Source organism: Pseudonocardia sp. Ae331_Ps2, from assembly GCF_001932405.1.
Lineage (GTDB): Bacteria > Actinomycetota > Actinomycetes > Mycobacteriales > Pseudonocardiaceae > Pseudonocardia.
The window spans coordinates 1,893,625-2,061,704 of record NZ_MCIM01000001.1 but is presented as its reverse complement, the minus strand read 5'-3'; the positions used below and the strand labels follow the sequence as shown (position 1 = coordinate 2,061,704).

167 protein-coding genes, 2 tRNA genes and 2 pseudogenes (1 of these 171 running past the window's edge) are annotated in these 168,080 nt (G+C 73.6%); 103 read left to right on the top strand and 68 right to left on the bottom strand.

Annotated features, from left to right (window positions below; genetic code table 11):
- Window positions 1–180, top strand: a pseudogene (locus Ae331Ps2_RS09845) (IS5/IS1182 family transposase); the annotation flags it as partial.
- A gap of 103 nt (window positions 181–283) precedes the next feature.
- Here the strand turns inward: Ae331Ps2_RS09845 and Ae331Ps2_RS09840 are convergent.
- Window positions 284–877, bottom strand: coding sequence for a TetR/AcrR family transcriptional regulator (locus Ae331Ps2_RS09840; RefSeq protein WP_020622343.1), 594 nt, complete (start codon window positions 875–877; stop codon window positions 284–286).
- Window positions 878–1,025: 148 nt separating this feature from the next.
- On the opposite strand from Ae331Ps2_RS09840, the gene Ae331Ps2_RS09835 reads away from it, so the two are divergent.
- The 6 genes from Ae331Ps2_RS09835 to Ae331Ps2_RS09810 all read left to right on the top strand — a co-directional run bounded on the left by Ae331Ps2_RS09835 (window position 1,026) and on the right by Ae331Ps2_RS09810 (window position 10,462).
- Complete coding sequence (locus tag Ae331Ps2_RS09835; protein WP_075329712.1) at window positions 1,026–2,645, top strand: MFS transporter; 1,620 nt, start codon at window positions 1,026–1,028, stop codon at window positions 2,643–2,645.
- A gap of 217 nt (window positions 2,646–2,862) precedes the next feature.
- Window positions 2,863–3,255: a hypothetical protein gene (locus tag Ae331Ps2_RS09830; protein WP_075312614.1), complete on the top strand. Its 393-nt coding sequence runs from the start codon at window positions 2,863–2,865 to the stop codon at window positions 3,253–3,255.
- Between the two features lie 340 nt (window positions 3,256–3,595).
- Window positions 3,596–5,416 (top strand): phosphoenolpyruvate carboxykinase (GTP), encoded by a 1,821-nt coding sequence (locus Ae331Ps2_RS09825; protein WP_075309339.1) that lies wholly within the window; start codon window positions 3,596–3,598, stop codon window positions 5,414–5,416.
- A 245-nt stretch (window positions 5,417–5,661) separates the two neighbouring features.
- Window positions 5,662–7,845: a carbon starvation CstA family protein gene (locus Ae331Ps2_RS09820; protein ID WP_083695407.1), complete on the top strand. Its 2,184-nt coding sequence runs from the start codon at window positions 5,662–5,664 to the stop codon at window positions 7,843–7,845.
- Window positions 7,842–8,021 (top strand): YbdD/YjiX family protein, encoded by a 180-nt coding sequence (locus tag Ae331Ps2_RS09815; protein ID WP_060714194.1) that lies wholly within the window; start codon window positions 7,842–7,844, stop codon window positions 8,019–8,021. Before Ae331Ps2_RS09820 ends, Ae331Ps2_RS09815 begins: the two co-directional genes overlap by 4 nt.
- 347 nt (window positions 8,022–8,368) lie before the next feature.
- Complete coding sequence (locus Ae331Ps2_RS09810) at window positions 8,369–10,462, top strand: hypothetical protein (RefSeq protein ID WP_075309340.1); 2,094 nt, start codon at window positions 8,369–8,371, stop codon at window positions 10,460–10,462.
- A gap of 3 nt (window positions 10,463–10,465) precedes the next feature.
- Here Ae331Ps2_RS09810 and Ae331Ps2_RS09805 read toward each other — a convergent pair whose 3' ends face one another.
- Window positions 10,466–10,804, bottom strand: a complete 339-nt coding sequence (locus Ae331Ps2_RS09805; RefSeq protein WP_075309341.1) for a hypothetical protein — start codon at window positions 10,802–10,804, stop codon at window positions 10,466–10,468.
- A 122-nt stretch (window positions 10,805–10,926) separates the two neighbouring features.
- Between Ae331Ps2_RS09805 and Ae331Ps2_RS09800 the strand changes: the two genes are divergently transcribed.
- From Ae331Ps2_RS09800 to Ae331Ps2_RS09785, 4 genes are read left to right on the top strand one after another with little or no spacing between them, the layout of a single operon-like run.
- On the top strand, window positions 10,927–12,906 hold the full coding sequence (locus Ae331Ps2_RS09800) for a serine hydrolase domain-containing protein (protein WP_075309343.1): 1,980 nt from the start codon (window positions 10,927–10,929) through the stop codon (window positions 12,904–12,906).
- 35 nt (window positions 12,907–12,941) lie between these two features.
- Window positions 12,942–14,255 carry a sensor histidine kinase gene (locus tag Ae331Ps2_RS09795; RefSeq protein ID WP_075309345.1) on the top strand — a complete coding sequence of 438 codons (1,314 nt, stop codon included), beginning with the start codon at window positions 12,942–12,944 and terminating at the stop codon, window positions 14,253–14,255.
- A complete protein-coding gene (locus Ae331Ps2_RS09790; RefSeq protein WP_075309347.1) occupies window positions 14,252–14,917 on the top strand; it encodes a response regulator transcription factor in 666 nt (221 codons plus the stop codon). The genes Ae331Ps2_RS09795 and Ae331Ps2_RS09790 overlap by 4 nt, the downstream gene beginning before the upstream one ends.
- A gap of 10 nt (window positions 14,918–14,927) precedes the next feature.
- A complete protein-coding gene (locus Ae331Ps2_RS09785; RefSeq protein ID WP_075309349.1) occupies window positions 14,928–15,509 on the top strand; it encodes a peroxidase-related enzyme in 582 nt (193 codons plus the stop codon).
- On the opposite strand, the gene Ae331Ps2_RS09780 is transcribed toward Ae331Ps2_RS09785, so the two are convergent.
- From Ae331Ps2_RS09780 to Ae331Ps2_RS09770, 3 genes are read right to left on the bottom strand one after another with little or no spacing between them, the layout of a single operon-like run.
- Window positions 15,506–16,258 (bottom strand): amino acid ABC transporter ATP-binding protein, encoded by a 753-nt coding sequence (locus Ae331Ps2_RS09780; protein WP_043282125.1) that lies wholly within the window; start codon window positions 16,256–16,258, stop codon window positions 15,506–15,508. The genes Ae331Ps2_RS09785 and Ae331Ps2_RS09780 overlap by 4 nt on opposite strands.
- 5 nt (window positions 16,259–16,263) lie before the next feature.
- Window positions 16,264–17,184, bottom strand: a complete 921-nt coding sequence (locus Ae331Ps2_RS09775; RefSeq protein WP_075309351.1) for an amino acid ABC transporter permease — start codon at window positions 17,182–17,184, stop codon at window positions 16,264–16,266.
- The gene (locus tag Ae331Ps2_RS09770) at window positions 17,177–18,112 is read right to left on the bottom strand and encodes an ABC transporter substrate-binding protein (protein ID WP_075309353.1); all 936 of its coding nucleotides are present in this window, start codon (window positions 18,110–18,112) and stop codon (window positions 17,177–17,179) included. The genes Ae331Ps2_RS09775 and Ae331Ps2_RS09770 overlap by 8 nt, the downstream gene beginning before the upstream one ends.
- A gap of 208 nt (window positions 18,113–18,320) precedes the next feature.
- Here Ae331Ps2_RS09770 and Ae331Ps2_RS34195 point away from each other — a divergent pair, with 208 nt between their 5' ends.
- The 9 genes from Ae331Ps2_RS34195 (at window position 18,321) to Ae331Ps2_RS09725 (ending at window position 29,062) form a co-directional block, all read left to right on the top strand.
- Complete coding sequence (locus Ae331Ps2_RS34195) at window positions 18,321–18,686, top strand: antitoxin (RefSeq protein ID WP_064485518.1); 366 nt, start codon at window positions 18,321–18,323, stop codon at window positions 18,684–18,686.
- Window positions 18,687–18,912: 226 nt separating this feature from the next.
- Window positions 18,913–20,127: a pyruvate dehydrogenase (acetyl-transferring) E1 component subunit alpha gene (gene pdhA, locus Ae331Ps2_RS09760; protein WP_075309355.1), complete on the top strand. Its 1,215-nt coding sequence runs from the start codon at window positions 18,913–18,915 to the stop codon at window positions 20,125–20,127.
- Window positions 20,128–20,142: 15 nt separating this feature from the next.
- Entirely contained in the window at window positions 20,143–21,111 is a 969-nt protein-coding gene (locus Ae331Ps2_RS09755) for an alpha-ketoacid dehydrogenase subunit beta (RefSeq protein WP_051050475.1), read from the top strand.
- Between the two features lie 10 nt (window positions 21,112–21,121).
- Entirely contained in the window at window positions 21,122–22,948 is a 1,827-nt protein-coding gene (locus tag Ae331Ps2_RS33130; RefSeq protein WP_075309357.1) for a dihydrolipoamide acetyltransferase family protein, read from the top strand.
- A 91-nt stretch (window positions 22,949–23,039) separates the two neighbouring features.
- Window positions 23,040–23,549, top strand: coding sequence for an FxsA family protein (locus Ae331Ps2_RS09745; RefSeq protein ID WP_075309359.1), 510 nt, complete (start codon window positions 23,040–23,042; stop codon window positions 23,547–23,549).
- A gap of 606 nt (window positions 23,550–24,155) precedes the next feature.
- Complete coding sequence (locus tag Ae331Ps2_RS09740; protein ID WP_020621976.1) at window positions 24,156–25,346, top strand: ATP-binding protein; 1,191 nt, start codon at window positions 24,156–24,158, stop codon at window positions 25,344–25,346.
- A gap of 196 nt (window positions 25,347–25,542) precedes the next feature.
- Entirely contained in the window at window positions 25,543–25,863 is a 321-nt protein-coding gene (locus Ae331Ps2_RS09735) for a co-chaperone GroES (protein WP_075309361.1), read from the top strand.
- Between the two features lie 126 nt (window positions 25,864–25,989).
- Window positions 25,990–28,539 (top strand): VanW family protein, encoded by a 2,550-nt coding sequence (locus Ae331Ps2_RS32475; RefSeq protein WP_075309363.1) that lies wholly within the window; start codon window positions 25,990–25,992, stop codon window positions 28,537–28,539.
- 97 nt (window positions 28,540–28,636) lie between these two features.
- Window positions 28,637–29,062, top strand: coding sequence for a CBS domain-containing protein (locus Ae331Ps2_RS09725; protein ID WP_075309365.1), 426 nt, complete (start codon window positions 28,637–28,639; stop codon window positions 29,060–29,062).
- A 66-nt stretch (window positions 29,063–29,128) separates the two neighbouring features.
- On the opposite strand, the gene Ae331Ps2_RS09720 is transcribed toward Ae331Ps2_RS09725, so the two are convergent.
- The gene (locus Ae331Ps2_RS09720; RefSeq protein ID WP_075309367.1) at window positions 29,129–30,967 is read right to left on the bottom strand and encodes an acyl-CoA dehydrogenase; all 1,839 of its coding nucleotides are present in this window, start codon (window positions 30,965–30,967) and stop codon (window positions 29,129–29,131) included.
- Window positions 30,968–31,221: 254 nt separating this feature from the next.
- Here Ae331Ps2_RS09720 and Ae331Ps2_RS09715 point away from each other — a divergent pair, with 254 nt between their 5' ends.
- Together Ae331Ps2_RS09715 and Ae331Ps2_RS09710 are read left to right on the top strand one after the other, a co-directional pair.
- Entirely contained in the window at window positions 31,222–32,403 is a 1,182-nt protein-coding gene (locus tag Ae331Ps2_RS09715; RefSeq protein WP_075309369.1) for an N-acetylmuramoyl-L-alanine amidase, read from the top strand.
- Window positions 32,404–32,477: 74 nt separating this feature from the next.
- Window positions 32,478–33,665 carry a class I SAM-dependent methyltransferase gene (locus Ae331Ps2_RS09710; protein ID WP_075309371.1) on the top strand — a complete coding sequence of 396 codons (1,188 nt, stop codon included), beginning with the start codon at window positions 32,478–32,480 and terminating at the stop codon, window positions 33,663–33,665.
- Between the two features lie 7 nt (window positions 33,666–33,672).
- On the opposite strand, the gene Ae331Ps2_RS31885 is transcribed toward Ae331Ps2_RS09710, so the two are convergent.
- Entirely contained in the window at window positions 33,673–34,239 is a 567-nt protein-coding gene (locus Ae331Ps2_RS31885; protein WP_175581819.1) for a TetR/AcrR family transcriptional regulator, read from the bottom strand.
- Window positions 34,240–34,356: 117 nt separating this feature from the next.
- Between Ae331Ps2_RS31885 and Ae331Ps2_RS09700 the strand changes: the two genes are divergently transcribed.
- The gene (locus Ae331Ps2_RS09700) at window positions 34,357–36,003 is read left to right on the top strand and encodes a GMC oxidoreductase (protein ID WP_139318884.1); all 1,647 of its coding nucleotides are present in this window, start codon (window positions 34,357–34,359) and stop codon (window positions 36,001–36,003) included.
- Here the strand turns inward: Ae331Ps2_RS09700 and Ae331Ps2_RS09695 are convergent.
- On the bottom strand, window positions 35,996–36,628 hold the full coding sequence (locus tag Ae331Ps2_RS09695; RefSeq protein ID WP_198932236.1) for a 2-C-methyl-D-erythritol 4-phosphate cytidylyltransferase: 633 nt from the start codon (window positions 36,626–36,628) through the stop codon (window positions 35,996–35,998). The genes Ae331Ps2_RS09700 and Ae331Ps2_RS09695 overlap by 8 nt on opposite strands.
- Before the next feature lie 106 nt (window positions 36,629–36,734).
- Here Ae331Ps2_RS09695 and Ae331Ps2_RS09690 point away from each other — a divergent pair, with 106 nt between their 5' ends.
- Window positions 36,735–39,338 carry a helix-turn-helix transcriptional regulator gene (locus Ae331Ps2_RS09690; protein ID WP_083695404.1) on the top strand — a complete coding sequence of 868 codons (2,604 nt, stop codon included), beginning with the start codon at window positions 36,735–36,737 and terminating at the stop codon, window positions 39,336–39,338.
- A gap of 10 nt (window positions 39,339–39,348) precedes the next feature.
- Here the strand turns inward: Ae331Ps2_RS09690 and Ae331Ps2_RS09685 are convergent, their stop codons facing one another.
- Window positions 39,349–40,140: an SDR family NAD(P)-dependent oxidoreductase gene (locus Ae331Ps2_RS09685; RefSeq protein WP_075309377.1), complete on the bottom strand. Its 792-nt coding sequence runs from the start codon at window positions 40,138–40,140 to the stop codon at window positions 39,349–39,351.
- Between the two features lie 141 nt (window positions 40,141–40,281).
- Between Ae331Ps2_RS09685 and Ae331Ps2_RS09680 the strand changes: the two genes are divergently transcribed.
- Window positions 40,282–40,731: a MarR family winged helix-turn-helix transcriptional regulator gene (locus tag Ae331Ps2_RS09680; protein WP_075309379.1), complete on the top strand. Its 450-nt coding sequence runs from the start codon at window positions 40,282–40,284 to the stop codon at window positions 40,729–40,731.
- A gap of 7 nt (window positions 40,732–40,738) precedes the next feature.
- Here the strand turns inward: Ae331Ps2_RS09680 and Ae331Ps2_RS09675 are convergent, their stop codons facing one another.
- The 4 genes from Ae331Ps2_RS09675 to Ae331Ps2_RS09660 all read right to left on the bottom strand — a co-directional run bounded on the left by Ae331Ps2_RS09675 (window position 40,739) and on the right by Ae331Ps2_RS09660 (window position 45,955).
- Window positions 40,739–42,217 (bottom strand): dynamin family protein, encoded by a 1,479-nt coding sequence (locus Ae331Ps2_RS09675; RefSeq protein WP_075309381.1) that lies wholly within the window; start codon window positions 42,215–42,217, stop codon window positions 40,739–40,741.
- Complete coding sequence (locus Ae331Ps2_RS09670; protein WP_075309383.1) at window positions 42,214–44,052, bottom strand: dynamin family protein; 1,839 nt, start codon at window positions 44,050–44,052, stop codon at window positions 42,214–42,216. Before Ae331Ps2_RS09670 ends, Ae331Ps2_RS09675 begins: the two co-directional genes overlap by 4 nt.
- A gap of 175 nt (window positions 44,053–44,227) precedes the next feature.
- The gene (locus tag Ae331Ps2_RS09665) at window positions 44,228–45,025 is read right to left on the bottom strand and encodes an IniB N-terminal domain-containing protein (RefSeq protein WP_075309385.1); all 798 of its coding nucleotides are present in this window, start codon (window positions 45,023–45,025) and stop codon (window positions 44,228–44,230) included.
- A 123-nt stretch (window positions 45,026–45,148) separates the two neighbouring features.
- A complete protein-coding gene (locus tag Ae331Ps2_RS09660; protein WP_075309387.1) occupies window positions 45,149–45,955 on the bottom strand; it encodes a hypothetical protein in 807 nt (268 codons plus the stop codon).
- A gap of 248 nt (window positions 45,956–46,203) precedes the next feature.
- Between Ae331Ps2_RS09660 and Ae331Ps2_RS09655 the strand changes: the two genes are divergently transcribed.
- From Ae331Ps2_RS09655 to Ae331Ps2_RS09580, 16 genes are all read left to right on the top strand, one after another.
- Window positions 46,204–48,252 (top strand): Hsp70 family protein, encoded by a 2,049-nt coding sequence (locus Ae331Ps2_RS09655; protein ID WP_139318885.1) that lies wholly within the window; start codon window positions 46,204–46,206, stop codon window positions 48,250–48,252.
- A 287-nt stretch (window positions 48,253–48,539) separates the two neighbouring features.
- Window positions 48,540–48,872 (top strand): hypothetical protein, encoded by a 333-nt coding sequence (locus Ae331Ps2_RS09650; RefSeq protein ID WP_139319220.1) that lies wholly within the window; start codon window positions 48,540–48,542, stop codon window positions 48,870–48,872.
- A 67-nt stretch (window positions 48,873–48,939) separates the two neighbouring features.
- Window positions 48,940–49,764 (top strand): DMT family transporter, encoded by an 825-nt coding sequence (locus Ae331Ps2_RS09645; RefSeq protein ID WP_020623642.1) that lies wholly within the window; start codon window positions 48,940–48,942, stop codon window positions 49,762–49,764.
- A gap of 9 nt (window positions 49,765–49,773) precedes the next feature.
- A complete protein-coding gene (locus Ae331Ps2_RS09640; RefSeq protein WP_075309391.1) occupies window positions 49,774–50,496 on the top strand; it encodes an alpha/beta fold hydrolase in 723 nt (240 codons plus the stop codon).
- Window positions 50,497–50,573: 77 nt separating this feature from the next.
- Window positions 50,574–51,527, top strand: coding sequence for a ketopantoate reductase family protein (locus tag Ae331Ps2_RS09635; protein ID WP_075309393.1), 954 nt, complete (start codon window positions 50,574–50,576; stop codon window positions 51,525–51,527).
- Entirely contained in the window at window positions 51,524–52,171 is a 648-nt protein-coding gene (locus Ae331Ps2_RS09630) for a maleylpyruvate isomerase N-terminal domain-containing protein (protein WP_075309395.1), read from the top strand. Before Ae331Ps2_RS09635 ends, Ae331Ps2_RS09630 begins: the two co-directional genes overlap by 4 nt.
- 78 nt (window positions 52,172–52,249) lie before the next feature.
- Complete coding sequence (locus Ae331Ps2_RS09625) at window positions 52,250–52,882, top strand: pyridoxamine 5'-phosphate oxidase family protein (protein ID WP_075309397.1); 633 nt, start codon at window positions 52,250–52,252, stop codon at window positions 52,880–52,882.
- Between the two features lie 54 nt (window positions 52,883–52,936).
- Entirely contained in the window at window positions 52,937–53,311 is a 375-nt protein-coding gene (locus Ae331Ps2_RS09620) for a hypothetical protein (protein ID WP_075309399.1), read from the top strand.
- A gap of 70 nt (window positions 53,312–53,381) precedes the next feature.
- Entirely contained in the window at window positions 53,382–53,846 is a 465-nt protein-coding gene (locus Ae331Ps2_RS09615) for an SRPBCC domain-containing protein (RefSeq protein WP_083748384.1), read from the top strand.
- 282 nt (window positions 53,847–54,128) lie between these two features.
- The gene (locus Ae331Ps2_RS09610; RefSeq protein WP_075329683.1) at window positions 54,129–54,953 is read left to right on the top strand and encodes a transposase family protein; all 825 of its coding nucleotides are present in this window, start codon (window positions 54,129–54,131) and stop codon (window positions 54,951–54,953) included.
- A 42-nt stretch (window positions 54,954–54,995) separates the two neighbouring features.
- Window positions 54,996–55,514: a hypothetical protein gene (locus Ae331Ps2_RS09605; protein ID WP_249265622.1), complete on the top strand. Its 519-nt coding sequence runs from the start codon at window positions 54,996–54,998 to the stop codon at window positions 55,512–55,514.
- Complete coding sequence (locus tag Ae331Ps2_RS09600) at window positions 55,514–55,729, top strand: hypothetical protein (protein WP_075298576.1); 216 nt, start codon at window positions 55,514–55,516, stop codon at window positions 55,727–55,729. Before Ae331Ps2_RS09605 ends, Ae331Ps2_RS09600 begins: the two co-directional genes overlap by 1 nt.
- The gene (locus tag Ae331Ps2_RS09595; RefSeq protein ID WP_249265623.1) at window positions 55,726–56,403 is read left to right on the top strand and encodes a hypothetical protein; all 678 of its coding nucleotides are present in this window, start codon (window positions 55,726–55,728) and stop codon (window positions 56,401–56,403) included. The genes Ae331Ps2_RS09600 and Ae331Ps2_RS09595 overlap by 4 nt, the downstream gene beginning before the upstream one ends.
- A gap of 85 nt (window positions 56,404–56,488) precedes the next feature.
- On the top strand, window positions 56,489–57,835 hold the full coding sequence (locus Ae331Ps2_RS09590) for a replication initiator (protein WP_075309405.1): 1,347 nt from the start codon (window positions 56,489–56,491) through the stop codon (window positions 57,833–57,835).
- A complete protein-coding gene (locus tag Ae331Ps2_RS09585; protein WP_075298570.1) occupies window positions 57,828–58,058 on the top strand; it encodes a helix-turn-helix domain-containing protein in 231 nt (76 codons plus the stop codon). Before Ae331Ps2_RS09590 ends, Ae331Ps2_RS09585 begins: the two co-directional genes overlap by 8 nt.
- Entirely contained in the window at window positions 58,058–59,230 is a 1,173-nt protein-coding gene (locus Ae331Ps2_RS09580) for a tyrosine-type recombinase/integrase (protein ID WP_075298567.1), read from the top strand. Before Ae331Ps2_RS09585 ends, Ae331Ps2_RS09580 begins: the two co-directional genes overlap by 1 nt.
- A 102-nt stretch (window positions 59,231–59,332) precedes the next feature.
- Here Ae331Ps2_RS09580 and Ae331Ps2_RS09575 read toward each other — a convergent pair.
- A tRNA-Gly gene (locus tag Ae331Ps2_RS09575) sits at window positions 59,333–59,406 on the bottom strand.
- Between the two features lie 163 nt (window positions 59,407–59,569).
- On the opposite strand from Ae331Ps2_RS09575, the gene Ae331Ps2_RS09570 reads away from it, so the two are divergent.
- Window positions 59,570–60,751, top strand: a complete 1,182-nt coding sequence (locus Ae331Ps2_RS09570; protein ID WP_075309407.1) for a UDP-N-acetylglucosamine 2-epimerase — start codon at window positions 59,570–59,572, stop codon at window positions 60,749–60,751.
- Window positions 60,752–60,777: 26 nt separating this feature from the next.
- Window positions 60,778–61,362 (top strand): dCTP deaminase, encoded by a 585-nt coding sequence (gene dcd, locus Ae331Ps2_RS09565; RefSeq protein WP_075309409.1) that lies wholly within the window; start codon window positions 60,778–60,780, stop codon window positions 61,360–61,362.
- Window positions 61,363–61,364: 2 nt separating this feature from the next.
- Here dcd and Ae331Ps2_RS09560 read toward each other — a convergent pair whose 3' ends face one another.
- Window positions 61,365–61,664, bottom strand: coding sequence for a helix-turn-helix transcriptional regulator (locus tag Ae331Ps2_RS09560; RefSeq protein WP_020621989.1), 300 nt, complete (start codon window positions 61,662–61,664; stop codon window positions 61,365–61,367).
- Window positions 61,665–61,769: 105 nt separating this feature from the next.
- Between Ae331Ps2_RS09560 and Ae331Ps2_RS09555 the strand changes: the two genes are divergently transcribed.
- Together Ae331Ps2_RS09555 and Ae331Ps2_RS09550 are read left to right on the top strand one after the other, a co-directional pair.
- The gene (locus Ae331Ps2_RS09555) at window positions 61,770–62,150 is read left to right on the top strand and encodes a nuclear transport factor 2 family protein (RefSeq protein ID WP_020621990.1); all 381 of its coding nucleotides are present in this window, start codon (window positions 61,770–61,772) and stop codon (window positions 62,148–62,150) included.
- A gap of 31 nt (window positions 62,151–62,181) precedes the next feature.
- Window positions 62,182–63,351, top strand: a complete 1,170-nt coding sequence (locus Ae331Ps2_RS09550; RefSeq protein WP_075309411.1) for a hypothetical protein — start codon at window positions 62,182–62,184, stop codon at window positions 63,349–63,351.
- A 63-nt stretch (window positions 63,352–63,414) separates the two neighbouring features.
- Here Ae331Ps2_RS09550 and Ae331Ps2_RS09545 read toward each other — a convergent pair whose 3' ends face one another.
- Window positions 63,415–65,898 (bottom strand): (Fe-S)-binding protein, encoded by a 2,484-nt coding sequence (locus tag Ae331Ps2_RS09545; RefSeq protein ID WP_075309413.1) that lies wholly within the window; start codon window positions 65,896–65,898, stop codon window positions 63,415–63,417.
- Window positions 65,899–66,410: 512 nt separating this feature from the next.
- Between Ae331Ps2_RS09545 and Ae331Ps2_RS09540 the strand changes: the two genes are divergently transcribed.
- Genes Ae331Ps2_RS09540 through Ae331Ps2_RS09510 form a run of 7 tightly spaced genes read left to right on the top strand, consistent with a single transcriptional unit; the run spans window position 66,411 to window position 74,412 of the window.
- On the top strand, window positions 66,411–66,689 hold the full coding sequence (locus Ae331Ps2_RS09540; RefSeq protein WP_020622502.1) for a hypothetical protein: 279 nt from the start codon (window positions 66,411–66,413) through the stop codon (window positions 66,687–66,689).
- A 3-nt stretch (window positions 66,690–66,692) separates the two neighbouring features.
- Entirely contained in the window at window positions 66,693–67,385 is a 693-nt protein-coding gene (locus tag Ae331Ps2_RS31880; protein ID WP_075309415.1) for a hypothetical protein, read from the top strand.
- Complete coding sequence (locus tag Ae331Ps2_RS09530) at window positions 67,363–70,473, top strand: ATP-binding protein (RefSeq protein ID WP_139318886.1); 3,111 nt, start codon at window positions 67,363–67,365, stop codon at window positions 70,471–70,473. Before Ae331Ps2_RS31880 ends, Ae331Ps2_RS09530 begins: the two co-directional genes overlap by 23 nt.
- A complete protein-coding gene (locus Ae331Ps2_RS09525) occupies window positions 70,470–72,380 on the top strand; it encodes a hypothetical protein (protein ID WP_075309417.1) in 1,911 nt (636 codons plus the stop codon). Before Ae331Ps2_RS09530 ends, Ae331Ps2_RS09525 begins: the two co-directional genes overlap by 4 nt.
- Window positions 72,370–72,966 carry a hypothetical protein gene (locus Ae331Ps2_RS09520; RefSeq protein ID WP_075312624.1) on the top strand — a complete coding sequence of 199 codons (597 nt, stop codon included), beginning with the start codon at window positions 72,370–72,372 and terminating at the stop codon, window positions 72,964–72,966. The genes Ae331Ps2_RS09525 and Ae331Ps2_RS09520 overlap by 11 nt, the downstream gene beginning before the upstream one ends.
- Window positions 72,963–73,988, top strand: a complete 1,026-nt coding sequence (locus Ae331Ps2_RS09515; RefSeq protein ID WP_075309419.1) for a C40 family peptidase — start codon at window positions 72,963–72,965, stop codon at window positions 73,986–73,988. The genes Ae331Ps2_RS09520 and Ae331Ps2_RS09515 overlap by 4 nt, the downstream gene beginning before the upstream one ends.
- Window positions 73,989–74,016: 28 nt before the next feature.
- Window positions 74,017–74,412 (top strand): hypothetical protein, encoded by a 396-nt coding sequence (locus Ae331Ps2_RS09510; protein WP_226361536.1) that lies wholly within the window; start codon window positions 74,017–74,019, stop codon window positions 74,410–74,412.
- A gap of 234 nt (window positions 74,413–74,646) precedes the next feature.
- On the opposite strand, the gene Ae331Ps2_RS09505 is transcribed toward Ae331Ps2_RS09510, so the two are convergent.
- The 4 genes from Ae331Ps2_RS09505 to Ae331Ps2_RS09490 all read right to left on the bottom strand — a co-directional run bounded on the left by Ae331Ps2_RS09505 (window position 74,647) and on the right by Ae331Ps2_RS09490 (window position 77,792).
- A complete protein-coding gene (locus Ae331Ps2_RS09505; protein ID WP_075309423.1) occupies window positions 74,647–75,468 on the bottom strand; it encodes an ESX secretion-associated protein EspG in 822 nt (273 codons plus the stop codon).
- Window positions 75,465–76,832: a PPE domain-containing protein gene (locus Ae331Ps2_RS09500; protein WP_075309425.1), complete on the bottom strand. Its 1,368-nt coding sequence runs from the start codon at window positions 76,830–76,832 to the stop codon at window positions 75,465–75,467. Before Ae331Ps2_RS09500 ends, Ae331Ps2_RS09505 begins: the two co-directional genes overlap by 4 nt.
- A 31-nt stretch (window positions 76,833–76,863) precedes the next feature.
- Window positions 76,864–77,190, bottom strand: a complete 327-nt coding sequence (locus tag Ae331Ps2_RS09495) for a PE domain-containing protein (RefSeq protein ID WP_075550158.1) — start codon at window positions 77,188–77,190, stop codon at window positions 76,864–76,866.
- 77 nt (window positions 77,191–77,267) lie between these two features.
- Window positions 77,268–77,792 carry a DUF3558 family protein gene (locus Ae331Ps2_RS09490; RefSeq protein WP_170918304.1) on the bottom strand — a complete coding sequence of 175 codons (525 nt, stop codon included), beginning with the start codon at window positions 77,790–77,792 and terminating at the stop codon, window positions 77,268–77,270.
- A gap of 275 nt (window positions 77,793–78,067) precedes the next feature.
- On the opposite strand from Ae331Ps2_RS09490, the gene dnaK reads away from it, so the two are divergent.
- From dnaK to Ae331Ps2_RS09470, 4 genes are all read left to right on the top strand, one after another.
- Complete coding sequence (dnaK, locus tag Ae331Ps2_RS09485) at window positions 78,068–79,939, top strand: molecular chaperone DnaK (protein ID WP_075309431.1); 1,872 nt, start codon at window positions 78,068–78,070, stop codon at window positions 79,937–79,939.
- A 38-nt stretch (window positions 79,940–79,977) separates the two neighbouring features.
- Complete coding sequence (gene grpE / locus Ae331Ps2_RS09480; RefSeq protein ID WP_075312626.1) at window positions 79,978–80,664, top strand: nucleotide exchange factor GrpE; 687 nt, start codon at window positions 79,978–79,980, stop codon at window positions 80,662–80,664.
- Window positions 80,665–80,752: 88 nt separating this feature from the next.
- Window positions 80,753–81,985, top strand: coding sequence for a DnaJ C-terminal domain-containing protein (locus Ae331Ps2_RS09475; RefSeq protein WP_075309433.1), 1,233 nt, complete (start codon window positions 80,753–80,755; stop codon window positions 81,983–81,985).
- A 5-nt stretch (window positions 81,986–81,990) separates the two neighbouring features.
- A complete protein-coding gene (locus Ae331Ps2_RS09470; RefSeq protein WP_283160292.1) occupies window positions 81,991–82,446 on the top strand; it encodes a heat shock protein transcriptional repressor HspR in 456 nt (151 codons plus the stop codon).
- Window positions 82,447–82,543: 97 nt separating this feature from the next.
- On the opposite strand, the gene Ae331Ps2_RS09465 is transcribed toward Ae331Ps2_RS09470, so the two are convergent.
- On the bottom strand, window positions 82,544–83,734 hold the full coding sequence (locus Ae331Ps2_RS09465; protein ID WP_139319068.1) for an MFS transporter: 1,191 nt from the start codon (window positions 83,732–83,734) through the stop codon (window positions 82,544–82,546).
- Window positions 83,735–84,045: 311 nt separating this feature from the next.
- Between Ae331Ps2_RS09465 and Ae331Ps2_RS09460 the strand changes: the two genes are divergently transcribed.
- Genes Ae331Ps2_RS09460 through Ae331Ps2_RS09445 form a run of 4 tightly spaced genes read left to right on the top strand, consistent with a single transcriptional unit; the run spans window position 84,046 to window position 88,219 of the window.
- Window positions 84,046–85,560 carry an ABC transporter substrate-binding protein gene (locus Ae331Ps2_RS09460; RefSeq protein WP_249265624.1) on the top strand — a complete coding sequence of 505 codons (1,515 nt, stop codon included), beginning with the start codon at window positions 84,046–84,048 and terminating at the stop codon, window positions 85,558–85,560.
- The gene (locus Ae331Ps2_RS09455; protein WP_075309436.1) at window positions 85,557–86,498 is read left to right on the top strand and encodes an ABC transporter permease; all 942 of its coding nucleotides are present in this window, start codon (window positions 85,557–85,559) and stop codon (window positions 86,496–86,498) included. The genes Ae331Ps2_RS09460 and Ae331Ps2_RS09455 overlap by 4 nt, the downstream gene beginning before the upstream one ends.
- A complete protein-coding gene (locus Ae331Ps2_RS09450; RefSeq protein WP_075309437.1) occupies window positions 86,495–87,352 on the top strand; it encodes an ABC transporter permease in 858 nt (285 codons plus the stop codon). The genes Ae331Ps2_RS09455 and Ae331Ps2_RS09450 overlap by 4 nt, the downstream gene beginning before the upstream one ends.
- Window positions 87,353–87,409: 57 nt before the next feature.
- On the top strand, window positions 87,410–88,219 hold the full coding sequence (locus Ae331Ps2_RS09445; protein ID WP_158071546.1) for a TauD/TfdA family dioxygenase: 810 nt from the start codon (window positions 87,410–87,412) through the stop codon (window positions 88,217–88,219).
- A gap of 82 nt (window positions 88,220–88,301) precedes the next feature.
- Here the strand turns inward: Ae331Ps2_RS09445 and Ae331Ps2_RS09440 are convergent, their stop codons facing one another.
- Window positions 88,302–89,474 (bottom strand): globin domain-containing protein, encoded by a 1,173-nt coding sequence (locus Ae331Ps2_RS09440; protein ID WP_170918305.1) that lies wholly within the window; start codon window positions 89,472–89,474, stop codon window positions 88,302–88,304.
- A gap of 314 nt (window positions 89,475–89,788) precedes the next feature.
- Between Ae331Ps2_RS09440 and Ae331Ps2_RS09435 the strand changes: the two genes are divergently transcribed.
- The 10 genes from Ae331Ps2_RS09435 to Ae331Ps2_RS09390 all read left to right on the top strand — a co-directional run bounded on the left by Ae331Ps2_RS09435 (window position 89,789) and on the right by Ae331Ps2_RS09390 (window position 99,472).
- Window positions 89,789–90,613, top strand: coding sequence for a pyridoxamine 5'-phosphate oxidase family protein (locus tag Ae331Ps2_RS09435; RefSeq protein ID WP_083695397.1), 825 nt, complete (start codon window positions 89,789–89,791; stop codon window positions 90,611–90,613).
- A gap of 205 nt (window positions 90,614–90,818) precedes the next feature.
- Entirely contained in the window at window positions 90,819–91,148 is a 330-nt protein-coding gene (locus Ae331Ps2_RS09430; RefSeq protein WP_020626996.1) for a hypothetical protein, read from the top strand.
- A gap of 224 nt (window positions 91,149–91,372) precedes the next feature.
- Window positions 91,373–93,994 carry an ATP-dependent chaperone ClpB gene (clpB, locus tag Ae331Ps2_RS09425; RefSeq protein ID WP_060714136.1) on the top strand — a complete coding sequence of 874 codons (2,622 nt, stop codon included), beginning with the start codon at window positions 91,373–91,375 and terminating at the stop codon, window positions 93,992–93,994.
- A gap of 50 nt (window positions 93,995–94,044) precedes the next feature.
- Window positions 94,045–94,377, top strand: a complete 333-nt coding sequence (locus tag Ae331Ps2_RS09420) for a YbaB/EbfC family nucleoid-associated protein (protein ID WP_075309438.1) — start codon at window positions 94,045–94,047, stop codon at window positions 94,375–94,377.
- A complete protein-coding gene (locus tag Ae331Ps2_RS09415; protein ID WP_075309439.1) occupies window positions 94,374–94,712 on the top strand; it encodes a type VII secretion target in 339 nt (112 codons plus the stop codon). The genes Ae331Ps2_RS09420 and Ae331Ps2_RS09415 overlap by 4 nt, the downstream gene beginning before the upstream one ends.
- On the top strand, window positions 94,709–95,581 hold the full coding sequence (locus Ae331Ps2_RS09410; RefSeq protein WP_075309440.1) for a hypothetical protein: 873 nt from the start codon (window positions 94,709–94,711) through the stop codon (window positions 95,579–95,581). The genes Ae331Ps2_RS09415 and Ae331Ps2_RS09410 overlap by 4 nt, the downstream gene beginning before the upstream one ends.
- Window positions 95,582–95,661: 80 nt before the next feature.
- Window positions 95,662–96,309 carry a hypothetical protein gene (locus tag Ae331Ps2_RS09405; protein WP_075309441.1) on the top strand — a complete coding sequence of 216 codons (648 nt, stop codon included), beginning with the start codon at window positions 95,662–95,664 and terminating at the stop codon, window positions 96,307–96,309.
- A gap of 89 nt (window positions 96,310–96,398) precedes the next feature.
- On the top strand, window positions 96,399–97,391 hold the full coding sequence (locus Ae331Ps2_RS09400; RefSeq protein ID WP_075309442.1) for an SDR family NAD(P)-dependent oxidoreductase: 993 nt from the start codon (window positions 96,399–96,401) through the stop codon (window positions 97,389–97,391).
- 30 nt (window positions 97,392–97,421) lie between these two features.
- Window positions 97,422–98,414 carry an adenosine deaminase gene (locus tag Ae331Ps2_RS09395; RefSeq protein WP_075309443.1) on the top strand — a complete coding sequence of 331 codons (993 nt, stop codon included), beginning with the start codon at window positions 97,422–97,424 and terminating at the stop codon, window positions 98,412–98,414.
- A 74-nt stretch (window positions 98,415–98,488) separates the two neighbouring features.
- A complete protein-coding gene (locus tag Ae331Ps2_RS09390; protein ID WP_075309444.1) occupies window positions 98,489–99,472 on the top strand; it encodes an amidohydrolase family protein in 984 nt (327 codons plus the stop codon).
- A 4-nt stretch (window positions 99,473–99,476) separates the two neighbouring features.
- Here Ae331Ps2_RS09390 and Ae331Ps2_RS09385 read toward each other — a convergent pair whose 3' ends face one another.
- Together Ae331Ps2_RS09385 and Ae331Ps2_RS09380 are read right to left on the bottom strand one after the other, a co-directional pair.
- The gene (locus tag Ae331Ps2_RS09385) at window positions 99,477–100,004 is read right to left on the bottom strand and encodes a MarR family winged helix-turn-helix transcriptional regulator (RefSeq protein WP_020625730.1); all 528 of its coding nucleotides are present in this window, start codon (window positions 100,002–100,004) and stop codon (window positions 99,477–99,479) included.
- Between the two features lie 15 nt (window positions 100,005–100,019).
- Window positions 100,020–101,621 carry an NAD(P)/FAD-dependent oxidoreductase gene (locus tag Ae331Ps2_RS09380; RefSeq protein ID WP_139318887.1) on the bottom strand — a complete coding sequence of 534 codons (1,602 nt, stop codon included), beginning with the start codon at window positions 101,619–101,621 and terminating at the stop codon, window positions 100,020–100,022.
- A gap of 153 nt (window positions 101,622–101,774) precedes the next feature.
- Here Ae331Ps2_RS09380 and Ae331Ps2_RS09375 point away from each other — a divergent pair, with 153 nt between their 5' ends.
- The 3 genes from Ae331Ps2_RS09375 to Ae331Ps2_RS09365 are packed head-to-tail and all read left to right on the top strand — an operon-like array spanning window position 101,775 to window position 103,749.
- On the top strand, window positions 101,775–102,548 hold the full coding sequence (locus Ae331Ps2_RS09375; protein WP_020625732.1) for an SDR family oxidoreductase: 774 nt from the start codon (window positions 101,775–101,777) through the stop codon (window positions 102,546–102,548).
- On the top strand, window positions 102,545–103,105 hold the full coding sequence (gene pyrE, locus Ae331Ps2_RS09370) for an orotate phosphoribosyltransferase (RefSeq protein WP_020625733.1): 561 nt from the start codon (window positions 102,545–102,547) through the stop codon (window positions 103,103–103,105). The genes Ae331Ps2_RS09375 and pyrE overlap by 4 nt, the downstream gene beginning before the upstream one ends.
- Window positions 103,102–103,749 carry an RNA methyltransferase gene (locus Ae331Ps2_RS09365; RefSeq protein WP_075309446.1) on the top strand — a complete coding sequence of 216 codons (648 nt, stop codon included), beginning with the start codon at window positions 103,102–103,104 and terminating at the stop codon, window positions 103,747–103,749. The genes pyrE and Ae331Ps2_RS09365 overlap by 4 nt, the downstream gene beginning before the upstream one ends.
- A gap of 47 nt (window positions 103,750–103,796) precedes the next feature.
- Here Ae331Ps2_RS09365 and Ae331Ps2_RS34190 read toward each other — a convergent pair whose 3' ends face one another.
- From Ae331Ps2_RS34190 to Ae331Ps2_RS09350, 3 genes are all read right to left on the bottom strand, one after another.
- Complete coding sequence (locus Ae331Ps2_RS34190; RefSeq protein WP_083695394.1) at window positions 103,797–104,801, bottom strand: DedA family protein; 1,005 nt, start codon at window positions 104,799–104,801, stop codon at window positions 103,797–103,799.
- Between the two features lie 69 nt (window positions 104,802–104,870).
- Window positions 104,871–105,215, bottom strand: coding sequence for a hypothetical protein (locus tag Ae331Ps2_RS09355; protein WP_075309448.1), 345 nt, complete (start codon window positions 105,213–105,215; stop codon window positions 104,871–104,873).
- Entirely contained in the window at window positions 105,212–105,901 is a 690-nt protein-coding gene (locus tag Ae331Ps2_RS09350) for an RNA polymerase sigma factor (protein WP_075312636.1), read from the bottom strand. Before Ae331Ps2_RS09350 ends, Ae331Ps2_RS09355 begins: the two co-directional genes overlap by 4 nt.
- Before the next feature lie 224 nt (window positions 105,902–106,125).
- Between Ae331Ps2_RS09350 and fbaA the strand changes: the two genes are divergently transcribed.
- From fbaA to Ae331Ps2_RS09315, 7 genes are all read left to right on the top strand, one after another.
- Window positions 106,126–107,154, top strand: a complete 1,029-nt coding sequence (gene fbaA, locus Ae331Ps2_RS09345) for a class II fructose-bisphosphate aldolase (protein WP_075309450.1) — start codon at window positions 106,126–106,128, stop codon at window positions 107,152–107,154.
- Between the two features lie 71 nt (window positions 107,155–107,225).
- On the top strand, window positions 107,226–107,639 hold the full coding sequence (locus Ae331Ps2_RS09340) for a DUF3151 domain-containing protein (protein ID WP_020623386.1): 414 nt from the start codon (window positions 107,226–107,228) through the stop codon (window positions 107,637–107,639).
- A 5-nt stretch (window positions 107,640–107,644) separates the two neighbouring features.
- The gene (locus Ae331Ps2_RS09335; RefSeq protein WP_249265625.1) at window positions 107,645–108,784 is read left to right on the top strand and encodes an aromatic acid exporter family protein; all 1,140 of its coding nucleotides are present in this window, start codon (window positions 107,645–107,647) and stop codon (window positions 108,782–108,784) included.
- A gap of 120 nt (window positions 108,785–108,904) precedes the next feature.
- A complete protein-coding gene (locus Ae331Ps2_RS09330) occupies window positions 108,905–109,582 on the top strand; it encodes a 1-acyl-sn-glycerol-3-phosphate acyltransferase (protein ID WP_075309452.1) in 678 nt (225 codons plus the stop codon).
- 74 nt (window positions 109,583–109,656) lie between these two features.
- Window positions 109,657–110,184 (top strand): DUF3558 family protein, encoded by a 528-nt coding sequence (locus tag Ae331Ps2_RS09325; RefSeq protein WP_075309454.1) that lies wholly within the window; start codon window positions 109,657–109,659, stop codon window positions 110,182–110,184.
- A gap of 120 nt (window positions 110,185–110,304) precedes the next feature.
- Complete coding sequence (locus Ae331Ps2_RS09320) at window positions 110,305–110,634, top strand: PE domain-containing protein (protein ID WP_075309456.1); 330 nt, start codon at window positions 110,305–110,307, stop codon at window positions 110,632–110,634.
- Between the two features lie 10 nt (window positions 110,635–110,644).
- The gene (locus Ae331Ps2_RS09315; RefSeq protein ID WP_075329711.1) at window positions 110,645–112,063 is read left to right on the top strand and encodes a WXG100 family type VII secretion target; all 1,419 of its coding nucleotides are present in this window, start codon (window positions 110,645–110,647) and stop codon (window positions 112,061–112,063) included.
- On the opposite strand, the gene Ae331Ps2_RS09310 is transcribed toward Ae331Ps2_RS09315, so the two are convergent.
- Window positions 112,064–112,645, bottom strand: a complete 582-nt coding sequence (locus Ae331Ps2_RS09310; protein ID WP_020622377.1) for a hypothetical protein — start codon at window positions 112,643–112,645, stop codon at window positions 112,064–112,066.
- Window positions 112,646–112,849: 204 nt separating this feature from the next.
- Here Ae331Ps2_RS09310 and Ae331Ps2_RS09305 point away from each other — a divergent pair, with 204 nt between their 5' ends.
- Window positions 112,850–114,124, top strand: coding sequence for an adenylosuccinate synthase (locus Ae331Ps2_RS09305; protein WP_075309460.1), 1,275 nt, complete (start codon window positions 112,850–112,852; stop codon window positions 114,122–114,124).
- Here the strand turns inward: Ae331Ps2_RS09305 and Ae331Ps2_RS09300 are convergent.
- Window positions 114,114–114,956: a helix-turn-helix domain-containing protein gene (locus Ae331Ps2_RS09300; protein ID WP_075309462.1), complete on the bottom strand. Its 843-nt coding sequence runs from the start codon at window positions 114,954–114,956 to the stop codon at window positions 114,114–114,116. The two genes, Ae331Ps2_RS09305 and Ae331Ps2_RS09300, sit on opposite strands and share 11 nt — an antisense overlap.
- Window positions 114,957–115,056: 100 nt before the next feature.
- Here Ae331Ps2_RS09300 and Ae331Ps2_RS09295 point away from each other — a divergent pair, with 100 nt between their 5' ends.
- Window positions 115,057–115,905 carry an MBL fold metallo-hydrolase gene (locus tag Ae331Ps2_RS09295; protein ID WP_075309464.1) on the top strand — a complete coding sequence of 283 codons (849 nt, stop codon included), beginning with the start codon at window positions 115,057–115,059 and terminating at the stop codon, window positions 115,903–115,905.
- Here Ae331Ps2_RS09295 and Ae331Ps2_RS09290 read toward each other — a convergent pair.
- The 5 genes from Ae331Ps2_RS09290 to nth all read right to left on the bottom strand — a co-directional run bounded on the left by Ae331Ps2_RS09290 (window position 115,887) and on the right by nth (window position 120,508).
- Window positions 115,887–117,092 (bottom strand): MFS transporter, encoded by a 1,206-nt coding sequence (locus tag Ae331Ps2_RS09290; RefSeq protein ID WP_075309465.1) that lies wholly within the window; start codon window positions 117,090–117,092, stop codon window positions 115,887–115,889. The genes Ae331Ps2_RS09295 and Ae331Ps2_RS09290 overlap by 19 nt on opposite strands.
- A 71-nt stretch (window positions 117,093–117,163) precedes the next feature.
- Entirely contained in the window at window positions 117,164–118,363 is a 1,200-nt protein-coding gene (locus Ae331Ps2_RS09285; protein ID WP_075312640.1) for a MarP family serine protease, read from the bottom strand.
- 2 nt (window positions 118,364–118,365) lie between these two features.
- A complete protein-coding gene (locus tag Ae331Ps2_RS09280; protein ID WP_233147684.1) occupies window positions 118,366–119,112 on the bottom strand; it encodes a CoA pyrophosphatase in 747 nt (248 codons plus the stop codon).
- Window positions 119,109–119,780: a TlpA disulfide reductase family protein gene (locus Ae331Ps2_RS09275; protein ID WP_075309466.1), complete on the bottom strand. Its 672-nt coding sequence runs from the start codon at window positions 119,778–119,780 to the stop codon at window positions 119,109–119,111. The genes Ae331Ps2_RS09280 and Ae331Ps2_RS09275 overlap by 4 nt, the downstream gene beginning before the upstream one ends.
- Window positions 119,777–120,508: an endonuclease III gene (nth, locus tag Ae331Ps2_RS09270; RefSeq protein WP_075312644.1), complete on the bottom strand. Its 732-nt coding sequence runs from the start codon at window positions 120,506–120,508 to the stop codon at window positions 119,777–119,779. Before nth ends, Ae331Ps2_RS09275 begins: the two co-directional genes overlap by 4 nt.
- 352 nt (window positions 120,509–120,860) lie before the next feature.
- Between nth and Ae331Ps2_RS09265 the strand changes: the two genes are divergently transcribed.
- The 4 genes from Ae331Ps2_RS09265 (at window position 120,861) to Ae331Ps2_RS09250 (ending at window position 123,940) form a co-directional block, all read left to right on the top strand.
- Complete coding sequence (locus tag Ae331Ps2_RS09265) at window positions 120,861–121,109, top strand: hypothetical protein (protein ID WP_043282623.1); 249 nt, start codon at window positions 120,861–120,863, stop codon at window positions 121,107–121,109.
- 163 nt (window positions 121,110–121,272) lie between these two features.
- Window positions 121,273–121,947: a Crp/Fnr family transcriptional regulator gene (locus tag Ae331Ps2_RS09260; RefSeq protein WP_020628211.1), complete on the top strand. Its 675-nt coding sequence runs from the start codon at window positions 121,273–121,275 to the stop codon at window positions 121,945–121,947.
- A gap of 41 nt (window positions 121,948–121,988) precedes the next feature.
- Entirely contained in the window at window positions 121,989–123,251 is a 1,263-nt protein-coding gene (locus tag Ae331Ps2_RS09255; RefSeq protein ID WP_075309467.1) for an MFS transporter, read from the top strand.
- A complete protein-coding gene (locus Ae331Ps2_RS09250) occupies window positions 123,248–123,940 on the top strand; it encodes an HD domain-containing protein (protein ID WP_075309469.1) in 693 nt (230 codons plus the stop codon). The genes Ae331Ps2_RS09255 and Ae331Ps2_RS09250 overlap by 4 nt, the downstream gene beginning before the upstream one ends.
- Here the strand turns inward: Ae331Ps2_RS09250 and Ae331Ps2_RS09245 are convergent.
- From Ae331Ps2_RS09245 to Ae331Ps2_RS09225, 5 genes are all read right to left on the bottom strand, one after another.
- The gene (locus tag Ae331Ps2_RS09245; protein ID WP_020628208.1) at window positions 123,937–124,689 is read right to left on the bottom strand and encodes an amino acid ABC transporter ATP-binding protein; all 753 of its coding nucleotides are present in this window, start codon (window positions 124,687–124,689) and stop codon (window positions 123,937–123,939) included. The two genes, Ae331Ps2_RS09250 and Ae331Ps2_RS09245, sit on opposite strands and share 4 nt — an antisense overlap.
- Window positions 124,686–125,354 carry an amino acid ABC transporter permease gene (locus Ae331Ps2_RS09240; protein ID WP_020628207.1) on the bottom strand — a complete coding sequence of 223 codons (669 nt, stop codon included), beginning with the start codon at window positions 125,352–125,354 and terminating at the stop codon, window positions 124,686–124,688. The genes Ae331Ps2_RS09245 and Ae331Ps2_RS09240 overlap by 4 nt, the downstream gene beginning before the upstream one ends.
- A gap of 98 nt (window positions 125,355–125,452) precedes the next feature.
- Window positions 125,453–126,106: a transporter substrate-binding domain-containing protein gene (locus tag Ae331Ps2_RS09235; protein ID WP_212611746.1), complete on the bottom strand. Its 654-nt coding sequence runs from the start codon at window positions 126,104–126,106 to the stop codon at window positions 125,453–125,455.
- Window positions 126,107–126,213: 107 nt separating this feature from the next.
- Window positions 126,214–127,002, bottom strand: coding sequence for an MBL fold metallo-hydrolase (locus tag Ae331Ps2_RS09230; RefSeq protein ID WP_075309471.1), 789 nt, complete (start codon window positions 127,000–127,002; stop codon window positions 126,214–126,216).
- Complete coding sequence (locus tag Ae331Ps2_RS09225) at window positions 126,999–127,805, bottom strand: NUDIX hydrolase (protein ID WP_212567612.1); 807 nt, start codon at window positions 127,803–127,805, stop codon at window positions 126,999–127,001. Before Ae331Ps2_RS09225 ends, Ae331Ps2_RS09230 begins: the two co-directional genes overlap by 4 nt.
- Window positions 127,806–127,857: 52 nt before the next feature.
- Between Ae331Ps2_RS09225 and Ae331Ps2_RS09220 the strand changes: the two genes are divergently transcribed.
- Window positions 127,858–128,751, top strand: coding sequence for a Gfo/Idh/MocA family protein (locus tag Ae331Ps2_RS09220; RefSeq protein WP_075309475.1), 894 nt, complete (start codon window positions 127,858–127,860; stop codon window positions 128,749–128,751).
- Between the two features lie 270 nt (window positions 128,752–129,021).
- On the opposite strand, the gene Ae331Ps2_RS31085 is transcribed toward Ae331Ps2_RS09220, so the two are convergent.
- From Ae331Ps2_RS31085 to Ae331Ps2_RS31080, 4 genes are all read right to left on the bottom strand, one after another.
- Entirely contained in the window at window positions 129,022–129,750 is a 729-nt protein-coding gene (locus tag Ae331Ps2_RS31085; RefSeq protein ID WP_139319219.1) for a hypothetical protein, read from the bottom strand.
- 2,079 nt (window positions 129,751–131,829) lie between these two features.
- On the bottom strand, window positions 131,830–132,393 hold the full coding sequence (locus Ae331Ps2_RS09205; protein ID WP_075309483.1) for a hypothetical protein: 564 nt from the start codon (window positions 132,391–132,393) through the stop codon (window positions 131,830–131,832).
- A 12-nt stretch (window positions 132,394–132,405) separates the two neighbouring features.
- Window positions 132,406–132,864, bottom strand: coding sequence for a RidA family protein (locus Ae331Ps2_RS09200; RefSeq protein ID WP_075309485.1), 459 nt, complete (start codon window positions 132,862–132,864; stop codon window positions 132,406–132,408).
- Window positions 132,861–133,031, bottom strand: a complete 171-nt coding sequence (locus Ae331Ps2_RS31080; protein WP_020626603.1) for a DUF4177 domain-containing protein — start codon at window positions 133,029–133,031, stop codon at window positions 132,861–132,863. Before Ae331Ps2_RS31080 ends, Ae331Ps2_RS09200 begins: the two co-directional genes overlap by 4 nt.
- Before the next feature lie 165 nt (window positions 133,032–133,196).
- On the opposite strand from Ae331Ps2_RS31080, the gene Ae331Ps2_RS09195 reads away from it, so the two are divergent.
- Both Ae331Ps2_RS09195 and Ae331Ps2_RS09190 read left to right on the top strand, forming a co-directional pair.
- Window positions 133,197–134,249 (top strand): ArsA-related P-loop ATPase, encoded by a 1,053-nt coding sequence (locus Ae331Ps2_RS09195; protein ID WP_043280965.1) that lies wholly within the window; start codon window positions 133,197–133,199, stop codon window positions 134,247–134,249.
- Window positions 134,246–135,409, top strand: coding sequence for an ArsA family ATPase (locus Ae331Ps2_RS09190; protein WP_075309487.1), 1,164 nt, complete (start codon window positions 134,246–134,248; stop codon window positions 135,407–135,409). The genes Ae331Ps2_RS09195 and Ae331Ps2_RS09190 overlap by 4 nt, the downstream gene beginning before the upstream one ends.
- 2 nt (window positions 135,410–135,411) lie before the next feature.
- Here Ae331Ps2_RS09190 and Ae331Ps2_RS09185 read toward each other — a convergent pair whose 3' ends face one another.
- On the bottom strand, window positions 135,412–135,675 hold the full coding sequence (locus Ae331Ps2_RS09185; protein ID WP_043280967.1) for a hypothetical protein: 264 nt from the start codon (window positions 135,673–135,675) through the stop codon (window positions 135,412–135,414).
- A 92-nt stretch (window positions 135,676–135,767) separates the two neighbouring features.
- Between Ae331Ps2_RS09185 and Ae331Ps2_RS09180 the strand changes: the two genes are divergently transcribed.
- Entirely contained in the window at window positions 135,768–136,211 is a 444-nt protein-coding gene (locus Ae331Ps2_RS09180) for a MarR family winged helix-turn-helix transcriptional regulator (protein WP_020626607.1), read from the top strand.
- Between the two features lie 2 nt (window positions 136,212–136,213).
- Here Ae331Ps2_RS09180 and Ae331Ps2_RS09175 read toward each other — a convergent pair whose 3' ends face one another.
- Both Ae331Ps2_RS09175 and Ae331Ps2_RS09170 read right to left on the bottom strand, forming a co-directional pair.
- Window positions 136,214–136,891, bottom strand: a complete 678-nt coding sequence (locus tag Ae331Ps2_RS09175; protein WP_075309489.1) for a class I SAM-dependent methyltransferase — start codon at window positions 136,889–136,891, stop codon at window positions 136,214–136,216.
- Window positions 136,892–136,909: 18 nt separating this feature from the next.
- Window positions 136,910–137,272 (bottom strand): WhiB family transcriptional regulator, encoded by a 363-nt coding sequence (locus Ae331Ps2_RS09170; RefSeq protein ID WP_083695388.1) that lies wholly within the window; start codon window positions 137,270–137,272, stop codon window positions 136,910–136,912.
- A gap of 155 nt (window positions 137,273–137,427) precedes the next feature.
- Here Ae331Ps2_RS09170 and Ae331Ps2_RS09165 point away from each other — a divergent pair, with 155 nt between their 5' ends.
- From Ae331Ps2_RS09165 to Ae331Ps2_RS09140, 6 genes are all read left to right on the top strand, one after another.
- Window positions 137,428–139,818 (top strand): penicillin-binding protein, encoded by a 2,391-nt coding sequence (locus Ae331Ps2_RS09165; RefSeq protein ID WP_249265223.1) that lies wholly within the window; start codon window positions 137,428–137,430, stop codon window positions 139,816–139,818.
- A 95-nt stretch (window positions 139,819–139,913) separates the two neighbouring features.
- Entirely contained in the window at window positions 139,914–140,540 is a 627-nt protein-coding gene (locus Ae331Ps2_RS31075; protein ID WP_139318890.1) for a hypothetical protein, read from the top strand.
- A gap of 76 nt (window positions 140,541–140,616) precedes the next feature.
- Complete coding sequence (locus Ae331Ps2_RS09155) at window positions 140,617–141,942, top strand: MFS transporter (RefSeq protein WP_083695383.1); 1,326 nt, start codon at window positions 140,617–140,619, stop codon at window positions 141,940–141,942.
- Window positions 141,939–143,090 (top strand): DNA polymerase III subunit delta', encoded by a 1,152-nt coding sequence (locus tag Ae331Ps2_RS09150; protein ID WP_083695382.1) that lies wholly within the window; start codon window positions 141,939–141,941, stop codon window positions 143,088–143,090. The genes Ae331Ps2_RS09155 and Ae331Ps2_RS09150 overlap by 4 nt, the downstream gene beginning before the upstream one ends.
- The gene (locus Ae331Ps2_RS09145) at window positions 143,083–143,589 is read left to right on the top strand and encodes a 2'-5' RNA ligase family protein (protein ID WP_075309495.1); all 507 of its coding nucleotides are present in this window, start codon (window positions 143,083–143,085) and stop codon (window positions 143,587–143,589) included. The genes Ae331Ps2_RS09150 and Ae331Ps2_RS09145 overlap by 8 nt, the downstream gene beginning before the upstream one ends.
- Before the next feature lie 54 nt (window positions 143,590–143,643).
- A tRNA-Thr gene (locus Ae331Ps2_RS09140) sits at window positions 143,644–143,720 on the top strand.
- Window positions 143,721–143,943: 223 nt separating this feature from the next.
- On the opposite strand, the gene Ae331Ps2_RS09135 is transcribed toward Ae331Ps2_RS09140, so the two are convergent.
- The 12 genes from Ae331Ps2_RS09135 to Ae331Ps2_RS33115 form a co-directional block, all read right to left on the bottom strand.
- Window positions 143,944–144,339, bottom strand: a complete 396-nt coding sequence (locus tag Ae331Ps2_RS09135; protein ID WP_075309497.1) for a gamma-glutamylcyclotransferase — start codon at window positions 144,337–144,339, stop codon at window positions 143,944–143,946.
- A gap of 28 nt (window positions 144,340–144,367) precedes the next feature.
- Complete coding sequence (locus tag Ae331Ps2_RS09130; protein WP_075309499.1) at window positions 144,368–145,015, bottom strand: GntR family transcriptional regulator; 648 nt, start codon at window positions 145,013–145,015, stop codon at window positions 144,368–144,370.
- On the bottom strand, window positions 145,012–145,887 hold the full coding sequence (locus Ae331Ps2_RS09125; protein WP_075309501.1) for a hypothetical protein: 876 nt from the start codon (window positions 145,885–145,887) through the stop codon (window positions 145,012–145,014). Before Ae331Ps2_RS09125 ends, Ae331Ps2_RS09130 begins: the two co-directional genes overlap by 4 nt.
- The gene (gene allB / locus Ae331Ps2_RS09120; RefSeq protein ID WP_083695380.1) at window positions 145,884–147,308 is read right to left on the bottom strand and encodes an allantoinase AllB; all 1,425 of its coding nucleotides are present in this window, start codon (window positions 147,306–147,308) and stop codon (window positions 145,884–145,886) included. The genes Ae331Ps2_RS09125 and allB overlap by 4 nt, the downstream gene beginning before the upstream one ends.
- A 24-nt stretch (window positions 147,309–147,332) precedes the next feature.
- Complete coding sequence (locus Ae331Ps2_RS09115) at window positions 147,333–148,382, bottom strand: ABC transporter substrate-binding protein (RefSeq protein WP_075309505.1); 1,050 nt, start codon at window positions 148,380–148,382, stop codon at window positions 147,333–147,335.
- Window positions 148,383–148,414: 32 nt separating this feature from the next.
- Window positions 148,415–149,272 (bottom strand): ABC transporter permease, encoded by an 858-nt coding sequence (locus Ae331Ps2_RS09110; protein ID WP_139318891.1) that lies wholly within the window; start codon window positions 149,270–149,272, stop codon window positions 148,415–148,417.
- The gene (locus Ae331Ps2_RS09105) at window positions 149,269–150,024 is read right to left on the bottom strand and encodes an ABC transporter permease (protein WP_075309507.1); all 756 of its coding nucleotides are present in this window, start codon (window positions 150,022–150,024) and stop codon (window positions 149,269–149,271) included. The genes Ae331Ps2_RS09110 and Ae331Ps2_RS09105 overlap by 4 nt, the downstream gene beginning before the upstream one ends.
- A complete protein-coding gene (locus Ae331Ps2_RS09100) occupies window positions 150,021–150,842 on the bottom strand; it encodes an ABC transporter ATP-binding protein (protein ID WP_060713942.1) in 822 nt (273 codons plus the stop codon). Before Ae331Ps2_RS09100 ends, Ae331Ps2_RS09105 begins: the two co-directional genes overlap by 4 nt.
- A gap of 636 nt (window positions 150,843–151,478) precedes the next feature.
- Window positions 151,479–152,075: a VOC family protein gene (locus Ae331Ps2_RS09095; RefSeq protein ID WP_075329710.1), complete on the bottom strand. Its 597-nt coding sequence runs from the start codon at window positions 152,073–152,075 to the stop codon at window positions 151,479–151,481.
- Window positions 152,072–153,799 (bottom strand): FAD-dependent oxidoreductase, encoded by a 1,728-nt coding sequence (locus Ae331Ps2_RS09090; RefSeq protein ID WP_075309511.1) that lies wholly within the window; start codon window positions 153,797–153,799, stop codon window positions 152,072–152,074. Before Ae331Ps2_RS09090 ends, Ae331Ps2_RS09095 begins: the two co-directional genes overlap by 4 nt.
- Window positions 153,789–154,298 carry an MFS transporter gene (locus tag Ae331Ps2_RS33120; protein WP_139318892.1) on the bottom strand — a complete coding sequence of 170 codons (510 nt, stop codon included), beginning with the start codon at window positions 154,296–154,298 and terminating at the stop codon, window positions 153,789–153,791. The genes Ae331Ps2_RS09090 and Ae331Ps2_RS33120 overlap by 11 nt, the downstream gene beginning before the upstream one ends.
- A complete protein-coding gene (locus Ae331Ps2_RS33115; protein WP_249265626.1) occupies window positions 154,299–155,126 on the bottom strand; it encodes an MFS transporter in 828 nt (275 codons plus the stop codon). It lies immediately after the preceding gene.
- A 337-nt stretch (window positions 155,127–155,463) separates the two neighbouring features.
- On the opposite strand from Ae331Ps2_RS33115, the gene Ae331Ps2_RS09080 reads away from it, so the two are divergent.
- Entirely contained in the window at window positions 155,464–156,051 is a 588-nt protein-coding gene (locus Ae331Ps2_RS09080) for a TetR/AcrR family transcriptional regulator (protein WP_075309513.1), read from the top strand.
- Window positions 156,052–156,164: 113 nt separating this feature from the next.
- Here Ae331Ps2_RS09080 and Ae331Ps2_RS09075 read toward each other — a convergent pair.
- The 3 genes and pseudogenes from Ae331Ps2_RS09075 to Ae331Ps2_RS09065 form a co-directional block, all read right to left on the bottom strand.
- Window positions 156,165–156,997: pseudogene (locus tag Ae331Ps2_RS09075) on the bottom strand (fumarylacetoacetate hydrolase family protein).
- A gap of 70 nt (window positions 156,998–157,067) precedes the next feature.
- The gene (locus Ae331Ps2_RS09070; RefSeq protein WP_075309515.1) at window positions 157,068–157,694 is read right to left on the bottom strand and encodes a VOC family protein; all 627 of its coding nucleotides are present in this window, start codon (window positions 157,692–157,694) and stop codon (window positions 157,068–157,070) included.
- Entirely contained in the window at window positions 157,691–158,113 is a 423-nt protein-coding gene (locus Ae331Ps2_RS09065) for a nuclear transport factor 2 family protein (RefSeq protein WP_075309517.1), read from the bottom strand. The genes Ae331Ps2_RS09070 and Ae331Ps2_RS09065 overlap by 4 nt, the downstream gene beginning before the upstream one ends.
- A 134-nt stretch (window positions 158,114–158,247) precedes the next feature.
- Between Ae331Ps2_RS09065 and Ae331Ps2_RS09060 the strand changes: the two genes are divergently transcribed.
- Window positions 158,248–159,945, top strand: a complete 1,698-nt coding sequence (locus Ae331Ps2_RS09060; RefSeq protein ID WP_212567611.1) for an FAD-dependent monooxygenase — start codon at window positions 158,248–158,250, stop codon at window positions 159,943–159,945.
- A gap of 16 nt (window positions 159,946–159,961) precedes the next feature.
- On the opposite strand, the gene Ae331Ps2_RS09055 is transcribed toward Ae331Ps2_RS09060, so the two are convergent.
- Window positions 159,962–160,930, bottom strand: a complete 969-nt coding sequence (locus Ae331Ps2_RS09055; protein ID WP_075312656.1) for an SDR family NAD(P)-dependent oxidoreductase — start codon at window positions 160,928–160,930, stop codon at window positions 159,962–159,964.
- A 63-nt stretch (window positions 160,931–160,993) separates the two neighbouring features.
- Here Ae331Ps2_RS09055 and Ae331Ps2_RS09050 point away from each other — a divergent pair, with 63 nt between their 5' ends.
- Window positions 160,994–161,548 (top strand): TetR/AcrR family transcriptional regulator, encoded by a 555-nt coding sequence (locus Ae331Ps2_RS09050; RefSeq protein ID WP_198932231.1) that lies wholly within the window; start codon window positions 160,994–160,996, stop codon window positions 161,546–161,548.
- A gap of 124 nt (window positions 161,549–161,672) precedes the next feature.
- Here Ae331Ps2_RS09050 and Ae331Ps2_RS09045 read toward each other — a convergent pair whose 3' ends face one another.
- Entirely contained in the window at window positions 161,673–162,698 is a 1,026-nt protein-coding gene (locus Ae331Ps2_RS09045; protein WP_075309521.1) for an amidohydrolase family protein, read from the bottom strand.
- Window positions 162,695–163,243, bottom strand: a complete 549-nt coding sequence (locus Ae331Ps2_RS09040) for a hypothetical protein (protein WP_139318894.1) — start codon at window positions 163,241–163,243, stop codon at window positions 162,695–162,697. The genes Ae331Ps2_RS09045 and Ae331Ps2_RS09040 overlap by 4 nt, the downstream gene beginning before the upstream one ends.
- 75 nt (window positions 163,244–163,318) lie before the next feature.
- On the opposite strand from Ae331Ps2_RS09040, the gene Ae331Ps2_RS31065 reads away from it, so the two are divergent.
- Complete coding sequence (locus Ae331Ps2_RS31065) at window positions 163,319–163,705, top strand: hypothetical protein (protein WP_139318895.1); 387 nt, start codon at window positions 163,319–163,321, stop codon at window positions 163,703–163,705.
- 16 nt (window positions 163,706–163,721) lie between these two features.
- Here the strand turns inward: Ae331Ps2_RS31065 and Ae331Ps2_RS09030 are convergent, their stop codons facing one another.
- On the bottom strand, window positions 163,722–164,147 hold the full coding sequence (locus Ae331Ps2_RS09030; protein WP_075309527.1) for a helix-turn-helix domain-containing protein: 426 nt from the start codon (window positions 164,145–164,147) through the stop codon (window positions 163,722–163,724).
- A 15-nt stretch (window positions 164,148–164,162) separates the two neighbouring features.
- Here Ae331Ps2_RS09030 and Ae331Ps2_RS09025 point away from each other — a divergent pair, with 15 nt between their 5' ends.
- A complete protein-coding gene (locus tag Ae331Ps2_RS09025) occupies window positions 164,163–165,011 on the top strand; it encodes an alpha/beta fold hydrolase (protein ID WP_337819457.1) in 849 nt (282 codons plus the stop codon).
- Between the two features lie 139 nt (window positions 165,012–165,150).
- Here Ae331Ps2_RS09025 and Ae331Ps2_RS09020 read toward each other — a convergent pair whose 3' ends face one another.
- On the bottom strand, window positions 165,151–165,756 hold the full coding sequence (locus Ae331Ps2_RS09020) for a TetR/AcrR family transcriptional regulator (protein WP_075309531.1): 606 nt from the start codon (window positions 165,754–165,756) through the stop codon (window positions 165,151–165,153).
- 103 nt (window positions 165,757–165,859) lie between these two features.
- Here Ae331Ps2_RS09020 and Ae331Ps2_RS09015 point away from each other — a divergent pair, with 103 nt between their 5' ends.
- Window positions 165,860–166,444, top strand: a complete 585-nt coding sequence (locus Ae331Ps2_RS09015) for a hypothetical protein (protein ID WP_233147680.1) — start codon at window positions 165,860–165,862, stop codon at window positions 166,442–166,444.
- 510 nt (window positions 166,445–166,954) lie between these two features.
- Window positions 166,955–167,341, top strand: coding sequence for a hypothetical protein (locus tag Ae331Ps2_RS09010; protein ID WP_020628221.1), 387 nt, complete (start codon window positions 166,955–166,957; stop codon window positions 167,339–167,341).
- A 61-nt stretch (window positions 167,342–167,402) separates the two neighbouring features.
- Here the strand turns inward: Ae331Ps2_RS09010 and Ae331Ps2_RS09005 are convergent, their stop codons facing one another.
- Window positions 167,403–167,828, bottom strand: coding sequence for an acyl-CoA thioesterase (locus Ae331Ps2_RS09005; RefSeq protein ID WP_043282665.1), 426 nt, complete (start codon window positions 167,826–167,828; stop codon window positions 167,403–167,405).
- A 35-nt stretch (window positions 167,829–167,863) separates the two neighbouring features.
- On the bottom strand, window positions 167,864–168,080 hold the 3' portion of the coding sequence (locus Ae331Ps2_RS09000; RefSeq protein WP_075309533.1) for a S9 family peptidase. Its footprint extends 497 nt past the window's final position; the window shows 217 of its 714 coding nt (coding positions 498–714); its start codon lies off the right edge, out of view — the gene reads right to left on this strand; it ends in the stop codon at window positions 167,864–167,866.

The following is a 168,080-nucleotide window of genomic DNA, read 5'->3' as shown; positions in this document are numbered from 1 at the left end:
AACCAGCGCACCGTCAACACCCTGCACTCAGCCCTTCGTGCTCTGGCCGAACGCGGAAACGCCCTGCTCAAGACCACCTTCGCCGCGTTGCGGCGAGTCACGCTATGTCCCTGGCGCACCGGCGCGATCACCGCAGCTGCGCTCGTACTACTCCACACCGAGTACGACCGCACGACATGATCAACCCGCTACTGAGAACACCTCAGTGGGCCCCTCCCCGTGCGAGTACAGGACAGGAGACTACCCCGCGCGACCGGTTCCACGCGTTCTGTGCACGACGGGATCACCCGGGCCGGGAACGGGCTGCCAGCAGCGTCCGCAGGGTGTCGAGGAGCTCCTCGGTCGAGACCCCGCCGGTGAGCGGCGCGCCGGTCAGGGTGCGCAGGTAGAGGCCGTCCCCGACGAGCTGTACCAGCCAGGCCAGGACCGGGTCGTCGATCTCCTCGGACAGCGCGGCGAGCCCGTCGGCGTCGACGTCGGCCAGTGCGGTCCGGGCGGCCTCCCCTGAGGTGCTGCCGTCGGCGACGCGCAGGGTCGCGAGGTAGGTGCGGGTCAGTCCGACCGGCGACTCGTGGCCCGGCACCGAGGTGCGCAGGTAGTAGGCCACGGTGCCGGCGGCGTCGGACCGCATGAGCTCCGCGTCGCGGGCGCTGCGTTCGCGCAGTCGCGCCAGCAGGCCGCTGACCAGCGCCTCCTTGGAGCTGAAGTGGTAGAGCAGCCCGCCCTTGGACACCTCGGCCGCCGCCGCCACCGCGTCGAGGGTCGCGCCGCCGGGGCCCTGCTCGATCAGCAGCGTCTCGTACGCGTCGAGGACCCGGTCGCGGGTCGAGCCCGGTCCCCGTGTCCCCGCGTTCCGTCGTTCGGACTGGGACGCCATGGGCGAAGCCTAGTGCCAGTGCCCCGCCTCACAGTCCCGGCCGGGAATGGACTGTACCGTCTGGACGGTATAAAGATGTACCGTCTGGACGGTAAAGACGCGTCCGGATCAGGGCCCGACGGAACGACGAGTGCAAGGGAGAACGGCGATGTCACGGCCGGAGGTCGGCGCACGGGGCGCGGCGAGGGACAGGGGCGGGCCGGACGTGGTGCCGCTGCCCGGGCTGCGCGCCTGGCTCGCACTCGCGGTGCTCGCCATCCCCACGCTGCTGGTGTCGATCGACAACACGGTGCTCGGCGTGGCACTGCCGGAGCTCTCCGCCGCGCTCCGCCCGGACGCGGCGACGCTGCTGTGGGTCGTCGACGTCTACCCGCTGGTGCTGGCCGGGCTGCTGGTCACGATGGGAACCCTCGGTGACCGGATCGGCCGCCGCCGGCTGCTGATGATCGGCGTCGCCGGCTTCGGCGTGGTCTCGCTGCTCGCCGCGTTCGCGACCTCGGCCGCCCAGCTCGTCGCGGCGCGCGCCCTGCTCGGCGTGTTCGGCGCGATGCTGATGCCCTCCACGCTGGCGCTACTGCGGTCGGTGTTCCTCGACCGGACCCACCGCAGGCTCGCGCTGGCGATCTGGGCGACCGGGTTCGCCGCGGGCGCGGCGCTCGGCCCGATCGTCGGCGGGCTGCTGCTCGAGCACTTCTGGTGGGGCTCGATCTTCGTGATGAGCGTGCCGCCGATGGCGCTGCTGCTCGTCGTCGCGCCGCTGGTGGTGCCGGAGTCGCGGGAGACCGAGCCGGGCCGGCTGGACCTGGTCGGCGTGGTGCTGTCGCTGCTGACGATGGGACCGCTGGTCCTGGCGCTGAAGCTGGCCGGGTCCGCGGGCGGGGTGACCCCCGCCGTCGTCGCGTCGGTGCTGGTGGGTGTCGGCGCGGGCACCGCGTTCCTCGCCCACTACCGGCGGCGCGTGCGGCGCGGCCTGGACCCGCTGATCGACCTGGAGCTGTTCGCCCGCCCGGTGCTGCGGCACAGCGCGCTGGCCAACGCCACCACCATGTTCGGCCTCACCGGGCTGCTGTTCTTCTCCGCCCAGTACCTCCAGCTGGTCGTCGGGTACTCGCCGCTGCAGGCGGGCCTGCTCCTGCTGCCGGGCTTCGTGGTGACGGTCGTGGCCGGGCTCGCCGCCGCGCGGCTGGCCCGCCGGTTCGCGCTGCACCAGCTCGTCGCGACCGGGCTCGCGCTCGTCCTGACCGGCTACGTGGCCTGCCTGTTCCTGCAGGTGGACTCGGCCGTCGTGCTGCTGATGTCGGCCGCGGTGCTGATCGGCGCGGGGATCGGGCTGTCCGAGACCGTCACCAACGACGCGATCCTGGCGGCCGCCCCGCCGGAGAAGGCCGGTGCCGCGGCCGCGGTCTCCGAGACCGCCTACGAGGTCGGTGCGGTGCTCGGCACCGCACCGATCGGCGGGGTGCTGTCCGCGGTGTACCGGGCGGGCGTCGTGCTCCCCGACGGGACTCCGTCCTCGGCCGGGGAGACCCTCGGCGGGGCGGCGGACGTCGCCACGACGATGCCCGCCGACGCCGCCGCGGCCCTGCTGGCCTCCGCACGGGAGGCGTTCGTGCACGGGGTGGACGTCGCGTCCGGGACGGCGGCGGTCGTCGTCGCCGTGGTGCTGGTGACGGCCGGGCTCGGCCTGCGCCGCGCGCACCGGGACGTCCTGGCGGCCGGTGCCTCCGCGGTGGACGCCGACGCCGAGCCCGCGGGCGCCCGCCACTGACCGCTCGTCGCGGGGTGTGAGCGACGAGTGACCACCCGTGACGGTCACGGGTGACCGTCCGGCCGCCCGGACGGGTGGTTCCGGCGACGCGCGGCCCCGTCGGACGCTCGTTCGGCGGATCCGGTGTGCACCGGCTGGTTCACTACGGCTCGTCCGCGACGACCGGCACCGACGATCGGTGCCGGTCGTCGGTGCCGACTCCACACGGGAGACAGCCGTGCCGTACGAGGTGGTCAGCGCCTACACCCTGGTGCTCGGGGAACACCCCGGCGACGTCGTGGAACCCGACCCCGGGGACCCGGATGCCGGGGGTGCCGTCGCGGGTCGTCCGGAGGTCTCGATCCACACCACCGCCGAGGACGCCTGGCGCGCGCTCGACGCCGGCGTCCGCGAGCGCTGCGGGATGCGGCCCCGGCCGCGCCGGGTGATCGACCCGGACGCCGTCGTGCGGCTCGCCGACGCCTGGCGGGCCGGTGACCCCGGCGCCCGGTACTGGCAGGTGACCGCCCACCGGCTGCCGATCATGGTCCCGGAGCTCGCGCTCCGTCGCAACCGTGCGCTGACCCCTTCCGTTCTCGAAAGCCCTAAGTGCGTTCCGAGAACGCGTTGAAGCGGTCGCTTCCGGTCTGCGGGTGAATTTCGGCGACGTTTCTCCGAGAATGTGCGTGCCGATGTCACGGACCGTCGGCGAATCTGTCACCGGGAACAGGTTGCGTTCGTGTGACATGGCTGTCACCTGGGCGGACATCGCCGTCGTCCAGCGCGTACTGGATCGATTTACATGATCGGTGCTGTGCCTGACCTCTCAACTCCACCCGTGGGTGGCGCACTATTTCGCAGGTAGCCTCGGAAACCACCTTTTCCCGTCTGGGCCCGTCACCGACTCCGGTCGCGGGCTCGTCGTAGTTCCCCCGGTGGCGGGCCGGGGCCGGCGAGGAGAACAGGACGACATGACTGCAGCGACCGTTCCGGGCACCGACAAGGCACCGACCACCAACCAGGGCGTCGCGGCCTGGGTCCAGGAGATCGCCGAGCTGGCCACCCCGGATCGCGTCGTGTGGTGCGACGGTTCGGACGAGGAGTGGACCCGGCTCACCGACCAGCTGGTCGAGGCGGGGACCCTCACGCGCCTGGAGAAGAAACCCAACTCCTTCTACGCCGCCTCCGACCCCGACGACGTCGCGCGGGTCGAGGAGCGGACCTTCATCTGTACCGAGACCGAGCGCGGCGCGGGCCCGACCAACAACTGGGCCGACCCGGCCGAGATGAAGCGGACCATGACCGAGCTGTACCGCGGCTCGATGAAGGGCCGGACGATGTACGTCGTCCCGTTCTGCATGGGGCCGACCGACTCGGACGACCCGAAGATCGGCATCGAGATCACCGACTCCGAGTACGTCGTGATCTCCATGAAGATCATGACCCGGATGGGTGCGCAGGTCGTCCCGCTGCTCGACGTCGCGGGTGACCGGTGGGTCAAGGCGCTGCACTCGATCGGCGCCCCGCTCGCCGATGGACAGGCCGACGTGCCGTGGCCGTGCAACGAGACCAAGTACATCAGCCACTTCCCCGAGACCTGGGAGATCTGGAGCTACGGCTCCGGCTACGGCGGCAACGCCCTGCTCGGCAAGAAGTGCTACGCGCTGCGCATCGCCTCGGCGATGGCCCACGACGAGGGCTGGCTCGCCGAGCACATGCTGATCCTCAAGCTCATCAGCCCGGAGGAGAAGGCCTACTACGTCGCGGCGGCCTTCCCGAGCGCCTGCGGCAAGACCAACCTGGCGATGCTGCAGCCGACCATCCCCGGCTGGCGCGCCGAGACCGTCGGTGACGACATCGCCTGGATGCGCTTCGGTGAGGACGGCCGGCTCTACGCCATCAACCCGGAGTTCGGCTTCTTCGGTGTCGCGCCGGGCACCAACTGGAAGACCAACCCCAACGCGATGCGCACCATCGAGGAGGGCAACGCGCTCTTCACCAACGTCGCGCTGACCGACGACGGCGACGTCTGGTGGGAGGGCCTGGAGGGCGACCCCCAGCACCTCACCGACTGGAAGGGCAACGACTGGACCCCCGAGTCCGGCACCGACGCCGCGCACCCGAACTCGCGCTACACCGTGCCGATCGCACAGTGCCCGGTCGTCGCGCCGGAGTGGCAGGACCCGAACGGCGTGCCGATCTCGGCCATCCTGTTCGGCGGCCGCCGCAAGACCACGATCCCGCTGGTCACCGAGGCCCGCAGCTGGCAGCACGGCACCTTCATGGGCGCCACCATGTCCTCGGAGAAGACCGCGGCCGCGGCCGGCGGCCTCGGCCAGGTCCGCCGCGACCCGATGGCGATGCTGCCGTTCCTCGGCTACAACGTCGGCGACTACTTCGCGCACTGGGTGAACCTCGGCAAGAGCGCCGACGCCGAGAAGCTCCCGAAGATCTTCTACGTCAACTGGTTCCGCCGCGGCGAGGACGGTCGCTTCCTGTGGCCCGGCTTCGGTGAGAACAGCCGCGTCCTCAAGTGGTGCATCCAGCGCATGGAGGGCACGGCGGCCGCCGTCGACACCCCCATCGGCTTCGTGCCCACCGTGGACCAGATCGACCTCGAGGGTGTCGACGCCGAGCGCGCCGACGTCGAGGAGGCCCTGGCGGTCGACGTCGAGGAGTGGAAGGCCGAGATCCCGCTGATCGAGGAGTGGTTCGCCAAGATCGGCGACGACAACCTCCCGACCTCGATCCGCGACGAGTTCGAGGCCCTGAAGCAGCGCCTCGGCGCCTGACCCACCGCGGCCCCGGCCGCGCGAGACCCACGGAGCCCCCGCACACCGTCGTGTGCGGGGGCTCCGTGCTGTCCCTGCGCGGGTACGTGAGGTGGGTGTCCCCGGATCGGGGAGGACGCGGCCGGTCGAGACTCGGTAACGGCGTCCCCGGACCGGTGACAGGCAACGTTGCCCGACGTAACGTTCCCGATCGGGCCGGCCCCACGACGGCGTCGGTCGCGCACGGTGCACGAGCGGGGGACGGCATGGTCACGACGGAGCGACCGGGAGAACCGGGGACCGGGGGGACGGGCACGACCCGTCGTCGCGACCCGAGGCAGATCGCGATCTGGGTCGCGGTGGCGGTGGTGGGCGCGATCGCCTGGTCGATCGTCGCGTTCGCCCGCGGCGAGGAGATCTCCGCGGCCTGGCTGGTGTTCGCCGCCGTCGCGTCCTACGCGATCGCCTACCGCTTCTACTCCCGCTTCATCGCCCACCGCGCGTTGCGCGTGGACGACACCCGCGCCACACCGGCCGAACGACTCGACGACGGGCAGGACTTCCAGCCCACCGACCGGCGGGTGCTGTTCGGTCACCACTTCGCGGCCATCGCCGGCGCGGGCCCGCTGGTCGGCCCGGTGCTCGCGGCACAGATGGGCTACCTGCCCGGCACGATCTGGATCATCGTCGGGGTCGTGTTCGCGGGCGCGGTCCAGGACATGGTCACGCTGTTCTTCTCCACCCGCCGCAGCGGGCGCAGCCTCGGCCAGATGGCCCGCGAGGAGATCGGGCCGGTCGGCGGGACGGCGGCCATCGTCGCCGTCCTCGCCATCATGGTGATCCTGCTGGCGGTGCTGGCGCTGGTCGTCGTCCAGGCCCTGGCCGACTCGCCGTGGGGCACGTTCTCGCTCGCGATGACGATCCCGATCGCCCTGTTCATGGGCTTCTACCTGCGCTACCTGCGCCCGGGGAAGATCATCGAGGTCTCGGTGCTCGGCGTCGCGCTGATGCTGCTGGCCATCGTCGGCGGCGGCTGGGTGCAGAACTCGTCCTGGGGCGAGGTCTTCCACCTGACCGCGAACCAGCTGACCCTCGCGCTGGTGGTCTACGGCTTCGCCGCCTCGGTGCTGCCGGTCTGGATGCTGCTCGCGCCGCGCGACTACCTGTCGTCGTTCATGAAGGTCGGCGTGGTCGTGCTGCTCGCCGCCTCGATCCTGCTGGCCTGGCCGTCGCTGCAGATGGACGCGCTGACCCGGTTCGCCTCCGACGGGCAGGGCCCGGTCGCGGCGGGCTCGCTGTTCCCGTTCGTCTTCATCACCATCGCCTGTGGTGCCCTGTCCGGGTTCCACGCCCTGGTGGCCTCGGGCACGACGCCGAAGCTGATCCAGAAGGAGTCCCAGATCCGGGTCATCGGCTACGGCGCGATGCTCACCGAGTCCTTCGTCGCGATCATGGCGCTGGCCGCGGCCTGCATCCTCGACCCCGGCCTCTACTTCGCGATGAACATGCCCGCGACGGTGCTCGGGCCGACCGTCGAGACCGCCTCCGCCGCGGTGGCGCAGATCGGGTTCACCATCTCCCCGGCCGACCTCACCGCGGCCGCGCAGGCCGTGGAGGAGCACACACTGGTCGGCCGCTCCGGCGGGGCGCCGACCCTGGCCGTCGGGCTGTCGACGGTGTTCTCCCAGGTGCTCGGCGGCGACGCGATGCGCGCCTTCTGGTACCACTTCGCGATCATGTTCGAGGCGCTGTTCATCCTCACCACGGTGGACGCAGGCACCCGCGTCGGACGTTTCATCCTGCAGGACACGATCGGCAACGTGGTGCCGCGCTTCCGCGACACCAGCTGGCGGCCGGGCGCCTGGATCTGCAGCGCCGTCATCGTCGGGGCCTGGGGCTACCTGCTCTACGCCGGCGTCAACGACCCGCTGGGCGGCATCTACCAGCTCTTCCCGCTGTTCGGCATCGCCAACCAGCTGCTCGCCGCCGTCGCACTGGCCGTCTGCACCACGCTGCTGATCCGCTCCGGCCGTGCCCGCTACGCACCGATCACGCTGGTCCCGCTGGTGTTCGACGCCGTCGTCACCCTGACCGCGAGCTACCAGAAGATCTTCTCCGACAACCCCAAGCTCGGGTTCTGGGCCCAGCGCGACCAGTACCAGGCCGCGCTCGACGCCGGGAAGACGAGCCTGGGCACCGCCAGGACCGTCGAGGCCATGCAGAAGGTGGTGGTGAACACGACCGTCGACACCGTGCTCACCGCCCTGTTCGCGCTGCTCATCGTGATCGTCCTGGCCGACTCGGTCCGGGTGTGGGTCGCCGCGCTGCGCGGACGCCCGCTGCCCGGCGGCTCCGAGGACCCGTACGTCGAGTCCCGGATCCAGGCCCCTGCCGGGCTGATCCCCACCCGCTCCGAACGCGCGCTCGCCAGGGCCGGGGACTCCGGATGAGCCGGCTCCGGGCGTTCTGGACGTTCGTGCGCGAGCTCGCCGGGGAGCGCGACTACGAGCGGTACCTGGCCCATCGGGCGGCCCACCACCCCGGTGCGCCGGTGCTGGGCGAGCGCGAGTTCTGGCGGGAGCGGACCGACCGCCAGGACCGTGTTCCCTCCGCCCGCTGTTGCTGATCGGGTAAATTCACTCCGATGGGGCAGTGTTTGAACTGCCTCGGTCGCTCAGTGTGGACAGCGAAGGACGCCGAAAGGGGCGACGTTGCCCGGTCTCGACGAGATCGGCCCAGCGTAGAGCCCTGACCGGTAGCCTTTCGCGGGAAATCGGGGACGTCCGAACGGCGATCCCGCACCCGCCGTGTACCCCGAACGGGACACGGCTCCGTCGCTCCTCGTGACGGCGGCCGGCCGGTCCCGGTCGGACGATCACGGCGGAGGCGGAACACCGGGCCGTCCACGGCGATACACACCGTGAACGTCGTCCCCGGGGCGACGACACGGGTACGGCGGAGGTGTGAGACGAGATGCTGGACGTCCGGGTGTCCGAGGACACGGACATCGACGCGCTCGTCGCGTTCGTCGAAGGGCTGGCGTCGGCCGGCCGCGGCGGAGGGGCACCGCGGGCGGCGGCGGCGCGGATCACCGCCGAACTGCGCGCCGGCCGGGTGCCGGCCGGTCTGCGGACCCTGTCGACCGCGCTGGGGGCCGCGGCCCCGCCGCGCTCCGAGGAGGACCCCGCCCACCCGTCGACACTGCTCGGCGTGGTGGCCGAGGAGCCGCTCGTCGTGCTCTCCGACAGCAGCCCCGGCGAGCTCGCCAGGGCGCTGGCCGAGCTGACCGGCTACGGCATGCGCGTCCTGCTGACCGGTGCGTCCGCCGAGCGGGTCGCCGCGGTGCACGACTCGCTGCCGGTGAGCGTGGAGGGCCGGGTCGCCACCTCGTTCCCGGAGCTGCCGGTCCGCGAGCTGCAGCGGCTGCGCCGCCTGCTGGCCCGGGTCGGCGCGGACCGCACCGCCCGGCGCGGCCAGCGCCTCCCCGACTCCGACGGCATGCCCGACCCGGCCGACGTAGCGGGCTGCTGCGAGCGGGCCGCACGGGTCGTGGCCGGCGCCGAGACCGGCGAGGCCCGGATCGTTCCCGGTCTGCTGCGCGACCTCGACGCCGCCCGGCGCGGGGCCGTCACCCAGGTCTCCCGGTGCGTCCTGGGCTCGCTGGAGGCCATCGCCGCGGCCCCGGACGCCGACCGGCTGCGCGAGGTCGTCGGTCGGCTGGTCCACCAGGGACTGCGCGCCGAGTTCGAGGCGCTGCAGGGGCACGCGGCCCGCCAGCGCGACGACCGCGCCCGGCACGCCGCCGGTCCCACGGTCGAGATCGTGGAGCCGCTGCCCCAGGGCGGCGCCGACGTCGTCCGCCGCTACCTGGACTTCCTCGACTCCGGCGGCCGGACCCGGTCCTACTTCCGCCCGCAGGAGCAGAAGGACGCCGAGCCGCACCTGCGCCGCTTCCGTGTCGGCGGGGAGGCCCCGCAGACCTACGACCACGTGGTCGCGATCGTCCGGCACCTCGACCTGGCGCGCCGCGACGACGAGATCGCGCGGCTGTGCGCGGTGCTGGGCCTGCCGATCCCGCGGGACCCCTCCGAGCTGCCCGCGCTCACCGACACCCTGGACCGGGTGGCGGCGACCGCCCGGTCGGTCGGCGCGCTGCGCCACGACGTGCTGTTCCTGCAGCAGGACTCCCCGGTCTCGGTGCCGGACCTGGCCGCCGCCGAGCGGGTCGCCCGCGCGATCGTCGACTACGACGAGCACGGCGACCCCGCCGAGGCCGCCGACGAGCTGGAACGCCTGGCCGCCACCTGCGCCGACCGGGTGCCCTACGGGGCACGGGCGCCGGAGCACGACGCCGTCGTGGACGCGCTGCGGGCACACGACCCGCAGGCCTACGCCGACGCGCTCGAAGAGCTCGACCGTGCCCGGCGCGAGGTCGCCGACCGCGACGAGCTGGACCGGCTGCTCGGCGAGCTCGCCCGGACCCACCCGCAGCTCGCCGAGACCTGGGCGGCCGACGCCGGCCGTGGCGTCCCCGGCTTCGGCCTGGTCGTCTGCGAGCCCCTCGACGACGTCCTCGGCGCGCTGCCCCCGGCGGACACCGCCGACCTGGTGGTCGTGCTGGGTGCGGGCGCGATGCAGGCCGACGGGCTGCTGCTGACCGCGGCGGCGCCGCGGATGCTCGCCGTCGTCGGGGACGAGCCGCGGGCCGCCTCGTCCGGGACGACCCTGCTCGAGGTGCTGAACCAGGCCTCGGCGCGGTTCCTGCGCGGCACCGGGGACCGCACCGCCGCCGCGCGGCCGGGCCCCGGGGCCCCGGTCGTGCCGCCGCTGCCGTCGGTCCCCGCCGCCCGGACGGCCGCGGAGGCACCGGAGGTCCCGGTCACCGTCCCGGTGCAGGCCGGACAGGCAGGCGCCCACGAGACCGTCGACCCGTCGGTGCCCGCGCCGCGCCCGGCCCCGCGCGGGTCGGACACGACCCCGCACGACGACGAGCCGTCCCGCCCGTCGACGCCGTCGGCCATGGCACCGGGCCCGCGCCCGGCGGTCACGGGCGGCCGGGACGACTGAGCGTCAGCTGCTCGCGCGGAGCGTCTCGGCGACCCGCGCGAGCAGCACGAACGGGTCGGTGTCCGGCGGCCCCGCCGGCTGCCAGCGCTGCCCCGAGCCGGGGTCGGCGACGCGGTACAGCGTCCAGCTGCCCGGCCCGGGGTCGTCGACCCGCAGCTGCGCCAGTGCCGTCGACGACCATGCCGCACCCAGCTCCGGGAACGCGGGCGGCCGCCGGTCGAGGATCGTGACGGTGTTGCCGGCGGTGGTGTAGGCGATCCGGCGCCGGTCGCTCTCGCCGTCGGGTACCTGCTCGGTGCACCAGGTCGCGAGCTGCGTGCGGACCTGCTCCGGGACTCCCATGGCGCGACATGGTCCCGGATCGGGCCGCGGGTGCGGAAGAGCCGTCTCCGTCGGAGGTCGTAGGCCGCAGTGCCGACCTGCGCCCGATGTGCCGGGGGCCCGTTCCGGCGAGGCTCGACGACATGATCACCGCACGCCGGACCGGCGGCCCGCCCCGCCGCAGCGCCGCCACCGTCGCCCTGCTCGTCCTCCTGGTCTCGGCCCTGGTCGGTGGCTGTGCGGCCCCGGCCGCACCGGCCCCCGACCCGGCTCCGCGGACGGCCGTCCCGACCGCCCCGCTCACCGCCGCCGACGTCGGCGCCTGGCTGGACGGCCTCGTCCCCGCCGCGCTCGACCGGAGCGGGATCGCCGGGGCCGCGGTCACCGTCGTACGGGACGGGCATGTGCTCGCCGCCCGCGGCTACGGCTCGGCCGGACCGGGCACGCCGGTCGATCCCGGCCGGACGCTGTTCCGGGTCGGGTCGGTGTCGAAGGTGGCCACCGCGGTCGCCGTGCTGCAGCTCGCCGACCGCGGCCTCGTCGACCTCGACGCCGACGTCCGCCGCCATCTCGACATCGACGTGCCGATGCCCCGCGGCCCGGTGACCCTGCGGAACCTACTGAGCCACACCGCGGGCTTCGAGGAGCAGATCCGCGGGCTCATCCGCACCGGGCCGGGTGGCCCGTCGCTGCGGGAGTTCCTCGCCACCGACCCGCCCGAGCAGGTCAGCACCCCCGGCACCGTGCCGTCGTACTCCAACTACGGCTACGGCCTGGCCGGGCACGTCGTCGAGCGGGTCACCGGCGAGCCCTTCGAACGGTACGTGCAGCGCGAGGTGCTCGACCGCGCCGGGATGACGACCGCGACCTTCGACCAGCCGCTGCCCGCGGCCGCCGCCGCGACGATGTCGGACGGCCACACCAGCGTCGACGCCCCGCCGATGCCGTTCGAGTTCGTCAGCCCGGCCCCGGCGGGGTCGCTGAGCGCGTCGGCCGCCGACATGGGCCGGTTCGCCTCGGCCCTGCTCGGCGCACCCGGTTCGACCCCGCTGCTCTCCCCCGCCGCGTGGGCACTCATGCAGCGCCCGGCGCTGGGCCCGGACACCCTCGGCGCGCTCGCCGACGGCCCGCGGATGGCACTCGGGCTGTTCGACGAGAGCCGCAACGGCCACCTCGTCCTCGGCCACGGCGGCGACACCCAGTGGTTCCACTCGCACCTGCAGCTGTACCCGGCCGAGCGGATCGGCGTGTTCGTCACGACGAACAGCAGCGGTCGCGGCGGCGCGGACACCCTGGATCTGCGGCGGGCGGTGACCGAGGGGTTCACCGACCGCTACCTCCCCGGTCCGGCGGGCCCGGCACCGGCTCCGGACGCGGGCACCCCGGCCAGGGCCGCCGCGATCGCGGGGACCTACGAGTCGGCCCGGCGGTCGGAGAGCACCTTCATGGGGGCGATGAACCTGCTGGCCCAGATGCGCGTGGCGGCTCGGCCGGACGGCACGCTGCTGGTCTCGCCCGCCCCGAACGACGTCCGCCCCGCCGCCTACGCCGAGGTCCGGCCCGGGCTGTGGCGGGAGGTGGGCGGGCAGCGGCTGCTGACCGTGCGCACCGACGCCGACGGCCGGGTCACCGCGCTGGGCCACGATGCGGCGTTCACCGAGCTGCCGGTCGGCCCGCTGCGTGACGCGACGCTGCTCGGCACGGTGCTGGCCGGCTCGGTCGCGGTGCTCCTCGGTGCGCTCGTCGCCCGGCCGGCGGGGGCCCTGTGGCGCCGCCGGTACGGCGTGGTCGTCGCGACCCGGCCGCGGGCCGACCGGGTCGCCCACGGTCTCACCCGGGCCGCGGCGCTCGCGGCGCTCGTCGCGCTCACGGGCTGGGTGGTCTCGGTGCTCACGATCGCGTCGCTGGGCGAGGTGCCGCTCCCTGTGCTGCGCGGGCTCCAGGTGCTCCAGTGGATCGGGGTGCTGGGCGTGCCCGTCGCGGCGGCCGGGGTGGTCACCGCACTGCGCGCCAGGGCCGGCGCATGGTCGGTGACCGGCCGGGTGGTGCTGCTGCTCGCCCTGGCCGGCATCGCGGTGGTGGCGGTCGTGGCGGGCCTGCTGCTGCCGAGCCTCACCTACTGAGCCCTACGATCACCCCACCCGAGGCCGGAGACCCCATGCACCCGCACCCCGAACCGCCACCCCGCACGGTCGCGGAACGGCTCGACGCCCGGCTCACCGCGCTCGGCCTGGCCGGACCGCGACGCCGCGACGCCGCGCTGGCGGTGCTCGTCGCGGCCGGGACGCTCGCGGTGGTCACCCCGGTGGTGCTGGCACCGGGCCCGGCCGCGGAGCTGGGTCTCGCGCCGGGCACGGTGGCGCTGGCACTCGGGGTGGTGACCGTGCAGAACCTGCTGCTGACGCTGCGCCGCACCGCCCCCGCGCTCTGTCTGGCGCTGACGGTCGGGCTGGGGCTGGTGAACGTCGTCCTGATGCCGGTGGGTGCTGCGCTGCGCGGCCCGGCGACGGCGATCGCGGCCGGCACCTGCGGGTCGCGGCTCCCGGCGCGCCGGGCCGGGGCCCTGGTCGGCGCAGCGGCGGTCGTCGAGACGGCCGTGGTGCTCACCGGGATCGCGGTACGCCCGTCCGGCGACGCGCTGCTCGGCGCGGGCGGACTGGCCGCCTCGCAGGTGCTGTCGGCGGTCCTGGTCTACGGCGGCCCGCTGCTGCTCGGTGTGTACCTGCGGACCCGGCGGCGCTACGCCGAGCTGGACCGGGTGCACACCGCCGGTGTCGTCGCGGCGTACCGGGAACGGGCGGACGCCGCCGTCGCCCGGGAGCGGGCCCGGATGGCACGCGAGCTGCACGACGTCGCCGCGCACCACCTGTCGGCGATGGTGGTGCAGGCCGCGGTGGTCGAGCGGCTGGTGGACCGGGACCCGGACGAGGCGCGGCGGACGGCGTCCCGGCTGCGGGAGCAGGGTCGCCGCACCCTGCACGACCTGCGTCTGGTCGTCGGGGCGCTGCGGGAGCCGGGGGCGGGCGGTGCCGAGGCCGACACCCCGGTGCCCGGCCTCGCCGAGCTCGACGGGCTCGTGGAGCAGGCCCGTGAGCTGGGCGGTCCGGTGGAGCTGGTCCGGCGCGGGGACCCGGGCGAGCCGTCCCCGGTCGCCGACGTCACCTGCTACCGGGTGGTGCAGGAGGCGCTGGCAAACGCCCGTGAGCACGCCCCCGGCGCCCCGGTCCGGGTGACGGTGACCCACGCCGACGACCGGGTCGCGGTCGAGGTCGTGAACGGGCCGGCGCGCGGCACCCCGGCGCCCTCCGCCGACGCCCCGGGCACCCGCGGGTTCGGGCTGGCCGGGATGCGCGAGCGCGCGCAGCTGGTCGGCGGGACGTTCTCCGCGGTCCGGACCGACGACGGCGGCTGGCAGGTCCGCCTGGTCGTCCCGCACGACCCCGGCCCGGAGACCGGAGGAGGACGCGCGTGATCAGGGTGCTGCTGGCCGACGACCAGGCCGTCGTCCGGGCCGGGTTCCGGATGTTCCTGGAGCTGGCCGGCGACGTCGAGGTCGTCGGCGAGGCGGCGAGCGGGCCGGAGGCGGTCGCGCTGGCGCGCGCGCACCGGCCCGACGTGGTCTGCATGGACGTCCGGATGCCCGGCGGGAACGGGCTCGTCGCGACCCGGGAGATCACCGGCCTCGACGACCCGGTCCCCGCGGTCCTCGTCGTCACCACCTTCGACCTCGACGACTACGTGTTCGGCGCGCTGGAGGCGGGCGCGAGCGGGTTCGTCCTCAAGGACACCCACCCCGACGACCTCGTCGACTCCGTCCGCCGTCTCGCCCGCGGCGACGGGCTGATCGACCGGGCCGTCACCCGCCGGGTGATCGCCGAGTTCGCGCGGCGCCGCCCCGCCCCGGACACCGCGCCCGACGGCGGGGTCGCCCCGCTGACGCCGCGGGAGACCGAGATCGTGCGGATGCTGGCCCGCGGGCTCTCCAACGCCGAGATCGCCGAGGAGCTGGTCGTCGAGACGTCGACGGTGAAGTCGCACCTGGGCCGGGCGATGGCGAAGATCGGCACCCGGGACCGGCTGCAGACCGTCGTGTGGGCCTATCGGACGGGGGTCGCGGCGCCCGATCCCGACTAGCGTCCGGGACATGGCACAGCACGAGGTGAGCAGGTTCGGGCACGTCGACCTCGACGGGCTCCCGCCGGACCTGGCGGAGCGGATCGGCGCGATCGCCGAGCGCTCCGGGTTCGTCCCCAACGTGTTCTGCGCTCTGGGCCGGCGCCCGCGGGAGCTGCGGGCGTTCCTGGACTACCACGACGCGTTGATGGACTCCGACGACGGACTGTCCAAGGCCGAACGCGAGCTGGTCGTCGTCGCCACCTCGGGGGCCAACAACTGCACCTACTGCGTCGTCGCGCACGGGGCGATCCTCCGGATCCGGTACAAGGACCCGGAGATCGCCGACCGCGTCGCGACCAACCCCTACGCGGTCGAGCTGTCGGAGCGCGAGCGCGCGATCGTCGACCTGGCCCTGCTGGTCGCACGGAGCTCGGAGTCGCTGACCGAGGCCGATCTCGACGACGCCCGCGCCGCCGGCCTGACCTCCGACGAGATCTGGGACGTCGGCGCGATCACCGCCCTGTTCGCGATGTCGAACCGGCTCGCGCACCTGACTGCGCTGCGCCCCAACCCGGAGTTCTTCCTGATGGGACGCATCCCCCGCGGTTAGAGCACCTTCGACAGGAACGCGCGGGTGCGCTCCTCCTTCGGGTCCGACAGCACCGCGCGCGGGTCACCGGACTCGACGATCCGACCGTCGTCCATGAAGACCAGCGCGTCGCCGACCTCGCGGGCGAAGCCCATCTCGTGGGTCACGACGACCATCGTCATGCCCTCCCGGGCCAGCTCGCGCATCACGTCGAGCACCTCACCGACCAGCTCCGGGTCCAGTGCCGAGGTCGGCTCGTCGAACAGCATCAGCTTCGGCCGCATCGCCAGCGCCCTGGCGATCGCCACCCGCTGTTGCTGCCCGCCGGACAGCTGCGCGGGGTAGGCGTCGGCGCGGTCGCCGAGCCCGACCCGGGTGAGCAGCTCGACCGCCCGCTCGCGCGCGGCCGCCCGGGACTCGCGGCGCACGACGACCGGCGCCTCCATCACGTTCTCCGCCGCGGTGCGGTGCGGGAACAGGTTGAACCGCTGGAACACCATGCCGACCTCGCGGCGCTGGCGGCCGAGCGCGGAGTCGCGGAGCCGGTAGAGCTTCCCGTTCTCCTCGCGCAGCCCCATCAGCTCGCCGTCGACCCACAGCCGTCCGGTGTCGATGGTCTCCAGGTGGTTGATGCACCGCAGCAGGGTCGACTTGCCCGAGCCGGACGGCCCGATCACGCAGCACACCTGCCCCGGCTCGACGACGAGGTCGACCCCGCGCAGCACCTCGACGTCGCCGAAGCTCTTGCCGACCGACTCGGCTCGCACCATCGGGGTCACGAGGTCTTCCCTCCGGTCCGGAACGAGAACAGCCGCACCAGCGGGGTCGCCTCGGTGACCGCACCGGCCACACCGCGGCCGTAGCGGCGTTCGACGACGCGCTGACCGGCGGTGAGCAGCGAGGTCAGCAGCAGGTACCAGGCCGCGGCCACGATGAGCAGCGGGATGGTCTGGAAGTTCGTCGAGTAGATCCGCTGCACCGAGGTGAGCAGGTCGGTGTAGCCGATGACGACGACCAGCGACGTCGTCTTCAGCATGCCGATCGTCTCGTTGCCGGTCGGCGGGATGATCACCCGCATCGCCTGCGGGAGGACGACCCGGCGCAGGGTCTGCGCGCGGGTCATGCCGAGTGCTCCGGCGGCCTCGCTCTGGCCCTGGTCGACCGACTGGATGCCACCGCGCACGATCTCGGCCATGTAGGCGGCCTCGTTCAGCCCGAGGCCCAGCAGACACGCCAGGAACGGCGTGATCAGCGAGTTCGTGTCGAACACGACGAACTCGGGGCCGAACGGGATGCCGAGCGACAGGTTCGGGTAGAGCGAGGACAGGAAGCTCCAGAACAGCAGCTGGGCGATCAGCGGGGTGCCGCGGAACAGCCACAGGTAGACCCCGGACACCCCGGACAGCACCGGGTTCGGCGACAGCCGCATGACCGCCAGCCCGATCCCGCCGACGATGCCGATCAGCATCGACAGCACGGTCAGGACCAGGGTGTTCGCGAGTCCGTTCAGCACCGGGCCGGCGAACAGGTACTGCGCGACCACCGGCCAGCCGAAGTTCTCGTTGGTCAGCAGCGAGTTGACCAGCATCGCGCCCAGGACCGCGAGCACCGCGATCGCGATCCACCGTCCGGGGTGCCGGACCCCGATCGCGTCGCGGGGCTCGGGTCGGGCGCCGGTGGTCGCCGGCTCAGCCACCGTTCACCGAGGACGTGGGGATCGCGCCGTTGCCGACGTTCCACTTGTCGAGGATCCGCTTGTAGGTGCCGTCGTCGATCAGCGACTGGACCGCGCCCTGCACGGCCTGGGCGTACTGGCCGTCGTTCTTCTTCAGCGCGATGCCGTACGGCGCGGTGTCGTAGGGCTGCCCGACGACCTCGACCGCACCGTTGGTGGTGGTCTGCGCGTAGGCGGCGACCGGGGAGTCGGCGAGCATCGCGACGATCCGGTTCGAGTTCAGCGCGAGCGTCACGTCGGTCTGTGCCTGCAGCTCGGTGATCTGGATGGCCGGCTTGCCCTCGTCGGTGCACTTCTTGGTGCGGGCCTGCACGTCCTCGACCTGCACGGTGCCCTGCTGGACGCCGATCGCCTTGCCGCAGAGGTCGTTCGGGTCGATCCCGTCCGGGTTGCCCTTGCGGGTCGCCAGGCTGGTGCCCGCGGAGAAGTAGCTGACCATGTCGAGGACCTGGGTGCGCTCGGAGTTGACGGTGAACGAGGAGATGCCCGCCTCGTAGCGGCCGCCGGTGATGCCCGGGATGATCCCGGAGAACTGGCTCTGCTCGAACCTCGCGGTCAGGCCGAGCTTCTGGGCGACCGCGGTGCCCAGGTCGACGTCCATGCCGATGATCGTCGTGCCGTCGGGCGCGGTGAACTCGTTCGGCGGGTAGGTCGGGTCGGTGCCGACGACCCACGTGCCGTCCCGCTTGACCTCGTCGGGGACGAGGGCGGCGAGCCGGTCGTCCTTGGCGACGGCCGGGATCGGGGCGTCGGTACCGGTTGCTCCGGCGGAGCCGCCTCCCCCGCTGCCGTCGCCGCCGGCACCACAGCCGGCCAGGACCAATGCGGTCAGTGCGATCAGTGCGATCCCGGTCAGGGAGCGGACACTGCGGGTCCTCGCGGTCGTCATGCGGTTGCCTTCCAGATGATGCCGGGTCGAACGGCGGGGATCCTGCCACTTGGGGAGTGGTTCCCGCCGCCTGGCGGCCGATCCGTTACGTGCTCGTCCCATGACGCCGCGAGCCCGCGCCGGTCCGCGCACGTTCGCCTACTGTTGGTGCGACGACCGGGCGTCGCGGCACCGACGCGGCGCCCCACCGTCACGGAGGTCCTCGACGATGTCGTTGTTCCGCAGGCTCACCGTCCTGGCCGGCGCGGTGGAGGCCGCCCGCCGCTACGCCCGGTCCCACCCGGACCAGGCGGGCAAGGCCCTCGACTCCGCCGCCCAGTTCGTCGACAAGCAGACCAAGGGCAAGTACACGAACCAGATCGCCGGCGCCGCCCGCAAGGCGAAGGACGCCGCGGGCATCCCGCAGCCCGGCTACGGCTTCGGCTCGCCGGGCACCACCCCGCCCGCCCCGCCCCGCGCGGCCGCCGGGAACCCGCCGTACCCGGCGGGCGGTGCCGACGCTCCGACGCAGCGCACCCCGCAGCAGCCCCCGGCGTTCCCGCCGCCGAACCCGGAGCGTCCGCACGGCGCCTGACCTCCTTCCACGACGGTCCCGGCCGGGCGCCGGGACCGTCGTATGTGGACGTCCGACGGTCCGTCGTCCAGGCGTCGACCTGCGGGGCACCGGTTCTCCTCGGGGCCGGTGACGTGCCAGGATCGGCGGTGACGCGCCTGCGCGTCCCGGGGCCGCACCACCCGCGCGGGCCCGGAGCCGACGCTCCCGGGCGCGACCCCGCCCGGTGCGACCGAGGAGGTCTGCCGTGGACGAACCCCAGGCGTGGATACCGACCGATCCGCGGTCGCGGCCCAGCCACGACCAGGTCGTCGCGGGGCTGAAGGGCGTCGACGAGGGCGGGCCCGAGCTCGTCCAGCTGCTCACCCCCGAGGGTGAGCGGGTGCCGGACGAGCGGTTCGACCGCTACGCCGCCGACATCACCGCCGAGGACCTGCGGTCGCTCTACCGCGACCTCGTCCTGGTACGGCGCGCCGACCGCGAGGGCAACTCCCTGCAGCGTCAGGGAGAGCTCGGCCTCTGGGTGCCGCTGCTCGGCCAGGAGGCCGCGCAGGTCGGGTCCGGCCGCGCGCTCGCGCCCGAGGACATGTGCTTCCCCAGCTACCGCGAGCACGGCGTCGCCTGGTGCCGCGGGGTCGACCCGACCGAGCTGCTCGGCATCTTCCGGGGGACCGACCACGGCACCTGGGACCCGGTCGCGACCCGGTTCCACCCGTACACGATCGTCATCGGCAACCAGTGCCTCAACGCCGCCGGCTACGCGATGGGCCAGCGCTTCGAGTCCAAGGTGGGCGGCAGTGTCGCTGGTGTCGGCACCGCCGACGGTGATACGGGTGAGGCCACCATCTGCTACTTCGGCGACGGCGCCACCAGCCAGGGCGACGTGCACGAGGGCTTCGTCTGGGCCGCCGCCTACGACGCGCCACTGGTCTTCTTCTGCCAGAACAACCAGTGGGCGATCTCGGTGCCCGCGGAGCGCCAGACCCGGGTGCCGCTCTACCAGCGCGCCCGCGGCTACGGCTTCCCCGGAGTCCGGGTGGACGGCAACGACGTGCTGGCTTGCCTCGCCGTCACCCGCTGGGCGCTCGACGAGTGCCGCACCGGCAACGGCCCGGTGCTGATCGAGGCGTTCACCTACCGGATGGACTCCCACACCACCTCCGACGACGCGACCCGCTACCGGCTCGCCGACGAGGTCGAGCTGTGGAAGCTCAAGGACCCGATCGAGCGGGTGCGGGTGCACCTGGCCCGGCGGCACGGCGTCGGCGCCGACTTCTTCGACGCCGTCGATGCCGAGGCCGACGCGCTGGGCGAGCGGATGCGGGCCTTCTGCCGGGCGATGCCCCAACCCGGCCCGGAGCGGATGTTCTCCCAGGTCTACGCCGAGCCGTCGCCGACGGTGGAGCGCCAGCGCGAGGAGTTCCTGGCCTACCACGCGTCGTTCGCCGACCAGGAGGGCTGATCCGTGCCGACCACGATGGCCAAGGCACTGAACGACGGGCTGCGTGCCGCGATGGAGCGCGACCCCAAGGTGCTCGTCATGGGCGAGGACGTCGGCCGGCTCGGCGGCGTCTTCCGCATCACCGACGGTCTGCAGAAGGACTTCGGCGAGCAGCGCGTGCTCGACACCCCGCTGTCGGAGTCCGGGATCATCGGCGCCGCGATCGGACTCGCGGTGCGCGGGTTCCGCCCGGTCTGCGAGATCCAGTTCGACGGGTTCGTCTTCCCCGGCTACGACCAGATCGTGTCCCAGCTGGCGAAGCTGCGGTACCGGACGCAGGGCCGGGTGCCGGTGCCGGTCGTCGTCCGGATCCCCTACGGCGGCGGGATCGGTGCCGTCGAGCACCACTCCGAGTCGCCCGAGTCGCTGTTCGCGCACGTCGCGGGCCTCAAGGTGGTCACCTGCTCGAACCCGGCCGACGCGCACTGGATGATCCAGCAGGCGATCGTCTCCGACGACCCGGTGATCTTCTTCGAGCCGAAGCGCCGGTACTGGGAGAAGGGCGAGCTCGACGCCGCCACCGACCTGGGCTCGGCCTTCCCACTGCACGCCTCGCGCGTGGTGCGGCCGGGCTCGACGCTGACCGTGGCCACCTACGGGCCGATGGTGCGGACCTGCCTCGACGCCGCCGGGGCGGCCGCCGAGGAGGGCCGCGACCTCGAGGTGATCGACCTGCGGTCGCTGTCCCCGCTCGACCTCGGCCCGGTCGCGGAGTCGGTGCGGCGCACCGGACGGCTGGTCGTGGTGTCCGAGGCGCCCCCGGAGGCGTCGGTGACCTCGGAGGTCGCCGCCCGGATCCAGCAGGAGTGCTTCTTCTCGCTGGAGGCGCCGGTGCTGCGCGTGACCGGCTTCGACACGCCCTACCCGCCGTCGCGGCTGGAGGAGGAGTACCTGCCGGACCTGGACCGGGTCCTCGACGCCGTCGACCGTTCCCTGGCCTGGTGAGGACGAGCACATGCGTGAGCACTTCAAGCTGCCCGACGTCGGCGAGGGGCTGACCGAGGCCGAGATCGTCACCTGGCGGGTGGCGCCCGGGGACACGGTCGCGGTCAACGACGTCATCGTGGAGATCGAGACGGCGAAGGCGGCCGTGGAGCTGCCCTCGCCGTGGGCCGGGACGGTCGGTGAGCTGCTGGTCGAGCCGGGCGCGACCGTCGCGGTGGGGACGCCGATCATCGCGATCGACACCGCTGGGTCCGCGCACGACTCCGACCCCGACGCCGATGCCGGCGCCAAGATCGGCGAGGCGGGCAAGGACGGGCGGCTCGCGACGCTCGTCGGGTACGGGCCGCGGCAGGGCTCCGCGCGGCGACGGCCCCGGCGCGATCCCGCCGCCTCGGCCGCGTCCACCGGTTCCGCTGCACCCGTCGCGCCCACAGCCTCCGCCGAGCCGTCCGCCGGGTCCGTCGCGGCGAACGGCTCCGTCGGGGCAGACTCCGGTGGCTCCGGGCGCCCGGGTGGATCGGGGCCGGGTGGATCGGGGTCGGGCGCGTCCCCGGTCCCGTCGCCCCAGCAGTCGCTCGGGTCGCCCGAGCAGGCCGCTCCCGTGACGTCCACCGGTCTGCCGGAGGGCAGCGACACGGGGGCCGGGGGTGACGCCGTCGGGCCGCAGGCCGCGCAGGTCCCCCTCGCCCCACCACCGGTCCGCCTGCTCGCGCGAGAGCTGGGCGTCGACCTGCGGACCGTGACGGGGACCGGGCGCGACGACCGGATCACCCGTGAGGACGTGCACGCCGCCGCGACGGGTGCCGGGCTCACGGACGCCGGGAACGACGCTGCGGTCGACGGCCGCGCCGCCGGGACATCCGCCGCCGGGACATCCGATGTCGGGGCATCCGAGGACGGGGCATTCGCTGCCGGGACGTCCGCTGCCGGGGCGTCGGTCGCCGGGGGCCCCGTCGCGGCGGGGGCCGCCGGAGGTGTCACCGGAGCCGCTGTCGCGGGCGCCGCTGCCCCGGGTGCCGCCGGCCGGACCGCTGCCGGTCAGACTGCCGCCGCCCAGGGTGGGGTCGCCGGCCAGGGCGCCGGGGAGTCGGCGGGGGCTCCGGCCGGGCCGGGCGCGAGCGCCACCACCACCCGACCCACCGAGGACCGCCGCGAGCCCATCCGCGGCGTCCGCAAGGCCACCGCCGCGGCGATGGTCGCGAGCGCGTTCACGGCGCCGCACGTCACCGAGTTCCTCGACGTCGACGTCACCGAGACGATGGCCCTGCGCGACCGGCTGCGGGCCTCGCGCGAGTTCGCCGGGGTCAAGCTGACCCCGCTGGCGTTCGTCGCGAAGGCCGCCTGCCTGGCCGCCGCGCGGACCCCGGCGATCAACGCCAGCTGGGACGAGCGGGCCGGCGAGATCGTCTACTACGCCCGCGTCCAGCTCGGCATCGCCGCCGCGACGCCGCGCGGGCTCGTCGTCCCCAAGATCCGCGACGCGGACACCCTCACCCTGCGCGGCATGGCCGACGCGCTCACGACGCTCACCGACACCGCACGGGCGGGCCGGACCGCCCCGGCCGACCTGGTCGGGGGCACGTTCACCATCACCAACGTCGGCGTGCTCGGCGTCGACATCGGGACGCCGATCATCAACCCCGGCGAGGCCGCGATCCTCGCCGTCGGGTCGATCAAGCCCGCCCCGTGGGTCGTCGACGGCGAGCTGGTCGTGCGTACCGTGTGCCGGCTGGCGTTGTCGTTCGACCACCGCCTCGTCGACGGGGCCGAGGGCTCGCGGTTCCTCGCCGACGTCGGCGCGCTGCTGCACGACCCCGGGGTCGCCCTCACCTGGTGACCTGGGGAGATCATCCGAGTGCCCCCGGAGATCGATCCGGGGAATTCGGGCGATCCGGGAGCAGAACGGCGTGCCCGTGCGTTGTACGGGCATGCCGTTCGTGCTGCTCTACGTCGTGCTCGAGATCGTCGCGCTCGCCGGGCTGATCGCGTGGATCGGGCTGGGCTGGACCCTGCTGGTCCTGCTCGCCGGGTCCGTGCTCGGGCTCCTGCTCGCCCGTCGGGAGGGCGTCCGCGCCGCCCGCGCGCTCGCCACCGCGGTGCAGCGCGGGAAGCTGGCGCACGAGGAGGCGACCGACGGGCTGCTCGTCGCCGTCGGCGGCATCCTCATCTTCCTGCCGGGCCTGATCACCGACGTGCTCGGCCTCGCCCTGGTGTTCCCCCCGACCCGGGCCCTGGTCCGGCGTCGCATGGTGAGCGCCGCCGAGCGGGCCGCACCGGGTCTGCGCACCGCGCGGATCCGCTACGGCGCCACCGTGGTGGAGGGGGAGACCGTCACCGAGCCGCGCACGGCGACCGTGTACCCGCGCATCGCGGGTCCCGCCGCGGGCGCCGGCCCGGTCGTCGAGGGCGAGGTCGTGGACGGTCCCGACCGCACCTGACCCGTCACCGGGCCCGTGGTCGCCCGGCGCACCCCGCACGCGGTCTCCGCACCCCGTGCGGCGGGTGCGACGGCGGCACCAGGGGTGCGACGGCCGGGCGCGGCACGCCTCGGGCCGGGGTGGTGGACGGCGGGGACGTTCGGGGGCGTCCCCGCCGTCCCTCTCACCAGCCGGGGCGCGCTCCTGCGAGCAGAGTGCGCAGGCTCTCCAGCCTCCGGCGACGCAGCGTGATCGGCTTCATCCGCAGCGTGGAGTGATGCATCCGGTCGGCGCGGTGCCGTCCTCGGTGTCGACCCACGGCGCTCTCCTCCCGGGCGTAGTCACGTGCGACAGGGTGGTGCACACAGCAGAGTGTTGCTGGTCAGCAGCGGTCGCGGAAGGTCGCGGGGTATGGGCCACCGGATCGTGACGACGACGCGGGCATTCACCGGCCGCACTCGCACGGTGCGTTCGCGACGGACCCCACGGGCGATGTCGGAACCGGCCCGGACGGGCAGTGTGACCACGCTGAGTGATTATCGGCGTCGCTGGGCCGCCCGGGTGGCGGGCAGGCGACACGCCGCCGTCGTCTACGGAATTCCGAAGATCGGCGGATACCGTCGTCGCATGGATCCGGTGCGCAACCCGTTCGCCCCCGGCGCGGGTCAGCGCCCGCCCGAGCTGGCCGGTCGGGACCGCGAGGTGGACGCCTTCGAGATCGTCCTGGAACGGGTCGCCCGCGGTCGCCCGGAGCGGAGCCTGGTGCTCACCGGGCTGCGCGGCGTCGGCAAGACGGTCCTGCTCGGCGAGCTGCGCTCGATGGCGATGCACGCCGGCTGGGGCGCCGGGAAGATCGAGGCCCGGCCGGACGCCGACCTGCGACGTCCGCTGTCCGCGGCGCTGCACCGCGCGATCCGCGACCTCGCCGTCCGGCACCGTGCCCCCGAGCGCATCGACGAGGTGCTGGGGGTGCTCAAGGCGTTCGCGCTCCGGTCGTCGCCGGAGGGGACGAAGCTGCGGGAGCGCTGGCAGCCCGGCATCGACGTGCCGGTGAAGAACGGGCGCGCGGACTCGGGCGACATCGAGATCGACCTGGTCGAGCTGTTCACCGAGGTCGCCGAGCTCGCCCAGGACGTCGGATCCGGCATCGCCCTGCTGATCGACGAGATGCAGGACCTGCGGCCCGAGGACGTCTCGGCGCTCTGCGCCGCCTGCCACGAGCTGTCCCAGGCCCGGGTGCCCCTCGTCGTCGTCGGGGCGGGGCTGCCGCACCTGCCCGCGGTGCTGTCGGCGTCGAAGTCCTACTCGGAACGGCTGTTCAAGTACTCGCGGATCGACCGGCTGGACCGTAAGGACGCCGACTTCGCGCTGATCGCCCCCGCCGAGCGGGAGGACGCGACCTTCGACCAGGAGGCCCTCGACGACCTCTACGTCCGCTCGGGCGGCTACCCGTACTTCGTGCAGGCCTACGGCAAGGCCGCCTGGGACGCCGCGCCGACCAGCCCGATCGGTGCGAAGGACGTCGAGATGGCCGCCCCCGAGGCCGATGCCGAGCTCGCGGTCGGCTTCTTCGGCTCCCGCTTCGAGCGGGCGACGCCCGCCGAGCGGGAGTACCTGCGGGCGATGGCCGAGCTGACCGACGGGGAGGACCACCCCGTCGAGACGTCGCTGGTCGCCAAGCACCTGGACCGGCGGGCGTCGTCGCTGTCCCCCGCGCGCGACAGCCTGCTCAAGAAGGGCCTGGTGTTCTCGGCCCAGCGCGGGCAGATCGCCTTCACCGTGCCGCACTTCGGGCGGTACCTGCTCGCCAACACCTGAGCCCCGCTGCTCCGGACGAGTGAAAACTGTTTGCGGTGTAACGGGTCGTCGTGGCAGTGCGAAACCCCTGCTGAGCCCCGCGGCGCCACCCGACCCCCGACTCGGTAGCGCCGCGGGGCGTTCCACGTTCGGGGCAGGCTGTCGCCCGCCCCGGGCGCTGCCGGGGGCGTCAGGGGCCACCCGTAGCATCGGCCCGGTGGCCGAGCCCAAACTCGAGATCCAGATGCTCCATGACCGAGTCATGATCAAGAGGGTCGAGGGTCCCGGCGAGCGACGGAGCTCGGCCGGAATCGTGATCCCGGCAACCGCACAGGTCGCCAAGCGTCTGGTCTGGGGAGAGGTGGTAGGGGTGGGACAGCACGTGCGCACGGTGAAGGCCGGCGACCGCGTCCTGCTCGCCCCGGAGGACCAGTACGAGGTCGAGATCGCCGGCGTCGGGCACCTGGTCATGCGCGAGCGGGATCTGCACGCGGTGGCCTCCGAGGCCACCCAGCACGGGACCGGTCTCTACCTCTGATCCCCCCGGGTCGCGCCGGTCCGCACGGACCCGCGGCCCACCCGGTTCGACGGCGGTGTCGACGCAGGCGGCGACGTCGGCCTCGATGACAGAGTCGATGGCAGTGCGGAAAGGAAGTCCCACGTCATGCCCGAGCGCCCTCCCTCGTCCGACGACGCGGACGAGCAGCCGGTGACGGCCGCGCCGGAGCCGGGAGACCAGCCGAACGGCGACGCCGCCGGTGCCGGTCGCCCCGTGATGCCCGCCCGCCGTCCCTCGCCCGGTCCCGCGGCAGCCGCTCCCGCCACAGCCGCCCCCGCCACAGCCGCCTCCGCCGCCGCGCAGGGGACCAACGCGCCGCAGGGCGCCGCCGAGGCCCCGGCCGCCGAGACCCGGGCCGCTGAGACCCGGAGCGCCGAGACTCCGGCTGCCGACGCGTCCGGGCCCGCCGATCCGGCCGAGGCCGCCGAGCAGGCGCCGCCGGAGTCCCCCGCGGCCCGCACCGTCGTCGGGCAGGCCACCACCGCCGAGGACCCGGCCGCGCCGTCGCCCGCCGGGCACCAGCCGTCCCCGCAGCGCCCGGGCACCGGTGCCCCGCAGCCCGGCCCGGCGCCGCGGCAGGATCCCGGTACGACCGCACCGCAGGCCGGTGGTGCCCCGGCGCCCGCCGCGTCGGAGCCCGGCCCCCGGACCTCCGGTGGACAGGACCCGACCCGCCCGGTCCCCGCCGCCCCCGATGGCCGGGATCAGGACACCGTCCGCGTCCCCCCGCTCAGCGAGCAGCGCACCCAGGTCCTGCCCCGGGTCACCCCCGCCGCGTCCGCGGCGGCGCCCGCGGGCGGCGCTGGCGAGCAGACCGCCCGCATCCACACCGGCGGCCCTGGCGCGGGCACCGCGGTCCTCGGCGCCGGCGCGTTCGGTGCCGCGGGCCCCGCGGCCGCGACCGGTCCGGGTGGGCCGGGCGGCCCCGGTGGTCCCGGCGGCGGCGACGAGGGTGGTGACGGCGAGAGCGGTGACGGCCCGCAGCGCAAGCGCCCGGTCGGCCTGATCGTCGCGGCCGCAGCGCTCGGTGTGCTCGCCCTCGGTTACGTCGGCGACCTCGTGCTCAGCTCCGGCAGCGTGCCGCGCGGCGTCGTCGTCGCCGGTCAGCAGATCGGGGGCATGTCGCGGGCCCAGGCCACCGAGACGCTGCAGGCGGCGATCGAGCCGCGTGCCGGCGCGCCGGTGCCGGTCCAGGCCGGTGAGGTCCGCTCGGAGATCGATCCGAAGGCCGCGGGCCTGCAGGTCGACTACGCGCGCACCCTCGACGAGGCGGGCGAGCAGCCGCTGAACCCGATCACCCGGATCTCCTCGTTCTTCACCACCCGCGAGGTCGGGGTGGTCAACTCCGCCGACGACCGCGCCGTGCGCACCGCGCTCGAACAGATGGCCCCGCTGGTCATGAAGGAGCCCAAGGAGGGCTCGGTCCAGTGGCAGGGCGTCACCCCGATGCCGGTCGCGCCGGAGCCGGGCCAGCAGCTCGACGTCGACGCGGCCGTCGGCGTCGTCGAGGAGCAGTGGGCCTCCGGCGAGCCGGTGCAGCTGCCGCTGATCGTCGAGCAGGCGATCACCACCCCGGCCGACGTGCAGAAGGCCATCGACGAGGTCGCCAAGCCCGCCGTCGCCGGTCCGCTGACGATCACCGGTGAGGGCGCGAACGCGACCATCACCCCCGAGGACATCACCACCGCGCTCAGCTTCACCGCGGACCCGCAGGGCCCGGTGAAGCTGAAGCCGGTGATCGCGAACAAGACCCTCGAGGACATCGCGGCGCCGCAGCTGGCGAGCACCGAGAAGCCCGGCGTCGACGCCCAGCTCGACTTCGCCGCGACCCCGCCGCGGGTCGTCCCGTCGCAGGACGGGCGCGGCATCGACTACGACGCGACCTTCGCGAACGTGCTGCCGATCCTCACCGGCCAGGGCGAGCGCACCGTCGCCGCGGTCTACGCGAACAAGCCGGCCGAGATCACCACCGCCGACCTGCAGTCGCTGGGCAACGCGACCGAGATCTCGACGTTCACCACCGGCGGGTTCGCCGCCGACTCGGGGCAGAACATCAAGCGTGCCGCCGAGGCCATCAACGGCCAGATCGTGCAGCCCGGCGAGACGTTCAGCCTCAACGCCGTCAGCAACCCCCGCAACGCCGCCAACGGCTACGTCGAGGCCGGCATCATCGAGGACGGCCACCCGGCGCGCGGCGTCGGCGGCGGTGTCTCCCAGCTCGCGACGACGCTGTACAACGCGTCGTACTTCGCCGGCATGACCGACATCGAGCACAAGGAACACAGCTACTACATCAGCCGCTACCCGGTGGCCCGTGAGGCGACGGTCTTCGACGACCTCATCGACGTCAAGTTCCGCAACGACGGCCCCACTCCGGTGCTGATCCGCACGGCGTGGACGCCCAGCAACGTCACCGTCTCGTTCGTCGGCCAGAAGATGTACGACGTCACCTCGACGACCGGGCCGCGGACCAACCCGACCCAGCCGCAGGTCGTCAACATCCCGGCCGGTCAGCCGTGCAGCCCCAGCAAGGGCTCGCCCGGCTTCACCGCGACCGACACCCGGACCATGCGCAACGTCCAGACCGGGGAGACGACGAGCAAGACCCGCACGGTCAAGTACAACCCGCAGCCGATCGTGCAGTGCGGCGGCTGATCCGGTGATGGTCCAGTCCGGGGGATGACGTAACCCACGTCACATTCGTACCCTGATCCCTCCAGCCGTCGGACAGCGAGGGATCGGGGTACCCCCAATGCGCATCGCGGACGTTCTGAGGAGCAAGGGCAGCGCGGTGAGCACCGTGGCACCGGACGCCCCGGTGGTCGAGGTGCTCCGGGCGATCGCCGAGCGGAACCTCGGCGCACTGCCGGTCGTCGACGGCGACCGGCTGGTCGGCATCGTCTCGGAGCGGGACGTGGTGCGCCGGTTGCACAGCCACGGCGCCGCGCTGCTCGACGCGCGGGTGGCCGAGGTGATGACCACCGAGGTGGTCACCTGCTCGCCCGGCGACGGCGTCGGTGACCTCGCCCGGGTCATGACCGACCGCCGGGTGCGGCACCTGCCGGTCGTCGTCGACGGGGCGCTGGCCGGGATCGTGTCCATCGGCGACCTGGTCAAGGCCCGGATGGACATGCTCGAGCAGGAGCGCGAGCAGCTGGAGAGCTACATCGCGCAGTAGCGGCGCGACGAGGAAGGGCCCCGGGCGGGGAGTCCGCACCCGGGGCCCTTCGTCATGGGAACCAGATCAGAACGAGGCCTCGTCGAGCTCCATGAGCGCGTTGTCGGCGTTCGCGATGATCGCCTTCTCCGAGGTCAGACGGGGCAGCACGGACTTCGCGAAGAACGTCGCGACGCCGACCTTGCCCTCGTAGAAGGCCCGGTCCTTCGCCGGGACGCCGTCGGTGCCCAGTGCGGCGAGCGCGACGGTCGCCTGACGCAGCAGCAGCCAGCCGACGAGCAGGTCGCCGACCGCCATGAGCAGCCGCACGGTGTGCTGGCCGACCTTGTACAGCTCGGTGGCGTCCTTGGTGGAGGCGTAGAGGTAGCCGGTCAGCGTGCCGAGCATCCCCTGCACGTCGGTGAGCGCGGTGCGCAGGAGCTCGCGCTCCTCCTTGAGCCGGCCGTTGCCCGCCTCGGAGTCGATGAACGCCTGGATCTCGCCCGCGACGTGCGCGAGCGCCTGGCCGTTGTCCCGGACGATCTTGCGGAACAGGAAGTCCTGGGACTGGATCGCGGTGGTGCCCTCGTAGAGGGAGTCGATCTTGGCGTCCCGGATGTACTGCTCGATCGGGTAGTCCTGGAGGAAGCCGGACCCGCCGAGGGTCTGCAGCGACTGCACGAGCTGCTCGGTGGCGCGCTCGGAGCCGACACCCTTGACGATCGGCAGCAGCAGGTCGTTGACCTTCTCCGCCAGCTCGGTGCTGATCCCGCTGCCCTCGTCGCCGAGGCGCACCCTGTCCTGGAAGGTCGAGGTGTAGATGTAGACCGAGCGCAGGCCCTCGGCGTACGCCTTCTGCAGCATCAGGCTGCGGCGGACGTCCGGGTGGTGGGTGATCGTGACGCGCGGCGCGGTCTTGTCCGTCATCTTCGTCAGGTCGGCGCCCTGCACGCGCTCCTTGGCGAACTCGAGCGCGTTGAGGTAACCCGTCGACAGGGTGCCGATGGCCTTGGTGCCGACCATCATCCGGGCGTACTCGATGACCTGGAACATCTGGGCGATGCCGTCGTGCACGTCACCGAGCAGCCAGCCGACGGCCGGGGTGCCGTGCGCCCCGAAGGTCAGCTCGCAGGTCGTGGAGGCCTTGAGGCCCATCTTGTGCTCGACGTTGGTCACGAAGGCACCGTTGCGCTCGCCCGGCTCACCGGTCTCGGTGTCGAAGTGGAACTTCGGAACGAGGAACAGCGACAGGCCCTTGGTGCCCGGCTTCGCGCCCTCGGGGCGAGCCAGCACCAGGTGCATGATGTTCTCGGTGAAGTCCTGCTCGGCCGAGGTGATGAAGCGCTTCACACCCTCGATGTGCCAGGTGCCGTCGTCCTGCTGGATCGCCTTGGTCCGGCCGGCTCCGACGTCCGAGCCCGCGTCCGGCTCGGTCAGCACCATCGTGGCGCCCCAGCCCCGGTCGATCATCAGCTGGGCCCAGCGCTTCTGCTCCTCGTTCCCGTTCTTGTGGAGGATCGAGGCGAAGTTCGGGCCGGCCATGTACATGAAGATGGCCGGGTTGGAGCCGCACATCAGCTCGGCGGCGGCCCACTGCACCGACGGCGGGATGCCCATGCCGCCCAGCTCGTTCGGCAGGCCGAGGCGCCACCACTCGCCGTCCCAGAGGACCTTGTAGGCGTCCTTGAGCTCCTGCGGGGTGGTGACCGTGTGGTCCTCGGGGTGGAAGACCGGCGGGTTGCGGTCGATCGTGGCGTAGTGCTCCGCGAGCGGTCCGGTGCAGACGGTCGACAGCTCCGACAGCACGCCCTTGGCGGTGTCGACGTCGACGTCGGTGAACGGCCCCGTCCCGAGGTGGTTCTGTACCTCGAACACCTCGAAGAGGTTGAACTCGAGGTCGCGCACGTTGCTCTTGTAGTGGCCCATCCGTCCTTCACCGCCGTTCGTGCCAGGGCCGATCGACTTACCGGCCGGTAACTGACTCCAGAGTATTACCGACGGGTAACCCAGGCAAGGGCGCAGGTGCGGGTCGGGACCGCTCACCCGTGTGACGCGCTCGACCGGCGCGCCCGCGCCGTACTTCTCCCGTGAACCGAGAGAATGCGGAGTCGCACGGGACGGATGTGGCGTGTGTGACGAAGGCGGTACCGGCTCGGTGCGGCCGATGGGGGGCAGCAGCGATGGGCGAGCCGGGGCAGAGCTGGAGTCGCCGCGGGCTGCTGGTCGGTGGCGCGGTCGTCGGCGCGGGCCTGGTCCTGCCCGGCCGGGCGTTCGCCGGGCCGCCGCCGGCCACCGACCCCGCCCCGCCCGCCACCGACCCGGTGCCCGGTCCGTCGGCGGTCCCGGGGCCGGACGGCATGCCCGGACCGGCCGGTGCCGGCCCCCTCGTGGAGGGCGTGCCGATCCCGTTCATCGCGCGCTGCTTCGAGTGGGGTGCGCGCAAGCCCAAGTCCGCGCCGAAGATCTGGGACCGGCGTCCGATCCGGATCCTGGTCCACCACACGGCCGGGGCGAACACGACCGACTACAGCGTCGGCGCCGCGCACCGGATGGCGAGGGCGATCCAGAACTACCACATGGACCGGAACGGCTGGCTCGACTCCGGGCAGCACTTCACCATCTCGCGCGGCGGGCACGTGCTGGAGGGCAGGCTCTGGAGCCTCGGTGAGCTCAACGGGGGCCGCCGCGTCGTCGAGGGGGCGCACTCGCCGGGCCAGAACGTCATCGCGATCGGCATCGAGAACGAGGGCACCTACATGGGCGTCGACCCGACGCCGGCACTGTGGAACTTGCTGCGCATCACCTGCGCCTACATCTGCCTGCGCTACGGCATCGCCCCGACCGAGCTCTACGGCCACCGCGACTACCGCAACACCCTCTGCCCCGGCGACCGTCTCTACGCCGCGCTGCCCCGGCTGCGTCGTGAGGTGGCGGGGCTGCTGGGCAGGCGGCTCTCCCGCACCGAGGCGACCAAGGCGAGCTGGCCGCTGCTGCGCACCGGCGACCGCGGACCGATCGTCGAGGCGGCCCAGTACCTGCTGCGCGACGCCGGGTCGCTGACCGGGAAGCCCGACGGACGGTTCGACGACCGCACCGCGGCCGCGGTGAGCGAGTTCCAGCGCGCGCACCGCGCCGACGACGTCAACGGCCTGCTCGGCGGGGAGACCTGGCCGGAGCTGGCCCGCACGGTGCGCGCGGGCGCCGAGGGCGACGCCGCCCGTGCGGTCGAGGTGCTCGCGGCGGCGCGACGGGTGGAGAGCGTGCCCGACGTCGTCGACCACCCGCAGTGGCAGAAGCTGCTCGGGACCTCCGGCAGTCCCGTCCCGGACGCGCACGACCCGCAGGGCGTGCTGAACCGCTGAGGGCCACGCGCGGGCCCCGTGCGGGCGGAGAGCACCCGCACGGACGGGTGACGGACTGCCGCTAGTCTCGCCCGGTGCTGAACCGCTGCCCCGCGTGCGACGCGCCCGCGAGCGATCCGTTCTTCTCGGTGACCGGGCTGCCGGTGCACGGCACCGCGGTGCTCCCCGACCCGGTCTCGGCGCGGTCGGTGGCCACCGGTGACCAGGTGCTCGTGCTCTGCGAGTGCTGCGGGCTGGTGTTCAACCGCGACTTCGACCCGGGGCTGCTCGACTACACCGGCGACCACGAGGAGTCCCAGCACCACTCCCCCCGCTTCGCCGCCTACGCCGCGGAGATCACCGCGGACTGGGTGGCGCGGTTCGGCCTGGCCGGACGGCACGTCGTCGAGGTGGGCTGCGGGTCGGGTGACTTCGCCGCCGAGCTGCTCGGCGCCGGCGTCGGCCGGGTCACCGGGATCGACCCGCACTTCGTGCCGCAGCGGGTCCGGCCCGAGCTCGCGGACCGGCTCACCGCCGTCCCCGCGGAGTTCGCCCGTGACCAGGTCGAGCCGGACACCGCGGCCCTGGTCTGCCGGCACACCCTGGAGCACATCCCCGACCTCGCCGTCTTCGGCGCGGAGCTGTACGCCGGGCTGCGTCGCGGCGGTGGTCGGGCGCTGCTCGCCGAGGTGCCCGACCTGGGCCGGATCCTCGACGAGGGCGCCTTCTGGGACCTGCAGTACGAGCACTGCTCCTACTTCACGCCGGCGACCATGCGGACGTTCCTGGCCGGGGTCGGCTTCTCCGACCCGCAGGTGCGGCTGACCTATGCCGACCAGTACGTCGTCGCCGAGGCGGGGCCGGACGGGACCCCGGGCGCGCCCGCGCTGGAGCCGCACCTGCGCGACGCGCTGCGCGGCGCCTGCCTGGACTTCGCGACCCGGGTGTCGGACCAGGTCGGACGCTGGCGGGAGTGGCTGGGCGGCCGGGCCGCGACCGGCGACGAGGTGGTCGTCTGGGGCGGCGGGGCGAAGGGGCTGACCTTCCTCAACGTCGTCGAGGGCAGGGCGGAGGGGACCGGCGCGGTCGGCGCGGTCGTCGACATCAACCCCGGCCTGCAGGGCCGCTTCATGGGCGGGCTCGGGCTGCCGATCCGCGCGCCGAAGGACCTGCTGGACTCCCCGCCGCGGTCGGTGCTGCTGATGAACCCGGTCTACACCGGCGAGGTGCGGGCCACGCTCGACGAGCTGGGGCTCGGGTCGACGGAGCTGCTCGCGGTCTGAGCCCCGCTCACCGGTCCGCGTCGCGCAGCTCGCGCACCGCGCGGGCGAGCTCGGCGCGGGCGTCGGCGGGGTCGTCGAGGCCGATCCCGGTGAGCACCAACGCCCCGGCGAGCAGCAGCCGCGCGGTGCGCCGGGCCGGGCCGGACAGGTCGTCACCGCAGACGCGGTCGAACCGGTCCTGGAAGTCGTCGATCACCGAGTCCCGGATCCGGCGGGCTGCCGGGTCGTGCCCGAAGAACACCACGCGCAGTGCGCTGTCCAGTGCGCTGTTCCCGGCCAGGGCGGCGACCAGACCGTCGACGTAGCCGGCGACACGCTCCTCCACCGGCAGCCGGTCGTCCGGCTCCTCACCGGGCGCGGCGCGCAGGTGGGTCACGAACACCGCGGCGAGCAGGTGCTCCTTCGAACCGAACACCTTGTACGCGGTCGCCGGGGAGACCCCGGCCCGGCGGGCCACCCGGCGCACGGTGAGCACGTCGGCACCGTGCTCGGCGAGCTCCGCGCCACCCGCGTCGAGCAGCCGGGCACGCGTCGCCGGTGCGACCTCGCTGGGCCGGAGGATCGCCTCGTCCACCGGCTCCAGGGTAGTGCGCGCCCCGACGTACCGAACCCGGTACCGAGGGTCGCGGGAACTGCGCTACGGTCACCGCACCCGATGGACAGGTGTCCATCCGGCCCACGGGAGGCTCACGTGCGCACGATCAGCCGCAGGACCGTCCTCGCCGGCGCGGCAGGTGCCGCAGGACTCGGGCTGCTGGGCAGCGGGGTCGCCGCCGCGGCGCCCGGCCGGATCGCGGTCACCCGCGAGGAGCACCGGGTGGTCGTCGTCGGGTCCGGCTTCGGCGGCGGGGTCACCGCGCTGCGCCTGGCGCAGGCCGGGGTGCCGGTGCTCGTGCTGGAGCGCGGTCGGCGCTGGGTCACCGGCCCGAACGCGGAGACCTTCCCGCGGGTCCTGACCAATCCCGACCGCAGGCTGTTCTGGCTCGACACCGTCGTCGACCCGCTGGACGGGCCGCCGAACCCGCTGTCGGTGCTGCTCGGGCGGCCGACCCGGAGCACCCCGGGCGCGGTCCCGCTGTCCCCCGGCCGCTACACCGGTCTGCTGGAGCGGGTCGGCGGCAACGGCATGGACGTGTTCTGCGCGGCGGGCGTCGGTGGCGGGTCGTTGCTCTACCAGGGCATGACGCTGCAGCCGACCGCCGAGGTGTTCGCCGCGACCATGCCGCGTGAGCTCGACTACGACGTGCTCGCCCGCGAGCACTACCCGCGGGTCGCCCGGATGCTGCGCCTGGAAACCGCACCCGATGAGCTGATCAACTCCCCCACCTACCGCTCGTCGCGGGTGTTCCGGGACCGCGCCGAGGCCGCCGGCTACGAGGTCGAGAAGATCCCGATGCCGATCGACTGGGACTACGCGCTTGCCGAGCTGCGCGGGGAGATGAAGCCCGCCTACACCAACGGCGACGCGTCGTTCGGCGTCAACAACGGCGGCAAGCACACCGTCGACGTCACCTACCTCGCCGAGGCCGAGGCGACCGGCCGGGTCACCGTCGCGACGCTGCACCAGGTCACCGACGTCATCCGGGCGGCCGACGGGCGCTGGGAGGTGCACGTCGACCGGATCGACGAGACCGGCACCATCCAGGAGAAGAAGATCATCACGACTCCGGCGCTGGTGCTCGCCGCGGGGACGCAGAACACCAACCGGCTGCTGCTGCGCGCCCGCGCGCACGACACGATCCCGGACCTGCCCGACGCCCTCGGCGAGAACTGGGGCACCAACGGCGACCGGATCTGCACCTGGGTCTCCCCCGTCGAGGACTTCGGCCCGGTGCAGGGCGGGCCGGTGGTGTTCGGGACGAAGGACTGGGCGGACCCGGCATCGGCGAACACGGTCATCCAGGCGTCGCTGCCGCCGCTGCCGCTCGGGCTCGGCCGCACCATCACGATGATCGTCGGCTACGGCGTCAGCGCCGGCCGCGGCCGCGTCACCTGGGACCCGGTGCGCCAGGAGGGCGTCGTGCAGTGGCCGCTCGACGGCGACGCGCCCCTCACCTCGCGCATCCACGAGCGGATGGCCCGCATCACCGGCGTGCGCGGCACCTTCGTCGACACCACCTACGCCGTGCCGACGACCTGGCACCCGCTCGGCGGTGCGTGCATCGGCACGGTCTGCGACGTCGCGGGCCGGGTGCAGGGCCAGCGCGGGCTCTACGTGCTCGACGGGTCGCTGATGCCGGGCACCACGGCGGCCTGCAACCCGTCGATGACGATCGCGGCCGTCGTCGAGCGCGCCACCGACGACCTGATCGCCCAGGACGTCGGCACGCTCATCTGACCAGCCGCCGGACGACGGCCAGGTCCTCCGGGCTCGCCACGTGCAGGTTCGCCGGGTCCCCCGGCACCGTCACCACGCGGTGGCCCAGCGCGGCGAGCATCCCGGAGTTCTCCACCGGCCGGGGCGCGTCGGCGTGCGCGGCCCGCAGCACGTCCGCCCGGAACGCCTGCGGTGACTGGGTGATCACCGCGTCCTGCTTCGGGAGGGTCTCGACGACGACGCCGTCGACCACCCGCTGCACCACCTCCAGCAGCGGGACGACCGGCACCGCCCCGTCCGCTCCGGCACGCACGGCGTCGACGACGTCGGTGAAGATCCGGTCCGCGGCGAGCGGGTGTGCCGGGTCGGCGAGCACCAGGATCCCGGCGTCGCCGGGCACGACCGCGAGCCCGGCACGCAGTGACTCGGACTGGTGGTCGCCGCCGACGGCGAGCGCGTCGACCGGCTCGCCGTCCCAGTCCACACCGGACGGCAGCACCAGCGCGACCCGGTCGCAGGTGCGCCGGGCGGCGGCGACGGTGTGGTCGACCAGCCGGTGCCCTGCCAGCTCGTCGAGCTGTTTCAACCGGCCGTAGCGCAGCCCCCGGCCGCCCGCCAGCACGATCGCCCACACGTGGTCCCGCACTCCGGTGATCCTGCCGGGACCGCCGGGGGAACCGGACACCGCACCCGATAGCCTCGGTCGTCCCCGATCGGGCGACCCGATCGGGTGACCCGGAGGGCGGACGAGGATGGCGGCACCGACGACGTCTCCCACCCCTGCCGCGCCGTCGACCGGCCCGCTCGCCGGGTCCCCCGCGTCGATCGCGCTGGTCCGGGAGGTCGCCGAGGACCCGGCCGCGCCGCGCCTGGTGGCCGTCACCGGTCCGGCCGGTGCGGGCAAGTCGACCCTGCTGCGCGAGCTCGTCCGGGTGTGGACCGAGGCCGGTGCCGAGCAGGACGTGACGGTCGTCGACGACGCCCACGAGCTCGGCGACGACGCGCTCGCCGACCTGCGCGGGTACGCGGGCCGCCCGGACGCCCGCCTGGTCGTCGCGTTCCGACCGTGGCCGCGCAGCCGTGCGCTGGCCCGGCTCGGCGCGACGCTGGCCGCCGCCGCGCCGCCGCTGGTCCTGGGCTCCCTGGACGCGGCCGGGATCGCCGCGCGGGCCGCCCGCGTCGCCGGGGTCCGGATCTCCGACGAGGCCGTCCGGGTCGTCGCCGAGCGCACCGCCGGGGCCCCGATGCTGGTCGACCGGCTGCTCGCCCACGGGCGGGTCGGCGGGCCGGTGCCGCCGCAGCTCGCCGAGCAGATCGGCTACGCCGTCGACGCCGAGGACCCACGGGTGGTCGAGCTGGTCACCGCGCTCGCGCTCGGTGCCCCCGTCGACGGCGAGGTGCTCGTCCCGCTGCTCGGGATCTCCGACGCGGCCGGCATCGGCGTCGGCGCCGAGATCGCCGAGCTCGACGAGCTGTCCGGACGGGCCGTCGCCGCGGGGCTCTGCACCCCCGACGGGCGGGTCGTCCCGCTGGTCGCCGAGTCGATCCGAGCCAGGGTCGCGCCCGCCCGGCGGGCCGAGCTGCGCCGCCACCTCGCCGAGATCGAGCTCGACCGCGGCGGGAGCGTGCTCGCCGTCGCCCGCACCCTGCGCGGGTCCGGGGCCTCCGGGGAGCGTGCCGCCACGGTGTTCCGGGCCGCCGCGGCCGAGGCGGCCCGCGCGGAGAGCCCGGACGCGGTCCGGTTCTACGCCGAGGCCGTCGCCGCGGGGACACCCCCGCTGACCGTCGCCGCGCACCGCGCGCAGGCCCACCTCGTAGCGGGGGACCTCGACGGTGCGCTCGGGCACGCCGACTCGGTGCTGTCGGCGACCGACGCCGTCGAGGCCACCGACGCCGTCCGGGCCGGGTCGGTCGCGGCCGCCGTCCTCGCCCGGCGGGGTCTGCTGGCGCGCAGTGCCGAGCTGTACCGGTGGACCGCCGCGGTGTCCGGGGAGCACCTGCCCGCTGCGGCCGTGCCCGTCCTGATCGGGACCGGGGCACTGGAGGAGGCCCGCGCCGTCGTCGGGGGCGACGGCGGCGGTTCCGGGTTCGTCGCCGGCCGTGCGCCCACCCTGGTCGACGGCGCCGACGATCTGACCGCCCGCGGCATGCTCGACTCGGTCGAGGGCTCCCCGACGGCAGCACTGTCCGGCCTGGCCCGCGCCGCCGGGCTCCTGGAGGCCGCGCACGGCGCCGCGCTGCTGCCCGACACCCCGGCCGCGCTGGCCGCGCTGGTGGCCGTGCACACCGGGGAGTTCGACGTCGCCGCGTCCGTACTGGACCGTGCCCTGCGGACCGGGCTCGGCGGGGCACCCGCCCGGGCCCGGCACCGGCTGCTGCTCGGCTGGATCGCGCTGCTGCGCGGCGCGACCGGCCCGGCGTCGGAGCGGCTCGCCGCCGTCGACGAGGGCGACGACCCCCTCGAACCGCGCGACGAGTTCCTCGCCGCGGCACTACAGGTGGCGATCGCCCGCCGCCAGTCCGACCTCGGCGCCCTGATGCGGTCCTGGACGCGGGCCCGGCAGGCGATCGTCCGCCACCCGGTCGACCTCTACGTGCTGCAGCCGCTCGGGGAGCTGGTGACCGCGGCGTCGCGGCTGCGGGAGGAGAGCTGGGTGGCCCCGCACCTCGCCGAGGCCGACGCGCTGCTCGACCGGCTCGGCCGGCCCGCGCTGTGGGCCGCCCCGCTGCACTGGGCACGGCTGCAGGCCGCGGTCCTCACCGACGACGTCGAGGCCGCCCGCGCCCGCTCCGACGAGCTCCAGCGCGCGGCCTGCGGCAGCCGCTTCGCCCACGCCATGGCGACGGCGGCCCCGCACTGGGTGGGGGTGCTGGAGGACCGGGTCGACGCGGCCGAGGTCGAGGCCGCCGCCCGCGGGCTGCACGCCGTCGGCCTGTCCTTCGACGGCGGCCGCCTCGCCGGGCAGGCGGCGTTGCGGACCGGGGACCGGCGCGCGGTGTCGGCGTTGCTGGCCTGCGCGCGGGCCCTGCAGGCCGCGGGCACGGACCTGCGTCAGGGGACCGTCCCACCGCCGGCGGAGGAGCCCCGCCCGGTGGCCGAGGAGCCCACCGTCGCGGCTCCGGAGCCCGTCGAGGCCGCCCCGGAGCCGGCCGCGTCGGGACTGCTGTCCGAGCGTGAGCTGGAGGTCGCCGAGCTCGTCGTGCAAGGGCGCACCCAGCGTGAGATCGGTGAGGCGCTGTTCATCTCGGCGAAGACCGTCGAACACCACGTGGCCCGGATGCGCCAGCGCCTCGGGGTGGGCAGCCGCAGCGAGCTGCTCGACGAGCTCCGCCGGATCCTGGGCGACCGCGGCTGACCCCGCCCGGTCAGGGCAGGATCGAGTCGACGTAACCGCCGTCCACCCGGACCGCGGCCCCGGTCGTGGCCGAGGCCTGCGGGGAGGCCAGGTAGGTCACCATGTGGGCGATCTCCTCGGGCTCGATCAGCCGCTGGATCAGCGACTGCGGCCGGTGGGTGCGCATGAACTCGCGCTGGGCCTCGTCCCAGGGCAGGGCCGGATCGACCAGCTGGTACACGAAGTCCTCGACGCCCGCGGTGTGCGTCGGCCCGGCGATCACCGAGTTGACGGTGACCCCACTGCCGGCCGCCTCCTTGGCGAACCCCCGGGACAGCGCCAGCAGCGCCGTCTTGGACACGCCGTAGTGGATCATCTCGGCCGGGATGACGATCGCGGAGTCGCTGGCGATGTTCTGGACGCGGCCCCAGCCGCGATCCCGCATGCCGGGCAGGTAGGTCCGGATCAGCCGGGCGGCGGTCAGGACGTTGACCTCGAAGTAGCGACGCCAGTCGTCGTCGGTGATGGTGAGGGCCTCCTGGGCGCCGAAGACGCCCAGGTTGTTGACCAGGACGTCGACGTCGGGCAGCGCCGCCACCAGGGTCGCGGTGCCGTCGTCGGTGGTGACGTCGGCCGCCACACCGACGACCTCTCCGTCGGACTCGTCCCGGACCCGGGCGACGGCCGCGTCGACCCGGTCCGCGGTACGGCCGTTGACCGCGACCCGGGCGCCCGCGCGGGCCAGGCCGACGGCGATGGCGAGTCCGATGCCCTGGGTGGAGCCCGTCACGAGGGCGGTCCGGCCGGTCAGGTCGAGGTGCATGGCTGTCTCTCCAGGAGTCGGGGCGGCCGTCTCGTATCGTGGGGACGGCACGTGCAACAGTCGGCGTACGCCGGTAGTTGCACACGCTGGTTATTGCTGACGCCGCCAAGGTAGCACCGACACCCGAAGGGGAGGCACGCCATGTCGCTCGACGACGACGCGGTCGAGACGCGGGCGCGGGGGTGGCGCACCCTGGCCGCCCTGCACGCCCGGCTGGAGGACGACCTGGAGCGGGCGCTGCAGCGCTCGTACGGGCTGTCGGTGGTGGAGTACACCGTGCTCGACGCGCTGGCCCGCCAGGACGGGTACCACCTGCGGATGGCCCAGCTGTCGTCGGTGGTGGCGCTGAGCCAGTCGGCGACGACCCGGCTGGTCGGCAGGCTGGAGGACCGGGGGCTGCTGCAGCGGTACCTGTGCCCCACCGACCGGCGCGGCATCTACACCGAGCTCACCGAACAGGGGCGTCTGCTCCTGGAGAGCGCCCGCCCGGGCCACGACCGGGCGCTGGAACGGGCACTGGCCGACGCGGCGACGCGACCCGAGCTGGCGCCGCTGGTCGCGGCGTTGCACGCCCTGGACGCGACGCCCTGACCGCTGCCTACTGGTGTGCGTGCGGGCGGGACGCCTCGGCGAGCAGCCCCTCGCAGGAGCGCACCACGATCCGCGCGGCCTCCGCAGAGGCCCGCCCGGTCAGCGGGCTCTCCGCCCGTCGCCGCCAGCGGCGCAGCGCCTCGGAGGCGGCGTCGTGGACCTCGCGCGGGCCCGCGGCGCCGTCGAGCCCCAGCCGGGCCGACGCCGAGCCGCCCTCGCCGCCGAGCAGCCGTTCGGCGTCGGCGAGCGCCTCCGGCGGGAACACGATCTTCCCGGCGCGCAGGTCGGCCAGGGCCCGCAGCTCCACGAACTCGTGCGCCCCGGCCAGGATCCGCTCCACCTCGGCACGCAGCGCGGCCGTCGCCGGGCGGGGCTCACGGGTCAGCACGAGGTCGACGGCGAGCAGCGCGGAGCGGGCCTTGAGCAGGTCGCGGCGCTCGGAGAACTGGGTGTCGAGCACCGAGCGCAGCTCGTCGAGTCCGGAGCGGCGTACCAGGTCGTCGGCCAGCGCGGTCGGGTCCTTCACGCCCTGGCGGATCAGCGTGGTCCCGAGCCGGACGCCGAACAGGCCGAACCGCTCCAGTAGCGCGATCCGAGTGGCGGCGTCGGGCCGGTCGAGGTCGGTGCGTCCGAACCGGTCGGCCGACAGCAGCAGCGCCTCCACGTCGCCACGCGGGAGCGCGGCGAGCTCGGTGAGCGCGACGTACTCGTCCTGCCGCATGGTGCGGGCGGTCTCGGCGAGCAGCCCGGCGACGGCGACGACGGTCTGGCACAGCCCCCGCAGCTTGTCGTCGCCGCGGTAGCGCCGCGCGATCCGGCGCGCCGAGATCAGCGCGTCGAGCCGGCCGACGCCGATCTCGTCGGCGCGCGAGAGCACCGCGATGGTGTTCACCGGGGTCGCGCGGGCGACGCCGCGGTCGTGGAAGGCCTCCAGGAACCGCACGTCACCGGCGTGCAGGTGACGCATCAGGTAGACGACGGCGTCGGCGGGCGACGGGGTGTCCTCCGGCGTGAGGAACTCCCCGGCCCGGCCGGCCGCGTCGGCGGTCAGCGACCCGATGCCGGGGGTGTCGATCAGGTTGGTGCGGCGCAGGTGCTGCGACGGCCAGTCGACGTGCAGCCGGTCGACGTCCTCCACCCGGGCGCCCTGCAGATCGATCTGCAGTGCGCCGTCGCGGCGGGCCAGGGTGAGCGGACGGTCGGCGCCGGAGCGCAGGTGCATCCGCACGCCCGGGGCGGGGGCGTCGGCGTACCAGGTGACGATGCGGGTGCACTCGCCCGCGTCGGTGGGTGCGATCCGCTCGCCGACCAGGGCGTTGAGCAGGGTGGACTTGCCGGCCTTGACCTTCCCGGCGATCGCGACGCGCAGCGGCTCGTCGAACCGGTCCAGGTGGTGGCGCAGCCAGCCCGCGGCCTGCGGGGAGTCGCCGTAGGCGTCCAGGGTCCGGCGCAGCAGCGCGCGGGTCTGCTCGGTCAGCGCGCTCACGCCGGACCACCGGAGCCCACGGCCGCGGCCAGCGCCCTGGCCCGCTCGGCGAGGCCGGTCACCCGCTCCAGCTCGGCCTCCAGGTCCGCGACGCGCTGCTGACGCTCGGCGTCGTCCTTCAGGGCGGTCTGCGCGGCCGCGACCGACTCCTTCAGCGCCTCGGACAGCTCGTCGGCGACGGTGGTGAAGTGGTCGCGCAGGTCGCGCAGGTCGCGCTGGATGCGGCGCAGGTTGTCCCGGGAGTCCTTGCCGACCTGGAAGGTGACCTCGTCGATGTGCCGGCGCACGGCGTTCTTCGACTCGGCCTGGCGGCGCTGCTTCAAGCGCTTCTTCTCGTCGCGCACGGTCTTGGCGCCGAACAGCAGACCCGCACCGACCGAGAGCGGGTTGAGCAGGGCGATCCCGGCGAAGGTGGAGGCGAGACCGAACATCAGCATGCCGCCGTAACCGCCGCGGGCGCCGACGAACAGCTTCTGCCCGATGCCGAACTTCTCGTCCGCGGGCATCTCCAGCGGGTCGACGAGCCCGGCCACCGAGCCGCCCGCGACCCGCAGCTCGGGCAGGGTCACGTCGACGGCCTCGGCGAAGTGCTCGGCCACCTGCTCGGCCAGCCAGCGTGCCCGCTCGGTCGTCCACACGAAGTTCTGTGCGACGGCGTGGGCCACCTGCTTGTGGAACCACTCGGCGAACTGGTCCCAGATGTCGGCCGGGTCGGCGTCCTCCAGGAGCTGCTCGGCGTCGCGGGAGACCGCGCGCAGCCGGTCGCGCAGGTCGTACTCGATGTCGGCGATGAGGTCGGCGACGCCGTCGGTCAGCGTGGTCTGCCAGCGCGCGGAGCGCTGGCGCAGCCCGTCGACGCGCGACCGCGCGGCCTCCAGCTCGCGGGCGAGCTGACCGGCCTTCTCCGGGTCGTTCTGCGACATCAGCTCGGCCCGCATCGTGGCTTCCAGGGCCTGGCAGGTGACGAGGACGTCCTGGCTGGTGGAGCGGCGGTCCAGGTCGTCCGCGGCACCGACGACCTTGCGCAGCAGGAAGCTGGTGAGCGCCTGGAAGCCGGACTCGGCGATGAGGTCGAGGTCCTGGGTGCGGGCCGCGTGCAGCCGCAGCGCGGAGGAGACCGGCAGCAGCTCGGCATCGATCCGGGCGGTGCGCAGGTGACGCTCGTCGAGCTCGACGATCCGCCGCCAGTGCGGGTACAGGTCGGTCTTGGTGACGATGCAGGCGACGTTCGGGCACAGCTTGCGCGCGGCCTGCAGGAACTCCAGCTCGGGGGCGGTGTACTCCTGGCTGGCGTCGGAGACCAGCAGCACCGCGTCCGCGGTGGGCAGCGCCGACATCGTCGCGGCGCCGTGCGCGGACCCGAGCCCGCCGACGCCGGGGGTGTCGACCAGGGCCAGCCCGCTCTGCAGGAGCTTGCGGGGCAGCGTGACCTCGGCGCGGGTGAGCCGGGCCCGGTTGCCGGGGTTGCCGGCCTCGGAGACGTGCTCGGCGAGCTGGTCGAGCCCGACGACGGTCCGCTCGGCCTTCTCGGTCGCCACGCCGTCGGGCCCGGGGGCCTCGCGCACGAGGGTCACCGACGTCTCCTCGCCGAAGCGCACGAGCGTCGGCACGGCGGTGGCGATGTCGTCGTCGACGGGGCACACGGTGGCGTTGACCAGCGCGTTCACCAGCTGGCTCTTGCCCTGCTTGAACTCGCCGACGACCAGCACCCGCACGACCGGGTCGGTCAGCCGCGCCTTCGTCTGCCGCAGCCGCGGCGCCAGGTCGGGGCGGTCGTAGGCAGTGACCGCCTTGAGGGCGAGGTCGACGAGCGCGACCGCCTCCGGCACTGCCACGACCGCTCCCCCCAGATACGTCGCGGACGGTGCCCGGCGGCATCCGTCACGTCCTCGTCATGGATACACGAACGGTGACGGCCCCGGTCACCCACGGGGTGGGTGGCCGGGGCCGTCGGTCCGGGCGGTCGAACCTGCTCCTCCGCCCGGAGCAGTGCGGTGGGTCAGCGGTGGGTCAGAGGCCCACGTGGACGTCGGTGGAGACGTCGTTGTGCGACAGCACGTCGGTGTGGCTGTGGTTGTCCACATCGGTGTCGGTGTGCTGGCTCGCGTCGGTGTTGAACGAGTCGTCGATGTCGGTCGAGGTGTGCGTCTCGGTGTGGGTCTTGTTGAACGAGTCGGTCGCGTCGTTCGAGCCCGTGGCGGTGCCACCGACGGCCGCGGCGCCACCGTGGTCGGCGGAGATGTCGCCGGTCTTGGTGGCCGAGCCGGAACCGAAGGCGGAGGTGTTGTCGTCGCCCTTCACCACGTTGTTGTCGTCGCCCACGATGTTGTCGTGGCCGGTGGTGACGGTCGAGTCGCGGATGTCGTCGCCGGCGGCCACCGAGCCGTCGCCGGACGCGACGACCGACTTGGTGTCGATCGACTGCTTGAAGTCGCCGCCGCCGGTGTCGATGTTCTGGTTCACCGAGTTGTCGACGATGGTGTCGCGGTCGTCGACGTTGTAGGTGTAGTGGTTGTTGGTCACGTACTTGTCGATGTACTTGACCGGGTCCTCGCCGTGGTGCACGGGCGGCGGGGGCGGGGTGTGGTGGTGGCCGCCGTGGCCGCCGCCGGTGTTGTAGTCGCGGTCGAAGGACACGTCGTCGTTGTCCTGGGCCAGGACCAGCGCGTCGCGGACGTCGTCGGCGGAGACCTCGGAGAGGCCGCACTGGGCGAGGACACCGTGCGGGTCCTCCTTGAACTCGGCCAGGGCCTTGGGGTCCTTCAGCAGGTCCAGGATGAACTGGATCAGCGACTTCTCGACGGACATGGCGATCTCCTCTGCGGGTGCCGCCGGGCTCGCGCGCTCGGCGGAGGGTTCGGGTGGTGAGGGAGGTGGTGACCGGGCCGGGGTCGGGGGCGTCCCGGCCCGGTCACCGGGCGGTGCGGTGGGTCAGCCGACGGCGAGGTCGATGCCGTTGTGCGACGCGATGTCGGTGTGGCTGTGGTCGTCGATCGACGTGTGGGTCTCGGTGCTGGCGTCGAGGTTCCCGGAGTCGTGGATCTCGGTGTTCTCGTGGGTCTCGGTCCAGGTCTTGTTGAACGAGTCGGTCGCGTCGTGCGAGCCGGTCGCGTTGCCGCCGATGGAGACCGCGCCGCCCTTGTCGGCGGAGATGTCGCCGGTCTTGGTGGCCGAGCCGGAACCGAAGGCGGAGGTGTTGCCGTCGCCCTTGACCACGTTGTTGCCGTCGCCCACGACGTTGCCGTTGCCGGTCGTGATGGTGGAGCCGTCGATGTCACCGCCGGCGGCCACCGCGCCGTCACCGGAGGCGGTGGTCGACCGGATGTCGATGTCCTGGTCGAAGTCGCCGCCGTGGGTGTTGATGTGCTGGTTCACGGAGTTGTCGACGATGGTGTCGCGGTCGTCGATGTTCTCGGTGTGCCAGACGTCCTTGACGTGCACGTTCTCGTGGGAGGCGGCGGCCTTGTGGCCGTGGTCGCCCTTGCCCTCGCTCCAGCCGCCCTTGTCGCCGCCCCAGTTGAAGCCGGTGTCGTAGTGGCGGTCGAAGGACACGGTGTCGTTGTCCTGCGCGATGACCAGCGCGTCGCGGACGTCCTCCGGGGACAGGTCGGCGAGGCCGTAGTGCTGCAGGACCGCGTTCGGGTTGTCGTTGAACCAGTCGCGGACCTGGATGCTCTCGGAGCCGCTGCCGAGCAGGAGCTTGATGAAGTCGATCAGCGAGATGTCGTGTGCAGCCATGTCGGCCTCCGGAGTCGCTCGGGGGGGGGTGACCGGTCCGTCGGCGACGACCGGTGTTGACGACGAAAGCTAGGGGTGCCGGGCCGCCCGGCCATCGGGGATCGCTCCGGGTCCGTCGGGGGGCCGTTAGGGGATCGGTCCCCCACTTCGTTCCGCTGCGCGGCACCGGCTAACGCCGGAGCGGCCCCCGCCGATGGGTCGGGGAGAGGACCACGCCGGCGTGCCGGTTCGACGAGGGGGGAGCAGTGGTGTCGTACCTGCTCGGGATCGATCTGGGGGCCACCTCGGTGACCGCGGCCGTGCTGCGCACGGGTGGTGCCGCGGAGTCCGTCCGGCTGGGCGGCCGCGACGGGAGCGACGTGCTCCCCGCGGTGCTCGTCGCGACGCCCGGGGGCGACCTGCTCTGTGGTGAGCCCGCCCGTCGCCGGGCCCCGGCCGAGCCGGACCGTGTCGCACGCGGCTTCCTCGACCGGGTCGGGGACCCGACACCGCTGTCGCTGGGCGGCTTCGCCTACGCGGCCGAGGACCTGTGCGCCCGGCTGGTGCGCGTCCTGGTCGACGAGGTGTCCACCCGGCACGGTGGCCCGCCGTCCCGGATCGGCGTCACCTGCCCGGTGGGCTGGGGCCGGCACAAGCGGGACCTGCTGGCCGCCGCCCTGCGCCGCCGCGGGCTGACCGTCTCGCTGGTGACCGCGCCGCAGGCCGTCGCGCTCGCCCACCGCACCGTCGTGCCGGCCGGGGGGCCGCTCGCCGTCGTCGACCTGGGGGGCAACGGGACCACCGCGACCGTGCTGGCCGCGGCCGCACCCGGGGTGCTGCCCGACGCCGTCGGCCGCACGCTGACCTGCCGGACCGGTGGCGCCGACGTCGACGACGCGGTGTTCGCCTTCGTCCAGTCCTCCTCCCCGGCCACGGCCGCCGCGTTCGACGCGCTCGACCCCGACGACCCGCGGACCGTGGCCGCTCTGACCTCCCTGCGCGACGAGTGCCGCGCCGCCAAGCAGCTGCTGTCCCGGGACACGGTCGCGACCGTCCCGGTGGAGCTGCCCGGCCTGCGAACCGCGGTCCGCATCCACCGCTCCGACCTCGACGAGCTCACCCGCCCGCTGCTCGAGCCGGTCACCGACCTGGTGCAGGACGTCGTGGCCGCCGCCCCGGACGCCGAGGTGCTGCTCGCCGGCGGCGCCGCACGGATGCCGGTCGTGGTGCAGGCGGTCTCGGCGGCACTGGGCCGCCCGGTCGCCGTCGTCGCGGACCCGGTGGCCGACGCCGCCCGGGGCGCCGCGCTGGCCGTCGCGCCGGGCGCCGGGACCTCTTGGCCCGGTGTGCGGATGGTGCCGCTGGCCGGTGTCCCCACTCCCCGCGAGCCCGTCGACCCGGCCGGGCGCAGCCCCTGGGACCGGCCCGGGCCGGACACCGTCGATCGCGCCGGCAGCACCGACCGCACCGACCGGACCACCCCGGCGTGGCCGACCCGCGGTGAGCGGGAGCGGACCGCACGGACCGAGGCGCCCGCCGCGGACCGCACGGCCGTCGCCCTGCTCGACCCGGAGCCGCCGACCGGCCCGCTGACCGCGGTCCCCCGCACCCGTACGGCCCAGCCCCCCGCCCCCGCACGGCCGTCGGTCCTCGGGGCCGGACGGGTGACCGCCCCGGCCATCGCCCGCCCGGAGCGTCCCGCGCCGGACACCCTGGTCACCCGGGACGCCCCCGCCGGCGCGGCCCGCCGCGGCGTGGTCACCCGGCAGCGCCTGATGGTCGGTGCCGGTGGCCTCGCCGGTGCCGCCGCCATCGCGGGTGCGCTGCTGTTCTGGCCCACGACGAGCCCGGGGATCGGTGAGCTGAGCGCGGCCCCCGTGCTGAGCTCACCGGCCGTCGCACCGGCTCCGGTCGCTCCGGGGGCCGCCCCGGCGCCCGGCGCCGCGTCCGGCCCGGTCGCGGGCGCCCCCGTGGGTGGGACGCGCGCCGGCGCCTCGGGTGGCGCGGCCACCGGGGGCGTCGCGGCCCGCCCCGCCGCGGGTGCCGCTGCGCCGGCCGCGCCCGGCGCCCCGGCTCCGGCCGCGCCTGCCCCGGCTGCTCCGGCTCCGGCCGTGCCGTCCGCCCCAGTGGTGTCGCCCCCGCCGGCCACGTCGCCGCCGGCGACCAGCACGAGCCCGAACACGCCGGCGGAGGGCACGTCCGATCCGGCCACCCCGCCGGTCACCACCCCGCCCGCCACCGCCCCGACCACCCCGGCCCCGGGCCCGACCACGACGGCTCCCGCGCCGTCGTCGAGCGTCGCTCCGGCAGCCGCGTGATCATCCTGGGGGACAAGGAAATCGATCACCGATCACGCTGTGCGCTGCGACGACAGCGCGGAGTGACCCCCACCCCGTCCCGCCCGGACCCCGGGGCGGGATGATTCGGACCGCCGGGCCGGCGTGGACACGGGAGCCCCCACGCCGGCTCGGCCCCATGCGGGAATGCGATACGGCCGCGCCCGAAGGTGTGAGCGCGACCGCGTCGCGCCGCCCGTCTCCACCCCCTCCGACGTGGTAAAACCGTGGTCGTCACGGTTCGGGGGCACGGGTGAGAGGGGCGCGTGGTGACGCGGTTGGCGGGGGCGGTCATCGGCATGGCAGCGGGTGCGTTGGTGCTCGCCTATGTCGTGGTGGGCTGGCCGATCCTGGTGGTCGGCGGGCCGCTGCTGGTGGGGGTGGCCCTGATGGTCGGCGTCCTGGTCCTCACCGAGCGCCCGCGGGCCGTGCTGGCGCAGCGCCGGGCCGTCCAGGCAGGCACGTCTCCCTGGCAGGCCGCCGCCGACACGCGTGACGAGCAGCCCGGCCGCGGGCTGATGAGCGGCTTCTTCGAGATGCCCGCGGCGCTGCCCGAGCAGCGGCCCGCCCCGTCGGACGCCCGCCCGGCCGGCACCCGGTAGCAGTACGTCACAATCGGCCGGTGCCGATCTTCCCGCGTGCCGCCCGTGACCTGACCCGGGCCCGCCCGTGCTGATCGGGATGTTCTTCGCGGTGCTCGCGATGCTCTGCAGCACCGTCGCCGCCATCCTCCAGGCCGACGCGGCCAACCAGGGCGGGCGCACCAGCGCGGTCCTGGCCCGGCCCCGGTTCGTCGGCGGGATCGGGATGGACCTCGTGACCTGGCTCTGCATGGTCGTGGCGCTGCAGTACATCCCCATCTTCGCGGTGCAGGCCACGCTCGCCGGGGCCATCGCGATGACGGCCCTGTACGCCCGCTACTTCCGCGGCGAGTGGCTGCGGCCGGTGCACCGGCTGGCGATCGGCGCCAGCATCCTCGGGCTCGCGTTCGTCGCCGGCAGCGCGGGGACCGAGCGCAAGCAGGCACTGACCGGCCACGGCACGACCGTGGCCGTCCTGATCGCGGCGCTCGTGGTGTTCATGGGGGCGACGCTGGCGGTCACCAACTCGACCAAGCCGTGGCCGTCGGCGGTGCTCGCCGGGCTCGGGCTGGGCGGCGGCTCGGTCTGCATCCGCGCGATGCACGTGTCCGAGGGGGTCGACCTGGCCGGTCTGCTGCGCGAGCCGCTGGTCTACATCCTGGTCGGCATGGCGCTGACCGGCCTGTACAACTACGCCCGCGCGCTGCAGCTCGGCGACGTCTCCACGGTGACCGCGCTCTACATGGTCACCCAGGTCGTCGTGCCCGGTCTGGTCGGCATCACGCTGCTCGACGACACCGTCCGCCCCGGTCTGTGGTGGCTGCTGCTGCTCGGGCTGGCGCTCGTCGTCTACGGCACCTCGATCCTGGCGCGACGCCGTCCGGAGAAGCGGACTCCTCCGCGGGTGGCCTAGTTTCGGCTCATGCCCTCCTTCGAGCGCCCCGGCGTGACACTGCACTACGAGGAGCACGGCACGGGCTTCCCGGTCCTGCTGCTCGCCCCGGGCGGCATGAACTCGACGATCGCGGCCTGGGACAACGCTCCCTGGAACCCGGTCACCCACCTCGCCCAGCGGTACCGCGTCATCGCGATGGACCAGCGCAACGCCGGGTCCTCGGTCGCCGACATCCACGGCGACGACGGCTGGGACACCTACACCGCCGACCAGCTGGCCCTGCTGGACCACCTCGGCGTCTCCGAGTGCGCGGTGCTCGGCATGTGCATCGGCGGCGCCTACATCGCGAACCTGCTGGTCACCGAGCCGCAGCGGATCCGGGCCGCGGTCGCGCTGCAGCCCATCGGCCGTGCCGACAACCAGCACCTGTTCGAGAAGAGCTTCGAGAGCTGGCGCGCCGGGATCGAGGCCGACCACCCCGGGGTCCCCGACGACGACTGGGCCGCGTTCCGCACGAACATGTGGGGCGGCGGCGGGATGCTGTACTCCGTTCCCGACGAGGCGCTCGCCCACGTCACGACGCCGTGGCTGGTGCTCATGGGGACCGACGCCTTCCACCCGGAGCCGGTGTCGCGCCGGCTCGCCGAGCTCGCACCGGGCGCGGAGCTGGTGGAGCAGTGGAAGGTCGAGCCGCACGTCGCCGACGGCCGCGCCGCCGTCGACCGGTTCCTCGCCACCCACCTGGTCTGATTCCTCCACGACGGCGGGCACCCACTGCCCCGCCGTCGGTGGTGCGCCGGCACGACGGTTGAGTCAGGATCGTCGTCGTGCGTTACGTGGTGATCGGGGCAGGGGCGGTCGGCGGGACGATCGCGGCGCGGCTGCACGCGGCGGGGCGGGAGGTCGTCGCCGTCGCCCGGGGCGCGCACCTCGACGCGATCCGCGAGCACGGGCTGCGCCTGGACACCCCGGACGGGTCGACCACCCATCCGGTGGAGGCCGTGAGCACGGTCGCCGAGGCCCGCCCCACCCCCGACGACGTCGCGATCCTCGCCGTCAAGTCGCAGGACACCCCGCCGCCGCTGGCCGCGCTGCTCAAGGCGGCCCCCGGGATCACCGTGGCGTGCGCGCAGAACGGCGTCGCCAACGAGCGCCTCGCCGCGCGTCGCACCGACCGGGTGCAGGCGATGCTGGTGATCCTGCCCGCCGAGCACTACGAACCGGGTGTCGTCGTCGCGTCGTCGTCGCCGGTCCCGGGTGTGCTCGACGTCGGCCGGTTCCCCTCCGGGGTCGACGCCACCACCGAAGCGATCGTCGCCGACCTCACCGCGGCCGGGTTCTCCTCCCGCGCCGACCCGGACGTGATGGCCGCGAAGTACGGCAAGCTGCTCACGAACCTGGCCAACGCGGTCGACGCGATCTGCGGGCTCGACGACCCGGACGCCCCCCGCCTCGTCGAGGCCGCGACCGCGGAGGGCCACGCCGTGCTCGCCGCGGCCGGGATCACCGCCAGGACCGGCGACGACGACCGCGTCCGCCGGGAGGGCATCATCACCGAGCGGCCGGTCGCGGGTGCGACGCGGCGGGGCTCGTCGTCGTGGCAGAGCCTCCGGCGCGGTTCCGGTTCCATCGAGGCCCGGTACCTCAACGGCGAGATCGTGGCCCTGGGCGCGGCGCACCGGATCGCGACCCCGGTCAACACCGAGCTGATGCGGGTGGCCGAGGAGATGGCCGCGGCCGGGGAGCAGCCGGCCTCGCGGTCCGGGGCCGATCTGCTGTGACGGCCTATCCGCTCGACGTGGCGCGGCCCGCGTTCCTCGACACGCTCGACGGGCTGTCCGCGCTGCTCGACCACGTCGACGACACCGACCTGCACGCTCGCAGCCGCTGTCACGGCTGGCTCGCCGCCGACGTCCTCGCGCACCTGCACCTGGGCCTGGTCGAGATGCTCGCCGGGTTCCCCGCCCGCACCGACCGTCCCGCCGACGCCGACCTCGCGACCTACTGGACCGCACCGCCGCCCGGGTCCGAGCAGCCGGGCTGGGCGCACGAGCGCTTCGCCCGCGCCGTCGCCGCGGCCTACGCCCGCCCGACCGGTCAGGTCGCCCACGTCGCGACGACCGTGCGCGGGCTGCGCCGGCTCGTCGCCGACCTCGAGCGGCCCTACCGGCTGGAGTTCCAGGGGGTCGTCCTCGACGTCGGCGACTTCGTCGCGACCTGGGTGGTGGAGGTCGTGGTGCACCACCTCGACATGACCGTCGTGCTGCCGGACGCGCCCACGCCGCCGGCGTCCGGGCTCGCGGTGGTGCGGGAGACGGTGCTGCGCCTGGCCGGGGACGCCGCCGTCGCGGGGTGGGAGGACGACACGGCGCTCGCGCTGGCCGCCACCGGGCGGGAGCCGGGCATGACGCCCGTCCTGGGCTAGCAGGTGATGCCGGTCGTCCCCACGCCCGTGACCGGGAATTCTCTCGGCCCCGCGCCCGTCCGCGCCTACCGTCGACCCATGACGTCCGACGCGCACGGAACCGAGATCCGCACCCTCGCCGAGCTGCAGCAGATCACCGGGCAGCCGATCGCACCCGCCCTGGCGAAGGAACGCGACCACCTCGTGGACGTGCACCGCGCCTGGCTGGCGGCGTCCCGGTTCCTGCTGCTGGCGACGTCGGGCCGGGACGGCACCTGCGACGTCTCGCCGAAGGGCGACCCGGCCGGGTTCGTGCACGTCGTCGACGACCGCACGGTCGCGATCCCCGAGCGTCCCGGCAACGGTCGTGTCGACGGCTGGCGCAACGTCCTGGAGAACCCGCACGTCGGCGTCATCCTGCTGGTGCCGGGGCGCAACGACACGTTGCGCATCAACGGCCGGGCCCGCCTCGTCCGCGACGCGCCCTACTTCGACGAGCTCGCCGTGAAGGGCCGACGGCCGCTGCTCGCCTGCGAGGTCGCGATCGAGCAGATCTACTTCCACTGCCCCAAGGCGTTCCTGCGCTCCGAGCTGTGGGCGACGGAGAGCTGGCCCGCGCCGGACGCGCTGCCCTCCACCGCGCAGCTCGCCAAGCGGCTCGCCCGCCCCGACGAGCCGCTGGAGAAGATCGAGGAGTACTACGGCGCCGGCTACGCGGCCCGACTCTACTGAGGGTCGCGCAGGTTACATCGAAACCCCAGGTCAACCCCTGCACAATGGGGAGACGTGACACCCCCCGTCCCGCCGCTGCGGCGGTCCCTGCGCGCCCTGCTGTTTGCCGTTCTCACCGCGCTCGCGATCCCGGTCGCGCTCGCGGCGGGTGCCGCGCTGCCACTGGCCGCGGTGGTCGCGGGGATCGTGCTGGCGGTGGTGGTCGCAGGGGTGGCCCGCACCCTGTCCTGGGTGGCCGGGGAGCCGATCGGCGAGCGGGCCACGGTGCTGGCCGTGGCCAGCGGCCTCGGCGCCGGGATCGCGGCGATCACCCTGGGTGTGGTCGCGGTGTTCGCGGGTCCCGCGGTGCTCGTGCTCGTCCCGCTGCTCACCGGGGCCGGGATGGTGACCTGGTGGGTCGCCCGCCGCGACGCGCCGCCCGCGCTCTGACCCCGTCGTCCCCGTCCAGGGGGAGCGGAGGGAGGGCACCGAAAGGTGCAGATGCGGCAGTATCACGGTGGTGTCCACAGCCCACGCCGCCGCCACCGTCATGGACGCGCCGGCATCGGCAGCATTCGAGCTGTTGCGCGACCCGGCGATGCATCGGCACTTCGACGGGTCGGCGATGGTCGGAGAGCCGACCACCGCCGAGATCCTGTCCGGCGTCGGTCAGGTCTTCACAATGAACATGACCTACATCGACGGCGACACCGTTGAGCACTATCTGTCCGACAACATCCTGACGATGTTCGACCTGAATCGAACCATCGCGTGGACCACGGCCGTTCACGGTGGCTCGCCGCTCGGCTGGACGTGGCGATACGACCTCGCGCCGACCGGTGATGGGACGCAGGTGCGTCTGACCTACGACTGGTCCGACGCACCCGCTGCCACCATCCGCAGGTTCGGTGTTCCCCTCGTCGGCCCCGATCGGCTCGCTGAATCGCTCCGCTTGTTGGCGGCGCTCTGTGCCTCGGCGCAGTGATCTGGTATTGCTATAGGCAGCAGACTCGGACGTCCAGCGAACGCGGGGGCCGTGATTTGAACGATCAGCTGGACTTGTTCACCCCGGAAGATCGGGAGCCACCTTCTAAGCCAGCTGGCGACCGTCCTGTAAAGATGCGGGTTCTGGTCACTGAGGTGTTCTCAGTAGCGGGGTGGCAGGTCGTGGCGACACGCCGAGGGTGGTGAGATGAGCGGGAACGGGGCAGGACCCCGGTAGATCGGTTCGGTCCAGCACAGATCGACACCGTCACCGAGGTCCTGCATGTCTGATCCTGTCACCTACACCGCTGTCCTCCCGATCGGGGAGCGCACCGTGGCCTATCTGGCGCGGCTCCTGGTCCTTCAACGCCGTCGACGTGGCACCCGGCGGCGGGCGTTGACCCCGTTCGCCCAGGCAGTGCTGGTGATCCGCTGGTTCTGTGATGCTACCCGGGTCCGATGTTTGGCCGGTGACAACGCGATCAGCACTGCAACGGCCTACCGTTACCTGCACGAAGGCATCGACGTCCTCGCCGCGGCCGCACCCGGCCTGCACGGAGCCCTGCTCGCCGCCCGCACAGCCGGGCACACCCACGTGAATCTCGACGGCACCCTGATCGCCACCGACCGGTGCCGCGCGCTCGGCCTCACCCCCGGGGTCGACCTGTGGTGGTCGGGCAAGCACCGCCGCCACGGCGGGAACATCCAGGTCCTCACCGCACCTGATGGATGGCCGCTATGGACCAGCGACGTGCGGCCGGGCCGCGAGCACGACACCCGCTGCGCCCGTACCCACCCCGGGCTGCTCGAGGGCCTGGCCGCGTTCACCGACGACACCCACGCCGCGCTGGGCGACCTCGGCTACGAAGGCGAAGCCGACCGGCTCACCGTGCCCATCAAACCCGTCCCCGGCCGCGGGCAGACGGTCAACCAGCGCACCGTCAACACCCTGCACTCAGCCCTTCGTGCTCTGGCCGAACGCGGAAACGCCCTGCTCAAGACCACCTTCGCCGCGTTGCGGCGAGTCACGCTATGTCCCTGGCGCACCGGCGCGATCACCGCAGCTGCGCTCGTACTACTCCACACCGAGTACGACCGCACGACATGATCAACCCGCTACTGAGAACACCTCACTGAGTTCCGCGACGCCATGCGCGACCGGCAGGACGACATGCGCGAGCAGAACATCCGGGCTGCAACGCCATCGGTGGCGACGCCGGTGGAGCTGCTGGTGATCGACGAGATGGCGATGCTCACCGCCTACGGCGACCGCTCATCCGTCCGCACCGCCCTCGGGCTGCTGGCGGAGGTCATGACGCAGGGCAGGGCCTCGCTGTTCTCTGTGCACGGCTACCTGCAGGAGCCCAGCAAGGACGTCGTCGACGTGCGGGAGCTGTTCACGCAGCGGATCTGCCTCGGCGTCACCGCCGCGAGCCACGTCGACATGGTGCTCGGTGAAGGTGCACGGGAGCGGGGTGCGCTGGCCGACGAGATCCCCGGCGACGCCCGCCACGCCGGGATCGGGTTCGTCATCGACCGCGGCTCACGGCTGCCGGTCCGGTTCCGCGCCGCCTACGTCAGCGACGACGACATCACCGAGCTCGTCGCCCGGTGCACGCCGCCGCCGGACGCCGACGTGATCACCATCGACGGACGGGACGTGGCCTGATGCGCACCACGACGCTGTGGGCCCTGGCGATGTGGGCCAAGACGACCCTGCTGCTCGCGCTGCTCGTCGGCGCCGCCTGGTGGTGCCTCGGTACCGGCTCCGGCTGGTTCTGGGTCGCGCTCGCCGCTGCCGGGGTCACCGAGTGGTACGTCGTGCGCCAGCTCGCCCGTGAGTGGGCCTGGGAGGCCCGGGCGACCTGGTGGTGGTCGGCATGACCGGCCAGAGCGGCACCGTTCAGGACGCCTTGTTCGGCGACGCGGTCATCGTCGAGAACGCCGAGCATGGCCCGGCCGCCACACAGGACCCGCGCGAGGTCGCCCGGATCGTGGCAGGCGCGCAGGACCCCGGGTTCTTCGTGATCGAGCGCACCGGCCGGGTCATCCAGGCCGATCCTGCCCGGCCCGGGTGCGCCGAGGCTGTCTCCCGGCACGACGGCGACACCGTGGCCCAACTCCTCGACTCCGGACACCTCAAGCTCGGCGGCAACCACCACATCCACCACGCCGGGCAGGAAGGCCCGGCCCGGGCGGTCCTGGTCCCGAAGGCGACCCGGGACATGGTCACCCGGTGGGGCCACCTGCGGCCCGTCCCGGACCCGCGTCCGGCACCCGAGCCGAAGAGGGCCACCGGCCAGGGCGCCAGTGGGGTGATCTGGGTCGACGTCGTTCAGCCGGGTAAGGCGCTGGTCCTGCTCGCCGGGACGAGCCAGGGCGGCACCGTCCTGCGCGAGGCAGGCCGCTACCGGGTCGAGAACGACCACGGCGCCCTCGTCGGCCATGCCTCCACCTACCGGGCCGCCGGGCGGCTGCTGGCCCGCTACTACGGCCACCGCCCGGGCCCGGGCCCGGTCGAGATCGAGCACGAGCACCGCGCCCGCCCCCGCCGGTGACGGCCCGGCCCCGCCGCAGAGCACCCACAGCCCCGGCGGGGCCGGAGCCATCCACCCCACACGCTCATCCCGGAGGGATGCCGCCATGACGGCTACCCAGCACGACAACGACCTGTCCCACCTGCTCCGGTCAGAGAACTTCCAGACCTGGCGCCGCGAGGTCACCGCCCTGGGCGGCTGCGCCGCCCCGATCCACCTCACCGGCTCGGCCCGCATCCAGGACCGCGCCACCGGCACCGTGCTGGCCGAACGCGACGGCGACATCCTCGCCCCCTGCGGCAACCGCCGCGCGAGCGTCTGCCCGGCCTGCTCGGACCGCTACGCCTCCGACGCCTACCACCTGATCCGCGCAGGAATGGCCGGCGGAAAGGGCGTCCCCGACACCGCCACCGACCACCCCCGGGTGTTCGTCACCCTGACCGCACCCTCGTTCGGGCCCGTCCACACCCGACGCGTCAGCCCGAGGGGCCTGGTCATCCCCTGCAGCTGCGGCGACAAGCACCACCCCGACGACCCGAGGATCGGTACCGCCACCGACGCCGACGCCCACGACTACGTCGGCGCGATCCTCTGGCAGGCCCACGCCGGGAAGCTCTGGAACCGCTTCACCATCCGCCTGCGCCGCCTCCTCGCCGGAGTCCTCGGCGTCAAGGTCCGCGACTTCCCCGCCCACGCCCGGCTGTCGTATGCCAAGGTCGCCGAGTACCAGCGGCGCGGCCTCGTGCACTTCCACGCCGTCGTCCGCCTCGACGGACCCGACGGCCCCGTCACCGGCCCACCCACCTGGATCGACACCGACAGCCTCAACGCCGCGGTGCGCCAGGCGGCCCAGGAGATCTCGTTCTCCGTCACCCGCCCTGACGGCAGTCCGCTCGTGCTCGCGTGGGGCTCCCAGGTCGACACCCGGCCCATCACCTCCACCGCAGCCGCCGCGCTGGAGAACGACGGCGGCGAGATCACCGACGCCGCCTTGGCCGCCTACGTCGCCAAGTACGCCACCAAGGGCACCGGCAAGAGCGAGGCCACCGACCGGCCCATCCGCGACATCACCCACCTCGCCCACCTCGACATCACCCCGCACCACCGACGGCTGATCGAAACCGCCTGGGAGCTCGGCGGCCAAGACCAGTACGAGGCCCTGAACCTGCGCCGCTGGGCCCACATGCTCGGGTTCCGCGGCCACTTCCTCACCAAGTCCCGCGCCTACTCGACCACCTTCGGCGCCATCCGCGGCGACCGCCGCACCTACCAGCTCGGACAGACCCTCGCCGCCCTCGACAACCCGGCCGAACCCGGCTCCGTGCTGGTGGTCAACGACTGGGCCGTCGTCCACATCGGCCACCGCAACGATGCCGAACGAGAGATCGCCCTCGGCATCGCCGAACGACGACGCGAGCAGCGCACGAGCAGGAAGGAGCCCCGTCGTGGCTGACACGACCACTGCGCAGTACCTGACCGTCCCGCAGGCGGCCGAGCACCTGAATACCTCCGTGCGCTTCGTCCGCCGGTTGATCGCCGAACGCCGGATCACCTTCTTCCGGGTCGGGCGGCATGTGCGGTTCGCCGTCGCCGACCTCGACGCCTTCGTGCAGGCGGGCCGGGTCGAGCCGGTGACCGCCGCGAGTGTCTGGCGGGACCTCGGGGGTGTGGCCTGATGGGTAACCGACGAGGCCACCGCCGGTTCGGGCACGTCCGCAAGCTCCCGTCCGGCCGCTACCAGGCGAGTTACCTCGGGCCGGACGGCCAGCGTCGGACCGCATCGACCACCTTCGCGCGCAAGGCGGACGCCGACGTCTACCTGTCCCGCGTCGAGGCGACGATCAGTCAGGGTGAGTGGACGGACCCGTCCCGGGCCAAGGTCCGGCTCGTCGACTACGCCGAGAGCTGGGTCGAGCAGCGTGCCGGACTCCGGCCCCGCACCGTGGAGCTGTACCGGTGGCTGCTGGCCCGGCACATCGTCCCCACTCTGGGCGGGGTCGCGCTCGGTGAGCTGACCACGGCGCTCGTCCGGCAGTGGCGGGCCGACCTGCTCGCCGCCGGGGTCTCCCAGACGATGGCTGCCAAGGCGTACCGGTTGCTCCGGGCCGTGCTGAACACCGCGGTAGAGGAGGATCGCATCCTCGCCCGGAACCCGTGCCGGGTGCGCGGCGCTGACCAGGAGAACCCGGCAGAACGCCCGGTCCTGACGCTGCCGCAGGTGTTCGAGCTGGCCGACGCGATGCGCTACCGGCGGCTACGGATGCTGATCATCGTGACCGCGTTCGCGACGCTGCGGTGGGGAGAGGCGACAGCACTGCGACGGCAGGACGTCGCCCCCGACGGGAGCTGGGTACGGGTCAGCGTCGCCCACACCGAGGTCGTCGGCCGCGGGATCGTCGTCGGGCCGCCGAAGTCCCGTGCCGGAGTCCGGACGATCAGCATCCCGACAGCGGTGCGCCCGGAGCTGGTCGAGCACCTGCGCGAGTACGTCGGCGCGGCCCCGGACGCGCTGCTGTTTACCGGGCCCAAAGGCGGGGCCCTGCGTCGGGCGCACTTCAACAACTTGGTCCGATGGGTCGAGACGGTGAAGAAGATCGGAGCGCCCGGCCTGCACTTCCACGACTTGCGGCACACCGGCAACCTCTGGGCCGCCCAGACCGGCGCGAGCACCAAGGACCTGATGTCCCGGATGGGGCACGACGACATGCGGGCGGCCCTGATCTACCAGCGCGCGACCAGCTCGGCCGACCGCCGGATCGCCGACGGGCTGAGCGGCCTGGTCGACGACCAGCGGCGTGGGGCCACGCGCTCCCAGGACGACGAGCGCGATCCGCCGGTCGCCGGGTGAGCCATCCCGAATCGCACGGGGATAGCACGCGAGGCCGTTCACCGAGAACGACGAAGGCCCAGGTTCGACGGAAAATCTGCCGCTGACCTGGGCCTTCGTTGATGGAGCGGATGACGGGAATCGAACCCGCGTATTCAGCTTGGGAAGCTGATGTTCTACCATTGAACTACATCCGCATGTCGCGAGATCACCTTAGCACCACGATCCGCAGACCTGTCATGGACCTCCCCGCCCCGGCCACCGCACGAACCGACCACCGGGCGCGCACGTCTCGACCGGGCCACCCGCTCCGCGCACACTCGGCACCGTCGGTCACGCCTCGGCCGGAAGGTGACTGCGATGACGGTGTTCGACCCGATGTCGGTCGATGCGTCCGGGTTCCCCCCGGACCACGAGCACGACGTCCTGCTCATCGCCGGTAGCCGTCCCGAGGTCGCACGGCTCGCCCCGGTCGCCGGGGCCGTCGCGGCGGCGGACCGCATCCGGGGGATCACCGTCGCCACCGGGCCGGACCCGATGGCCGTCCACGAGGCGTTCGAGGCGCTCGGTGTCCCCACCGACATCACGATCCTGCTGCCGCTGGACACCGGGCCCGGCATGGCCGACGTCGCCGCGGCGCTGTTCACCCGGCTCGACCAGCTGCTCGTCGACCAGGACCCGTCCGCGGTGCTGGTGCACGGCGGCGGGCTGGCCGCCGAGGTCGCGGCGACGGTCGCGTTCTGGCGGCGGATCCCGATCGTGCACATGCAGGCCGGGATGGGCACCGACGACCTGCTGTGCCCGTTCCCGCAGGAGGCGCACCGGCGGGTCATCGGCCAGCTCGCGTCGCTGTTCCTCACCACCAGCGGTTCCGCGCTGGGCAGCCCCCTCGGCCCGAACGTGCTGACCATCGGCGACACGATCAACTCGCTGCCCGGTCCGCAGCACCAGGGCTGTGTCGACGCGCTGGAGCGGGTGCACGACGAGCGCCGCAGGCTGATCGTCGTCGACCTGGCGCGGGCCTCGTCGTCGCCGGTGCTGCGCGGCGTCGCGGACCTGCTGGAGCGCTACCCGCGGATCGAGATCGTGCTCTTCGGTGCGCTCGCCGCCGGGGAGACGGCCCGATCGCTCGGCACTCACCCCCGGGTGACGGCCGTGCCCGAGCCCCCGCTGCCCGACCAGCTGGCCGTGCTCGCCGCAGCGACCGTCCTGGTCAGCGACGATCACGAGCTCGTCGTCGACGCGCCCGGCCTCGGCACCCTGGCGGTGCTGGTCGACGGGCCGAACGTGCCGCAGCCCGGCGACTCGATCCGCAGCATCGCCGCCCACGACACGGCCGCCGCCGTCGCGCAGGTGCTCGACGGTGACCACGGGCGTCGCGCCGCTGCGTCGGACGGTTTCGAGGCCGCCCGGGCCGAGCAGGCCATCGCCTGGATGTTCGGGCTGACCCGCTCGCCGCAGCTGCCCGACGACCTCGTGGGCGGCGGCCGGCACGGTTCCGGCGAGGTGGAGTCGGACTCCGAGGAGTCCTCCGAAGCGTGACCGTCGGTCCTGGATAGGCTGTCGGCGTGCTGCTCTCCGACCGCGACCTGCGCAAGGACATCGAGTCCGGCCGGCTCGTGCTCGACCCGTGGGACGTCGAGATGCTCCAGCCGTCCAGCGTCGACGTCCGGCTGGACCGGTTCTTCCGCGTCTTCCAGAACTCGCGCTACACCCACATCGACCCCGCCCAGCAGCAGGACGAGCTGACGACCCCGGTGGAGACGCCGGACGGCGAGTCGTTCGTGCTGCACCCCGGCGAGTTCGTGCTGGGGTCGACGTTCGAGCGGGTCGGTCTGCCCGATGACCTGGCCGGTCGGCTGGAGGGCAAGAGCTCGCTCGGGCGCTTGGGTCTGCTGACCCACTCCACCGCCGGGTTCATCGACCCGGGCTTCACCGGGCACATCACGCTGGAGCTGTCCAACGTCGCGAACCTGCCGATCACCCTGTGGCCGGGGATGAAGATCGGGCAGCTGTGCCTGTTCCGGCTGTCCAGCCCGGCCGAACGGCCCTACGGCACCGAGGGTGTCGGGTCGCGCTACCAGGGGCAGCGGGGGCCGACCCCGTCGCGCGCGTTCCGCAGCTTCCACCGCACCGACACCCGGCGGAGCTGAGCTCACCCGTCGACGACGGCCGCCACGAGCCCGGGGAACCGCGCGTCGAGATCGACGCGCCGCAGCCGGGTCCGCAGCACCCTGCCGTCGCGCCGCTGCTCGATCACGCCCGACTCCCGCAGCGTCCGCCAGTGATGGCTCGCGCTGCTCTTGGTCATGTCGGGGAGGATCTCCTGGCAGGTGAGCGTCTCGTCCTCGCCGAGGGCGGCCAGGGTGCGGACGACCCGCATCCGCACCGGATGGTCGAGTGCCGCGATCACGGTCTCGATGCTCAGCTCATCGCGGCTCGGATCGTCCTGCATGCCCCGATGGTACGACTGCGTTCGAACTGATGTGGCGGCGGTCATCTGGAAGACGGCCGGGTTCGAGGGCTACGGTTCGAATCAAATCGAACAGTTGGAGGAGCCGTGGACGTCCGTCACCACATCGCCACCGAGTTCCACTCCGCCCTCACCACCGGGGACAAGGACCGGCTGCGAGCGGTTCTCGACCCGGCCGTCACCTGGACCCTGCCCGGGAACAACGCGGTCTCCGGCCGGGTCGACGGTGCTGAGGCGGTACTCGACCGTGCGGCGCTGATCGCCTCCTACGGGGTGGACTTCGCGCTCGAGCACGTCCTGGTGAGCGCCGACAACGTCGCGCTCGGTCTGCACAACACGGCCCGCCGCGGGGACCGGGTGCTCGACGAGCACCTCGCCACCGTCTGCCGGATCGGGGACGGCCGGATCGTCGAGATCGAGACCTTCCTGTCCGACGAGCCGGGCATGAACGCGTTCTTCGGCGCTTGAGCGGGCTCCCGCCTCGCTACGCTGGGAGGTGATGGACGCCGACCGCAGCTCCCCGGACCCGTGGGCCACCGGCCGTCGCCGCAGCGGACGACCCGACCGCGGTGTCCGCCCCGCCGCCCGCCGGCCGGACGCCCCCGATCCGCCAGCCCGCGCCGCCGCGGACCGTCCCGCCGGGCCGGGCGACGCTGCGGACCGTCCCACCGGACAGGGCTATGCCGCGGACCGCGGCACGGTGCACCCGCCGGTGCCCGGGACCGAGCTCGTCGTGCCGACCCCGGAGCAGCCCCGGACGCCGCCGGAGGCCGACCCGCGTGCCCTCACCCTCCCGGACGGGCCCGCGACGGGAGGCTCCGGACCCGGGCCGGGTGCCGACGACCCACCCGGGTCGGGGCCCGACGACCCCTGGGCCCCGTGGCGGAAGCTGCGACCCCGCAGCCTCCGCGGTGCCACCGCGCTGGGCCTGGCCGGCGCAGCGCTGCTGCTCCTGCCCTTCCTCGACGACCCGGACCGCTGGTGGGTCCCGGTCGGACTCGGCTTCGGCACCCTGGTCCTGCTCGCCCTGCTGCGGCTGGACCGGCTGCTGCAGGGCTGGGCACCGCACGTCGCCGGGGTCGTGCTCGTCGCGGCCCTGGTCAACGGGACACGCGAGAACCCGTGGGCGTGGGGGCTGGCCCTGTCGGTCGGGGTGATCGTCGCCGGGGCGCTGCTGCTGCCCCGCTGGAAGGTGCTCGCCCTGGGCGTGGTCCTGCTGGTCGTGTCCGGGGTCGGCTACTCGTTCCGCTCCGCGGAGATCCGCCAGGACCAGGCCCGGATCGACGCCCAGGCCGGCACCCAGTTCCGCACCGATCTCGGCGTCGCCCGTCCACAGCTCGCGCTCGTCTCGCTGGACACCGGTGTCGCCTCGCCGAACCCGGCCCGGGTCTGCCGGCTCGTGCAGCCCGCGGCGCTGGACCAGGTGCGGGCCGCCACCGGGGCGCCCACCTGCGAGGACGCCGTCGCCGTGCTGCACGGCCGGGTGCCGGCGGGAGCCGGGGTCACCGAGCCGGACCGCCGCCCCGACCCGGTGGTGGCGGTCGGCGCCACCACCACCGTCGACGCCTGCCGCTCGGCCTGGGGCGCCGCCGCGCCCCAGCTGGGCCGGGTCGTGCTCACCCGGACCACGCCGTCGACGTTCCAGGTCAGCTCCTTCGCACCCTGCTGACCCCCGCACACACGACGACGGCCGGGCCCCCGTGCGGGGTGCCCGGCCGTCGTCGGTGGTGGGTCAGTTCTCGTTCGAGCGTTGCTGCTCGGCCTGCTCCGGCGACGAGCCGTTGGTCGAGCCGTTGCCGTTCCCGTTGCCCGACGACGCCGGGGTGCCGGTGCTCGACGCCCCGTCCGAGCCGGCCGGGGTGGCCGGGTCCTGCGCCGCGGCCTCCTCGGCGACCTCCGCCTCCGGGGTGGCGACGGCGGGGGTCTCCGTCGTCGGCGCGTCCTCGGCGGTGGTCTCGGGGGTGGTCTCGGCGGTGGTCCCGGCCGCGACGGGCTCCGGCTCCGGAGCCGGGTCGCCCCGCTTGACCGCGGCGAGCAGCATCTGCGAGACGTCCTGGACCTGCACGGCCTCACCGGCGGTCTGGTTCACGCCGTCGGTCATCATCGTGCGGCAGAACGGGCAGCCGACCGCCAGCGTCCCGGACGGCTCCGAGCCGCCACCGGCCTTCGTGAGGGTCTCGGCGGCCTCCTCGGCGCGGGTGAAGTTGATGCGCTTGCCGATGCGCTCCTCCATCCACATCCGGGCGCCACCGGCACCGCAGCACATCGACCGGTCACCGTGGCGCGGCATCTCCGACAGGGTCGCTCCGGCCGCGCTGACCAGGGCACGCGGGTCCTCGTAGACCTCGTTGTGCCGGCCCAGGTAGCAGGGGTCGTGGTAGGTCACCGGGGCGGCGTCGGCGGCGGGGGCCGAGACGGGGACCAGCTTCTTCTCCCGCACCAGCTTGTTGAGCAGCTGCGTGTGGTGCACGACCTCGTAGTGCCCGTCGAGCTGGGGGTACTCCCGGCCCAGGGTGTTGAGGCAGTGCGGGCAGGTCGTCACGATCTTGCGGGTCCCGGTCTCACGGCCCTCGAAGACCGTGTTGAGGACCTCGACGTTCTGCTGCGCGAGCATCTGGAACACGAACTCGTTGCCCGAGCGGCGCGCCGGGTCACCGGTGCAGGTCTCGCCCGATCCGAGGACGGCGAAGTTCACCCCGGCCCGGTGCAGCAGCTCCGCGGTGGCGCGGACGGTCTTCTTCTGGCCGTCGTCGAACGCGCCGGCGCAGCCGACCCAGAACAGGTACTCGGTGTCGGCGTCGAGCTCGCCCTCCACGACGGGGACCTCGAAGTCCAGGCCCTTCGTCCACTCCAGGCGGTCCTTGGCGTTCTGGCCCCAGGGGTTGCCCTTGTTCTCCAGGTTCTTGAAAAGAGAGTTGAGCTCGGTGGGGAACTCGGTCTCGATCAGGACCTGGTAGCGGCGCATGTCGATGATGTGGTCGACGTGCTCGATGTCGACCGGGCACTGCTCGACGCAGGCGCCGCAGGTGGTGCAGGACCAGAGGATGTCGGGGTCGATGACGCCGTTCACGTCCTCGCCGCCGATCAGCGGGCGGCCCGCGGCCTCCAGCGCGTCGACCGGAATGGCCGCCAGGCGCTCCTCGGCGCCCTCGCCGGTGATGCCGACCTCGTCGCCGGCCATGTCACGGCTGCCGCCGGCGAGCAGGTAGGGGGCCTTCTCGTACGCGTGGTCGCGCAGGGCGTTGACCAGGAGCTTCGGCGACAGCGGCTTCTCGGTGTTCCAGGCCGGGCACTGGGACTGGCAGCGGCCGCACTCGGTGCAGGTGGTGAAGTCGAGCAGGCCCTTCCAGGTGAAGTCCTCGACCTTGCCGACGCCGAACGTGTCGGTGTCGGGGTCGGCCTCCTCCAGGTCCAGCGCCTTGCCCTGGCTCATCATCGGCCGGGTCGCGCCGAGGGCCTTGTAGCCGTCGTCGTTGCGCTTGAAGTAGATGTTCGGGAACGCGGTGAACCGGTGCCAGGCCACACCCATGGTGGGCTTGGCCGCGATCACGATCAGCCAGATCATCGCCGACAGGACCTTCACCGCGGCGAACACGCTGACCAGCGCGGTGGAGGCGGGCAGGATCGTCGACAGGGCGTAGGACACCGGAGCCGACCACACCGGCACGTCGAAGGCGTTCAGCGAGATCTTCGCGGCCCGCACCACCAGGATGCCCAGGCCCTCGAGGAACACGACGCCCTCGACGAAGTACGCCCGGCCCATGTTCGACCCGTAGAACCGCGACATCCGGCCCTGCGAGCGCGGGTTGTTCAGCTGCCGGATGACGATCAGCGCGGCGATGCCCACGACCGTGGCGACGCCGAGGAACTCGACGTAGATCGAGTACACCGACCACACGCCGATCAGCGGCAGGTGGAAGGTCGGGTTCCAGACCTCCACGAACGCCTCGACCAACGCCAGGATCAGGCCCAGGAAGCCCACCATGACCAGCCAGTGCAGGATGCCGATCTTGGTCCACTTGAGCATCCTGGTGTGGCCCAGGGTCTCCTTGAGCATGGTCACGAGCCGCGGCCCGAACGGGCCGTTGCGCGTCGGGTCGGACTGACCGAGCCGGATGATCCGGACCATCCGGGTCACGGTCATGGACACGAGCGCGACGGCGACCACTGCCGACAGCACCGTGATGATGCCGAGCGTGTACTGCACCCAGGTCATCTGGAGGAACCTCCCTGTAGAACACCCAGCGGTCCCTGCCGGAGCGTGGTGCTGCCGTGACGGATCGGGACGGGAAACGGTGAACCGGTCCTGGGGCGTGCGGAGGCGGGGGTGCGGTCGTGCGCGCACGGCGTACCGTGCCGCCGGGACCGGACGGGCCTCGTCATCGCAGTGCCTCCTCGGACCTCGTCGTCGCACTGGTGTGGTGGGGTGCGACGACGGTCGGGCGAAGGGTAGTGCGCCCGGCCGTGGGTCGCCCGACCCCGTCACGGTCGGGCCATACTTGTTACCGAACAGTAGACAAAGCCGACCATGACATCTCGGGCCGGGGGCGGGGTGCCGGGGAGATACGAGTCACGCCCGATCGACACTGCTCCGACCGTGTCGACCCGATCGCGCAGCGTGGCGCACGCGTGGGCCGGGTGGCTCAGCCCCTAGGATCACGTACGGGTCTCGTGGTCTACTCGCCTGCGGGAGCGACCGGGACAAATGGACTGCCGCAAGGAGGAGCTGTGAAGACCTCGTACGAGGCGATCCAGCTGGTACTCGCCCAGGGCGGACAGCTGACCACGGTCAACCTCCGCGACTGGATCACGAACAACATCGTGCCGCTGATCCTGCTCGCGATCGCCGTCATCCTGCTGTGGATCGGTGGTCGTGGTGACAACGCCGGCGTGGCCCGGCGGAGCATCGGACTGCTGGTGGGTCTGATCGCACTGGGCATCGCCGTGACCGGCAGCGGTCCGGCCATCGGACAGGCGCTGGCCAACCTGCTCGTGACCCCGGGCTGACCCGTGCTCGTTCGCACGGACGACGAGGTCTACCGCGTCGACGCCGTCTGGCTCGGGCCGCCGCGTGCCACGTTCCCCTGGCGCGCCCGCTACGTCAGCTACGGCGTGGGTCTCCTCGTCATGATGCTGATCATGTTCGTCCAGCGCCGGCTCGGCATCGGGCTGGACTTCTTCTCCGTGGCCTGGGCGCTCGTCGGCACGATCGCGATCACCCGCCTGCTCGGCAAGAAGATCGACTACGAGCGGCCGCTGGGCCAGGTGCTCGCCCAGTTCTGGGCCGAGGTGACCGGTCCGCGGGCCGGGCGCAAGGCCGCGGGCGGCTCGGTGCGCGCGTCCCACGTGCGTGTCCACACCACCCGTGCCCACCCGGGCACCCCCTCCTCGGGCGGACGGGCCCGCGCACTCGGTGCCCCCCGCCGCTCCTCGTTGAGCGCGGCGGACGCCACGCCGCGCCCCGCGTCCGGCACCCTCGTGGAGTCGGTCCCCGACACCGCCGGCCCGGTGGTCCCGGGGTTCGAGGCCCCGGTTGCGGCACCCACGCGCGTGGTCCCGCCGTTGCCGGAGCCGGGGAGCGCGCCGCGGCGCGGCCGTTTCCGCCGGGCCCGCGGCAGCGGCAGCGGTCGTGGGGCGAGCCTCCCCGCGCGCACCGGCCGTCCCGACCCGTGGCGCCGGAGTGGCCACCGTGGCCGCACCTGAGCGGACCCCCCGCCGGAGGGCTCGGCGTGGCCGGGCCCGTGCCGGCGAGGGCGGTTCGGACTACACCCCGTCGATCGCGCTGCGCTCGATCGACGGTCACATCACCCGCACCAACGGCCAGGTCATGGCCTGGTACCGGCTCGCGGCGCAGGCGTGGAGCTTCCGCAGCGACAACCAGCGCGAGGTGCTGATCCGCCAGATCGCCGCGCAGCTCGGCGATCTGCAGGGGCGCTGGCTGCACCTGCGGGTCACGACCCGGCCCTACCCCGTGCACATGTGGGCCGAGTCGTTCGACCAGAACGCGATCGGCCGGATGCCCGACGTCCCCGGCGCACTCGGCTGGGACGGCTTCCTGGAGGGCGAGCAGCGACACCTGATGGGCCTGTCGATGGCCGACAAGGAGGTCTTCCTCGGCATCGAGGTGTCCGGCCGCGGGCTGTTCGACCGCTGGGTGGAGCACGCCGCACCCGTCCTGGACCGGCTCGTGCCGTCCGCGGTCAAGGCCGAGCTCGCCGCGCTGGAGACCGAGATCAACCATCTCGACGTGCTCGTCGCCGGGTCCGGGCTCGACGCCGTCCCCGCAGGTGCGGAGGACATGGCCTGGCTGATGCACCGTTCGGTCGCGCTCGGGCTGCCCGCGCCGCGCGGGCTGTCGTCGGTGCCGCGCGGGGTCTCGACCTGGGAGCCGGAGGACCTCGCCGCGTTCACCGAGGGCGTCGACCTGCACCAGGAGCCCTACGCGCCGACCGTGCAGGTCGTCGGGCGGATGCGCAGCCAGACCGTCACCCGCAACGTCGCGGTGCTCTCGGTCGGGCTGATGGAGGGCCTGCGCATCCCCGAGATCGACGACCCGTGGATGCAGCACTCCGACCGGCTGCCGTTCCCGGTGGAGTGGTCCGCGCGGATCTACGTGCGCCGCCCGGAGGACGTCACCGGCGAGCTGCAGCGCCAGATGGGCAAGGTGCGCAGCCAGATCCGGCACTACACCCACGACCACGACCTCGACCCGCCGATGTCGCTGGCCCGCCAGGCCGACCGGGTCCTCGAGGTGGAGGACGAGCTCACCACCGGGCTGACCCAGCTCAACACCCGCCTCTACGGCTGGTGGCGGATCGCGGTCTCCGGTCGCGACGAGGCCGAGGCCACCACCCGCGCCCAGCAGGTCGTGGACCTGTACCGGCCGAAGGTCCAGATCGAGCACCCCGAGGCGCAGTACCGCTACGCCCGCGAGTTCATCCCCGGCGAGCCGCTGGCCGCGACGGCCTACCGGCGACGCGGGTCGGTCACCTGGGCGGCGGCCGCGGTCCCGGCCGCGACGGCCAGCGTGGGCGACCGGCGCGGGATCATGCTCGGCGAGACGTGCACCGCGACCCGGCGCCCGGTGGCCTGGGACCCGTGGCTGGCCCAGGAGGTCCGCCGCGCGTCCGGCCTGACCGCGATCGTCGGTGGTCTGGGATCGGGCAAGTCGTTCCTCACCGGTCTGGTCGTCTACAAGACCCTGCGTGCCGGGGCCCGCTGGACGGTGCTCGACCCGTCCGGCCCGCTCGCGGAGCTGACCCGGCTGCCGGAGCTGGCGCCGTTCTCCCGGCACATCAACCTGCTCCGCGCCGACCCCGGCATCCTCAACCCCTACCGGGTGGTGGCCGAGCCGCGCCCGGACCACTTCCTCGACGACGACGACCCCGAGCGCGCCTGGAAGCGGGAGCGGTCGCTGGCCGCGGCCACCCGTCGCCGCCTGGTGCTCGACGTGCTGTCGGGCCTGCTGCCCTACGAGATCGCCCGCCAGCCGCACACCCGGATCGTGCTGCTCCGGGCGGTGCGCGAGGTCGGCGGCTCGCCCGACCGGCACCCCGGCATGGTCATCGACGCGCTGCGCAGGCACGCCACCGAGGGTGAGGACCACGCCGGCGTCGTCGCGGACTTCCTCGACGAGCGGCGCGAGCTGCCGCAGGCCGCGCTGCTGTTCCCCGACGAGACCCGGGCGGACCCCTGGCAGGCCGACCGCGACTACCGGCTCACCGTGCTGACGATGCAGGGCCTGTCGCTGCCTCGTCCGGGCAGCCCGCGCGAGGAGTGGACCGACAACGAGTCGCTCGGCGTCGAGCTGCTGAACCTGGCCTCCTGGCTGACCCAGCGCACGATCTACGACGCCGACCGCAACCTCCGCAAGGGCGTCGCGCTCGACGAGACGCACTTCCTGTCCCAGGTGCCGACCGGCAAGGTCCTCATCGACCGGCTCGCCCGCGACTCCCGCAAGTTCAACGTCCGCGCCCTGTTCGCCTCCCAGCTGGCCGGCGACCTGCTGCGGGTGTCGGGCTTCGCGTCGCTGGTCAACGCGGTGTTCGTCGGCCGGACCGACGACGAGGAGGCCCAGTCCGAGGCGCTGCGGCTGCTGCGCGTGCCCACCGGTGTCGGCTACGAGGAGATGCTCGGGACGCTGTCCCCGCGCCCCCGCCACGACGACCGGCCCGACGACGCGCCCCGCCAGTTCGTGTTCGCCGACGGCCACGGCGGTGTGGAGAAGGTGCGCATCGACTTGGAGGCGCCGCACCTGGAGCACGTCCGCGAGGCGCTCGACACCAACCCCGACGCCGCCCGGGTCGTCGCCCCGCGTCCGCCCGGCGGGCCGGCGCTCACCGGGCCGGGGAGCCCCGAGATGACCGCGCCCGACGAGCCGAGCCCGCTGCCCGCGCGCCGCGCCCCGGCCCCGGTGGCGGTGCCCGACCTCGACGGCGACGAGATCGACCTGATCACCGACACCCGGATCGGCCCCGGCGACGCCGACCCCGTCCTGGCCGGCGGGATCCGCGCCGGTGGGGTACAGGTCGTGTCGGTCGCCGCGACCGACGCCGCCGTCGGACGTGCGGAGCTCTACGACGACGAGCAGCTCGACCTGCTCGACGAGCTCGACGACGACTGGATCGTCGACGAGCCCGCCGCGACGCCCCCGAACGCGGCGCCCTCGAACGGGACGCCCCCGAACGGTGGTGCCCCGAACGGCACGGCCCCGCACGGCGCGCCCTCGGACGGGGCTGCTCGCACGAACGGCCACACCCCGCCCACGCCCCCCGACGGGGACGGACGGTGACGGCGGGGCTCGACCCGTCCGGCGGCGCAGGGATCTGGGTCGTCCTGGGTGTGCTGCTCGCGGCCGTCGTCGTGTCGGTGCGCAGGACGCGCCGCGCACGCCGGCCGGACACCCCGGGGACCACCCGGCGCCGTCGCCGTCGGACGGCGATCCTCGTGGTCACCGCGATCGCCGGCGGCACACTCCTGCTCGGCTCGCCCGCGATGGCGCAGGCGCTGGACTGCAAGACCCCGCCGGAGCCGGACCGCCCCGGCACCGGGCTGGTCGGCTCGCTCGACCGGCCCTCGGCGCTGCACGGGGAGGCAGGCAGCGTCTACGAGGAGGTCGGCTATGCCGGTCTCGTCTGGCACAACTACGACCTGGGCTGCGCCGCGTCGGGCGTGCTGAACCCCTCGGTCACCACCGACACCTGGCTGGGAAACCAGGTCTTCAACCTGGCGAAGCTGACCGTCGGCGGGGTGAACTGGGCGCACTACCTGATCGCCGACGGCGGGTCGCTGTTCGAGCCGCTCGACCAGGTCATCACCACCGCGACCCGGGCGATGTACGAGACGGTGTTCACCACCTGGGTGGGCCTCGGCCTGCTCGGGTTCGCGATCATCGTGTTGCTGCTGGCGATGCGCGGCGAGCTCGCGCGCCAGGCCCAGCGCACCGGCATCGCGGTGCTGGCGCTGATGATCGGCTCCGCCGCCTATCTGGCACCGGTCGACTGGTCCCGCGCGGCGGACAACCTGCTGCTCGACGGCGTCACGCAGATGCAGGAGGGCTTCCTCGGGCAGGTCGGGCTCGGCACCCGCGACACCCTCCCCACGGTGCTCGTCGACCAGGTGGCCTACCAGAACTGGCTGCGCGGGACGTTCGGCGCACCGGACGTCCCGCAGGCCCAGGAGCTGGGCCGGGACCTGCTGCGGGCCCAGGCGTTCACCATCGACGAGATCGACCGCGGCGAGGACACCAGCGAGACGGCCGAGCGCAAGAAGAGCGAGTACGCCGCGATCGCCGACCGCATGGGCGACCGCTACCCGTACTTCACCGGGGCGTCCGGCAGCCGGATCGGAGCCGGGACGCTCGCGCTGATCCAGGCCGCGTGCATCGCGCTGTTTCAGCTGCTGTCCAAGGTCCTGGTGCTGGTCGCGTTGCTGATCATCCGGCTGATGGTGGTGACGGCGCCGGCGATCGCCGTCGTCGCGTTGCTGAAACCGGACGTCATCCCGGCGATCCTGCGCGTCGGCGGCGCGGCGATCGTGAACACGCTGGTCGTCGGGGCGCTGGCCGGGCTGCACGCGCTGCTGGTCGTGTCGCTGTTCGCACCCGGATCCGGGGTCGATCTGTGGCTCGCGCTGCTGGTCACCGGTGTGGTCACGCTCGTGCTGTGGGCCGTCGCGCGACCGTTCCGGCGGCTGGTGTCGATGGTGACGCTCACCCGCGAGCAGTTCGGCGGGATCGTCCCCGGCATCAACGGCGGCCCGGTGTCGCGCGTCTGGAACCGGATGCGGGGCCCGAACGACGCCGACGAGCGCCAGTCCCGCTGGTGGTCCGAGCGCGGCGGCCACGGCGGGTCCGGCGACCCGGGCGCGGTGCGCCCGGAGGCCGAGACCGCTGCCGGGCCGGGGGCCCGGGTCCGTCGTCGCGCGGCGACGGACGTGCCCTCCCCCCAGGCGGCCCGGATTGCCGAGCCACGCCGCGGGGCGCTGCCGGTCGGGGTGTCCGGGCGGCCCGACACCGGGTTCGCGACGCGGGTCGACCCCGGCGAGGTCGACGACCGCTCCATCTACCGCCGCGACGACACGGGCCCCCGTCGCCCCGGCGACCCGGCCCCGGTGACCCCGGAGCTCGTCGACGGCGTGCCCGTCTACAAGATCTACCGACCGCGGGCGGCCCACACCGGCGGTGACCGTGCCGATTAGGTCCTCCCGCGGCCGTGCCGGCGCCTACCGCGCGGTGTGGCAGTGGCCGCTGCGCTCCCCCGTCCGGCTCGCCGTGACGGTGGTGGTCCTGGGCGGACTCGTGTTCGGGCTGGTCTCGCTCGGAGGTTCCGGCGGTGCGGCGTCCGGGGGGCTCGTCGCCGGGGGAGGCTCCGGCGGCAACCGGTGGGACAGCGGCTCGTCCGGGGTCTCCGCGACGCCCACCCCGACCCTGCTGCCGCCGGTCCCCGAGCTGACCCCCGAGGCGCTGCCGGTGTCGCAGGCACCGCAGCAGGCCCTGGAGACGGCCCGGGTGTGGGCGTCGGCCTGGGTGAACCACCCCGACGGGATGACCTCCCAGCAGTGGGTCGCCGGGCTGCGGCCGTACACGACCGACGAGTTCCTCGGCGTGCTCGCGAGCGTCGACCCGTCGAACGTGCCCGCCTCCCGGGTCACCGGGCCGGCCACCCCGACCCGGGTCGCGCCGAAGAGCATCGAGGTCACCGTGCCGACCGACACGCTGACCCTGCGGATCCTGATCGTCGACACCGAGGCGGGCTGGAAGGTGTCCCGCTACGACCGGGCATGAGCACCCCGCTGACGCGTGCGCTGCGGCCGTTGCGGCTGCTGCTGCCGTTCGTCGCGATCGGGATGGCGCTGGTGCTGTTCCTCACGGTCGGCTTCCTCGCGTTCAGCCCCAACCTCGGCGGCGGTCGGTCGAACGCGGCCTGGTGCGACACCGGCATCTCGACGGCGACGGTCGGCCGCGGTGGCGGAGGAGCCACCTTCGAGACGCTGTCCGACGAGCAGAAGCAGAACGCCGCCGCGATCATCTCGGTCGCCAAGGACATGCAGCTCCCGCCGAAGGCCTGGCTCATCGCGCTGGCCACGGCGATGCAGGAGTCGACGCTCCGCAACATCAACTACGGGGACCGGGACTCGCTCGGGCTGTTCCAGCAGCGTCCGTCGCAGGGGTGGGGGACCCCCGCGCAGGTCACCGACCCCGCCTACAGCAGCCGGATCTTCTACGAGCGGCTGATGGAGGTGCCCGGCTGGGACTCGCTGCCGGTGACAGTGGCAGCTCAGAGAGTCCAGCGCTCCGGTTTCCCCGACGCCTATGCCAAGTGGGAGGGCCTGGCCGCGTCGCTGGTCCAGAACATCGGCGACGTCGCCAACCCGACCGGCTGCGCCCCCGGCACGACCGGCGCGCTGCCCCCGGGCGTCGCCGGCGCAGCGATCGGGTTTGCGCTCGGCGAGCTCGGCAAGCCCTACGTGTGGGGCGCGACCGGCCCGGACGCCTACGACTGCTCCGGCCTGCTCATGCGTGCCTACGAGGCCGCCGGGCTCACGATCCCGCGGGTCTCGCGCGACCAGTACAAGTCCGGCGGGCACCTGCCGGTGCGCGACGTCGCGCCGGGCGACTTCCTGTTCTACGCCCACGACCCGTCGGATCCGAGCACGATCTACCACGTCACGATGTACATCGGCGACGGGAAGATGGTCGAGGCGCCCAACCGCAATTTCCCCGTCCGGGTGCAGCCGGTCCCGTGGGACTTCGCCGACCTCGTGCCGCTCGCCACCCGGCCGGGGACCACGCCGAACCCGGCCTGAACGGGGTCGAGGCGCCATCATGGGCGGCATGCGCTCCCCGCTCTCGGACTACCTCGACTCCGCGGTGCCCGGTGCCTGCCCGGACCACCTCGTCGTGCCGCGCTCACTGGCCCAGTCGATGCCGCTGCGCTGGCAGCAGGTCTTCGTCGGGCTGCTCACCGACCTGCACGAGGCCTACCCCGACGTCGTCTGGCCCGAGTACGCGGTGTCCGCGGTGCGCGCCGAGCCCCTGACCGAGCTCGACGACGCCCAGCTCGCGACACACGGCTACGTCACCGAGCTGGGTCCCGACGGGGATCTCGAGTACCGCGACGTCGACGACCGTGTGGTCCCGGGGTCGCTGCCGGTCCGGGTGGAGGTGCCGGACACGGTGCCGCCGGCGTCGGCGGGGCAGGTGCCGCGGGGGACCGTCGTCCTGCGCTGACTTCACGGGACCCCGCTGCGCTCACGCCGCTGAGCCGATCATGCTGCTGAGCCGATCATGCTGCTCGCGCCGGTCGGTTCCGGGGATCTGCGCGCTCCGTGGCCGGGCGACGGCGAGATGCACCTCAGCGGGAATCGTCGATCCCCACGGCCCGCTGAGCTGCATCTCGCGGTGCGACAGGGATACCTCCCCTGCGGAATTCGCTTACCCGGTAAGCGAGTTCCGGGCTGCCCGTCACCATGTCCGGTGCGCCCCGACCGGTGCGCGACGGCGCCGGGCCGCGTCGGCGAGCCGGTCCAGCTCACGGACCAGGTACGTCGCGTCGGCCGGTCCGGCGTGCACGACGGCGTCGTCGGGCAGCGGGCCGCCGACGACGTCCGGGGTCGGGCGCCGTTGGACGTAGCAGCCGTCCGGGGTGGCGTGCACCAGCAGGACACCCGGCGCGCGGCACGGGTCGGGTCCCTTGCGCCCGGCACCGAGCTGGGCGACGCCCTCGGTCCGTCCCATCCGCCGCGGCACTTCGGCCTCGGCCGCGGTGCAGCCCCGCCGGAGGAGCTCGTGGACGAGCCGGTCGGCGTCGCCGTCGGCGCGCTCGACGGCGTCCCCCAGCACCGCGACGGGAATCTGCACCCCGACACCGGGGCCCGGGACGACCTCGCCGAGCAGCTCGACCAGGACGGTGGACGCGTCGTCGGGCCGGACGCGCACGAGCGCGACGTCGTCGTCGATCCGGGTGGCCAGCACCGCGCGCCCGGCCCGCCGCGCGACCAGCGCACGCTGCCACGACGGGGGTGCGACCACGAGGTCGTGCTGGAACTCCGGTGCGACGACCGTGCGCAGGTCGTCGACCAGGTTCGGCTCGAACACGGTGCCGGTGAACAGGCCCCGCGCCGCCAGGGTGTCGAGGCACCCCCGTACGAGGCGGGCCCGCTCGACGTCGGTGAACCCGGGACTGAGGAGCTCCAGGACCGCGGGGTTGCGACCGAGGTCGAGGAGGTCCCGGGCGACGTCGAACTCGGCGGCGGTGAGGACGGTGGCGCGGTTCCAGTCGATCATCGGTGGGGCTCCTCGGGTGCCAGGACGGCGTCGGTCGCGGCGATCTCGATGTCGAACACCTCGTCGGTGGGGACGACGTAGCGGTTGCGGTGGTCCTGGGCGTCGCGGCCGCCCGCGCCGCCGGCCATCGGGCCGTAGCCGCTCGGGCCGGTGCCCCGTCCGGTGGTCTCGCCGGGGCGGGCGGACCAGGCCGGGTCGGTGGACCGGTTGCCGGGGCCGAACGGCTCGAACGGCCGTCCGCCACCGGACCCCGTCCCGCCGGGGAGGCGCTCGCCGTACCCGGGGCCGCGGGCCGATGGCGGGAGGAGTGGCTGCGCCCGGGTCCGCTCGCCGAACTGGCGCCCGAGGTCGACGCGGGTGCCGAACGGATCGGGGCCCGGTGCCGTCGACGTGGGGTACGCGCCCTGGGGTGGCGCGAGCCGGTACGGGTCCGGGGCGGGCGTGGTCGGTGGGTCGAGGCGCTGGGGTGCGACGACGTCGGCCGGTCCGGGCAGCCCGGTGTGGTCCCGGTCGGTGCCGTCCCCGCTGGTCCCGGGCCCGTCGGGGCCAGCGGGTCGCCCGACGTCCGGCGTGCCGGGACCCGAACCTCCCGACCCACCGCTCCCCCGCCCGCCGACTCCCCGCCCGCCGGGAGCCTCGACGCCGCCCGGTCCGGGCCGGGGCCCGGCGCCCGGCGGACCCGGTGCGACGCCGCCCGGTCCTCCGCCGCCGACACGGGCGGCTCCGCCGCCGTCCCCGACGGCGGCCGGGCCGAACCCGCCGGCCCCGTCCGAGCTCGGCGGCGGACCTCCGGCACCGGTGGGCGCCGCGGCCGAGGCCGGGTCGACGGTGAGGAAGCGGTCGTCGATCGCCGACGCGGTGGCGAGGTGCTCCTGCAGCACACGGTCGGCCTCCTCGCTGTGCCGCTGGTCGCGTTCGAGCGAGGTCACGTAGTCGGCGACGGTGGCGCCCAGACCGGTCAACGGGGCGCCCGCCAGCAGGTGGGCGTTGCGGACGCCGCTGGTGAAGATGCCGGGCGGGGTGGGGTCCAGGGCGGCGATGGCGGCCTGGGTGCGGTCGAACGACTGTCCGTAGGCGTCCAGCTGGGTCGCGTCGTTCGCGGTGACGGGGGCGGTGCACGTCATCGAGGTGGTGATGCCGTCGAGGGACTGCTGGGCGGCGGCCGCGGCGGGGCCCTGCCAGGAGACGCCGAGCTCGGTCATGCGCTTCCTGGCCTCGTCGGCCGCGGCACGGAGTTCGGTGTCCGCGGTCCGGAGCGCGGACGCGGCGTCGACGACCGCGGACGAGCCGGGTTTGCCGACCACCCAGGCGTACTTCTCCTGGAGGGACTTGGCAGCGAAGTTGAAGCCCTGGTGGAACGCCATTCCCGTGTCCTCGTGATGGGTGGAGCGACGGTCAGATCCGGAAGGACCTCTCGATCGCGGCCTCGTCGATCCGGTACGACGAGGCAACAGCACGCAGCGACGTGACGGCCTGTTCCAGCTCGGCCCGGTGGGCCATATGACGATCGATGATCGCCGCGAACTTCTCGTCGAACACAGGTGTCGCCATCCCTGAGATCGGGTCCTCGCCGCACGGGCCGACCGTGCAGCCGAGCGCGTTCTGGAGGGCGGCGCGAATGGCCTCAGCCTGCTGCGCGAGTGAGCGTCCGACGCTGAGGACGTTGTCGGGAGACACCTGACTGATCAGGTTGTTCAAGCTCGGTGCAGCCGACGGACTCATGAGCGGGCAAAGTAGTCGGCGATCCGGGCGAACGTGGGTCGTCCGAGCGACTGCTTCGCGGTCGTGAATCGCGAGGGTCAGCTCGGTGCCAGCACTGCGAGAGCCTCGTCGAGGACCTCGTGCGCCCTGTCGCAGGGTGCGCGTACGGCACTACCGGCTTGGCGCAGTTCGTCGGTGGGTACCGAGGCCTGAGCTCGCACGGACGTCGAGGGGCCGCTGTCGGCCACGGCTTCGCACACGGTCAGCCGGGAAGTGGACCGGTCGTTCTCGATCACGTCATATCCCCGGGCCTGACCGGAGGAGGAACCCGCCGACCGGAGATCTGCTGCGGGGATGGGAAGGAAGTGCAGGTTGATGTCGATCCGCGGGTTCCCGGTCCCGAAGTAGCCGCATGACGGGGCCCGCGTCCCGCGTATCGCCGCGTCGTTCTTCCGGGGGTCGCGGAGTTCGAGCGCCCCGAGCATCTGTGCGGACAGGAGATCGCAGGGATGCTTGTTCGTGACGTCGATCGGACTCGGTCCGGCCGCTGGTGGCCGGTCCGGCCCCGGAGGCGTGGCGCCCGAGCCGCAGGCGGTGGCCGTGGCGGTGAGGACGGCGGCCAACGACCCCAGTACGAGCCGACGCGCAGCCGGTACGAGCACGTGATCCTCCGTCGACGATCGACCGGCCACAGGCTAGCCCGCCCCACGGACCTGCACACGTGAACGTCGCGGATAAAAGTTGAGTCCCCCGGGAACAAGTCTCTCGGGTGGTCCGTTGACCCCCACGAGAGCAAGTTGAGCAGAGCCCACTCAAGGGCGATGCGCGAGCTGCTCCCCGGTTTGGTACAACTTGAGCCGGACGCACTCATACCCCACACATCTCGGAGGCAGTCACCATGGCTCGTACGGTCGGTATCGACCTCGGGACCACCAACTCCGTCGTCGCCGTCCTCGAGGGTGGCGAGCCGACGGTGATCGCGAACTCGGAGGGTGCCCGCACCACTCCGTCGATCGTCGCGTTCGCGCGCAACGGTGAGGTCCTCGTCGGCCAGTCGGCGAAGAACCAGGCCGTCACCAACTCCGACCGCACCTTCCGCTCGGTCAAGCGCCACATCGGCACCGACTGGAAGACGCCGGAGATCGACGGCAAGACCTACGCGGCGCAGGAGATCAGCGCCCGCGTCCTGCAGAAGCTCAAGCGGGACGCCGAGTCCTACCTGGGCGACGAGGTCACCGACGCCGTCATCACGGTGCCGGCCTACTTCGAGGACGCGCAGCGCCAGGCGACCAAGGAGGCCGGTCAGATCGCCGGCCTGAACGTGCTCCGCATCGTCAACGAGCCGACCGCGGCCGCGCTGGCCTACGGCCTGGACAAGGGCGACAAGGAGCAGACCATCCTGGTCTTCGACCTGGGTGGCGGCACGTTCGACGTGTCCCTGCTGGAGATCGCCGAGGGCGTCGTCGAGGTCAAGGCGACCAACGGCGACAACCACCTCGGTGGTGACGACTGGGACGAGCGGATCGTCACCTGGCTCGTCGACAAGTTCAAGTCCTCCCAGGGCATCGACCTGACCAAGGACAAGATGGCGATGCAGCGGCTCCGCGAGGCCGCGGAGAAGGCGAAGATCGAGCTGTCCAGCTCGTCCTCGACCAGCATCAACCTGCCCTACATCACGGTCGACTCCGAGAAGAACCCGCTGTTCCTGGACGAGACGCTGTCCCGCGCGGAGTTCCAGCGGATCACCCAGGACCTCCTGGACCGCACCCGTCAGCCGTTCAACCAGGTCATCAAGGACGCCGGCATCTCGGTGAACCAGATCGACCACGTCGTGCTCGTCGGTGGCTCCACCCGGATGCCCGCCGTCACCGAGCTCGTCAAGGAGCTGACCGGCGGCAAGGAGCCCAACAAGGGCGTCAACCCGGACGAGGTCGTCGCCGCCGGTGCCGCGCTGCAGGCCGGTGTGCTCCGCGGTGAGGTCAAGGACGTCCTGCTGCTGGACGTCACCCCGCTGTCCCTGGGCATCGAGACCAAGGGCGGCGTCATGACCAAGCTGATCGAGAAGAACACCACGATCCCGACCAAGCGCTCGGAGATCTTCTCCACCGCGGATGACAACCAGCCGTCGGTGCAGATCCAGGTCTACCAGGGCGAGCGCGAGATCGCCGCGTACAACAAGAAGCTCGGCATGTTCGAGCTGACCGGCATCGCGCCGGCCCCGCGCGGCGTCCCGCAGATCGAGGTCTCCTTCGACATCGACGCCAACGGCATCGTCAACGTGTCCGCCAAGGACATGGGCACCGGCAAGAGCCAGGAGATGACGATCACCGGCGGGTCGGCGCTGTCCAAGGACGACATCGACCGCATGGTCAAGGAGGCCGAGGCGCACGCCGAGGAAGACGCCAAGCGTCGCGAGGAGGCGGAGACCCGCAACCAGGCGGAGACCCTCGTCTACCAGACGGAGAAGTTCGTCAAGGAGAACGACGACAAGCTCCCCTCCGACGTCAAGGACTCGGTCAACGCCGCCCTGGGTGAGACCCAGGAGGCGCTGAAGGGCACCGACCACGAGGCGATCAAGTCCTCGATGGAGAAGCTCGCCACCGAGTCCCAGAAGATGGGGTCCGCCCTGTACTCGCAGCCCGGTGCCGAGGGCGCCGCGGGTGCCGGTGCCGAGGGTGGTGCCGGCGCGACCGGTGCCTCCGACGCGCAGGACGACGTCGTCGACGCCGAGATCGTGGACGACGACAAGGACGCCAAGGGCGGCAAGTGACGGCCGGCGGCCATCCACGGGACGACAGGACGGTCGACATGGCAGACGAACAGAAGCAGGAGGAGCCGGTGACGTTCCGGGACCGCCGCAAGGTGGACCCGGAGACCGGCGAGGTCCGTCCCGACGCCGACGCGACCGGGGCCGCCGACACGGCGGCCCCGGCCGGGGACGGCGAGCAGGTCGCGGGCCCGGCCGACGGGGAGGACCCGGAGGTCGAGAAGCTGCGGGCCGAGGTCGCCGAGCGCACCGCGGACCTGCAGCGGGTCAGCGCCGAGTACGCCAACTACCGGCGTCGAGCCGACCGCGACCGTGAGCAGACGAAGGTGGACGCGAAGGTCTCCTTCGCGAACGACCTGCTGGTCGTGCTCGACGACTTCGAGCGCGCCGCCCAGCACGGCGACCTCACGGGACCCTTCAAGGCCGCTGCGGACAAGGTCACCGCGGTGCTGACGAAGCTCGGTCTCGAGCCGTTCGGGACCGAGGGCGAGCCCTTCGACCCGCAGCTCCACGAGGCCGTGCAGCACGAGCCGGCCGAGGGCTCCGGCCCCACGGTCACCGTGCTGTCGACGGTGCTGCGTCGTGGCTACCGCATCTCCGACCGGGTCCTCCGGCCGGCGATGGTGACCGTGCAGGACCGCCCCGAGGTAGAGGCCGAGGCACAGGCCGAGACCGACGCCGCGGGCGGCGCGGACGCCGGCGACGGCGAGCCGCAGAACCCGGCCTGACCAGGACGGGTAGGGACGTGACCACGCGGTGCGGCGGGAGACGACCGGTCTCCCGCCGCGTCGCGGGCGTGAACGGAAAGGAGGCGGAGTGACCCAGCGCGACTGGATCGAGAAGGACTACTACCGCGAGCTGGGCGTCTCCTCGACGGCGTCCCAGGACGAGATCAAGAAGGCGTACCGAAAGCTCGCCCGCGAGCTGCACCCGGACGCGAACCCCGGCGACGAGAAGGCCGAGGCCCGCTTCAAGGCGGTCTCCGAGGCCTACGGCGTGCTGGGCGACGAGTCCAAGCGCAAGGAGTACGACGAGACCCGCGCGATGTTCGCCGGTGGCGGCGGCTTCGGTGGGTTCGGCACCGGTGGTGGCTTCCCCGGCGGCGCGCGACCCGGTGGCGCCGGCCAGGGTGGCTTCGACATCAACGACCTGTTCGGCCAGGCCGGCCGCGCGGGCGGTGCCGGGGCCGGTGCGGGCGACTTCAGCGACATCCTGGGCGACATCTTCGGCCGCGCCGCGCGCAACAGCGCCGGCGGTGCGGGCGGGTACGGCACGGCCGGTGCCCGCCGCGGCCAGGACGTCGAGAGCAGCCTGACCATCTCCTTCGAGGACGCGGTGCGCGGCGCGACGGTGCCCATCAAGCTGTCCTCGCCCGGGCGGTGCGAGCGCTGCGGCGACACCGGGTCCCGGCCCGGCAGCACCCCTCGCACCTGCCCCACCTGCGCCGGTCAGGGCCTGGTGAACCGCAGCCAGGGCGCGTTCTCGTTCTCCGAGCCGTGCCGCGACTGCCGCGGGACCGGGCGCATCATCGACGACCCGTGCCCCGAGTGCCACGGCGACGGCGTGTCCACCCGGACCCGGTCGCTGTCCATCCGGGTCCCCGCGGGCGTCGACGACGGTCAGAAGATCCGGCTCCCCGGACAGGGCGAGCCCGGGCGCGGCGGGGCCCCCGCCGGGGATCTCTACGTGACCGTGAGCGTGACCCCGCACCGGATCTTCGGGCGGTCGTCGAAGAACCCCGACGACCTGACCCTCACCGTGCCGGTGACCTTCCCCGAGCTCGCTCTGGGCGCGACCCTGACGGTGCCCACACTCGACGGCACCGTCTCGCTGCGGATCCCGCCGGGCACCACCAGCGGCCGCACGTTCCGGGTGTCGGGGCGTGGGGTCGAACGCAAGAACGGGAAGAAGGGCAACCTGCTGGTCACCGTCGAGGTGGCGGTGCCGCAGAAGCTGGACGAGGCGGCGAGGAGCGCGCTGGAGGCCTACGCCGAGGCGACGTCGTCGTTCGACCCGCGGGCCGACCTGCTCGGTAGCGCCAGGAGGTGATGGCGGTGTCCGGACGACGCACCCCCCGTGACGGGGAGGAACCGCCGACGGTCGACGTGGCACACGACAGCCCGGTGTTCGTCATCTCGGTCGCCGCGCAGCTGTCCGGCCTGCACGCCCAGACCCTGCGCAGCTACGACCGGATCGGCCTGGTCAGCCCGGGCCGGTCCGCGGGCGGCGGACGTCGCTACTCCCAGCGCGACATCGCCCTGCTCCGCGAGGTGCAGCGGCTCTCCCAGGAGGAGGGCGTGAACCTCGCGGGCGTCAAGCGGATCATCGAACTGGAGCAGATGGTCGACCAGCTCTCGGCGCGCCTCGAGGAGGTGACCGCCGAGCTGGACGCGGTCCGCGCCGCCGCTGCGCAGGCCACCGCGGCGGTGCACCGCTCCTACCGGCGCGACCTCGTGCCGGTGGACCGGCGTCAGGCCGTCGTGCGCTGGCGCCCGGCCGACGACGGCTGAACCCGCTCCGTCGCGCACCCCGGCGTCCTCCGTCGGAACCGGGGTGCGGGACCGGGCCTCGCGCGGCGACGACCGTCGTGCCCGGGCCACGAGCCGGTCAGGCGGCCGTCAGCGCTCCGCGCCGGGCCAGCAGGCCCAGCATCACGGCTCCGGCCAGCGGCACCGCCGCCAGGACCAGGAACGGCAGGGCGGGTGGGAACGCGGGGTCGAGCAGCGCCCCGACCCCCGTCGAGCCGACGAGCACCATCAGCCCGCCGAACGAGGCGAGCACCCCGAAGTGGGCGCCCAGCCTGCGTTCCCCGGCCAGCCGCGGGATGAGATCCTGCGCGACCGGCACGGCGAACATCTCGCCGAAGGTCAGCAGCAGCACCATCAGCACCGCGGGTGTGAGCGCCCACCACCCCGGCAGGTCCGGCAGCAGCCGCGCCACCGCGACGACGGTGAACGACGCGGCCATCAGGCAGAACCCCAGCACCACCGCGCGGCCCGCCCCCATCCGGCTCCCCCAGGCCGTCACCCGCATCTGCAGACAGATCACCAGCACGGACATCATCACGAACAGGAAGCCGAGCGCGGCGGTGCGCCCGACGCGCTCCAGCTCGTCGGGCAGGGCCAGGTAGAGCTGGTTGTAGCAGAGCAGCCAACCCGAGTAGCCGACCGCGAACAGCAGGAAGCGTCGGTTCCCCAGCACCTCGCCCCAGCCGGCGAGCATCGGCTGCCCGGCCTGCTCGGGCTCGCGCCACGGCAGCCACCGCCAGTGCGCCAGACCCACCAGCACGAAGCCGGCGGCGGCGACCAGGCAGGCGAGCTGGAAGTCGACCACCATGAGCGCGGTGCCGACCAGCGGCCCGGTGACGGTCCCGACCTGACCGGCGACGGCGAACATCGAGAACACCTCGGTCCGCGCCGGGCCCTCACCGGCGCGCTCCCGCTCCCCGGCCTCCCGCGCCAGCGACGACTCGACCGCCGGCGAGAACAGGGCCGCCGCGAACCCGGTCAGCAGCGCCCCACCGATGACCGCGGGCAGCGATCCGGCCGCGCCGAGGAGGATGAAACCGATCACGCGCAGCGAGCACCCGACGAGCACGACCGGCTTCGCACCGAACCGGTCGGTCAGGGTCCCGCCGATCACGAACAGTCCCTGCTGGCTGAACGTCCGCAGCCCCAGCACCAGCCCGACGGCCGCCGCGGCGAGCCCGAGGTCCTCGGCCAGGTGCGTCGCCAGGTAGGGCAGCACCATGTAAAAGCCCACGTTGAAGGCCATCTGGGTGCTGATCAGCAGCTTCATGACCGGGGGGAGCCCGCGGAACTGGGCCCACCGGCCCGGTCGGAGCGGCGTCGGGGGACGCGGGTCCGACTCGGGATCGGCGGGTCGGCGGAGCAGGCTGCGGAGCACCACGAAGTGGTACCAGGTCGCCGTCGGCAGTCGCGACTCGATGGCAACAACGACATATGCGCATGCGTGAAGATGCTTGACCGTATGTACAGGCTTACCGAAGATCTCCCGGGCGCCGGGTGACACACGGTCGAGGGCGCCGGAGAGGCCAGGTCGTGATGCCCGCCGCCGTGCGCGCCGTCGTAGCACCCCGTCGTTCCCGCTTGCGGGTCGCCGCCGCCCTGGTGGTGAGCGCCGCGGTCCTCACCGCGTGCGGCGGCACCGGTGGCGGGAGCGGTCGGGTCGTGCCGGACGGGCAGGCCACGATCGCGATGGCCTTCGGCCCGTCGGCCGGTTACGGCGTGGACACCGACGACGCGTTCGTCCTCTCCCAGCTCGGGGTGACCGAGTCCCTGGTGGCGTCCGGCCCGGACGGGCAGCCCCGACCCGCACTGGCGACGGCGTGGGCCCAGCAGTCCGACCCGCGGACCTGGCGGTTCGAGCTGCGTCCCGGCGTGACCTTCCAGAACGGCGAGCCGCTCACCGGGCAGGCCGCCGCGACCGCCCTGAACTGGGTGGCCGGCGTCGCCGCGCCGCCGCGCGCGGTGCGCGGGATCGGCCTGCAGGCCGCCGCGGACGGCGCGGCTGCCGTGCGCGTCACGACGGCGAAGCCCGACCCGATCCTGCCGCTGCGGCTGTCCAGCGTGAACACAGCGATCCTGGCGCCGTCGGCGTACCGGGCCACGCCGCCGTCGGTCCAGCAGACCGGCACCGGCCCGATGACGATCACCCGGACGAACGGCACCCAGTCGGTGACCCTCGCCCGCAACGACCGCTACTGGGGTGAGCGCCCGCAGCTGGCCGGTGTCACCGCGAACTTCGTGCCCGACCCGGCCGCCCGCGCACTGGCCCTGCGGGCCGGCGCCGCCGACATCGCCCAGGAGCTCCCCGAGTCCAGCGCGCTGGAGTTCACCGGCGACGAGTACGTGAACCAGACCGTCGCCGCGCCCCGGACCGCGTCGCTGGTCCTCAACCAGTCCCGCAGGCCCTTCGCCGACATCCGGGTGCGGCAGGCCGTCGCGGCCGCCGTGGACCGCACCGCGCTCGGTGAGCAGGCGCTCGCCGGGTCGGCGATCCCGGCCTCGGAGCTGTTCGGCCCGGCCGTGGCGTGGGGCTCGCAGGACGCCCCGCCGCCGGCCGACCCCGCGCGCGCCCGGCAGCTGCTGGCCGAGGCCGGCTACGGCCCTGGCAACCCGCTGCGCATCGAGCTGGGGTCCTACGGCGCCCGCCCCGAGCTCCCGACGCTGGTCACCGCCGTCCAGGAGATGCTCCGCGGGGCCGGCATCGAGGTCACCGTGCGCATCGGCGACTACGACGCCCGCGAGCCGCAGCTGCTCGCCGGTGACTTCGACATGTACCTGCTCTCGCGCAGCTACCTGGTCGACGTGCCGGACGCCGGCGCCACGCTGGCCACCGACTACACCTGCCAGGGCTCCTACAACCTCAACCACTACTGCTCGCCCCAGTTCGACGCCCTGCTCGCCCCGCTGGCCAACGAGACCGACCCGGCCGCACGACAGAAGGTCTTCACCGAGGCCGCGGCGAAGCTGAACGCCGACGTCGTCGGAGTCCCGCTGGTGCACACCAACGCCAACGGCGTCGGGCACCGGGTCACCGGCTACACCGTCGACCCGCTGGCCAAGTCGCTCGTCGTCCCCGGGCTGGCGACCACGGAGTGACCGCACTTGTCGCACGCAGGCTGCTGGCGCTGCCGCTGGTCGCCGTGGCCGCGGCGGTGCTGGTGTTCCTGCTCCCGCGGTTCTCCGGACAGGACACCGCGCTCGCGATCCTGCGCAGCCGGACCGGGGAGTCCGACCCGGACCCGTCGGTCCTGGCCGCGCTGCGCGAGCAGTACGGCCTCGACGGCACCTGGTGGGACCAGTTCACCGGCTGGGCCGGCGCGCTGCTGCGCGGCGACCTCGGGATCTCCTGGACCAGCCGCACCCCGGTCTCGGGCCTGCTCTGGCCCGCGCTCGGGGTGTCGCTGACCCTCACCGTCGCCGCGCTGGTACTCGCGGCCCTGGTCGGGATCCCGCTCGGGGTGCGCGCCGCGCGTCGCCCCGGTGGCCGGCTCGACCGGGCCCTGACCACCGGATCGGTGCTGGGCGTCGCGATCCCCGAGTTCGTGCTCGGGACGGCGCTGGTGCTCGCCTTCGCCGTCACCGTGCCGGTGCTGCCCGCGACCGGCTGGGGCGACGTGGACCAGGCGGTGCTGCCGGTGGTCACCCTGGCCGCGTTCCCGGCCGCGCTCGCCGCCCAGCTGGTGCGCGCCGAGACCGTCGACGCGCTGGCCCGCCCGCACGTCGCCGTCGCGCGGTCCAAGGGCATCAGCGACGGGCGGGTCCTGTGGCGCCACGGCGGCCGCCTGGCCCTGACCTCGGTCACCTCGCTGTCCGGGCTGTTCCTCGGCGGGTTGCTCGGCGGCTCGGTCGTGGTCGAGGTGCTGTTCGCGATCCCCGGCCTGGGCCGCCTGCTCTACGACGCCGTCCTCGGCCAGGACCTGCCGGTCGTGCAGGCCGGGCTGCTCGCGATCGTGCTGATCGCCGCCGTCGCCGGGATCCTCGCCGAGCTGCTCGCGCTCGCGCTGGACCCGGTGGCCCGGAGCGCCGTCCGGTGACCGCCTCGGTGCTGGCCCGCCCCGCGGGCGCCGCCGCGCGCACCACCCGGCGCGCGGCGGTCCTGCAGGTCGGGGCGCTGGTCCTGCTCGGTGTGCTGGTGCTGTTCGCCCTGCTGCCGCTCGACCCGGTCGCCAACGACCTGTCCCACCGCTTCGCCGGGCCGTCGGCCGCGCACCCGCTCGGCACCGACCAGCTCGGCCGGGACGTGCTGGCGCGGCTGGCCGTCGGCGCTCGGCTCTCGGTCGGGTTCACCCTGGTCGCGCTCGCGTTGTGCGCGGGGATCGGGACGGTGCTGGGCGTGCTCGCCGCCTGGTGCGGACGGGCGGTCGGCCAGCTGTTCCAGCGCACCATCGACGTGCTCGTCGCGATCCCGGCGGTGCTGATCGGGCTGGTGGTGGTCGCCGCGTCCGGCGGGGCCCCGGGGGTGTGGTCGCTGCTGGTGGCGATCGTCGTCGCCGGGTGGACGCCGTTCGCCCGGCTCACCTACCAGCTCGTGGTGCGCGAACGCGCCCGCGAGTACGTCGAGGGCGCCGTCGCCGTCGGCGCGGGGCCGCTGCGGATCGCGTTCCGGCACGTGCTGCCGAACCTCGCCCGGCCGCTGCTGTCGCACCTGTGCCTGCGGTTCGCGAACGTCCTGCTGACCGTGGCCGGGCTGTCCTTCCTCGGGCTCGGGCCGCAGCCGCCCACCCCGGAGTGGGGGGCGATGCTCGCCGACGGCCGGCAGTTCCTGTTCAACGCCCCGCAGCTCGTCCTGCTGCCCGCGCTGGCCGTCGTCGGGACGGCGCTGCTCGTCACCGCACTCGGCCGCGGGCTGGAACGCCGGTGGACGACCGGTCCGACCGGACAGTTCTGACATCGCTTCGTTCCTGCCAGACTGCTGCGAGTACGGGTGAACGGCAGGAGGTACGTCGTGGCGAGGATCGGAATCGACGGGCGGCGCACGGGTGAGGCGCGCCCGGAGCTCAAGAGCCTGGTGGACGAGACCGGGGTGGTGCCCCGCGCGGCGGAGCTCGGCGAGGCCCGGGAGGTGCTGGCCCGCGAGGGCGTCGTCCACATCCCCGGCGCCGGTCCGGACCCGGAGGCGATGGTCGTCGCCGCGGCCACCCTGCTCGGCGGACGGCTGCGCGAGCTGTTCGGCATCCGGCCTCAGGGCGGTACCGACTCCCCGGTCCTGGGTCTGCACAACGACGGCGCCTACCTGGAGGCCGACGTGCACGGCCGCACCGTGCGGCTGCGCGACCCCGACGAGGACTTCCTGTTCATGCACTGCACGTCGCCGGCGCCGTCCGGGGGCGACTCGGTGCTCGTCGACGGCTACGCGCTGGCCGACCGGCTCGCCGCGGAGCACCCGTCGCTGTACGGGTTCCTGACCGGCAGCGACGTCGACTTCTTCGGCAGCCGCACGAACCCGCCGCGCGGGGTCCCGCTGACGCCGCTGCTGCGCCGGATGATCGAGCACACCCGGGGTGGTCGGCGCGCGGTCCGGGCGAGCGACTACGTGCTGCCGGTGCCGCGCGAGCCGTACTGGGACGCCCACCTCGCGCACATCGAGTCCTACGCCGACGTGCTCGCCACCGCGTTCGACGCGGCGCCGCGGTTCCGGCTGGAGAGCGGCGACCTGCTGGTCCTGGACAACTACCGCTTCCTGCACGGCCGGGACGCGTTCACCGGCACCCGGGAGCTGCACGTGCTCTCGGTGCGGACGACCGAGGCGTTCTGAGCCCCACCCCCCGACGCAAACGGCCGCCCTCCCGGTGCGGGAGGGCGGCCGTCGTGACGTACGGAGCCGCTCAGTCCATCGCTCAGTCCATCGTGAACGGGTCGTAGGTGATGCGGTCGAGCGGCGTGCCCGCGACCAGCATCCGCGACACCGTGGACCGGATCATCGCCGGCGACCCGCAGACCAGGACGTCGTGGTCGCTCCAGGCGCCGAACCGGGTCACGGCGTCGGCCAGGGTGCCGGTCTCGGCGCCGGAGGGCTCGTCCTCGTACTCCACGACCGGGATGACATCGAGCCACGGGTAGTTGTAGGACAGCTTGCGCAGCGAGGTGAAGTCGTACAGGTCGTCCCACGTCCGGCCGCCGACGAAGACCTGGGTGCGCGGCGGCTGGGGGCGCCGGCCGACCTCGTCGAGCAGGGCCTTCATCGGCGCGACGCCGGTGCCGCCCGCCACCATCAGCAGCTCGCGCCGGGTGTTCTGCGGGACGGCCATCCGGCCCATCGGCGGGCCGATCCGCCAGGTCTCGCCGACCCGGCTGTGCGCGACGATCGCGCGGCTGACCCAGCCGCCCTCGACCGCGCGGACGTGGAACTGGATGGTCCCGTCGCGACGCGGCGCGTTGGCGGGGGACAGGTAGCGCCACAGCCGCGGGCGGTGCGGCGTCTCCACCGAGACGTACTGGCCGGCCTGGTACGGCACCGGCTGGTCGGTCGCGACGGTGACCACGGCCAGGTCCCAGCCGATCCGGCGGTGCTCGACGACCCGGCCCAGCCAGGACGCCGGCCCGCGCTCGGCCGCGGCGGCCTGCTGCATCGCGTCCGCGACGATCCCGTACGCGCCGACCCAGGCCTTCTCGATCTCCGGGGTCCAGTTCTCGCCCGCGAACGTGGCGATCGCCGACAGCAGCGCCGCGCCGACCGCGTCGTAGTGCTGGGACAGCACGCCGAACTTGCGGTGGTCGCGGCCGAGCTGCTGCAGGAACGGGACGAGGTCGTCGGGCTGGTCGACCATCTGCACCACGTGCACGAGGGCGCGCAGCAGCCGGCTGCGCTGCACCTCCATGTTCACGGGGAACAGGTCACGCGTCTCGGGTGCCTTGCTGAACAGCGTGGCGTAGAAGTGCTTGCCGATCTCCTCGGCCTGCGGCTCGACGAGGGCGAAGCTGGTCCGGATGAGCTCGACGGTGCGATCCGCCTCCGAGGCGGGGCGTCGCGGCGGGGCGACGTCGCCGGCGATCAGCTGGTCAGCAGTCATGCCTGGCGGACACTCTCCTCGGTCGTGCTCCGTGCCGCGGTGACACCGGGCGTCGACGCCCGCGTTCCGCCGGTTAGGGTACGCGAGAGACTCCGTCCGCCGGTACGGCGTACGCCGACCGGCTCACCAAGGTGTGGTGAGCGGGTACGCATCGTCACTCATCATCCGTTCGGGGACGGCGGTCACTCGTCATGGCGTGGGGGGCGCCGGGCTCAGGATAGCGCCCATCGTGCGGAAAGCCGACGTGGCGGTGGCCCGGCCGGTCGGAATGGTGATCGTTTGGTCCTGGCCGTGCCGGATGGCACGGTTGTCCTGTGCCGTTGCGAATCCCCGCCGTCGTCCTGCCCGGACGGGGCCGTCCGGCCGTGCCGCGGGTCGTCGTCCCCGCGCCCTCGGAGCGGGGCCCGTCCTCCGATGTCCGGGAGGTCCCGGAGGTCCCGGACGGACCGCACCGGCCCGGCTCCGCGGGTGAGCACGCGGTGCAGGCCGAGGTGGGCAGCTCCGCCCGCGCCGACCGGTTCTACGACGACCAGCTCCGCGACCGGCTGCTGCCCCGGATGATCGAGTTCGTCGGACGGATGGAGATGGCCTTCGTCGCGACGTCCGACGCGCACGGCGAGTGCGACAGCTCGCTGCGGGCGGGCCCGCCCGGGTTCCTGCACGTGCTGGACCCGCACACGCTGGCCTACCCCGAGTACCGGGGCAACGGCGTCTACGCGAGCCTCGGCAACCTGATGGAGAACCCGCACATCGGGCTGCTGATGGTCGACTTCACCGAGTCCCTGATCGGGCTGCACGTCAACGGCCGCGCCCGGATCATGGACGACGACGCCTTCCGCGCCGTCCACCCCGGGCGCGCGCGTGACGACCACGCCGCGGGCCGCCGCGTCGAGCGCTGGGTGGTGGTGGACGTCGAGGAGGCCTACATCCACTGCCGCAAGCACATCCCGCGGATGGAGCGGGTGACGCAGCGGCGGGCCTGGGGCACCGACGACCCGGCCCGCAAGGGCGGCGACTTCTTCGGTGCGCGGGGGACGGCGCCGCGCGTGCCGCGACCGCCGCGTCGGCGGTTCCCGAGCACGACCCATCTGGTGTCGGGCGCATCACGTTCGTTGCGCGGTCGTACCACCCGTCGCTGACCTGCGGTGACGAGGATGGCGCGACAGTGAGCCGATTAGGTGACGTTCGGACCGTCACTTCCGAGGCGCGGCCTCGTTGATCGCTGCAGATCGTCACCGGCCGGGCACATCTGGTCGAATCCGGGCGATCGGACGGGTTGCGGCTCCCACGGGCTCCGGGAGCCGCGACCACCCGTCCTGAATCGGATACACAGGAGAAGCAGGAATGCTGTCGAAGAAGAAGCTGGGCATGGTCGTGGCCGGCTCCGCCGCCGCCCTCGCCGCCGCCGCACCGTTCGCCTTCGCGGGCGACTACGGGAACGACAAGGGTCACCACCACGGTGGCGGCGACAAGAACTGCGCCTTCGAGGGTGGCGACGCGTCCGCCCGCGGCGGTGCCGAGGGTGGTCTCGCCGGCCTCAACGTCCTCGCCCCGATCGCGGGCAACCAGATTGCCAACATCGGCAACTGCAGCGACTTCCTGAACGACGTCGTCGACGTCAAGGACAACCTGAACGGCACCCAGATCGCGGTGCTCGGCGACAACCACCGCTGAGCGCGCCCTGCGCCACCGTTCCACCCCGCGGCCCGTCCGGATCCTTCCGGGCGGGCCGCGGTCGTTCCTCCGAACTCCCCCACCCTGAGTGGAACAGACTCAACTTTCCTGCTGTTGAACCTGTCGAGAGGCGTACCCTCCGGCACACTGTGAGAGCAGTGGCCCGGGGTGCCGCTCCCCATGCACAGACCGTCGGCACAGAAGGACCGGGAGGAACGCGGAGCATGGACTCCTTCAACCCCACCACCCGTACCCAGCAGGCCATCTCCGCAGCCGCCCAGGCCGCGACGCTGGCCGGGAACCCCGATGTCGGGCCCACCCACCTGCTGGGTGCCCTGCTGGCCCAGGGCGACGGCATCGCCGCGCCGCTGCTGGCTGCCGTCGGGGCGGACGCGGACGCCGTCCGATCCGAGCTGACCGCGCTGGGCAACCGGCTGCCGTCGGCCTCGGGCTCGTCGGTGAGCGCGCCGCAGCTGTCCCGTGACGCGCTGGCCGCCATCACCGCGGCCCAGCAGCTCGCCACCGAGATGGGTGACGAGTACGTCTCCACCGAGCACCTGCTCGTCGGGCTCGCGCGGTCCGGCGGCCCGGTCGCCCAGCTCCTGCAGCGCCACGGCGCCACGCCGGACGCGCTGCGCGAGGCGTTCGGCAAGGTCCGCGGCTCCGCCCGGGTGACCAGCCCCGACCCCGAGGGCAGCTACCAGGCCCTGGAGAAGTACGGCCAGGACCTCACCGCCCGCGCGCGCGAGGGTGAGCTCGACCCGGTCATCGGCCGGGACACCGAGATCCGCCGCGTCGTACAGGTGCTGTCGCGGCGCACCAAGAACAACCCGGTGCTGATCGGTGAGCCGGGCGTCGGCAAGACCGCGATCGTCGAGGGCCTGGCCCAGCGGATCGTGGCCGGTGACGTGCCCGAGTCGCTGCGCGGCAAGCGGGTCGTCGCCCTCGACCTGGGGTCGATGGTGGCCGGCGCGAAGTACCGCGGCGAGTTCGAGGAGCGGCTCAAGGCCGTCCTTAAGGAGATCACCGACTCCGCGGGCGAGGTCATCACCTTCATCGACGAGCTGCACACGATCGTCGGTGCGGGCGCGTCCGGTGAGGGCGCGATGGACGCCGGCAACATGATCAAGCCGATGCTCGCCCGCGGTGAGCTGCGGATGGTCGGCGCGACCACGCTCGACGAGTACCGCCAGCACATCGAGAAGGACCCGGCGCTGGAGCGCCGCTTCCAGCAGGTGCTCGTCGGGGAGCCGTCGGTCGAGGACACCGTCGGCATCCTGCGCGGGCTCAAGGAGCGCTACGAGGTGCACCACGGCGTCCGGATCACCGACGCCGCGCTCGTCGCCGCCGCCACCCTGTCCGACCGCTACATCACCGCCCGGTTCCTGCCGGACAAGGCCATCGACCTGGTCGACGAGGCCGCGTCCCGGCTCCGGATGGAGATCGACTCGCGCCCGGTGGAGATCGACACCGTGGAGCGGGCCGTCCGTCGCCTCGAGATCGAGGAGATGGCGCTGGAGAAGGAGTCCGACGCGGCCTCGGCCGACCGGCTCGTCGCGCTGCGCGCCGAGCTGGCCGAGAAGCGCGAGGAGCTGGCCGCGCTGACCGCGCGCTGGCAGAACGAGAAGGGCGCCATCGAGGCGACCCGCGAGCTCAAGGAGCAGCTGGAGCAGCTGCGCGGCGAGTCCGAGCGGGCCGAGCGCGACGGCGACCTGGGCCGGGCCGCGGAGCTGCGCTACGGCCGCATCCCGGCGCTGGAGAAGGAGCTCGCGGAGAAGACCGCCGTCGTCGAGAAGCACGAGGACGTGATGCTCAAGGAGGAGGTCGGCCCGGACGACGTCGCCGACGTCGTCAGCTCCTGGACCGGCGTGCCCGCCGGCCGGATGCTGGAGGGCGAGACCGCCAAGCTCCTGCGCATGGAGGACGAGCTGGGCCGGCGCGTGGTCGGCCAGGCCGAGGCCGTGCGCGTGGTGTCCGACGCGGTGCGCCGGACACGTGCCGGCGTCGCGGACGAGAACCGGCCCACCGGGTCGTTCCTGTTCCTCGGGCCCACCGGCGTCGGCAAGACCGAGCTGGCCAAGGCGCTGGCCGAGTTCCTGTTCGACGACGAGCGGGCGATGATCCGCATCGACATGAGCGAGTACTCCGAGAAGCACTCGGTGGCCCGCCTCGTCGGTGCCCCTCCCGGCTACGTCGGGTACGACCAGGGCGGTCAGCTCACCGAGGCGGTGCGGCGGCGTCCCTACAGCGTCGTGCTGCTCGACGAGGTCGAGAAGGCCCACCCGGACGTCTTCGACACGCTCCTGCAGGTGCTCGACGACGGCCGGCTCACCGACGGCCAGGGCCGCACGGTGGACTTCCGCAGCACGATCCTGGTGCTGACGTCCAACCTGGGCAGCCAGGCCATCGCCGACCCCTCGCTGGACGACAAGGGGCGCAAGGACGCCGTCATGTCGGTCGTCCGGTCGCACTTCAAGCCGGAGTTCCTCAACCGGCTCGACGACGTCGTGGTCTTCCACGCGCTGTCGACCGAGGAGCTGACCCACATCGTCGACATCCAGGTCGGCGTGCTGGCGCGGCGGCTCGCGAAGCGGCGGCTCTCGCTGGAGGTCACCGACGCGGCCCGCGAGTGGCTCGCCCTCAACGGGTTCGACCCGGTCTACGGCGCGCGTCCGCTGCGCCGGCTGGTGCAGTCCGCGATCGGCGACCAGCTCGCCCGCGAGCTGCTGTCCGGCGGCGTCCGCGAGGGCGACACGGTCCGGGTGGACCTGGACCCCTCGGCCGACGGCGGGACCGGTGCCCTGGTCGTCGGCAAGGCACTGGAGCCGGTCGCGATCGCGAACTGATCCACCGGTTCGCCCGTGGGCCCCGACGGTGCACGTCATCGTCGGGGCCCATGGAGTCCTTCACCGCCGAGCAGCCCTCCGCCGGGCGGACCTGGCTGGACGAGTACCGCACCCGCATCGACACGATCCGGCTCCGGGCCGAGGAGGCCCGGGACCGGGTGGCGACGGTGACGGCGACCGCGCGCACCCGCGACGGCGCGGTCGTCGTCACCGTCGACGCGTCCGGGACGCTGACCGACCTGCAGCTCGGCGTACGGGCCGAGGAGCTGCCGCGGGCCCGGCTCGCCGAGACGGTCCTGCGGCTGAGCCGGGAGGCCGCCGCCGACGCCGCCGCGCAGGTGGTGGCCATCGTGGAGCCGCTGACGACGGGCGGCGGGCGGTGACGGGCCCCGGCTTCTCGGTCGACACCGACACGGTCTCGACCCATGCCGGGGTTCTCGACGACGCCGGCTCCACCGTCACCGGGATGCGCCCGTCGCTCGCCGAGCTCGACTCCGACGCCTACGGGGTCATCGGCGACTTCTTCTCCGCCCAGGCCACCTCGGCCATGCGGGCCGGGGTCGAGGCCGTGGACCGCCTCGCCTCGGAGCTGCACGAGCTGGCGACCGCGGCACGGGAGTCCGTCACCGCGTATCTCGAGGTGGAGAGCCGGGTGGTCGACGGCCTGCTCGGCGTCGACGTCCCGACGGCCCCGTCACCGGTCGGGGCGGACCGGTGACGGCGCCGGTCGAGGTGGAGGGGCCCGGCCCGCTCGAGGGTGCAGGGGTGTTCTCCTCGTTCGAGGACGTCGGGAAGGCGGTCGGGGAGCAGGACACCGGCGGCATCGTCACGGCCACGGCCGTCGCCGGGCTCGACACGCTGAGCGTGGTCGCCGACCCGCTGAAGGAGCTCGGGGCGGCCGGTGTCGGCTGGGCCATCGAGCACGTCGACTTCCTGCGCGAACCGCTGGACTGGCTCTGCGGTGACGCGAAGCAGATCGAGGCCCGGGCGAAGGACTGGCAGCAGATCTCCCGCGAACTGGCCGCCCTCGTCCCGGAGATCGAGACCGTCCTCGCCGCCCCCGGCGCCTGGACCGGCACGGCCGGGGACGCGTTCCACGGTGCCGCCGCGACACGCGTCGAGGCCGCGCGACGCCTGTCCGAGACCGCCCACGAGGTGGCCGACGTCGTGCTGACCTCGGCCTCGATCGTCGGTACCGAGCGCGCGGTCGTACGCGACATCATCGCCGAGTTCGTCGTGCGGCTCATTCCGAAGCTGCTCGCGTGGGCCGCGGGCGCCGTGGTGACGGTGGGGGTCGCCGCGCCGGTCGGCATCGCGGTCCTCGTCCTCGACGCCGTCGACCTGGCGCGCACGATCGTCCGCCGGGTCGAAGAGGTCATCGGGCTGCTGGAGGAGTCCGCCGCGGTGGCACGCCGGCTGGAGGACACGATGCGGACCGGGCTGCTGCCCGGGATCGCGGACCCGGCGGCGCGGAAAGCCGTCGAGGAGACCGTGACCCTCGGGCAGGACACGGTGCTGGAGTACGGCAAGAACGACGCGGCGCGCCGGGCCACGGCGGCCGAGTGGGACGAGGAGGCATCCGGCTGAGACCCCGACCGCGCCGAACGTGCACGTCCGTGTCGTGGCGTTACCACTCCACGAGCCCGGTCGGGACTACGCTCCCCGGCATGTCGGTCTGGTTCGTCATCGCCCTCGTCGCGATCGTCCTCGGCGTCGGTCTGCTGCTGTTCGACCGGTTCCGCGGGGGTGCGACGCGGGACCGCCGCCGCTGGGCCTCCATGCGGGAGTGGGAGTACCTCGAGTCCGATCCCGTCCTGCCCAGCCGCTGGCGCTACGGGACGATCCACCAGGGCGGCCCCGGCGTGGCCCGCAACCTGGTCTCGGGCGACGTCCCCACCCCGGACGGCCCGCGCAAGGCCTACGCGTTCGACCACGAGCAGGCCGGCCGGATCAGCTCGGTGCTCTGCGCCGTGCAGGTGCACGAGTCGCTGCCCGCCGCCGTCGAGCTGCGGCTGCCCTCGGCCCCGCTGCCCGACGACGCAGGCCTCGACCTGCTCGAGCCGGTCGGTGAGCGCTACGCCTTCGTCAGCGACGCCGACGCCGTCCGTCCGCTGCTGACCCCGCGGGTCGCCGCCGCCAGCGACGCGGTCGGCGAGGACGTCGAGCTGCTCTGGGCCGAGGACGCCTGGGTGCTGGCCGCCGCGCCCGTCGGGATCTCCGCCGATCGGATGCAGGACCTGCTCGCCGACCTGGCCGAGGTCGCCACCGCTCTGGAGGAGGGGCTGCACGCCCGGCGTCCCACGATCGATTCCTGACCTGCGACATCTACGCAGCGTTGACTGATCACAACGCGATGTGACCACCCGAACGCGTTAAGCCGAACGGGTACCGCTAGCCTGATCGTGTGGCTCTGGCTCTCATCACCGGCGGCGGTACGGGACTCGGCGCGGCTCTGGCCGACCGACTGGCCGCGCGCGGACACGACCTCCTGCTCGTCACCCGCGACCCCGAGCGGGTCGCCCCCAGCGCCCGGGAGCTCGCCGCCCGGTACGGGGTGCGTGCCGACGTCCTCGTCGCGGACCTCGGCACCCGGCACGGCCTGTTCCGGCTCGAGGCCCACCTCGCCGGCCCGGAGGCCCCGGCCGTCGACATCCTCGTGCACGACGCACTCGCCGACGCGGCCGCCGCGTCGGACGCCGGACAGGTGGGCGTCGACCTCGGCACGACCGCGACGATGCGTCTCACCCACGCCGCGTTGCCCGGCATGCTGCGCCGCGGCGCCGGTGGGGTCGTCGCGATCAGCGGGGACGAGCAGTCGGCTGCGTGGGCGGTCTCGTTCGTCACCGCACTCGCCCCGACCCTGACCGGCGAGGTGCACGTCGTCGCCGTCCGGGGCGACGACCGGCCGGAGTGGACCGCCGACGCCGCCGACGCGGTGCTCGACGATCTCGACGCCGGCGTCGTCGTGAGCGCCCCGCAGACCGCACCGGCCCGTCCGGACCCGGCCCGGCGCGCCGTCGCCGCGGGGGTCCGGGTGGCCCGGCGCGCCGTCGAGCTGTTCGCCGACGCGACCTGGCAGCCCACCGGCCCCGCAGCCGCTGCCGCCCCGGACGCTGCCGCCCCGGCCGTCGCGAGCCCGGCCGCGCAGGCCCGGCCGGCCACGCCCGAGGAGCTGCTCGGCGGTGCCGGGTACCGGGAGCCGGCCCGGCTGCCGGACCTGCCGTCCCGCCCGGGTGCGGGACGCGCCGTCGTCGCGGCCGGGGACTGCGGGCGGCACTGGGCGGCCGGTCCGGTGCGGACCGCCGCGCAGCGGGCCCGGGCGAGCGCCGCGGCCCGCGACCGCTCCCGTGGCCACCGGATCTCGGCCTACATGACGTCGACGGTCACCAGCTCCTGACCGTCCGGGACGGCGCGGGATGATGTCGCGGTGACGACCACCGGGACCCCGCCGCTGCCGAAGGCCGAGCTGCACCTGCACATCGAGGGCACGCTCGAACCCGAGACCGTGTTCGAGCTGGCCAGGCGGCACGACATCGCGCTGCCCTACGCCTCGGTGGAGGACCTGCGGGCCGCCTACGACTTCACCGACCTGCAGTCCTTCCTCGACGTCTACTACGCCAACATGGCCGTCCTCCGGACCCGTGACGACTTCGCCGAGCTCGCGTCGGCGTACCTGCGGACCTGCCCGGAGCAGGGCGTGCGGCACGTCGAGATGTTCTTCGACCCGCAGGCCCACACCACTCGCGGCGTGGCGATCGGTGACGTGATCGGCGGCCTGACCGACGCGGTCGAGGCCCACGCCGGCGACGTGTCGGCCGGGCTGATCCTGTGCTTCCTGCGCGACCGCTCGGCGGCCGAGGCGGAGGAGACCCTGCGGGCCGCCGAGCCGTACCTGGACCGGATCGTCGGGGTCGGGCTCGACTCGGCCGAGGTGGGCCACCCGCCGTCGAAGTTCACCGCCGTGTTCGACCGCGCCCGCGAGCTGGGGCTCAAGCCGGTCGCGCACGCCGGGGAGGAGGGTCCGGCCGGCTACGTCACCGAGGCCCTCGACGAGCTGGGCGTGCTGCGCGTCGACCACGGCATCCGCGCCATCGAGGACGACGCGCTGGTCGCCCGCCTGGTCCGCGACCGCACCCCGCTGACGGTGTGCCCGCTGTCCAATGTCCGGCTCGCCTGCGTCCCCGGGATCGGGCTGCACCCGCTGCCGGAGATGCTCGCGGCCGGGCTGAACGTGTCGGTGCACTCCGACGACCCGGCCTACTTCGGCGGCTACGCCGACGCGAACTACGCCGCCGTCCGCGAGGGCCTCGGCTTCACCGACGACCAGCTCCGCACGCTGGCTGCGAACTCGTTCAGCTCGTCGTTCCTCGACGACGCGGCGACGGAGCGGCTGCTCGCCGAGGTGCACGCCTGGCGCTGACGGACCAGTCACACCTCTCGTCGACAAGTCGTTAGCTAGCTACTATCTAGTTAGCTAACGACTTGGAGGCGACCATGACCACCCCAATCCGCAAGATCGCGCTGGAGGAGCACTTCGGCGCCACCGAACCGGACATCGTCGAGCAGTCCGAGACCCACTTCACCCCGCAGGAGTGGCCCCGGCACCGGGCGATGTTGCTCGACATCCATGACGAGCGCCTCGCGCTGATGGACGAGTGCGCCATCGAGAAGTCGGTGCTGTCGCTGCTCTCCCCCGGCATCCAGTCCCTGCACGACGCACCCCGGGCCGTCGACTGGGCCCGCCGGCTCAACGACTACGCGGCCGCCCGGGTCGCCGAGCGGCCGGACCGGTTCGCCGCGTTCGCCGCCCTGCCGATGCAGGACCCCGACGCGGCGACCGCCGAGCTCCGTCGTGCGGTGCAGGACCTCGGACTGGTCGGTGCGCTCGTGAACGGCTTCTCCCAGGTCGGCGACGCCGAGACCGTCGTCTACCTCGACGACCCGCGCTACGCGGGGTTCTGGGCGACGCTGGAGGAGCTGGGCGTGCCGCTCTACCTGCACCCCCGCGACCCGCTGGAGTCGACGAGCCCGCAGTACGACGGCCACCCGTGGCTCTACGGCTCGGCGTGGGCGTTCACCGTCGAGACCGCCACGCACGCGCTGCGGCTGATGGGCAGCGGTCTGTTCGACCGCCACCCCGGCCTGCAGGTGATCCTCGGGCACCTCGGCGAGGTGCTCCCGTGGGTGATCTGGCGGGTCGAGCACCGCCTCGCCGTCGCACCGCGCGGCCTCGACGTCCGGCACGGCTTCGGCCACTACCTGCGGACCAACTTCCACGTCACGACGAGCGGCAACTTCCGCACCCCGGCGCTGCTCAACACGCTGCAGGAGATCGGCGCGGACCGGGTGCTGTTCTCCGCCGACCACCCCTTCGAGGACATGCGCGAGGCGGCCACCTGGTTCGACCGCCTCGAGCTCAACGACGCCGACCTGGCCCGGATCGCGCACGGCAATGCCGAACGGCTGCTCGGGCTCTGAGCGCTCAGGCCGGGCGGACCGGGGTGCCGGGCGCCGTGCCGTCCGGCCCCGCGGCGTCCGCCGCGTCGATCGCTGCGGCCAGCTCCCGCAGCGCGACGACGACGGCGTCGCGCCGCCCGGGCGGCAGCATCTCCAGCGCCTGCCGCTGGCGGGCCATGGTCCGGTCGCGTGCCTGCGCCCACGCCCGGAGCCCGGCGTCGGTCACCCGCACCTCGACCCGGTGCCCGGACGGACCCACCCGTTCGCGCACCACGAGCCCGCCGTCCTCCAGCCTGGACAAGGACCGGCTCAGCGTCGGCGAGCTGACCCCGACCTCGGCCGCGAGCCTGCCCACGGTCAGTCCCGGGGCCTCGGTCAGCGGGGTGATCACTGCGAACTCGGCATCGGACAGGGACGCACCGTCGGCCCGTAACGCCGACGCACGGGCCCGGTTACGGTGCATCCGCCGGTAGACGGCCTCGCAGGCGTCGGAGAAGGAGCCGACCAGGTCCGGCGATGCGGGCTCGGGTGTGCGGTCGCCTCCGGTGGGCACCGGCCGATCTTACGGTCAGGCCGTCGCGGCGAGCCGGACCGGGCGCAACGGGTGCAGCGGGCGCCCGGCACCGGTCCGGCCCCGCTCGACGTCGAACGGCGACAGCCGGAACCGGCGGGTCCGCAGCTGGTACTCCGCGGTGTTGGCCGGCCACATCACGACGTTGACGCCCTCGTCGTTCTGGTAGTAGCTGGAGCAGCCGCCGGTCTCGTACACGGTGCGGGCCGACCGGCGCCGGATCCGCCGCGTCCAGCGCTCCTCGACGGCGGGCTTCACGTCGAGCGCGCGGATGCCCTCGGCCGCCATCCGGCACACGGCGTCGGCGACGTAGCGGGCCTGGGCCTCGGAGAACAGCAGTGTCGAACTGGCCCCGCTGGTCGCGTTCGGACCCTGCATCAGGAACAGGTTCGGGAAACCGGGGTAGCTCATCCCCAGGTAGGCGCGCGGGTAGGAACCCCAGTGGTCGTGCAGCGAGCGGCCGTGCGCGTCGTGGATGCGGCGCGCGATCGGGGCGGTCGCGCCGACCTCGAACCCGGTGGTCAGCACGATCGCGTCGACCTCGGCGCGGCTGCCGTCGCCGGAGACGACGGTCCGCCCCTCGACCCGGGTGAGTCCTCCGGTGTGCAGCGTCGTGTTCGGCGCGCTCATCGCGGGCAGGTAGTCGTTCGAGACCAGCGGCCGCTTGCAGGCGTAGTCGAAGTCGGGGGTCAGCCGGGCACGCAGCTGCGGGTCGGGTGTCTGGGCGGCGAGGTGCCGGCGGCCGACCCGGGTGAGCGCCTCGCGCAGCAGCCGCGACCGGCGGGTGGCGGCGAGCAGCTCGGCGCCGACGTACATGACGTCGAACTGCATCCGGCACAGCAGCGGGTTCGCCGCCAGCGTGCGACGGGTGCGCTCACCGACGGGCCGCTCGGGCTTGGGGAGGATCCAGGCCGGGGTGCGCTGCAGGACGTGCAGCTCGGCGACGCGCGGCTGCAGCTCGGGGACGAGCTGGACCGCCGTCGCCCCGGTCCCGACGACCGCGACGCGCGAGCCGGTCAGGTCCGCGTCGTGGTCCCAGCGGGCCGAGTGGAACACCGGTCCGGGGAAGTCCGCGAGGCCCTCGACGTCGGGCAGCTTCGGGTCCGCGACCAGCCCCGCCGCGCTGACCAGCACGTCCGCGGTGAACTCGCCGGACGGGGTCGCGATCCGCCAGCGGGCGTCCGCGGGGTCCCAGCGCGCGGACAGCACGTCGGCGTCGAAGCGGACGTGGTCGAGCAGACCGGTCGAGCGGGCCAGGCGCCGTGCGTAGTCCTGCACCTCGTGGCCGGGTGCGTAGAGGTCGCTCCAGTCCGGGTTGGTCATGGCCCGCAGCTGGTACAGCGGCGACGGCGTGTCGACGCCGACCCCGGGATAGGTGTTGTCGCGCCACACGCCGCCGACGTCGTCGGCCCGCTCCAGCAGGACGAAGTCGTGCACACCCCGCCGTAGCAGGGCCAGGCCCACGGCGAGTCCGGTGAACCCGGCCCCCACGACCGCGACCCTCGAATGACGGGGTGACGGGCCGTGCGGTCCGTCGCAGGAGCCGGGGGGAGCGGCGGGATCGACCGGCCGCTGGATCGGCAGCGCCTCGGACGTCATGGCCTCGACGGTAAAGGCTTCGTGGTGCACCGGCACGCGAGAGCGGCCGGTCTCACGCAGGTCGCCGGACACCCGTGTCGTGCGGGTCACACCGGGCCCGTCGGCCACCGTCGCGCCTGCGCCGGTCGGGTGCGGACGCACTAGGCTCTCCGCGTGCCCTCCGTCATGATCACGGGCGCGTCGTCGGGGATCGGTGCCGCGTTCGCCGATCGGCTCGCCGCCGACGGCCGCGACCTCGTGCTCGTGGCGCGCGACGCCGACCGCCTCCAGGCCGCCGCGCAGCGCTACCGCGACCTCGGCGTGGTCGTCGAGGTGCTGCCCGCCGACCTGTCGGAACCGGACCAGCGGGCCCGCGTCGTGCGCCGCCTCGCCGATCCCGACCTCGCCCCGGTCGACCTGCTCGTCAACAACGCCGGGCTCGCGCTGGGCTCGTCGTTCCTGGACAACGACGCCGCCGACCTGGCCCGGCAGCTGCAGGTCAACGTGGCCGCCGTGCTGGAGCTGACCCGGGCCGTGCTGCCCGGAATGGTCGACCGCGGCACCGGCGCGGTGCTGAACGTCGCCAGCGTCGCGGGCTTCCTGGCCGGGCGCGGCTCCACCTACGCGGCCGACAAGGCGTGGGTCATCTCCTTCACCGAGGGCGTCGCCGCGTCGCTGCAGGGCACCGGGGTGCGCGCGATGGTGCTGTGTCCCGGCTACGTGCGCACCGAGTTCCACGAGCGTGCCGGCATCGACGTCGGCGCCCGCCGCGGCCCGCTGTGGCTGGAGGCCTCCCAGGTCGTCGACGAGGCGCTCGCCGACCTCGGCCGGGGCCGGGTCGTCTCGGTGCCCTCCCGGCAGTACAAGGCGATCGTGGGGGCGACCGGGGTGCTGCCCCGGGGCCTGCTGCGACGCATCACGGCGACGTTCGACAGGGATCGCACATGAGTTCCGCACACACCGACCGTTCCCGGCTGGCCGCGCTGGTCCGGGAGATCGCCGTCGTCCACGAGCGGGTCACGCTCTCCTCCGGCGCGGAGGCCGACTACTACATCGACCTGCGCCGCGTCACGCTGCACCACGAGGCGGCCCCGCTGATCGGGCGGCTGCTGCGCGAGCTCACCGCGGACTGGACCTACCGGTCGGTGGGTGGGCTGACACTCGGCGCGGACCCGGTCGCGACGGCGGTGCTGCACGCGGCGGCGGCCGAGCCGGACACCGACCCGGTCGACGCGTTCGTCGTCCGCAAGGAGACCAAGAAGCACGGTATGCAGCGGCTCATCGAGGGCCCGGACATCGCCGGTCTCCCGGTGCTGGTCGTCGAGGACACCTCCACCACCGGCGGCTCGGTCCTGACCGCGGTCCGATCGGTGCTGGCGGCCGGCGCCGACGTCGTCGGCGTGTGCACGGTCGTCGACCGCGACACCGGCGCCCGGGAGGCGGTCGAGGCCGAGGGCGTGCCGTACCGCGCGCTGCTGGGGCTGGCGGACCTGCAGCTGGGATGAGCGAGCCAGGGCCCAGCGAGTGGTCGGTCCCCGGCCAGGTCGGGGTGGGCCCGTGGGCCGGGCCGTGGCCCGACGGCGACCACTGGGACCCGGAGCTGCTGGAGCAGGGGGACCGGCGCAACGTCGTCGACCGCTACCGCTACTGGCGCCGCGAGGCGGTCGCGGCGGACCTGGCGCGCCGGGCGCACCCGTTCCACGTGGCGATCGAGAACCTCGGCCACGACCACAACATCGGCACGGTGGTGCGCACGGCGAACGCCTTCGGCGTCGCCGGCGTGCACATCGTCGGACGACGGCGGTGGAACCGGCGCGGCGCGATGGTCACCGACCGCTACCTGCGGCTGCACCACCACGCCGACGCCGGCGGGCTCGTCGCGTTCGCCAGGGAGCACGGTCTGGCCGTGGTCGCGGTGGACAACGTCGCGGGGGCGGCCCGGCTGGAGCGGACGTCGCTGCCGCGGGACTGCGTGCTGGTGTTCGGCGCCGAGGGTCCGGGACTCTCCCCGGAGCTGTGTGACGCCGCGGACCTGGTCGTGTCGATCGCCCAGTTCGGCTCGACGCGCTCGGTCAACGCCGGCGTGGCGTCCGGCATCGTGATGCACAGCTGGATCCGCGAGCACGCGGACCTGTCCGACGCCTGGTGATCAGCACGTTTCCGCCCCGCCGGGGGCGGAAACGTGCCGGTCGACGCTCAGCCGCCCGCGCGGGGCGGCATCGCGGGACGGCCGGTGGTGTGGCGGTACGGCGGCTCGGTGCCGTCCTGGGGACGGGGCCCGGCGCCGGGCCGGGGCGCGGGCCCGCCGTGCTGCGGGGCGTGACCACTCTGCGGGGCGTAACCGGACTGCGGTGCGCGACCGGGCTGCGGTGCGTGCGGGGCCCGACCGTCCCGGGGCTGCCCGTGCTGCGGCGCCGGGCCGTTCCCGACGGCGGGCATCTGCATGGTGACCGCGGCCGGGTCGTCGTCGGCGCTGTGGCCGGTGACGGTGGCGGCGGCAGCACCGGCCGCGGCGCCCGCGACGCCGTCGACCGGGCCGGCGGGACCCCCGCGCTTCGACGTGGCCCGCGCCCGCAGCACCTCGAACACGATCGGCAGCACCGAGACCAGCACGATCGCGATCAGGATCAGGTCGATGTGCTCACGGACGAAGGTGAACTGGCCGAGGAAGTAGCCCAGCACCGTCACGCCCGCCGCCCAGGCGACGCCGCCGATCAGCGAGTACGTCAGGTACCGCTTCGGGTCCATCCGCGCGACGCCCGCGCTGACGGTGATGAAGGTCCGCACGATCGGCACGAACCGGCCCAGGACGATGGCCCGGTTGCCGTACTTCTCGAAGAACTCGTGGGTCTTCTCGACGTGCTTGGGGTTGAACAGCTTCGACTTGGGCTTGTCGAAGATCGCCGGGCCGGCGCGGTAGCCGATCCCGTAGCCGACGGCGTTGCCGGCGAAGGCCGACACCACCAGCACCAGGCTGACCAGCCACAGCGGGACGTCGATCGCGCCCTGCGCCACGAACAGGCCCGCGGTGAACAGCAGCGAGTCGCCCGGGAGGAAGAACCCGAGCAGGAGCCCGCACTCCGCGAAGATGATCGCGGCGACGCCCACCAGGGCCCACGGTCCCAGGGACTCGATGATCACCGCCGGGTCGAGCCAGTCGGGACCGAGGGCGAGCGTCTGCGTCGCGGCGAGAACCGTCACGTCGAGAAACGGTACCGGCCGGGTGACGGGGACCGACGCGGCCGTCGCTGTGGAGGTGCTGTGAGCGGTTCAGCCGAGGGCGGGCAGCGCACCCGGCAGGAGCACCGAGACCAGCGCGAGACCCCCGCCGAGCAGGGCACCGAGGAGCAGCGCGATCACGGCGGCCCAGACGATCTGGCCGGTCGCCGAACGGGCGGGCGCCGGCGCCGGGGCCTGCTGCGGCCGGCGCTGCGGGGGCGGCGCGGGACGCGGGACCGGTGGCGGGATCCGGCCGGGAACGCGCGGTGGCACGGGGGCCGGGCCCGCTGCGGGACGCTGCGGCATCGGGCGCCCGCGGGCCTGGGCCTGGAGCGCCTCGCCGATCCGGCGGGCGGCGTCGTCGCGGCCGGGCTGCGGCGGCTGGGGGCCGGTCATCGCAGCTCTCCCGGGCGCCGGACGGCCTCGGTCCCGGCGCGCTCGGCCATGATCCGGGCGACGGCGTCGAGCGCGCGGCTGGCGGTGGACTTCACCGTGCCGCGGCTCATCCCTGCGGCCTCGGAGATCTCGGACTCGGTCAGCCCGCCGTAGTAGCGCAGGACGAGGACCTCGCGCTGGCGCGGCGGGAGCTGGGCCAGCGCGTCGACGACCGACTGGTGCTCGGCCGACAGCATGGCCAGCGACTCCGCCGAGCGGGCGTTCGCCGCGTGCGGGGGCGCGTACTCGCGCGCCGTGCGACGGCGCCGCAGCACCGAGCGCGACCCGTTCACCACGGCCGCGCGCAGGTAGGCGACGGCGGCGGTCTCGTCCCGCAGCCCGGACCAGTGCCGGTGCAGGCCGGTGAACGCCTCCTGCACCACGTCCTCCGCGGTGGCCGGGATGTCCACCAGCAGCATCGCGAGGCGCATGAGCCGCAGCCGGTGGTCGCGGTAGAGGTCGGCCAGGGTCAGCGGCGTGTCCGGTCCCTGCCGGGCCCCGGATCCACCCGGCCCGTCGACCGGGTCGGACGCCGTGCCCGGGGCGAACTGATGCGGCCCGGTGCCCTCGGGCGCCGGTCGGCTGTCGATGGCGCGCAACCGGCCCAGCGTCCGGTCGACGGCGTTCTCGGCGCGCTCCTCCTCCACGACCACCACCCTAGCGACCACCACCGACAGCCTTCGCAGCATTGCCCGGTGCAGCAGTCTCACGCAGCAGTGTCACCCGTTGCGGCGGTCGGCGACGTCGTCCGCGGTGAGACCAGGCCCATCACCGACGATGGCTCCCCCTTCGCCGTGGGTACGTGATACTCACCCGGAGACAAGGAGCGCTGCGCGGAGCAGCGACCGCCGACGACGAGGAGGCAGGCCCCGTGCCCATCGCCACGCCCGAGATCTACAACCAGATGCTGGACAACGCCAAGAGCGGCGAGTTCGCCTACCCGGCGATCAACGTGACCAGCACCGAGACCCTCAACGCGGCGCTGCGCGGGTTCGCGGAGGCGGGCTCCGACGGCATCGTGCAGGTCTCGACCGGTGGTGCGGAGTTCCTGTCCGGCACCCGGGTGAAGGACATGGTCACCGGTTCGGTCGGGCTCGCCGAGTTCGCGCACGTCGTCGCGGACAAGTACCCGGTCAACATCGCGCTGCACACCGACCACTGCCCCAAGGACAAGCTGGACTCGTTCGTGCGTCCGCTGATCGCGATCAGCCAGGAGCGCGTGGACAAGGGGCAGAACCCGCTGTTCCAGTCGCACATGTGGGACGGCTCCGCGGTCGAGCTCGAGGAGAACCTGAAGATCGCGGCCGAGCTCCTGGAGCAGGCGGCCAAGGCGAAGATCATCCTCGAGGTCGAGATCGGCGTCGTCGGCGGTGAGGAGGACGGCGTCGCGAACGACATCAACGACAAGCTCTACACCGCCCCCGGCGACTACGAGCGCACCGTCGACGTCCTCGGTGCCGGCGACAAGGGCCGCTACCTGCTGGCCGCGACCTTCGGCAACGTGCACGGCGTCTACAAGCCGGGCAACGTGAAGCTCCGCCCGGAGATCCTCAAGCAGGGCCAGGAGGTGGCCGTGCAGAAGCTGGGTCTCGACGCCGGCGCCAAGCCGTTCGACCTGGTCTTCCACGGCGGCTCCGGCTCGCTGCTCGAGGAGATCCACGAGGCGCTGACCTACGGCGTCGTGAAGATGAACGTCGACACCGACACCCAGTACGCCTTCACCCGGCCGATCGTGTCGCACATGTTCGAGAACTACGACGGCGTGCTCAAGATCGACGGCGAGGTCGGCAACAAGAAGGTCTACGACCCGCGGTCGTACCTGAAGAAGGCCGAGGTCGGGATGAGCGAGCGCGTCATCGAGGCCTGCGAGTCCCTGAAGTCGGCCGGCAAGGCCCTCTGAGCCCTGGTCCGGATCCTCCTCGCGTGCCCACCGGTTGGCGACGACCGGTGGGCACGCGCCAGGATGGCGCCATGAGTCTGCACGGCAACCTGCTCGAGCCCGACGACACGCGCCTCCCGGTCGACCCCGCGGCGGCGGACCTGGCGGCGGGCAAGGACCCGTCGGAGGTGGCGGCGGGGTCGCCGTCGTCGTCGATTGCCTGGGCGGTGCTCGCCGAGCGCGCCCTCGACGCCGGCGAGACCGTGGCCGCGTACGCCTACGCCCGCACCGGTTACCACCGTGGCCTGGACCAGCTGCGCCGCAACGGCTGGAAGGGCTTCGGCCCGGTCCCGTGGTCGCACGAGCCGAACCAGGGCTTCCTGCGGTCCTGCGGGGCGCTGCTGCGCGCCGCCACGGCGATCGGGGAGGCCCCCGAGGTCGAGCGGCTGCGCACGCTGATCTCCGACTCGGACCCGGAGGCGCTCGCCGCCCTCGGCGTGTCCTGACGCCCGTGGCCGCGTGGGACCGGATCCGCTCACGTGGCCGGGCCGGCGCCCGGCGCGTCCGCGCGTCGTGGCTGCCGATCCTGCAGTGCTCCATGGCCGCCGGGCTCGCCCTCTGGGTGGCCGGTGACCTGGTCGGTCACACGCGGCCGTTCTTCGCGCCGATCGCGGCCGTGCTCAGCCTGGGCATGTCGCTCAACTCGCGGCTGCGCCGCACCGCCGAGCTCGTCGTCGGGGTCAGCATCGGGGTGCTGGTCGGTGACCTGCTGATCGCGCGGATCGGCAGCGGCCTCTGGCAGCTGGTGCTCGTCGTCGCGCTCGCGCTGGTCGTCGCGGTCTTCACCGACGGCGGCACGTTGTTCGTCAACCAGGCCGCGGTCTCCGCGGTGCTGGTGACGACGCTGCTCCCGCCCACCGAGACCGGCGGGATCGACCGCTGCATCGACGCACTGATCGGCGGCCTCGCCGGGATCCTGGTGGCCGCGGTCATCCCCGCGCACCCGGTCCGGATCGTCCGCCGGGTCGCCCGCCGGGTGCTCGACGACCTCGTCACCGTGCTCACCGAGACCGCGACGGCGCTGCGCGAGGGCGACCGGGAGAACGCGTCGCGGGCGCTGGCCCGGGCCCGCGACACCCAGGCCGTCATCGACGAGCTGCGCACCGCCGTCAGCTCCGCGGGCGAGGTCGTGACGGTCTCGCCGATGCACCGGCCGCGCCGGGCCATGCTGCGCCGCTACCGGACCCTCGCCGAACGGGCCGACTATGCCCACCGCAACGCCCGGGTGCTCGCCCGGCGCGCGATGACCGCGATCGAGGGCGGCGAACCGGTCCCGCCCGGTCTGCCGGACGCCATCACCGAGCTGGCCGCCGCCGTCGAGGCGCTGATCGGGGAGCTCGGGCAGGACGGCGACCGGGAGAAGGCCCGCGGCCCGATCCTGGAGGCCGTGCAGCACGCGCCGGTCCTCGCCGACCCGGGTGCGGTCGTCGTGCGGCCGGCGGAGGGTCAGACGGCGCCCGCGGGGTCGGCGGCGGTGCTCGTCGCGCAGGTCCGCTCGATCGCGATCGACCTGCTGCAGGCGACCGGGATGACCCGCAGCGAGGCGTTGCGGGCGCTGCGGGCCCAGTTCGCCGATCCTGACGTGGACTGAACGGGCTGCGGGGCTTCCGTCACCGGTCGGTCACGGAGCAGAATCGGGCGTCGTTCGGCGCCGGGACGTCGGGTCCCCCTGCACGGAGTTGTGGACGTCGCTCATCGATCGGGGTTCACGGTGCAGCTGTTCATCCGCTACGTCCTCGCGCCAGTCGTCCGGCTCGTGTGGCGGCCCTGTGTGCGCGGGGCGGACCGCATCCCGGCCACCGGGCCGGTGATCCTCGCAGCGAACCACCGCGCGGCTGTCGACACGGCGTTCATCCCGCTCGTCGCCCCGCGCAAGGTCGCCTTCCTCGGCAAGGCCGAGTACTTCACCGGTCGTGGCCTGCGCGGACGCCTGATGGCGGCGTTCCTGGGAGCGCTCGGCTACATCCCGGTCGACCGGGCCAACGCTCGTGCCGGTCTCGCCGCACTCGCGGCCGGACGCGAGGTCCTGGAGCGCGGCGGTGCGTTCGGCATCTACCCGGAGGGCACCCGCTCCCTCGACGGCAAGCTGCACCGCGGGCACACCGGCGTCGCGTCGCTGGCCCTGTCGACGGGAGCCGTCGTCGTGCCCGTCGGCCTGATCGGGACCGAGCGCGTGCAGCCGATCGGACGGCTGTTCCCGCGCCTGGCCCGCGTCGAGATCCGCTTCGGGCGGCCGTTGGAGTTCAGCCGCTACGACGGGCTGGAGGGCGCGCCGGCGATCCGGCGCGCGGTCACCGACGAGATCATGGACGCCATCGCGGACCTGTCGGAGCAGACCTATGTGGACAGCTACCACCGGCGTCCGGACGACTCGGCGGCCGCGGCCTGACCGGAACGGGCCCGGGGACGACGGCGGCGGGCTAGCCTGCTGCGGTCCTGTTCCTGTCGGGGGGAGCGTCGCTGGTGGTCCGACTCGTTCTCGTCCTGCTGGTGGTGTGCGGGGTGGTCGTGGGGTGTGGGGCTGCGGAGCCGGAGGGGCCGTTTCCGCCGCGGCCGGCGGAGATCGACGTGGCGAACATTGATCCCTGTGTGGCGATGACCCCCGAGCTTCGACAACGCTTCGGTGTCGAGGGCGATGAGCCCTCGGTTGTTGCCCTCGCGGACGGTCCCAGTCGTGTGTGCGGGTGGGGCAATTACGACACCGTGGAGAACTACAGCGTCCAGACGATTCAGACCGCAGCATCGAAGATCGTGACGGCACAGGGCGCCACGGTCACTGTCGTCGGTGGTTTCGGGGCCGTGCGGATGGTTGAGAGTGAGGACTCGGCGCCGTTGTGCAGCCTCTACCTGGACGCGGCAGACACCGCCAGCGTCCGAGTTCAGGTTCAGGACTTCGGGTACGACGAGCAGACTCGCGGATCGATGGACGATGTCTGTGCCCGAGCTGAAGCGTTGGCTCAGAGCTACCTGGATGCTGCCCGATCGCGCTGATCAGATTTGCGGTTGCGAACGTTCGTGGCCGATGTCGCCTCGCCGCACGTTGATCGGCCTACTCTTCACCGTATGAAGAGGTCTGCTCAAGAACCGCGGGGGTCGGCCAGTGATTCGCTCATGTTGCAGATTGATCCGGGCAACATCATGGGCGTATATCGGCGAATGGATGAGCAGTTCAGGGCAATGCAGAAGAGTCGGCAACAGGTGGCCAATCTGAAGAACGTTCCGCCGTGTGGGGCAGACCCGGTTTCGCTCGATGCCGTTGCCGTCTTCCAGCCGAAGATCGATTCGATCACGAGTGCTCATGTCGACTACATGGACGAGGTTCAGGAGGCGCGTGACCGACTCAAGCAGGCCGCCCAGGAGTACGGCCTGATCGAGGACGAGAACACGGCGGCCCTGAAGTCCACCGCTCCCCCGTCCACCGGCCCGCTGCTCGAGCGTTAGGGACCCGACCGTGCCCCTTCCTCGCTGCTACAACTACGAAGCCTTCGACATTGCCACGAAGTCGGCATGGATCCTCGGCAAACCGGGCGCCGAGGCGACCCGGCAGACGGCGGACAGCCTGCGTTCCCTCGTCGACGACATGGCGGCGACCAAGCAGACCCTCGACCGGGGCATGGCCGACCTCGGCATCTCGTGGCAGGGCCCCGCCGCACAGGCGGCCCAGGAATCCCTGGACCGCACCGCGACCGGCGTCGACGGCACCGCGACCGTCGCCCAGAACGGCGCCGACCGCATGCTCGACCACGGCAGCGCGTTCGAGCGCATGCGCGGTCAGGTCCGGTTCATGGACCCGGCCGAGTTCTCCTGGATCCAGCGCGCGGGCGACAACATCAGCGAGGCCTGGCAGTCCCTCCAGGGCCGGGGCACGGACCACGTCACCATCGCCGAGCACAACCAGATCAACGACGAGATCGCGAACCGCGCGCTCCAGCAGTACGAGTCCGAGACCTCGGCCATCGACGACCGCTTCACCACCGAGGCCGCCGCCGCGCCCCCGGCCGGCTCGACCCCGGATGCGACGTCCGGGGGCGGCGGGGCATCGGGGCCGCAGCCCGGCGTGTCCGTCGGCGCGAACGTCCCCGTCCCTCCGGACAGCGGCTCCGCCGCGGTGCCGGGACCGGCCGGGATCGGGCTTCCCCCGGGCGGTTCGGCGCCCCCCGGCCCGGCGGTCGGCGGGGCAGGCGGAGCCCTCGGGGGAGGGCCGGGTGGCAGTCCCGGACCGGCGGCCGGACCCGCGGCCGGATCCGGTGGCGGGCCCTCGCCCGTCGTTCCGCTGGCGAACGGACCGGCGTCGAGCACCGGTGGAGGGGGTGTCCCGGCCCCGGGTTTCCGCACCCCGCCCGCTCCGGACCGCACGCGGATCCCGCCCCGGGCCCCGGTGCCGGATGCCGCCCGTACCCGCGAGGCCCTCGCACGCCGGTTCGGTGACCAGGCCCGGCGGCAGCAGCTCGTCCGGCCCGTCGCGGAGCCCCGCCCCGGCGGGACCGGCTCCTACGGTGGCGGCACCGGTGCGGGCCGGGGCGGCTACGGCTCCCCGTTCGGCGAGTCCCGCGGCACCGCGCGGCTGCCGGGGGGCTCGGCCGAGCCGCACTCGCCGGGGAGCCGTGTGGGGTCCGGGACGGCGTGGGGTACCGAGCCCCGTACCACCGGCCCGCGGAGCGGCGGTGCGGCCGAACCGTGGACCGGCACCCGGGCGTCGGAGGCACGGGGTGGCGCCGCCGGCTACGGCCCGATGACCGGTGGCGTCCCGGGAGGTCGTGCGGACGGGCAGGACCACCGCAACCGCTACGTCGTCCCCACCGACGAGGTGTTCGACGTCGGTGTCACCGCGACCGACGCCGTCCTCGCCCCCGAGGACCCCGGCCGCTGATCAGCCCGGCAGCACCGGTCGCCACGGCTCGGTGTGCTTGTACCAGGCCCAGCGCTTGATCTCCCGCGGGTGCGGGACGCCGTCCCGGACGGGCGTCGCACCCGTCGTCCCGATCTGGATCGCCCGCCCGGTCGCTCCGGTCACCCCACGCCCCGCACGCACCTGGACTCCCTCCGGCCCTGCGTCGACGACGAGCGTCTTCACGCGGCCGTGCAGCACCCGCGTCGCATCGCAGTAGGCCTCGCCGTAGAGGTCGGGGATCTCCCCGCGGCCGGCGAGGACACCGCCGTTGTCGTCGCGCACCAGCGGCATCTCGCGGGCGGCGCCGGACCGGGCCAGGGCGACGGCGTCGTCGAACCGGGTCGGGAGTCCCCAGTTCGCGGCGGCGCGGGACCGGCGCGACACCGGCAGGTAGGCGACCTCGGTGTCGAGGGCGTCGCGACGCAGCAACCGGACAAGCACGGCGGCGAGGTCGGCGTCGTCACCGTGCACGATGAGCCGCCGCGCCGGGAGGAGGGCGTCGACCTCCGCCTTCCCGGGGCGCGGACCCACGGTGACCGAACGCACCGCGGGATCGGACACCAGCGACGACGGTGGGCGTTCCCGCCGCGCGCCGGGCCGGATACCGTGGAAGGGAAGACGGTGACGCCGCTGCGGCAGGCAGTCGAGGAGCACCGCTTCGGGATCGGTCGGAACCACTGATCGAGTACCCTCCTCGCCGCGGAAACCGGAAATCACGCCCGGGTCCGCGACCGTGACGAGCGTGTGTGAACTGGAGTCTCTTACATGCCCGCAATCGTGTTGATCGGCGCCCAGTGGGGCGACGAGGGCAAGGGCAAGGCGACGGACCTGCTGGGCGGACAGTTCGGCTGGGTCGTCCGCTACCAGGGCGGCAACAACGCCGGCCACACCGTCGTCACGCCGGACGGTCGCGACTTCGCGCTGAAGCTCATCCCGTCCGGGATCCTGTCCCCGGGCGTGAAGAACGTGATCGGCAACGGGGTCGTCGTGAACCCCGAGGCGCTGATCGAGGAGAAGGCGGGCCTGGAGCGGCGCGGCGTCGACACCTCCGGCCTGCTGATCTCGGCCGACTCGCACCTGATCATGCCGTACCACGTGGCGATCGACCGCGTCACCGAGCGCTACCTGGGCAAGGCCAAGATCGGCACCACCGGTCGCGGCATCGGCCCGGCGTACCAGGACAAGGTCGCCCGGGTCGGCGTCCGCGCCGCGGACCTGCTCGACGAGAAGATCCTGCACCAGAAGGTCGAGGCCGCCCTCGAGCTGAAGAACCAGATCCTGGTCAAGGTCTACAACCGGCGCGCGCTGGACTTCAACGAGGTCGTCGACACCGTCCTGGAGCAGTCGAAGGAGTTCGCCGACAAGATCGTCGACACCCGGCTGCTCCTGAACGAGGCCCTGGAGCGCGGCGAGACGCTGCTGCTGGAGGGGTCGCAGGGCACCCTGCTCGACGTCGACCACGGCACCTACCCCTTCGTGACCAGCTCGAACCCGACCGCGGGCGGCGCGTCGGTCGGGTCCGGCATCGGCCCGAACAAGATCACCCGCGTGATCGGGATCCTGAAGGCCTACACCACCCGCGTCGGCTCCGGCCCGTTCCCGACCGAGCTGCACGACGAGATGGGCGAGTTCCTCCGCAAGACCGGCGGCGAGGTCGGTGTGAACACCGGCCGTGCGCGGCGCTGCGGCTGGTTCGACGCCGTCATCGGGCGCTACGCGGTGCGGGTCAACGGCATCACCGACCTCTTCCTGACCAAGCTGGACGTGCTGTCCGGGCTGGAGTCGGTGCCGATCTGCGTCGGCTACGAGGTCGACGGCCACCGCGTCGACGAGATGCCGATGACCCAGACCGGCTTCCACCATGCCGTCCCGGTCTACGAGGAGATGCCCGGCTGGGTCGAGGACCTGTCCGCCGCCCGCACCTGGGAGGACCTGCCGGCCACCGCCCAGGCCTACGTGGCGCGGATCGAGGAGCTCACCGGCGCGCCGGTGTCCGCGATCGGCGTCGGCCCCGGGCGGGACCAGACGATCACCCGCTGACCTGCCGCGCCAGCAGCCCGAGCGCGTCGCGGTCCGGGCTGCCGGGCGGTGCGGTCAGCACCAGCACCGTCCGGTCGGGCGTCCGGCCGACGTCGAGCACCTGGTGGTCGAGCGTCAGCTCGCCGACCAGCGGATGTCGCAGCGTGTGCCGTTCCTGTGCGCAGGGGTGCGCCCGATGGTCGGCCCACAGCCGGGCGAACTCGTCGCTGCGCACGGACAGGTCCCCGACCAGCGCGGACAGCCGCGCGTCGTCGGGGCGGCGCCCGGCCGCCAGGCGCAGGGCGGCCACCAGGGCGCGGGTGCGGGCGACCGGATCGGCGTAGAGGGCCCGCACGTGCGGGTCCAGCACCGCCATCGCGACCAGGTTCGGGCGGTGCCGCGGGCAGGCCGGGGAGAGCGGATCCAGGTGCGCCGCGAGCAGCGCGTGCCCGAGCGGGTTCCAGGCCAGGACGTCCCCGGACCGGCCGAGGACGAGCGCGGGCACGTCCGGCATGGCGGCCAGCAGGTCGGCGGTACGGGCGTCGACGCACTCGGGCGGTGCGCTGCGCAGCGAGACGGGGCGGGCCGCCGTCGCGGCGATCCGGTGCAGGTGGGCCCGCTCGCCCTCGTCCAGGGCCAGCACCCGGGCGATGGCGTCGAGCACCGCGGGGGAGGCACCGCGGGAGTGTCCCTGTTCGAGCCGCGTGTAGTACGACGGGCTGACCCCGGCGAGACCGGCCAGCTCCTCCCGGCGGAGCCCGGGGACCCGCCGCGCGCCGGTCGTCGGCAGCCCGAACGCGTCGGGATCGAGCCGTGCCCGTCGCGCCGCCAGGAACTCGCCGAGAGCCGTCACGACCCCATTGTCCGCACCGGAGCGACCCGAGCCACTCCCTGCGCGGGATACCCCGGGCCGGGGACTCCCGCATCGCGCCGGAGGCACCGACGATCACGGCGTGACCATCCAGCTGCGCGGACCCGTGACGGTCGAGCGGATCACCGAGCTCGACGACTGGCCCTTCGGCGTCCGCGAGATGTTCCCGGCCCACCCCTCGGACGGGCCGATCTCCCTGGTGATCGCCACCCACCTCGTCCGCACCCCGGACCTGACCGTCCTCGTCGATGCCGGCAACGGTGACGGCCGGCACCGCCCCGGACTGCCCGCCCACCATCTGCTCGACGCCGGGTACGCGGCCCGGCTCGCCGCACGGGTCGCGCCCGAGGAGATCGATGTCGTCGTCTGCTCCCACCTGCACCCGGACCACTGCGGCGGGCTGACCACCGCCGACGCCCGCCCGGCCTTCCCCGGGGCGCGGCACCTGGTGTCCCGGGCCGAGCTGGCGTGGCTGGGTGCGGTGCACCGCTCGGCCCCCGGCTCCGGCGTCGCCGAGGGACTGGCCCGGACCTGGGAGGACAGCGTCGCGCCGGTCCTGGACGCGGGTCTGGTCGACCCGGTCGGCGACGGCGACGGCGACGGCGACGGCGTCAATGTCGATGTCGATCTCGGTCACGGGGTGCGGCTGCGTGCCGCGCCCGGGCACACCCCCGGCCACCTCGTCGTCGAGATCGGGCCGCCCGACGGGCCGGAGGTGGTGATCGGGGGCGACGTCCTGCACCACCCGCTGCAGTTCGACGACCTCGACCTCGCGCAGGCGGGCGACGCCGACCCGGCCCGTGCTGCCCGTACCCGACGCGACCTGTGCGAGCGCCTCGCCCGCTCCGGCGGGCTGCTGCTGCCGTCGCACTTCACCCCCGGCCGTGTCCGCCGGGCCGGGGACGGTTTCGCCTACACGCCGTCGCCCTGACGCCGTCGCTCCTCGCGGACCGGGGTGACCAGCACCGCGGCCAGCGGCGCGACCGCGGCGATCGCGAAGGCCGCCGCGTAGCCGGCCGTGCCGACCAGCAGCCCCAGGGCCGCCGGCACGACCGAGGCGACGGCGTTCTGCCCCGTGTTCTGCACCCCCAGCGCACGCCCGGACCAGGCCGGGCCGGCGATCTCGGCGGTGCTGGTGAACGCCAGGCCGTTCGGGGCGACGGTGACGACCGCCCCGACGGCCAGCATCGTCACCGCCAGCCACCCGGCGACGGCGTCGCCGAGGGCGAACAGCAGCAGTACCAGGGTCGCGGCCACCGCGACCTGGCGCATCGGGCGCAGCCGCGACCCGACCCGGTCCGACCAGACCCCGGTCGCGATCCGCCCGGCCGCGCCGGCGACCTGGCCGCACGCGACGAAGGCGCCCGCCGCGGCGACGTGCCAGCCCTGCTCCCGGACCAGGTACTCGGTGCCGAACGCCGACACCGCGAACTGCGAGACGACCAGCAGCGCGCTGGCGCCGTGCACCCGCCACAGTACGGACGTCCGGTACGGGGAACGCTCCGGCTCCGCACCGGCAGGCCGCTGCGGTCGGGGCGGATCCGGGGCCAGCGTCAGCACCAGCACCGCCGCGACCAGGCACAGCAGCGCGGGCAGCGCCAGCGCCCGGAACGGCCCGACGGCTGCGCCGAGCGTCGGCAGCGTCAGGCCCGCCACCGCGACCCCCAGCGGCTGCGAGGTCTGCCGGATGCCCATCGCGGTCCCGCGCTCGTGGACGGCGAACCACCCCATCACCATCCGGCCGCTGGCGGCGAACACCGACGCGGCCCCCGCGCCGCCGAGCCCGAGCAGCACCAGCAGCGCCGGGCCCGGCCCGAGCGGGAGCAGCGCGGCCGCCCCGACGGCCAGCGCGCACAGCACGAGCCCGATCGTCATCACGCCGCGTTCGCCGGACCGGTCCGCGGCCGCCCCCCACAGGACGAGGGTGCACAGCAGGCCCACCGTCGGGGCCCCGACGTAGGCACCGGCCTGCGCCAGCGTCAGCCCGGCCGAGTCGCGCAGCAGCGGCACCACGAACGGCAGCCCGTAGACGAACGAGCAGGCCGCCGTCTGCGCGAACACCCCCACCGTGAGCACCAGCCAGCGACGCCGGGTCCGGGTCACGTCGACGGAGGTCATGTACCCACGCTAAGCATTCGTCCCACGATCCGGCCATTCGTTCCCGGATCGTGGGACGACGTGCGGTGGGGTCAGGAGGCGCAGTTCCCGGTGTCGGCGGGGGACGAGGCGCCGCTCGCCGCCACGTTCAACGCCTGCCCGACCTGCTCGGCGGTCAGTACGAAACCGGTCTCGGTGTCGTCCAGCGCGGCGCCGAACACGACGCCGACCACCCGTCCGTCGGGCGTGATCATCGGGCCGCCGGAGTTCCCGGAGCGCACCACCGCGCGGACGGTGTAGACGTCGCGCAGCACGCTGCCCTGCTCGTAGATGTCCGGTCCGCGCAGCCGGATCCGCTCCCGGATCTTGCCGGGGGTGACCGTGTACGGGCCGTCCAGCGGGTAGCCCAGGATGATCACGTCGTCGCCGACGGCGGCCGGGTCCGGGCTGAACTGCAGCGGCTGCTCGTCGAGGTCGGGCACGTCGAGCACGGCCACGTCGACCTCGGGGTCGTAGTAGACGACCTGGGCGTCGAGCTGGCGGGTCCGTCCGCTGGACGTCGTCACCTCGACGGTGGTGCTGGAGGTCCCGGCGACGACGTGCGCGTTGGTCATCACCCGCTGCGGGGCGACGACGAACCCGGTCCCCTCCAGCGCGCGACGGCAGGACGGTGCGCGCCCGCGCACCTTCAGCACCCGGTCGCGGACCTCGGTGACCACCGGGGACTGCGCGAGCGCGGAGTCCGGCGGGCCGACCGCGGCGACCGGTGTCCGCGAGAACGGGCTGACGACGTCGGGGAAGCCGGAGTCGTCGAGGAGCTGGCGCAGCTCGGCGGGGAGCTTGCGTGCCGCGTCCGGCATCACGTCGTCCACCCCGGCGAGCACTCGCGAGTCGCGCAGGCCGCTGGTCAGGGTGGAGAAGCTCGTCGAGGACAGCGGCAGCGCGATCAGCCAGGCCGCCACCACCACCGCGACCGCCTGCACGCCGGCGCCCAGCGTGGAGTCGACCTTCAGGGTGCCCTCGCCGCGGATCCGGTCGCGGATGAACCGTCCGAGGTAGACGCCCGTCGCCTCACCGAGCGCGACGAGCAGCACCACCACACCGATCCCGAGCAGCACCTTCCCCTGCTGGGACTCCACCTGCCCGGCCAGCAACGGGGCGAGCCGCAGCCCCAGCACCGCGCCGGTCAGCACACCGGCGAACGACAGCAGTGCCACCGCGACCCCGTGCCGCCAGCCGGACGCCGCGGCCAGCAGAGCGAGGATCACGACGACGACGTCGACCCAGCTGATGCTCACCGGTCCACCACGCCGTGGTCGTCCACCCGGACTCCTTCCGGTTCGTGCCGCCGGGCCCGGGCCCAGGCGTCGTCGAGATCGAGGACCCGGCCGGCGTCCCACGGACGCTCCCAACCGGACCGCTGCAGCAGCGCGGACAGCAGGCCCGCGGTGAAACCCCAGACCATCAGGCCCGCGGCGTCGAAGGCGGGGCCGGTGTGCCCCCTGGGGCCGCGCACGGTGAACCGGTTCGCCGGGTCGGTCAGGACCGCCACCGGGACCCGGACGACCCGGGCGACCTCGGCGGCGTCGACCACCCGCACCGGCGACGGCGACGCCCAGTGCGCCAGCACCGGGGTCACCAGGAAGCCGGTGGGCGGGATGAACAGGTCCGGCAGGACGGCCAGCGGCACGACCCCCGACGGGTCCAGCCCGGTCTCCTCCCGGGCCTCCCGCAGGGCGGCGTGCACCGGGCCGGTGTCGGTCGGGTCGAGCCTGCCGCCGGGGAAGGCGACCTGCCCGGCGTGCGAGCGCAGCGTCGCCGCGCGCTCGGTGAGCAGCACGTCCGGTCCCCCGGACTCCGCGTCGGTGAACAGCATCAGCACCGAGGCCCGGCGCGGTTCGCCGCTGTCGGGCGGCAGGCGTCGCCACCCGAACCAGGCCGGGTCCAGGCCCAGCGCCCCGTCGACGAGCGGGCGCAGCGACGCCGGCGTCGCCGAGGGGTCGGGCTCGGGCACCCGCGGAATGTCCGCGTGCGCGGTCACCGGAACCGCTCCACGGCGGCCGCGACGTCGTCGGCGGTCCGGAACGGGACGGGCGGGTCCACCATCGCGACGCCGCCGTCGGCGCGGGTCACGTAGCTGACCGGCAGCAGCGGCGGGGTGTCCAGGGCGCGGCGCCCGGCCCGCTGCGGGTCGGTCACGGCCGGCAGGGTGACCCCCAGCTGCGCGGACAGGGTCAGCGCGGCCACCGGGTCGTCCTGCACGTCGACGGTGAGCACCGGCAGTGCGCCGGGCCGCTGCGCGTAGGCCTGCAGTGCGGGCAGCTCCTCGCGGCACGGCACGCACCACGACGCCCAGAAGTTGACCAGCGTCGGACGCCCGGCCAGGGCCGCGCCCAGGTCGGTGCGGCCGTCGGCGCCCAGGCACGGCACGGTGATCCCGGCGAGCGGACCGGCCGGCGCCGCGCCGGACGGGACCGGGCAGGGGGCCAGCCGGGCCGAGGCACGCGCGGTGGCCAGCGCCTGGGGGTCCGCGGCGGCCAGGTCGGTCTCGGGCCGGTCGGCCGGGGCCGCGCTCGCCGCGGGGCCACTGCCGGCGCCCCCGCCCGTGGTGGATCCCGAGGGCCACAGCGCCCAGACAGCGATCGCCACCAGGACGACGACGACCGCGGTCGACACGATCTCGGAGCGGGAGGCGCCTGTCCTGGTCACCGGCCGTCCCCGGAGGGCCCCGCGATCCCCGCGAGTGCGAGCAGATGGTCCCGTTCCGGCCCCTTGACCAGCGCCGCGGCCTCGCCCGGATCGGTGGGGCCGAGGCCGAAGGCGGGGCAGTCCGCCGCGAGCGTGCAGGCGCCGCAGGCCGGTTTGCGGGAGTGGCAGACCCGGCGCCCGTGGAAGATCACGTGGTGGGACACGATCGTCCAGTCCCGGCGCGGGACGAGCTCGCCGATGGCGTGCTCGACCTTGACCGGGTCCTCCTCGGTCGTCCAGCCCCAGCGGCGCACCAGACGTCCGAAGTGGGTGTCGACGGTGATCCCGGGGACGCCGAACGCGTTGCCGAGGATGACGTTCGCGGTCTTGCGCCCGATGCCCGGCAGCTTCACCAGCTCGTCCAGCGTCGACGGCAGCTCCCCGCCGTGCCGCTCGACGACGGCGGCCCCCAGCCCGATCAGCGACGTCGCCTTGTTCCGGTAGAAGCCGGTGGAGCGGATCAGCTCCTCGAGCTCGGTCCGGTCGGCGCCGGCGTAGTCCGCGGCGGTGGGGTACCGGGCGAACAGTGCCGGGGTGACCTGGTTGACCCGCTCGTCGGTGCACTGCGCGGACAGGATCGTCGCGACGGCGAGATCGAGCGGGGTGGTGAAGTCCAGCTCGCAGTGCGCGTGCGGGTAGGCCTCGGCCAACGCCCGCAGGGTGCGGTTGACCCGGCGTGCTCGCCCGATCGGGCTCTCCCCGGCCGCGACGCGCGCGGCCAGACCGGCTGCGGCGCGGGGGGTGGGCCGCGACGCCCGCGACGTCCGTCCGGCGGAGGTGCTCACGTGACCGAGCGTACGGGTGGGCACCGACAGTCGTGTCACGGTGTCGCGCCGTGCACCGCTCGTCGCCGCGCGCGGTCCGGTTCGCGTCGGAGCGTGGTCGACCGTCCGGCGCGGCGACGCGTCCGACGAGCGGTGCCCGCCCCCGGTCGAGTGTGCGCCGAACGGGCTACGAGGTCACGAACGCGTCACGAAGCCCCCGACGCGACCACCCCCGACCGGCCGGGCTCCGAACCCGTACGAGAGGATCGGAGCCGCCATGACTGCCTGGTTGAGCGTTCTCGTCCCGCTGCTCGTGATGTTCTTCGCGCTCGGCATGGAGCGCGTGGAGTCCCGCATGCGGGAGTCCACCGTGCGCCAGGACGAGCTGGACGAGATGCTCGAACAGCCCCGGCCGGACGAGGTCCGTGCCCTGTTCCGGTCCGGCACGGGCCGCGCGCTGGAGCTGTTCCGGCTGCGCAACCGGCGCCGTCGGGGGGCTCGTCGGAGCCAGGTCCCGTCGGCCTGACAAGATCGGGTGCAGGAGGCGCTACAGCGCCCCGCGACGAATCGGACCCGATCGGATGTCAATCCGATCGGGCCAGTGGTGCGCACGTGTGTGGCGAAGACCTCTACACTGACGCGCCGACGACCCGCCGTGACGACACGGCCGGTGAACGAGGAGCATTGCAGTGGACGAGGTTCTGATCCGGGCAGGGATCTTCCAAGGTGTGGAGCCCCAGGCCGCCGAGGCGCTGGCGGAAGCTCTGGAGACTGCCGAGTTCTCCCGCGGGCAGGTCATCTTCTCCGAGGGAGAGCCCGGTGACCGCCTCTACATCGTGTCGGGCGGGAAGGTGAAGCTCGGCCGGAAGTCCCCCGACGGCCGGGAGAACCTGCTCATGGTGGCCGGTCCGTCGGACATGTTCGGCGAGCTGTCGATCTTCGACCCGGGCCCGCGCACGTCCTCGGCGACCGCGGTCACCGAGGTGCGCTGCTACACCATGGACCGCAGCGCGCTGCGCGAGTGGATCGGCAAGCGGCCGGAGATCGCCGAGCAGCTGCTGCGCGTGCTGGCCCGCCGCCTGCGCCGCACCAACAACATGCTCGCCGACCTGATCTTCACCGACGTGCCGGGCCGGGTGGCGAAGTCGCTGCTGCAGCTCGCGCGCCAGTTCGGCTCCCAGGAGTCGGGTCTGCTGCGGGTCACCCACGACCTCACGCAGGAGGAGATCGCCCAGCTCGTCGGCGCCTCCCGCGAGACCGTGAACAAGGCGCTCGCCGACTTCGCGCACCGCGGCTGGCTGCGGCTGGAGGGCAAGAGCGTGCTGATCCTGGAGCCGGAGCGGCTCGCGCGACGCGCTCGCTGAATTCTCTGGTACGGACGTCCCAGAACATGTGATCCTGGGGCGTGCCCGCCGCCCTCTCCGACTACCGCGCCGCCCTGGGGACCCCCGGGGCGGCCGCGCCGGTCTGCGCCTCCGTCCTCGGTCGGTTCCCGATCGCGATGCACAGCCTCGCCACGTTGCTCTACGTCCGCGAGGTCCACGGCTCCTACGCCGTCGCCGGAGCGGTCTCCGCGGCGCTGCTCGTCGGGACCGCCGTCGGCACGGTCGTGCAGGGGAGGGTGCTGGACCGGCTGGGCCCGACCCGGCCGATGCTGGTGCTCGTCGGGGTGTACCTGCTGTGCGTCACCGGGCTGGTGCTGAGCATCGAGTTCCGGGCGGCGCTGCCGCTCGCCGTGGCGGTCGCGGTCGTCACCGGGCTCGTCACGCCGGCGTTCGAGGGGTCGTCACGGGCGCTGTGGTCGGACCTGACCCCGCCCGGGCCGCGCCGCGAGGCCGCCTACACCTACGAGGCGATCAGCCTCGAGATCTTCTTCATCATGGGGCCCGCGCTGGCCGCTGTGCTGGTGGTGGCGACGCCGTGGCCGGGCACCGCGCTCGTCGCCGCGGCGACCGCGGAGATCGTCGGCACCACCTGGTTCGCGCTCACCGCCGCCGTACGCCGCCGCTCGGCCCGCATCCGCGCCGAGCGCGCCGACGGGTCGCTGCCGGTCGAGGCCGGGCTGCTCGGGGTGTTCCGGCGGCCCGGGCTGCGGACGGTGGCGCTGGCGTCGCTCGGGTTCGGGCTGGTGGCGGGGACCGCGGAGGTCGGCGTGATCGCCGCGACCGCGTTCGCCGGTTCGCCCGCCGCCGGCGGGCTCCTGCTCTCGCTCTGGTCGGTGGTCTCGGTGCTGACCGGGGTGCTCTACGGGATGCGGCCCTGGCCGCGGCCGCTGCACCTGCGGCTGCCGGTCCTGCTCGCCGGCTTCGCCGTCCTGGTGACGGCGATGGGGCTCGTCTCCCCGCTCGGTTCGCTGGTGCTGCTGGCCGTGGTGATGATGGCGGCAGGCGCGCTGATCACCCCGCAGGTGACCGCGCACTCCCTCGGCGTCGAGCAGACCGCTCCGGCCGGGGCGGCGACCGAGGCGTTCAACTGGATGGTGATGGCCGCGGTGCTCGGTGTCTCGGTCGGGCAGGCGCTGTCCGGCGTCATGATCGACCTCGTCGGGCCGGGCGGGTACGCGGCGGGCGGCGCCCTGGGGCTGCTGGTCGCCGGGTTGCTGTGGCTGCGTCGCGGCTCGGTCGCCGACACCGAGCCCCGCGCCGTCGCGGCCGGGAGCCCGGCGTGAGCGGCGCCGGGGAGCTGCGGCGGCTGCGCGACGTCGTCGCCGGTGACATGGCCGGTGCGGACGTCGCGCACGACCTCGGACACCTCGACCGGGTCGCCGGGCTGTCGGCCCGGCTGGCGGTGCGGGAGGGGCTCGACGGGTTCGTCGCCGCCGTCGCCGCGTACGTGCACGACCACCACCGGGCGGCCGAGGCCCGGCTCGGCCGGGTCGTCGCGCCCGCGGAGGTCCGCGACGACGCCCGGGACGCACTGCGCCGCGGCGGGGTCGCCGAGCAGCTGTGGGACCCGGTGCTCGACGCCGTCGAGGCCACCGGCCGCTACTCGTTCTCCGAGGCGGCCACGGCGCCCACCGCGGACCGGATCGCCGCCTGCCTGCACGACGCCGACATGCTCGACGCGATGGGCGCCACCGGCATCGCCCGCGCGTTCGCCTACGGCGGCGCGATCGGCGAGCCCCTGTGGGACCCGGGGGCGGGCGTCGCGAGCGGTGGCTACCGGTCCGGGCCGACCGGCTCGGTCGTCGCCCACTTCCACGAGAAGCTGCTCCGGCTGCGCGGCGAGCTGCGTACCGCCGCCGGCCGGGAGATGGGCGAGCGGCGGCACGCGGCCCTGGTGGAGTTCCTGCGCCGGTTCCGCGAGGAGTGGATCGAGGTCCACGGCGACGAAGGCGGCGCCCCGCCCGAGGTCTAGAGCGGGTCCAGGATCCGCTTCAGGAACTGCCGGGTGCGGGGCTGCGCCGGCTCGACCAGCACCTGCGACGGCGGACCGGACTCCGCCACCACCCCGCCGTCGACGAAGAGGACCTGGTCGGCGACCTGCTGGGCGAAGCGGATCTCGTGGGTGACGATGACCATCGTCCGGCCCGCCGTCGCGAGGTCCTTGATCACCCGCAGGACGTCGCCGACGAGCTCGGGGTCCAGCGCCGAGGTGGGCTCGTCGAACAGCATCAGCTGCGGGTCGAGAGCCAGCGCACGGGCGATCCCGACGCGCTGCTGCTGGCCGCCGGAGAGCTGGTACGGGTACTGGTCGGCCTTCTCGGCCAGCCCCACCTGGTCCAGCAGCCGCCGGGCGTCCGCGGTCGCCTCGGCCCGGGGCCGCTTCTGCACGATCACCGGGCCCTCGATCACGTTCTCCAGGACGGTGCGGTGCGGGAACAGGTTGTGCGACTGGAACACCATCGCGGTCCGGGACCGGAACCGGGCCAGCGTGGCCCGGTCGACGGGGGCGCCGAAGTCGACCGCGAGATCGCCGATGGTGATCACCCCGGCGTCGGCCCGGTCCAGCGCGTTCAGGGTGCGCAGCACCGTCGTCTTGCCCGAGCCGGACGGCCCGATCACGGCGGTCACGGTCCCGGCGGGGACGTCGAACCCGATGTCACGCAGGACCTCCAGCGTCCCGAAGGACTTGCGCAGGCCCCGGACGGTCAGCAGGTCGCTCATCGCGCCACGTACCTCTCCAGCCGCGCCTCCACCCGCACCTGCACGGACGAGAGGATCAGGCAGACGATCCAGTAGTACACCGCGGCCACGCCGTAGAGGGCGAAGAAGTCGAACGTCGGCGCCGCGGCCAGCTGGGCGACCCGCAGCAGCTCGGTCACCAGGATGGTCGAGGCCAGCGACGTGTCCTTGACCAGGGAGATCAGCGTGTTCGACAGCGGCGGGACGGCGGTCCGCGCGGCCTGCGGGAGGATCACCCGGCGCAGCGTCGTCGCGTACCCCATGCCGATGGTCTGCGCGGCCTCCCACTGCCCCTTCGGGATGGACAGGATCGCCGCCCGGATGATCTCGGCCGCGTAGCCGCCGACGTTGAGGCTGAACGCGATCACCGCCGACGGGAACGGGTCGATCACCAGCCCGAGCTGTGGCAGCGCGTAGAACACGATGAACAGCTGGACCAGCAGCGGCGTGCCGCGCACGACCGAGATGTAGGCGCGGGCCAGCCAGGACAACGCCGCGATCGACGAGATCCGGGCCAGCGCCAGCAGCAGGGCCAGCGCCAGCCCGATCACGAAGCTGATCGCCGTCAGCGGGATGGTCATCGTGACCGTCGCCTTCAGCATCGGCCACAGGTTGCGGCCGATCAGCTCCCAGGTGGCGGGATCCATCTACTTCCCGCTGACGTCGCTGCCGAAGTACTTCTCGGACAGCTGCGCCAGGGTGCCGTCGGCCCGCAGCTCGGCCAGTGCCCGGTCCACGTCGGGCATCAGGCCGCTGTCCTTGCGGGCGGCGAAGGCCTGCTCGCTGTGTCCCCGGTGGTGGCGGCGACCTTGACGCCCTTGTCCCCGGTCGACTTCTCGTACTCGCCGACGGCCAGGGTGTCGTTGACCGTCGCGTCGATGCGGCCGTCCTTGAGCAGCTGGACGGCCTGCACGAAGCCCTCGACGGCCTCGACGTTCGCCCCGGCGCCGCGGGCGACCTCGGCCCAGTTGCTGGTCGCCGACTGGGCGGTGGTGCGGCCCCGCAGGTCGGCCAGGCTCCGGATCGCGGTGTCGTCGGCGCGGGTGACGATCACGCCCTCGGACACGGTGTAGGGCGTCGAGAGGTCGTACTTCGCCTTCCGCTCGTCGTTGATCGTGACCTGGTTGGCGACGAGGTCGATCCGCTGCGACTCGAGCGCGGCGAAGATCGAGTCCCAGGGGGTCTGGACGAACTCGACCTCCTTGCCCAGCTTGGCGCCGACCGCACGGGCGACCTCGACGTCGTAGCCGGTCAGCTGCCCGTCGGGGCCCTGGAAGCTGAACGGGCTGTAGGTCCCCTCGGTGCCGACGCGCAGCGTGTCGGACCCACCGCTGCTGCAGCCGACGAGGGTGGTGAGGGCCAGCAGCGCGGCGGCCAGGGCCAGGATCGTGCGACGCACGGGGTCTCCTTCGGGCGGAACGGGGCGGACGGATCGCGACGCCCCCGCGGATGCGGGGACCTTAGGCCGATCGGGCCTCGCCGGTCCAACGCTCCGCGGAGCCCCGTTCATCCACGCAGGTGATCCAGCTGTGCCCGGACCGACAGTTCGGCGGCGTCCCACAGCGAGGTGTCGACATCGGCGTAGACGACCTCGACGACGTCGCGGGCCGACGCGTCCGGCCCGAGCCGCTCCAGCGCCGCCCGGACCTGTTCCAGCCGCTGCTCGCGGTGGGCGAGGTAGTGGCGCGCCGTCTCGGCGGCGTCCGGGAGCTCCGGCCCGTGCCCGGGGAGGACCGGGGTGCCCGCGGGGAGCTCCGCGGTCCGGCGCAGCGAGTCCAGATAGGGGCCGAGGGTGCCGTCGGGATGGGCGATGACGGTGGTGCCGCGGCCGAGCACGGTGTCGCCGGAGAGCAGCGCGACGCCGTCGGAGCCGGGGCCGCGCAGCAGCAGCGACACCGAGTCCGAGGTGTGACCGGGGGTGCTCAGCACCTCCAGCTCGACCCCGCCACCGGTGACGACGGCGCCGTCGAGCAGCGGGGTGGTCCCCGACGTAAGCGAGGGGTCCGCGGCGTACACGGGTGCGCCGGTCAGCTCGACGAACCGGCCGATCCCGCCGGCGTGGTCGTGGTGGCGGTGGGTCAGGACGACCGCGGCGACCGGTGGGCCGTCGGCCAGCGCCTCCAGGTGCGTGCCGTCGTCCTCGCCCGGGTCGACGACGATCCGGTCGTGCGCGTCCGGGGCCGCCAGCACCCAGGTGTTGGTGCCCTCCAGCGTCATCGGGCCTGGGTTGTGCTGCAGCAGCACCGACGCCAGCGGGTGCGCGGTGCGCAGGGTTCCGTAGAGCGGGTGGCTCACCGGAGCGCCTCCTCGTAGATCCAGTCGGGATCGCCGGGCAGGGTGATCGTGACGACCCTGCCCTCGCGCCGCACCTCGGGCGTGATCGGCTCGATGTCGCGCTCGGCCGCCGCGGCGAGGACGTCGGCGGCGGTGGCGTGGCGGTCCAGCTCCTGCAGGGTCCGCAGGGTGGGCGGCATCAGCTTGAGATCGCCGTCGTCGTAGCCGGCCAGCGCCTCGGCCGGGGTCCACCAGCGCGCCTCGACGGCCTCGGTGGTGGCGTCGTCGGCGACCTGGCCGTCCGGCACCCGTGCGACGAGGAACGCGGTGTCGTAGCGCTTCGGGTTGCGTGGTGGGGTGATCCAGCGGGCCCACGGGACCAGCAGGTCCGCGCGCAGCTCCAGGTCGTGGGCCGCCAGCAGCTCCGGCAGCGTGGTGCGGTGGGCGACGAGGTCGTCCCGCCAGGCCGCGGCGGCCTCCAGCGGGCCGGGGTCGGAGCCGGTGGGGGCGGCCAGCAGCACGCCGCACTCCTCGAACGTCTCGCGGACGGCTGCGGTCACCAGCGCGGCGGCCAGGACCGCCGGCTGGGCGAGCCGGGCGCCAAAGAGGGCCGGGTCCGGGCCGCGCCAGCGGCCGGGGTCCGGCTCGTCCCCGGCGGAGACACCGCCGCCGGGGAACACGGTCATGCCGCCGGCGAACGCCATCCCGGCCACTCGTCGCTGCAGGAAGACCTGCAGGTCACCGCCGGCAGGCTCGTCGCGGACCAGCAGGACGGTCGCGGCGGCCCTCGGCTCGACCGGCTGCGTCGCCGGATCATCGCTCATGGCCGCCGACCCTAGGTCATGATCGGGGCCGGTCGGCGGTGAGAATGCCCGCATGCGTATCGGACTGCTCGGCGCCGGGCCGTGGGCGCGACAGGTGCACGCCCCCGCCATCGCGGCGCATCCCCGCTGGTCGGCGGCCGGGGTGTGGGCGCGACGACCGGAGGCGGCCGCCGAGATCGCCGCGGTCTCCGGCGGTCCCGTGCACGCGTCGGTCGAGGACCTGCTCGACGCGTGCGACGCCGTCGCGTTCGCCGTCCCGCCCGCCGTCCAGGCCGACCTGCTGGAGCGGGTCGTGGCCGCCGGAAAGCACGTGGTGCTGGAGAAGCCGCTGGCCGCGGACCTGCCCGCCGCCGAACGGGCCGCGGCCGCGGTCGCGGCGTCGGGCGTCCGGTCGGCGACGATGCTGACCCTGCGGTTCGACCCGGCGATCCGGGCCTGGCTCGACGCGGTCCCGACCGGCGCCGGCGGACCGGGGACGACCGCGACCGCGCGCTGGCTGTCCGGGGCTCTGCTGGGCGGGCCGTTCGCGGCGTCGTCGTGGCGGGCCGAGCACGGGGCGCTGCTCGACGTCGGCCCGCACGTCGTGGACCTGCTGGACGCGGCGGTGGGCCCGGTCGTCGACGTCGACCACGCCCACCGCGACGAGCCCGACCTGTGGCGGATCGGCCTCGTCCACGACGGCGGCGCCCGCAGCTCGGTGGTGCTGTCGCTGCGCGTCCCGGTGGACCCGACCGAGTTCGAGGTGGCGCTGGTCGGGGGGCTCGGGGCGGACGGCCGCGGCCGGTACGTGCTCGACCGACGCCCGGCCGACGCGGGCGCCTGCTTCGGCGCGCTGCTCGACGACCTCGCGGACGCGATCGGCTCGGGCGCAGACCTCCCGGTGGACGCCGCCCGGGCGCTGCACCTGCAGCGGGTGATCGACCGGATCGTGCGCGCGGTCGGTTGAGTGCCCGCTCCGGAGCGGCCGAGCTGCTGCTCCGGCCCGGCTGAGTTCCGGCTCCCGCCCGGCTGCTGCGCTCCTGCTCCGGCCCGGCTGCTGCGCTCCGGCTCCCGCTCGGCCGAGTTCCCGCCGCCTGGCTGAGTTCACGCCCCGCCTGGCGGAGTGTTCCCGCCCCGCCTGGCCGAGTTCCCGCTCTCGCCGGGGGGACGCTGTTCCGCGAACTCGCTTACCGGGTAAGCGAGTTCGCGGGTGACGGTCCCCCGGAACCCGGCCGGATCAGCCCCGGTCGGTGCGGGCGGTGCCGTTGCGGGGGGTCGGTTCGCCGCCGTTCTCGCGGGCCGCGAGCTCCTCGTGCAGCCGTTGCAGCAGGTCCTGTTCGGTGGGGGTGAGCCGGTCGGCCAGGCCCCCGGCGGGACGTGGTCGCGGTCGAGGCCTCGGGGCGGGTGCCTCCGCGGGCCCTGCCGCGAGACCCGTCGCCGTCTCCTCCGGCGGGCGCGGCGCGAGCTGGTCCGTCGCCGGTGCGGGCCCCACGACGTCGGCCGGTTCGGTGGCGTCCGCGACGGGCTCGTCCGGCTCCCGCGGCTCGTCCGGCTCGTCGTCGGTGAGCAGAAGGTGGCGGGGGCGGCGGTCCCGGTCGGCCGGCGCCGGGGGAGCCGGGGCGCGCCGGATCGGGGCGCCCGGAGGTGGGGTGGGCGCCTCGTCGACGGGGTCGGTCCCTGCCTCGTCCGGGGCCGGACCGGTGTCGGGCAGTCCGGCGCGTGCGTGCGGGGCGGGGACGGCGTGGTCTGCGTCCGCCGGGGTCTCCCGCGAGGCCGGCGCGGTGCCGTTCACAGCGGGGACGACGCGCGGCGTGCCCGGAACGGTCCGGTCGACATCGGTCCGGTCGGTCCGCGCCGGCTCCTCCGGCGGCCCGATCTCCCCGACCCAGGCGCCCGAGGCCCAGTCCGCGAGCCAGGACGCCTCGTCGGGGCCCGGCGCCGCGGGTGCTCCGACGGGCGGACGCACGACGACCGGGGCGGGCCCGTCACCCGCGGGCGCCCGCCCGGCCGCCCCGTGGGGCGGTACGTCGAGGTCACGCCGGGTCGACCGGCGGCCGACCGGGGACGGATCCGCGGCGGCGACCGGTGGAACGGGCGTGGTCGGGGACTCAGGCGTGGTCGGGGTATCCGGCGTGGTCCGGGTCTCCGGCGCAGTCGGATACGCCGGGGGCCCGGGACGTGCCCGGTTGACCGGTGGTGTCGGCGGTCCGTCGGAGGGGCGCGGTGGCCGGCCGGACGGCGACGTGTCGGGCGCGACCGGACGCTCCGGCGGCCCCGCCACGGGCCCGCGGTCCGCGGTCGCGGGGTGTGCCCCGTTGTGGTCCGGGGAGTGGCCGTTGCCGGGACCGGCGGATTCGGCGACGAAGCGGTGCCGGGGGACGTCGGAGACCTCGCCGACGCCGCTCGCCGGCGTCGGGTTCGGGCTGCCGGCCTCCGGGGGCGAGTCGAACCAGTCGCCCCCGGTGGCCTGCCGCAACGCCCGGATCGGCGGCGACGGCCGCGGTGCCGGATGCGCGGTGTCCTCGCCCTCGGCGGGTACCGCGACCGGTCGGGCCGCGGGGCCGCGCGACCCGGCCGAACCTGGATCGGCGCTGTCGGGGGTGCCGGCCCGCGGGCCGCGGGTCGCAGGGCGCACTGTCGTGCCGGTCGGATCGGCGGTGCCCGCCTCCGGGCCGTGAACGGCCGGGTCGGCGGTGGCCGTCTCCGGACCGTGTGCGGTGCCGGCCGAGGTGCCGGTGTCCGGGCCCGGACCGGTCGCGTCGGACGGGCTCGTCGCGGAGCCGGTCGCGGGGGTGCCCGGGTCCGCGCCGGTGCGGGAGGCGGCAGCGTCGGAGGACCGGACCGGCCGGTCGCCGGGCCCGCTCGTTCCCGGCGAGGTGGTGGTCCTCCTCGTCGACACCGGATCGACGTGGCCGGGTCGGTCCGCCGGTTCCGGAACCTGCGTGGAGGGGCCGTCGGTGCGGGGCGCGGGGCGGTCGTCGGGGATCGGTGCGGGCGATCGCCCCGGGTCGGGGACCTCCGCATCGACGGCGGGGCGGACGGGGGAGCCGTCGGCGCGGTCCCGGGCCGGTACGGCATCGAACGCCGGCGCCGCGTCGCTGTCCAGGCCGCCGAGTGCGCCGGGCTCGGGGTCCGGGTCGATGGAGGGCGCGTCCCGGTCGGGCCGCGGGTCCGGGGGGCCGCCGCGGACACGAGTCCGGCCCGGTGGGACGGCCGGTCGTCGGGACGGTCGCCGAGAGCCCGGTCGGACGAGTGGGCCGAGGTGGGTGGGGCCGGCCGGTCGCCGGTGGGCAGGGCGCCCTCCGCCGACACGTCGTCACGGGACGGGGCGTCGTGGGACGGAGTGTCGTGGGACGGCGCAGAGGAGGCGGCCGCGGGGAGCGGCGGTGCGGCGGAGAGTGGTGCGGCGGTGAGTGGTGCCGCGGGTGGTGGCGCGGCGGGGAGCGGTGCAGCGGCGGGGAGCGGCCGCGCGACCTCGCGGGCGGCGCGGTGGTAGTCGGGATCCGGGCTGTCGTCGCCGACCTCGACCGACACGACCAGCCCGGCGCGGGCCAGCGCCGCCTGCGCCTGGTAGGTCAGGACCTCAGGTGCGTCGTGCGGTCCGGTGCGGGCCAGCAGCACCGGCTGCGGCAGCGGGCCGGGGGCGGCACCGGCGGGCGTCGTGCGCCAGGCCAGCGTCCAGCCCGACTCCGGGTCCGGGACGCCGGCAAGTGCGGCGGCCACCGCCTCCGCGGCACCGGGCGGACCGTCGCCGTCGAACCGGTGCGGACCCGCGGCGACGTCCGTGGCGGGCGGCAGGCAGGCGTCGGCGTCGGGCTGCACCCGGCGGGCGGCCGCCTCGGTGACCAGCTCGGAGCGCACCGCGTGCGGCAGCACCGCCCGCCCCGCGACGAGCTCGGCGACCAGCAGCTCCAGCGCGTGCCCCTCCTCGCCGACGGCGACGAGCTCACGTCCGGTGGCGAGCAGGTCGTCGTCCACCCGGCCGGCCAGTTCCCGCAGCAGGCGGTACGTGGGGTCGGACATGGGGCCTCCTTCGCGGTCCGCGTCAGCCGGTGGGGACCGGCTCGCGGCTCCACAACGACGCCGCCGCGGTGCACGCGGCCTCGTGGTACTCGGTCGGGGCGTCGCCGGTGAGGGCCTCGACGCGCGGGACACGGTCACCGTGGACACGCAGCAGCCGCGCGACCGCGGCGGCGAGCAGGTGCGGCCGCTGCGCGTCACGCACGAGCAGTACGCGGGCTCCGTCGTCACGCACGGCCAGCAGCAGCGCGGACGCCTCGTCGCGCACCACCGACAGGGCCGACCACGCGGCCAGGTCCGGCTCGCCCGCCGTGAACGTGGGCGGGGCGGGGGGTGTGCCGGGCAGCACCGCGTCGACCAGGCGCCGCGACGGCGCGTCCGGCCCGACGACCTCGGCCAGCAGGGTGCGCTCGTGCCCGGTCAGCCCGATCCGGTGCCGCAGCAGTGTGCGCGGCAGGACCGCGCCGAGCGCCGTGGTGTCCCCGGCGGCCAGCCAGTCGCGCAGCCGCCAGAGCAGCTCGTCGGGAACCCGGCCGGCGAGCCGCAGCAGCAGCTCGTGACCGGCCGGGACCCCGACGGACACACCCATGTCGACCCGACCTCAGTCCTTGATCTCCACGGTCAGTTCCACCTCGACCGGTACGTCCAGCGGCAGCACCGCGACGCCGACGGCCGACCGGGCGTGCGCCCCGGCCTCGCCGAACACCTCACCGAGCAGGTCCGACGCACCGTTGATCACGCCGGGCTGGCCGGTGAACGACGGGTCCGACGCGACGAACCCGACGACCTTCACCACGCCGGTGACGCTGTCGAGGCCGACCAGCCCGTCGATCGCGGCGAGCGCGTTCAGCGTGCAGATCCGGGCCAGGTCGTAGGCCTGCTCGGGGGTGACGGTGCCGCCGACCTTGCCGGTCGCGGCGACCTTGCCGTCCACGAACGGGACCTGGCCCGCGGTGAACACCAGGTTCCCGCTGCGCCGGGCCGGGATGTAGGCGCCGGCCGGTGCGGCCACGGCAGGCAGGGTCAACCCCAGTTCCGTCAGCCGGGCGAGTGCGCTCACTGCTGCACCGGCCGCTTGAAGAACGCCACCAGCTGCTCGGCGTTCGCGCCGCTGGTCACCGTGACCAGTTCCCAGCCGTCGCGGCCGAAGTTGTCCAGGATCGCCTTGGTGTTGTGGATCAGCAGGGGGGCGGTCAGGTATTCCCACTTCACGACCGGGGAGCTCATGGGCGGGACTGTAACCCGGGCACCCGACACCGAACCGCCGTGGCGCGACGGATGGCCGTCCCGCTGCGACGGACGCCCACCGCCGGAGCGTGGGACGCGCCCGTCCGTTGTGGGACGCACCTCGCCGACGGGCCGCTGTCGGTGGGCGCTCGTACGCTGGTCGTCGTGAGCACGACCGTCCGGCCCGAGCCCGGAACCCGCCCCGATCCGTGGCCCGATGCGCTCTCCCGCGTGCGGTTCCACGTGGTGTCCGGCAAGGGGGGAACCGGCAAGACCACCGTGGCCGCCGCCCTCGCGCTGGCCCTGGCCGGCGGTGGGAAGCGGGTGCTGCTCGTCGAGGTCGAGGGCCGCCAGGGCATCGCCCAGGTCTTCGACACCGCGCCGTTGCCGTACGAGGAGCGGCGGATCGCCGTCGCGCCCGGCGGGGGCGAGGTGCGGGCGCTGGCCGTCGACGCCGAGGCCGCGCTGCTGGAGTACTTCGAGATGTTCTACCGGCTGGGCGTGGCCGGGCGGACCCTGCGCCGGATGGGCGCGATCGAGTTCGCGACCACGCTCGCCCCCGGCCTGCGTGACGTGCTGCTCACCGGCAAGGCCAAGGAGTGCGTCACCCGCACGGAGTCCGACGGCCTCCCCGCCTACGACGCGGTGGTCCTCGACGCGCCGCCCACCGGTCGTCTCGTGTCGTTCCTCGACGTCACCAGGGCGATGGCGGACCTGGCCAAGGTCGGGCCGATCCACGGGCAGGCCAAGGGCGTCGAGGCGCTGATCCACTCCCCGCTCACCGCGGTGCACCTGGTCACGCTGCTGTCGGACCTGCCGGTCACCGAGACGCTCGACGCCGTCGCCGAGCTCGACGCCGCCGGGATCCCGCTGGGCTCGGTCGTGGTGAACCGGATGCGCGAGCAGTGGCTGCCCGACCGCTCGGTCACCGCCGCCGCGGGCGGCCGGGTCGACGCGACCCGGATCCGCAACGGCCTGCAGAGCGCCGGGATCGAGCTGGCCCCCGCCGAGATCGACGGCCTGGTCGCCGAGACCGTGGAGCACGCCGTCGCCGTCGAGGGGGAGACCGCCGCGCTGCGCCGGCTGGAGACCGAGCCGACCCCACCGCTGCCGCGGATCACCCTGCCCGCGCTGCTGGGCGGTGTGGACCTCGGCTCGCTCTACGAGCTCGCCGAGTCGATGACCGCGCAGGGAGTGCACCTGGAGGCCCGCCGATGACCAGCAGGACCGACCCGGCGCCGGCCGGGGTGCTGGACGTCGACGCCCTGATCGACGACCCGGCCACCCGGGTCATCGTGTGCTGCGGCTCGGGGGGCGTCGGGAAGACGACCACCTCCGCGGCGCTCGCGGTGCGCGCCGCCGATCGCGGCCGTCAGGTCGTCGTGCTCACCATCGACCCGGCGCGGCGCCTGGCCCAGGCACTCGGGGTGGACGAGCTGTCGAACGACCCCGCCCCGGTGAAGGCGGTCGACGGCGAGCTCGCCGCGATGATGCTGGACATGCGGCGCACCTTCGACGAGATGGTGGAGTCGCACGCCCCGCCCGAGCGGGCCCAGAAGATCATCGAGAACCCCTTCTACCAGACGGTCTCCTCCTCGTTCTCCGGGACGCAGGAGTACATGGCGATGGAGAAGCTGGGTCAGCTCGCCGGCGCCGGGACGTGGGACCTCGTCGTCGTCGACACGCCGCCCTCGCGCTCGGCGCTGGACTTCCTCGACGCCCCGCAGCGCATGTCCCGCTTCCTCGACGGCCGCATGATCAAGCTGCTCGCCGCGCCCGCCCGGGCGGGCGGCCGCGGGCTGCGTCGGATCGTCGAGGCCGGGTTCGGGCTGTTCGCCAAGGCCGTCGGCTCGATCATCGGCGGGCAGATGCTGCAGGACGCGTCGGCGTTCGTGCAGGCCTTCGACACCCTGTTCGGCGGCTTCGCCGAGCGGGCCGACAAGACCTACGCGTTGCTGCGCTCGGAGGGCACGGCGTTCCTCGTCGTCGCCGCACCGGAGCCGGACGCGCTGCGCGAGGCGGCGTACTTCACCGAGCGGCTGTCGTCGGAGGACATGCCGCTGGCCGGGCTCGTGCTGAACCGGACCCACCCGGTGCTCGCGCCGGTCTCCGCGGCCCGCGCGCGGGCCGCGGCCGAGCAGGTCGGCGGACCGGGGTCGCAGATCGCGGCCGCGGTGCTGCGGCTGCACGCCGACCGCGTCGACCTGCACGAACGGGAGGAGCACCTGCTCACCCGGTTCTCCGCCGCGCACCCCGGCGTGGCGGTGACGCGGGTGCCCGCGCTGGCCGGTGACATCGCCGACCTCGACGGGCTGCGTCGGGTCGGCGCGCTGCTGGCCGGCGAGACCGAGTCCGGCGCCGCGGCGTCGGCGGGGTGAGCTCAGGACACGCCGAGCGCGGCCCGCAGCCGGGCCGAGCGGGGCGCGAACACCTCCAGCACCCCGACCGCGCGCAGGCCCGGCAGCAGGTCACGCAGGTGCGCAGCCAGACCGGCCTCGGCCGGGTCGCCCGCGGGCAGCGCCTCCAGGGACCGCGCCGTCGCGACGAACGCGGCGACCGTGCCCTTGCGCACCGGCGTCCCGCCCAGCTCCGCGTACTCGACCCCGTCCGGCAGGACGTCCTCGGGATCCACCGCTCCGGTCATGACCACTCCCTCCATGAGCGTGCACTGTGCACGCATTCGGACGGTACGCCGGACGGTGGGGAGCGTGCAAGCTGCACGTATCGTGGGGCGGTGTGACCCCCGAACGACGCTGTGCGGACGCCCTCGGCCGGCTACTGCTGCGTGACACCCGCACCGGGCTGCACGCGGCACTGACCGGCGGCATCGACGGTCTCGACGCGACCACCTACCCGGTGCTGTCCGGGCTGGCCCGGCTCGGCGACGGGGTCAGCACCACCGAGCTGGCCGCCGCCGTCGGACTGGAGCGCAGTGTCGCCAGCCGGCACGTCAGCACCCTCGAGGCGCACGGACTGCTGCTCCGCCGTCCGCACGGGACCGACCGTCGGGCGGTCGCCGTCGCGCTCACCGACGCGGGCCGAGCCGCGGTGGACCGCACCCGTGGACGGCTCGACGCGCGTCTGGAACGCCTGCTGTCCGGGCTGGACCGGGCCGAGGCCGACCGGTTCGCGACGGTGCTGGAGGGCGTCGTCGAGGGGCTGCGCGATCCCGCCCGCTGAGCTCAGGGCATCGAGAAGAAGATCATCGGGTTGCGCGAGGTCCCGCGTGCCCCGGTGATCCCCAGCTCGGCCCGGACGGCGTCGAGCGCACGCAGGTTCCGCGGTGCCGCGGCCCGCGAGGGGGTGAACCAGCCGGTGCCGCTGGGCGCCAGGTGCCGCAGCACCTCGGCCCCCTCGGTGAACGGCCGTGCCCGGGGCAGGTGGAACACGTCGTGCACGCTGGTCGGGGTGCCCGTCGCGATCCGCCCGAACAGGTGCTCCAGGTACCAGCGGGCGAAGCGGCGTCCGTGGTCGGCGTCGACGAACAGGTAGCCGGTGCCGGCAGGGACCTTCTCGACGGTCTCGCGCAGGTCCCCGCGGTGGAACGTCCAGCGCCCGGCAGACAGCTCCTCGGGCACGGTGCCGCACACGTGGTCGACCAGGTCGAACGACTGCAGGTGACCCGCCCCGTTGTCGCGCAGCGCGGACAGGATCCAGGTGGTGGACCAGCCGTAGTAGGTGCCGACCTCCACCACCTGCGACGGCCGGTGGTGGCGCAGCAGCAGGTAGGTCAGCTCGGCCTCGACGTCGTCGAGCTGCGGAGTGATCGTGCCGCCGGCGAGGAGCCCCCGCTGCTGGTCGATCACCGCGGCGAGATCGTCGGCGTGCGTCCGGTAGAGACCGGCCAGGAACTCCAGCACGCCGCTGACGCTATCGGGTCAGGCGCTCCTGCTGCGTCCGGCGTAGTGGTCGGAGCGCGCGCGTCCGAGCAGCGCGGCCCAGTCGCGCACGTCCGGGCGCCGCCGCGGGAGCGCCCGGCGCTCCCGCTCGGTCATCCCGCCCCACACACCGAACTCGACCTGGTGGTCCAGTGCGTGCGCGAGGCACTCGGTGCGGACCGGGCAGGACAGGCAGAACTCGCGTGCCTCGCGCTGGTCGGCGCCGGTGACGAACAGGTTCTCGGCGTCCTCGGTGCGGCAGCGTGCGGCCGACCGCCAGTTCCAGACCGCGGTGCAGGCGCGGACGACGACGGCGGGGCGCAGGCGGGGCCTGCCGGTGACGGGACGCAGGGTGTCGAGCATCGGGTCGCCTCTCGGGCCGGTGCGGGCCCGGTGGCCCGCGACGTGATGCGTCGATCCTCGACCGCGGAGGGTGTCCGGGTCAGCGCGCAAAACTACGCAACCCGGGGGGTGTCGGCCTGACCGGTTCCTGACGCCGTGGCCCGTAGGCTGGTCCCGTGAGGTTCCCCCGGCGTCTGCTCCGCCCGCTCGGCGTCCTCGCCGGCCTGTGCGTCCTGCTCGGTGTGATCACGGCGGGCATGGCCTTCCCACTGGTCGGCGGCCTCGGCATGCTGTCCAACGAGGCGGGTGACAGCGTCACCTCGAGCTCGGCGGACCTGGTCGGCACCCGCCCGCCGCTGACGACGACGCTCACCGACTCCGACGGCCGCCCGATCGCCTACCTGTTCGACCAGAACCGCACCGAGGTCACGAACGACCAGATCTCGACCGCGATGAAGGGCGCGATGCTGGCCATCGAGGACCGCCGGTTCTACGAGCACGACGGCGTCGACTGGCAGGGCACGCTGCGCGCGGTCGTCGCGAACTCGGCGTCCGGCGACGTCGTCCAGGGTGCCTCGACGATCACCCAGCAGTACGTCAAGAACTACATGCTCTACGTCGACGCGACGAGCGAGGCCGAGCGGCTCAAGGCCACCGAGCAGACACCGGCCCGCAAGCTCAAGGAGGCGCGGATCGCCCTGCAGCTGGAACGCCAGCTGTCCAAGGACGAGATCCTCAACCGCTACCTCAACATCGTCTTCCTGGGCGACGGCTCCTACGGCGTCGCCGCCGGGGCGCGCACGTACTTCAACACCACGCCGGACAAGCTGACCGTCCCGCAGGCCGCGATGCTCGCCGGGATGGTCCGCTCGACCACCCAGTTCGACCCGGTGCAGAACCCGCAGACCGCGCTGCAGCGGCGCAACGTCGTGATCGACCAGATGCGCCAGCAGCAGATGATCGACGACGCCCAGGCGAAGCAGGCCATGGCCGCTCCGCTCGGCGTCGCGAACCCGCTGGTGCGGGTGCCGAACGGCTGCATCGGTGCCGGCGACATGGGCTTCTTCTGCAAGTACGTGACGCAGTACCTGACCGAGGCCGGCTTCACCGAGGAGCAGATCCAGCGCGGCGGCTACACCATCCGCACCACCCTGGACCGCCGCGCGATGACCGAGGTCAAGCGCTCCCTGGACAAGGAGGTGCCGCCGGACACCCCCAACGTCGCGAACGTGATGTCGCTGGTGCAGCCCGGCCAGGACAAGCACCGGGTGCTCGCGATGGGGTCGAGCCGCACGTTCGGCCTGAACGCCGACGCCGAGGAGACCAGCTACGGCCTGCCGTACCAGCCGGTCAACCTCGGTGCCGGGTCGACGTACAAGATCTTCACCGCGGCCACCGCGCTGGAGAAGGGCCTCGGCATCAACTACTCGATGCAGGTGCCGCCCTCGGGCTACGCCTCCCCGATCTACGTCGACGGCAGCGGCCGCCCCGTCCCCGTCGCGAACGCCGGCAACTACCCCGGCCGGATGAGCCTCACCGATGCGCTCGCGCAGTCGCCGAACACCGCGTTCATCAAGCTCGAGGAGTTCACCGGGGTGCCGGACGTGGTCGACATGGCCGTCCGGCTCGGCATGAAGTCGCTGGCCACGACGCCGTTCGTCGACCCGGGCACCGGCAAGCGCACCGACCGCTCGATCGCCGAGGTGATCAAGGACCAGCGGCTCGCGTCGTTCACGCTCGGCGTCACCCCGACGTCGGTGCTGGAGCTGGCCAACGTCGGCGCCACCCTGTTCTCCCAGGGCAAGTGGTGCCCGCCGACGCCGATCGACTCGATCACCGACGCCGAGGGCAAGCCCGTCCCGATCACCGAGGAGCCCTGCCAGCAGGCCGTCGATCCCGCGCTGGCGAACACCCTGGTCACCGGCCTGAGCAAGGACGACGTCGCCGGCACCTCCGCCGCCGCGGCGAGGGCCGCGGGCTGGACCCGGCCGATGGCGGGCAAGACGGGGACGACCCAGCAGCACAAGTCGGCCGCGTTCATGGGTGCGATCCCAGAGATGGCCGGCGCGGTCATCACCTTCGACAACTCCAACCGGCCGCGACCCCTCTGCGACGGCGGCGGCGCCCCCTTCGCCTGCGGGAACGGCAACATCTTCGGCGGCAAGACCCCGGCCCGCACCTGGTACGGCGCGGTGGGCCCGCTCGTCGCGAACACCCCGCCGACCCCGTTGCCGCCGACCGACCCGCGCTACCTCGACGGCGGCGCCGAGTCGCGCATCCCGGACGTCGTCGGCCGGTCGGTGAGCGACGCCCGCGGTGAGCTGGAGGGCGCCGGATGGCAGGTCACCACCCGCACCGTCGACAACAACGCTCCCGAGGGGACGGTCGTCGGGCAGGAGCCCCGCGGTGCCGCGCTCCCGGGTGAGCAGGTGACCCTGCAGGTCAGCAGCGGGTCGGTGCCCGCTCCGCCGCCGCCCCCGGGCAGCCCGGCTCCGGCGCCCGCGCCGGACTCCGGCCCGCCGCCGGGCCGGCCGGACGAGGGGAACCGCCCGCCCGACGGCGGGTGACGCTCCGCCCGGCCGGGTCACCCGGCCGGGCGGCACCGCGCGCCATACCCCGTCGGAAGCAGGCGTCACCGCTGGTCGCGGCCTAGCATGCCGTCATGGCCGTGCGGTGGAGGAACAGCCGCCCCGCGCCGGCCCCCGCCGACGACGGGCGTTGGGGCGTGGCGCGGCTGGTCGCCGAGCGCGAGGCGGACCGGCGGGCCCGGGAGCAAGGTGCCCACCCCGCGGGCCCCGCCGGGGCGGCGCAGGACGCGCCCGCGGACCGGCCGGACCCCGACCCGTCCTCGGACGGTGAGCAGCCCGCTGCGGGCGGACCCGACATCGACGGCCCCACCCGGCGGACCCTGACCGCGGTCCGGCGCCGCAGGCCGGGCCCCGCCGCCATCCCCACCCCGGACGAGGACGCGGACGACTCGGTCCCCGGGCCCCGCCGCCCGGTGACGCCCGCCCCGTCGTCGCCGGTCCCGCCCGTGCCCCGGCGGTCCCCGACCGGCCCGGTGCCCCGGCTGCCCGCACCGCGCCGACCCCGTTCCGGCGGCGAGGAACCCGTCGGGACGGTCTACCGGCCGCCCGCGGTGTCCGCCCGGCCCCCGGTCGACCTCGACGAGGGCCTGCTCGGCTTCTCCCGGCTCACCCGCGGCCGGGTCGGAGCGCGGGTGTTCACGATCGTCTTCGTGCTGATCTACCTGGTGATCCTGGTCCAGACACTGTCGACGATCGTCTGAGGTCCCTCGGTCGCCGTCGGTGGCCCCGTCTAGCCTGAAGATCCGCACGCCGCACCGGGCGAGGAGGTGAGCCGCGATCACGACCCCGTCGTCGACGTCGTCGCACCGCCTGACGTCGGTCCTCGCGATCCCCGCCTTCCGCAGGCTCTGGTCGGTCACCGCGGTCACCGCGACCGGCGAGTGGTTGGCGCTGCTGGCACTCACCTCGCTGGCGACCCACCTCACCGCGGGCGCCGGGTTCACCGCGCAGAGCTTCGCGCTCGGCGGGGTCGTCGCGACCAAGCTGGTGCCGTCGCTGCTGTTCGGGCCGCTCGCCGGCGTGCTCGCCGACCGCTTCGACCGGCGCAAGGTCATGGTGACCTGCGATCTCGCGAAGTTCGTGCTGCTGCTGTCGATCCCGTTCGTCGGGCAGCTGTGGTGGCTGCTGGTCGTGACCCTGCTACTCGAGCTGTGCACCATGTTCTGGATCCCGGCGAAGGACGCGGCCGTCCCGAACCTGCTGCGCAGCCCGGCGCAGATGGAGAGCGCCGCGCAGCTGGGCCTGCTGGTGACCTACGGCGTCGCGGTCGTCGGCGGTGCGGGGCTGTTCGCGCTGGTCAGCAAGGCCGGCCCGATGTTCGGGGCGGACCAGGAGACCACCGTCTACGCGGCGCTGTGCCTCAACGGGTTCGCGTTCCTGCTCTCGGCGCTGGTCGTGTACTTCGCGATCCCCGAGATCTCCGGCCGGGCCACCGAGGCCGAGCGGCAGCAGGCCCCGCCGTCGCTGCTGTACCTGCTGCGCGACGGCTACACCTATGTCGTCCGCACCCCGCTCGTGCGTGGGCTGGTCGTCGGGGTCGTCGGCGCGTTCACCGCGGGCGGCACCGTGATCGCGACGGCCAAGCTCTACGCGTCGAGCCTCGGCGGCGGGGACGCGGCGTACTCGATCCTGTTCGCGTCGGTCTTCGCCGGACTCGCCGCGGGCATGGCCGTCGGCCCGGTGCTGGCCCGGCAGGTGCCGCACCGGCGGCTGTTCGGCAGCGCGATCGTCGGGGCCGGGGTGTCGCTCGTCGTCGTGGCAGTGGCGGTGCACCTGTTCATGGCGATCGCCGCGGTGCTGGTCGTCGGCGCGTTCGCCGGGATCGCCTTCCTGACCGGGCTCACGATCATCGGCACCGAGGTCGCCGACGGGATCCGCGGCCGGGTCAACGCGTTCGTGCAGTCCCTGGTCCGGCTGGTGCTGCTGGGGGCGATGTCGGTGGTGCCGGTCGTCGTCGGCGTCGTCGCGACCCGGACGGTCACCGTCGGCGACACCGCGCTGCTGGTCGACGGCACGCGGTTCGTGCTCGCCGGAGCGGGCGTCCTGGCGGCGGCGGTCGGCGTCGTCGCGCGCCGGCAGATGACGGAGGAGGGATCGTCGTGAGTGTGTGGGACGACGTGGTGGGCCAGCCCGCCGCCGTCGCCGAGCTGGACGCGGCGGCATCCGACCCGTCGGCGATGACCCACGCCTGGCTGTTCACCGGCCCGCCCGGCTCCGGCCGGTCCAACGCCGCGCGCGCCTTCGCGGCCGCCCTGCAGTGCCGCTACCACGGCTGCGGCGAGTGCGCGGCCTGCCGGACCGTCATGGCGGGCACGCACTCCGACGTCCGGGAGATCGTCCCCGAGGGACTGTCCATCTCGGTCGCCGAGATGCGCTCGCTCGTGCAGCTCGCCGCACGCAAGCCCGCCACCGGGACATGGCAGATCGTGATCATCGCCGACGCCGACCGGCTCACCGAGGGCGCGTCGAACGCGCTGCTCAAGGCGGTCGAGGAGCCGGCCCCGGAGACGGTGTTCCTGCTCTGCGCGCCGTCCGACCATCCCGACGACGTGCCCGTCACGATCCGGTCGCGCTGCCGGATGGTGCACCTGCGCAGCCCGGCGCCCGACGCCGTCGCCGGGGTGCTGCGCGACCGCGACGGCATCGATCCCGAGCAGGCCCGGTGGGCCGCGTCGGTGTGCGGCGGCCACGTCGGCCGGGCGCGGCGCCTCGCCCGCGACCCGCAGGCCCGTGCCCGTCGCGAGGAGATCCTCGGCGTACCGACGAAGCTCCGTCGCCTCGGCGACGCGTTCTTCCACGCCGACGTGCTGATCCGCGCGGCCGAGGCCGAGGCCGACGAGCTGCGCTCCTCCCGCGACGAGTCCGAGCGCGAGGAGCTCGCGGTCGCGATGGGGGCCGGCGGCACCGGCAAGGGCGCCGCCGCGGCGGCCCGCTCGGCGAAGGCGGCCGAGCGGGATCTGGAGAAGCGGCAGAAGAGCCGCGCCACCCGTACGCAGCGGGACGCGCTCGACCGGGCCCTGGTCGACCTCGCCGGCTTCTACCGGGACGCGATCGTCGCCGCGACCGGTGCGACGGTGCCGCTGACCAACCCGGACCGCGACCGCGAGATCCGGGTGGCCGCCGCCGAGTGGGGCCCGGAGTCGAGCCTGCGCCGGCTGGAGGCGGTGCTCGCCTGCCGCGACGCGCTGGAGCAGAACGTGAAGCCGCGGATCGCCGTCGAGGCGATGATGACCGCGCTGCACCGTGGATGACCGGCCGCTGATCCTCACGGCCCAGCTCGACGACACCACCCGGACCCGCTTCGACGACCTGCGGGAACGGCACTTCCCGGCCGGACGCAACCACCTGGCCGCGCACCTGACGCTGTTCCACGCCCTGCCCGGCGACGCCGTCGTCGAGCTGACCGCGGACCTGACCGCCGCGACCGACCGTCCCCCGATGACCGCCCGTGTCACCGGGCTGCGCCTGCTCGGCCGCGGTGTCGCGTTCACCCTCGACTGCCCCGAGCTGACGTCGCTGCGCCGCGATGTCGCCGAGCGGTGGCGATCCCGTCTCACCCGGCAGGACGCCGGGAAGTCCGACCTGCACGTCACCGTCCAGAACAAGGTCGACCCGATCGCGGCCCGCGCGCTGTACGACGACCTGGTCGCCGGATTCGAACCGTGGGACGCCGGCGTCCCCGGCGTGGCGCTGTGGCGCTACGACGGTGGGCCGTGGGACCCGGGGCCCCGGTTCCCCTTCTCGGGGTGACCCGGGGGGCTGCGGGAGCGTCGGGGGCCGATCGGTACACTGGGTATGCACCACGCCGCCTTAGCTCAGTCGGTTAGAGCGACGCACTCGTAATGCGTAGGTCTGGGGTTCGACTCCCCAAGGCGGCTCCACAGGTCAGGGGCCCGGTCCGGCATCTGACAAGTCCTCTGAACTCCCTGAACGCGGTGTGTGACCTCCCGGTCGCTCTGGCTTCGGAGCATCGCCTTCTCGAAGCGATCGTGTCCCCGTCGGCGGGCCACTTCGGCGCCCACGGGGTCGAGGTGACGGTGTCCGGGGTGCACCACAGGGAGTGGGTGGCCAGGCCGGGATCGGCCCCGGCGACGAGCATCGCGGTCAGCGCGCGGTGGACACGGCGCCGAGGTGCTCCCGCCACCCACCGGCCGCGGTGATCTCGACGGCGTCGGTGGCGCCGGGCAGGGTGCGGCAGACCATGCTCAGGGAGCCGGTCCCGTCCTCCAGCTCGATCACGGACAGCTCCAGCTCGGCCGGTTCGCGGGGTAGCAGGTCTCGGCGGAGCTGGGTGTAGGAGATCTCGTAGATCTCGCCGGGGACCGACCAGCCACCGTCGGGGACGGGCGCGATACCGGGGAACACGTCGTCGAAGGAGAAGAAGCGGTAGTCGGGGGCGGTGCGGACGGGGCCCAGGAAGCGGGCGCCGGCGAGGGCGTCGTGCAGCGGGCCACCACTCATGGCCTGGCCGTTGACGAACATGCGGACGCTGTCGGACATGGAGGTGCCTTTCGACGGTGCGGGGCGCTCAGGAGAGCGTGGTGTTGCCGTGGCCGCGCAGTGCGTGGACGCGCATCGCGGTCTGCGCCCTGTCGAGGTCACCACTGGCGAGGTCGTCGAGCAGGTCGCGGTGCTGGGCGACCGGTTCGTGGCCGCTCTGCTGCACGTAGTCGTCGGTCGGGTGGAGGAAGGCCTGTCGTTCGAGGAAGGCCGAGGTGACCGGGGAGAATGCGGCCCGGTTGATCGCGACGTGCAGGTCCAGGTGGGCGATGCCGTACTGCGGGCTGCCGATGCCGTACTCGCGGGCGGCGTGGCCGAGGGGGTCGAGCAGCGCGTGCAGGCTCTCCCAGTCGACGCTGCCGACCTTCTGCGTGAGCAGGCTCGCGGCGACCTGGTCGAAGGCGATGCGCAGCTCGTGCAGCTCGGCGCGGGCGGTGTCGTCGATCCGGACGACGACGAGCTGGCCCCGACGGACCCGTTCGACGAGGCCCTCGCTGGTGAGGCGCTGCAGTGCTTCCCGGATGGGGGTCCGACTCACGCCGAGCTCCTCGGCGATCTGCTCCTCGACGAGGCGGATGCCGGGCCCGTACTCGCCCGTGGTGATCTGCTGGCGCAGGTAGAGGTACACGCGCTCGCGGGCGCTCGGAGCGCTGCTGTTCCGGTGCGCGCCGGTCATGGTGTGGCCCCGGCGAGGAGTGCGGCCCGGCACGAGTTGGTGGCGCGCTGCATGAAGGTCCCCGACATCACGCTCATCCCGGCCCGGAGGGCGTCGGTCTGCAGTGTCGAGACCCGGTTGTTGAGGTCGAAGAAGGCGTTGCCGGGGGCGAGGAGCTCGGCGAACGGGAACGCGAAGGGGTCCTTCTCGGAGGCGTCGGTCTCGCCCCAGGTGGTGGTGTTGACGACCAGGGTCGGCGCGTCGTCCGCGAACGCCGTCCGGAGCCGGGCCGGGGCGAGGACCTCGGCGTCGAACTGTGTGGCCCACCCGGTGAGGGCCTCGGGGCGGCGGGCGGTACCGACGAGTCGGGTCCCGGGCCACGCCCGCCGCACCCCCAGCGCGACCGAGTGCGTGGACCCGCCGGAGCCGAGCACCAGGACCGTCCGGGGGACGGCCCCGCCGGTCACGGTCTCCATCGCGGCCTGGGCGGCCCAGCTGTTGGTGTTGACCCCCAGTGCCTCGCCCGCGCCGCCGCGTACGACGGTGTCCACGACGCCGGTGGCCTCGGCCGACGGGCTCAGTGCAGCTACCGCCGTGGCCACGTCGCGCTTCCACGGGCTGAGTACGAGGGCGAGATCCCAGCCCGGGGCAGTGAGCAGGGACTGTGGGCCGTCGACGGGGGTGGTGGCGGAGACGACGAGTCCGCGGGCCGCGAGGGCGTCGAGGAGCAGCCGGCCCTGCAGGGCGTGCGGTGCGGTGGTGCCGATACCGGCGATCGTGACGGGGCCCGGCGGCCGGTGGGGCGTGGGGCTCTCGTCGAGACAGTGCGCGACGGTGGCCCGCAGGGTCGCGGCACCGTCGTGGCCCAGCAGCGTGATCGGCGGGGACGTCACACCAGCTCCCGGGTCGGCACGGTGAGCATTGTGCCCAGGGCGGGGACCGGGGCGTCCACCGGCCGCAGGCCGGACCCCCGGCGGGGCACGACCTGGCGTCCGCTCGGCGGGCCGACGACCTCTCCCCGGTCGTGGACGAGTCCGCCACGCAGGTAGGTGGCGACGACGGAGCCGGTGAGGACCCACCCGTCGTAGGGGGTCACGGGATGCCGGGAGTGCAGGCTCGCCCCGTCGAGGGGCTTCTCCTCGGTCGGGTCGACGAGGACGAGGTCGGCGTCGAAGCCGGGGGCGATCTGCCCCTTGTACGGGATCGACCAGCGCTGGGCCGGGGTGTACGCGCACAGACGCACGATGTCCTCGACGTCGAGGGCTCCCCGCGTGGTGGCGGTGAGCAGCAGCGGGAGCATGGTCTCGACACCGATGAAGCCCCCGTAGGCCTTCCACACGTCGGTCTCGGCCTGCTCGGCTGCGGTGTGCGGGGCGTGGTCGGTGGCGATGATGTCGATGTCGCCGCGGGTGATGCCGGCCCAGAGCGCCTCGACGTCGGCGGCGGGCCGGATCGGGGGGTTGAGCTTCACCAGGTTGCCGTGGGTGTCGTAGGCGCCGTCGTCGAGCACCAGGTGTGAGACGAGGCTCTCGACGGTGACGCGGTGGCCCTCGGCGCGCAGGTCGACGATCCGTTGCAGGCCGGCGCGGGTCGAGAGGTGGTGGATGTGCAGCTTGGTGCGGGCCTCGGTGGCCATGGTGACGATGCGGGTGATCGCCTCGACCTCGATGAACGCGGGCCGGGACTCCAGGTGGGCGCGGGGGTCGGTACGGCCGGACTCGCGGAGCCGCTCGCCGAACAGCCGTAGGAGGTGGTCGTTCTCGGCGTGCACACCGACGACCAGGTCGGCGGCGGCGGCGGCCTCGAGCCCGCGGAAGATGGCGGCGTCGTCCGGGCAGCGGTTGTCGCCGGTCGTCTGTCCCATGAACAGCTTGAGCCCCATGGCACCGAGCTCGGCCATACCGGCGATCTCACCCGCGTTGTCGTGGTCGATCATGCCGTACAGCCCGAAGTCGACGTAGGCCTTGCCGCGCACCAGGTCGAGCTTGTCGCGGTAGCGCTGGGCGGTCGCGACGGGCGGGAAGGTGTTGGGCATGTCGACCACGGTGGTGACGCCCCCGGCGGCGGCGGCACTGGTGCCGCTGGCGAAGTCCTCCTTCTCCGTCATACCCGGCTCGCGCAGGTGCACGTGCATGTCGATCAGGCCGGGCAGCACGAGCAGGCCGCGGGCGTCGACGACGGTGGCGCCGGTGGTGTCGAGGTCGGTGCCGACGGCGACGATGCGGCCGTCGCGCACGGCGACGTCGTGGCGGTGGCGGCCGTCGTGGTGGACGACGGTCCCACCGGTGACGACCAGGTCGTGGGGCACAGACATGTGCTGATCTCCTTCTCGGGTGGGTCAGGCGAGGGCGAGAGCGGGGTCCTCCTGGTGGACCTCGCGGATCGGACCGAGGTCGAACAGGGTGTCGGGGCTCAGATCGAGCCCGCCCGCGGCGATGGCCCGCACGTTCGCCTCGACGGTGGCGTCGGAGATGTCGATGACGCGCTGGCCGGGCTCGCCGGTGCGGATGAGCTCGTTGCCGGCGATGCAGGCCTCGAGGGTGGTCCTCGGGTCCAGGCCGAGGGTCCGGCCGTAGTCGTTCACGGTCAGGTCGGTGGCGTGCTGAGGGTCGGCGAGGACGTCCTTCCAGCCGCGGACCTCGGCGCGCAGGAAGGCCTTGACCTTCTCCCGGTCGTTGTCGAGTACGTCCTGGGTGGTGATGTAGGTCTGGCCGACGAGCGGGAACCCCACGTCGGCGAGCAGCATCGCGTGGATGTCGAAACCCTTGCCCCGCAGGTCGACGACCTGGTTGTTGACGAACCCGACGTAGCCGTCGATCTCCCCGGTCGTCATCCCGATGGGATCGCCCTGCACGGGGACGGTGGTGATGCGTGAGGCGTCGAGACCGAGCGCGGCGACGAAGTTGCGCCAGACCGGTTCGCTCGACGAGGAGCAGCCGATGGTCCTTCCGTAGAGGTCCTGCGGGGTCTCGATCGGGCTGGCTCCCATCGACATGATGCAGTTCGCGTTCCGGGCGTAGACCGCGCCGATGATCTTCAGCGGGGCACCCTTGGCAACCGCGGACCCGACGATGGGGACCTGGGACACCCCGGTGAAGGTGCGGCTCAGCACGTCCGACTCGATGGGCGGCGCGGTCGGGCCACCGGACACCAGATCGGCGCCGGAGAAGCCTTCCTGCACGTAGTAGCCGTTGCGGTCGGCGAGATAGCTGCCGGCGAACTGGGTGTTCTTGACCCAGGCGAGGCGCTGCGAGGCGATTCCGAAGCGGGAGCCGTCGCCGTCGCCACCGGAGACGCAGGCGGTGAGGACGGCGGGAGCGGCGAGGGCCAGTCCTCCGACGGTGAGACCGTGACGGAGGAATGCACGGCGGCCGAGCTGGGAGGACATGAGGGATCCATTCCTGATGGGGTGGGAGGGGTTCACCGGGTGACCCCCATCTGTGCGGTCACGAACGTCTCGAGCAGACCGACGAGCTGGTAGATCAGGACGCAGACCACGGTGAGGACGACGACCGACGCCCAGAGCCGGGCGAACTCGAACTCGTTCGCGTCGCGGAGCATCTGTCCGCCGAGGCCTTCGCCGCTGGCGAGCCACTCGGCCAGGAGCGCACCCACCACCGAGCTGGTCACGGCCACACGGGCGGCGGCGAACCAGGTCGGCACGGCGTGGGGCAGGGCGACCCGGGCGAACGCGGACCAGCTGGATCCCCCGAAGGCCGCGCACATGTCGAGGTCGGTCCGGGGTGCGGAGCGGATGCCCTGCAGCATCGTGAGCATCGCCGGCACGAACACGATGGCGGCGCCGATGACCGCGACCCCGAACGGTCCGCGTCCGAAGATCAGGACGAGGATCGGTGCGACGGTGACCATCGGGATGGCATGCAGCGCCGAGATCGTGGGCGTGAGCATCTTCTCGGCCGTGCGGAAGAAGTGGAACAGCACGGTCACGGCGGCGGCGAGGACCAGACCGAGTCCGAACCCGAGGGCGGCGTCGCCGAGGGTGACGACGAGCGCTGCGCCGATGCCGGCCCGGCTCGCCGCGGCCGTGGGGTCGGTGAACAGGTAGCGCCAGACGTCGAGCGGGGTCTTGGCCACGAACGGGCTCACGTCGACGAGGCTGACGAAGGCCGTCCAGACCACCAGGATCGCGACGGTCGCTCCGACCAGCGTCGACGTCGTCCGGGCGAGACCGGCGACCAGGGCGCGCCGTGTGCGGGTGTCGGGGGTGCCGGTGCCGACCCGGGCCCAGGAGCGCGCGGGGGCGCTGGTCGCGGTCATGCGGAGGCTCCCGCGGTGCTGGGGGCCCACGGCGTCGTCGCCCGTTCGATCCAGCCGACGACGGCGAAGGCGAGACCGGCGATCACGCCGGTGACGAGGGTGATGCCGCTGGTGCGAACGACGTCGCTGGACTGCTGCGCCACGACCAGGGCTGCTCCGAGACCGCGTTCCTGTCCCATGAACTCGCCGATGACGGTGCCGAGGAGCGCGGCCGGGACCGCGATCTTCAGCGCGGTCAGGACGCCGGGCAGCGCGGAGCGGAGCTGGACCTTGCGGAGGACGAGGTACCGGCCCCCGCCGTAGGCGCGGACCAGGTCGAGAGCAGCCGGATCGGTCCGGCGCAGGCCGTTGATCGTGCCGACCAGCGTCGTGAAGAACACCGACACGGCGGCCATCACGGCTGAGGTGACCGGTCCGTTGAAGCACGCGGCGAGGATCGGGGCGATGGCCACGAGGGGGATGCAGGCCGACGCGATGCCGATCTGCAGCACGAACCGTTCGACGGCCGGGACGGTCATCACCACCGCGGCGCAGCAGATCGCTGCCAGGTTGCCCCAGAGGTAGCCGACGACAGCGGAGGCGAGCGTCACCGGGACGTGCAGGGCGTAGAACGCGACCCCGTCGTCGACGATACCCGCGACGATCTCCAGTGGCGGGGCGATCGCCGGGCCGAGGAGCCCGGTCATGCCGACGAGCTGCCACACCAGCAACACGGCCACGGTCCCGGCGGTGCCCAGGGCACGGCTTCTCATCGCTCGGTCTCCCTCGTCGCCGCGCCGATCAGGTCCTGACCGGGGGTGTCGAGTCCGAACAGCAGCGACGACAGCCGGTCGACGTAGGAGTGGAACTCGGGCGTGCGCAGCAGCTCCGGGGTCCGTGGCCGCGGCAGGTCGATCGGCACCACCTGCTGGACCCGTCCCGGGCGGGCGCTCATCACCACGACGGTGTCGGACAGGAACACCGCCTCGGAGATGCCGTGCGTGACCATCAGCGTGGTCGCCGGCCGCTCGGTCCAGATGCGCAGGAGCTCGACGTTGAGGTTCTGCCGCGTCATGTCGTCCAAGGCGCCGAAGGGCTCGTCGAGCAACAGCACCCGCGGCTCGACCACGAGCGCGCGGGCGATCGCGACGCGCTGCCGCATCCCGCCCGACAGCTGCGCGGGCCTGGCGTCCTCGAACCCCGTCAACCCGACGAGCTCGATCAGGTCATCGACGAGGGCATCGTCGGTCGGACGCCGCGTCAGCTCGAACGGGAGGCCGATGTTGGTGCGCACCGTCCGCCACGGCAACAGAGCCGGCTCCTGGAAGGCGATCCCGAGATGGTGGTGACGGCGCATGTCCGCGGGGGTCTCACCGTGGACGAGGGCGACCCCGGTGGACTGGTGTTCGAGACCCGCGAGGATCCGGAGGATCGTGCTCTTCCCGCAGCCCGAGGGGCCGAGCAGGGTGACGAACTCGCCCGCACGGGACTGCAGGTCGACGCCGTCGAGGGCGGTCACCTCCCCGCGGCCGACGCGGAACGATTTGCCGAGGCCCGCGATGTGGATGCCAGGAGCAGTCGGTTCGACCATGTGCGTTCTCCTCCTTCACGCTCTGCGCTGTTTGCATCCGAGTTTGGATCCAAGCTCGGATGCGAAGATAGGCGCGCGGCGTTGCGGAGGCGTAAATCGATGCGTCTGTCCGGTTACGTCACTCGGGCCTCGTGCCACGCGGGCCCGATCCGGCTCGCGGAGAGGGCGCGACGAGGAACCGGCCGGCTCACCGGTCGTCACGAGGACGAGGAGACGACTCCCGTCGCGGCCACGACGCCGGTCATCGCCAGCGCCACCAGAGCGACCTGCAGGAGGGCGAAGCGCTGGAACTCGCCGAGGTCCTTGCCGAGCAGGCCGAGGAGGACCCGGAGCGCTGCCGACGCCGGTCCGACGGAGGTTCCGGCGGTTGCGACGGGTCGCGGAGGTGCTGGCGGGGAGGCTTGCGCTCGGTGGGGTGCTTCCCGGCTTCGGTCAGGCCCGCTACGAGGGGGCCGACCCGCGCGCGCACCGCACGCGAGTCGTCAGGGGAGCCGTGCCGGCAGGCCCAGCAGCCGTGCGGCATCGCCGCGGGTGATCTGTTCGCGTTCCCGACGGGCGGTGAGCCTGCCGCGGGTGACCTCCTCCCCACGGTCCCCGACATCGCCGCCTGGCGTCGGCCCGGCGCCCTGGACGCGGTCAGGAGGTCGGCACGGGGTCGTCGTCGCGCCGGACGAGGACCTCGAACGGGACGCCGCGCTCGTAGTCGGCGACCATCTCCTCCGGGTCGAACAGGGTGCCGATCGGGTTCGCCGAGAACACCGGCCCCTTCATCCACTCCGTCGCCTCGTCGGCGGTCGCGAAGCTGTCGACCTGCAGCTCCACGTGGTTGCCGTCCGGATCCCGGTAGTACAGCGACACGGTCGGACCGTGGCGGATGGCGCGCACGGGGAGGATCTCCGCGTCCCGCCGCCGGCGGTAGGTGGCCAGGAGCGCGCCGAGATCGGGATGGGTGAAGGCGGAGTGGTAGAAGCCGACCTGTGGTTCGTCGCTCGGAACGGGGTACGGCCCGGTGGCGATGAGGGCCACCCGGTGGTGCTCCTCGTCGTAGGTCAGGAACGCGAGCTTGCCGTTGTCGAAGACCGGGTGCGCGCCCAGCACCGTGCAGTACCACTCCCGCATCCGCGGCAGGTCGTTGGTGCGGAACACCACGTGGGCGAGCCCCACCGGGGGCCGGGCGACGGTCGGGTCCGGCAGCGTGCGCGCCGCCCCTGTGTGCTGGTCGGTCGAGGTCATGCGGTTGCCTCCATGAGGTCGGGCTGGCGGAGCAGCAGGTGGTCGAGCACGTCGCTCAGGTCGATCGCGGGATCGAACGCGGGTGCGCGCCAGGCGATGTGCCCGTCCGGGCGGACGAGCACGGCCCCGTCGGCGCCGATGCCGTAGACGGTGCGGAAGTCGTCCTCGACGCCGGCGTGCCGCGCCTCGGCTCCCACCGCGACGACGTCGACCTCGTCCGGTGCCGTCCACCGCTGTTTCCCGGCCGCAGTGGTGAGCAGCACGAAACCGGCGCCGAACAGGTCCTGCAGGGAGCGGGTGTGCTCGGGGTCGAGCCACAGGTGGGGGGCACGCGCGCCGGGCCGCCCGACCGGGAGGTAGCGGCCGACGGGGCTGGGGACGGGTTCGGTCCCGTCCGGCCGGATCCCGGGTGACTCGTAGGAGATGCCGAACACCTGGCCGTAGTACTCGAAGTGCTCGCGCTGCTCGGCGATCGCCGCCCGGACCGGCCCGAGCTCGGCGTCGTCGAGCGTCTCGACACGGGCCACGAAGTCGAGGTCGTTCTCCAGCATCCCGCCGAGCCCGGCGCGCGCCATCCGCTCGGCGTTGGCGAGGCTCTGGTCGACGTTGAACCGGGCGACCGGACGGCGTTCCTCCTCGTAGGTGTCCAGGAGGTGCCGGCCGGCCCGCCCCCGCAACACCGCGGCGATCTTCCACGCGAGGTTGTGCACGTCGCCGACACCGGTGTTCATCCCCTGCCCGCCGGTGGGCGGCAGCGGGTGCGCGGCGTCGCCCGCGAGAAAGACGTTCCCGACGCGCATCCGGGTGGCGACGCGCGCCTGCATCTGCCAGGGCCGGGCGCTGCGGACGTCGACGTCGAGATCGGGGTCGCCGACGAGGGCGCGGACGATCTCCACGCAGCGCTCGGGGGTGAACGAGGCGGGTTCGGTCGTGGCCGGGTCGTAGGCGAAGTTGTAGGTCCACCGGTGGCGGCCGTCGAGGGTGATGAGCACGCCGGTGGTCTCGGGGTTGTAGACCCACCACAGCAGGTAGGGGCGGTCGGCGACGTAGCGCGACAGGTCGGCGTGGAAGTAGATGCCCATCTGCGCGCCCAGGCGCTCCGGGCCCTCCAGCCGCACGCCGAGCTGGTCGCGCAGTGGGCTGGCCGCTCCGTCGGCCGCGATCACGAACCGGGCCCTGACCTCCGACTCGGATCCTCCGTCCGCGGACAGGCGGACGGTGACGGCGTCGTCGGCGGCCTCGGCGTCGTCGATGTCATCGACACCGAGCACCGTGGTGCCGAACCGGACGTCCACGGCCGGGAGGGCCGAGGCGGCCCGGAGCAGGATCGGCTCCAACACGTCCTGCGGGCAGGAGCTCTTGACGTGCGGCGCGTAACCGGCCACCTCACGGTCGAACTCGGGGGAGTGGCCGTGGGTGACCAGCGCGCCGAACTCGGGGTGGGCGAGCCGGGTGACGAATGCGCTGCCGCGGTTGCGCTCCCGCGGCAGACCCGCCGCCAGCACCTCCTCGGCGACCCCCCAGCTGCGGAAGATCTCGAGGGAGCGCCCGTTCACCACGTGCCCTCGCGGGTGGTACGAGGTCGTCGCCCGCCGTTCGACGAGCAGCGTCCGCACCCCGAGGCGGCCGAGACCGATGGCCGCACTCAGGCCGGTCGGGCCGCCCCCGACCACCACGACGTCGTGGTGGTCGGGGGCGGGTGTCGGATCGTGGTCAGTGCGCATCGGCAGTTCCCTCCACTGCGGGTGTGGGTTCGGGGCGCGTCGACGCGGTCCCGCCGTTGCGGGCACTGCCCCTGATGAACAGCACGAAGGTGGCGACGAGGCTGACCGCGGCGGTGGCCAGCAGGTAGCCGGCGATCGGGGTCGAGGAGCCGCTCCTGGCGTAGAGCAGGGCGAAGACGATCGGCGCCACGCCACCGCCGAGGATGGAGCCGATCTGATAGGCCATCGAGGTCCCGCTGTAGCGCACCGGGGCCGGGAAGAGCTCCGCGATGAAGGCGGCCTGTGCGCCGGTGGCGAACGAGACGGCGATCACGCCGCCCAGGTAGGCGACGATCATCGCGGCCAGTGACCCGGTGTTGACCAGGGCGAAGAACGGCAGGGCCCACACGACGATGCCGATCAGCCCGCCGAGGAGGACCGGTCTGCGGCCGATGCGGTCCGCGAGCCGCGCGGTGACCAGCACCAGCGGGATCCACACCACACCGGCGGCGACGGTCAGTCAGAGCACGTACGTCGGGGGCAGCCCGAGGGCCTGCCTGGAGTACGCGAGCATGTACACGAACATCAGGTAGCCCAGGGTGGGCGCGGCGGTGGACGACAGACCGCCCAGGAGCATCTCCCGCCAGTTGTCAATGATCAGGTCCCGGACCGGCGAGCGGCTGATGGCGCCGGAGCGCTGCACGGCGGTGAAGTCGGGGCTCTCCGCGACACCGAGCCGCACCCACATGCCGAGGCCGATCAGCACGATGCTCGCCAGGAACGGGATCCGCCAGCCCCAGGAGCTGAACACGTCGGCGGGCAGGTACGTCGTCAGCAGGACGAAGGTCAGCGAGGCCAGGACGATGCCGACCGGGTTGCTCATCTGGGTGAACGAACCGAAGAAGGCGCGCCGGTGCGTCGGGGCGTGCTCGACCCCCAGCACCACCGCACCGCCCCACTCCCCGCCGACCGCGAAGCCCTGCACCAGGCGCAGCACGACCAGCAGGACGGGTGCCCAGACGCCGATCACCGCGTAGGTGGGCAGCAGCCCGGTGAGGAACGTGGCCGCACCCATGATGACCAGCGACGCGACCAGCGTGGACTTGCGGCCGACCCGGTCACCGAGGTGGCTGAGGACGACGCTGCCCAGCGGCCGGGCGATGAACCCGGCGCCGAAGGTCACGAAGGCGGCCAGGGTGCCCGCGACGGGCGAGAAGGTCGGGAAGAACTGCGGACCGAAGATCAGCGCCGCCGTCAGGCCGTAGATGTTGAAGTCGTAGATCTCGATCGCGGTGCCGACGAAGCTCGCCGTGGCGACCCGACGGGTGTGGCGCGTGCCCGACCTCACGGGGACGGGTGGGGATTCGCTCTGCGGGAACACTGGACTCCTCTGTCGTGAGTGTTCGTGCGTGAGACCTGCCGTGCTCGGCGTGATCACGGTGGGGTCGGGAAACCGGCGGGCGGAGGGACGCGCCAGGCCGTGCCGCTGCGATGGGGACGAATGATGAATGGCGATCAAGAGCAGTGTCAAGGATGTCGCTGTGGTGCGGTTGGCTGCGGGATCGGCGGCATCTCGGCGAAGAGGATGAGGATCGATCAAGAGGTACCTCCGACCGTCTCGCCGCGGATGGCTAAGCTGGAGCCGCCTCTGCGCCGCGCGGAGCACCCGAAGGAGGCGATCGGCCGTGCCCCGGAACAGGCAGCACATCCCGCGCGAGGAGCGGAAGGCCGAGGTGCTGGCGGTCGCCACCGAGCTGTTCCTCAGCAACGGGTACGCCGGCACCACGATGGCCGACATCAGCCGCGCCGCCGGCGTCGCGCCGGCGGCGGTCTACTGGTACTTCCCCTCCAAGGACGACGTCTTCGCCGCGGTCATGGACCGCATGCTCAGCCGGGAGATCCGCATCCTCGACGAGGACCACGCGGACGACGACCCGATGTCGCACCTGGTCCGGGGTCTCAACGACATGCGCGTGTTCCGGCCGCTGCACCAGGCCATGCACGGCAGGCTCCTGCAGTCCGAAGCCGTGCGCGAGGCCCACGACCGCTTCCTCGACTGGATCCGTGACCTCGTCCGGAAGATGGTCGACGACCTCGACGACCCGTCGGTGGATCGTGAGCTCGTCGCCGACACCGCCGTCACCCTCTTCGAGGGCTTCAACGTGGAGGGCGCGCCGCCGCGCCCGGGTGCTCAGCTCATGCGGTTCCTCCTCGAGTCGGTCCTGGGTTCCGCCCGCGCCCGCGACCTGCCGGCGCCGGTCCCGTCGGACTGAGCCCGCCCGACCGCGGCGGCCGCGCGACTCGGGCGCAGTGGTCGATCAGACGCAGTGGTCGATCAGACGCAGCGGTCGATCAGGCGCAGCGGTCGATCAGGCGCAGCGGTCGATCAGGCGCAGCGGTTGACCAGGGTGCCGATCCCCTCGATCGCGATCCGCACCTCCGAGCCGGACCGCAGGTAGCGCCCCTGTGGATGCCCGACGCCCGCCGGGGTCCCGGTCATCACGACGTCGCCGGGCTCCAGCGTCGTCTGCCGTGACAGGTAGGAGATCAGGGGTCCGACCGGGTGGATCAGATCGGAGGTGCGCGCGTCCTGGCGCAGCTCGCCGTCGACCCAGGTCTGCAGGTGCAGGTCTCCGGGATCGTCGAACTCGTCCAGGGTGGCCAGGCACGGCCCCATGGGGTGAAGGTGTCGAAGCTCTTGGCCGCGCTCACGTCCGCGCCGCGTCCCGGGACGAGGCCCTTCTGCACGTCCCGGGCGCTCACGTCGTTGCAGATGGTGTAGCCCGCGACGTGGCTCATCGCGTCGCCGACCTCGACGTCCGTGGCGCGCCGCCCGACGACGACGGCCAGTTCGCCCTCGTAGTCCACGTGCTCGGGCGCCACCCGCGGGAACCGGATCGCCTGCCCCGAGGCGATGACCGACGAGGGCGCCTTCAGGAAGATGTGCGGCTCGTCCGGGTGCTCGGTGCGCCCGACCTCGCTGCGGTGCGCGGCGTAGGCGAAGCCGACGGCCCAGATCTTCGAGGGCCTGGGGATCGTCGGGAGCAGCTCGACCTGCGCGAGGGGGATCCGCTCGCGCACGGTGGCCGCGGCGATGTCCGCGACGTCGTACCCCGCGCGCAGGGCCTCGCCCAGGTCGGGGGCGTCGACGTCGAGCAGGGCGACGGTCTCGCCGTCGTGGCTGCCGATGCCCTTCGTGGTGCTGACGAGCCTGCTCATCGCACTCCCTCGCTGACGCTCGGTCGGCGCTGCGCGAGGCGCTGTGTCGATGATTCGCTCGCGGGCTCGCTCATCGGGCCACCGCCTGGTTGTCGAGGTCGAGGATGTCCGGATCGCCCGCGTGGAAGTGCTCGGCGAACCGGTCGGGATCGAGCTCCAGTCCGGACGGGTTCGCGGCGAACTCCGGGCTCGCCATGAACTCCCGTTCCTGTTCCGGGGTGTCGAAGTTCGAGCAGGAGAACTCGACGACGTTGCCGTCCGGATCGCGGAAGTAGAAGCTCGTGGCCTGACCGTGGTTGGCCGCGCGGTGCGGATGGGTTCCGGCGGCCCGCAGGTGCTCGAACTGGGCGATCAGGTCGGCGAGGGACGCGACGCCGAACTGGAAGTGGTGCAGGCCCGGCCCGGCGGGATCGACGCCCGCGAGGGAGTCGATCCCGAACAGGGCGAGGACCTGACCGTCCCGGACGGGGAAGAAGGCGAGGCGGACGTCCACCGCGCGCTCGGGCATGCCCGCGGGGCGGGGCGGGGCGTCCGGGGCGGGGGTGCGTTCGAAGAACGGGCCGGCGCCCAGGACGTGCGAGTACCAGGCGTGCATCTGCTCGAAGCGCCCGGTCTTCAGCACCAGCTCCGCCATCTGCAGCGGGACGGCCCGCGTCGAGGTCTGCCCCGGTGCGGGCCGGTCGGTCGCGGCGGTCATGCCGCACCTCCGGTGGGTCCGTGCAACGGACGCGAGGTCCGTCGCGCGATGCGCCATCCCTCGGCCGTGCGGCGCAGGGTGTGGGTGGTGTCGAGGATCTTCTCGAGGTCGTAGGTGCCGTCGGCACCGCGCAGGTGGAGCAGCACCAGGCAGCCGAGCGTGATCTCGTCGGCGCTGCGCTCGACGAGGTGCTCGTTGCTGATCAGGTGGGCCGTCTGCCGGTCCGGCATGGCTTCCCGGCGGGTCAGGAACTCGAGGATCGCGTCGCGCCCGTGGAGCCGTTCGCCGCGGATCTCGAACTCCGCGTCGTCGGTGAAGGCGTCGATCCCCGTGGTGGCCCGTCCCCGGTCGATCGCGAGGTGGTAGCCGATCACGTGCTGCCGGCACTGGCTGACGTCGTCGTCGAGCATGAGACCCATGGGCAGCTCCTCTCTTGAGTATGACTCAAGAGTAGTGCTTCCATGGCGGGTGTCAACGCACGGCGGCGGCGCTCCCGCCGCTCCCGGTGGCGGCAGTGCCCAGCTCGATCGACGACGACGTGTGAGGTGCCGGAGTGACACGACCTGCAGCGGACAGCGCGCACCGGACGACCGGGCCGGGGCGCGTGATCGTGGTGGGCGGCGGCCCGGTGGGCCTCTGCACGGCCATCGAGCTCGGCTGGCGGAACGTGCCGGTGCTGCTCGTCGACGAGACGGACGGGTCGGTGGTCTTCCCGGCCGGGGAGGCGATCTTCTCCCGCTCCATGGAGCACCTGCGGCGATGGGGCCATGCGGCCGAGGCGCGTCGCGAGTGCCTGCCGGGCCCGGACCACCCGCACCGCATCCTGTTCATGACCCAGGTGGTCGGGCACGTGCTCGCCGAGTTCGACTACGGGGTCACCAACTCCAGCCCCGGCGAGTACGCCGACGTGACCCCCGAGGGCCCCGCATTCATCTCGAAGTTCTCCCTCCTGCCGCTGCTGCAGCGGATCGCGGCCGGACTGCCGGCCGTCGAGATCGCCCACGGGAACCGGCTGGAGGACTTCACCCAGGACGCCGACGGGGTGACCGCCCGCGTCCGGGACGTCGTCACCGGCGTCGAACGGACCGAGGCGGCGGCCTACCTCGTCAGCTGCGAGGGCGGCCGCAGCGGGATCCGGCGCGCGCTCGGGATCGAGCTCGCCGGCGACTTCGCCCAGGGCCACAACTTCGCCGTGCACTTCCGGGCCCCGCGACTGCGGGAGCTGCTGATCGAGCGCGCCGGCGGGCGGGCGGCACAGATCCAGACCCTCGCCTCGGAGAAGCGGCCCTACATCACGGTCGTCGACGGCGTCGACGAGTGGCGTCTGTCGGTCTACCTCGACCACGAGCCGGCCGACGGGGACGCCGTCCGCTGGGTGCACGAGGCCGTCGGAGAGCCGATCGAGACCGAGATCCTGCGGGCCCAGCCGTGGAGCGGGCACCGGGTCGTGGCCGACCGCTACCGGGACGGCCGGGTGTTCCTGGCGGGCGACGCCGCGCACCTGCTGTGGCCCAAGGGCGGCTTCGGCGCCAACACCGGGATCGGTGACGCCGTGGACCTCGGCTGGAAGCTCGCGGCCGTGCTGCACGGCTGGGGCGGCTCCGACCTGCTGGACAGCTACGAGATCGAGCGACGCCCGGTGGCGGTGCGCAACGTCTCCGAGGCGTCGAGCAACTGGACCTCGGACGCCCGGCTGACCCCCGACCCGCTCCTCGATCGCCCGGACGACGTCGGCGCGCAGGCGCGCAGAGTGACCGGCGATCTCATCCAACGGCTGCGTGGACGTGAGTTCCGCAGCATCGGGGTGCAGCTCGGCCACCGCTACGCCGGCTCGCCGATCTGCCTGCCGGACGGCACCCCCGAGCCGCCGGACGAGCCGGACGCCTATGTTCCCTCGACCTGGCCCGGGTGCCGCGCGCCGCACGCCTGGCTCCCCGACGGCAGCTCCACCCTCGATCACTTCGGCCACGGCTTCGTGCTGGTCGCCACGGCCACCGCCGACCCGGCTCCGATGGTCCGTGCCGCGAGCGCCCTCGGGGTGCCGCTGAGGGTGCTGCGCATCGACCGTCCTGCCGTCGTCCGGCTCTATGCGGCGCCGATGGTGCTCGTCCGACCTGACGGCCACGTGGCGTGGCGCGGAGCGAGTGCGCCCGACGACCCGGTCGCGCTGCTGGACCGCGTCCGTGGCGCCGGCCCGCTCGACGACCGAGGAGCTCGAGGAGTCCGCGCAGCTGCGCAGGGAGAACGCTGAGCGGGCACCTACGAGCTCATGGACGGAGGAGCTGCTCCGACACCGTCCACAGCCGGTCGGCGCGGTCGGGGTCGAGCGCCCAGGCCTTCACGCCGTGGGGGTGGTCGGCGAGGTCGGCGTCGTTCGGGACCTCGTAGGCCTCCTGGCAGTCGTCGAGGTAGTGGCCTCCGGACGTCGCGAACTGCGGGTCGACCGCGGCCACCATGCTCGTCGCCGCTCCCTGCTCGACGGTCTTGTAGGTGAACACTCCTGCTGCTTCCGCGGCGGCCAGGGAGTCCTTCTGACGACGGGTGAAGTTCCGCTGCAACCCGGTGGCGACCCCGCCGGGGTTGACGGTGTTCGCGACGACGCCGTCCCGGGCCCATCGTCGGGTCGCCCCCACCGCGAAGAGGGAGTTCGCGGTCTTCGACTGTGCGTAGGCGATCTGGGGGTCGTAGGCGCGGCGGTCGAAGTGGAGGTCGTCGAAGTCCACGTCCGCTCGCATGTGCGCGGTCGAGCTCACCACGACGATCCGCGCTCCGCCCTGATCCGCGGCGCCGGCGACGAGCCCGCGGCGCAGGCCCGTCGCCAGGGCGACGTGGCCCAGGTGGTTGGTCGCGAACTGCAGCTCCCAGCCCTCGGGGGTGCGCTCGAGACCCCCGGTGACCACCCCGGCGTTGGCGAGCAGGAGGTGGAGCGGGCCGCGCCACGCCGCGACGAACCCCTCGACCGACGAACGGTCGGCGAGGTCGAGCGGTGCCACCGCGGGCGCCGGCCTCCCGGTCGACCTGGCGATGTCGGCGGCCACGGCCGCACCGGCGACGGTGTTGCGGACGGCCAGGGTCACCTCGGCCCCCGCGGCGGCCAGGGCGCGGGCGGACTCGGCCCCGAGCCCGGACGACGCCCCGGTCACGACGGCGCGCACGCCGGTCAGGTCGTGCCCCGACAGGACGTCGTCGGCGGTGCTGGTGGCGGAGAAGGGTGTGGAGCGGAGGCCGCGACGCATGCCCACACTGTACAAGATGAACACTTTCTGCCTAGTGCGATCAGCGGCAGCTAGACTCGGCCCGTGACAGCGTCGGAGGCGGTCGGCCGTCGTGAGCGCGTGCTGGAGTCGGCGCTGCTGAGCTTCGCCCGTTTCGGCTACCGGAAGACGTCCATGGACGAGGTCGCGCGCGCGGCGGAGATCTCCCGGCCCGGTCTCTACTTCCTGTTCTCCTCGAAGCAGGAGCTGTTCCGCGCCGCGGCGACCCACGCTCTGGACCGCGACCTCGCAGCCGCGGAACGTTCGCTCGCGTCGACCGCCGAACCGCTGCGCCACCGGATCGTGGACGCGTTCGACCACTGGGCGGGCCGCTACGTCGGCCCCGCGCGCGACGTCGAGGACGTCGTCGCCACCAACCCGGACCTGCTCGGTGAGATCGTCGAGACCGCGCCCGCCAGGTTCCGGCAGCTGATCGTCGACGCACTCGCCCGGACGGTCGACCGCCGTAGGGCCGTCGACATCGCCGACACCCTGATCAGCACATCGGTGGGCGTGAAGCACCAGGTGGAGACCCGTGACGCCTATCGCCGGCGCATCGCCGTCGCGGTCCACCTCCTGGTGCCCGAACAGCCCGACTAGCCCGAACAGCGTCCGGTGGCCGAGCGCGACGGGCGTCCGACGGAGAGCGGCCTCGATGCCCCTCCCCGAGGCCCGCCGACCGTTCCCGTCCGCCGCGCCACGGGCCGTCGGCGCCGCCGCGTCGTCAGAGACCCAGGAGTCGGGCGGCGTTGCCGTGGGTGATCTGCTCGCGTTCCCCGTGGGAGAGATCGAGTCCGCTCAGGAACTCCTGGGTGCCGTCGAGGTGCAGGAACGGGTAGTCGGTCGACCAGATGATGCGGTCTATGCCGACGACCTCGCGGACGTAGTCGAACTGGGGCCGGTGGTACATGCCGCTGGGGGTGACCCAGACGTGGGACCGGTAGGTGTCGCTGATGGTCCTGGACAGTCCGGTGTCGCCGGGGGAGAGGACGTCGTCGAGGCGCGGGAGGAAGAACGGCACCATCTCGCCCCAGTGTCCGCTGATGATCTGCAGGCCGGGGAGCTCGTCGAAGATCCCGGCGAGGACGAGACGCGGGGCGTGGATTCCCGCCTCGTGGTGCCAGCCCCATCCGCCGAGCGACAGTTCCGCGGTGACCTTGTCGTTGAAGCCGGAGTAGTAGGCCTGCTGCACCTCGAGCAGCGGAGGAAAGGGGTGCAGGTAGAGCGGCACGCCGAGGTCGGCGAGGCGGCGCAGGAGCGGCCGGTGGACGGGGTCGTCGAGGAACCCGGCACCGGGTCGTCCGACGATCAGTACGCCGCGCAGGCCCAGCTCCCCGACGGCACGGTCGAGTTCGGCGACCGCCTCGGCCGGACGTTGCCAGGGCAGCGTCGCGAATCCGGCGAGACGGTCGGGGTGCTCGGAGACCGCGGTGGCGAGACGGTCGTTGGCCGCGCGGGCCAGCTCTACCGCGGCGTCCCCGGGAGCGAGCTGGGTGGGGCTCGTCCAGGACACGACGGCCATGTCGATGCCGTGCCGGTCCATGTCGTCGATGCGGCCGGCCCCGAGGTCGGCGCCGAGCCGTCGGGCGGTGTCCATGTCGACGGCGGGATGCCGTCCGTCGACGCGGGGCACGGGCGCGTCGCTCCTGCTCTGCCCGGACATATACGGAGCCTGCTGCCCGAGCGTGGGGCCGGCCGCGGTGTCGGTCGGGCCGTGCAGGGCGTGTTCCTCGATGCAGATGAGGGTCATGCCGTCTCCTGTCGGGCGTCCCGGGCGGGCCCGAGGGCGGCGATGACCGGCCTGAGGTTCTCGGTGCACCAGTCGCGGTAGGTGGTCGGAGTGGTCGTGGCGGGAGTGCGGGTGACGCCTTCGTCGAGGCCCTCGTTCTTCGCGGTGGCCATGTCGGCCATGGCACGTGCCATGCCGGGGGATGCGCCGTGGTCGAGCATCGCGCGGCCGGCGAGTTCCGGGTCCGTCTGCGTGTAGCGCACCGGTCGACCGAGGAGGTCGGCGAGTACGTCGGAGAGCACGGCTGCCATGTCGTTGCCGGAGAGGTCCTCGGGGCCCAGCAACGGTGTCTCGGCGAACCCGCTCCAGGAGCGGTCGAGCAGGAGGTGGGCGGCGGCGTCGGCGATGTCGCGGGTCGCGACGAGGGGCAGCCGGTGGTCGGGAGCCGTGGTCGACGTCAGTGTCGCGGTGTCGTGGAGGGCGCCGGCTGCACGCAGGGTGTTGTCCATGAAGGTGGGGTTGGCCAGCGCGCGGTAGTGGCTGGTGGCGGCGAAGAGGTCGTCCATGGCCAGCGATCCGGTGACGTGGCCGGCCCGGTGGGCGAGCGGGGTGCCACGACCGAGGGCGGAGACCCCGACGACGTGGCCGACGCCGTGTGTGGCGACGGCCTCCGCGCCGGGGCGGCTCGCGTCGCGGGAGGCGGTGACGGGATCGGGTGCGGTGAGGTCGGGAGGCATGAGCCAGAACAGGGCGTCGACGCCGCGCAGCGCGACTACGAGTCCGTGGTCGAGATCCCGACCGCGCGGCTGGCGGCGTATCTCGAACAGCGCACGGGTCTCGCGCCCGAGGCGGCCGACGCCACTGCCCGGGCTCTCGTGGCACGGACCGTGTACCCGGAGGTGATGAGCTGCCTGCTCGGGGTTCGCCCGCCCCTCCCTCGTCGACCGGATCCGGTCACGCTCGCGGACGACGTCGACCTCGACCGGATCCGCTCCTGTGCGGTGTCCCTGGTCCCGGCGGGTCCCTGACGGCGGGCGCCCGTGCTCATCGGCCCGTGCGGGACGCCTCGGTCCGTGTGCGGTGGTCGTCGATGCGGGCCATGTTCTGCTGCGCCCACTCGCGCAGCGCGGAGAGCGGGATCTCGAGGGAGGCACCGAGCTCGGTGAGCCGGTAGTGCACGCGTGGCGGGACGGTGTCCTCGACGCGCCGGGCGACCAGGCCGTCGAGCACGAGGTTCTGCAGCGTCGTGGACAGCATCTTCTGGGAGATCCCCGGTGCGCGTCGTCGCAGCTCGGTGAACCGCAGCTCTCCGCCGTCGGCCAGCGATCCGACCACCATCGAGGTCCACTTCGTGCCGAGCCGGTCGAGCAGGCGACGGGTGGGGCAGTCCGGGGAGAACAGGTCCCCGCGACGGGGGTCGGTCACCCCGGGCTCACCAGGTGCCGTCGACGTGCCGTCTTCCGTCTCCATGGTCGGTGAGCTTAGGTGATCTGGTCACCAGAAGTTACCGACTGGGAGGTCGTCGTGCGGATGGTCGCCGTCAACGGGGTCGAGCTGGCCGTCGACGAGGTGGGGCAGGGGCCGCCGATGGTGCTCGTGCACGGCTTCCCGCACACCGGCCTGGTGTGGTCCGAGGTGCGCGACGCGCTGCGGGAGGACCACCGGGTCGTCGTGCCGGACCTGCGCGGGTTCGGGGCGAGCACCCGCACGGCCGAGGGGCTCGACGCGGGAACCCTGTCGCGCGACCTCGAGGAGCTGGTCGTGGCCCTCGGAGCCGCGCCGGCGGTCGTGGTGGCGATCGACGCCGGTGTCCCCGCCGCGTTCCTGCTCGCCCTGCGCCGCCCGGACCTCGTCGCGCGGCTCGTGCTGGTCGAGTCGACCCTGGGGACACTCCCCGGCGCCGAGGAGTTCTTCGAGGGCGGACCCCCGTGGTGGTTCGGTTTCCACCGGGTTCCGGGGCTGGCGGAGAGCGTGCTGCGCGGGAACGAGGCCGCCTACGCCGGGTGGTTCCTCGACCAGGGCACCCGCGGGCGCGGGATCCGTCCGGCGCTGCGGGCCGCGATGGCCGACGCGTTCGCGCGCCCGGACGCCCTCCGCTGCGCGCTCGCCGTCTACCGGGCGCTGCCCGAGACGGGACGGCAGCTCGCCGCGGCGGTGGCCGAGGCCCGGTTGACGGTGCCCACGACCGCGGTCGGCGCCGCGTCGGTCGGTCGCGCGCTGGAGAACCAGCTGCGCGGGGTCGCCGACGTCCTCGACGGGCACCTGCTCGACGACTGCGGGCACATCGTGCCCCTCGACCGGCCCGACGCGCTCGTGGCACTTCTGCGCACGTGATGCCGGGGCGCTGTCGTCCCGGCCCTGTCGACGAGCCGCGCCGGCGGCCGCACATCGCCCTGCCTGGCGTCGGATCGCCGTCCTTCCGGCCCGGCGGAGTGCACGGACTTCGGGGTGCAGCAGGCCCGCGATCGCCGCCTCAGTGGGTCAGCGTGAGCAGCCCCTCCAGCCCGCGCCGGAACGCGGCGCCGACGTGGCCCGCCCCGTCGATGTCGGCACCGGCCATGGCCCCGTCGCGCATCATCAGGAAGTGCTGGGCCGCGTGCTCGGGTCGCCCGCGCCCCGGTGCGGACCCGAAGACCCTGGCGAACAGTTCGGTGAGGCTGGCGACGTACCAGCTGCGGTGCTCGGCGACGACCCGGCGCACGGGGTCCTCCGGGTCGGGGAACTCGGCCGCGGCCTTGAGGAACGCGCACCCCCGGAAGTCCGCACCGGTCAGGTCGTCCACCAGCGCGGCGCCGACGGCGCGGACGGCGTCGTCGGGGGTGGCGGCTGAGGCGACGGCGTCCTGGAGGGCGGCGCGGGTGTGGGCGTCGACGCCGCGCAGGTAGGCGACGACCAGCGCCTCCTTCGAGGGGAAGTGCCGGTAGAACGTGGCGCGCGTGGTGGGGGTCTCGGCGAGGATCCGCTCCACACCGACCGCCCGGATGCCCTCGCGGTAGAACAGCCCGCTCGCCGTCGCGAGCAGCCGCTCGCGGGCCTCGGAGCGCCCGGCCCCGGACGTCGTGCGTGTCGGTGCAGCCACGGCCCCACGTTAGCAGAAAGAACGATCGGTCTTGCTTATGGCGAGTCAGGCGTGCATGCTCGGGTTCATAGGAAGAACGGTCTTTCTCCCTCCAGGAGGCATCATGTCGAGCTCGCCCACCACCGGTCGGCGCACCGTGCGGACCCCCCGCCCGGGGCCGGTCGACGGCACCGTCGCCCTACGGCGCCTGTACCTCGCGCGGTTCGCGTTCGCGCTGCTCTGGGCGGCGCTGCTGCTGCCGAACGCGGCGGAGGTCGGCCCGCTGACCGCGGCGCTGCTGGTGCTCTACCCGCTGGTGGACGTGGCCGCCGCCGTGATCGACGCCCGCTCCTCGCGTGCGACCGGGGTGGCTCCGGGCCTGTACGCCACGATCGTCCTGGGCGGGTTCGCGGCCGTCGGGCTCGTCGTCGTCCTCGGCTCGGGCGTGCCGGCGGTGCTGCGGGTCTGGGGTGCCTGGGCCGTCGTCGCCGGGGTCGCCCAGCTCGTCGTCGCCCTGCGGCGTCGCGCGGCGGGCGGCCAGGGGGCCATGATCGCGAGCGGGTCCCTCTCGGTCGTCGCGGGCGCTTCGTTCGTGCTGATGGCCTCGGGCGGCGAGGCGTCCCTGACCGGGGTCGCCGGCTACGCCCTGCTCGGTGGTGTCTTCTTCCTGGTGTCGGCGCTGAGGCTCGGCCGGGTCGCGTCCGCGTGACGGTGACACGGTGACGGTGACACGGTCGACGGGCCGGCCGTCCGTGTCAGGGTCCAGGACGTGTCGTCGGTTCCCGACCCGCCGGTCGGCGTCGGCCGGGAGGCCGGGGCGCCGGGTTTCGTACCGTCGTCGTGCAGAACGGCCGACTCGGCGACGAAACCGTATCGTGTGAATAACTGACCCTCGGTGATTGTTCCCCACGATGGTGTTTCCCGGGTTGATCCGTGCGCTTTCCGCCCCCTATCGTTCTCCTCAGCCGGTTCGGGCTCCCCCCTTTGTCGTCGGACCGGCACGTGCCCGGATCCGCATGGATCCGTGACTCACCAGGAGAACACCTCAGTATCCGAACGGAAAGTGATTTGGCCACCCGATGGTGGTAGAAGAATTGTTCGGGCACTCCCGCCCCGCTAGATTCGCAGCCAGTCGGCACGGGCTCCCCCCTTTCTGTCAGCGTGCCGACATGGAACGGGGCCTTCACCACGGCCCTGACACCTCATCAGGAGAAGAACTGTGCTGAAGAAGGCCGGAATCATCGTCGCGGCGTCCGCCGCGTCCCTGCTCGCCGTCTCCCCGCTGGCCTTCGCCGGCGACTACGCGGGCGACTCCGCCAAGCACCACGGCAAGCACGAGTCGGGCCACATCGACAAGGACGCCAAGGGCCTGCTCGCGGGTGGCCTGAGCGGCAACAACATCAACGTGCCGATCCAGCTCTGCAACAACAACATCCCGGTCAACGTCCTGGGCGTGCAGGTCCCGGTCGAGGACGCGAACCTGCTGAGCGGCATCACCGGGGCCCTCGGCCTGGGTGGCAAGGCCAAGGCCGTCTCCGGCGACTCGGCCACCGACCAGTCCGACAGCTGCGGCCAGACCTCCGGCGCGGGCGACTCGATCGGCTGATCTCTCCGCACCTCGACGTGCCCCGGGACGACGTGGTCCCGGGGCACCGTCGTGTCCGGGGTCAGCCCCCGGCCCGGCGCACCTCGCGACGCCGGCGAGCGTCGTCCCGGCGACGGCGCTCGGTGTCGTTCGACGGGACCAGCTCCGGGACCGGGACCGGACGCCGGTGCTCGTCCATCGCGACCATCGTGAAGTAGCAGCTGTTGGCGTGCCGTTGGGTCCGCTCGGTGATGTTCTCCGTGGTGACCCGGATGCCGACCTCCATCGAGCTGCGCCCGGTGTGGTTCACCGACGCCTGGAACGTCACGAGCTCGCCGATGTAGATGGGCTCGCGGAAGCGGACCCGGTCCACCGAGAGCGTCACGACGTAGGTCTCGGCCCAGCGGCTCGCACACGAGAACGCGACCTGGTCGAGCAGCTTCAGGATCGCGCCACCGTGGACGTTGCCGGAGAAGTTCGCCATGTCCGGCGTCATCAGCACGGTCATCGTCAGCTGGTGACGGGGCAGGCCGCCGGGCGCGCTCACGTCGCCGCCGCCAGGATCTCCCGGGTCACCGTCCGCCAGGCCGCCGACAGCGGGTCGACCACCGCGAAGTGGTCGCAGCCGGGCAGCTCGACGAGCCGTACCGACGGGTGCCGGCCGGCGTAGGAGCGGGAGACGGCCGGCGGGACGCGCTCGTCGGCGTCGCCGTGCACGATCGTCACCGGTCCGGGCGGGGTCGGGCCCGCCGCCGGGTCC

Bases quoted from the DNA above. Each gene is read 5' to 3' on its own strand.
- Ae331Ps2_RS09840 (WP_020622343.1), bottom strand. From the start codon at position 877: ATGGCGTCCCAGTCCGAACGACGGAACGCGGGGACACGGGGACCGGGC.
- Ae331Ps2_RS09835 (WP_075329712.1), top strand. From the start codon at position 1,026: ATGTCACGGCCGGAGGTCGGCGCACGGGGCGCGGCGAGGGACAGGGGC.
- Ae331Ps2_RS09825 (WP_075309339.1), top strand. From the start codon at position 3,596: ATGACTGCAGCGACCGTTCCGGGCACCGACAAGGCACCGACCACCAAC.
- Ae331Ps2_RS09820 (WP_083695407.1), top strand. From the start codon at position 5,662: ATGGTCACGACGGAGCGACCGGGAGAACCGGGGACCGGGGGGACGGGC.
- Ae331Ps2_RS09815 (WP_060714194.1), top strand. From the start codon at position 7,842: ATGAGCCGGCTCCGGGCGTTCTGGACGTTCGTGCGCGAGCTCGCCGGG.
- Ae331Ps2_RS09810 (WP_075309340.1), top strand. From the start codon at position 8,369: ATGCTGGACGTCCGGGTGTCCGAGGACACGGACATCGACGCGCTCGTC.
- Ae331Ps2_RS09805 (WP_075309341.1), bottom strand. From the start codon at position 10,804: ATGGGAGTCCCGGAGCAGGTCCGCACGCAGCTCGCGACCTGGTGCACC.
- Ae331Ps2_RS09800 (WP_075309343.1), top strand. From the start codon at position 10,927: ATGATCACCGCACGCCGGACCGGCGGCCCGCCCCGCCGCAGCGCCGCC.
- Ae331Ps2_RS09795 (WP_075309345.1), top strand. From the start codon at position 12,942: ATGCACCCGCACCCCGAACCGCCACCCCGCACGGTCGCGGAACGGCTC.
- Ae331Ps2_RS09785 (WP_075309349.1), top strand. From the start codon at position 14,928: ATGGCACAGCACGAGGTGAGCAGGTTCGGGCACGTCGACCTCGACGGG.
- Ae331Ps2_RS09780 (WP_043282125.1), bottom strand. From the start codon at position 16,258: ATGGTGCGAGCCGAGTCGGTCGGCAAGAGCTTCGGCGACGTCGAGGTG.
- Ae331Ps2_RS09770 (WP_075309353.1), bottom strand. From the start codon at position 18,112: ATGACGACCGCGAGGACCCGCAGTGTCCGCTCCCTGACCGGGATCGCA.
- Ae331Ps2_RS34195 (WP_064485518.1), top strand. From the start codon at position 18,321: ATGTCGTTGTTCCGCAGGCTCACCGTCCTGGCCGGCGCGGTGGAGGCC.
- Ae331Ps2_RS09755 (WP_051050475.1), top strand. From the start codon at position 20,143: ATGGCCAAGGCACTGAACGACGGGCTGCGTGCCGCGATGGAGCGCGAC.
- Ae331Ps2_RS33130 (WP_075309357.1), top strand. From the start codon at position 21,122: ATGCGTGAGCACTTCAAGCTGCCCGACGTCGGCGAGGGGCTGACCGAG.
- Ae331Ps2_RS09745 (WP_075309359.1), top strand. From the start codon at position 23,040: ATGCCGTTCGTGCTGCTCTACGTCGTGCTCGAGATCGTCGCGCTCGCC.
- Ae331Ps2_RS09740 (WP_020621976.1), top strand. From the start codon at position 24,156: ATGGATCCGGTGCGCAACCCGTTCGCCCCCGGCGCGGGTCAGCGCCCG.
- Ae331Ps2_RS32475 (WP_075309363.1), top strand. From the start codon at position 25,990: ATGCCCGAGCGCCCTCCCTCGTCCGACGACGCGGACGAGCAGCCGGTG.
- Ae331Ps2_RS09725 (WP_075309365.1), top strand. From the start codon at position 28,637: ATGCGCATCGCGGACGTTCTGAGGAGCAAGGGCAGCGCGGTGAGCACC.
- Ae331Ps2_RS09720 (WP_075309367.1), bottom strand. From the start codon at position 30,967: ATGGGCCACTACAAGAGCAACGTGCGCGACCTCGAGTTCAACCTCTTC.
- Ae331Ps2_RS09715 (WP_075309369.1), top strand. From the start codon at position 31,222: ATGGGCGAGCCGGGGCAGAGCTGGAGTCGCCGCGGGCTGCTGGTCGGT.
- Ae331Ps2_RS09690 (WP_083695404.1), top strand. From the start codon at position 36,735: ATGGCGGCACCGACGACGTCTCCCACCCCTGCCGCGCCGTCGACCGGC.
- Ae331Ps2_RS09685 (WP_075309377.1), bottom strand. From the start codon at position 40,140: ATGCACCTCGACCTGACCGGCCGGACCGCCCTCGTGACGGGCTCCACC.
- Ae331Ps2_RS09680 (WP_075309379.1), top strand. From the start codon at position 40,282: ATGTCGCTCGACGACGACGCGGTCGAGACGCGGGCGCGGGGGTGGCGC.
- Ae331Ps2_RS09665 (WP_075309385.1), bottom strand. From the start codon at position 45,025: ATGTCCGTCGAGAAGTCGCTGATCCAGTTCATCCTGGACCTGCTGAAG.
- Ae331Ps2_RS09660 (WP_075309387.1), bottom strand. From the start codon at position 45,955: ATGGCTGCACACGACATCTCGCTGATCGACTTCATCAAGCTCCTGCTC.
- Ae331Ps2_RS09640 (WP_075309391.1), top strand. From the start codon at position 49,774: ATGCCCTCCTTCGAGCGCCCCGGCGTGACACTGCACTACGAGGAGCAC.
- Ae331Ps2_RS09625 (WP_075309397.1), top strand. From the start codon at position 52,250: ATGACGTCCGACGCGCACGGAACCGAGATCCGCACCCTCGCCGAGCTG.
- Ae331Ps2_RS09610 (WP_075329683.1), top strand. From the start codon at position 54,129: ATGTCTGATCCTGTCACCTACACCGCTGTCCTCCCGATCGGGGAGCGC.
- Ae331Ps2_RS09605 (WP_249265622.1), top strand. From the start codon at position 54,996: ATGCGCGACCGGCAGGACGACATGCGCGAGCAGAACATCCGGGCTGCA.
- Ae331Ps2_RS09600 (WP_075298576.1), top strand. From the start codon at position 55,514: ATGCGCACCACGACGCTGTGGGCCCTGGCGATGTGGGCCAAGACGACC.
- Ae331Ps2_RS09595 (WP_249265623.1), top strand. From the start codon at position 55,726: ATGACCGGCCAGAGCGGCACCGTTCAGGACGCCTTGTTCGGCGACGCG.
- Ae331Ps2_RS09590 (WP_075309405.1), top strand. From the start codon at position 56,489: ATGACGGCTACCCAGCACGACAACGACCTGTCCCACCTGCTCCGGTCA.
- Ae331Ps2_RS09580 (WP_075298567.1), top strand. From the start codon at position 58,058: ATGGGTAACCGACGAGGCCACCGCCGGTTCGGGCACGTCCGCAAGCTC.
- Ae331Ps2_RS09570 (WP_075309407.1), top strand. From the start codon at position 59,570: ATGACGGTGTTCGACCCGATGTCGGTCGATGCGTCCGGGTTCCCCCCG.
- Ae331Ps2_RS09560 (WP_020621989.1), bottom strand. From the start codon at position 61,664: ATGCAGGACGATCCGAGCCGCGATGAGCTGAGCATCGAGACCGTGATC.
- Ae331Ps2_RS09550 (WP_075309411.1), top strand. From the start codon at position 62,182: ATGGACGCCGACCGCAGCTCCCCGGACCCGTGGGCCACCGGCCGTCGC.
- Ae331Ps2_RS09545 (WP_075309413.1), bottom strand. From the start codon at position 65,898: ATGACCTGGGTGCAGTACACGCTCGGCATCATCACGGTGCTGTCGGCA.
- Ae331Ps2_RS09515 (WP_075309419.1), top strand. From the start codon at position 72,963: ATGAGCACCCCGCTGACGCGTGCGCTGCGGCCGTTGCGGCTGCTGCTG.
- Ae331Ps2_RS09510 (WP_226361536.1), top strand. From the start codon at position 74,017: ATGCGCTCCCCGCTCTCGGACTACCTCGACTCCGCGGTGCCCGGTGCC.
- Ae331Ps2_RS09505 (WP_075309423.1), bottom strand. From the start codon at position 75,468: ATGATCGACTGGAACCGCGCCACCGTCCTCACCGCCGCCGAGTTCGAC.
- Ae331Ps2_RS09500 (WP_075309425.1), bottom strand. From the start codon at position 76,832: ATGGCGTTCCACCAGGGCTTCAACTTCGCTGCCAAGTCCCTCCAGGAG.
- Ae331Ps2_RS09495 (WP_075550158.1), bottom strand. From the start codon at position 77,190: ATGAGTCCGTCGGCTGCACCGAGCTTGAACAACCTGATCAGTCAGGTG.
- dnaK (WP_075309431.1), top strand. From the start codon at position 78,068: ATGGCTCGTACGGTCGGTATCGACCTCGGGACCACCAACTCCGTCGTC.
- grpE (WP_075312626.1), top strand. From the start codon at position 79,978: ATGGCAGACGAACAGAAGCAGGAGGAGCCGGTGACGTTCCGGGACCGC.
- Ae331Ps2_RS09465 (WP_139319068.1), bottom strand. From the start codon at position 83,734: ATGAAGCTGCTGATCAGCACCCAGATGGCCTTCAACGTGGGCTTTTAC.
- Ae331Ps2_RS09440 (WP_170918305.1), bottom strand. From the start codon at position 89,474: ATGACTGCTGACCAGCTGATCGCCGGCGACGTCGCCCCGCCGCGACGC.
- Ae331Ps2_RS09430 (WP_020626996.1), top strand. From the start codon at position 90,819: ATGCTGTCGAAGAAGAAGCTGGGCATGGTCGTGGCCGGCTCCGCCGCC.
- clpB (WP_060714136.1), top strand. From the start codon at position 91,373: ATGGACTCCTTCAACCCCACCACCCGTACCCAGCAGGCCATCTCCGCA.
- Ae331Ps2_RS09420 (WP_075309438.1), top strand. From the start codon at position 94,045: ATGGAGTCCTTCACCGCCGAGCAGCCCTCCGCCGGGCGGACCTGGCTG.
- Ae331Ps2_RS09405 (WP_075309441.1), top strand. From the start codon at position 95,662: ATGTCGGTCTGGTTCGTCATCGCCCTCGTCGCGATCGTCCTCGGCGTC.
- Ae331Ps2_RS09390 (WP_075309444.1), top strand. From the start codon at position 98,489: ATGACCACCCCAATCCGCAAGATCGCGCTGGAGGAGCACTTCGGCGCC.
- Ae331Ps2_RS09380 (WP_139318887.1), bottom strand. From the start codon at position 101,621: ATGACGTCCGAGGCGCTGCCGATCCAGCGGCCGGTCGATCCCGCCGCT.
- pyrE (WP_020625733.1), top strand. From the start codon at position 102,545: ATGAGTTCCGCACACACCGACCGTTCCCGGCTGGCCGCGCTGGTCCGG.
- Ae331Ps2_RS09365 (WP_075309446.1), top strand. From the start codon at position 103,102: ATGAGCGAGCCAGGGCCCAGCGAGTGGTCGGTCCCCGGCCAGGTCGGG.
- Ae331Ps2_RS09355 (WP_075309448.1), bottom strand. From the start codon at position 105,215: ATGACCGGCCCCCAGCCGCCGCAGCCCGGCCGCGACGACGCCGCCCGC.
- Ae331Ps2_RS09340 (WP_020623386.1), top strand. From the start codon at position 107,226: ATGAGTCTGCACGGCAACCTGCTCGAGCCCGACGACACGCGCCTCCCG.
- Ae331Ps2_RS09320 (WP_075309456.1), top strand. From the start codon at position 110,305: ATGTTGCAGATTGATCCGGGCAACATCATGGGCGTATATCGGCGAATG.
- Ae331Ps2_RS09305 (WP_075309460.1), top strand. From the start codon at position 112,850: ATGCCCGCAATCGTGTTGATCGGCGCCCAGTGGGGCGACGAGGGCAAG.
- Ae331Ps2_RS09290 (WP_075309465.1), bottom strand. From the start codon at position 117,092: ATGACCTCCGTCGACGTGACCCGGACCCGGCGTCGCTGGCTGGTGCTC.
- Ae331Ps2_RS09265 (WP_043282623.1), top strand. From the start codon at position 120,861: ATGACTGCCTGGTTGAGCGTTCTCGTCCCGCTGCTCGTGATGTTCTTC.
- Ae331Ps2_RS09245 (WP_020628208.1), bottom strand. From the start codon at position 124,689: ATGAGCGACCTGCTGACCGTCCGGGGCCTGCGCAAGTCCTTCGGGACG.
- Ae331Ps2_RS09240 (WP_020628207.1), bottom strand. From the start codon at position 125,354: ATGGATCCCGCCACCTGGGAGCTGATCGGCCGCAACCTGTGGCCGATG.
- Ae331Ps2_RS09225 (WP_212567612.1), bottom strand. From the start codon at position 127,805: ATGAGCGATGATCCGGCGACGCAGCCGGTCGAGCCGAGGGCCGCCGCG.
- Ae331Ps2_RS09220 (WP_075309475.1), top strand. From the start codon at position 127,858: ATGCGTATCGGACTGCTCGGCGCCGGGCCGTGGGCGCGACAGGTGCAC.
- Ae331Ps2_RS09205 (WP_075309483.1), bottom strand. From the start codon at position 132,393: ATGGGTGTGTCCGTCGGGGTCCCGGCCGGTCACGAGCTGCTGCTGCGG.
- Ae331Ps2_RS31080 (WP_020626603.1), bottom strand. From the start codon at position 133,031: ATGAGCTCCCCGGTCGTGAAGTGGGAATACCTGACCGCCCCCCTGCTG.
- Ae331Ps2_RS09190 (WP_075309487.1), top strand. From the start codon at position 134,246: ATGACCAGCAGGACCGACCCGGCGCCGGCCGGGGTGCTGGACGTCGAC.
- Ae331Ps2_RS09185 (WP_043280967.1), bottom strand. From the start codon at position 135,675: ATGACCGGAGCGGTGGATCCCGAGGACGTCCTGCCGGACGGGGTCGAG.
- Ae331Ps2_RS09170 (WP_083695388.1), bottom strand. From the start codon at position 137,272: ATGCTCGACACCCTGCGTCCCGTCACCGGCAGGCCCCGCCTGCGCCCC.
- Ae331Ps2_RS31075 (WP_139318890.1), top strand. From the start codon at position 139,914: ATGGCCGTGCGGTGGAGGAACAGCCGCCCCGCGCCGGCCCCCGCCGAC.
- Ae331Ps2_RS09135 (WP_075309497.1), bottom strand. From the start codon at position 144,339: ATGTCCGACAGCGTCCGCATGTTCGTCAACGGCCAGGCCATGAGTGGT.
- Ae331Ps2_RS09130 (WP_075309499.1), bottom strand. From the start codon at position 145,015: ATGACCGGCGCGCACCGGAACAGCAGCGCTCCGAGCGCCCGCGAGCGC.
- allB (WP_083695380.1), bottom strand. From the start codon at position 147,308: ATGTCTGTGCCCCACGACCTGGTCGTCACCGGTGGGACCGTCGTCCAC.
- Ae331Ps2_RS09115 (WP_075309505.1), bottom strand. From the start codon at position 148,382: ATGTCCTCCCAGCTCGGCCGCCGTGCATTCCTCCGTCACGGTCTCACC.
- Ae331Ps2_RS09110 (WP_139318891.1), bottom strand. From the start codon at position 149,272: ATGACCGCGACCAGCGCCCCCGCGCGCTCCTGGGCCCGGGTCGGCACC.
- Ae331Ps2_RS09105 (WP_075309507.1), bottom strand. From the start codon at position 150,024: ATGAGAAGCCGTGCCCTGGGCACCGCCGGGACCGTGGCCGTGTTGCTG.
- Ae331Ps2_RS09100 (WP_060713942.1), bottom strand. From the start codon at position 150,842: ATGGTCGAACCGACTGCTCCTGGCATCCACATCGCGGGCCTCGGCAAA.
- Ae331Ps2_RS09095 (WP_075329710.1), bottom strand. From the start codon at position 152,075: ATGACCTCGACCGACCAGCACACAGGGGCGGCGCGCACGCTGCCGGAC.
- Ae331Ps2_RS09090 (WP_075309511.1), bottom strand. From the start codon at position 153,799: ATGCGCACTGACCACGATCCGACACCCGCCCCCGACCACCACGACGTC.
- Ae331Ps2_RS09070 (WP_075309515.1), bottom strand. From the start codon at position 157,694: ATGACCGCCGCGACCGACCGGCCCGCACCGGGGCAGACCTCGACGCGG.
- Ae331Ps2_RS09065 (WP_075309517.1), bottom strand. From the start codon at position 158,113: ATGGGTCTCATGCTCGACGACGACGTCAGCCAGTGCCGGCAGCACGTG.
- Ae331Ps2_RS09055 (WP_075312656.1), bottom strand. From the start codon at position 160,930: ATGCGTCGCGGCCTCCGCTCCACACCCTTCTCCGCCACCAGCACCGCC.
- Ae331Ps2_RS09045 (WP_075309521.1), bottom strand. From the start codon at position 162,698: ATGACCCTCATCTGCATCGAGGAACACGCCCTGCACGGCCCGACCGAC.
- Ae331Ps2_RS09040 (WP_139318894.1), bottom strand. From the start codon at position 163,243: ATGGACGACCTCTTCGCCGCCACCAGCCACTACCGCGCGCTGGCCAAC.
- Ae331Ps2_RS09030 (WP_075309527.1), bottom strand. From the start codon at position 164,147: ATGGAGACGGAAGACGGCACGTCGACGGCACCTGGTGAGCCCGGGGTG.
- Ae331Ps2_RS09015 (WP_233147680.1), top strand. From the start codon at position 165,860: ATGTCGAGCTCGCCCACCACCGGTCGGCGCACCGTGCGGACCCCCCGC.
- Ae331Ps2_RS09005 (WP_043282665.1), bottom strand. From the start codon at position 167,828: ATGACCGTGCTGATGACGCCGGACATGGCGAACTTCTCCGGCAACGTC.